General features: G+C 59.5%; 226 protein-coding genes, 3 tRNA genes and 3 pseudogenes (2 of these 232 running past the window's edge). 93 read left to right on the plus strand and 139 right to left on the minus strand.

Annotated features, from left to right (window positions below):
• The 4 genes from FRT59_RS15360 to hutC form a co-directional block, all read right to left on the minus strand.
• Positions 1-317, minus strand: the start of a protein-coding gene (locus FRT59_RS15360; RefSeq protein ID WP_153871596.1) for a purine-cytosine permease family protein. The gene continues 1,129 nt to the left of window position 1, outside the view; the window shows 317 of its 1,446 coding nt (coding positions 1-317); its start codon is at positions 315-317; the stop codon falls past the left edge of the window.
• Between the two features lie 50 nt (positions 318-367).
• On the minus strand, positions 368-2,053 hold the full coding sequence (gene hutU / locus FRT59_RS15365; protein WP_325168059.1) for a urocanate hydratase: 1,686 nt from the start codon (positions 2,051-2,053) through the stop codon (positions 368-370).
• Positions 2,054-2,454: 401 nt separating this feature from the next.
• Entirely contained in the window at positions 2,455-3,015 is a 561-nt protein-coding gene (locus FRT59_RS15370) for a HutD/Ves family protein (protein ID WP_153871598.1), read from the minus strand.
• Positions 3,012-3,722, minus strand: a complete 711-nt coding sequence (hutC, locus tag FRT59_RS15375) for a histidine utilization transcriptional repressor HutC (protein WP_233094216.1) — start codon at positions 3,720-3,722, stop codon at positions 3,012-3,014. The genes FRT59_RS15370 and hutC overlap by 4 nt, the downstream gene beginning before the upstream one ends.
• A gap of 147 nt (positions 3,723-3,869) precedes the next feature.
• Here hutC and FRT59_RS15380 point away from each other — a divergent pair, with 147 nt between their 5' ends.
• On the plus strand, positions 3,870-5,234 hold the full coding sequence (locus FRT59_RS15380) for a formimidoylglutamate deiminase (protein ID WP_153871599.1): 1,365 nt from the start codon (positions 3,870-3,872) through the stop codon (positions 5,232-5,234).
• Between the two features lie 112 nt (positions 5,235-5,346).
• Here the strand turns inward: FRT59_RS15380 and FRT59_RS15385 are convergent, their stop codons facing one another.
• The 4 genes from FRT59_RS15385 to FRT59_RS15400 form a co-directional block, all read right to left on the minus strand.
• A complete protein-coding gene (locus FRT59_RS15385; protein ID WP_034117302.1) occupies positions 5,347-5,916 on the minus strand; it encodes a lipocalin family protein in 570 nt (189 codons plus the stop codon).
• A 30-nt stretch (positions 5,917-5,946) separates the two neighbouring features.
• Positions 5,947-6,201: a lipoprotein gene (locus FRT59_RS15390; protein ID WP_033897714.1), complete on the minus strand. Its 255-nt coding sequence runs from the start codon at positions 6,199-6,201 to the stop codon at positions 5,947-5,949.
• 174 nt (positions 6,202-6,375) lie between these two features.
• The gene (locus FRT59_RS15395) at positions 6,376-7,386 is read right to left on the minus strand and encodes a class 1 fructose-bisphosphatase (protein ID WP_034117301.1); all 1,011 of its coding nucleotides are present in this window, start codon (positions 7,384-7,386) and stop codon (positions 6,376-6,378) included.
• Between the two features lie 164 nt (positions 7,387-7,550).
• On the minus strand, positions 7,551-10,001 hold the full coding sequence (locus tag FRT59_RS15400) for a glycogen/starch/alpha-glucan phosphorylase (protein WP_034117300.1): 2,451 nt from the start codon (positions 9,999-10,001) through the stop codon (positions 7,551-7,553).
• A gap of 237 nt (positions 10,002-10,238) precedes the next feature.
• Here FRT59_RS15400 and FRT59_RS15405 point away from each other — a divergent pair, with 237 nt between their 5' ends.
• A complete protein-coding gene (locus tag FRT59_RS15405) occupies positions 10,239-10,673 on the plus strand; it encodes a YkgJ family cysteine cluster protein (RefSeq protein WP_003187815.1) in 435 nt (144 codons plus the stop codon).
• Positions 10,674-10,864: 191 nt separating this feature from the next.
• Here FRT59_RS15405 and typA read toward each other — a convergent pair whose 3' ends face one another.
• On the minus strand, positions 10,865-12,685 hold the full coding sequence (gene typA / locus FRT59_RS15410) for a translational GTPase TypA (RefSeq protein WP_034117299.1): 1,821 nt from the start codon (positions 12,683-12,685) through the stop codon (positions 10,865-10,867).
• Positions 12,686-12,824: 139 nt separating this feature from the next.
• Positions 12,825-14,279 (minus strand): tRNA uracil 4-sulfurtransferase ThiI, encoded by a 1,455-nt coding sequence (gene thiI / locus FRT59_RS15415; protein WP_034117298.1) that lies wholly within the window; start codon positions 14,277-14,279, stop codon positions 12,825-12,827.
• Positions 14,280-14,611: 332 nt separating this feature from the next.
• Between thiI and glnA the strand changes: the two genes are divergently transcribed.
• The 4 genes from glnA to ntrC all read left to right on the plus strand — a co-directional run bounded on the left by glnA (position 14,612) and on the right by ntrC (position 19,574).
• On the plus strand, positions 14,612-16,018 hold the full coding sequence (gene glnA, locus FRT59_RS15420; protein WP_065885748.1) for a glutamate--ammonia ligase: 1,407 nt from the start codon (positions 14,612-14,614) through the stop codon (positions 16,016-16,018).
• 114 nt (positions 16,019-16,132) lie between these two features.
• Positions 16,133-16,669: a chorismate mutase gene (locus FRT59_RS15425; RefSeq protein ID WP_153871600.1), complete on the plus strand. Its 537-nt coding sequence runs from the start codon at positions 16,133-16,135 to the stop codon at positions 16,667-16,669.
• Between the two features lie 386 nt (positions 16,670-17,055).
• Positions 17,056-18,141: a nitrogen regulation protein NR(II) gene (glnL, locus tag FRT59_RS15430; protein ID WP_034117295.1), complete on the plus strand. Its 1,086-nt coding sequence runs from the start codon at positions 17,056-17,058 to the stop codon at positions 18,139-18,141.
• A complete protein-coding gene (gene ntrC, locus FRT59_RS15435; protein WP_153838660.1) occupies positions 18,138-19,574 on the plus strand; it encodes a nitrogen regulation protein NR(I) in 1,437 nt (478 codons plus the stop codon). Before glnL ends, ntrC begins: the two co-directional genes overlap by 4 nt.
• A gap of 449 nt (positions 19,575-20,023) precedes the next feature.
• On the opposite strand, the gene FRT59_RS15440 is transcribed toward ntrC, so the two are convergent.
• Positions 20,024-20,464, minus strand: coding sequence for a hypothetical protein (locus FRT59_RS15440; protein ID WP_034117293.1), 441 nt, complete (start codon positions 20,462-20,464; stop codon positions 20,024-20,026).
• Here FRT59_RS15440 and FRT59_RS15445 point away from each other — a divergent pair.
• On the plus strand, positions 20,463-20,918 hold the full coding sequence (locus tag FRT59_RS15445) for a tRNA (cytidine(34)-2'-O)-methyltransferase (RefSeq protein ID WP_153838658.1): 456 nt from the start codon (positions 20,463-20,465) through the stop codon (positions 20,916-20,918). The genes FRT59_RS15440 and FRT59_RS15445 overlap by 2 nt on opposite strands.
• 119 nt (positions 20,919-21,037) lie before the next feature.
• On the opposite strand, the gene secB is transcribed toward FRT59_RS15445, so the two are convergent.
• From secB to FRT59_RS15460, 3 genes are read right to left on the minus strand one after another with little or no spacing between them, the layout of a single operon-like run.
• Positions 21,038-21,517, minus strand: coding sequence for a protein-export chaperone SecB (gene secB / locus FRT59_RS15450; RefSeq protein ID WP_034117291.1), 480 nt, complete (start codon positions 21,515-21,517; stop codon positions 21,038-21,040).
• 42 nt (positions 21,518-21,559) lie between these two features.
• Positions 21,560-21,814 (minus strand): glutaredoxin 3, encoded by a 255-nt coding sequence (grxC, locus tag FRT59_RS15455; RefSeq protein ID WP_034117290.1) that lies wholly within the window; start codon positions 21,812-21,814, stop codon positions 21,560-21,562.
• Position 21,815: 1 nt separating this feature from the next.
• Positions 21,816-22,229, minus strand: a complete 414-nt coding sequence (locus FRT59_RS15460; RefSeq protein WP_034117289.1) for a rhodanese-like domain-containing protein — start codon at positions 22,227-22,229, stop codon at positions 21,816-21,818.
• 151 nt (positions 22,230-22,380) lie between these two features.
• Between FRT59_RS15460 and gpmI the strand changes: the two genes are divergently transcribed.
• The 4 genes from gpmI to FRT59_RS15480 all read left to right on the plus strand — a co-directional run bounded on the left by gpmI (position 22,381) and on the right by FRT59_RS15480 (position 27,462).
• Positions 22,381-23,907 (plus strand): 2,3-bisphosphoglycerate-independent phosphoglycerate mutase, encoded by a 1,527-nt coding sequence (gene gpmI / locus FRT59_RS15465; RefSeq protein ID WP_034117288.1) that lies wholly within the window; start codon positions 22,381-22,383, stop codon positions 23,905-23,907.
• A gap of 136 nt (positions 23,908-24,043) precedes the next feature.
• Entirely contained in the window at positions 24,044-25,339 is a 1,296-nt protein-coding gene (locus FRT59_RS15470; RefSeq protein WP_034117287.1) for a murein hydrolase activator EnvC family protein, read from the plus strand.
• Between the two features lie 30 nt (positions 25,340-25,369).
• On the plus strand, positions 25,370-26,686 hold the full coding sequence (locus FRT59_RS15475; RefSeq protein ID WP_153838656.1) for a S41 family peptidase: 1,317 nt from the start codon (positions 25,370-25,372) through the stop codon (positions 26,684-26,686).
• Positions 26,687-26,688: 2 nt separating this feature from the next.
• Positions 26,689-27,462: a divergent polysaccharide deacetylase family protein gene (locus tag FRT59_RS15480; RefSeq protein ID WP_153871601.1), complete on the plus strand. Its 774-nt coding sequence runs from the start codon at positions 26,689-26,691 to the stop codon at positions 27,460-27,462.
• Positions 27,463-27,499: 37 nt separating this feature from the next.
• Here FRT59_RS15480 and FRT59_RS15485 read toward each other — a convergent pair whose 3' ends face one another.
• From FRT59_RS15485 to FRT59_RS15515, 7 genes are all read right to left on the minus strand, one after another.
• Positions 27,500-28,255 carry a substrate-binding periplasmic protein gene (locus FRT59_RS15485; protein WP_153871602.1) on the minus strand — a complete coding sequence of 252 codons (756 nt, stop codon included), beginning with the start codon at positions 28,253-28,255 and terminating at the stop codon, positions 27,500-27,502.
• Positions 28,256-28,321: 66 nt separating this feature from the next.
• Positions 28,322-29,092 (minus strand): imidazole glycerol phosphate synthase subunit HisF, encoded by a 771-nt coding sequence (gene hisF / locus FRT59_RS15490; protein ID WP_034117283.1) that lies wholly within the window; start codon positions 29,090-29,092, stop codon positions 28,322-28,324.
• A 9-nt stretch (positions 29,093-29,101) separates the two neighbouring features.
• Positions 29,102-29,839 carry a 1-(5-phosphoribosyl)-5-[(5-phosphoribosylamino)methylideneamino]imidazole-4-carboxamide isomerase gene (hisA, locus tag FRT59_RS15495; RefSeq protein ID WP_003187784.1) on the minus strand — a complete coding sequence of 246 codons (738 nt, stop codon included), beginning with the start codon at positions 29,837-29,839 and terminating at the stop codon, positions 29,102-29,104.
• Positions 29,840-29,878: 39 nt separating this feature from the next.
• Entirely contained in the window at positions 29,879-30,136 is a 258-nt protein-coding gene (locus FRT59_RS15500) for a DUF2164 domain-containing protein (protein ID WP_005783916.1), read from the minus strand.
• Positions 30,137-30,775 (minus strand): imidazole glycerol phosphate synthase subunit HisH, encoded by a 639-nt coding sequence (gene hisH, locus FRT59_RS15505; RefSeq protein WP_034117282.1) that lies wholly within the window; start codon positions 30,773-30,775, stop codon positions 30,137-30,139. It lies immediately after the preceding gene.
• Positions 30,775-31,371 (minus strand): imidazoleglycerol-phosphate dehydratase HisB, encoded by a 597-nt coding sequence (gene hisB, locus FRT59_RS15510; RefSeq protein WP_043047299.1) that lies wholly within the window; start codon positions 31,369-31,371, stop codon positions 30,775-30,777. Before hisB ends, hisH begins: the two co-directional genes overlap by 1 nt.
• A gap of 257 nt (positions 31,372-31,628) precedes the next feature.
• The gene (locus tag FRT59_RS15515) at positions 31,629-33,287 is read right to left on the minus strand and encodes an OFA family MFS transporter (RefSeq protein WP_153871603.1); all 1,659 of its coding nucleotides are present in this window, start codon (positions 33,285-33,287) and stop codon (positions 31,629-31,631) included.
• 324 nt (positions 33,288-33,611) lie between these two features.
• Here FRT59_RS15515 and FRT59_RS15520 point away from each other — a divergent pair, with 324 nt between their 5' ends.
• The 5 genes from FRT59_RS15520 (at position 33,612) to FRT59_RS15540 (ending at position 38,186) form a co-directional block, all read left to right on the plus strand.
• Complete coding sequence (locus FRT59_RS15520) at positions 33,612-35,828, plus strand: AsmA family protein (RefSeq protein ID WP_153871604.1); 2,217 nt, start codon at positions 33,612-33,614, stop codon at positions 35,826-35,828.
• The gene (gene mutY / locus FRT59_RS15525) at positions 35,825-36,892 is read left to right on the plus strand and encodes an A/G-specific adenine glycosylase (protein ID WP_034117279.1); all 1,068 of its coding nucleotides are present in this window, start codon (positions 35,825-35,827) and stop codon (positions 36,890-36,892) included. Before FRT59_RS15520 ends, mutY begins: the two co-directional genes overlap by 4 nt.
• Positions 36,889-37,161: an oxidative damage protection protein gene (locus FRT59_RS15530; RefSeq protein WP_153871605.1), complete on the plus strand. Its 273-nt coding sequence runs from the start codon at positions 36,889-36,891 to the stop codon at positions 37,159-37,161. The genes mutY and FRT59_RS15530 overlap by 4 nt, the downstream gene beginning before the upstream one ends.
• Before the next feature lie 103 nt (positions 37,162-37,264).
• Positions 37,265-37,340, plus strand: a tRNA-Phe gene (locus FRT59_RS15535).
• A 174-nt stretch (positions 37,341-37,514) separates the two neighbouring features.
• Complete coding sequence (locus FRT59_RS15540; RefSeq protein ID WP_034117277.1) at positions 37,515-38,186, plus strand: hypothetical protein; 672 nt, start codon at positions 37,515-37,517, stop codon at positions 38,184-38,186.
• Between the two features lie 36 nt (positions 38,187-38,222).
• Here FRT59_RS15540 and FRT59_RS15545 read toward each other — a convergent pair whose 3' ends face one another.
• Both FRT59_RS15545 and FRT59_RS15550 read right to left on the minus strand, forming a co-directional pair.
• Complete coding sequence (locus FRT59_RS15545) at positions 38,223-39,830, minus strand: ArnT family glycosyltransferase (protein ID WP_153871606.1); 1,608 nt, start codon at positions 39,828-39,830, stop codon at positions 38,223-38,225.
• Positions 39,831-39,917: 87 nt separating this feature from the next.
• Positions 39,918-40,883, minus strand: coding sequence for a bile acid:sodium symporter (locus tag FRT59_RS15550; protein ID WP_153871607.1), 966 nt, complete (start codon positions 40,881-40,883; stop codon positions 39,918-39,920).
• A gap of 173 nt (positions 40,884-41,056) precedes the next feature.
• Between FRT59_RS15550 and FRT59_RS15555 the strand changes: the two genes are divergently transcribed.
• Complete coding sequence (locus FRT59_RS15555) at positions 41,057-41,965, plus strand: alpha/beta hydrolase family protein (protein WP_153871608.1); 909 nt, start codon at positions 41,057-41,059, stop codon at positions 41,963-41,965.
• A gap of 72 nt (positions 41,966-42,037) precedes the next feature.
• A complete protein-coding gene (locus FRT59_RS15560; protein ID WP_034117275.1) occupies positions 42,038-42,451 on the plus strand; it encodes a hypothetical protein in 414 nt (137 codons plus the stop codon).
• 134 nt (positions 42,452-42,585) lie between these two features.
• Here FRT59_RS15560 and gabP read toward each other — a convergent pair whose 3' ends face one another.
• Entirely contained in the window at positions 42,586-43,977 is a 1,392-nt protein-coding gene (gene gabP / locus FRT59_RS15565) for a GABA permease (RefSeq protein WP_153871609.1), read from the minus strand.
• 555 nt (positions 43,978-44,532) lie between these two features.
• Between gabP and FRT59_RS15570 the strand changes: the two genes are divergently transcribed.
• The 5 genes from FRT59_RS15570 (at position 44,533) to FRT59_RS15590 (ending at position 48,738) form a co-directional block, all read left to right on the plus strand.
• A complete protein-coding gene (locus FRT59_RS15570; protein WP_010213906.1) occupies positions 44,533-45,306 on the plus strand; it encodes an ABC transporter ATP-binding protein in 774 nt (257 codons plus the stop codon).
• 13 nt (positions 45,307-45,319) lie between these two features.
• On the plus strand, positions 45,320-46,072 hold the full coding sequence (locus FRT59_RS15575; RefSeq protein WP_034117273.1) for an ABC transporter substrate-binding protein: 753 nt from the start codon (positions 45,320-45,322) through the stop codon (positions 46,070-46,072).
• A gap of 74 nt (positions 46,073-46,146) precedes the next feature.
• On the plus strand, positions 46,147-46,842 hold the full coding sequence (locus tag FRT59_RS15580) for an ABC transporter permease (protein ID WP_034117272.1): 696 nt from the start codon (positions 46,147-46,149) through the stop codon (positions 46,840-46,842).
• A 38-nt stretch (positions 46,843-46,880) separates the two neighbouring features.
• Positions 46,881-47,570 carry an ABC transporter permease gene (locus FRT59_RS15585; RefSeq protein WP_034117903.1) on the plus strand — a complete coding sequence of 230 codons (690 nt, stop codon included), beginning with the start codon at positions 46,881-46,883 and terminating at the stop codon, positions 47,568-47,570.
• Positions 47,551-48,738: a methyltransferase gene (locus FRT59_RS15590; protein WP_153871610.1), complete on the plus strand. Its 1,188-nt coding sequence runs from the start codon at positions 47,551-47,553 to the stop codon at positions 48,736-48,738. Before FRT59_RS15585 ends, FRT59_RS15590 begins: the two co-directional genes overlap by 20 nt.
• Positions 48,739-48,979: 241 nt before the next feature.
• Here FRT59_RS15590 and FRT59_RS27380 read toward each other — a convergent pair whose 3' ends face one another.
• Positions 48,980-49,105, minus strand: a complete 126-nt coding sequence (locus FRT59_RS27380) for a hypothetical protein (RefSeq protein WP_267911017.1) — start codon at positions 49,103-49,105, stop codon at positions 48,980-48,982.
• A gap of 87 nt (positions 49,106-49,192) precedes the next feature.
• Between FRT59_RS27380 and FRT59_RS15595 the strand changes: the two genes are divergently transcribed.
• A tRNA-Thr gene (locus FRT59_RS15595) sits at positions 49,193-49,268 on the plus strand.
• A 539-nt stretch (positions 49,269-49,807) separates the two neighbouring features.
• Here the strand turns inward: FRT59_RS15595 and FRT59_RS15600 are convergent.
• From FRT59_RS15600 to FRT59_RS15815, 43 genes and pseudogenes are all read right to left on the minus strand, one after another.
• Positions 49,808-50,335, minus strand: coding sequence for a lysis system i-spanin subunit Rz (locus tag FRT59_RS15600; RefSeq protein ID WP_153871611.1), 528 nt, complete (start codon positions 50,333-50,335; stop codon positions 49,808-49,810).
• Positions 50,335-50,760, minus strand: a complete 426-nt coding sequence (locus FRT59_RS15605) for a cell wall hydrolase (protein ID WP_038449286.1) — start codon at positions 50,758-50,760, stop codon at positions 50,335-50,337. Before FRT59_RS15605 ends, FRT59_RS15600 begins: the two co-directional genes overlap by 1 nt.
• Positions 50,761-50,817: 57 nt before the next feature.
• Positions 50,818-51,072, minus strand: a complete 255-nt coding sequence (locus FRT59_RS15610; protein ID WP_019816795.1) for a hypothetical protein — start codon at positions 51,070-51,072, stop codon at positions 50,818-50,820.
• The gene (locus FRT59_RS15615; protein ID WP_014717932.1) at positions 51,069-51,359 is read right to left on the minus strand and encodes a hypothetical protein; all 291 of its coding nucleotides are present in this window, start codon (positions 51,357-51,359) and stop codon (positions 51,069-51,071) included. Before FRT59_RS15615 ends, FRT59_RS15610 begins: the two co-directional genes overlap by 4 nt.
• On the minus strand, positions 51,356-52,054 hold the full coding sequence (locus FRT59_RS15620) for a hypothetical protein (protein WP_172832664.1): 699 nt from the start codon (positions 52,052-52,054) through the stop codon (positions 51,356-51,358). The genes FRT59_RS15615 and FRT59_RS15620 overlap by 4 nt, the downstream gene beginning before the upstream one ends.
• 154 nt (positions 52,055-52,208) lie before the next feature.
• The gene (locus tag FRT59_RS15625; protein ID WP_233100669.1) at positions 52,209-53,111 is read right to left on the minus strand and encodes a hypothetical protein; all 903 of its coding nucleotides are present in this window, start codon (positions 53,109-53,111) and stop codon (positions 52,209-52,211) included.
• Positions 53,111-53,359 (minus strand): hypothetical protein, encoded by a 249-nt coding sequence (locus tag FRT59_RS15630; protein WP_236712917.1) that lies wholly within the window; start codon positions 53,357-53,359, stop codon positions 53,111-53,113. Before FRT59_RS15630 ends, FRT59_RS15625 begins: the two co-directional genes overlap by 1 nt.
• Positions 53,360-53,417: 58 nt before the next feature.
• The gene (locus FRT59_RS15635; protein ID WP_153871613.1) at positions 53,418-57,461 is read right to left on the minus strand and encodes a TipJ family phage tail tip protein; all 4,044 of its coding nucleotides are present in this window, start codon (positions 57,459-57,461) and stop codon (positions 53,418-53,420) included.
• 9 nt (positions 57,462-57,470) lie between these two features.
• The gene (locus tag FRT59_RS15640) at positions 57,471-58,067 is read right to left on the minus strand and encodes a tail assembly protein (protein WP_233100670.1); all 597 of its coding nucleotides are present in this window, start codon (positions 58,065-58,067) and stop codon (positions 57,471-57,473) included.
• A complete protein-coding gene (locus FRT59_RS15645) occupies positions 58,067-58,819 on the minus strand; it encodes a C40 family peptidase (protein WP_153871614.1) in 753 nt (250 codons plus the stop codon). The genes FRT59_RS15640 and FRT59_RS15645 overlap by 1 nt, the downstream gene beginning before the upstream one ends.
• Before the next feature lie 5 nt (positions 58,820-58,824).
• Positions 58,825-59,511, minus strand: a complete 687-nt coding sequence (locus tag FRT59_RS15650; protein WP_153871615.1) for a phage minor tail protein L — start codon at positions 59,509-59,511, stop codon at positions 58,825-58,827.
• A complete protein-coding gene (locus FRT59_RS15655; RefSeq protein WP_153871616.1) occupies positions 59,508-59,846 on the minus strand; it encodes a phage tail protein in 339 nt (112 codons plus the stop codon). Before FRT59_RS15655 ends, FRT59_RS15650 begins: the two co-directional genes overlap by 4 nt.
• The gene (locus FRT59_RS15660; protein ID WP_167524280.1) at positions 59,846-62,995 is read right to left on the minus strand and encodes a tape measure protein; all 3,150 of its coding nucleotides are present in this window, start codon (positions 62,993-62,995) and stop codon (positions 59,846-59,848) included. Before FRT59_RS15660 ends, FRT59_RS15655 begins: the two co-directional genes overlap by 1 nt.
• A 265-nt stretch (positions 62,996-63,260) precedes the next feature.
• A complete protein-coding gene (locus FRT59_RS15665) occupies positions 63,261-63,617 on the minus strand; it encodes a hypothetical protein (protein WP_078467603.1) in 357 nt (118 codons plus the stop codon).
• A gap of 67 nt (positions 63,618-63,684) precedes the next feature.
• The gene (locus tag FRT59_RS15670; RefSeq protein WP_153871618.1) at positions 63,685-63,987 is read right to left on the minus strand and encodes a phage tail assembly protein T; all 303 of its coding nucleotides are present in this window, start codon (positions 63,985-63,987) and stop codon (positions 63,685-63,687) included.
• 23 nt (positions 63,988-64,010) lie between these two features.
• On the minus strand, positions 64,011-64,484 hold the full coding sequence (locus tag FRT59_RS15675) for a phage tail assembly chaperone (protein WP_153871619.1): 474 nt from the start codon (positions 64,482-64,484) through the stop codon (positions 64,011-64,013).
• Positions 64,484-64,951 carry a phage tail tube protein gene (locus tag FRT59_RS15680; protein ID WP_153871620.1) on the minus strand — a complete coding sequence of 156 codons (468 nt, stop codon included), beginning with the start codon at positions 64,949-64,951 and terminating at the stop codon, positions 64,484-64,486. The genes FRT59_RS15675 and FRT59_RS15680 overlap by 1 nt, the downstream gene beginning before the upstream one ends.
• Positions 64,952-64,959: 8 nt before the next feature.
• Positions 64,960-65,307: a tail completion protein gp17 gene (gene gp17 / locus FRT59_RS15685; RefSeq protein WP_153871621.1), complete on the minus strand. Its 348-nt coding sequence runs from the start codon at positions 65,305-65,307 to the stop codon at positions 64,960-64,962.
• A gap of 5 nt (positions 65,308-65,312) precedes the next feature.
• Complete coding sequence (locus FRT59_RS15690; protein WP_153871622.1) at positions 65,313-65,783, minus strand: HK97-gp10 family putative phage morphogenesis protein; 471 nt, start codon at positions 65,781-65,783, stop codon at positions 65,313-65,315.
• Entirely contained in the window at positions 65,780-66,100 is a 321-nt protein-coding gene (locus tag FRT59_RS15695; RefSeq protein WP_233100671.1) for a phage head closure protein, read from the minus strand. The genes FRT59_RS15690 and FRT59_RS15695 overlap by 4 nt, the downstream gene beginning before the upstream one ends.
• Complete coding sequence (locus FRT59_RS15700; RefSeq protein WP_054898073.1) at positions 66,100-66,399, minus strand: head-tail connector protein; 300 nt, start codon at positions 66,397-66,399, stop codon at positions 66,100-66,102. Before FRT59_RS15700 ends, FRT59_RS15695 begins: the two co-directional genes overlap by 1 nt.
• Entirely contained in the window at positions 66,400-66,591 is a 192-nt protein-coding gene (locus tag FRT59_RS15705) for a hypothetical protein (protein WP_005785356.1), read from the minus strand. It lies immediately after the preceding gene.
• 53 nt (positions 66,592-66,644) lie between these two features.
• Entirely contained in the window at positions 66,645-67,853 is a 1,209-nt protein-coding gene (locus FRT59_RS15710) for a phage major capsid protein (RefSeq protein WP_005785355.1), read from the minus strand.
• The gene (locus tag FRT59_RS15715) at positions 67,850-68,494 is read right to left on the minus strand and encodes an HK97 family phage prohead protease (protein WP_005785353.1); all 645 of its coding nucleotides are present in this window, start codon (positions 68,492-68,494) and stop codon (positions 67,850-67,852) included. Before FRT59_RS15715 ends, FRT59_RS15710 begins: the two co-directional genes overlap by 4 nt.
• A complete protein-coding gene (locus FRT59_RS15720) occupies positions 68,478-69,692 on the minus strand; it encodes a phage portal protein (protein WP_153871623.1) in 1,215 nt (404 codons plus the stop codon). Before FRT59_RS15720 ends, FRT59_RS15715 begins: the two co-directional genes overlap by 17 nt.
• Before the next feature lie 7 nt (positions 69,693-69,699).
• Positions 69,700-71,391 (minus strand): terminase large subunit, encoded by a 1,692-nt coding sequence (locus FRT59_RS15725; protein ID WP_153871624.1) that lies wholly within the window; start codon positions 71,389-71,391, stop codon positions 69,700-69,702.
• Between the two features lie 2 nt (positions 71,392-71,393).
• Positions 71,394-71,801 carry a hypothetical protein gene (locus FRT59_RS27085; protein ID WP_197678341.1) on the minus strand — a complete coding sequence of 136 codons (408 nt, stop codon included), beginning with the start codon at positions 71,799-71,801 and terminating at the stop codon, positions 71,394-71,396.
• Between the two features lie 153 nt (positions 71,802-71,954).
• Entirely contained in the window at positions 71,955-72,287 is a 333-nt protein-coding gene (locus tag FRT59_RS15735) for an HNH endonuclease (RefSeq protein ID WP_153871625.1), read from the minus strand.
• The gene (locus FRT59_RS27000) at positions 72,287-72,463 is read right to left on the minus strand and encodes a hypothetical protein (protein WP_167348436.1); all 177 of its coding nucleotides are present in this window, start codon (positions 72,461-72,463) and stop codon (positions 72,287-72,289) included. Before FRT59_RS27000 ends, FRT59_RS15735 begins: the two co-directional genes overlap by 1 nt.
• Positions 72,464-72,665: 202 nt before the next feature.
• Positions 72,666-73,052 (minus strand): hypothetical protein, encoded by a 387-nt coding sequence (locus tag FRT59_RS15745; RefSeq protein ID WP_153871626.1) that lies wholly within the window; start codon positions 73,050-73,052, stop codon positions 72,666-72,668.
• Positions 73,049-73,366 carry a phage holin, lambda family gene (locus tag FRT59_RS15750; protein ID WP_087945277.1) on the minus strand — a complete coding sequence of 106 codons (318 nt, stop codon included), beginning with the start codon at positions 73,364-73,366 and terminating at the stop codon, positions 73,049-73,051. The genes FRT59_RS15745 and FRT59_RS15750 overlap by 4 nt, the downstream gene beginning before the upstream one ends.
• 558 nt (positions 73,367-73,924) lie before the next feature.
• Entirely contained in the window at positions 73,925-74,308 is a 384-nt protein-coding gene (locus FRT59_RS15755) for an antiterminator Q family protein (RefSeq protein WP_153871627.1), read from the minus strand.
• Positions 74,305-74,589: a hypothetical protein gene (locus tag FRT59_RS15760; protein ID WP_153871628.1), complete on the minus strand. Its 285-nt coding sequence runs from the start codon at positions 74,587-74,589 to the stop codon at positions 74,305-74,307. The genes FRT59_RS15755 and FRT59_RS15760 overlap by 4 nt, the downstream gene beginning before the upstream one ends.
• A complete protein-coding gene (locus FRT59_RS15765; RefSeq protein ID WP_153871629.1) occupies positions 74,582-75,946 on the minus strand; it encodes a tyrosine-type recombinase/integrase in 1,365 nt (454 codons plus the stop codon). Before FRT59_RS15765 ends, FRT59_RS15760 begins: the two co-directional genes overlap by 8 nt.
• Positions 75,943-77,316: a replicative DNA helicase gene (locus FRT59_RS15770; protein ID WP_153871630.1), complete on the minus strand. Its 1,374-nt coding sequence runs from the start codon at positions 77,314-77,316 to the stop codon at positions 75,943-75,945. Before FRT59_RS15770 ends, FRT59_RS15765 begins: the two co-directional genes overlap by 4 nt.
• On the minus strand, positions 77,313-78,110 hold the full coding sequence (locus FRT59_RS15775; RefSeq protein WP_153871631.1) for an ATP-binding protein: 798 nt from the start codon (positions 78,108-78,110) through the stop codon (positions 77,313-77,315). The genes FRT59_RS15770 and FRT59_RS15775 overlap by 4 nt, the downstream gene beginning before the upstream one ends.
• Positions 78,094-78,807: a helix-turn-helix domain-containing protein gene (locus FRT59_RS15780; protein ID WP_153871632.1), complete on the minus strand. Its 714-nt coding sequence runs from the start codon at positions 78,805-78,807 to the stop codon at positions 78,094-78,096. The genes FRT59_RS15775 and FRT59_RS15780 overlap by 17 nt, the downstream gene beginning before the upstream one ends.
• The gene (locus FRT59_RS15785) at positions 78,804-79,040 is read right to left on the minus strand and encodes a hypothetical protein (RefSeq protein WP_153871633.1); all 237 of its coding nucleotides are present in this window, start codon (positions 79,038-79,040) and stop codon (positions 78,804-78,806) included. Before FRT59_RS15785 ends, FRT59_RS15780 begins: the two co-directional genes overlap by 4 nt.
• On the minus strand, positions 79,037-79,690 hold the full coding sequence (locus FRT59_RS15790; RefSeq protein ID WP_167524281.1) for a hypothetical protein: 654 nt from the start codon (positions 79,688-79,690) through the stop codon (positions 79,037-79,039). Before FRT59_RS15790 ends, FRT59_RS15785 begins: the two co-directional genes overlap by 4 nt.
• A pseudogene (locus tag FRT59_RS15795) lies at positions 79,687-80,451 on the minus strand (BRO-N domain-containing protein); the annotation flags it as partial. The gene FRT59_RS15790 and the pseudogene FRT59_RS15795, both read right to left, overlap by 4 nt.
• Before the next feature lie 286 nt (positions 80,452-80,737).
• Entirely contained in the window at positions 80,738-81,076 is a 339-nt protein-coding gene (locus FRT59_RS15805) for a hypothetical protein (protein ID WP_153871636.1), read from the minus strand.
• Positions 81,073-81,390, minus strand: coding sequence for a hypothetical protein (locus FRT59_RS15810; protein WP_153871637.1), 318 nt, complete (start codon positions 81,388-81,390; stop codon positions 81,073-81,075). The genes FRT59_RS15805 and FRT59_RS15810 overlap by 4 nt, the downstream gene beginning before the upstream one ends.
• A 143-nt stretch (positions 81,391-81,533) precedes the next feature.
• Entirely contained in the window at positions 81,534-81,830 is a 297-nt protein-coding gene (locus tag FRT59_RS15815) for a YdaS family helix-turn-helix protein (RefSeq protein WP_153871638.1), read from the minus strand.
• A gap of 53 nt (positions 81,831-81,883) precedes the next feature.
• Here FRT59_RS15815 and FRT59_RS15820 point away from each other — a divergent pair, with 53 nt between their 5' ends.
• From FRT59_RS15820 to FRT59_RS15890, 18 genes and pseudogenes are all read left to right on the plus strand, one after another.
• Positions 81,884-82,699, plus strand: a complete 816-nt coding sequence (locus FRT59_RS15820) for an XRE family transcriptional regulator (protein WP_425338806.1) — start codon at positions 81,884-81,886, stop codon at positions 82,697-82,699.
• 116 nt (positions 82,700-82,815) lie between these two features.
• The gene (locus FRT59_RS15825) at positions 82,816-83,136 is read left to right on the plus strand and encodes a helix-turn-helix domain-containing protein (RefSeq protein ID WP_153871640.1); all 321 of its coding nucleotides are present in this window, start codon (positions 82,816-82,818) and stop codon (positions 83,134-83,136) included.
• 65 nt (positions 83,137-83,201) lie between these two features.
• Positions 83,202-83,417, plus strand: coding sequence for a hypothetical protein (locus FRT59_RS15830; protein ID WP_153871641.1), 216 nt, complete (start codon positions 83,202-83,204; stop codon positions 83,415-83,417).
• Positions 83,418-83,419: 2 nt separating this feature from the next.
• On the plus strand, positions 83,420-83,854 hold the full coding sequence (locus FRT59_RS15835) for a tellurite resistance TerB family protein (RefSeq protein WP_153871642.1): 435 nt from the start codon (positions 83,420-83,422) through the stop codon (positions 83,852-83,854).
• A gap of 2 nt (positions 83,855-83,856) precedes the next feature.
• Positions 83,857-84,024 carry a hypothetical protein gene (locus FRT59_RS27005; protein ID WP_167524282.1) on the plus strand — a complete coding sequence of 56 codons (168 nt, stop codon included), beginning with the start codon at positions 83,857-83,859 and terminating at the stop codon, positions 84,022-84,024.
• 54 nt (positions 84,025-84,078) lie between these two features.
• Positions 84,079-84,684, plus strand: a complete 606-nt coding sequence (locus FRT59_RS15840; RefSeq protein WP_153871643.1) for an Lcl C-terminal domain-containing protein — start codon at positions 84,079-84,081, stop codon at positions 84,682-84,684.
• A 48-nt stretch (positions 84,685-84,732) separates the two neighbouring features.
• Positions 84,733-85,152, plus strand: coding sequence for an Arc family DNA-binding protein (locus tag FRT59_RS27385; RefSeq protein WP_280818807.1), 420 nt, complete (start codon positions 84,733-84,735; stop codon positions 85,150-85,152).
• Positions 85,149-85,889 carry a hypothetical protein gene (locus FRT59_RS15850; protein ID WP_153871644.1) on the plus strand — a complete coding sequence of 247 codons (741 nt, stop codon included), beginning with the start codon at positions 85,149-85,151 and terminating at the stop codon, positions 85,887-85,889. Before FRT59_RS27385 ends, FRT59_RS15850 begins: the two co-directional genes overlap by 4 nt.
• A complete protein-coding gene (locus tag FRT59_RS15855; RefSeq protein ID WP_153871645.1) occupies positions 85,886-86,167 on the plus strand; it encodes a hypothetical protein in 282 nt (93 codons plus the stop codon). The genes FRT59_RS15850 and FRT59_RS15855 overlap by 4 nt, the downstream gene beginning before the upstream one ends.
• Complete coding sequence (locus FRT59_RS27010; protein ID WP_167524283.1) at positions 86,164-86,331, plus strand: hypothetical protein; 168 nt, start codon at positions 86,164-86,166, stop codon at positions 86,329-86,331. The genes FRT59_RS15855 and FRT59_RS27010 overlap by 4 nt, the downstream gene beginning before the upstream one ends.
• On the plus strand, positions 86,324-86,968 hold the full coding sequence (locus FRT59_RS15860; protein ID WP_153871646.1) for a hypothetical protein: 645 nt from the start codon (positions 86,324-86,326) through the stop codon (positions 86,966-86,968). The genes FRT59_RS27010 and FRT59_RS15860 overlap by 8 nt, the downstream gene beginning before the upstream one ends.
• Positions 86,965-87,171 (plus strand): DUF4224 domain-containing protein, encoded by a 207-nt coding sequence (locus FRT59_RS27270; RefSeq protein ID WP_025858917.1) that lies wholly within the window; start codon positions 86,965-86,967, stop codon positions 87,169-87,171. Before FRT59_RS15860 ends, FRT59_RS27270 begins: the two co-directional genes overlap by 4 nt.
• Positions 87,168-88,316: a site-specific integrase gene (locus FRT59_RS15865; RefSeq protein ID WP_153871647.1), complete on the plus strand. Its 1,149-nt coding sequence runs from the start codon at positions 87,168-87,170 to the stop codon at positions 88,314-88,316. Before FRT59_RS27270 ends, FRT59_RS15865 begins: the two co-directional genes overlap by 4 nt.
• A gap of 154 nt (positions 88,317-88,470) precedes the next feature.
• A complete protein-coding gene (locus FRT59_RS15870; RefSeq protein ID WP_153871648.1) occupies positions 88,471-89,232 on the plus strand; it encodes a hypothetical protein in 762 nt (253 codons plus the stop codon).
• A 448-nt stretch (positions 89,233-89,680) separates the two neighbouring features.
• A pseudogene (locus tag FRT59_RS15875) lies at positions 89,681-89,824 on the plus strand (DUF3077 domain-containing protein); the annotation flags it as partial.
• 206 nt (positions 89,825-90,030) lie between these two features.
• On the plus strand, positions 90,031-91,374 hold the full coding sequence (locus tag FRT59_RS15880) for a CHASE2 domain-containing protein (RefSeq protein ID WP_153871649.1): 1,344 nt from the start codon (positions 90,031-90,033) through the stop codon (positions 91,372-91,374).
• Between the two features lie 37 nt (positions 91,375-91,411).
• On the plus strand, positions 91,412-91,777 hold the full coding sequence (locus FRT59_RS15885; RefSeq protein WP_034117263.1) for a hypothetical protein: 366 nt from the start codon (positions 91,412-91,414) through the stop codon (positions 91,775-91,777).
• Positions 91,778-91,790: 13 nt separating this feature from the next.
• Positions 91,791-93,368 (plus strand): M48 family metallopeptidase, encoded by a 1,578-nt coding sequence (locus FRT59_RS15890; protein ID WP_198809702.1) that lies wholly within the window; start codon positions 91,791-91,793, stop codon positions 93,366-93,368.
• An 85-nt stretch (positions 93,369-93,453) separates the two neighbouring features.
• Here FRT59_RS15890 and FRT59_RS15895 read toward each other — a convergent pair whose 3' ends face one another.
• A complete protein-coding gene (locus tag FRT59_RS15895; RefSeq protein ID WP_153871650.1) occupies positions 93,454-94,740 on the minus strand; it encodes an OprD family porin in 1,287 nt (428 codons plus the stop codon).
• Between the two features lie 406 nt (positions 94,741-95,146).
• Here FRT59_RS15895 and FRT59_RS15900 point away from each other — a divergent pair, with 406 nt between their 5' ends.
• Positions 95,147-97,222, plus strand: a complete 2,076-nt coding sequence (locus tag FRT59_RS15900) for a TonB-dependent receptor (RefSeq protein WP_153871651.1) — start codon at positions 95,147-95,149, stop codon at positions 97,220-97,222.
• Between the two features lie 127 nt (positions 97,223-97,349).
• On the opposite strand, the gene FRT59_RS15905 is transcribed toward FRT59_RS15900, so the two are convergent.
• Positions 97,350-97,565, minus strand: a complete 216-nt coding sequence (locus tag FRT59_RS15905; protein WP_034117259.1) for a hypothetical protein — start codon at positions 97,563-97,565, stop codon at positions 97,350-97,352.
• A 234-nt stretch (positions 97,566-97,799) separates the two neighbouring features.
• Complete coding sequence (gene aguA, locus FRT59_RS15910) at positions 97,800-98,906, minus strand: agmatine deiminase (RefSeq protein WP_034117258.1); 1,107 nt, start codon at positions 98,904-98,906, stop codon at positions 97,800-97,802.
• Positions 98,907-99,394: 488 nt separating this feature from the next.
• Here aguA and rfbB point away from each other — a divergent pair, with 488 nt between their 5' ends.
• From rfbB to FRT59_RS15945, 7 genes are read left to right on the plus strand one after another with little or no spacing between them, the layout of a single operon-like run.
• Positions 99,395-100,477, plus strand: coding sequence for a dTDP-glucose 4,6-dehydratase (gene rfbB, locus FRT59_RS15915; RefSeq protein ID WP_034117257.1), 1,083 nt, complete (start codon positions 99,395-99,397; stop codon positions 100,475-100,477).
• The gene (gene rfbA / locus FRT59_RS15920) at positions 100,474-101,349 is read left to right on the plus strand and encodes a glucose-1-phosphate thymidylyltransferase RfbA (protein ID WP_034117256.1); all 876 of its coding nucleotides are present in this window, start codon (positions 100,474-100,476) and stop codon (positions 101,347-101,349) included. Before rfbB ends, rfbA begins: the two co-directional genes overlap by 4 nt.
• The gene (gene rfbC, locus FRT59_RS15925) at positions 101,346-101,891 is read left to right on the plus strand and encodes a dTDP-4-dehydrorhamnose 3,5-epimerase (RefSeq protein WP_034117255.1); all 546 of its coding nucleotides are present in this window, start codon (positions 101,346-101,348) and stop codon (positions 101,889-101,891) included. The genes rfbA and rfbC overlap by 4 nt, the downstream gene beginning before the upstream one ends.
• The gene (gene rfbD, locus FRT59_RS15930) at positions 101,888-102,769 is read left to right on the plus strand and encodes a dTDP-4-dehydrorhamnose reductase (RefSeq protein WP_198809703.1); all 882 of its coding nucleotides are present in this window, start codon (positions 101,888-101,890) and stop codon (positions 102,767-102,769) included. The genes rfbC and rfbD overlap by 4 nt, the downstream gene beginning before the upstream one ends.
• Positions 102,770-102,803: 34 nt before the next feature.
• Positions 102,804-104,612, plus strand: coding sequence for a sensor histidine kinase (locus FRT59_RS15935; protein ID WP_034117253.1), 1,809 nt, complete (start codon positions 102,804-102,806; stop codon positions 104,610-104,612).
• Positions 104,609-105,994 (plus strand): sigma-54-dependent transcriptional regulator, encoded by a 1,386-nt coding sequence (locus FRT59_RS15940; RefSeq protein ID WP_034117252.1) that lies wholly within the window; start codon positions 104,609-104,611, stop codon positions 105,992-105,994. Before FRT59_RS15935 ends, FRT59_RS15940 begins: the two co-directional genes overlap by 4 nt.
• 26 nt (positions 105,995-106,020) lie before the next feature.
• Positions 106,021-106,476 carry a thioesterase domain-containing protein gene (locus FRT59_RS15945; protein ID WP_034117251.1) on the plus strand — a complete coding sequence of 152 codons (456 nt, stop codon included), beginning with the start codon at positions 106,021-106,023 and terminating at the stop codon, positions 106,474-106,476.
• Positions 106,477-106,542: 66 nt separating this feature from the next.
• Here FRT59_RS15945 and cysQ read toward each other — a convergent pair whose 3' ends face one another.
• Both cysQ and nudE read right to left on the minus strand, forming a co-directional pair.
• Complete coding sequence (cysQ, locus tag FRT59_RS15950; RefSeq protein WP_034117250.1) at positions 106,543-107,379, minus strand: 3'(2'),5'-bisphosphate nucleotidase CysQ; 837 nt, start codon at positions 107,377-107,379, stop codon at positions 106,543-106,545.
• Positions 107,376-107,942: an ADP compounds hydrolase NudE gene (gene nudE, locus FRT59_RS15955; RefSeq protein WP_034117249.1), complete on the minus strand. Its 567-nt coding sequence runs from the start codon at positions 107,940-107,942 to the stop codon at positions 107,376-107,378. Before nudE ends, cysQ begins: the two co-directional genes overlap by 4 nt.
• Before the next feature lie 87 nt (positions 107,943-108,029).
• On the opposite strand from nudE, the gene yrfG reads away from it, so the two are divergent.
• A complete protein-coding gene (gene yrfG / locus FRT59_RS15960) occupies positions 108,030-108,692 on the plus strand; it encodes a GMP/IMP nucleotidase (protein ID WP_034117248.1) in 663 nt (220 codons plus the stop codon).
• A gap of 51 nt (positions 108,693-108,743) precedes the next feature.
• Here yrfG and lysM read toward each other — a convergent pair whose 3' ends face one another.
• Entirely contained in the window at positions 108,744-109,184 is a 441-nt protein-coding gene (gene lysM / locus FRT59_RS15965) for a peptidoglycan-binding protein LysM (protein ID WP_034117247.1), read from the minus strand.
• Between the two features lie 244 nt (positions 109,185-109,428).
• Between lysM and fdhD the strand changes: the two genes are divergently transcribed.
• The 3 genes from fdhD (at position 109,429) to FRT59_RS15980 (ending at position 113,302) form a co-directional block, all read left to right on the plus strand.
• The gene (gene fdhD, locus FRT59_RS15970) at positions 109,429-110,268 is read left to right on the plus strand and encodes a formate dehydrogenase accessory sulfurtransferase FdhD (RefSeq protein ID WP_034117246.1); all 840 of its coding nucleotides are present in this window, start codon (positions 109,429-109,431) and stop codon (positions 110,266-110,268) included.
• Positions 110,265-112,613, plus strand: a complete 2,349-nt coding sequence (locus FRT59_RS15975) for an FdhF/YdeP family oxidoreductase (protein ID WP_153871652.1) — start codon at positions 110,265-110,267, stop codon at positions 112,611-112,613. The genes fdhD and FRT59_RS15975 overlap by 4 nt, the downstream gene beginning before the upstream one ends.
• 206 nt (positions 112,614-112,819) lie before the next feature.
• Positions 112,820-113,302 carry a glycine zipper domain-containing protein gene (locus FRT59_RS15980; RefSeq protein WP_034117244.1) on the plus strand — a complete coding sequence of 161 codons (483 nt, stop codon included), beginning with the start codon at positions 112,820-112,822 and terminating at the stop codon, positions 113,300-113,302.
• Positions 113,303-113,366: 64 nt separating this feature from the next.
• Here FRT59_RS15980 and FRT59_RS15985 read toward each other — a convergent pair whose 3' ends face one another.
• The 3 genes from FRT59_RS15985 to FRT59_RS15995 all read right to left on the minus strand — a co-directional run bounded on the left by FRT59_RS15985 (position 113,367) and on the right by FRT59_RS15995 (position 117,150).
• A complete protein-coding gene (locus tag FRT59_RS15985) occupies positions 113,367-113,798 on the minus strand; it encodes an acyl-CoA thioesterase (protein WP_153871653.1) in 432 nt (143 codons plus the stop codon).
• Positions 113,799-113,810: 12 nt separating this feature from the next.
• Entirely contained in the window at positions 113,811-115,748 is a 1,938-nt protein-coding gene (locus FRT59_RS15990) for a RecQ family ATP-dependent DNA helicase (protein WP_153871654.1), read from the minus strand.
• 226 nt (positions 115,749-115,974) lie between these two features.
• A complete protein-coding gene (locus tag FRT59_RS15995) occupies positions 115,975-117,150 on the minus strand; it encodes a tetratricopeptide repeat protein (protein WP_153871655.1) in 1,176 nt (391 codons plus the stop codon).
• A gap of 456 nt (positions 117,151-117,606) precedes the next feature.
• Here FRT59_RS15995 and FRT59_RS16000 point away from each other — a divergent pair, with 456 nt between their 5' ends.
• Positions 117,607-117,978, plus strand: coding sequence for a DUF1493 family protein (locus FRT59_RS16000; RefSeq protein WP_153871656.1), 372 nt, complete (start codon positions 117,607-117,609; stop codon positions 117,976-117,978).
• 74 nt (positions 117,979-118,052) lie between these two features.
• Complete coding sequence (locus FRT59_RS16005) at positions 118,053-118,916, plus strand: EamA family transporter (protein WP_233094210.1); 864 nt, start codon at positions 118,053-118,055, stop codon at positions 118,914-118,916.
• Between the two features lie 57 nt (positions 118,917-118,973).
• Here FRT59_RS16005 and FRT59_RS16010 read toward each other — a convergent pair whose 3' ends face one another.
• Together FRT59_RS16010 and hslO are read right to left on the minus strand one after the other, a co-directional pair.
• Positions 118,974-120,515 carry a phosphoenolpyruvate carboxykinase gene (locus FRT59_RS16010; protein WP_034117239.1) on the minus strand — a complete coding sequence of 514 codons (1,542 nt, stop codon included), beginning with the start codon at positions 120,513-120,515 and terminating at the stop codon, positions 118,974-118,976.
• 179 nt (positions 120,516-120,694) lie between these two features.
• Positions 120,695-121,597, minus strand: coding sequence for an Hsp33 family molecular chaperone HslO (gene hslO, locus FRT59_RS16015; RefSeq protein ID WP_153871657.1), 903 nt, complete (start codon positions 121,595-121,597; stop codon positions 120,695-120,697).
• A gap of 125 nt (positions 121,598-121,722) precedes the next feature.
• On the opposite strand from hslO, the gene FRT59_RS16020 reads away from it, so the two are divergent.
• Positions 121,723-122,526, plus strand: coding sequence for a phosphatase PAP2 family protein (locus tag FRT59_RS16020; RefSeq protein ID WP_034117237.1), 804 nt, complete (start codon positions 121,723-121,725; stop codon positions 122,524-122,526).
• A gap of 75 nt (positions 122,527-122,601) precedes the next feature.
• Here FRT59_RS16020 and FRT59_RS16025 read toward each other — a convergent pair whose 3' ends face one another.
• Complete coding sequence (locus FRT59_RS16025) at positions 122,602-123,009, minus strand: RNA-binding S4 domain-containing protein (RefSeq protein WP_162524886.1); 408 nt, start codon at positions 123,007-123,009, stop codon at positions 122,602-122,604.
• Between the two features lie 116 nt (positions 123,010-123,125).
• Between FRT59_RS16025 and rimA the strand changes: the two genes are divergently transcribed.
• Genes rimA through rimK form a run of 3 tightly spaced genes read left to right on the plus strand, consistent with a single transcriptional unit; the run spans position 123,126 to position 125,303 of the window.
• On the plus strand, positions 123,126-123,905 hold the full coding sequence (gene rimA / locus FRT59_RS16030) for a S6 modification regulatory phosphodiesterase RimA (RefSeq protein WP_162524885.1): 780 nt from the start codon (positions 123,126-123,128) through the stop codon (positions 123,903-123,905).
• A 13-nt stretch (positions 123,906-123,918) separates the two neighbouring features.
• Positions 123,919-124,401 (plus strand): retropepsin-like aspartic endopeptidase RimB, encoded by a 483-nt coding sequence (gene rimB / locus FRT59_RS16035; protein WP_153871658.1) that lies wholly within the window; start codon positions 123,919-123,921, stop codon positions 124,399-124,401.
• Positions 124,398-125,303 (plus strand): 30S ribosomal protein S6--L-glutamate ligase, encoded by a 906-nt coding sequence (gene rimK / locus FRT59_RS16040; RefSeq protein WP_034117233.1) that lies wholly within the window; start codon positions 124,398-124,400, stop codon positions 125,301-125,303. The genes rimB and rimK overlap by 4 nt, the downstream gene beginning before the upstream one ends.
• A gap of 96 nt (positions 125,304-125,399) precedes the next feature.
• On the opposite strand, the gene FRT59_RS16045 is transcribed toward rimK, so the two are convergent.
• Positions 125,400-126,713: an ATP-binding protein gene (locus FRT59_RS16045; RefSeq protein ID WP_034117232.1), complete on the minus strand. Its 1,314-nt coding sequence runs from the start codon at positions 126,711-126,713 to the stop codon at positions 125,400-125,402.
• Positions 126,714-126,829: 116 nt separating this feature from the next.
• Complete coding sequence (ompR, locus tag FRT59_RS16050) at positions 126,830-127,570, minus strand: osmolarity response regulator transcription factor OmpR (protein WP_034117231.1); 741 nt, start codon at positions 127,568-127,570, stop codon at positions 126,830-126,832.
• Positions 127,571-127,926: 356 nt separating this feature from the next.
• On the opposite strand from ompR, the gene FRT59_RS16055 reads away from it, so the two are divergent.
• From FRT59_RS16055 to tauD, 7 genes are all read left to right on the plus strand, one after another.
• Positions 127,927-130,251 carry a Tex family protein gene (locus FRT59_RS16055; RefSeq protein WP_153871659.1) on the plus strand — a complete coding sequence of 775 codons (2,325 nt, stop codon included), beginning with the start codon at positions 127,927-127,929 and terminating at the stop codon, positions 130,249-130,251.
• On the plus strand, positions 130,251-130,634 hold the full coding sequence (locus tag FRT59_RS16060) for a PaaI family thioesterase (protein ID WP_052224518.1): 384 nt from the start codon (positions 130,251-130,253) through the stop codon (positions 130,632-130,634). Before FRT59_RS16055 ends, FRT59_RS16060 begins: the two co-directional genes overlap by 1 nt.
• 214 nt (positions 130,635-130,848) lie before the next feature.
• The gene (gene gshA, locus FRT59_RS16065) at positions 130,849-132,432 is read left to right on the plus strand and encodes a glutamate--cysteine ligase (protein ID WP_034117229.1); all 1,584 of its coding nucleotides are present in this window, start codon (positions 130,849-130,851) and stop codon (positions 132,430-132,432) included.
• A gap of 251 nt (positions 132,433-132,683) precedes the next feature.
• The gene (gene tauA, locus FRT59_RS16070; protein WP_153838611.1) at positions 132,684-133,661 is read left to right on the plus strand and encodes a taurine ABC transporter substrate-binding protein; all 978 of its coding nucleotides are present in this window, start codon (positions 132,684-132,686) and stop codon (positions 133,659-133,661) included.
• A 16-nt stretch (positions 133,662-133,677) separates the two neighbouring features.
• Positions 133,678-134,457 carry a taurine ABC transporter ATP-binding subunit gene (tauB, locus tag FRT59_RS16075; RefSeq protein ID WP_153871660.1) on the plus strand — a complete coding sequence of 260 codons (780 nt, stop codon included), beginning with the start codon at positions 133,678-133,680 and terminating at the stop codon, positions 134,455-134,457.
• The gene (gene tauC / locus FRT59_RS16080) at positions 134,454-135,290 is read left to right on the plus strand and encodes a taurine ABC transporter permease TauC (protein ID WP_153871661.1); all 837 of its coding nucleotides are present in this window, start codon (positions 134,454-134,456) and stop codon (positions 135,288-135,290) included. Before tauB ends, tauC begins: the two co-directional genes overlap by 4 nt.
• A 3-nt stretch (positions 135,291-135,293) precedes the next feature.
• Positions 135,294-136,142 (plus strand): taurine dioxygenase, encoded by an 849-nt coding sequence (gene tauD, locus FRT59_RS16085; RefSeq protein WP_153871662.1) that lies wholly within the window; start codon positions 135,294-135,296, stop codon positions 136,140-136,142.
• A 129-nt stretch (positions 136,143-136,271) separates the two neighbouring features.
• Here the strand turns inward: tauD and mgrA are convergent, their stop codons facing one another.
• The 3 genes from mgrA to epsC form a co-directional block, all read right to left on the minus strand.
• Entirely contained in the window at positions 136,272-137,309 is a 1,038-nt protein-coding gene (gene mgrA, locus FRT59_RS16090) for an L-glyceraldehyde 3-phosphate reductase (protein ID WP_153838608.1), read from the minus strand.
• 140 nt (positions 137,310-137,449) lie between these two features.
• On the minus strand, positions 137,450-139,411 hold the full coding sequence (gene betT, locus FRT59_RS16095) for a choline transporter BetT (RefSeq protein WP_167524287.1): 1,962 nt from the start codon (positions 139,409-139,411) through the stop codon (positions 137,450-137,452).
• Between the two features lie 421 nt (positions 139,412-139,832).
• Positions 139,833-140,759: a serine O-acetyltransferase EpsC gene (gene epsC, locus FRT59_RS16100; RefSeq protein WP_034117222.1), complete on the minus strand. Its 927-nt coding sequence runs from the start codon at positions 140,757-140,759 to the stop codon at positions 139,833-139,835.
• Between the two features lie 166 nt (positions 140,760-140,925).
• Between epsC and FRT59_RS16105 the strand changes: the two genes are divergently transcribed.
• From FRT59_RS16105 to FRT59_RS16155, 11 genes are all read left to right on the plus strand, one after another.
• Positions 140,926-141,921, plus strand: a complete 996-nt coding sequence (locus FRT59_RS16105; RefSeq protein WP_153871664.1) for a D-cysteine desulfhydrase — start codon at positions 140,926-140,928, stop codon at positions 141,919-141,921.
• Between the two features lie 204 nt (positions 141,922-142,125).
• On the plus strand, positions 142,126-142,920 hold the full coding sequence (gene tcyJ / locus FRT59_RS16110) for a cystine ABC transporter substrate-binding protein (protein ID WP_153871665.1): 795 nt from the start codon (positions 142,126-142,128) through the stop codon (positions 142,918-142,920).
• The gene (tcyL, locus tag FRT59_RS16115) at positions 142,920-143,585 is read left to right on the plus strand and encodes a cystine ABC transporter permease (RefSeq protein WP_003187646.1); all 666 of its coding nucleotides are present in this window, start codon (positions 142,920-142,922) and stop codon (positions 143,583-143,585) included. Before tcyJ ends, tcyL begins: the two co-directional genes overlap by 1 nt.
• A gap of 3 nt (positions 143,586-143,588) precedes the next feature.
• A complete protein-coding gene (gene tcyN / locus FRT59_RS16120; protein WP_034117219.1) occupies positions 143,589-144,335 on the plus strand; it encodes an L-cystine ABC transporter ATP-binding protein TcyN in 747 nt (248 codons plus the stop codon).
• Between the two features lie 373 nt (positions 144,336-144,708).
• Complete coding sequence (locus FRT59_RS16125) at positions 144,709-145,506, plus strand: hypothetical protein (protein ID WP_153871666.1); 798 nt, start codon at positions 144,709-144,711, stop codon at positions 145,504-145,506.
• Between the two features lie 187 nt (positions 145,507-145,693).
• Complete coding sequence (locus FRT59_RS16130; protein WP_153871667.1) at positions 145,694-146,935, plus strand: SfnB family sulfur acquisition oxidoreductase; 1,242 nt, start codon at positions 145,694-145,696, stop codon at positions 146,933-146,935.
• Positions 146,936-146,975: 40 nt separating this feature from the next.
• Positions 146,976-148,169, plus strand: a complete 1,194-nt coding sequence (locus FRT59_RS16135; protein ID WP_153838602.1) for an SfnB family sulfur acquisition oxidoreductase — start codon at positions 146,976-146,978, stop codon at positions 148,167-148,169.
• Positions 148,169-149,530: an LLM class flavin-dependent oxidoreductase gene (locus FRT59_RS16140; protein WP_153871668.1), complete on the plus strand. Its 1,362-nt coding sequence runs from the start codon at positions 148,169-148,171 to the stop codon at positions 149,528-149,530. Before FRT59_RS16135 ends, FRT59_RS16140 begins: the two co-directional genes overlap by 1 nt.
• Positions 149,531-149,573: 43 nt before the next feature.
• Complete coding sequence (locus FRT59_RS16145) at positions 149,574-150,389, plus strand: MetQ/NlpA family ABC transporter substrate-binding protein (protein WP_153871669.1); 816 nt, start codon at positions 149,574-149,576, stop codon at positions 150,387-150,389.
• Positions 150,386-151,501, plus strand: a complete 1,116-nt coding sequence (locus FRT59_RS16150) for a methionine ABC transporter ATP-binding protein (RefSeq protein ID WP_153871670.1) — start codon at positions 150,386-150,388, stop codon at positions 151,499-151,501. Before FRT59_RS16145 ends, FRT59_RS16150 begins: the two co-directional genes overlap by 4 nt.
• The gene (locus FRT59_RS16155; RefSeq protein WP_153871671.1) at positions 151,491-152,135 is read left to right on the plus strand and encodes a methionine ABC transporter permease; all 645 of its coding nucleotides are present in this window, start codon (positions 151,491-151,493) and stop codon (positions 152,133-152,135) included. Before FRT59_RS16150 ends, FRT59_RS16155 begins: the two co-directional genes overlap by 11 nt.
• A gap of 2 nt (positions 152,136-152,137) precedes the next feature.
• Here FRT59_RS16155 and FRT59_RS16160 read toward each other — a convergent pair whose 3' ends face one another.
• On the minus strand, positions 152,138-153,241 hold the full coding sequence (locus tag FRT59_RS16160) for a hypothetical protein (protein ID WP_034117211.1): 1,104 nt from the start codon (positions 153,239-153,241) through the stop codon (positions 152,138-152,140).
• 184 nt (positions 153,242-153,425) lie between these two features.
• On the opposite strand from FRT59_RS16160, the gene FRT59_RS16165 reads away from it, so the two are divergent.
• A complete protein-coding gene (locus tag FRT59_RS16165) occupies positions 153,426-154,052 on the plus strand; it encodes a class I SAM-dependent methyltransferase (protein WP_034117210.1) in 627 nt (208 codons plus the stop codon).
• Positions 154,053-154,157: 105 nt separating this feature from the next.
• Here the strand turns inward: FRT59_RS16165 and FRT59_RS16170 are convergent, their stop codons facing one another.
• The 4 genes from FRT59_RS16170 to FRT59_RS16185 form a co-directional block, all read right to left on the minus strand.
• A complete protein-coding gene (locus FRT59_RS16170; protein WP_034117209.1) occupies positions 154,158-156,353 on the minus strand; it encodes a glycoside hydrolase in 2,196 nt (731 codons plus the stop codon).
• Positions 156,354-156,474: 121 nt separating this feature from the next.
• Entirely contained in the window at positions 156,475-159,522 is a 3,048-nt protein-coding gene (locus tag FRT59_RS16175; RefSeq protein WP_034117208.1) for an efflux RND transporter permease subunit, read from the minus strand.
• Positions 159,519-160,589: an efflux RND transporter periplasmic adaptor subunit gene (locus tag FRT59_RS16180; RefSeq protein ID WP_153871672.1), complete on the minus strand. Its 1,071-nt coding sequence runs from the start codon at positions 160,587-160,589 to the stop codon at positions 159,519-159,521. The genes FRT59_RS16175 and FRT59_RS16180 overlap by 4 nt, the downstream gene beginning before the upstream one ends.
• Positions 160,586-161,668 (minus strand): efflux RND transporter periplasmic adaptor subunit, encoded by a 1,083-nt coding sequence (locus tag FRT59_RS16185; RefSeq protein WP_153871673.1) that lies wholly within the window; start codon positions 161,666-161,668, stop codon positions 160,586-160,588. The genes FRT59_RS16180 and FRT59_RS16185 overlap by 4 nt, the downstream gene beginning before the upstream one ends.
• A gap of 120 nt (positions 161,669-161,788) precedes the next feature.
• Between FRT59_RS16185 and FRT59_RS16190 the strand changes: the two genes are divergently transcribed.
• The gene (locus tag FRT59_RS16190; RefSeq protein WP_034117204.1) at positions 161,789-162,949 is read left to right on the plus strand and encodes an AAA family ATPase; all 1,161 of its coding nucleotides are present in this window, start codon (positions 161,789-161,791) and stop codon (positions 162,947-162,949) included.
• A 134-nt stretch (positions 162,950-163,083) separates the two neighbouring features.
• On the opposite strand, the gene FRT59_RS16195 is transcribed toward FRT59_RS16190, so the two are convergent.
• The 11 genes from FRT59_RS16195 to FRT59_RS16245 all read right to left on the minus strand — a co-directional run bounded on the left by FRT59_RS16195 (position 163,084) and on the right by FRT59_RS16245 (position 172,270).
• Positions 163,084-163,938: a transporter substrate-binding domain-containing protein gene (locus FRT59_RS16195; RefSeq protein WP_034117203.1), complete on the minus strand. Its 855-nt coding sequence runs from the start codon at positions 163,936-163,938 to the stop codon at positions 163,084-163,086.
• Positions 163,935-164,711 (minus strand): amino acid ABC transporter ATP-binding protein, encoded by a 777-nt coding sequence (locus FRT59_RS16200; protein ID WP_034117202.1) that lies wholly within the window; start codon positions 164,709-164,711, stop codon positions 163,935-163,937. The genes FRT59_RS16195 and FRT59_RS16200 overlap by 4 nt, the downstream gene beginning before the upstream one ends.
• Positions 164,708-165,367: an amino acid ABC transporter permease gene (locus FRT59_RS16205; RefSeq protein WP_034117201.1), complete on the minus strand. Its 660-nt coding sequence runs from the start codon at positions 165,365-165,367 to the stop codon at positions 164,708-164,710. The genes FRT59_RS16200 and FRT59_RS16205 overlap by 4 nt, the downstream gene beginning before the upstream one ends.
• The gene (locus FRT59_RS16210) at positions 165,348-166,013 is read right to left on the minus strand and encodes an amino acid ABC transporter permease (protein WP_153871674.1); all 666 of its coding nucleotides are present in this window, start codon (positions 166,011-166,013) and stop codon (positions 165,348-165,350) included. Before FRT59_RS16210 ends, FRT59_RS16205 begins: the two co-directional genes overlap by 20 nt.
• 509 nt (positions 166,014-166,522) lie before the next feature.
• Positions 166,523-167,305 carry a MetQ/NlpA family ABC transporter substrate-binding protein gene (locus FRT59_RS16215; RefSeq protein ID WP_034117199.1) on the minus strand — a complete coding sequence of 261 codons (783 nt, stop codon included), beginning with the start codon at positions 167,303-167,305 and terminating at the stop codon, positions 166,523-166,525.
• Positions 167,306-167,430: 125 nt separating this feature from the next.
• Complete coding sequence (locus FRT59_RS16220; RefSeq protein ID WP_034117198.1) at positions 167,431-168,354, minus strand: sigma 54-interacting transcriptional regulator; 924 nt, start codon at positions 168,352-168,354, stop codon at positions 167,431-167,433.
• Positions 168,355-168,403: 49 nt separating this feature from the next.
• Positions 168,404-168,985 carry an alpha/beta hydrolase gene (locus FRT59_RS16225; protein ID WP_153838589.1) on the minus strand — a complete coding sequence of 194 codons (582 nt, stop codon included), beginning with the start codon at positions 168,983-168,985 and terminating at the stop codon, positions 168,404-168,406.
• Between the two features lie 238 nt (positions 168,986-169,223).
• A complete protein-coding gene (locus tag FRT59_RS16230; protein WP_005783751.1) occupies positions 169,224-169,625 on the minus strand; it encodes an ExbD/TolR family protein in 402 nt (133 codons plus the stop codon).
• Between the two features lies 1 nt (position 169,626).
• Positions 169,627-170,349, minus strand: a complete 723-nt coding sequence (locus FRT59_RS16235) for a MotA/TolQ/ExbB proton channel family protein (RefSeq protein ID WP_198809710.1) — start codon at positions 170,347-170,349, stop codon at positions 169,627-169,629.
• A 25-nt stretch (positions 170,350-170,374) separates the two neighbouring features.
• Positions 170,375-171,184, minus strand: a complete 810-nt coding sequence (locus FRT59_RS16240; RefSeq protein ID WP_153871676.1) for an energy transducer TonB — start codon at positions 171,182-171,184, stop codon at positions 170,375-170,377.
• A 234-nt stretch (positions 171,185-171,418) separates the two neighbouring features.
• Complete coding sequence (locus FRT59_RS16245) at positions 171,419-172,270, minus strand: LysR family transcriptional regulator (protein WP_080752926.1); 852 nt, start codon at positions 172,268-172,270, stop codon at positions 171,419-171,421.
• Between the two features lie 109 nt (positions 172,271-172,379).
• Between FRT59_RS16245 and FRT59_RS16250 the strand changes: the two genes are divergently transcribed.
• A complete protein-coding gene (locus tag FRT59_RS16250; protein ID WP_153871677.1) occupies positions 172,380-173,579 on the plus strand; it encodes a CynX/NimT family MFS transporter in 1,200 nt (399 codons plus the stop codon).
• On the opposite strand, the gene FRT59_RS16255 is transcribed toward FRT59_RS16250, so the two are convergent.
• Positions 173,550-175,865: a TonB-dependent receptor gene (locus FRT59_RS16255; protein WP_034117191.1), complete on the minus strand. Its 2,316-nt coding sequence runs from the start codon at positions 175,863-175,865 to the stop codon at positions 173,550-173,552. The two genes, FRT59_RS16250 and FRT59_RS16255, sit on opposite strands and share 30 nt — an antisense overlap.
• 155 nt (positions 175,866-176,020) lie before the next feature.
• Here FRT59_RS16255 and FRT59_RS16260 point away from each other — a divergent pair, with 155 nt between their 5' ends.
• Both FRT59_RS16260 and FRT59_RS16265 read left to right on the plus strand, forming a co-directional pair.
• Positions 176,021-176,965: a LysR family transcriptional regulator gene (locus tag FRT59_RS16260; protein WP_034117190.1), complete on the plus strand. Its 945-nt coding sequence runs from the start codon at positions 176,021-176,023 to the stop codon at positions 176,963-176,965.
• Between the two features lie 191 nt (positions 176,966-177,156).
• Positions 177,157-178,764 carry an alkaline phosphatase family protein gene (locus FRT59_RS16265; RefSeq protein ID WP_034117189.1) on the plus strand — a complete coding sequence of 536 codons (1,608 nt, stop codon included), beginning with the start codon at positions 177,157-177,159 and terminating at the stop codon, positions 178,762-178,764.
• A gap of 125 nt (positions 178,765-178,889) precedes the next feature.
• On the opposite strand, the gene FRT59_RS16270 is transcribed toward FRT59_RS16265, so the two are convergent.
• The gene (locus FRT59_RS16270; RefSeq protein ID WP_153871678.1) at positions 178,890-179,795 is read right to left on the minus strand and encodes a TauD/TfdA dioxygenase family protein; all 906 of its coding nucleotides are present in this window, start codon (positions 179,793-179,795) and stop codon (positions 178,890-178,892) included.
• A 182-nt stretch (positions 179,796-179,977) separates the two neighbouring features.
• Between FRT59_RS16270 and FRT59_RS16275 the strand changes: the two genes are divergently transcribed.
• Positions 179,978-180,898 carry a LysR family transcriptional regulator gene (locus FRT59_RS16275; protein WP_153838585.1) on the plus strand — a complete coding sequence of 307 codons (921 nt, stop codon included), beginning with the start codon at positions 179,978-179,980 and terminating at the stop codon, positions 180,896-180,898.
• 94 nt (positions 180,899-180,992) lie between these two features.
• Here the strand turns inward: FRT59_RS16275 and FRT59_RS16280 are convergent, their stop codons facing one another.
• Positions 180,993-181,994 (minus strand): ABC transporter substrate-binding protein, encoded by a 1,002-nt coding sequence (locus FRT59_RS16280; RefSeq protein ID WP_153838584.1) that lies wholly within the window; start codon positions 181,992-181,994, stop codon positions 180,993-180,995.
• A gap of 288 nt (positions 181,995-182,282) precedes the next feature.
• Here FRT59_RS16280 and FRT59_RS16285 point away from each other — a divergent pair, with 288 nt between their 5' ends.
• On the plus strand, positions 182,283-183,881 hold the full coding sequence (locus tag FRT59_RS16285; RefSeq protein ID WP_153871679.1) for an ABC transporter permease: 1,599 nt from the start codon (positions 182,283-182,285) through the stop codon (positions 183,879-183,881).
• Positions 183,878-184,693: an ABC transporter ATP-binding protein gene (locus tag FRT59_RS16290; RefSeq protein ID WP_034117184.1), complete on the plus strand. Its 816-nt coding sequence runs from the start codon at positions 183,878-183,880 to the stop codon at positions 184,691-184,693. The genes FRT59_RS16285 and FRT59_RS16290 overlap by 4 nt, the downstream gene beginning before the upstream one ends.
• On the opposite strand, the gene FRT59_RS16295 is transcribed toward FRT59_RS16290, so the two are convergent.
• Positions 184,680-185,750: a fatty acid desaturase gene (locus FRT59_RS16295; RefSeq protein WP_153871743.1), complete on the minus strand. Its 1,071-nt coding sequence runs from the start codon at positions 185,748-185,750 to the stop codon at positions 184,680-184,682. The two genes, FRT59_RS16290 and FRT59_RS16295, sit on opposite strands and share 14 nt — an antisense overlap.
• A 101-nt stretch (positions 185,751-185,851) precedes the next feature.
• Between FRT59_RS16295 and FRT59_RS16300 the strand changes: the two genes are divergently transcribed.
• Positions 185,852-186,856 (plus strand): AraC family transcriptional regulator, encoded by a 1,005-nt coding sequence (locus tag FRT59_RS16300; RefSeq protein WP_153871680.1) that lies wholly within the window; start codon positions 185,852-185,854, stop codon positions 186,854-186,856.
• A gap of 134 nt (positions 186,857-186,990) precedes the next feature.
• On the opposite strand, the gene FRT59_RS16305 is transcribed toward FRT59_RS16300, so the two are convergent.
• Complete coding sequence (locus FRT59_RS16305) at positions 186,991-187,356, minus strand: response regulator (RefSeq protein ID WP_153838581.1); 366 nt, start codon at positions 187,354-187,356, stop codon at positions 186,991-186,993.
• Between the two features lie 147 nt (positions 187,357-187,503).
• Between FRT59_RS16305 and FRT59_RS16310 the strand changes: the two genes are divergently transcribed.
• Complete coding sequence (locus FRT59_RS16310; RefSeq protein WP_153871681.1) at positions 187,504-188,031, plus strand: Mpo1 family 2-hydroxy fatty acid dioxygenase; 528 nt, start codon at positions 187,504-187,506, stop codon at positions 188,029-188,031.
• Positions 188,032-188,138: 107 nt separating this feature from the next.
• On the opposite strand, the gene FRT59_RS16315 is transcribed toward FRT59_RS16310, so the two are convergent.
• The 7 genes and pseudogenes from FRT59_RS16315 to dibA all read right to left on the minus strand — a co-directional run bounded on the left by FRT59_RS16315 (position 188,139) and on the right by dibA (position 194,442).
• On the minus strand, positions 188,139-189,119 hold the full coding sequence (locus tag FRT59_RS16315) for a sulfate/molybdate ABC transporter ATP-binding protein (protein ID WP_153838579.1): 981 nt from the start codon (positions 189,117-189,119) through the stop codon (positions 188,139-188,141).
• A gap of 3 nt (positions 189,120-189,122) precedes the next feature.
• Positions 189,123-189,995 (minus strand): sulfate ABC transporter permease subunit CysW, encoded by an 873-nt coding sequence (gene cysW / locus FRT59_RS16320; RefSeq protein ID WP_153838578.1) that lies wholly within the window; start codon positions 189,993-189,995, stop codon positions 189,123-189,125.
• A gap of 13 nt (positions 189,996-190,008) precedes the next feature.
• Positions 190,009-190,827, minus strand: coding sequence for a sulfate ABC transporter permease subunit CysT (gene cysT, locus FRT59_RS16325; protein WP_034117177.1), 819 nt, complete (start codon positions 190,825-190,827; stop codon positions 190,009-190,011).
• 15 nt (positions 190,828-190,842) lie between these two features.
• Positions 190,843-190,944, minus strand: a pseudogene (locus FRT59_RS27275) (outer membrane lipoprotein carrier protein LolA); the annotation flags it as partial.
• A gap of 24 nt (positions 190,945-190,968) precedes the next feature.
• Positions 190,969-191,979 (minus strand): sulfate ABC transporter substrate-binding protein, encoded by a 1,011-nt coding sequence (locus FRT59_RS16330; protein WP_034117176.1) that lies wholly within the window; start codon positions 191,977-191,979, stop codon positions 190,969-190,971.
• A gap of 65 nt (positions 191,980-192,044) precedes the next feature.
• On the minus strand, positions 192,045-192,227 hold the full coding sequence (gene oscA, locus FRT59_RS16335; RefSeq protein ID WP_003170956.1) for a sulfur starvation response protein OscA: 183 nt from the start codon (positions 192,225-192,227) through the stop codon (positions 192,045-192,047).
• Between the two features lie 301 nt (positions 192,228-192,528).
• Positions 192,529-194,442, minus strand: coding sequence for a phosphodiesterase DibA (gene dibA, locus FRT59_RS16340; protein ID WP_153871682.1), 1,914 nt, complete (start codon positions 194,440-194,442; stop codon positions 192,529-192,531).
• 166 nt (positions 194,443-194,608) lie between these two features.
• On the opposite strand from dibA, the gene desA reads away from it, so the two are divergent.
• Positions 194,609-195,793, plus strand: a complete 1,185-nt coding sequence (desA, locus tag FRT59_RS16345) for a delta-9 fatty acid desaturase DesA (protein WP_034117174.1) — start codon at positions 194,609-194,611, stop codon at positions 195,791-195,793.
• 188 nt (positions 195,794-195,981) lie between these two features.
• Positions 195,982-196,983: a GGDEF domain-containing protein gene (locus FRT59_RS16350; RefSeq protein ID WP_153871683.1), complete on the plus strand. Its 1,002-nt coding sequence runs from the start codon at positions 195,982-195,984 to the stop codon at positions 196,981-196,983.
• Positions 196,984-197,102: 119 nt separating this feature from the next.
• On the opposite strand, the gene FRT59_RS16355 is transcribed toward FRT59_RS16350, so the two are convergent.
• From FRT59_RS16355 to FRT59_RS16405, 11 genes are all read right to left on the minus strand, one after another.
• Complete coding sequence (locus FRT59_RS16355) at positions 197,103-198,311, minus strand: HDOD domain-containing protein (protein ID WP_034116794.1); 1,209 nt, start codon at positions 198,309-198,311, stop codon at positions 197,103-197,105.
• A 132-nt stretch (positions 198,312-198,443) separates the two neighbouring features.
• The gene (gene gabT / locus FRT59_RS16360; protein ID WP_153871684.1) at positions 198,444-199,721 is read right to left on the minus strand and encodes a 4-aminobutyrate--2-oxoglutarate transaminase; all 1,278 of its coding nucleotides are present in this window, start codon (positions 199,719-199,721) and stop codon (positions 198,444-198,446) included.
• A 180-nt stretch (positions 199,722-199,901) separates the two neighbouring features.
• Complete coding sequence (gabD, locus tag FRT59_RS16365; protein WP_153838574.1) at positions 199,902-201,344, minus strand: NADP-dependent succinate-semialdehyde dehydrogenase; 1,443 nt, start codon at positions 201,342-201,344, stop codon at positions 199,902-199,904.
• A 295-nt stretch (positions 201,345-201,639) separates the two neighbouring features.
• Positions 201,640-201,954: a RebB family R body protein gene (locus tag FRT59_RS16370; RefSeq protein ID WP_003187551.1), complete on the minus strand. Its 315-nt coding sequence runs from the start codon at positions 201,952-201,954 to the stop codon at positions 201,640-201,642.
• Positions 201,955-202,004: 50 nt separating this feature from the next.
• Entirely contained in the window at positions 202,005-202,319 is a 315-nt protein-coding gene (locus tag FRT59_RS16375) for a RebB family R body protein (protein WP_005783676.1), read from the minus strand.
• A gap of 82 nt (positions 202,320-202,401) precedes the next feature.
• A complete protein-coding gene (locus tag FRT59_RS16380) occupies positions 202,402-202,725 on the minus strand; it encodes a hypothetical protein (protein ID WP_153871685.1) in 324 nt (107 codons plus the stop codon).
• Positions 202,726-202,765: 40 nt separating this feature from the next.
• Positions 202,766-203,392: a hypothetical protein gene (locus FRT59_RS16385; protein ID WP_153871686.1), complete on the minus strand. Its 627-nt coding sequence runs from the start codon at positions 203,390-203,392 to the stop codon at positions 202,766-202,768.
• 82 nt (positions 203,393-203,474) lie between these two features.
• Positions 203,475-204,047: a hypothetical protein gene (locus tag FRT59_RS16390; RefSeq protein WP_153871687.1), complete on the minus strand. Its 573-nt coding sequence runs from the start codon at positions 204,045-204,047 to the stop codon at positions 203,475-203,477.
• Positions 204,048-204,065: 18 nt separating this feature from the next.
• Positions 204,066-204,293 (minus strand): RebB family R body protein, encoded by a 228-nt coding sequence (locus FRT59_RS16395; protein WP_003187543.1) that lies wholly within the window; start codon positions 204,291-204,293, stop codon positions 204,066-204,068.
• Positions 204,294-204,396: 103 nt separating this feature from the next.
• Positions 204,397-204,939 (minus strand): RNA polymerase sigma factor, encoded by a 543-nt coding sequence (locus FRT59_RS16400; RefSeq protein WP_052224514.1) that lies wholly within the window; start codon positions 204,937-204,939, stop codon positions 204,397-204,399.
• A gap of 87 nt (positions 204,940-205,026) precedes the next feature.
• Positions 205,027-205,743 carry a Crp/Fnr family transcriptional regulator gene (locus FRT59_RS16405; RefSeq protein WP_153871688.1) on the minus strand — a complete coding sequence of 239 codons (717 nt, stop codon included), beginning with the start codon at positions 205,741-205,743 and terminating at the stop codon, positions 205,027-205,029.
• A 196-nt stretch (positions 205,744-205,939) separates the two neighbouring features.
• Between FRT59_RS16405 and FRT59_RS16410 the strand changes: the two genes are divergently transcribed.
• Positions 205,940-206,016 (plus strand) — tRNA-Arg (locus FRT59_RS16410).
• Positions 206,017-206,489: 473 nt separating this feature from the next.
• Here the strand turns inward: FRT59_RS16410 and FRT59_RS16415 are convergent.
• The 5 genes from FRT59_RS16415 to FRT59_RS16435 all read right to left on the minus strand — a co-directional run bounded on the left by FRT59_RS16415 (position 206,490) and on the right by FRT59_RS16435 (position 213,405).
• Complete coding sequence (locus FRT59_RS16415) at positions 206,490-207,518, minus strand: reverse transcriptase family protein (RefSeq protein WP_153871689.1); 1,029 nt, start codon at positions 207,516-207,518, stop codon at positions 206,490-206,492.
• 276 nt (positions 207,519-207,794) lie between these two features.
• On the minus strand, positions 207,795-208,136 hold the full coding sequence (locus FRT59_RS16420; protein WP_153871690.1) for a hypothetical protein: 342 nt from the start codon (positions 208,134-208,136) through the stop codon (positions 207,795-207,797).
• Entirely contained in the window at positions 208,133-208,978 is an 846-nt protein-coding gene (locus FRT59_RS16425) for a phosphoribosyltransferase-like protein (RefSeq protein ID WP_153871691.1), read from the minus strand. Before FRT59_RS16425 ends, FRT59_RS16420 begins: the two co-directional genes overlap by 4 nt.
• Before the next feature lie 837 nt (positions 208,979-209,815).
• Positions 209,816-211,546 carry a chemotaxis protein gene (locus tag FRT59_RS16430; RefSeq protein ID WP_153871692.1) on the minus strand — a complete coding sequence of 577 codons (1,731 nt, stop codon included), beginning with the start codon at positions 211,544-211,546 and terminating at the stop codon, positions 209,816-209,818.
• A complete protein-coding gene (locus FRT59_RS16435; protein WP_153871693.1) occupies positions 211,543-213,405 on the minus strand; it encodes a hypothetical protein in 1,863 nt (620 codons plus the stop codon). Before FRT59_RS16435 ends, FRT59_RS16430 begins: the two co-directional genes overlap by 4 nt.
• Positions 213,406-214,367: 962 nt before the next feature.
• Between FRT59_RS16435 and FRT59_RS16440 the strand changes: the two genes are divergently transcribed.
• Positions 214,368-215,201, plus strand: a complete 834-nt coding sequence (locus FRT59_RS16440; RefSeq protein WP_153871694.1) for an HNH endonuclease — start codon at positions 214,368-214,370, stop codon at positions 215,199-215,201.
• Positions 215,202-215,491: 290 nt separating this feature from the next.
• On the opposite strand, the gene FRT59_RS16445 is transcribed toward FRT59_RS16440, so the two are convergent.
• The 10 genes from FRT59_RS16445 to FRT59_RS16490 form a co-directional block, all read right to left on the minus strand.
• Entirely contained in the window at positions 215,492-216,544 is a 1,053-nt protein-coding gene (locus FRT59_RS16445) for an alpha/beta hydrolase family protein (RefSeq protein ID WP_153871695.1), read from the minus strand.
• Positions 216,545-216,549: 5 nt separating this feature from the next.
• Positions 216,550-216,765, minus strand: coding sequence for a hypothetical protein (locus FRT59_RS16450; protein ID WP_153871696.1), 216 nt, complete (start codon positions 216,763-216,765; stop codon positions 216,550-216,552).
• 61 nt (positions 216,766-216,826) lie between these two features.
• The gene (locus tag FRT59_RS16455) at positions 216,827-217,117 is read right to left on the minus strand and encodes a hypothetical protein (protein WP_153838565.1); all 291 of its coding nucleotides are present in this window, start codon (positions 217,115-217,117) and stop codon (positions 216,827-216,829) included.
• A 9-nt stretch (positions 217,118-217,126) separates the two neighbouring features.
• Complete coding sequence (locus FRT59_RS16460) at positions 217,127-217,750, minus strand: LysE family translocator (RefSeq protein WP_153871697.1); 624 nt, start codon at positions 217,748-217,750, stop codon at positions 217,127-217,129.
• A gap of 52 nt (positions 217,751-217,802) precedes the next feature.
• The gene (locus FRT59_RS16465) at positions 217,803-219,107 is read right to left on the minus strand and encodes a SidA/IucD/PvdA family monooxygenase (protein ID WP_153871698.1); all 1,305 of its coding nucleotides are present in this window, start codon (positions 219,105-219,107) and stop codon (positions 217,803-217,805) included.
• Positions 219,108-219,117: 10 nt separating this feature from the next.
• On the minus strand, positions 219,118-219,585 hold the full coding sequence (locus FRT59_RS16470; protein ID WP_153871699.1) for a GNAT family N-acetyltransferase: 468 nt from the start codon (positions 219,583-219,585) through the stop codon (positions 219,118-219,120).
• Entirely contained in the window at positions 219,582-220,835 is a 1,254-nt protein-coding gene (gene ectB, locus FRT59_RS16475; RefSeq protein ID WP_034116815.1) for a diaminobutyrate--2-oxoglutarate transaminase, read from the minus strand. The genes FRT59_RS16470 and ectB overlap by 4 nt, the downstream gene beginning before the upstream one ends.
• Before the next feature lie 339 nt (positions 220,836-221,174).
• Complete coding sequence (locus tag FRT59_RS16480) at positions 221,175-221,729, minus strand: hypothetical protein (RefSeq protein ID WP_153871700.1); 555 nt, start codon at positions 221,727-221,729, stop codon at positions 221,175-221,177.
• Entirely contained in the window at positions 221,726-222,298 is a 573-nt protein-coding gene (locus tag FRT59_RS16485) for an RNA polymerase sigma factor (RefSeq protein WP_153871701.1), read from the minus strand. The genes FRT59_RS16480 and FRT59_RS16485 overlap by 4 nt, the downstream gene beginning before the upstream one ends.
• Before the next feature lie 92 nt (positions 222,299-222,390).
• Positions 222,391-224,019: a vWA domain-containing protein gene (locus FRT59_RS16490; RefSeq protein ID WP_153871702.1), complete on the minus strand. Its 1,629-nt coding sequence runs from the start codon at positions 224,017-224,019 to the stop codon at positions 222,391-222,393.
• 221 nt (positions 224,020-224,240) lie between these two features.
• On the opposite strand from FRT59_RS16490, the gene FRT59_RS16495 reads away from it, so the two are divergent.
• On the plus strand, positions 224,241-225,652 hold the 5' portion of the coding sequence (locus FRT59_RS16495; RefSeq protein ID WP_153871703.1) for a M10 family metallopeptidase C-terminal domain-containing protein. It continues 802 nt past the right edge of the window; 1,412 of the gene's 2,214 nt are visible here — the first part of the coding sequence; it begins with the start codon at positions 224,241-224,243; the stop codon falls past the right edge of the window.

Here is a 225,652-nt window from a genome sequence, read left to right on the forward strand (position 1 = left end):
ATCGGGATGGCCGCGCCATACACACCGAATTGAACCCGGCTGGAAATCATCTGCGGCAGGCCAAGCTTGGGGCCTTGCGCCGCATGCAGCGCCATGACCCCGCCGCCGATCAGTTGACCGACCAGCAGACCGATCAACGACCAGAACACATCACCGCCCAGCACCACGGCCAGGGCCCCGGTGACAATCGCGGTGATTTGCAGGTTGGCGCCCATCCACAGGGTGAACTGGCTAAATAGACGACCATGTCTTTCCGCTTCCGGGATGTAGTCGATCGAACGCCTTTCGATCAACGCAGTGGTGTCATGTGCAGCCATGGTGTTCAACCTCTGATGGATTGTCTTAGGTACGCCCCCTCCCACATGGGTTACTTGATCATCGGAAGGTTGAGGCCCTGCTCCTTGGCGCAATCGATGGCGATCTGGTAACCCGCGTCGGCATGACGCATCACCCCGGTCGCCGGGTCGTTATGCAGCACGCGGGCAATGCGCTCAGCCGCTTCGTCGGTGCCGTCGCAGACGATCACCATGCCGGAGTGTTGGGAGAAGCCCATGCCCACGCCGCCACCGTGGTGCAGCGAAACCCAGGTCGCGCCGCTGGCGGTGTTGAGCAAGGCGTTAAGCAGCGGCCAGTCGGACACGGCGTCGGAACCGTCCTGCATGGCTTCGGTTTCGCGGTTCGGGCTGGCGACCGATCCGGAGTCCAGGTGGTCACGGCCGATCACGACCGGCGCGGACAACTCGCCGCTGCGCACCATTTCGTTGAAGGCCAGGCCGAGCTTGGCGCGCTGGCCCAGGCCAACCCAGCAGATACGTGCCGGCAGGCCCTGGAAGCTGATGCGCTCGCGGGCCATGTCCAGCCAGTTGTGCAGGTGGGCGTCGTCCGGGATCAGCTCTTTGACTTTGGCGTCGGTCTTGTAGATGTCCTGCGGGTCGCCGGACAGCGCCGCCCAACGGAACGGGCCGATGCCTCGGCAGAACAGCGGGCGGATGTAGGCCGGTACGAAGCCCGGGAAGTCGAAGGCGTTTCCCACGCCTTCTTCCTGGGCCATCTGGCGGATGTTGTTGCCGTAGTCGAAGGTCGGGATGCCTTGTTTCTGGAATTCCAGCATGGCTTTGACGTGCACGGCCATCGACTGTTTGGCGGCCTTGATCACGGCGGCGGGCTCGGTCTTGGCGCGGGCGCGGTATTCGTCCCAGGTCCAGCCGGCTGGCAGGTAGCCGTTGAGTGGGTCGTGGGCGCTGGTCTGGTCGGTGACCATGTCCGGGCGTACGCCACGCTTGACCAGTTCCGGCAGGATTTCTGCTGCGTTACCCAGCAGGGCGATGGAGATAGCCTTGCCTTCCTTGGTGTACTTGGCGATGCGCGCCAACGCGTCGTCGAGGTCGGTGGCTTGCTCGTCGACATAGCGGCTGTTCAGGCGGAAATCGATGCTGACCTGCTGGCATTCGATGTTCAGCGAGCAGGCGCCAGCCAGGGTTGCCGCCAGCGGCTGGGCGCCGCCCATGCCGCCGAGGCCGGCAGTGAGCACCCAGCGGCCGGTCAGGTCGCTGTTGTAATGCTGGCGACCGGCTTCGACGAAAGTTTCATAGGTGCCCTGGACAATGCCCTGGCTGCCGATGTAGATCCAGCTGCCGGCGGTCATCTGGCCGTACATGGCCAGGCCCTTGGCATCCAGTTCGTTGAAATGCTCCCAACTGGCCCAGTGCGGTACCAGGTTGGAGTTGGCGATCAGTACGCGTGGGGCGTTGCTGTGGGTCTTGAACACGCCGACCGGTTTGCCCGATTGCACCAGCAGGGTTTCGTCGTCGTTCAGGTGAGTGAGGCTTTCGACGATCTGGTCGTAGCACTCCCAGTTGCGCGCCGCACGGCCAATACCGCCGTACACCACCAGTTCTTTCGGGTTCTCGGCCACTTGCGGGTCGAGGTTGTTCATCAGCATGCGCAACGGCGCTTCAGTCAGCCAGCTTTTGGCAGTCAGCGTGTTACCGCGGGCGGCGCGGATTTCGACGTCACGGTATTTTGTAGGCCTGGCTTTCGAAAAATCGGTCACTGCTGGACTCCTCGGCATGATGCGCGAACATGGATGGTGCGAAGGAGAGTCTTACGCACACATCTTTACTTGTATGTACAAGCATATGCAATCGAGCGGCCAACTTTATGCGCAGGCGGTTTGGATTTTTTTGCGAAGTACGTGCGAGCCTTTGAAATCAAGGCCTCAGGGCTAGATGAAATTTCTTAAGGAGACGTTTTGCGGCGAGGAGGATTTGTCACGGCAGCGAAACTTTGCGTCACGCTGGGGCATTCGGTAACAAATTGGTGCGCGGGTTGGAAACAGATCTATGGGTCATACAAAAACAACTGTGGGAGGGGGCTTGCTCCCGATAGCGGTGTATCAGTTACCTATAAATGACTGACCCACTGCTATCGGGAGCAAGCCCCCTCCCACATTTTTTAATCGCGTGCGGTCAGTTCGATAATGCAGCAACGACCAGTGACCGAGATATCCAGCAAGCCAGTGTTACCGTCCACTTGCAGGCAATCGTGATGGCCGAGTTTTTCGCCCAGCACCTTCACTTCATCCGCCACGCTGAACGCCAACACCGTCTGCGCCGTGCTGAAAAAACGTTGCACACCATCAATCCACTGCAGACGCGCCTGGTAACGCTCAGGCGAATAAATCAGGTTGAAATCGCGGATCGGCCCCGTGATCAAACGGCATGACACCTGGCTTTCGCCCTGGAACGCGAACGGCTGCAGCGGTAACAAGCCGCGCTGCTCCTCACCATCCACGGTCAATACCATGCCCGCGCCCTTGATTACCGTGATCACGCGCTGGTAGCCAGCGAAGGTGGAAAAACCACCCGACTCAGCGATATCGGCGATCGACAGGCGCCAGCCAAAACCATCCAGGCCAGCGCCCGCGTCACGGGCAATTTCTTCGGTACTGCCGCCGCCGTTTTTCCACGGCATGCGCACGTAGTCGGTGGCGCGCCGCACGATCACTTTACTCATTTACTGAAACGTCCTTCGAGGCTGTGACGGGAACCGGGGTGGATCAACCGCGCGGCGGTCACCGGCTGGCGACCCGACCAGGTGCGGCGGCGGATCAACAGGCATGGCTCGCCCGGCTCGATTTGCAAAAGCTTGCACTCGGCGGCGTCGGCAAGGATGGCTTCAACCACATGTTCGCCCTCAGTCAGCGGCGCGACCTGGTTCAAATAGGCATAAGGGGTTTGCTGGGTGAAATCCTGCTGCAGGTATTCGGGCGCAACCAGGGCGTTGACGAAACGGTCTTCGATTTGCACGGGAATGTCGTTTTCGTAATGCACGATCAACGAATGGAACACCCGCCCGCCTTCGCGCATTTCCAAGGCGACGGCACGCTCGGAACCGGCGGCCTCTTCGCCCAGGGTAATGACCTGGCAAGTATGCCGATGCCCGCGGGAGGCAATCTCATCGGCAATGTTGTGTACTTCAAACAGCGCTGACTGGCTCTTGGGCTCCGCCACGAAGGTGCCGACGCCCTGCATGCGCACCAGCAACCCTTCGGCGGTGAGCTCACGCAGGGCGCGATTGATGGTCATGCGGCTGAAACCCAACTGGCTGACCAGTTCGCTTTCCGACGGCACGCGGTAATGCGGCGGCCAGTTGCCGTTGAGGATCTGCTGGCTGATCATTTGTTTGACGCGGGCATACAAGGGCGCCGGACTTTCGTCCATGTGGGCAGCCAGCGAAGACTTGGCGGGCGGAGTCGGCACAGGGAATCCTTGCAAGGAGAAAAGATGCATAGATTGCCGGAGTTTACCGAGCAGGCAAACGTCTGTATATGTATATACAAATAAACACACGACCGGGGTGCCTTGATCATGTCCGCTTTCTTTGCCGAACGCGCGCTGCTGCCTAATGGATGGGCCAACGATGTACGTCTTGAAGTCAGCGCCGATGGCCTGCTGACCCACGTTGAGCCCAATGCCAGTGCAGACGGCGCCGAACGACTGAGAGGCCCGGTATTGGCGGGCATGCCGAACCTGCACTCCCATGCGTTCCAGCGCGCCATGGCGGGCCTGGCCGAAGTGGCCGGCAACCCCAATGACAGTTTCTGGACCTGGCGCGATTTGATGTACCGCATGGTTGGCAAGATCAGCCCCGACCAATTGCAGGTCATCGCCCGCCAGCTGTATATCGAAATGCTCAAGGCCGGCTACACCTCGGTGGCCGAATTTCATTACGTGCACCACGATGTCAGCGGCCAGCCCTATGCCGACCGTACGGAGCTGTCGCGCCAGATCAGCCTGGCGGCCGCCAGCAGCGGGATCGGCCTGACATTGGTGCCGGTGCTGTATACCCACTCCGGGTTTGGTGGCCAGGCGCCGAATGAAGGGCAACGACGCTTTATCAACAGCACCGAGAATTACCTCGACCTGCAAGCCCGCTTGCAACCAATCCTGGCGGCACAACCTGCGCAGCAACTGGGCCTGTGCTTCCACTCACTGCGCGCCGTCACACCCCAGCAAATCCAGGACGTTCTGGCGGCCAGTGACAAGAATTGCCCGGTGCATATCCACATCGCTGAACAGCAGAAAGAAGTCGACGACTGTCTGGCCTGGAGCGGTAAACGCCCGCTGCAATGGCTGTATGACAATGTCGAGGTGGATGAGCGCTGGTGCCTGGTGCACGCCACCCATGCCGACCCTGATGAAGTGACACGCATGGCCAAAAGCCGCGCGATTGCCGGCTTGTGCCTGACCACCGAGGCCAACCTGGGCGATGGGATTTTCCCGGCGGTGGATTTCCTCGCCCAGGGTGGGCGCCTGGGTATCGGTTCCGACAGCCATGTGTCATTGAGCGTGGTAGAGGAATTACGTTGGTTGGAATACGGCCAGCGCCTGCGCGACCAACGGCGTAATCGCCTGTATCGCAGTGATCAGCCGATGGTTGGCCGCACGCTGTTCGATGCCGCGCTGGACGGTGGCGCCCAAGCGCTGGGCCAACCAATTGGTCGCTTGGAAGCAGGTAAGCGCGCGGACTGGATTGTGCTCGACGGTAATGACCCGTACCTGGCGACCACCCATGAGGATGGGATTCTCAATCGCTGGCTGTTCGCCGGTGGTGATCGACAGGTGCGCGATGTGCTGGTCAACGGCAAGTGGGTGGTGCGCGATGGGCGACACGCCGGTGAAGAGGAAAGCAGCCGGGCATTCACCCAAGTCCTGAGGGATTTGTTGAGCTGACAGGCAACATATAACCAATGTGGGAGGGGGCTTGCTCCCGATTGCAGTGTGTCAGCCAGTACATCTGATACTGACACACCGCTATCGGGAGCAAGCCCCCTCCCACATTTAATTACTGCGAAGTCTTCGCCATCTGCTTGTCCGACGTACGCCAGATCAACCGCGTGGTGTCATACCCCTGCTGCCGCGCCCTGCTGAGCAGGTCTTCACGGGTATCGGCACTCACCGTCGGCGTGCGCGACAAGATCCACATATAGCGGCGGCTCGGGCTGCCGACGATGGCAGTCTTGTAGTCATCGCTCACATACAGCACCCAGTAATCGCCCTTGGCGACGCCCGGCAGCAGTGACGTAAACCAGTTATTGAATTCCACCCACAGCTTGTCGGTCTTGCCGGGCACTTGCGGCGTGGCCGTGCCTTTAGCCTCTTGCCACTTCCATTCAGGTGTCAGGCAGCGATTGAACACCGACATATCACCATCCGGCAGCAAGGTATAACGGGCTTCGGATTGCGCACAGTTGCGCTGGAAGTACATCGGCAATCGGGCCAACTCATACCAGGTGCCCTGGTAACGCTTGAGGTTGACGTTGCTGGCAGTCTTGGGTTGCAGATCATCGCCAGAATGGCTGGCGCAGCCCGCCAAAAACAGGCTGGCGCAAAGGAACAAAACAAAACGCATCATTCTTCTTCTCCCGCAGGCTCGCGCCCCGGTTTACTTCAGGCCTTGCCCGGAAAACATCAGAACTTTGTCACCGGCGTACTGCACGCTGATAAAGCTGTTTTTATCGCCCCACGTGCAGCTGGACATACCCAGCGCACCGGAACAATCGGTCGGCTTACCCAGCAACGACTCCACCTCGGCCTTGGCCATGCCAGCCGACAGTTTCTGGTAGTTTTCTTGATTGACCTTGCTGCAAGCGGCTAACAGCACACAAAAAGCCAGCAGGGCGAGACGGCGTAAAGACATGGAAAAGCTCCTGGAGAGACAAAGCAGCTGGGGTATCTGCCAGAAGCTTAGAAGGGAAAAGAGGTGTCTGGTTCCCGACGAGCGAAAACAAAAAAGCCCCGAAAACGCTGAAACGTTTCGGGGCTTCTTGTCATTCAAAACATCACGTCATGAATGCTCTCTCACCACAGGGGCTTACTTCTTGTGGTAACCGGTCACACGCTCAACTTCTTCCTTCGAACCCAGGAACACCGCCACGCGCTGGTGCAGGCCTTCTGGCTGGATATCGAGGATGCGCTGGTGGCCGTCGGTGGACGCACCGCCCGCCTGCTCGACCAGGAACGACATCGGGTTGGCTTCGTACATCAGGCGCAGCTTGCCCGGCTTGGACGGCTCGCGGCTGTCACGTGGGTACATGAACAGACCACCACGGGTCAGGATACGGTGTACGTCGGCAACCATCGCAGCGACCCAGCGCATGTTGAAGTTCTTCTTCAACGGGCCTTCTTCGCCTTCCATCAGTTCGTTGACGTAACGTTTCACCGGCTCTTCCCAGTGACGCTGGTTGGACATGTTGATCGCGAATTCCTGGGTAGAAGCAGGAATCGAAATATCTTCGTGCGTCAGCACAAAACTGCCCATTTCGCGGTCCAGGGTGAAGCCCTTGACGCCGTCGCCCAGGGTCAGCACCAGCATGGTCTGTGGGCCGTAGATCGCGTAGCCGGCCGCAACCTGCTCAGTGCCTGGCTGCAGGAAAGCCTTTTCGTTCAAGGCTTCGTTCTGGCTCAGGTATTCGCTCGGGCAGCGCAGTACCGAAAAGATGGTGCCGACCGGTGCGTTGATGTCGATGTTGGACGAACCGTCCAGTGGGTCGAATACCAGCAGGTACGCGCCTTTCGGGTATTTGCCCGGGATCTGGTAGGCATTGTCCATTTCTTCGGACGCCATGCCGGCCAGGTGACCGCCCCATTCGTTGGCTTCAAGCAGGATTTCGTTGGAGATTACGTCGAGCTTCTTCTGCACTTCGCCTTGGACGTTTTCAGTGCCCATGCTGCCCAACACGCCACCCAGGGCGCCTTTGGACACGGCGTGGCTGATTTCCTTGCAAGCACGCGCCACCACTTCGATAAGGAAGCGCAGATCAGCAGGCGTGTTGTTGCTGCGGGTCTGCTCGATCAAATAGCGACTCAGGGTAACGCGGGACATGGAAGGCTCCGGAGAATGGGGGGGCTAAAAACCCGCGCAGTTTAACGCGAGTCGGGGCGTATTTCCTCTAATCAGAGGATTTAACTCCAATAGAGTTCACGACTTGCCGGCACGCTCGGCGTCGTGGGAGCGAGCCTGCTCCCACATTTTTGCATCAGCGGTGTTTAGTCGAGGGCTTTCCAGATCTCGGTGGCGTATTCGCGGATGGTCCGGTCCGAACTGAACCAGCCCATGCGCGCAGTATTGAGCACCGCCGAACGCCACCACTCCTTGGAATCGTGCCAATGCGCCTCGACCCGTGCCTGGGCGTCCCAGTAGGAATCAAAGTCGGCGCACACCAGGAAGCGATCGTAATCGATCAGCCCATCGATCAGGCCCACGTAACGCCCCGGATCATCCGGCGAGAACACCCCGCCGCGAATCGCTTGCAGCACATCGTTCAAGCGATGCGACGCGGCGATGTCCGGCCCGGCGTTGAATTCGCCGGCATGCTTGCGCGCTTCCACCTGCTGGGCACTGAGGCCGAAGATAAACATGTGCTCGGCGCCCACACGCTCGTGCATCTCCACGTTAGCGCCGTCCATGGTGCCGATGGTCAGCGCGCCGTTGAGCCCGAACTTCATGTTGCTGGTACCCGACGCTTCGAAGCCGGCGGTGGAAATCTGTTCCGACAAATCCGCCGCTGGAATGATGCTCTCCGCCAGGCTGACGTTGTAGTTGGGCAGGAACACCACTTTGAGCAAGCCGCGTACGGTCGGGTCATTGTTGACGGTGCGGGCGATGTCGTTGGTCAGCTTGATGATCAGCTTGGCCTGGTGATAACTGGCCGCGGCCTTGCCGGCGAATATCTTCACCCGTGGCACCCAGTCGGTTTCGGGTTCGGCACGGATCGCCTGGTACAGCGCCACGGTGTGCAGCAGGTTGAGCAGTTGGCGTTTGTATTCGTGGATGCGCTTGACCTGCACATCGAACATCGCCGCCGGGTTGACCGCGATGCCCAGGCGCTCATGAATGATCTCGGCCAATGCACGCTTACTGTGCAGGCGCTGTTCAGCGAAGGCTTTACGGAAGGCCGGTTTCTCGGCAAACGGTTCCAGCTCGATCAGACGCTGCTCGGGCTGGTCGAGAATCTCCGCGCCCAAGGCTTCCACCAGCATCTCGGTCAACTTGGGGTTGGCCTGGTACAACCAGCGGCGAAAGGTGATGCCGTTGGTTTTGTTGTTGATGCGCTCGGGATAGAGCTTGTGCAATTCGGAGAACACCGTGCTGCGCATCAGCTGGGTGTGCAAACCCGATACGCCGTTGACGCTATGGGAGCCGAGGAATGCCAGGTTGCCCATGCGCACGCGGCGGCCGTTGTCTTCTTCGATCAGTGATACGGCGCGCAGTACGTCAAAATCGTGGATGCCCTTGGCGCGTAGCGAGTCGATGTGTTGGGCGTTGATCAGGTAGATGATCTGCATGTGCCGGGGCAGCATGCGTTCCATCAGGCCGACCGGCCAGGTCTCCAGCGCCTCGGGCAGCAAGGTGTGGTTGGTGTACGAGAGGGTTTCGACCGTGACGTCCCACGCGGCTTCCCACGGAATGTCATGCAGGTCCACCAGTTGGCGCATCAACTCGGCCACGGCGATGGACGGGTGGGTGTCGTTGAGCTGAATGGCGGCGTGTTCGCCCAGGCTCAGCACCGAACCGTGCATGTTCTTATGGCGGCGCAGCAAATCCTGCAGCGAAGCGGAGACGAAGAAATATTCCTGGCGCAGGCGCAGTTCCTGTCCCGCTTCGGTGCTGTCGGCCGGGTACAGCACTCGGGAGATGCTTTCGGCGCGGGCCACTTCGGCGACGGCACCCAGGTGGTCACCGGCGTTGAAACGCTCCAGGTGCAAGTCTTCCACGGCCCGTGCACGCCACAGGCGCAGGGTGTTGACGCTGGCGCCGCGCCAGCCGACTACCGGTGTGTCATAGGCGACTGCGCGTACGGTTTCGCTGGGCGACCACACCTGGATCATCTTGCCGGAGGCGTCCGCCAGGGTTTCGACGCTGCCGCCAAAGCCAATCGGGTAAATCACTTCAGCGCGTTCGAATTCCCACGGGTTACCGAAATCCAGCCAGCGTTCGGTCTGCTCCTGCTGCCAGCCGTCGACGATGGCCTGGCGGAACAAGCCGTGTTCATAGCGGATACCATAGCCGTGGCCGGCAATGCCCAGGGTCGACATGCTTTCCATGAAGCACGCTGCCAAGCGGCCAAGGCCACCGTTGCCGAGCGCCGCATCAGGCTCCAGCAGGCGGATGCGTTCCAGGTCGACACCCAGTTCAGACAAGGCTTCGCGCGCGATTTCCAGCACGCCGAGATTGCTCAGGCTGTCGTAGAGCAAGCGGCCGATGAGAAATTCCAGCGAGAGGTAATAAACGCGCTTCTGGCCTTTGCGATAAATACGCCGCGTATGGTCCATCCAGTGATCGACCATCTGGTCGCGAGCGGCCAGGGCAATGGCTTCGAACCAGTCGTGGTCGAAGGCGTGATCCGGGTCCTTGCCCACCGCGTAGGTAAGTTTGGTCAAGACAGCATCGCGGAATGCGGCTACCTCTGCTTCTCGTGCAAGCGGTTCCTGAGACATCGGTGCGACCTCGGGCGAGATTGAAGGAGTTGCTAGAGCCTAGTCGGTCTGACAGACGGTGGACGTGCTGGTTCGGCAGTTTTTCAACTCATTCACCATTGGCTGAATTTGATGCAGGGGTCGTGCCCGATCAGGCGTCATCGAAACCTTTGAGCTGAAACCTGCAAAATATTGTTCAAAAAACCACCAATCCCGGTATGATCCCGCGCCCGGATACAGCCCCACCTTGGAACCTTGATGAAGCCTCAACTGATCGCCGCCGCGGAACTCGACCGTCTAGAGACCTGGCAGAAATATTCCGCCCACATGTGCGGCGGCTGTGTGTCCAGCTGCTGCACCCTACCGGTTGAGGTGAAGATCAAGGACCTGATCCGCATTGGTATCGTCGATGAGTTCGAGCGTGGCGACCCACCGAAGAACATCGCCAAGCGCTTGCAGAAGGAAGGCATCGTCGAGCGCTACAACAACAAATCCGAGATTTTTACCCTGCAGCGCATGAGCAACAACGACTGCCTGTACCTGGATCGTAAGACGCGCTTCTGCACTATTTATGACAAGCGTCCGGATACTTGCCGCAATCATCCGAAAATCGGGCCGCGACCGGGCTATTGTGCGTATAAGCCCAAGGAAGTGGTGCGCGAAACCAACTTCAAGACCCTGGATAAGTTCTGATCCGGGTTTTGTGGGGCTTTCAAGGGCCTCATCGGGAGCAAGCCCCCTCCCACCTTTGAATGTATTCACAGATCAAAGGTGGGAGGGGGCTTGCTCCCGATGAGGCCGGTACAGCCACCACAAAACCTGCAGACATAAAAAACGCCCCCGGCCTTTCGACCGGGGGCGTTTTTCATTCAGCCTGAGTTAACTCAGTTCTTGGCTTTCTTGGCAGCGCGGGTACGCTCGCCTTCGTCCAGGATCTTCTTACGCAGGCGGATCGACTTAGGCGTGACTTCGCACAGCTCGTCGTCCTGGATGAATTCCAGGGCCTGTTCCAGGGTGAAGCGAACAGGTGGGACCAGAGCGATGGTTTCGTCTTTGCCCGAAGCACGCATGTTGTCGAGCTTCTTGCCTTTGGTTGGGTTGACGCCCATGTCGTTGTCACGGCTATTCAGACCAACGATCTGGCCGTTGTAGATCTCTTGACCGTGTTCAACGAACAGCTTGCCACGCGCCTGGAGGGTTTCCAGGGAGTAGGTCAGCGCCTTGCCGGTTTCTACCGATACCAGAACACCGTTCTGACGGCCGGACATGTCGCCGGACTTCATGGTGTCGTAGCGATCGAAGATCGAGGTCAGGATGCCAGCACCGTTGGTCAGGGTCAGGAACTGGTTACGGAAACCGATCAGACCACGAGCAGGGATGTTGTATTCCAGACGTACACGGCCTTTGCCATCCGGCACCATGTTGGTCAGGTCGCCCTTACGCAGGCCCATCTCTTCCATGACCTTGCCCTGGGATTCTTCAGGGGTGTCGATGGTGACGTTTTCGAACGGTTCCTGCTTCACGCCGTCAACCTGACGGATGATCACTTCCGGACGACCAACACCCATTTCGAAGCCTTCGCGACGCATGGTTTCGATCAGTACCGAGAGGTGCAGCTCACCACGGCCGGAGACCTTGAACTTGTCAGCCGAATCGCCTTCTTCAACGCGCAGAGCAACGTTGTACAGCAGCTCCTTGTCCAGACGCTCCTTGATGTTACGGGAGGTCACGAACTTGCCTTCTTTACCGCAGAACGGCGAGTCGTTTACCTGGAAGGTCATGGAAACGGTTGGCTCGTCAACGGTCAGGGGCTTCATCGCCTCGACAGTGTCCGGCTGGCACAGGGTGTCGGAGATGAACAGCGAGTCCATACCGCTCACGCACACGATGTCGCCTGCGAAAGCTTCTTCAACGTCGATACGGTGCAGACCGTGGTGACCCATCAGCTTCAGGATACGACCGTTACGCTTCTTGCCGTCGGCACCGATAGCCACAACCGGGGTGTTCGGCTTGACGCTACCACGAGCGATACGGCCAACGCCGATAACACCCAGGAAGCTGTTGTAGTCCAGTGCCGAGATTTGCATCTGGAACGGGCCGTCACGGTCAACCTTCGGCGGCGGAACGTGGTCAACGATCGCCTGGTACAGCGGGGTCATGTCTTCCGCCATTGCGGTGTGTTCCAGACCGGCAATACCGTTCAGGGCCGAAGCGTAGATGACTTGGAAGTCCAGCTGTTCTTCGGTGGCACCCAGGTTGTCGAACAGGTCGAAGATCTGGTCCAGAACCCAGTCCGGACGCGCGCCTGGACGGTCAACCTTGTTGATGCACACGATCGGACGCAGGCCGGCTTCGAAAGCCTTCTTGGTCACGAAACGGGTTTGCGGCATAGGGCCGTCTTGAGCGTCAACCAGCAGCAGAACGGAGTCAACCATCGACATTACGCGTTCTACTTCGCCGCCGAAGTCGGCGTGGCCCGGGGTATCCACGATGTTGATGTGGTAGCCGTTCCAGTTGATAGCGGTGTTTTTTGCCAGGATGGTAATACCGCGCTCTTTTTCCTGGTCGTTGGAGTCCATCACGCGCTCGTCGTTGAGCTCGTTGCGCTCCAGGGTGCCGGATTGACGCAGGAGTTTGTCTACCAGGGTGGTTTTACCATGGTCAACGTGAGCAATGATGGCGATGTTACGTAGATTTTCGATCACTTGTGTATCTCGATCAGAGGATTCGGTGTGCTGACAGGTCGTGGCAGCGATTAACAGTAGAGTCAGGCCTTGCCGTTACAGCTTGACGGCAGAGTCGGGGGGCCGGTGACGCAGGCCACAGGCAAACAGCCCCGGGCTCTTAGCTCGGTCGATAAACGCGCACATTGGCATGCCCCTCACTGAGCAAATGGTGGGCATGCAGGCGACTCATCACGCCTTTGTCGCAATACAGCAGGTACTGACGGCTGTTATCCAGTTCCTTGAAACGCGCGTTCAATGCATAGAACGGCAGCGTTTGCACGTCGATGCCAGCGATTTCCAGCGGCTCATCTTCAGCAGCATCCGGGTGACGGATGTCGACAACGATCTGGCCGGCCAGGGCTTCGCTGACTTCTTCGATTTTCACGTCTTGGCCCAATTCGTCGATTACGCGATCGATCGGGACCATTTTGGCGTTCTCGAGCGCACGCTCCAGAATCGCCATGTCGAACTGTTGTTCTTCGTACTCCACGCGGTTGCGCTTGGCGTGGGTCTTGGGGTTCACCGAAATGACCCCGCAATATTCAGGCATGTGCTTGGCAAAGTCCGCCGTGCCGATTTCTTCGGCCAGGTCGATGATGTCCTGCTTGTGGCTGGCGATCAGCGGGCGCAGCACCAGCTTCTCGGTCACGCAGTCGATCAGCGACAGGTTCGGCAGCGTCTGGCTGGACACCTGGGAAATCGCTTCACCGGTCACCAGCGCGTCAATCTGCAACTGATCGGCGATTCGGGACGCAGCGCGCAACATCATACGCTTCAATACGACGCCCATATGACCGTTATCGACTTTGCCGAGAATTTCTCCCAGCACTTCCTCGAACGGCACGCTTACAAATAGCACGCGCTGGGAGCTGCCGTACTTCTTCCAGATGTAATGCGCGACTTCCATCACGCCCAATTCGTGTGCACGCCCGCCCAGGTTGAAGAAGCAGAAGTGGCTCATCAGGCCGCGGCGCATGATCTGGTAGGCCGCCACCGTGGAATCGAAACCGCCGGACATCAATACCAGGGTCTGTTCCAGGGCGCCCAATGGGTAGCCGCCGATGCTGTTGTGCTGGCTGTGGATCACAAACAACCGTTGGTCGCGAATTTCCATGCGCACTTCAATTTGCGGCGCCTTGAGGGAAATTCCAGCGGCGCCGCACTCGCGACGCAGCTTGCTGCCGACGTATTTTTCGACGTCCATGGAGCTGAACGAATGCTTGCCGGCACGCTTGCAGCGCACCGAAAAAATCTTGCCTTCCAGCGAGCTGCCGTAGTGCTGCTTGCACTTCTCGGTGATGTCGTCGAAGTCGCCCAGCGGGTACTCATCCACCTGCAGGAAATGGGCGATGCCTGGCATGCAACTCAGGCGCTCGGTCATGTCTTTCAAGGCTTTGGCGTCGGTAATGCGGGTTTCCAGCTCGAGATTGTCCCACACGCCGTTCACCACCACAGCCGGGTCCAGGTCACGGAGCACGGCACGGATGTTCTTGGCCAATTGACGGATGAAACGCGTCCGTACCGGTCGGCTTTTGATGGTGATCTCGGGGAAGACTTTAACGATTAATTTCATGGAAACAGCGCGCGCCGGGCCTGCTGAAAAAGGGGGGCGCGGATTATAGCGGAAATCGCTCAAGGTTTAACCAGTTAATATGCATCGCACCCGCAACGCACCAAAACGGGTCATTTACACAAATAAACGCTACATTGCAGTGCGCTATTTATACCGTTTCAACGAATTGCACCGTTATAGGGGCCATTTTGAGGCAAAACGGCCATGTTGGCGCACTGGCATGCAATTTGCTCTCTTGTGAGGCAGGTTGCCATGGCGGAGTATCCGCGCCGGCATCACCCACATTCTAAGGGCTACTCCACTACCCAGCCCGAAGCCACCCGGAGGACACCATGTCGAAGTCGGTTCAACTCATCAAAGATCATGACGTTAAATGGATTGATCTGCGCTTCACGGACACAAAAGGCACTCAGCACCACGTGACCATGCCGGCTCGCGACGCGCTGGATGATGCTTTCTTCGAAGAAGGCAAAATGTTCGACGGCTCCTCCATCGCTGGCTGGAAAGGCATCGAAGCCTCCGACATGATCCTGATGCCGGACGACAGCACTGCCGTGCTCGACCCGTTCACCGAAGACCCAACCCTGATCATCGTCTGCGACGTGATCGAGCCTTCGACCATGCAAGGCTACGACCGCGACCCACGTGCGATCGCCAAGCGTGCCGAGGAATACCTGAAGTCCACCGGTATCGGTGACACCGTATTCGTAGGCCCGGAGCCAGAATTCTTCATCTTTGATTCGGTCAAGTTCAAGTCCGACATCTCCGGCTCCATGTTCAAGATCTTCTCCGAACAGGGTTCCTGGATGTCCGACCAGGACATCGAAGGCGGCAACAAAGGCCACCGCCCAGGTGTCAAGGGTGGCTACTTCCCAGTTCCGCCGTTCGACCACGACCACGAAATCCGTACCTCCATGTGCAACGCCATGGAAGAGATGGGCCTGGTCATCGAAGTTCACCACCACGAAGTGGCCACTGCCGGCCAGAACGAAATCGGTGTGAAGTTCAACACCCTGGTAGCCAAGGCTGACGAAGTACAAACCCTGAAGTACTGCGTACACAACGTGGCTGATGCCTACGGCCGTACCGCTACCTTCATGCCTAAGCCGCTGTATGGCGATAACGGTTCGGGTATGCACGTTCACCTGTCCATCGCCAAAGAAGGCAAGAACACCTTCGCTGGCGAAGGTTATGCCGGCCTGTCCGACACTGCCCTGTACTTCATCGGCGGTATCATCAAGCACGGTAAGGCCCTGAACGGCTTCACCAACCCGTCGACCAACTCCTACAAGCGTCTGGTGCCAGGTTTCGAAGCACCGGTAATGCTGGCCTACTCGGCTCGCAACCGTTCCGCCTCGATCCGTATTCCTTACGTGTCCAGCCCTCGCGCTCGCCGTATCGAAGCCCGCTTCCCGGATCCAGCGGCCAACCCGTACCTGGCCTTCGCTGCCCTGGTCATGGCTGGCCTGGACGGTATCCAGAACAAGATCCACCCAGGCGATGCCGCCGACAAAAACTTGTACGACCTGCCGCCTGAAGAGGCCAAAGAGATCCCACAAGTGTGCGGCAGCCTGAAAGAGGCCCTGGAAGAACTGGACAAGGGCCGTGCGTTCCTGACCAAAGGCGGCGTATTCAGCGACGACTTCATCGATGCCTACATCGAGCTGAAAAGCGAAGAAGAAATCAAGGTGCGCACCTTCGTACACCCACTGGAATACGAGCTGTACTACAGCTGCTGATCCGGTAGCGCTACTTAACGTGGCGTGACGAAAAAGACCTCCCCCGGGAGGTCTTTTTTTTGCCTGGGGATTACGCTACCTCACATCAGCAAGCCCCCCACGAGGAGATCACCATTGAAACGTCGACTTGCGTTCGCCCTGCTGTTCGTCAGCGCCGGTGCTTGCGCCGCCCCACCAGCCCTTGAGCCACTGCTCAACAGCATTGCCGAACGCCTGACCATTGCCGACCAGGTGGCCTTGAGCAAATGGGACAGCAAAAAGCCCGTAGAAGATAAGAAACGCGAGCAAGAAGTGCTCGCCAGCGTCATCGCCCAGGCGCCGGAGTACAAGCTGGAGCCTGCCGCCGCCGAGCAGTTTTTCTCAGCGCAGATCGAGGCGAACAAACTGGTGCAATACACCCACTTGTCCGACTGGCAGTTCCAGGGCAAGGCACCTGACGAGTCGCGCCCGGACCTGATCAAGCAGATTCGCCCGCAACTGGATCAACTGCAAAAACGCCTGCTTGAACAATTGGCCGATTTCACCCCGCAGCGCAGCGACCCGCAGTGCCCGCAGTGGCTGGCCGCCGCCATCCATGAGCCGCTCAATGACTCCACCCGCCAACTCGCCATGATCCGCGCCACAGCCGAGCTGTGTATCTACAAAGGCTAGACCTGAAAATCCGATTTAAATGTGGGAGGGGGCTTGCTCCCGATAGAGGTGGTTCAGTTGATGAATATGCTGACTGACACCCTGCTATCGGGAGCAAGCCCCCCTCCCACATTTGGACTGTATGCATTCAGGGCCATCTCTGGCAGCCTCCTGAGCAACCTTCACAAAACCGCACTATATTGGTGCGATAGGTTGCACCCTCCCCGCAGGCACAGCCCATTTTGGTTCGAATCTTCCCGATGAAGCCGGCAGAACGCCACAGTTTCGCGCCTCAACCCCCCATTTCATGGGTTGAACGCTTCTTTTCGGAGCTTTGGTTTGGTTTTTGCATTTTCCTTGTATCAGCGTGTGCCTCAAGCCCGCGCCTTGCTCCAAAAGAGGTCCCGATGACCATCAGCGATGCACTGCACCGTTTGTTACTCGACAACCTGACCACCGCGACCATCCTGCTTAATGCCGACTTGCGCCTTGAGTACATGAACCCGGCGGCGGAGATGCTCCTGGCCATCAGCGGCCAGCGCAGCCATGGGCAGTTCATCAGCGAGTTGTTCACCGAGTCGGCCGAAGCCTTGAGCTCATTGCGCCAGGCAGTGGAGCAAGCACACCCGTTCACCAAGCGCGAGGCGATGCTGACCGCCCTCACCGGCCAGACCCTGACGGTCGACTACGCCGTGACCCCAATCCTGAGCAACGGCGCCACCCTGCTGTTGCTCGAAGTGCATCCGCGTGACCGCTTGCTGCGCATCACCAAGGAAGAAGCGCAACTGTCCAAGCAAGAGACCAGCAAGATGCTGGTGCGTGGCCTGGCCCATGAGATCAAGAACCCGCTGGGTGGAATTCGCGGCGCCGCGCAGTTGCTGGCCCGCGAGTTGCCGGAGGAGCATCTCAAGGACTACACCAACGTCATCATCGAAGAGGCCGACCGCTTGCGTAACCTGGTGGACCGTATGCTCGGCTCCAACAAGCTGCCGTCCCTGGCGATGACTAACGTGCACGAAGTGCTCGAGCGCGTGTGCCAGTTGGTCGAGGCCGAAAGCCAAGGCTGCATCACCCTGGTACGTGACTACGACCCAAGCATTCCCGACGTATTGATCGACCGCGAGCAGATGATCCAGGCGGTGCTCAATATCGTGCGCAACGCCATGCAGGCCATCAGCAGCCAGAACGAGCTGCGCCTGGGCCGCATCAGCCTGCGTACCCGCGCCCTGCGCCAGTTCACCATCGGCCATGTGCGCCATCGCCTGGTGACCAAGGTCGAGATCATCGACAACGGCCCGGGCATTCCGGCGGAACTACAGGAAACCATCTTCTTTCCCATGGTCAGCGGCCGCCCGGACGGTACCGGGCTGGGCCTGGCCATTACCCAGAACATCATCAGCCAGCACCAGGGCTTGATCGAATGTGAAAGCCATCCTGGCCACACCACCTTCTCGATCTTTCTGCCTCTGGAACAAGGAGCCCCATCGACATGAGCCGTAGTGAAACTGTGTGGATCGTCGATGACGACCGTTCTATCCGCTGGGTCTTGGAGAAAGCCTTGCAACAGGAAGGCATGACCACTCAAAGCTTCGACAGCGCCGACGGCGTGATGAGCCGCCTGGCGCGCCAGCAGCCCGACGTGATCATCTCCGACATCCGCATGCCCGGCGCCAGTGGCCTGGACTTGCTTGCACGCATCCGCGAGCAGCACCCGCGCTTGCCGGTGATCATCATGACCGCGCACTCGGACCTGGACAGCGCTGTCGCGTCCTACCAGGGTGGCGCTTTTGAATACCTGCCCAAGCCGTTCGACGTGGACGAAGCCGTGGCGCTGGTCAAGCGTGCCAACCAGCATGCCCAGGAACAGCAAAACCAGGAAGCCCCGCCTGCCCTGACCCGCACCCCGGAAATCATCGGTGAAGCGCCGGCGATGCAGGAAGTGTTCCGCGCCATCGGGCGCTTGAGCCACTCCAACATCACCGTGCTGATCAACGGCGAATCGGGCACCGGCAAAGAGCTGGTGGCTCATGCACTGCACCGCCACAGCCCTCGGGCGGCCTCGCCGTTCATCGCGCTGAACATGGCGGCGATTCCGAAGGACTTGATGGAGTCCGAGCTGTTCGGCCACGAGAAAGGCGCGTTTACCGGCGCCGCCAACCTGCGGCGCGGGCGTTTTGAACAGGCGGACGGCGGCACACTGTTCCTCGATGAAATCGGCGATATGCCGGCCGATACCCAAACCCGCTTGCTGCGGGTGCTGGCGGACGGTGAGTTTTATCGCGTTGGCGGGCACACGCCGGTCAAAGTCGATGTGCGCATCATCGCGGCGACGCACCAGAACCTCGAAACCCTGGTGCACGCGGGCAAATTCCGTGAGGACTTGTTCCATCGCCTTAACGTGATCCGCATTCATATCCCGCGCATGTCGGACCGTCGCGAAGACATTCCGACTCTCGCCCGCCACTTCCTCAGCCGCGCAGCCCTGGAGCTGGCCGTAGAGCCGAAACTGCTGAAAAGCGAGACCGAGGAATACCTGAAGAACCTGCCATGGCCCGGCAACGTGCGTCAGTTGGAGAACACTTGCCGCTGGATCACCGTGATGGCGTCCGGGCGCGAAGTGCATATCAGCGACCTGCCGCCGGAGCTGCTGAGCCTGCCGCAAGACTCGGCACCGGTGACCAACTGGGAACAGGCCCTGCGCCAATGGGCCGACCAGGCCCTGGCACGCGGCCAGTCCAACCTGCTGGACAGCGCCGTGCCGACGTTCGAGCGGATCATGATCGAGACCGCCTTGAAGCACACCGCCGGCCGCCGCCGCGATGCCGCGGTGTTGCTGGGTTGGGGGCGCAATACCCTGACGCGCAAGATCAAGGAGTTGGGGATGAAGGTGGATGGCGGGGATGATGAAGAGGGTGATGAGGGCTGATCACACATCCCTGATCCACTGAACATCTAATGTGGGAGGGGGCTTGCTCCCGATGGCGGTGTATCAGTTACAGATGTTATGACTGACCCACTGCTATCGGGAGCAAGCCCCCTCCCACATTTGGATCTCTACAAGGCTCCAGGATTGTGCACCGCTTCGATGCACCATGAACCGGCATCGGGCAAGCCTTTCAACGCTGAAACAACCGAACAGCTCAGAAAACCTTGCACACCGAAAACACCAAAGCCCCGTAACCCGGGGCTTTGCGCTTTCTGAAAAAATTATTTGGCACAACTCGACGACTCTGGCACGCGCCCTGCAATAACCCTGGTACTACCCAGTTTCGGGGACCTTGGTACAGGCAGGCCGAGAATCCCCTCTTTTATACGAAGCCCCTGGGCTTCACGCTTTTGGGAGCCCTGGTACAGGCAGGCCGGGAACTCCCTCTTTTATTGCTCTTGGAGATGGACCTCCAGCCGCCAGCGGCCCTCGACCTTTTCCCCGCCCCACTCGCCGCGCAACGGCCGCGCAGCCACCAGGTTCAGCAGCAAGCCCCCATCGGTTTTTCGTACCCGCCAGTTCACATCCTTGTCATTGACCTTGAGCTGCCCACTCGCCGGCTTGCCCAACGCGTCGAACAACAGCGCCACGGTGCCGTCGATATGCTCGCCGTGCAGCTTGGGCTCGCTGTTGAACCACACCACCACACCGTCGACCGCAGGCATTACCTCCAGCAGTTCGACCGGGTCCGGGGTGGTCAGGCGACCAATCATCAAGCCGACCATCAAGCCGACAATCGCCAACGAACCCAAAACCCTCGGCAATAGCTTCGGCCTGGGATCCTCTTCGAGGGTAGAATGCAGCGCATCTTTGCCTTCGGAGCCGTGCATGTTTCACGTCATCCTTTTTCAACCAGAAATTCCGCCGAATACCGGCAACGTTATCAGGCTGTGCGCCAACAGTGGCTGCCACCTGCATTTGATCGAGCCATTGGGGTTCGACATGGACGACAAGCGCCTGCGCCGCGCCGGGCTGGACTACCACGAGTACGCCACCCTCAAGCGCCACTCAGACCTCGCAAGCTGCCTGGAAAGCCTGGGGCACCCACGCTTGTTTGCGTTCACCACCAAGGGCTCGCGGCCGTTTCATGATGCCAGCTTTGCCGAAGGCGATGCCTTCCTGTTCGGCCCGGAAAGCCGTGGCCTGCCGGCCGAAGTACTCGATGCGCTCCCGGAAGGCCATCGCCTGCGCCTGCCGATGCGCGAGGGTTGTCGCAGCCTGAACCTGTCGAACACCGTAGCCGTTGCCGTCTATGAAGGCTGGCGCCAACTCGGCTTCAAGTAACACGCAAAACAAATGTGGGAGGGGGTTTGCTCCCGATGGCGGAGTGTCAGTCAACACTTATGTGACTGGTCCACCGCTATCGGGGGCAAGCCCCCTCCCACATTTTTTATTGCGTCGACTTATTGAACCGTCGGTGCGCCTTCCTGTTGCATGCGCTGCAGCTCTTGAGCGTACAGGGCATCGAAGTTCACCGGTGCCAGCATCAGCGCCGGGAACGAGCCACGGGTGACCAGGCTGTCCAGGGTCTCACGGGCATACGGGAACAGGATGTTCGGGCAGAACGCGCCCAGGGTGTGGCTCATGGACGCTTCGTCCAGGCCCTGGATCAGGAAGATGCCGGCCTGTTGCACTTCTGCGATGAAGGCCACTTCGTCGCCATTCTTGACGGTGACCGACAGGGTCAGCACGACTTCGTGGAAGTCACCTTCCAGGGCTTTTTGACGGGTGTTCAGGTCCAGCGCAACGCTTGGGGTCCACTCCTGGCGGAAGATAGCCGGGCTTTTCGGCGCTTCGAACGACAGGTCACGCACGTAGATGCGCTGCAGCGAGAATTGTGGGCCTTGGTCTTGAGCTGCTTCGGTGTTCTGTTGGTCAGTCATCGCAGATCCTTCTTTATCTTGGGGTCTTTAAGGGTTTAGGAGTCAGACGAGCAGCAGCGCGTCGAGTTTACCGGCGCGCTCAAGGGCGAACAGGTCATCGCAACCACCGATGTGCTTGGCGCCGATCCAGATCTGCGGGACCGACGTGCGGCCAGCCTTCTTGGCCATTTCGGCGCGCACCTGGGGCTTGCCATCGACCTTGATTTCTTCGAAGGCCACCTTCTTGCTCTGGAGCAACTGCTTGGCTCGGATGCAAAAAGGGCAATAATCGCTGGAGTAAACGACAACCTGGCTCATATCACTTCACCAGCGGCAGGTTATCGCCACGCCAGCTGCTGATACCACCCGACAGCTTGGCGGCGGTGAAGCCGGTCTTTAGCATCTCGCGGGCGTGGGTACCGGAGTGCTGGCCTTGGGCGTCGACCAGGATGATGGTCTTGGCCTTGTATTTTTCCAGCTCGGCCAAGCGCGCGATCAGCTTGTCCTGGGGAATGTTCAGGGCGCCAACGATATGGCCGGCGGCATAATCCTTGACCGGGCGAATATCGACGACAACGGCCTCATCCTTGTTGACCAGCGCGGTCAGCTCCGACGTGCTCAGGCTGCGACCACCGCGGCTCAGTTCATGAGCGATCAGCAGCGCCAGCAGGATGACGAAGGCACCCACAAGCAGGTAGTGGGCAGTGGCAAATGCAATCAGGTGATCAACCATCAAGGAGGTTCCAGGGCGTTAAAATGGCGGTAAGTATACACAGCCGCCAGGGGGGGCCAACCCCCGTAAAGCGGTGACGTGGTTGGAACTTCGCTTTAAACTGCCACTCCCTTTTCAATTGTCTTCCTTTATTACCGCCGCGAGAGGATCTATGACTACTACGCCTAAACCTTTGGTCCTGATAATTCTCGATGGCTTCGGACACAGTGAAAGCCACCACGACAACGCCGTGTACTCGGCCAACAAGCCAGTGCTGGACCGCCTGGCCGCCACCGTTCCCAACGGTTTGATCTCCGGTTCAGGCATGGACGTGGGCCTGCCGGACGGCCAGATGGGCAACTCGGAAGTCGGCCACATGAACCTCGGCGCCGGACGAGTGGTATACCAAGACTTCACACGCGTGACCAAATCGATCCGCGACGGCGAGTTCTTCGAGAACCCGACTATTTGCGCGGCGGTGGATAAAGCAGTCGCGGCCGGCAAAGCCGTGCACTTCATGGGCCTGCTGTCGGACGGTGGCGTACACAGCCATCAGGACCACCTGGTGGCCATGGCCGAACTGGCCTTCAAGCGCGGCGCCGACAAGATCTACCTGCATGCCTTCCTCGACGGCCGTGATACCCCGCCGAAAAGCGCGCAATCGTCCATCGAACTGCTCGACACCACTTTCGCCGCCCTCGGCAAAGGCCGCATCGCCAGCCTGGTAGGCCGCTACTTCGCCATGGACCGCGACAACCGTTGGGACCGCGTGTCCCAGGCCTACAACCTGATCGTCGACGGCCAGGCCGAATTCAATGCCGCCACCGCCCAGGAAGGCCTGGAAGCAGCCTACGCCCGTGGCGAAAGCGATGAGTTCGTCAAGGCCACCACCATCGGCGAGCCGGTCAAGGTCGAAGACGGCGACGCCGTGGTGTTCATGAACTTCCGTGCCGACCGTGCCCGCGAGCTGAGCCACGTGTTCGTCGATGACGGTTTCAAAGACTTCGAACGCGCGCGCCAGCCGAAAGTCGAGTTCGTCATGCTCACCCAATACGCCGCCAACATCCCGGCCCCGTCGGCGTTCGCCCCGGGCAGCCTGGAAAACGTGCTGGGCGACTACCTGGCGAAAAACGGCAAGACCCAGCTGCGCATCGCTGAGACCGAGAAATACGCCCACGTGACCTTCTTCTTCTCCGGTGGCCGCGAAGAACCGTTCCCGGGCGAAGAACGCATCCTGATCCCGTCGCCAAAAGTCGCGACCTACGACCTGCAACCGGAAATGAGCGCACCCGAAGTCACCGACAAAATCGTCGACGCCATTGAGCACCAGCGTTATGACGTGATCGTGGTCAACTACGCCAACGGTGACATGGTCGGCCACAGTGGCAACCTGGAAGCAGCCGTTAAAGCCGTGGAATGCCTGGACCTGTGCGTCGGCCGTATCGTCGACGCCCTGGAAAAAGTCGGCGGCGAAGCGCTGATCACGGCCGACCACGGTAACTGCGAGCAAATGTCCGACGAATCCACCGGCCAGGCGCATACCGCCCACACTACCGAGCCAGTGCCGTTCATCTACGTTGGCAAACGCGATCTGAAAGTGCGTGACGGCGGCGTGTTGGCCGATGTCGCGCCGACCATGTTGATGCTGATGGGGTTGGAGAAGCCGGCGGAGATGACTGGCACTTCGATATTGGTTTAAGCACTAAACACCCGATTAAATTGCCATAAACGGCTTTTTATGACGAACGCCTCAAAGCAGTTGGCCTTGAGGCGTTTTTTTTGCGGCGCTTGGCGGGCATACTAGGCCGTCCCTTTCCCTGGTGTCGCCCGCCTCTATGCTTCGCGCCTTGATTACCCTCGCTCTTGTCTGCCTGCTCCAACCGGCTGTTGCCGATGAGCGCGCACAAACCCAACAACAGTTGGACGCTACGCGTCAGGACATTACCGAGCTGAAAAAGCTGCTCGGCAAGCTCCAGGAAGAAAAATCCGGGGTGCAGAAAGACCTGCGCGGCACCGAAACCGAAATGGGCAAGCTCGAGAAGCAGGTCCAGGAGCTGCAAAAAGAACTAAAGAAGAGCGAGTCGGAACTGGAGCGACTCGACGCTGAGAAAAAAAAACTCCAGAGCGCACGCGTTGAACAGCAACGCCTGATCGCGATCCAGGCCCGTGCCGCGTACCAGAGCGGCCGCCAGGAATACCTCAAGCTGCTGCTCAACCAGCAGAACCCGGAAAAATTCGCCCGTACCCTCACCTATTACGACTACCTGAGCCAGGCGCGCCTGGCGCAACTGAAGGGTTTCAACGAAACCCTGCGCCAATTGGCCAATGTCGAACAGGAAATTGCCGACCAGCAATCACAGCTGCTCGATCAGAAAAGCGCCCTGGATACCCAGCGCGATCAGTTGGACAAGGTACGCAAGGAACGCCAGCAAGCCCTGGCCAAGCTCAACAGTGATGTAAAGGCCCGCGACGCCAAGCTCCAGGCCCGCGAGCAGGACCAGGCCGACCTGGCCAAAGTGCTCAAGACCATCGAAGAAACCCTGGCCCGCCAGGCACGCGAGGCCGAAGAAGCGCGGCAAAAAGCGCTGATCGCCCAGCAGGAAGCGGAAAAAAAGCGCCAGCGTGAGGCCGAACTGGCTGCCACCAGTGACGCGCCAGCACCACGTAAACCGGCGCGCACAGCCCCTGGCCCGCTGGTTTCCAGCAGCGGCGAGTCGTTCGGCGGCCCTTTTGCATCAGCCCGGGGCAAACTTCCATGGCCTGTTGATGGTCGACTACTGGCACGCTTCGGCGAAACCCGTGGCGATGACACCCGCGCCAAGTGGGATGGGGTGATGATCAGCGCCTCTGCCGGCAGCCAGGTCCATGCTGTCCACGGTGGGCGCGTGGTGTTTGCCGATTGGCTGCGCGGCGCTGGTTTGCTGGTGATTCTTGACCACGGCAATGGCTATTTGAGCCTTTACGGCCACAATCAGACATTACTCAAGTCGGCAGGTGATGTTGTAAAAGCCGGTGAATCCATCTCCACTGTCGGTAACAGTGGCGGCCAGGACACCCCGGCGCTGTACTTCGCTATTCGTCAGCAGGGCCGCCCGAGCGACCCTGCACAATGGTGCAGATCCCAAGGATAGGGTCGCATCTACATTAGGAGTTCGTTCGACATGCTGCATTTGTCCCGCCTCACTTCGCTGGCCCTGACGATCGCCCTGGTGATCGGCGCGCCTCTGGCTTTTGCCGACCAGGCCGCTGCGGCTGCACCCGCCGCCATGGCCGCGACCACCAAGGCGCCGTTGCCGCTGGACGAGCTGCGCACCTTCGCCGAGGTCATGGACCGCATCAAGGCAGCGTATGTCGAACCCGTAGACGACAAGACCCTGCTGGAAAATGCCATCAAGGGCATGCTCAGCAACCTCGACCCGCATTCCGCCTACCTGGGCCCGGAAGATTTCGCCGAGTTGCAGGAAAGCACCAGCGGCGAGTTCGGTGGCCTGGGCATCGAAGTGGGCTCCGAGGACGGCCAGATCAAAGTGGTCTCGCCCATCGACGACACCCCAGCGTCCAAGGCCGGCATCCAGGCTGGCGACCTGATCGTGAAGATCAACGGCCAGCCGACCCGCGGCCAGACCATGACCGAAGCCGTCGACAAGATGCGTGGCAAACTCGGCCAGAAGATCACCCTGACCCTGGTACGCGACGGCGGCAACCCGTTTGACGTGACCCTGGCCCGCGCCACCATCACGGTCAAGAGCGTGAAGAGCCAGTTGCTGGAGTCAGGCTACGGCTACATCCGCATCACTCAGTTCCAGGTCAAGACCGGCGACGAAGTGGCCAAGGCCCTGGCCAAGCTGCGCAAAGACAACGGCAAGAAACTCAACGGCATCGTGCTCGACTTGCGCAACAACCCCGGCGGCGTGTTGCAATCGGCAGTCGAAGTGGTCGACCACTTCGTCACCAAGGGCCTGATCGTCTACACCAAGGGCCGTATCGCCAACTCCGAGCTGCGTTTCTCGGCCACCGGCAACGACCTGAGCGAGAACGTGCCGCTGGCCGTGTTGATCAACGGCGGCAGCGCCTCGGCTTCGGAAATCGTCGCCGGTGCCCTGCAGGACCTCAAGCGCGGCGTGCTGATGGGCACCACCAGCTTCGGCAAAGGCTCGGTACAAACGGTATTGCCGTTGAACAACGAGCGTGCGCTGAAGATCACCACGGCGCTGTACTACACGCCGAACGGCCGCTCGATCCAGGCCCAGGGCATTGTGCCGGACATCGAGGTACGCCGCGCCAAGATCACCAATGAGATTGACGGCGAGTACTACAAAGAGGCCGACCTGCAAGGCCACCTGGGCAATGGCAACGGCGGCGCCGACCAGCCAACCGGCAGCGGCGCCAAGGCCAAGCCGATGCCGCAGGACGATGACTACCAACTGGCCCAGGCGCTGAGCCTGCTTAAAGGCCTGAGCATCACCCGCAGCCGTTGATCATGCGATTTGCCCTGATCATCGCTATGTTGTGCAGCCTGGCAGGCGTCGCCCACGCGGCGCCTGCCAGCGAGCCACATAAAGCCTACCTGACCCTCATCATCGACGACCTGGGGCAAAACCTGCCGCGGGATCGTCGCGTGCTGGCCCTACCTGGGCCGGTGACTACGGCTATCATGCCCGACACGCCCCACGCCGCCGAATTTGCCCGCGAGGCCCACAAGGCGGGCAAGATTGTGATCCTGCACATGCCCATGGACCCGGCCACCGGTCCGTTTGCCTGGCACCCGGGCCTGCCTGTGGAAGAACTCGGCAAGCGCCTGGACGCCGCGTTCCAGGCTGTGCCCTATACCGCCGGCATCAACAACCACATGGGCAGCCGCATGACGGCGCAGCCAGAGGCGATGGCGTGGTTGATGGCCGAGCTACAACGGCGCCACAAGTTCTTTGTGGACAGCCGTACCAGCGCGCAAACCGTCGCTGCCGCCCAGGCGCAGAAGATCGGCCTGGCCCATGTATCGCGGGATGTGTTCCTTGATGACGAACGCACCGAGGCGGCGATTACCACCCAACTGCAAACCGCAATCAAGCTGGCGCATAAACAAGGGTCGGCAGTGATGATCGGGCATCCTTACCCACAGACCCTAGCGGTGCTGGAGCGCGAGCTGCCCAAGCTCAAGGCCCAGGGCGTCGACTGGATCGATATCAAACTGATGATCAGCGTGCGCAGCAATCAGGCCATGGCCGGGCACGGCAAGAACGGTATTTACCGCTAGATCAAGATGGCGCAGCTCCCACAGTGGTGCTTGCCAGTTAGAGGTAACGCGCCATGATCTCGTCGACGACGCCGTCTTTGCGCAGCTGGTCCAGCGCAACCTGCAGCTTGGCCACCAGTTCGTCCGGCACATCCTTGTTCAACGCAAGGTAAAGCTGCGCGCTGTTGAACCGCAACACGGTCTTGAGCCCTGTCACACCGACCTGACGCGCCAGGTAACGCCCAGCCGGGTCGCCGGTGGCCCACAGGTCGATCTGGCCGTCCATGAGCTTTTGCGCATTGTCTTGATCACGCAACACGACAATAGGGTTGAGCCCCTGCTTATCAAGCGTTTCGGCGATGGCATCCCCCTTGTAGGCGCCGATCTTGTAGGCGCGGGCGTGCTCAAGGTCGCTGAGTTGGATCTTGCTGTCAGCTTTAGCCAGCAGCACCCAGTCGTCTGGGCCGATGGGGCCGACCCATTTGAACAAGGCTTCACGGTCTGGCAGCCGTGCCATGACAAATACACCGTAGCCCGGCTTTTCCAGGGTGAGTTTGTAGATTCGCTCCCAAGGGAAACGCAGGGTGAGATTGTAGGAAATGCCAGCACGCTTGAAGGTTTCGCGCACGATGTCCACGGCAATGCCTTCGATGTTCTCGTCCTTGGCGAAGTTCTTGCCGTTTTTCGCCATGTTGTAGGGCGGGAAGTTTTCCGTCAGCAACACCAGAGAGGCGTCAGACGGTTCTTCGGCTTGGACCGTACCGGCCATGAGCATGGAGGTACTGGCGAGGGCGAGCAGCAGGTGCTTGAACATGAAGGCTACCGGAATCCATGGCAAGCGCAGAGAGTGCCGCGAGCCTGCCATGGTGTCCAGCAGCGTTTAGCGAACGACGATACCGCGTGCTGCCATGTAGGCCTTGGCCTCGGGCACAGTGTATTCGCCAAAGTGGAAAATACTCGCCGCCAGCACCGCACTGGCGTGGCCTTCGAGCACGCCGTCGGCCAGGTGCTGCAGGTTGCCAACACCACCGGAGGCGATCACCGGAATGCCAAGGGCATCGCTGATAGCGCGGGTTACGCCCAGGTCGAAGCCGTTTTTCATGCCGTCCTGGTCCATGCTGGTCAGCAGGATTTCACCGGCGCCCAGGGCCTCCATCTTCATCGCCCACTCCACCGCGTCCAGGCCGGTTGGCTTGCGACCGCCGTGGGTGAAGATCTCCCAGCGCGGGGTTTCGCCCGGGCCGGAGACTTTCTTGGCATCGATGGCGACCACGATGCATTGTGAACCAAAGTGCTGCGCGGCTTCGCCGACAAACTCTGGGTTGAACACGGCTGCAGTGTTGATCGAGACCTTGTCTGCACCGGCGTTGAGCAGGTTGCGGATGTCTTGCACGGTGCGCACGCCGCCGCCGACGGTCAGCGGGATGAACACCTGGCTGGCCATGCGCTCCACGGTATGCAGCGTGGTGTCGCGGCCGTCGACGCTGGCGGTAATGTCGAGAAAGGTGATCTCGTCGGCACCTTGCTCATCGTAGCGACGGGCGATTTCCACCGGGTCGCCGGCATCTCGGATGTTCTCGAACTTGACGCCCTTGACCACGCGACCGTTGTCGACGTCCAGGCAAGGGATGATGCGTTTGGCCAGCGCCATGGTCAGTCCTCAGCCGTTGTAGGCATCGCAGTAAGCCTGGGCTTCGGCAACGTCCAGAGTGCCTTCATAGATCGCACGGCCGGTGATGGCGCCGATGATCCCGGGCGCCTTGGCGTCCAGCAGCGACTTGATGTCGCCCAGGTTGTGGATACCGCCGGAAGCAATCACCGGAATCTTGGTGGCGGCCGCCAGCGCAGCAGTAAACGGCACGTTGCAGCCCTGCATCATGCCGTCTTTGGCAATGTCGGTATAAACGATGGCGGACACGCCGTCGGCTTCGAACTGCTTGGCCAGGTCGATGACTTGCACGGTGCTGATTTCAGCCCAGCCGTCGGTGGCGACGAAACCGTCTTTAGCGTCCAGACCCACGATCACTTTGCCCGGAAACGCCCGGCAGGCTTCGGCAACGAAGGCGGGGTCTTTCACGGCCTTGGTGCCGATGATCACGTAGCTCACGCCGGCCTTGACGTAATGCTCGATGGTTTCCAGGGAGCGGATACCGCCGCCGATCTGGATCGGCAGGTTCGGGTAGCGCTTGGCGATCGCGGTCACCACCTCGCCATTGACCGGCTGGCCTTCGAAGGCACCGTTCAAGTCCACCAGATGCAGACGACGGCAGCCCCCTTCCACCCATTTGGCGGCCATGCTCACCGGGTCATCGGAGAACACGGTGGAGTCTTCCATACGGCCTTGGCGCAGACGTACGCAGGCGCCGTCCTTGAGATCGATAGCGGGGATAATCAGCATCTGGCAAACCTTATTCGAAATTCAGCAATGCTTGGGAAATCAGGGTTTCTCAAGCGACCACAAGTCGCTTTCGATGCTTTCGAACCTTTCTTTAAGGAGCGTCTGCGTGTCGAAAATCGCCCTGTTGTAATAGTGCGGCGCCACTTCGGTGGTGAACAACTCAAGAATCTCGGCGACCTCGAACGAGCCCAGCTTGAGCTCGAAGCGGTCCTCCATGAAACGCTTGATCTTGTCGGTGGCCTCACGCTCCTGCTCGGGCGTGAGGTTCAAGATCGGCGGCTTCGGTTTCTTGGCCATTTACCAGCGACCATCCCACGCGGCGAAGTTTTGCAGCAATTGCAGGCCATGGGTATGGCTCTTCTCCGGGTGGAATTGCACGGCAAAACGCGAACCTTCGGCCAGCGCTGCGGCGAAGTCGACGCCATAGTGCCCGCCACCCACCACCTGGCGCGGGTTACCGGCGGCGATGTAGTAGCTGTGCACGAAGTAGAAACGCGCCATGTCCGGGATTTCGTGCCACAGCGGGTGGTCGACGGTGCGGCGCACTTCGTTCCAGCCCATGTGCGGGACTTTCAAATGTTCGCCGTCTTCATGCAGGTCCTTGCCGAAGAACTTCACCTGGCCTGGAAACAGGCCGATGCAGTCGACACCCTCGTTCTCTTCGCTGCTGTCGAGCAAGGCTTGCATGCCCACGCAGATACCCAGAAACGGGCGGTCCTGGCTGACCTCGCGCACCAGGCTGTCAAAGCCCAGGCGGCGGATCTCGGCCATGCAATCACGAATCGCGCCAACACCCGGGAATACCACGCGGTCAGCTTCACGAATCACATTGGCATCGCTGGTGATCAGCACCTTGCCGGCGCCTACGTGCTCGAGGGCCTTGGCCACCGAGTGCAGGTTACCCATGCCGTAATCGATAACGGCGACCGTCTGCATTACAAAACGCCCTTGGTCGAAGGCATTTGCCCGCCCATGCGCTCATCGACCTCCACGGCCATGCGCAATGCGCGGCCGAAAGCCTTGAACACGGTTTCGATCTGGTGGTGGGTGTTGGTGCCGCGCAGGTTGTCGATGTGCAGGCTGACGAGCGCGTGGTTGACGAAGCCCTGGAAGAATTCCTGGAACAGGTCGACGTCAAAGCCGCGGCCCACGTTGGCACGGGTGTAGGGCACGTGCATCTGCAGGCCTGGGCGGCCGGAGAAGTCGATGACCACTCGCGACAGCGCTTCGTCCAGCGGCACATAGGCATGGCCGTAGCGACGGATGCCTTTTTTGTCGCCGACGGCCTTGGCAAAGGCCTGGCCGAGGGTGATGCCCACGTCTTCCACCATGTGGTGGTCGTCGATGTGCAGGTCGCCTTTGCCGACGATATCCAGGTCGATCAGCCCATGACGGGCGATCTGGTCCAGCATGTGCTCAAGAAAAGGGACACCGATATCAAATCGGGCCTTTCCGGTGCCATCCAGGTTGATCGAGGCTTTGATCTGGGTTTCCAGAGTGTCGCGCTCGACAGACGCCTTACGTTCGGCCATCACCAGCTCCGCAAAATCATTGGGCGAAAAAGGCAGCCATTATAGGGGCGCGGGCGCCAAACAGAAACATCGAAGGGGATAAGACTGATGGGGTGTCGGGGATAGACATGTGCATACAAGTACGGACCCACTTATGAAAACTCTGCACATCCAATGTGGGAGGGGGCTTGCTCCCGATGGCGGTAGCTCAGTCGCATGGTGGCTGACTGACCTAACGCTATCGGGAGCAAGCCCCCTCCCACAAGGGTTTTGCAGTGTTAGTGGAACAGTACCGCGGTCTTCTGCAGGGTCACCCACACACCCCACGCCAACGGAATACCCACCACCAACCAGGCGGCTATCGCCAACGGCTTGCTGCCGGCGGACGCTTTCCACTCCAGCACGGTGGTCGCATCAGCGCCTTTGTCATGCCCCAGCGCCTGCTCGGCGGCCAGTTCAGCGTCGGTCATGAAGTACTTGTCGGCCACCGGGCGTACCAGCATGTTGCAGATAAAGCCCAGCACCAGCAGACCCGCGAGGATATACAAGGTGATGTCATAGGCCGCAGCGCGTTCAACGCCGATGCTCAACTGGTATTCACGCAGGTAGTTCACCAGTACCGGGCCCAATACGCCCGCCGCTGCCCAGGCCGTCAACAGGCGACCGTGGATAGCACCGACCATCTGGGTACCGAACAGGTCAGCCAGGTAAGCCGGAACGGTCGCAAAACCACCGCCGTACATCGACAGGATGATGCAGAACGCGGCCACGAACAGCGCTACGTTACCCAGGTGTCCGAGGTTCGGGATCAGCGCGTACAGGGCAAAGCCCAGGGCGAAGAACACGAAGTAGGTGTTTTTACGCCCCAGGTAATCGGAGAACGACGCCCAGAAGAACCGGCCACCGATGTTGAACAGACTCAACAGCCCGGTAAAGCCAGCGGCGATGGCCGCAATGGAGGCAAGCTGACCTGCATCCAGTTGGCCAAATGGCACATCAACCCCCAGCAGCTTGCCGCCGAACACTTCCTGCAACAGTGGCGACGCCATGCCGAGGATGCCGATACCGGCCGATACGTTCAGGCACAACACCAGCCATACCAGGCGGAATTGCGGGGTTTTCCACGCGACGTTCACATGTACATGACGGTGAGTGATCATCGCATTGCTGGCTTTTTTCGCCGGCGCGGTCCAGCCCTCAGGCTTCCAGCCAGTTGGCGGAACGCGGTACAGCAGTGCACCACCAATCATGAACACGAAGTAAATCGCCGCCATGACCACGAAGCTCTGCCATACGCCCACGCTGGTCGGCGAAGAGAAGTGGCCCATCAGCGCTGCGGCCAGGGGTGCACCCACCATCGCGCCGCCGCCAAAGCCCATGATCGCCATGCCGGTCGCCATGCCGCGCTTGTCCGGGAACCACTTGATCAAGGTCGATACGGGCGAGATATAGCCCAGGCCCAGGCCGATACCACCAATGACCCCGGAGCCGATCCACATCAGCCAGATCTGGTGGGTATAAATGCCCAACGCCGAGATCAGCAGGCCACCACACCAGCACAGCGCCGAGACGACACCGGCCTTGCGTGGCCCGGCATGTTCCAGCCAGCCGCCCCAGATCGCTGCCGAGCAGCCCAGGAAGATGAAAAACAGGGTGTAGATCCAGCCCAGCATGGAAATGGGCCAGTCGCATTGGGACGAGAAGACTTGGGCGATGAAGCCCATGTCCGGCGCGCAGGCGACCGGTGTGGTGATACCCAGCGCTTTGGACAATGGCAGCCAGAATACGGAGAAGCCGTAGGCCATGCCGATACACAGGTGGATGGCCAGGGCGGCCGGTGGAACCAGCCAGCGGTTGAACCCCGGCTTGGCGATGATGCGTTCCTTGGACAGGAACGCAGGCTGTGCGGCGGCGCCGGCCACAGTGCTAGTGCTCATTGGTGTTTCCCCCAGTTATTAGTATGCATCCGTCAGGCGCTCTCTCCCTCGGCCTTGCACGCAAAGCGTGGCCGTTTTGTTGAGTAAAGCTCCATTTAGGCGCGACGTTAAGTCGCAGAAGGCGGACGAACGTGCAGAGATTAGCACCAGTGGATGACAGAAAAATCAAACTGCCACTACCTTTTTTGGATTCTCTGATTTTTCTGACGTCAAAATCCTATTTAAGCGCCCCTGGATACAATGTAACGATCCGTGAACTGACGCAGGCCGTCGGGCGTTATACTCTGCGGCTAAATTTTGAAATCGACATACAAGGACTCGCCCATGAAAGCGTTCGGCAAAATCCTGGGTCTGGTACTTCTCGGGCTGTTGCTGATCATTGTGGCGCTCGGCTTTGCCCTGACCCACCTCTTCGATCCCAACGACTACAAAGAAGAAATTCGCCAGATAGCCCGCGACAAGGCCCACATCGAGCTGACGCTCAATGGCGATATCGGCTGGAGCCTGTTCCCCTGGCTGGGCCTGGAATTGCACGAGGCCAGCGTCGCGACCTTGACCGCACCGACTCAACCTTTCGCCGATTTGCAGATGCTCGGCCTGTCGGTGCGTGTGCTGCCGCTGCTGCGCCGCGAAGTGCAGATGAGCGATGTGCGTGTCGAAGGCCTGAACCTGCGCCTGAACCGCGACAAACAAGGCCACGGCAACTGGGAAGACATCGGCAAGAACCTACCCGATGCGACTGCCGAGGCACCCGCACCCGCGCCAGTGGAGCCGGTGGCTGAAACCAAGCCGGAAAAGCCACCGCAGCCGATCCGCCTGGACATCGACAGCCTGACCATCAACAACGCCCGCGTCGAATACAGCGACGAACAGACCGGCAAGCAATTCAGCGCCGAAAGCATCCAGCTGAGTGCCGGTGCCATCCACGAAGGTGCCAGCATTCCGCTGAAACTCACCGCGTTCCTGGGCAGCAACCAGCCGCTGATGCGCGTAAAGACCGAGCTGAACGGTAACTTGCGCATTCAGCGCGCCCTCAAGCGCTACCAGTTCGAAGACATGCGCTGGAGCGGCGAAGCCACCGGCGAGCCGTTGCAAGGCAAGACCCTGAGTTTCTCCACCCAGGGCCAGTTGCTGGTGGACCTGGCGGCCAACGTCGCCGAATGGACCAACCTGAAACTCTCGGCCAACCAGCTGCGCGCCTTGGGCGAACTGAAGGTCAACGACCTGGACAAGACCCCGCAACTCAACGGCGCGCTGTCCATCGCCCAGTTTGACCTGGCCAAGTTTCTCGACAGCGTCGGCCACCCACTGCCGGCCATGGCCCCGGGCAGCCTGAGCAAGGTCGAACTGGTGAGCCGTCTCACGGGCACGCCCACCAGCGTCGCTCTCGAAGACTTGAACCTGAAACTCGACGAAAGCACCTTCACCGGCCGTATTGCGGTGGATGATTTAGCCAAGCAGTCCCTGCGCGTACAGCTCAAAGGCGATACCTTCAACGCCGACAACTACCTGCCGGCCAAATCCGAAGCCGCCAAAGGCGCAACCGCTGCACGCCAGGCCGAAGTGCAAAGCAGCGAAGCCGGCGCCATGGCGGCCGGGGGCAGCACGCCATTGCCGGACGCACCGACCAAAGCCGCTTGGAGCACCGACAAGTTGCTGCCGCTGACCCGTCTGCGCAGCCTGGATGTCAACGCCGACCTGACCTTCGGCCAACTGACTCTGAGCAAGTTGCCGATTCAGAACGCGGCACTGAAAGCCTCGGGCATCGACGGCCAGCTCAAGCTCGACACCCTGAGCGGCGGCCTCTACAACGGCACCTTCCAGGCCAACGGCACGCTCGATGTGCGCCAGGACCTCCCGTTGCTGGCGCTGCAAACCCACATCAAGCAAGTACCGGTCGAACGGATCCTGCAGGCCCAGGGGAAAAACCCGCCGGTGAAAGGCCAGGTCACTCTGGACAGCAACCTCACCGGCCGGGGTAACAGCCAGAAAGCGCTGATCGACAGCCTTAACGGCACCGCAAGCTTCGTGATCAATAACGGCGTGTTGCTCAACGCCAACATCGAGCAACAGGTCTGCACCGGTATCGCCCTGCTCAACCGCAAGACCCTGAGCAATACGCCACCGGGCAAGGACACGCCATTCCAGGAACTGCGCGGCAACCTGACCTTCCGTAACGGCGTGGCCAGCAACCCCGACCTGAAAGTGCGTATCCCAGGGCTGACGGTCAATGGCAATGGGGATCTCGACTTGCGCGTGTTGGGTATGGACTACCGTCTCGGCATCATCGTCGAAGGCGACAAACGCGACGTACCGGACCCGGCCTGCCAGGTCGGTACCAACTTCCAGGGCATTGAAGTGCCGCTGCGCTGCCGTGGCCCGCTGGAGCTGGGTGCCAAGGCCTGCCGCCTGGACAAGGACGGCCTTGGTCAGGTCGCCCTCAAGGCTGCCGGCAATCGCCTTAACGAGAAGCTGGAAGAGAAGCTCGATAAGGTCAACCCAAAGCTCAAGGACGCATTGAAAGGCCTGTTCAACCGATGAGAGACGAGCAGTTTTCAACGGCGGTACTCGACTGGTACGACCGTCACGGCCGCCATGACCTGCCCTGGCAACAGGGCATCACGCCTTACCGGGTGTGGGTTTCAGAGATCATGCTGCAACAGACCCAGGTCAGCACGGTGCTCAATTACTTCGACCGGTTCATGGCGTCCCTGCCGACGGTCGAAGCCCTGGCCGCCGCGCCGGAAGACGAAGTACTGCACCTGTGGACCGGCCTGGGCTACTACACCCGCGCGCGCAACCTGCAAAAGACCGCCAAGATCGTAGTGGCCGAATACGGCGGTGAGTTTCCTCGCGACGTCGAAAAGCTCACCGAGCTGCCTGGCATCGGCCTGTCCACCGCTGGCGCGATTGCCAGCCTGAGCATGGGCCTGCGTGCGCCGATCCTCGACGGCAACGTCAAACGCGTACTGGCGCGCTTTACCGCGCAAGAGGGCTACCCAGGCGAACCCAAGGTGGCCAGGCAGCTGTGGGCCACGGCAGAACGCTTCACCCCCCAGACCCGCGTCAACGCCTACACCCAGGCAATGATGGACATGGGCGCCACCCTTTGCACCCGCAGCAAACCCAGTTGCCTGCTGTGCCCGCTGGAAAAAGGCTGCGAAGCCCACATGCTTGGCCTGGAGACGCGCTACCCGATCCCCAAGCCGCGCAAGACCATTCCCCAGAAGCGTACGCTGATGCCAATGCTGGCCAACGCCGAAGGCGCAATCCTCCTTTACCGTCGCCCTTCTACGGGCTTGTGGGGCGGCTTGTGGAGCTTGCCGGAGCTGGACGACCTGGAAGACCTCGAGCACCTGGCCAACCAGCACGCGCTGGCGCTGGGCAAGCATCAGGAACTACCTGGGCTGGTCCACACCTTCAGCCACTTCCAACTGGCCATCGAACCCTGGCTGGTCCAGGTCGAGGAATCCGCCCATCACGTGGCCGAGGCCGACTGGCTCTGGTATAACCTCGCCACCCCGCCGCGCCTGGGCCTTGCTGCCCCGGTGAAAAAACTGCTGAAGCGCGCGGCCGACGTATTGAACGCAGGAGTTTCGTCATGACCCGCACCATCATCTGCCGCAAGTACCACGAAGAATTGCCTGCCTTGGAGCGCGCACCGTTCCCGGGCGCCAAGGGCCAGGACATTTTCGAACACGTTTCCGCCAAAGCCTGGGCAGACTGGCAAAAACACCAGACCCTGCTGATCAACGAAAAACGCCTGAACATGATGAACGCCGATGACCGTAAATATCTGCAAGGCGAAATGGACAAGTTCTTTTCTGGCGAGGATTACGCCAAGGCCGACGGCTACGTGCCGCCTGCTCAATAATTGATCAAAAACCGGGGTTGGCACGTAAGCGACGGTAATAATTAAATATTTTTTGAAAACTTGCTTGACGACCCCCTGAAAAACCCGTTTAATGCGCCCCGTTGCCCAGATAGCTCAGTCGGTAGAGCAGGGGATTGAAAATCCCCGTGTCGGCGGTTCGATTCCGTCTCTGGGCACCACTAATACCGAAAAACCCCAAGCGAAGATGATTCCTTGGGGTTTTTTATTGCCTGCGATTTAATGGCGACCGGAGCACTACCGGTCACAATGTCGCAGCAGGACGATTGAGGGTTGTTTTTCACTGGGCTCAATCGTTCAGCCTTTACCAAATTCTCAGTTGTAAGGTTTTTTCCATGACCCGCCTCTTGCTCTGCACGCTATTACTGCTGACCTCACTGCTCAGTGGATGCGCCACGCAAATGGACGTAGCAATCAACGCAACGCCTGATCCCGACTACCACTTTGACCGCCAGGCAACAGTGCTGGTGACAGCCACCGGTGGCAGCGACGAAAACGCGCTGAATGCCCGCTACTACCTGCGCGACATGGTCAGCGCCATGAAGGACCAGGGTTTTCGCAATGTCTTTACCGACACCACCCTGCCCAAGAACCATGCGCCGATCAAAATGACCATCAGCCTTGATATCGGCAGCAAACAGGTGACCTATCGCTACACCGCCACCGAATACGGACAAGTGGCAACCAGCACCACCACACAGTGCAAGAAGAACAAGAAAAAAACCGACCAACTGACCTGCACCAGCACCCCAAACACCAGCTATGGCCCGGTAGGCACCTCGGAGCGAACCGGCTACACCACCCTCACCACCTTTACCGCCACGGCTCGGGACGAAGTGAGCCGGCGCGCGGTGTACCTGCTGCGGGCGTCGTCCTATAACGAAGATTGCCAAGCCGCCAAAGTCGAAGCCTTCCTGGTGCAGCAGGGCCTGCAGAACCTGAACTTCCAGGACCGGGTGCAGCGCAACTACACCGTTACAATGCCTGAGGGTTACCGCTGCAAGTAATCAGCAGCTGGACAGGCCCTCCGTACGAGGGCCGCTTCACCTGAGCAAAAACACCATCAGCGGATTGTCATTCAACCGGCCCTCAAAGCTCGGGCTCAGTTGCTCCACCGGCGACCCTTTCAACAGCGCAGTCTCCTTACGCGACACAATCACCCAGGATGGCCGAGGCAGCACTCTCAGCTTCTCAAGCTCATGACGCCCGACAAACAGCGGCAGCTCGTCGTGATCCAGGTTCATCATGTAACGCACCGCCCAGGTGTCCCGAGCCAGGTCGACAAACACCAGCGGCCCCGGCTGCGATTCACGCAACGCCTCCACCTGGCTGACAAACCGCCGGGTGTCGAATTGCAGGTCCTTGGCCGGCTCTATCACCGTCACCAGCAACAGCCACTGCGCCGCCAGTGCAATCACACTGAGCCACACCAACCGCAACGCTCGGCGCCAGGCGATCAACGCCGCCACCTGCAGCACCACTAGCACGCCGATCATCAGCGGCAAAGAAATGTCCGGCCAGTAGCCCTGCTTTTGCCAGGCGTGCCGACACACAAACAACACGACCACGCACAACGCCGGTAGCGCTGCGACAAGCCCTTCGTAACCACGGCGCACGCCCACCAGCCAGCCTTGCGCCTGAAGCAGCCCATAAGCCGCGACAGCCGCAAACATCGGCACCATCGGCAAGATGTAATAAGCGCGCTTGAAATGCGGCACCGACAAGCCGAGCAGAATCATCAAGCCACAGGCCCCGAGGCGCACCAGCAGTTGCAGTTGCTCATTGGCCCAGCGCTCAGGCCAGCGATGGCGCAGCGCAACCAGAGTGGCCAACGCCAGCGGCACCACCGGGAAATAGCGGTACAAACTCAGCTGGAAATAAAAGTAGAACGGCTCGCCAGACTCATCCAGGCGCCCGCCGACTTGCATCTTGAACACCTCATCGGCAAAGGCATCGCCGCCGCTGAATCGCGCGAGCTTCATCAACAGCCACCAACACGCCGCGAGCAGGACCAGGCCGATAAAGCCGTGGATCAACACCTGCCGGACCCGCTCGTCCGGCCTGCCCAGCGCCCAGTACACACACACCACCCCGCAGACCTCAATCAACCCCAGCGGCCCACGAATCGCAAAGGCCAGGACGAACAACGGGAACACTGCCCATAGCCTCAGTCGCGACCCCAGGCGCTCTCCACTGTGCAGCAGATAGAAGCTGGCGACGCACAGCAGCGCGACCATCTGGTCCAGGCAGACCGAACGCGACTTTTCGAGCAGCTGGGCAGTGAGCAGCGTCAGCAGCACCGTCAGCAACGCCCATGGGCGACTCAATGGCACCAGCAGGCGGTACATCAGCGCAATCACACCGGCCGACGCGAGTGCGGTGGGCAGCACATTGGCCAGATGGTTCGGCGCATCGAACAAGCGGGCGAATACAAAACTGAAGAAGGTCGCCGTGCCAGGGTAATCCGCGTACGGCTGGCCGTAGGTGGTGGGGAAAAGACTCGCGCCATGGCGACACATTTCCTGCAGGAACAGCGCCCAACGCCCGTCAAATCCCTGGGGCTGCTGATCCCAGATTCCCAACGTGAACAGCAATAGAGCGATCAGAAAAACGCCCAGTGACTCCAAGCGAAAACGGTTGCGATGATCCATCAAGTGACCTGTCAGGTGGGAAGCGCTGGCGTATGGTGCCGAACACATCCCTGAATAGCGCCTGAACAAACCTGAACATTCACGCTTTTAACGACTTGCGGGCCACACCACCGCCGGGATCAGGCGAACGTAGACCAACTCGGCCACCAATTCGACCAGGGTTTGCAGGATCACCGCCGTGGCGGCCAACCCACGCACATCCTCCGGCAAAGCCAGCGCCAACGGCAATACCACCAGCGAGTTGCGCGTAGAGGCGCTGAACGTGACCGCCCGCGCCGTCGAAGCCGGCAGCACGAACAGCCGCGCAGCCAAAATCCCCATCAACGGCGCCAGCACCACAAAAGCCACGTAGATCGGAATGACCGGCAACAGCAGGCTGATATCCCGCACCACCGAGGTGATTTGCGCAGCGATCACCACAAACAGCACCAGCGCCATCGCTGGCACCGGTAACCAGCCCCAGGCGCCGCACCAACGGCTGATGGCGCTTGAATGCCGCGAAAGAGAGGTGGTCAACACCGCCAGGATCATCGGCACCACAATCAACCACACGAACGCCTCGACAAACGCCCCCGCAGCTACCACCACCGCAGATTGCGCCCCCAGCATGAACCCCAGGTACACCGGCAACAGCACCAGTTGCAGCAACAACAGCAGCGGAGTTGCCGCCAACATCGAGCGCGAATCGCCCTTGCCGATGTGGGTAAACACCACCACGTAGTCGATACAGGGCGTCAGTAATACCAACAGCGCGCCAACCAGCAACGCCGGGCGCTCTACCAAGCCACGGGTCAGCGCCCACACCAGCAAGGGCACCAGGATGAAGTTGGCCAACAGCAAGGCCGCCATGAAACGCTTGTTACCCAGGCCCTGGCGCAGGTCGAGAAAGGGGATTTGCAGGAGCATCGCGTACATCAGCACGGCGATGGCGGGGGTGACCAGAAGATTGAGACCGTGGGCGGATAAGGGAGCGAGCACGCCGAACGTGACAGCCAGGAAGACCGCAACGAAGTAGATAGGGATCTGATTGTGCTCAAGGGTGTCGCGGGTCATGGTCAGGCTCTGGCGGATCAATAGACTGCCAGCCTAAGCACCCGTGCAGGTAAGGTCGAGCATTGCAGTCATTGCTGTGCACCACGTCGCGCTAAATTTGTTAATTTCGGTTTCTATAAAAGCGTGCGGCCCCAGCCACCCACACCTAAAAAGCGCAAGGATTGAGGCGACCGATGAACCTGCCCACTCGACCTGCCCCAGAAGCGTTCCGCGAGACCGCCAGCGACGATTACCTCCTCGGTGGCTTCACCTGGCGCCATATCCGAACTGACCCCACTCGCCCGGTCGTCATCATCAACGCCGCCACCTCCGTACGTTGCCGCCACTATTCCCGCTTCGCCGACTACCTGTTCGCACATGGCTTCGATGTCATCACCTACGACTACCGCGGCATCGGCGAATCCCGCAGCGGTTCGTTACGCGGCTTCAAGGCCTCCTGGTCGGATTGGGGCGCCCTGGATTTCGAGGCGATATTGCAACGGGCGCAACGCGAGTTTCCGGGGCAGCCGATTGACGTGGTCGGCCACAGCTTTGGTGGTTGCGCAGCAGGGCTGGCAGCGTCTGGCGCGGCGATTCGGCGAATCGTCACGGTAGGTGCACAGTTCGCCTACTGGCGTGATTACGCGGCGAGCCTGCGCTGGCGGATGTTCGGCAAATGGCATGTGGTGATGCCGTTGGTCACTACGGTATGCGGATATTTCCCCGGCAAGCGCCTGGGCTGGCTGGAGGATACGCCGGCCGGCGTGGTGCGGGACTGGGGCACGCCGACACCCAGGTACGAGACTCGCCCCAGCGGGCTTACGTTGGGCGAGCTGCCATTCTCCCGAGTAAAGGCGCAGATACTCGCCATCAGCATTACCGACGATCCGTTTGGCACAGTGGCGGCCATTGAGCGGTTGCTGGAGTATTTCGAAAGCAGCGAGCGTACCCACCTGAGAATCGCCCCCGAAGATATTGCTGAGGAAACAGTCGGGCATTTCGCATTTTTCCGCAGCGAATATCAAGATCGGCTGTGGCCGATTGCACTGGCGTGGCTGCAACACGCCGAGCTGAAGCAAGGCACACCCGGCCGGCGCATCTAGAATCCCTTGGGATTTGCCACAACCTGCGCTTCAATACGTCACCCAGATCCAGAACCCAAGGACGTTGAGCCCATGGCCTCGCCGAACAAGCAGCAAAAACGTGCCCACCGCGCAAAGGCCAAGGCCAAGCAGAATCGTACCCAGCGCGCCGTCGCGACCAAGCCGGACGCTTTTGCCGGTGATGACAGCCGCATCGACCTTGAGTCGGTGGATTTGACCGAGCTGTTCGTCGAGATGCGCACCGCGGGCGAGATCAGCCAGCAGGCGTTGTGTGCCGTATTCCTCGCACACCCGCTGCTGGCGCTGGTGCTGGAGCAGGAAGGCGAAGAGGAAGCGACTGACTTTATCCTGGCGGCGCTGATTGAATACCGGCAGTGGGCCACCGACAGCGATGACGAGGCCGCTGCGTTGGCGTGGATCGAGTCGCCGCAATTCCAGGCCGATTACGTAGCAGCGTCCCAGGCGCTGACAAATTCAGCAGACTGACACATAACAAAATGTGGGAGGGGGCTTGCTCCCGATTGCGGTGTATCAGTACCCGATGTACTGACTGACACACAGCTATCGGGAGCAAGCCCCCTCCCACATTTGGATTGCGGCGTATCAAACACCGCATTTCATCAGCTCAGCGCCGCTGCGCCCACTCGTTGGGCCTTGCGACGGCTCGCCACACACAACCCCGCCACTACCACCAGCAAGCTCAAGATCCCTGTCGCGATGATCTCGACCCGATGCGCTTCCTGGAACAGCATGATGGTCAACGTACCGACGATAAACACCATCACCGCGTACGTCAGGCCAGGGAACAGCCACATCTTGAAGACGATCTTCTCGCCCGCCGCCGTACGCTTCTGGCGCATGCGCAGTTGTGACACGGCAATTACCAGGTACACCAGCAAGGCGATGGCGCCGGAGCTGGCCAGCAGGAACTCGAACACAGCCGCCGGGGCCACATAGTTGGCGAATACCGCCAGGAATGCAGCACCCGTAGAGAGCAACACCGCCCAATGAGGCGTGCCGCTCTTGTTGGTACGCTTGGCGACAGCGGGCGCGTCACCGCGACGACCGAGGGAGAACAGCATGCGCGACGCGGTGTACAGCGCCGAGTTGAGGCAGCTGGTCACGGCAACCAGCACCACCAGGTCGACAATCAGCTTGGCGTTCGGGATGCCCATGCGTTCCAGCACGGTCTGGTAGGAACCTACGGCGGCCAGGGTCGGATCGTTCCAAGGTACCAGCGACACTACGATGAAGATCGACAGCAGATAGAACAAACCAATCCGCCAGATCACCGAGTTGGTGGCCTTGGTGATTTGCTGGCCGGGGTTCTTCGATTCCGCCGCGGCGATGGTGACGATCTCGGTGCCCATGAAGGAGAACATGGTGGTCAGGATCGCCGCCAATACCGCGCCCATGCCGTTCGGCATGAAGCCTTGGGTGTCGAACAGGTGCGAAACACCGCTGACCTGACTGTTGGGCAAGAAGCCGAAAATCGCCGCCAGGCCGAGGATCACGAAGCCCACGATTGCCACGACTTTGATCAGCGCGAACCAGAACTCGAACTCACCGTAGTTCTTGACGCTGAACAAGTTAGTCACAGTCAGCAGCAGCGTAATGATCAGGGTAAAGGCCCAGATCGCCACATCAGGGAACCAGGCATGCAGGATGGTCGCTGCAGCGTTGGCTTCCAACGGAATCACCAGCACCCAGAACCACCAGTACAACCAACCGATGGTGAAACCGGCCCAGTGGCCGATTGCCCGGTCGGCATACGTAGAGAACGAACCCGTGTCCGGTGACGCAACGGCCATCTCGGCCAGCATCCGCATCACCAAGACCACCAGCGTACCGGCGGCCGCGTAGGCCAACAGCACAGCCGGGCCGGCAGCGGCAATTGCGTGGCTGGAGCCGACAAACAGACCGGCACCGATAACGCCGGCAATCGACAGCATGGTGACGTGACGCGGTTTGAGCCCCTGTTCGAGGTCATTGGAGCTTTGCGTACTACTCATTGACACACCTTTGCGAGGAATTGCGAAAACGCTCCGCCCGGCCTGCAACCTTTCTCGTGAAAAGAAACCAACAGGGCGTTCTTTATTTTTTACGCAAGATTTGCGCCAAAATATTACAGAGCCACAATTGACGCGGGCTTTCGGACAATTCAACGGTCATCGCAAGTCTTTGAGAACAATGGCATTCCGCTATAGCGTTACCGGGCGACCCACATCCAACACCGATCACCGCACCAAAAACACACACAAAAAGTACGTGACGCCCCGTAAAAGGGCTGATGAGGACCGTTTACCCGGTTAACCCTTCCAACACCCGGCCAAAGCTGGCACCATCGCGCCCTTTTTTACGCGAAGCCTGTGGATTACTCGGGTTCAAACGTCTGTAGGTTGTTGATGGCGCGACACGCTGCTGCGCCGATGCGACACACTGCCGCAGACCACCGCTTAACCGTCCGCAGCGCTGTTGGCTGTCATCCAAACGCTATGCTAGCTTGGCGCCTCGCCAGGAAGGCGGCCCAACAGCGAAGAACGCAACGAACACAATGAGGACCGCACATGGCCGAGGCCACGCCCGCGCTTGAAATCCGCAACTTGCATAAACGCTATGGTGAGCTGGAGGTACTCAAAGGTATCTCGCTGACCGCTCGCGACGGCGACGTGATCTCGATCCTGGGTTCCTCCGGTTCCGGCAAGTCCACCTTCCTGCGTTGTATCAACCTGCTGGAGAACCCGCATCAGGGCCAGATCCTGGTGGCCGGCGAAGAACTCAAGCTCAAGGCCGCGAAAAACGGCGAGCTGATGGCCGCCGACGGCAAGCAGATCAACCGCCTGCGCAGCGAAATCGGTTTTGTGTTTCAAAACTTTAACCTGTGGCCGCACATGAGCATCCTCGACAACATCATCGAGGCCCCTCGCCGCGTGCTCGGCCAAAGCAAGGCCGAGGCGATAGAAGTAGCCGAGGCCCTGCTGGCCAAGGTCGGTATCGCCGACAAGCGCCACGCCTACCCTGCTCAACTCTCCGGCGGCCAACAACAGCGGGCCGCGATTGCGCGCACCCTGGCGATGCAGCCCAAGGTCATCCTGTTCGACGAACCCACGTCGGCCCTTGACCCGGAAATGGTTCAGGAAGTACTTAATGTGATCCGTGCCCTGGCCGAAGAAGGCCGCACCATGCTGCTGGTCACCCACGAAATGGGCTTCGCCCGTCAGGTGTCCAGCGAAGTGGTGTTCTTGCACCAGGGCCTGGTCGAAGAACAAGGATCGCCACAGCAGGTGTTTGAAAACCCGCTTTCGGCGCGCTGCAAACAATTCATGTCCAGCAACCGCTAACGGAGCAACATGCATGCAGAACTATAAAAAATTCCTTCTGGCCGCGGCCGTCTCGATGGCATTCAGCGCCACGGCCATGGCAGAAACCCTGAAAATGGGGATCGAAGCGGCCTACCCGCCGTTCAACAATAAAGACGCCAGCGGCAACGTTGTCGGCTTCGACAAAGACATCGGCGATGCCCTGTGCGCCAAGATGAAAGTCGAGAAGTGCGAAGTGTATGTGTCCGACTGGGACGGCATCATTCCGGCCCTGAACGCCAAGAAGTTCGACTTCCTGGTCTCCTCGCTGTCGATCACCGATGAGCGCAAGCAGGCCGTCGACTTCACCGACCCGTACTACTCCAACAAGCTGCAATTCATCGCGCCGAAAGCCACAGCGGACTTCAAGACCGACGCCACTTACCTGAAAGGCAAGGTGATCGGTGCACAGCGTGCAACGCTGGCCGGCACCTACCTGGAAGACAAGCTGCCGGACACTGAAGCCAAGCTCTATGACACCCAGGAAAACGCCTATCTCGACCTGACCTCGGGTCGCCTGGACGGCATCCTCGCCGACAAGTACGTGCAATACGAGTGGCTCAAGAGCAAAGACGGCTCGGCCTATGAGTTCAAAGGCGACCCAGTAGTAGAAAGCGACAAGATCGGTATCGCCGTACGCAAGGGCGACCCACTGCGCGAGCGCCTGAACAAAGCCCTGGCAGAGATCAAGGCAGACGGCACCTACAAAAAAATCAACGACAAGTACTTCCCGTTCAGCATCGAATGACCTGAACGGCCTGCCCGGCGCGCTCCCTGGCGCGCGTCGGCTTTCAGCAATGCCTGCCGCGATATGAAAACACCATGAATTTCGATCTCTACGGATTCGGCCCGGCGCTCGCCGCTGGCGCGCTGATGACCGTCAAGCTGGCGCTCACGGCCCTGTGCCTGGGGCTGGTGCTCGGCCTTGCCGGCGCCTTGGCCAAGACTTCACCGTACAAGCCACTGCAATGGCTGGGCGGTGCTTATTCGACCCTCGTTCGCGGCATTCCCGAGCTGTTGTGGGTGCTGCTGATTTACTTCGGCACGGTCAACCTGATGCGTGCCCTCGGGGAGTTTTTTGGCAACCCCGACCTTTCCCTGAGTGCCTTTGCCGCCGGGGTCATCGCCCTGGGCCTGTGCTTTGGTGCCTATGCCACGGAAGTGTTCCGTGGCGCGATCCTCGCCATCCCCAAAGGCCACCGCGAAGCTGGTGTGGCGCTGGGCTTGTCGAAGTTTCGAATTTTCACACGGCTGATCATGCCGCAGATGTGGCGCATCGCCCTGCCCGGCCTGGGCAACCTGTTCATGATCCTGATGAAAGACACCGCGCTGGTGTCGGTGATCGGCCTTGAAGAAATCATGCGCCACGCGCAGATCGGCGTGACCGTCACCAAGCAACCGTTCACCTTCTTCATGGTCGCGGCATTCATGTACCTGGGCCTGACCGTACTGGCCATGACCGGCATGCACTTCCTGGAAAAACGCGCCGCCCGCGGCTTTGCAAGGAGTACCCAATGAGCGGCGACTACAGCTGGCTATCACACTTCGACCTCGGCCTGAACTGGGCCGTGATCATCAAGTGGCTGCCGAAGTTGGCCCAAGGCGCAACCCTGACCCTGGAGCTGGTGGCAATCGCCGTAATCGCTGGCCTGCTGCTGGCGATCCCACTCGGCATCGCGCGTTCTTCGCGCCGCTGGTACGTGAGCGCACTGCCCTATTGCTACATTTTCTTCTTCCGTGGCACGCCGTTGCTCGTGCAGTTGTTCCTGGTCTATTACGGCCTGGCACAGTTCGATGCCGTACGTGAAAGCTTCATGTGGCCGTACCTGCGCGACCCATTCTGGTGTGCCACCGCTACCATGACCCTGCACACCGCGGCCTATATCGCCGAGATCCTGCGCGGTGCAATCCAGGCCATCCCACCAGGTGAAATCGAAGCGGCGCGAGCCCTGGGCATGTCCAAGCCCAAGACCCTGTTCTACATTATCCTGCCACGCGCCTCGCGCATCGGCTTGCCGGCCTACAGCAACGAAGTGATCCTGATGCTCAAGGCCAGCGCCCTGGCCAGTACCGTGACCCTGCTGGAGCTGACCGGCATGGCGCGGACCATCATTGCCCGCACCTACCTGCCGGTGGAGATTTTCTTTGCGGCCGGGCTGTTCTACCTGCTGATGGCCTACGTATTGGTACGCGGCTTCAAACTGCTGGAAAAATGGTTGCGCGTCGATGCGTGCCAGGGACGCTGAGGCACGCTTCAAGGCGCTGGATGAGTTCCTGATCGAGCATCAAGGGCTGTGGCGACCACGGCCCTTTACCCAACTGCAGTTGCCCTGGGAAACCGAGCATCCCGAGTTATCCCAATGGCTACGCCAGCGCTCGCTGGCCGAGGCCGAAGCCAGTCACAGCCAACCCCACGAGCTGCCTGCACCCGCACCTTTTCCACAGTTGGCCGCTCAAGCGCTGCGCCTCAGTGCTGTGGACAAGTTACCCACCCACACCCTTGAAGCTGCTCGCCACCGCCTGAATGTCGACGTGCCCGGGCGCAAGTGGCAACAGATCGAAGCATTCGGCGCTGCGCTGAATTTTGCCCAAACGCCTGTCCATTGGCTGGACTGGTGCGCCGGCAAAGGCCATCTCGGCCGTCGCCTGCTGCAACCCGGCCAACAGTTGACCTGCCTGGAACACGACCCAGCCCTGATCGCGTCCGGCCAGGCCCTGAGTGACCACCATGGCCTGGTCGCCAACCATCGCCTGCAAGACGTGATGACGGATATGGCGATCAACCCCGAACACACACCCGTCGCCCTGCATGCCTGCGGCGACCTGCATGTGCGCCTACTGCAATTGGCCAGCGCTGCCGGCTGCAAACAGCTGGCGCTGGCGCCCTGCTGCTACAACCGCATCAGCGCCGACCGCTATCAGGCATTGTCGGCTGCCGGGCGCGCGTCCCTGCTGCAACTGTCGATTGATGATCTGGGGCTACCCCTGAGCGAAACCGTCACCGCCGGCAACCGCGTACGCCAGCAACGGGACACCTCCATGGCCCGGCGCCTGGGCTTTGACCGATTGCAGCGGCAACTACGTGGCTGCGACGAATACCTGCCGACGCCATCCCTACCCGCCGGTTGGCTGGATAAACCCTACGCCGACTATTGCCGGGAGCTGGCGAGCCTCAAGGGTTTATCCACAGGTGAACACGATTGGGCAGCGCTGGAAGCCCACGGCTGGCGTCGCCTGGCCGAAGTGCGAAACCTGGAATTAGTGCGGGGCCTGTTTCGACGCCCACTGGAAATGTGGCTGGTGCTGGACCGAGCACTCTTTCTGACGGAACAGGGCTACAACGTTGAGATAGGCAGCTTCTGTGAATCAACGCTGACACCACGCAATTTGATGGTGCTGGCCGCGCGCGATTAGGGGGCAAAATTTCCTACACGCGTCCTGTGGATAAGTCTGTTGATGAATTCGTTACAGAGCCCTTAGTTATCGGCACTCCAGGCCAAAAGCAAGCCTGGTCATTTTTTGTTCACAAAATAAAACGCACGCAAAACAGGCAGTTGCGACGTGTTGAGAACGGCCGCACAAAATGGCTGTTTGGTGACAGCTCCAACCAACCGATTGTGCATAAGCATCTGGCGTTAAGCATCTAAAGCGCACTTTATGCGATCTTTTTAGGCGCCTTCAGCAACAGGCAGACCGCGTCGATACCGTCACTGGCCAGCCGCATTCTCACGTTATCCAGCCCGATTGCAGAGCGCCATCGATGCAGCAAAAAAGCGGCCATCGAAAAAAAACCTTACCTTCTGCAAAAATAGTCAGAATTCAGGGGTTTACAGAACCTTTCCAATCGCTATAATCGTCGCCCTAACACGCCGGTATAGCTCAGTTGGTAGAGCAACTGACTTGTAATCAGTAGGTCCCGGGTTCGACTCCTGGTGCCGGCACCATTTAAAACAAGGGCTTGCAGCGATGCAGGCCTTTTGTTTTTCTGCCAAACGTACAAATAGACGTACATTGTTTTACACGGCACCTGAGTTATCCACAGAATCGGCCGGTGCCGTTTATCTGAAACGCTCCCCCCCCATCGGCGCCCTGCTGACCGAACACAATCTCCTATAGTCGTAATGAAATATTCGAAGACCGCTGGTAATCTTCCGGCCACGTTCGTCAACCATTAAGGGATGGAGGCGAAAATAGAAGCCCTGAAGCCACGAACTTCGGGGCTTTGCTTTTCCAGCAGGCCATCAGCGTAATTGGTTTTCATAAAAACATTTGGTACCGTCCGCTCACGCTCACTGGCATTGAGGGATGGTGGTGGGAATAGAGGTCCTGGAGGTATGGCGAATTCAGGGCCTCGTCACTCTATTATTGAGTAGATGACGATCGACACAGCGAAAACCCAGACTGACGTCAGCAGAACTGCCATCCATATTTGGTAATGATCCATTGCCACATCCTTGCACCTGACCCGTCGTGTGAGATCAGCTTAGCGTAAGACCTCCCTGACGTACGCCTGGCAGGCACGCAGCGCGATCAATCCTTGGTCGCCGACATCGGTGATGGCGATAATTCGTTGAGCATGCGCTGGGTCAAGTTGGGCTCGACGGGCTGCATGAACCACGCCGACGGCGCCGGTGGTGGTAGGCACGTTGCAGCTACTGGCTGGATCCTCGGCAAGGAGGACTGACAGCCGGACATCAGCAGTAGCAAGCTGGTCACGCAGGCGAGCCTGGTTGCGTTGGACATCGAATAATTCCTTGGTGTGGTGTTGGTCCTGGATCGCGAGCTGTTGCTCGGTGGCCAGGCGCTTATCCTGTTCGGCCGCCTGCTGACGCCAGGCCTCGCCAGTGATTGCATCCAGTTCCGTCTGGTGGCGGGCGCCCTGCTCCGCAATACGCTCAGCCAGCTTCTTGCCCAGACGCCAGTCCTGAACCTGCCATGCCCCGCCAAAGCCGATGCCCAGCGCCAGCAGGATTGCCAGCCCCAGGCCGATCAGCTTCTGCATCGGCGTCATCACGGCACATCCTTGAAGAAGACATGGTGACCAAGGCGCAGCGTCTGCGTGGCCTTCGCCGCCCAGGCCGGGGCCTTGGGCATCGTGGTTGCGTAGTAGTGCGTGGCGCCGCCGGTTGGATCCGGCACCACGCCCGCCATCACCTGGTCAGCTGCACGCTGCGCCTGGGCGAACTGAGCTGCAGGAATCGGCTTGGCGCCACTCAGGTACGCGTGGTTCGGGTCGTTCTGGTTCCAGCAGCTGAACTGCCAGGGTTTCAGGCAAACGCCGGCGTAACCCTCCCCCCACCAGGACTTGGCCTTTCCATCGAATACGCGGTTGCGGATGGTCCAGGCCACGGCGATCTGTCCGGCCAGTCCTTCGCCGCGAGCTTCCCCCCACAGCGTGCGCGCCAGGATGTCCCGGTCTTTCTCGGTTGCATTCATGCTTTTCTCCAGGCAATAAAAAACCCGCTCAAGGCGGGTAGCGGTGTACTGGTGGCTTTAGGCGTCTAAAGCGGAAGCGCTCACCGGTAAAGGGAAACGCGCCTTGATCGCGGCCACTGAGGCAAGCCACGCGGTGTAGTCAGGCTCCAGACCACGGCTCAAGGCGTCGTAGTCGGCCTCCAGTCTGAGCGGGTCGGACTCGGACAGGTAAGCAGCGCGACGCGATGACAGAACGGACTCAAGGGCGGCACGCTCTTCATCTGCATGACGTTGCTCGGCGGTAACCATCTTGCTGAAATCGATATTGCTCATTGGGGAAGACTCACATTGCCGTCTGGCGGGTTGACGATATCGGCGGGGTAATTCGCTGCGGGTGAGGCGTCATCGCCGCACGGCAACAGCAGGGTCAGCGTCAACTCACCGTCGATACGCGTGATGTCACCCACAACAAAATCACAGTCCACAGCTGAACTCGGTAGCACTGCACCTTCAGGCACTCCGCGGAAGTCGAAGCGCTCACCATTGATAGTCAGCACATCGCTGCGCTTGGAAACGATCAGTTCGTCATCTCGCCGCTGTGGCGACAATTTAATAATCATGATTTCCATCTCCCGATAGCGCTAAATCGAAACTCATAGGAATAGGCAGTGTTATTGCCCAAAGCGGTGAAGCTTGGGAACGACGCAGACGCCGAGACCCCCGTGTTGATGAATGACCCCGACAGTCCATAGAACTGTTTTGATGCGTAAATCTGCGCACCCTGCCCTGCGGTGTAGAACACCAGCGCAGTCGAGACCAGCGGGGAGCCTACGAAGGCATGAGCCGGGGTGATAGAAGGACTGATCGATGCGCCAGGCGCGATGGTGGCTGTTACCAAAATCGTGTTAGTGCAGATCAAGGTGCCATCAGCGAATTTGGTGTAACTGCCATTCGCGTTGGTTCCCGACTCCAGGATCGCGCCGCTGGCGACGACGCCAACAACATCAGCCAATGCACCGGTTTTCAACTGCAGCGCAGCCCGAGCCCCCACAATTGTCGAGGCACCGGTACCGCCGTTGGCGACTGGCGCAATAGCGGCGCTCGACAGAGGGCCAAGCCCTGCCAGGGTGGAGCCCCATTGTTGAACCATCAGGTTCACTGCATCAGCCAGCGCCTTGGGATAGCCGTTGACCGGTACAACACCGTACGCAGCGCCGGTCGCTGTCGCCCCTCGATAGGCTGGCGAGATCGAAATGGCCGTTTCACTCGACGGGTTGATCACCTGATAAATCCCATTATCAGGGCCGGCAAACATGTCCCCAGAACGAGCATTAGAAAACTTTGTCCCTGTCCCAGTTACGACAGTGCTCCCGTTAGTAACTGCGACTGTTCCTTCCGTGTACCAAGAAGCCATAAGTCTCTCCAGGCAAAAAAATACCCGCACTCGGCGGGCTCGTTAAGCTGATTGTTTAATTAAACGGAAATGGCAGGCTTGCCGTTTCGATGACCAAAGCAGTGGGCAGCCGATCCGTCGGCACTTGCGAAAAGCTTGGTGGCATTGGAGTACCCGTCACAACAACTGGGTAATCTTCGGGGGTCCCTCCTGCCGGCCCGAACATAAACTGAATACCACCAACAGTCCCGCCACATCCTTCGCTTCCACCGTAACGGTATGTATTCTTCGTCTCATTGACACCATAAAGCCAGATTTGACAGCCTCGGCTCCAGGGCAGATAGGCTGCATACTCGACGCCGGCCTTTATGTTTATCGTAACCTTGGCGGTGAATATATTTGACTGGTAACTGGGTGGCGTCTGGCGTTGCTCTACAGTTAGAACAGCATTTGCGTAGGGTCTGCTTCCTGACGGTATTGGGTATAGCGTTTCTTGAGTTCCAGTAGGCGCGGGGGCTTGGATGGCAGCAACCACATTCAATGCCAATTGCAGAGAATTAAATGTCATTGAGCCATCGGCTTGCCGTGTTTTTAGATATGGTGATCCAGCGAGTGCATCTTTCATTAAATCAAAACAATAGAACTTAGTGCTTATGCTTGCATTGGTGTAGAGAAATGTCATCGAGTCGCCAGAGATCTTTGTTCCCTGCAAACAACCGCTCCCAGTGAGAAATACAATTGGAGAGGTAGCCCCGACGACAGTAAACCCATAAATCACGTCGGACAAAGCCACATTAGGGCTGACACCCGACCCTGTCCAATTACCGCCCCAATTAGGATCAACGTTGCCACCTTTGAAATTCCGCCGCCACCATGTCTCGATGACGCGAAGGTTTCCGCTTTTCACTAATCCATATGTTATTTTTCCTGTATCAAATAAAAGGCTGCCATCCTGTTTTTTAACTACGAGATTAGCCATTAATAATAACCGTAGTAAATAATGCAATTGGCGGAAAAATTACCCCAGCCATTGGTGTTATAGCGGTAGACCCAAGAAAGAACACCGTTGGCGATAACCGCTGCAGGGAGCTTTCCTTTTTCCAATTGCAGATCCTGAAGTGGGACAACGACTGAAAACTGAGTCTTACCTGCTGGTGGCGGTGGGATAGGTATTGAACCGTTTGCAGAGTTGGTGACCACTGACCCCTGGGTCTGGCTAATGTTCATGGTCATATCGACCTTAACCAGACCCGTTTCGCGATCCCTTATCACTAGTCCAACCATGCTATAGCCTCATGTCGATACCGACGACGCCGTTCGAGTAGGTCATTTTCAAGCCATCAGCATTGAGCAGCATCGAGTTCCCGGCGCTATTGGCACCTCGGAAAGCAAAAGTACCAGCGCGCATATCGAGCTCTATCAGCGGCAGTCCATTTGCATCCACTTTCTCTGAACGCAGTGTCATTCCAAGAATAATTTCTTGGATAAACGCCTTGCTAATGATTGCTGTATTGAAGACCACCTGATTATTTTCGATCACGAACATCGGGATTACTTCTCCGTTAATCTCGTTCACAACGGCAAACCGCTGGGCGAAAATCAAGAACTCCGATTGTCCACCATCTGAGCCAAAAGCAAGCCCCGTAGTAACCCTCCTTCCATCAACTATGGTTTGAGCTTTAATGGTGGTTTGTGCTGATACCTTGCCATCGAGCCCTACGACTACTTGGCTTACCTGCTGAACCGAGGCGTTTGTCTGTCCAAGGCTGGCTTGGACGGTATCAGTCCGCTTCGCCTGCACATCTATCGCGGTGGCTCTAACCTTTTCCTCCTGCTGGATAAGCCCTTTCGCGTCATCAACCCCAGCCTGCAGGGTCGTCAACCGCTCAGCAGTTGCCAGTTCGCGAGATGCTTCAACGCGCATTTGTTGGGCGATACTTGCGGTGGACTCATACGCCTTCAACGCCCCAGCCAGCTCGCCAGCACCGTCATCACCACGCACAGAAGCTCGCAGCGATTCGTTACTGGACGCCTGAGCCGTGACCCGCCCATCCAAGTTGGTGACCTTGGTATCGAGCCCAGTGATTGCCTCGGCCTGGCCTGCAATCGCACTGCCCTGCCCTGCAATCGTCTTGCCCTGCTCGTCAACGAGGCCTGAAACTGCCGTGAGCCCGCTCTTGAGCTGTGTGACCTGGGTTGCTGCTGTCTCCCGATTGGAGGCGACAACCTGCTCAAGAGTCGTCAGCCCTGACTTGTTGTCTCCCACCTGAGCCCCGAGCGTGATCAACTGCTGAGCCATTGCATCACTTTCAGTTGCGCGGGTTTTACGCTCAACAGCCAAGTCTGCTGTGGACGTCCACGCCTTCAAGGCTCCGGCCAGGTCTCCGCTGCCGTCATCACCACGAGCCGCCGAGCGCAGCGCTTCTACCGATGTGGCGGTCGCCAACACCTTGCCGTCTATTTCCTCGATCTTGGTTTCGATGATCTGGACCTGGGATGCCAGCGCGTTCGCTGTTTCCAGGATGGTGCCGATATCGGTCCAATAGTCTGCGTCGGGCGGCGCCTCCCCCACGGGCACCGGGCCTTTTGCTTGGTATAGGCGTTGGTCAAGCCGGACGATGTCGCCCTTAAGATATGGTTTTGCAGGGTCGTAGGCGAGCGCATCACTTACCTGCTTGATCAGATCCTCCAGCTCTTGCTTGGCTTCCTCGAGGCGTTCATTTACTGAGCCAGGCCCATCGCCTGTAATCAGCTCGATCTCTTCGCGCAGGCTTTGGTACAAGGCGCCCTTGCCGATCTTGTCCGCAAAATACTTCTCGTACTCCGCTTGATCCGAACTGGCCTGGCCATTAACCGCGCCAGGCACTGGAAAGAACGGGCCGACATTGCCAGTGCGGTCCACCAAACGCGCCCAGAAGAACAGACTCGCCCCAGCCAACAGACTGTGCATCTCATGCGATGCTTGTGGATAGCTGAGGTCGCTGAGCTTGGTGGCAGTCTCCAGAACGGGAGACTGGCTGTACCAAAGCTCTGTGCGCTGCGTGTCCTCAGCACCTGGTGGGAAACCCCATTGAATACCGATGCCATAGATCAGGCTGGTGGTGGTCAGGAACGACACCGCCGGCGGCAAGCCGGTCTTGCCGGTCAGTACTACCTCAGGGCTAGTACCCCAGATAGAGGCCACGTCCATGGCGTTGACCGAACTGACACGCGCAACGTAGCGGCCGCTGTAAATGCCCTCAACGTCCGCGCCGAGATTCCCAGTGCGCGGCAAGCGGATCCAGTTACCGCTGTCCTTGCGCCACTCCACGTTGTACGCAATAGCCCCCGGCACCGAATCCCACGTAATACGCATACTGGTGACGGCAATGCCCTGCGACACGACGCTGCGCGCCTCGATGCCGATGTTCTCCGGCGGAGACATTACCCCGGGCGGGATGATGCTCGTTGGCTGCGGGTCAATCCGTGCACCCGTGTCGATCGCATGGTACTTCAGGGGTTCATGCTGAGTGGCAGCTATTTTGAACTGGTGCAGTCCTTGCGGCTCGATGGTCTGCACACGAAAGCGCATCACGGCCAGGTCAGCGCTCTCCACGGACCAACTGCATTCAGCCTCTGGGAGCTCCGAATAGTCGGCCATGACGGTGACCAAGCGGCCAGAGACGGACTTCACGATGCGCCCTTCGGTCTTGCCGCTGGGTAGGTTGAGGATTAGCCGATCCTCTTCGTGCACCTCGGCATCGATATCGAGCGTGATCACACGCCTGGTCGCGGCGCTGATACGCCCACCATTTGCGCGCCCCGAGAACAACTCATCAGCCACGCAGATAATCTGGCCGGGCTCGACGTTGCGGCCCTCCATGCCGGTGGTGAAGCTTACCGACCACTCCTCATACTGCTCAGACTTGAGCGCCCAGATACCGTGGCGGATTGCTTCTCCCTCCACGGTACAGCCGAAACGCGAGATATCCAGCATCCGGTGGCCGAGCTCGCCGATCAGCTCTTCGTTGGTAACGGGGGCCGGCTGTGTCTTGAACTCGTTTTCAGGATTGTCCCAAGCCACCTTCGCCCGTGTATGGCGATCAGGAAGCGCTGCGGAGACGTACTCAAATTCACCGATGATGTTCGAGCGCGTGAAGACGTAGCCGTCCTCATTACCCGGAATGTCCGCCACCATGGTGACCTGAGAACCATTCCAGCAACTGCTGCCACGGAACACGCTGGCCAGGTCAGAAAGGAGTGCATAGCCCTCAACCGAATCCTGAATGTAGACGTTGGTGGTCATGCGCGGCTGCATGCCGCCCTTTCCGTCTGGAACCATCACATCGCAATAGCGGCCGATCTCGTACAGCGTCCAATGGTCCACCATGTCGGCGGTGATGCGACGGCCCAGGCCGTAGCGACGATGCAACAACAGGTCGCGCCATACCCAGACAGGATTGTTGGTGTAGGCAAGCTTAAAAGTGCCGTTCCAGTCACCTGTATAGGTTCGAGTCTCCGGGTTGTAGTTGGTCGGCACCTGCACAATGCGGCCGCGCATCAGGAAGCTGGCCTTCGGCGTGTCTTGGAACTGCTTTGCATCGAACTGCAGGCCGCCCAGCGCCAGGTTCGGATAGCGCAGCTTCTTGTCGATTACCTCCGTCAGCCCCTTGATGCGCATCAGGTCTGCAAAGTTGGAGTCATTGCGGTTAGGGGTGAGCCGGCGCACGCGAACCAGTGCGCTCGTGAAACCTTCGGGTAGGTCGATTCGATGGGTGCGCTCGTATTCGGTTGTCCCCTTGTCATCCAGGGTCGCCGACAAAACCGTTTGATAGCTTCCACCATCTACAGAAAGATCAATGGCGTAGTCGATGCGGTAGCCGATCTGGTCACCGTTCGTCTTGACCTGCCAAATTTGCGGCCAGGACAACCGGATGCGCACAGCCGACAACTGCTGATCAGTGATCGCGCGCGTCCAGGCGTTATCCGATTTCAGCTCAACCGGCAGTCCCTGGGACGCCTCGTTCTCAATGGCCGGAAAGCCTGGAATGTGCTCTTGATCCACAGTGCCCGGACGGAAATCCCAAACGGTACCGGGAAAGTTCTCGCTACCATCAGGCGAGACCAGCGGCGTACCGTTGAGTTTTACCGACCGTCTGTCATCCACCAAGCCAACAATTGGCCCCTCACTCAAGGCATAAAGCAGTTTTACGGTCGCGACCGAAAGCGCGGTGTCGGGTGCTTTGTAGGGCGTGTATGGCTTCTGCTCGCCGCCCTTGGCGCCCAAAACGCGGGCAGCAGCAGGCCGGCGCCTATGCTTTGCAGCAGGCGCTGTTGCGATTTTGGACATGGGTTTTCCTTACTGCTGATCTTCCGAAAAGACGCCAGCCGAGATGAGAGCGCCGCCGATATCGCGTTCGCCATACAGAAGTGGTTTGCAGCGGCCCTGGGCCGTGGTGGTGACCGCGCCGCCGAACGCATAGGAAGGCCTGTTGCCGTCGCCCTCCTTGTCCAACACGCCAACCGGTGACGGAGACATGCTCATGGCGATGCCGCCGATCATCAGGCCAGCACCAGCCGCCACCAGGTAGTATTGCTGGGTGATCGCGCCAATCACCACCAGGGCAAGGCCGGCAATGGTGGCGAACAGACCGCCTCCCTTACTGCCGATCACAATTGGAGCGATGCGGATCGGCTCAACGGTGTCCTGGCGCATCTCAATCTCGGTATCGCTCAGGTTCTTCTTCCCGCGGAACACTGCGTAGGTCAGGCCGCGCTCTTCCGAAAAGCGCAAGAACCGTCTGAAGCCGGGGATCTTCACGCACAACGCATGAATCGCCTCAGCGCATGACGTCACGGCCAGGTGGTGTACCCGGCCAAATCGTGCGCCCAGCACACCATAAAGCATCACCAGCACCACTAGGGGTTGCGGGTTAACCGTTGTTTTCATTGCCATCAGTCAACCTCCGGCATTCGTTGGTGCCGAAGAATCAGCACGGTGTAATCAGCCCACATGCCGCCGTACACGTCTCGGGTGGATTTCTTGTTGTAGCGGTGATGCAGAAAGGTGCCCGGGGCCGGGTGTAGTTCCGGGGCGCTGGTCAGCAAACCGTCACCCAGATAGATTCCTGCGTGGTTCGGTGCAGCGGCGTTGATCTGCATGACGATCATGTCGCCCTTGCGCGGCATCGAAACCGGATAGAAACCGGCCTCCTCGTAGTACTTCTCGTAGAGGCTCTCACCATCGTTCCACCAGCCGTCCCGGCGTGGATAGTTCGGTAATTCAATCCCATGCTCGCGCTCGTAGTAATCGCGGCACAGGGCATAGCAGTCCAGCAGACCATGGCCGAACTCGCGGCCAACCAGCGGGGCCTGGTAACCATCAGGCTTGAACTCGAAGTACTCGCCAGACGGCCAGCTCACAATCCCCCAGGGTTTTTCGTGCAATTCGCAGCTGACGCGATCGGTCATGCTCGGCATGGGCGGAACGTCGGGATGAGAGTGAATGATCATCGTCACCTCGCCACGGTCCTCCGCGTCACACTTATCCTCGGGGTTGATGATGAAGTGCTCGCTCGGCGTCTTGGCATCATTGCGGCATGGAACGTACTTCAGCCGCCCGCCCTCACGGATCACCACTCCGCAACTTTCCTTGGGGAACTCAGCCTCAGCGTGGGCCTGAATTTGTTTCAGCATCGTCTTGTTCATGGGGTCTATCCAATAAGCGCAGCGCCAGGGGCGCCGCCGAACGACAATGGGTTGCCCTTGCCAAAGCGGATTTCGCAGTCACTTGGCCGGCCACCACATCGATCCAGTGCCGGGTCGTCGACTGGGTTGCCGTCGAGGTCGAACATCTTGATCCCGGTGTAGTTGCAGTCAGGCCCGCGGTATTCTCCCCACAGGCACCACTCGCACCGGTTCATGATTAGGCCGCCTGGAAGCCTCTGACCTTTAACGGCCGTCGGCGGCGCCAGCGAGAACACCACCTCCTCACGCAACAAGCTGGTGACCTGGTTGATATAGGAGATGTCGAGCCTCTCCATGGTGCTGGCCGTAGGGTTGCCCTCTGAAAAGTTCGCTGCATCCAGGTATTTCGCGTACGTCTGTCGAACCGTCAGCTTTACCCCACTCATCCCCTGGAAGCGCCGGCACAGCGCTGTGATCGTTCCGTCGATGTTGCTGATCTTCAGCATGGGCGTGGAGTTGTTGCCCTCAACGCTGCGCCCAAAGCCGCCCGTTTCGTAAGGCCTGGGCAGATATGTCTCACCCTTCCAGATGATCGGCGTGGACTGCTGGTGCGCGTGGTACCGCAAGATGCCCATGCCCCTCGCCTCACCGTCCAGCTCGATCAACTGGATGATCGCGCCGGGTTCTAGCTTCTGGTCGTCCAACGTAATCATGGGTTGAATACCTGCTCGAAAGTGGTGCTAAGGGTGTATTTCTTGTTGCCGTGGGTTTGCAGTTGCCAGCCACCGGTAGTGATGTAAGCGCCCTGTGTTTCAAGCGGCGGTGTCCAAAGGAAGTGATTTGCGCCCTTGTGCCGCTTGAAGAACTTTTTGATCTCTGCGATGTAGGCTTCATTGCCCGTGAACGACACGACATAGGCGCCAGACACGTTGTTGATGCCGACCGACAGTCGCTGGCTGTAGCCATTGCCAAACTTGGACTCAAGCGTGTCTGTCTGTTCGTCGCCAGACGAGCCTACCCGTGGAGACCAGTTGAATACCTCTGCCATCAGCTGTTTCTCCGATTGTTTGGATCAAGCAGGCCGTTCTGGCCTTTTTCCTGCTGTATCACCTGCCGGGCGATCTTTGGCATTTCGGAACGAGCGGTGGCCAGCAGCGCCAGGCCCATTTGCTCGTAGCCTTCCGGAGCGTTGACCGCCCCGCCCGATCCGTCGCCATTGATGTGCAAGTGGATCTCCGGCGCAGATCCTGAGCCGGCGGCGGCTGCAACAGATGGAGCGGTGAAGGCCGGCGACATGCCTGGGCTTCCGACAAATCCGCCGGTTGCATAGCCCGGCTTACCGCTACGGTTCAGGCCGATGAGGTAATCCTTCATCCCAGGCTGATCGACCACTTCCTTGCGGATGACGACCTCGCCGCCGTGAACCACACCCTTCGGCTCAAACTTGCCACCGGGGCCGGTATAGCCACCCTCAGAGAAGCCGGCCAGCGCCATGCCGGCGACCATGCCCGCATTGGCGTAACCCGCAGCCAGCAGCGCCGCGCCCACCGGGATACCGCCCAGAATGGTCAGTTCCGCCGGAGCCTTCGCTGCAGCGATCTGGGCGTTCATGATGATCGACGCCACCGCAAACGCCTTTTGCGCTACAAACAATGCCTTGTATGCGCCTGACTGCTCTCCAGCGATCTTGCCAACCATGTCGGCGGCCTGGCCCGACAGTTCGCTGAAGGTGCCGATCACAGCTACTTTGTAGGCACCCTGAATGTCAGAAAGCCGCGCCTGGTTCGTCTGATTGATCTCGACGACTCGGTCCAGGTACTGCTGCTCGGCGGCGAGCTTCTGCTCGTTGGTGCTTTGCTGGTCGGCCAGGATCTGATCGCGCAGATCTGCCTGCATGGACAGCTGCTTGTCGTGCCACTTTTTGAGCGCTGCTTCAGCCTCGGCGATCTTTACAAGCTCCCCGGAGGGTCCACCTACCGAGGAGTCGATGCCGCCGAACTCCGGCGCCTCGGTAACCGTGGCTTTCGAGATGGCATCAGCGCCAGCGCGATAGTCGTCCGACGATAGCTTGCCGGCACGGTTGGCCGTTTCAAGCACCTGCATCCGCTCTTTCGTCGTTGCGAGCAGGGCTTGCTCTTTGGTTTGAAGGCTAGACATCAGGCCGTCATAGGCCTTTCTGGCATTTAGCGCATCAAGCTCAATCGCCTTGCCCTGAAGCATGACCTTGTTTTTCTCCGACAGCTTCGACAGCTCGCCCGTGGAGAGCTCGTAGCGGAGACGCCCTATCTCGGTTGTCTCACCGTAAAGCGCGACCTGCTGGGTAAGGTTGTCCAGGGTTTGCTTGTATGCATTGTTGAGCTGCTCAGCTTGCCGCTGGATATCCTCCGAGGCTTTCTTGGCTTTTTGTTGGGCCTCCTCAGAAGCCTTGGCCGCCGTTTCAGAACCCTTGATCGCGCCGGCTAGGATGCGCCAGCCCTCGGCAGTACCGGGGTCAACGCCCTCCCGTTCAATCCTCCGGTTCACCTCGCCAACCAGGTCGCCCCCATCCCTGACGGAGTTCAAGCGCTCAACGAGGGTTTTTGTGTAGGTGTTCCAGCCCTCAATAGTCTTCTTGTCGGGCCCCGCAATCTTTTTCAGCCCGGCGCCAGCTTGGCCGGCAGCGGTGGCCACATCGTTCAGGCGGGCGGTGAGCATATTGGCGACGTCGCCGTAATCGCCAGAGGCTTTGATCGCTTCGCCGTACGCTGATGCAGAAGCATTGATAGCCTTGGTCATCTCCTCGTTTGGGCCGATTGCCGCGACCAACTGCTGGCTAGCCGAGTCGATATCCAGGCCGCCGGCAATGCGGCGATTGAAGTCCGTCACCGCCCTGTCGCGCTGGAATGGGTTGGCCGAGTAGGTATCGCCCCACTTGTCATTGCCTTGGGCAGCGGCGCGAATCTCGCGCAACGCCTTCTGTGCCGCCACTTGCGCATCGGCCTGCTGCTGGATAACGCCGCCGAGCTTGTATCGAGCCTGCTCTCTACCGAGTGCCGCAAACTCTTTGCGCAACTCCTCTACGGGCCGTTTGAGATCGACGGTAGCCTGGCGGGCTTTATCGCTGTTATCACTGAACAGAAGGTAGCTGGCAGCCACGGCACCGACGGTCAGTGCAAGTCCGGCAGGCCCACCCATAACGCCAAGAAGAGCCGCCCCAGCACGCCCAGCCAGCGACGTCGCTGCTGATTGGGCGGACTGAGCTGCAGTTTGTGCAGCGGCGGCCTGCGCATCTGCAAGCCTGGCGATCCGCAAGCGGCTGAGAGCGGCTGCATGCCCATCAGTAAACCTTGTCGCCGCAACCTGCGCATTTGCAGCCACCGTCTCGGCTGCTGCCCGTCTGACCGCCATATTGGCGGCATCAAGCTGAGCCCTAGAGCGCCCTATTTCAGCTGAGTTTGCTTCCCGAATAGCAGTAACCTGGGCCCACAGACTCTTAATCAAATCCCCCGCTTTCAGGCTGCCATACGCAGCACCAACAGTAAGCGCCGACGCCGCAAGTACGTCCATGTTTTCGGCAACAAAGGTAACGGCACGGGCAAGAATTTTGGTACTTCCGGTCGCGCCGTCCATCCCGCCCACCCAAGCCTGGAATGAGTTGCTGACGGTTGTAGTGGCTCGACTAACCGAGCCAGGTAGATCCTTGAATTCCCCCTGAAGGGTACCAAGCTGGCTAATCAGTGCCGGCACCACTTTGTCAATGGTAAGTAGGCCTTGGTCTGCCATTGCCTTGAGGTCTTTACGGGCAACGCCCATGCCGGTGGCAAGCGCCCGGATTACGCGATCACCGTTTTCGTTAACTGAGTTGAACTCCTCGCCGCGCAATACACCCTGACCCAAAGCTTGGGAGAACTGCGTGATAACAGAGGAGGCTTCTGCTGCGCCAGCGCCGGAAAGCTGAAGCCCAAGGGCCAACGCTTCGGTGACACCCAAAGCCTCGCTCGATGAGTAGCCAAACTCGCGCATCGATGCGGACGAACGACTGAATAGACCCGCGTTGTCGGCAAAGGCAGTACCGGTGCGCTGACTGATCTCAAATAGCGCCTTTTGGTTTACGGAAAAATCCTCAGTGCTCGTGGAGGCCTGCTTCAGTCGAGCATTTACCTGATTCCAGCTGTCAGCCTGGTGAATGACATTCCCCACAGCAAGAGCGCCGGCCATGGCCTTTGCGTATCCTCCCACTGAGGATGTAAGCGCCTGCATCGCAGAGCCCTGGGCTCGAACTGCTGCCTCCTGGGATCTCCACGAACTAGTCGCATCACGGTTCCCAGAAGTGATGGTTCGCAGATAGCTCTGCCCCATGCGGCCAGCCCTTGCCATCTCACGCTGATATGCGCTCGTTTCGGCTGAGACGCTGACGATCAGGGAGCGAAGGGTTTGCCCTGCCATGCTTTTCTCCAGACATTAAAAAACCCGCCTTGGCGGGTTATTTGGTTCTCTCACTACTGAGAATTTCAGAATTCTGATCGATGTAGAAACGCCATCGATTCAGGCAGTCGGCAAAAACAACTATTTTATTAGGCGGGCTACTCATCTGCTCAGAGAGCCCCACGTATTCAACTTTGTCGCATTTCATCTGTTTGGCTGACTTTATCAGCGCCGCTCGCTCAGCGACTTTTATTCGCTCAACGCCATCATCGCCCCACTGCTGATAAGTCTTCGGGTAATGCTCTTTGGAGTAAACTGAAAGAGCGGACTCATCGATCACAACTTCTGAGTCCGGCCTTTCCGAATTTCCACAGCCTGCGATAACGACAGCAACTAAAACCGCGCACTTCCTCATGACCATCTTCCTTGCAAAAGAGAGAATCTAGCATGAGGATGGGGCCTCGGACGGCGGGCAACCTACGTCACTCGGATGACTTGACCATCAAGAACGCCTTGAAGAGCTGTTCTCCCTCCTCAGCCTCCGCCGCCTTATCAACCACCGCAGCCGCCTCATCCTTCCACTTAGGCATCAGATCCACAGCAGAAACTTTCGCACCCTGGGCCTGGAACACCGAAGCGGCAATGATCGAGGCCTGAATATCGCCGCGGGTATCGCTCAGCGGAGACTCCTGGTTATAGGCCATCCAGAGGAACAGCTCCTCCGCGCTCATCCGTGAGCGCAGGTCCTGGAGCGTCATGCCAAGCCGGAGGGCAAGAGTCAGCATAAACGCCAACTCCGGCTCCTCCGTCAGTCGTTTCCCGCGGCATCCACCGGGTCTTGCGCGCCAGCGCCGGCCGCTACGCCACTCAGTTCGAAAACCTTGCCGACGAGCCGGTCATGCACTGGGCTGAAGGCATCAGCTACGGAAGGCACGTCCTCGTCCTGGAACACTCGAGCATTGTTCTCATCGAGCAACGCCCGCACCAGGACGAATGCATAGAGCGGCGAGGAATGAATCTCCACCCGCGGCTCAAGCGGCGCCTCATCGACACCCTCAGTTGATGGAGACTGAGCCGGAAGCCCAGCATCCTGACGCGCCTCAGCAACCGCCAAAGCGGCGCGGCGGCGATACTCAACCCAGTCACCAGCGCTCAACGCCCTGACCACCACCTGGGCGCCCTCCCACTCGTCGATGGTGAGGCGCTCATGCTTGAAGTTGCGCATCGGGTCCAGTGCCATGGAGCGCAGATCAGCCACGGCGCCGTTTTTTGCCAGGGCCATTACGGCACCACCGGCAGGTCGAAGGAAACAGCGCCAGTGATACGCACGTTGAACGTGCCGTTGACGGTGCCGTTTGGCGCGGCGTCCCAGGTGAACTGGGTCACTAGACCGAGGAAGCTCGAAGACGAGCCGTCCTTGAACAGCGACTTGAAGGCGCGCGGCTCACCATCATCACGAGCAGTACGCAGCACGGTCTGGGCTTCGTCGTCGGCCTTCCAGTTGCCGGACATGCTGAAGGTGCCGTTGTCGGCCAGGCCTACGGTGAACTCTTTCGCCTCACTGGCAAGCACCGTTACTTCGATCTCATCCGACTGCCCACCCTGGAACTGCGGTTGTTTGATCGTTACGGACAGATCGGACCATTCAATGCCGACCGCCTTGGGGTCGAGCGTGGTGGCTTTGGAAACGCTGAGAGCCATGCCCTGCGTCTTGACGAACTTCGCTTTCGTTGGAGTTTGAACGGCCATGTGGCCTCCTATGGTTGCAGGGTGTATTCCCAGCTCACGCTGAAAAGTTTGGTGTCATTCTCGAATACATCCGCCAGGCGGTCTGCGCTGCCAGTTGTGAAGTCGGCGCCATCCGTGGTCATCGCGGTAAAGGCCAGGCCAGCAAGCGTGAGCGCCTCGAGGAAGCTCTCCCCCCAGGCGTCGAGCTGAACAGTGAGGTCGCTGGAGCCATCCCAGCCGGCGAGCGTGAAACCGGTGGTGGTGCCTACCGTTTGAATCACCAGGCGTGGCTGGGCGGCGTCCACCGGCGCAACGCCGAAGTACACTCGCCCGTCGACCAGAGGCGAAAGCCTGTCGATGAGTGATTTCTCGATCATTGGGTTTACCGGGTGATGGCGTTGTCGATGCCTTCGGCCAGCTTGTCGGCAACAGCCTTTTCGATCTGAGGCAGGCTGCCGTCCCAAGATGGTCGAATGAATGGATGGGCCTGCATCTTCGATGTGCCCAGCTCCAGGAACTTCCAATAGAACGGTGATTCGTAATCCGTTTTCGAGGTGCGCCCTTTTTTGCCGGGACGCTTGAGCGCCTTGGATTTTTTGCCCGTTGGATTTTTTACGCGAATACCGGCAGTAGCGCCGCCAGGCGTGTCAGCCTGTTTCACGCTGACCGCAATAATGTTTTTCTTCAGTTTGCCCGTGCGAACTGGTGCAGTGCTTCGGGCCTTGTCCCTGGCCACCCTGGCACCAGCCATAACTGCATCCCTGGCAATCTTGTTGCCCACGGACTTGGCCAGGCGCTCGAAATCGGCCTGCAGCTCACCAAGCCCCAAAACTGTCAGCGATCCGTTGCTCATTTTGGCTTCACCGTTTTGCACATGAGTTTCAGCATGTCGCGCTGGTTGGTGGCCAGCGGCGCGATGATTTCGTAGGTCGTGCCGTCGTGCACCAGGTGCTGGCCCGCCACCACGTCCTTGCGGTAGCGGATGTTGATCTCGGCGGTGACCGTGACCTGCATCTGTGACGCAGCCTCGTACATGCGACCGGAGGGAATGTTGATCTCCGCCCATAGCTTGCCCAGGTCACCCCAAACCTTCGAGGGCTGGCCGAGGGCATCCTTGCCGTCGATGTTGCCACGGCGCATGCAGCGGTGACGCATTGGGCCGGCTCTCATCAGTAACGCTTCCTGTACATGAGCAACCGCTCAACAGCCAGCGGTACGGTGGTTGATATGGTGCCCATCGCCACGCCTTCGCGGTTTGCGAACCAATGGCCAACCAGCAACAGGATGGCCTGCTCAACGTCTGGGGTAATTCCCATCTGATCAGGTTCTACCGGCGCCGCCTCGACCAGTTCCCTGTCGCAGTGCATCGCTACGTGGGACTTGGCCGCCTCAAAGTAGCCGGCGATCAGAGCATCCTCTTCATCGTCATCGACCTTGAGGTGACTCTTCACTCGCGCCAGGTCGATCATTTACTTGGTCTCGTTGGGCTTGGCCGACTTATTCGCCGCCGGTTTCGCCTTTTCTGCGAGGCCTTTACCAATCAGCGCGTGCGCCAACTCTTCGTCCTCAACGTCGAGGGTGGTGCCGGCCGATACTCGGCCATTTGGAACCTTAAGCTTTTCGGGATCGCCCTCGAAGCCCCACAGAACTTTAATTTCCATGATATTCACCTGAGTTTTGTTCGGGGCCGTTAGGCCCCTGATGCTGGGTTGAGTTAGGCGACGTGCTTGAAGCGGCCTTTGACGAAGGCGTACTTCTTACGCACGGCCAGGCCGAGACGCTCTTCCACCAGGATGGCGCGCTGGTTCTTGATGAAGTCGTCATTGATCATGCCGACCTTGATGGTGAAGCCCATGCGATCGTAGATCCGCGCGCCTTGTTGGAACGAGCCAGTCAGGAACTCGCCGCCGGTCGTTTCGCCGTCACCCTCGTCCATGCTGTCCGAGGCAACGATTGGGCGGCCCCACAGGACCGGGGTAACAAGGCCTTGCAGGTTGGCGAACAGGTAGCGGTTCTCGCCGTCTTTCTGCAGCTCGATGTTCATCCAGTCCAGATCGGACATGACCACGGCATCGGCCGGCAGCTTAGACTGCTTGCGCGCCTGGTAGATCGCACGGCGCACGGTGTCGATGGCCGTGTCAGTGGCCTTGCTCAGCGCTGGGTCGAAAACGGTCGCCTGGGTCATGATGCCGTTCAGGTTATTACCGGTGCCATCCCCCTTCAGCAACTGACCTTCGCGCTTCAGCTCCAGGTCGAAGCGCAGCAATTCCTGAATGTAGCTGTAGAGCTGCGGAACATCGTCGAGCGCTTCGTCGGTCACCGGCATCCATACAGCAATCTTCTTGATGGTGTCGGTGACCTGCTCGAAGGTCACGTTGCTGGTTGGCTTGGCGCCACCTTCTGGCACCATGCCCGCGCCCAGGGTGTGCAGCAGTTCACGGTAGTAGGTAAACGCCTGGCCGGTTACCGGCGTGGTCGGGATCAAGTCGCGAATCAGCAGGTTCTGGCGCGGAGCGCCCTGGATGACAGGATCGTACTGAGGGGCAACCAGGCCGGCGCTGGTGACCTTAACTTCGGCCATGCTGGCCATATCGGACTTGGTGATCTCAATTTCGGCCGAGCTCTGAGTCTTTTTGGTCAGGGCTTGGTAGTTATCGTTACCCTTAACAAAGTCGATGAAGCTTTTCTTTTCCGGGTTCTGGTTGCGCAGCTTGATGCCCTTTTCTTCGAGCTTCTGCACCTGCTCGATGACACGCTCGATCTCACCTTTTTGGTTTTCGATCTGAGACTTCATCTCGGCGGTGACGGTGTTGCCCTTCTGCAGCTCATCGGCAACAGCGTCGTACTTCTTCTGCAAGCCGCCGAAACCTTCTTTCAGCTGGTTTTCGAGCGAGCTTTTTACTTCTTGGATTGGATCGGTCATGGCGACACCTTAAAAAATTGGTCAAATGTGTGTGAGAGTTTTTTCAGCTCTTCCACGGTCGCCGTGGCCTCAGTCTCACCATCGCGGTGAACTGCGGAGTAGCCGAGCGAGGCGACCGCTGCCGCCTCCTTTTGGGAGAGCCCCATGCGGTCGCGCAGGGCCTTCTCAAAAATTCTGATATCCGACTTCACGTCGGTTACTTGTGCAGCCGGGTTCATTCCGAACGGCACCAGGGATGCCTCCCAGAGCTCCGCCTGTTTGATGATTCGCACGCTTCGACCTTCGCGTTCTTCGTAGGCCGCCAAGATCGTGTTAAAGCCAATAGACATGCTGTCGAGCGTGCCTTCCTTCATCAGCTCATAGGCGTCACGGGCGTAACTCACCGCTAAGTTGACCTTGCCCTTGATGTAGAGGCCGTGGTCGTCCTGGGTGAATTCGGCAGAGCCAACAAGCCGCGTCAAGTCATGGAACAGGGCCAGCTTCAAACGGCCCGCTCGCGTGGTCTTCACTTTGGTGAATGCACCGGGAAGGATCACGTCATCGCCCAGGTCGATGTTGTTGAACACCGCGGCGTAGCCCTCGAAGTTGCCGAGCTCATCGCTGGCCTTTACCTCAAAGGGAACCTCAATCTTGCTTAGCATTGGTCTGCATCTCCCACCGGGTGACCCGGTCGTACTCTTCGCCAGCCAGGCGGGGCTCGTTTTCTTTCTCGCGGACGGCGTTGATACTTAACCAGCCAGAGCCACCAGAACCGCCAAGCGCAGCCTTGTAATAGGCCGCCCGGCCCGCGCTATCCGCACGCAGCAACCCCTCCACAATGAACTCCACAAACTGGGGCTTATCGCGGAAGAGCTTGTCGTTGATTTCATCCTCGATCGCGTCGAGGTAGGGCTTGAGCCCGAATGTCACGTAACCGCTGGTTTGCTGCTCCAGGTTCGAACCCATGATTGAGGTCTTGCCTGCGCGGTTGGCCAGGTACAGTGGTACGCCGTAGCAACCGGCAATGGCCTCTTCCTGGAACTGCTGTGACTCAATGAACTGGCTGTCCTTCTGGCTCAGGCCGGCGGGTACGATCTTAGGCCCTCCCTGCAAAATCCCCATCGACCCGATGTCATTGACGTCGCCCTTCCGGACGTCGGGGAACTTCGCCATGATTTGTTCCTGCTGAACCTTTGTCAGGAACTGGTCATAGATGACATAGCCACCAGTAAAGCCGCCCTTGCGCATGAACATCGCCGACCAGTTCTGCGCGGTCTTGGCGAGGCCCATAGACTCAGCCTGGTACTCAACCGGTGACAGTCCGTTGATGCCGTCCATGCTGAACAGCTTGAAGTGCAGCATGTTTTCCGGGGATACCGGGAATCGCTTACCTCCAATTGTGACCCAGTAGATCAAGTCATCAGAGGTGTCGACTTCGACGTTGTCAGCGCTAACAGGGATGAAACCGATCCAATCACCGTTATCAGCACGCTCAATGATGCTGTACGCATTCCCTCGTAGCGCCATGTTCACCACGGCACACTTAAGGAAGTTGAGTTTGGTCATGTAAGGGTTGGGCTTTCTCAAAACCCTGGCCTGACGTGACTTGGTATCGGCCAACACCCTGCCAGACGGCGTGTCTTCAAATATCTTCAGCGGCAGGCCGGCGGCGGACTCGCTCAGGATCTTCACGCAAGCCCACACAATAGGAATCGTGATCGCCGCCTTCGCAGTGATCTTCACGCCAGACTTCGTCCGCTTCCCGCCGGCGACCATGTCGACCTCAACATAGTCGCCAGTCGCCGGATCGGTGTAGCCGAACATGCGCCATGACAGCGGGTTGTACCAACGAGATGCCATATTCAGCCTATGAGTTCGAGCCGATAAGTCCGAAGAACCCATCAGCCAGGTAATTGTCGAGGCCGCTCTGGGCCTGGGGGTTGAGCGAGAGCAGCGAGATAGCGTTAAAGGCCGCCATCAAGGGGTCGATCTTCGCCAGGCCCGACGCCTGCTTGGTGATCAAAATTGCGTTACCGGCTGGTACCACCCGCGCATTGCCACAGCACCAGGCCATCATTGGTTGGCCGCCATGGACCAGGCCGCCCTCGGCGAGCTTTCGCTCAGTGGTCTTGATTGCGCCGTTCAACTTCCAGCCTTGGCTAATGCCGATAATTTTGTCTTCCGGAATCCCGGCCTCGGCGAGCGCGTCGAGAATGGCGCCGATGCCTGACGGGTCGACCCCGACCTTGTCGAGTAAGCCGGCAGCTTCGACCCGAGCGACCAACTCAGCGACCTCCTGCACGTCCTCGCCGATTGTCTCAACCAGAGTCAAATCACCTTCTACGGAGAAGTCGCGAAAGCGCGGAGCTTCGCTCTTGCGCCGTTCCAGCACGGATGGGTGAGCCCAGGCGTGCGTCCAGAGCAGCCACTGACGGGTGAGTTTGTCGCGGCCAGCAACAGCAAAACCAAGCAAGTCATCGAGGCCGCCTCCGTCAATCCCAACGTCGACGACCTCAGACCGGTCAATCAACTGCTCGAACGTCAGCCCCTCCGGAGCGGCCTGAACCTCCCAGAACTCTGCGCCAGCCCAACGATCCGAGCGCAGGTTCAGCCCTATCTCGATGTTGAGATGCTTAGCCAGAAACTGTTGAAGGGTGCCATCGGAGGCGCCCTGTTTCTTTTTGAGCTGGTCACCCAACCACTCAGCGCTAACCGAGCGGCCTATGTTGGGGTTGGTGATGTAGAAGTTTTCTGACCTGAGGTACGCCTTGTCCTCAATCATCTGCAAGGGGAATTCGTACAAGATGCCCAGTGTTTTGCGATCGAGGATTTTGCCGTCCCGCACATTCCGCCAGTAGCTCAGCTTCTCCTTGAACACGCCGGCGGGAGGGTCATCGCTCTGGGTTGTCAGAAAGATGACCCACCCCTCTTCGCGAGAGATCTGACCACCGAGCGCTTCCATAAACATGGATTCAGCATTGGAGCGCTTGCCGAAGACCCAAAGCTCATCGACCAAAACTTTGCCCGACTTCTTGCCTGACACGGTATCGGTATCAGCGGCAACGACCTTCAACGAGTTCCGCGTGGTGCGGTCCGTGATGGTCCTGATGTGATCCTGGATATGGAACATTGCTGACAGCTCTGCGTCAGCCCTGACCATGGCCGCCGCCGGCTTGAATGCGTTGTCAGCGACCTCGCGGGTTGGAGCCAGGATCAGATGCTCTTCTTCCTCTCGCCAGCACAGGATCAGTGCGGTGAGCATGATGCCGGCTGCGATGGTGCTCTTCGTGTTTTTCTTGCTGATCAGTAGGCCGAACTCTCGGATCAGCTGCTTGCCAGTCTCAGCATCGTAGGCCCCGAAGATACAGCGAACGAAATTGAACACCCACTCATCACAGCAATCCGCCATCCGTGGCTTACCTGGCAGATCAGGGACGCGTAGTTCCTTGAAGATCTGCAGGGCGCGCTCGGCCTCCTCCACGAAGATCGGCGGCGGGATAATCGATTCGCGGGCGACCAACCGCCGCTCCCAGTCGGGGCACGCTGTCGACCACTCCATAGCTAAACCTGCTTACCGTTCGTTGCTACTAATTTGGGTGGTGCCTGCCGGGAGAATTTCCCAGCGGCCTGCTCGGCTGCCTTCTGCTGCTCGTCCTTCTTACCGCCATCTGCCTTTTTGACATGGGTGTATTGAACGGCGGCAATAGCTGCCCGAACCTGTATTGGGCTGGCATCCAGCTGGCCAAGTGCAATCTTGGTCAGTAGGGACAGCATGTCCATCTCAGGAGCCGGAACTGGAACCGCCTTCTCGCGCTTCAGCGCACCGCCGTGTGGCTGCGGCTCGAACTCCACGGACACCGCCGAGGAGTTTGCTGATTCAGGATCAACCTTCTTTTTCCGGCCAGCACCCGGCCGAGCGCCGCCAGAGTTGGGGCGAGCGCCCCCGCTCTTGCCTTTGACGCCTGCCATTTGCTGAATTCCTTTTTCAAAAGGGGGAGAAAATCTGCGCGTGAGAGGGGGAGTGGTCTGGAGAAAACTCGATCCCCATATTTTGACCACCCCCTGGTCTCGTCGCGGGGAGTTGGCGTGCCTCAAGGTGCGAGTGACGTGCTACAGATCGACTCAGGCGCCCTGCGCTTCCTCGCGCTGCTTCTTCGAGGAGTGGCAGGTGCCGCACAGGCTCATCCAGTTGGTACGGTCCCAGAACAGCGTCATGTCGCCTCGATGAGGGGTGACGTGGTCAACCGTGTTGGCCGCTGTCACCCTTGCCTCGCGATCGCAGTACACACAGAGCGGGTTGTCATTGAGGTGGACCAGCCGAGCCTTCTGCCACTCGTAGTTGTAGCCACGCTGACTGGACGTGGTCTTTCCGGTACGCCATGAGCCTGGGGCAGCAGTTGCCAACCTGTTGCCTTGAGTGCTGACCCTATTGCCCAAGGTCTTGATTCGAGCCATCACCCTTCCAGTGATAACTTGATCGAAGCCAGTATCACGCCAAGCGCGGCCGGCTTCGATGACATGGCCAGTTCAACAACCAACGCCTCTACGCGTGCAACCTCGGCACGCTCATCGGCCGGCATATCGCTGACCAACCCTTTGATCTGGTAGTACTCGGCGCTTACTGTGCTCATGGTGTGGTCCTTTATGCGCGCCACGTTTTGGCACATTCGAATTCGTGGCGCGGATTACTTGCTCTGACTGCGGACGATCTGGGCGTCCACCTGGTCAGCGCACGTATCCAGCAACTTGATGGCCTTGTCCTTCAGCTCCCACACATCGCCATTGACGCGAAGGTCTGCTTCATCCTGGTCTACCCGCTCGCACGGGATCAGCTCAGGGGCTTCGATCCTTACGGCCTGGGTCTTTGTTACTACCGCCGGCTTTGCCGCGCAGGCCGTCAGGAAGAGGCTGAGCAGCCCAGTCACGAACAGGCTTGCTGTTGCGCTTGAGTTCTTCAAAGTCTTTCCTCGCCTTCTCGGCTTTCTTCTCGCTGGCCTTGATGCGCTTGGCCAGGTCCGCGGTGTATGCGGCGTTGCGCAACGCTTCGGCGCGCAGCGTGGTGATAGTGGCCTGACTCTCGTTGTTGGCCTTGACCGCCTCATCCTTGGCCTGGGATTCAATGCGCTTCTCTGCACGCAGATCCTCGACACGCATTTGCTGGATGCCGACGAGCAACAGGCCAACCAGGGCGACGATGATTGCCACTGCTATCGACTTCATGCTGAATCCGCCTTTCTGCCCAGGAACCTGATGATCAGGTCACGGATAGCTGTCACACCAATGAAGCCGATGGCGCCGCCGGCGGCGACTGACAAGCTCGGCGGCCACTCCATCCACTCGATGATGCTGCTGGCTGACAGGCTCAGGGCCCCACACAGCAGAGCCTCAAACAAGGTGCGCCAGTAGTTCGGCTCTTTGGCGTCGTACAGCACGCGCAACAGCGTGATCGTGAAGGCCATGATTGCGCCCTGCCACAGTGGGTTCGAGAGGACCAGCCAGACCTGGGCCCAGAAGTCGGGAGTTTTCTCAGGCATGTTCATGGACATCCGGCAGTCCTCCCTTTCGGGGAGTAAATAGATTCAGCCCCAGCAGCACTCCCAGCTCGAAGCGATGGGCGTGGAGGAGCCGAAAACGAAAAACGCCCGCCGATATGGCGAGCCTTGAATAGGTGCAGGTGGCTGGTGCAACTCTCCAGCTCTGGTGGGGCAGATCGCCGGGTCACGTACCCTGCCCTCTCATCGCGTAGCCGCCCATTGTCCGCACGGGATTAGACGACGCCTCTACCGACTTAGCCCAGCTGCCTGGGCGATAACCTGCATAACGTGCGTGTCTTCCCACGCTGCCCGCTTGAGCCGGCCCCAATAGCACACAGGTTTGGGCTGCTCATGCTGCCGGTGTTCTTTCGTAACGCGTGACGACCGGCGATACCGCGTCCAGGCCCTGCCCGAAGGCCCACCCTAGCTATGGCTCACGCAACAAATTCCGGGCATAAAAAAACCCAGCGGCTAGGGCTGGGTTTTCTCTGTGGTGTCGCGCTTGAAAAGCTGAACACGGTGCCATGAAAACAGGGCTATTCCGCGAGTGCAAGTTTTTTACGCGGCTTCGATGAATTTCTCCAACGAGCAGTCAATCCAGCCGACGCCAGTCTTGATGATCTCCCTCGCTTTGGCCTCACTCATATCGTACTTGTTGCCGATCCGCTTGGCTGGCCACTTGGCCGCGTAGTACAGCCAAACGAAGTCACCCATCTCCGGGGCCCGCTTGCACAGCCTGGCGACCGCACCATCAACGACGCTGGCCAGTTCGTCCGTGATGACGTAGGACTTGCTCGTCGACGGGATCATGTCCCGCATGATCGCCCAGGACGGCGAAACATAGCTCGGGACGCCCATGCCATCCATGCGCCAGAAGCCCCATTGCTCAAGCATGTACTCGGTATCGCCCAACGGCAGACGCGAAGGTTTTCTTGTATTCATGCCGCTTTCCTCGGTGTCGGTTCGTTCAGGCCAAACAGCTCACGGAGCATCTTGTCGGCGATTTTGTTCTTGGCGTGCCCTTCGGTGATCCACCGGCGGGCGTAGTCGAGGAATCCAAGGCTGCCACGGTGATTTCCCCAGTCGGCAACCAGATCCATCAGCGCGGCGGCGGCGATCCGCCCATTGGGCTTGTCAAGGAGCAGCCGATTACCCTGCTTGAGGAAATCTCGCTCGTCAGAAGTCAGAACTTTGCGCGGCAATGCCGCCGTTACGTTACTCATTGCCGTCTCCTGGCTGATTGTTTGGCGTGGCCTGGGTGTCGCTTTGTACTGAAAACCTCCTCCTCGGAAGTGGATACCGATTTACGCTGGAAGCCTCGTTATTCATGGTTTCTACGGGTAGCGCCTCCCCTTCGTGTCTCGCTAATGTCCCACCGTGCAAAGCCTCAAAACCTCGTTGATCGAGGTATGCGTGCCAGGTCTCCAGAGCCTGCCGCTTGAGCTGCTCGGCGGACGTGTGGATATAGGCCTGGTCGAGATCCTTCATGGCGTGGTTCAGCAGCAGCTCGCCGACCATGTAGTCAACGCCCAGATCAGTCCATGCGGTACGGGCCACCTTGCGCAGGTCGTGGCTCGACCATTCGCCGTGGGACAGGTGCGTGAACAGGGTGCTGGCCTTCGTCGCGCTGAGGGCTTGACCGGATGCTCCTGGGAACAGGAACTTTCCGGTGTAACCCTTCTCCCGCTGCACAAGCCGGTAGCGCTCGATCAGCGCCTTGGCCTGGGCGGTCAGTGGCAGGGTGTGCGCTGCTTTGGTTTTGGTGTCCGCCGCCGGGATGAACCACTTACCCGTGTCGGTGTTAATGTTCTTCCAGCGGGCCAGGCGGGTCTCACCCAAGCGCGTGCCGTGACAGAGCATCAGCCCAGCCAACACACATGCCGCCGGCGAATCGTCGAACTGCTCGACCAGCAGGTCCAGCAGGCCAGGCACGTCATCGGAGTGAAGCCGCGCCGCCTTCGCCTTGATCTTGGTCCGCACGAAGTCGGTGAACTCCAGGCCAGCCAGGGGATTAACGGCCAACAGGTCCAGGCGATAGGCCTGCCGCACAGCTACACCCAGGACGCCCCAGACCGAGCGCACGAACGACAGCGCGTAACGCTCCTGCATCGGCATCAGCAGCAGCCGGTCAATGGCCGGTCTGTTCAACCCATTCAGCGGCAGTTGACCGAGACGTGGCTGCAGGTGCCGCTTCAAGGCCGACTTGGCGCTGGCCTTGCGCTTCTCGGACAGAGCCCGGTCGCGCGTCATGCGTTCCAGATACCAGGACAGTAGCTCGCCCACCGTTGACCAGTTTGTGGCCGTGGACTTCGCCAAAGGATCGGCGGCCCGACGTACCAGGATGGCCGGCAACGTCGCCAGCATCGCCTTGGCATTGATGTCCGGATAATTACCTGCCTTCCCCCAGGCCTTGCCCACCACGACGTGCCACGAACCTTTGGCGCGATCTACCGTGGAATAACGGAAATGCAGCGACGGGTGCCGAGCGTCACGAAGCGCACGAACATGTGGCCGTTCAGCCTGCCGCCTGATCTCGGAATCAGTCATGACGACGGTAAGAGTTTTCACCAGGTCGTTCATCCTTTCTTCCTCCCCTTGTACTGCTCGGAGAAGGGTCGGCCGATCTCCACTTCTTCCTGGGTGGGCTCACGGCCCGCAAAGTCGACGAACCGGGCGAATCTGCCCTGCTGTTGAACTACGCATGAACCGACGGGCGCGTGCCTGCACTTGGGCATGATCAGTTCGGTAGCGCCGTTCTGGCCCTGCTCGTCGTCCATATCGCGGTGAACCAGAATGATGCAGTGGGCGTCAGCCTCGATCTGTCCGGAGTCTCGCAGATCGGAGGCGATCGGCTTCTTGCCGGGCCGTTTTGTTGAGTCGCGGTTGAGTTGGGCCAGCAGAATCACCGGAACGTCCAACTCTTTCGCGATGTTCACAATGCCGGTCGATATCTTCCCGAGTTCGGACGTGCGGTTGAACGCCTTGCCGTCGGAGCCAATCAGACCGATGTAATCAATGACTACCACGTCGAGGCAGTGCTTTCGCTGAACCTGTCGGCAGATGCTTCGGATGCGCGCCACGGTGAGCCCAGACTTATCACTGACATACAGCGGCTTGCCGTTGATCTTGCTGACGGCAGAGGTCAGGCGCGGCCAGTCGTCGTCCTCAAGCTTCCCACTGTCCAGCACCCGAAGGTCGACGGCCCCCAGTGACGCCAAAGCCCTGTTGGCCAGTTCTTCCTCGGGCATTTCCAGCGAGAACACCATCCCGACGCCAAGCCCCCCACATGCGATGTGCTGGGCAATTTGCAAACCGAGCGTGGTTTTACCGCTGCCTGGAAGACCCGCGACGATAGTTACCGTCTTCTTGCGCAGGCCTCGGATCATCTCGTCCAGCTTTGTCAGTCCAGTGGACAGTCCGGTCGCGAGGTTTCCGTTGTATTTCGAGTCGATGATGTCGATATTTCTGGCTACCACCTCATCCATGCGCTTGTATTCCGGCTCGCCGGTGTCGAGGTCGCGCAGGTCGGCCATGGCTTGCTGGGCACTGGCAATGATCTCCGCCACCGGCCTGTTCTCGTTGGCGGAGTCGCGCACAGCATCAGCGGCGTCAACCAGCCGCCGAAGTACCGCCCGCTCGGTCACTGTCCGGGCATATGCCTTCCAGTTGGCGGTGCTGGGCGTGTTCTTCGCCAGTTCCGCAGCGTAGGCGATAGTTGTGCCGCCACTCGGCAGTACCGGTTTGAAGTTGTGGAGGGTGACGGGGTCTACCGGCTCGCCGGTAGCGTGCAGCTCGGTCATCACCTGGAACAGTGCCGCGTTTTCCGGATCGTGGAAGTCCGCCGTGGTAACGCTGGCAGTGATCGAGTCGAACAGTTCGCCATCCAGCATCAGCGCGCCGAGCAGTGCGTGTTCGGCTTCGTCGCTATACAACTCGCGATAGTCGTTCATGCGCGCCCCCTTGCCGATCCCCACGTGAAACCGACCAGCAGCGCTTTGTTCTCGCGCAGACGGTCAAGGGCTCGCTCGCCAATGTACTGGCTCAGCCCTTGGGCGTTGAGGTTGGACACCACCACCGTCGGGCGAACCAGGTTGTAACGGCGATCCAGCACCTCATGCAGAACCGACAGTTCGTAGTGAGTGCCGGCCTGGGCGCCAATCTCGTCGATCACCAACAAGTCGAAACTCGCCAACTCATTGATCACGTCGCCCTCGGTGTATCCGGCGGCGCGATCCATCGAGCGCTTGAACACGCGGATGATCTCGGCGGCGGTGGTGATCACTGCCACAGCCCGGTGCTGACGAATGACGTGCTGGACGATGCCGCTGGCCAGGTGCGTCTTGCCGTTACCGACGTTCCCGCACAAAAGCAGGTTGCGGCCCGCCTGGAAGTGCTCACCGAAGTTGTCGGCGTAGCCCTGGCAAGTTTCCAGCGCCAGGGTCATGGCTGGGGTGGTGGCGCGGTAGGTGGCGAGAGTGCTATCGGCAAACCGCGGCGTGATGCCGGAGCCTACAAGCGCGCTGTTGACGCTTTCGGCTTGCAGATTGGCCAGCGCCTGCGAATGTTCGGCGCTTCCCCGTAACGCTACGCGCAGGCCGTGGAACTGGCATTGTTTGCATGGTCGGACAGCCATAGAGCCGTCGAACTGCTCAGCCTCGGAGCGATCGACCGCGCCGTGGACCGGGCACTCGCCGGCGAAGGTGCGCTGCTCAGGCTGGCGGCGGAAATTAGAACGCTGGGCCATCTTCGCCTCCTTGGTACATATCAGGGGTGTGGGTGGGCAGGTTGTTGAAAGCGTTCGCCTTTGCAGCCGATGCCGGTACCAGCTCATCAGTCCAGCGCTCCCCGTTCAGCCAGGTAGACGCCATCGGCACGTATTGCCCGTCGTCCTTAGCCCAGTCGCGGGAAATGCGGTGATTGCCAAGAGCGGTCATCAGGGTCATGCGAAGCTCCGCGCCTGGCTTGAGCTTTTCCCAAGCCTTTCGAGCGTCTTTCTTCGATTTCTTATTGGGGTACAGCTTCCAGAAAACTTCGAAGGCTTCGGTCAATTCAGCTTCCGATGCACACAGGGTTTTAGGTTCCTTGACTGGTTCAGAATGGTGACTGGTTCTGGGGGCGGCTGACGCCCCACCCCCTGGGGCAGCTGACGCCCCAGGTAGGGCAGCTGACGCCCCACTACCAAGTTCAAGGTGGAAAAGGTTCGACTGGTTCAATTCACCCTTTCGACGGTACTCGCGGCGAAGGAAACCTGCTTTCTCAAGCTCTCGAACGTGAACCTTCACCGTGGTGCGGCTGATCTCGCACTGGTCGGCGATATGCTGATACGACGGCCAGCACTCGCCCTGATCGCTGGCGTTGTCGGCCAGCTTGACCAGAACCAGCTTGCGCAGCGGGTTTCCGACCTTGGTTTTCATGGCCTTAACCATCAGATCCATACTCATATGTCCAGCTCCCTGGTAATCCGGGCAATGAACGCGTCATAGGTCTCGGTCATGACGACTCCACGGTCCTCCAAGGCGCCGCGGGCTGCCTTCGCCATGGCATAGACCTCCCAGCGGTCACGCTCGGGCAGATGGCGGCAGTTGGAATAGCAGGGCCAGGGGCCGGCGACCACTTCGGCGGTGGTGGGGGTAACTACCGGAATCCCGGTAGTTGATTCCATAGGGGTGGTCATTGGGGTTTCCCTCCTCTGACAACCGCCAGCGACGGTGGCAGCTTCGGCCCGAACGGCGCCCCAGGCGCAAACGGGTCAGGCAATAGATCGCGCGGGCACTCCTTGAGGAAGTCCGAAAAAGCTAGGTGACAAGCATTGAACAGTGGTGCGTCGTTCCACTCTTGCCTCCGACGGGCGGCGCTCTCCTCGACTGCATGGGCAAACACCAGATCCGAGACCGAGGTGTCCCCCCCCTTCCTTGCCTTCTCGCGGTCGACGATGTTGACCTCCAGCAGGTCGCACAGACGGTCAAACCCCAAAGCGGCCGTGAGCCCCTCGGTATCCAGCATCAACGAGCGACCAAAGCCAGAAAGCACTTTGCGCAAATCGTCAAACTGCTCCTTGCGATGATTACTTGATTGCTCCTGAAGCTCATAGATCTTGTTTGCCGTGAAGGGAAGGTGATGGCGCAACTTGCCCGCTTCGCGGCGAAAAGCCCGCCTCTCAGACCTGATAGCGTCGAAACGCTCACCGAATACCCGACAGATGCGGCGCGTAGTTATAAGACTGGTGCTCATGCTCGCCCCCGGCTTTTGCGCTATACGGACGAGTTCGCGCACCAGATTGAAGCCGGCAGGTAACTGCACGGTGTTGCTGTGTCGTTTGTTCATGCGGAAGCCCTCTGGCGCAGCTTGAAGCGGCCTTGCTGAATGTCGGGATGGGTGGCGCGCTCGGCGGTGACGAAGGTGCACTCGGCGGCGAAACGGTCGAAGCGTCGGGTGATATCGGCGGTAGGCCAGATCGGGTATGGCTGCGCACCGTCGTCAGCGTGCTTGCTGCGCACCATGGCGAACGGCAACGGCGCGCCAGGGATATCGCGCATCACGGCGTTGATCACCCAAGGAGGCATCCCGTGGCGCAGGCTGATGCGCTCGCGAATGGTTGTCATCGACTCGAAGCCAGCGGGCCTTTTGTCGAGGTATCGAACCTGCTCGACGCTGGCCACCCGGGTTTCAATGCCGGCGACAGCCTGATCGATGCGATCCTGGCGGCGCTCCATGTCGACCATGACCTGAGCGTTCGCCAGCAGCTGCTCGGCGGGCGACAGAGGGCGCTGGTAGCTGCCGGTCTTTCGAATGCTCGGCAGCACCTGGCCCACCACCCATTCCTCAAATGCCTCAGCAGCTGGCATCTTCGAGCGCATGATCAGTCGGTAAACGTCTCGCTCGGGAATCACTTTCACGTTGCGTACCTGCCCCGTCATTTCTACGGGCCAGGTCTTGTCAGCCTTGCAGTGAGATCTCACGGCTTGGTCTGTATCGACATACTCGAGCAACTCGGCAATGTCCTTGGCGATGAACCACGGATCTCCCTGCTCGTCGGTAATGACGCGGATCGCGGTGCCTCGAAAATCGAAGGGGGTCAAGTTCATTGATCACCCCCACTTTCCCGCGCCACGCTTTCGGATTGCGAGTTTTGTGGTGCGGATTCGCCAAGCACCTTGAATTGGTCGATAGCGCTATAAACTCCGCCAAAACCGGTGTCGTTGAAATATTTCGCCACCTCAAACAAGGCGCCAATCCCTTTTCCGCTGTCGTGCAGGTGATCCAGGTGCATGGCCTTGATAAGTGCGTGCTGCCATTCGAGAACATCCTTTGCTGCGCACAACTGAAACTCCGCCTCTTGCGAAGCCTCTTGCATGGTTGGCACTGGCTCGTTCATTTGGCGGCTCCCTGGTGCGGGATGTTTTGCAGCTTGTAAGCCGCCGCCGCGCCGGCCTCGGCCATTGTCATCGACAAATAAGCTAACGAATTGATAAGCCAGCCGGCACTCATGGCGAGTTCATCAGAGAGTTCGCCGTGATTTGCTGCATGCGCGATGAGCTCACCGATAGCGGCAACTCCGCTCAGTGTGCTGATCTGGAATTCGTCGTTGGTGTTCTCTACGCACTGAAGCTGTTCGACCTGGGCAGGCGTGAGCTTTGCCCCCTTCGCGAAGCTAGATGGAAACTCGCGTTCAACGTTGACCAGCAGCTGGTTCCACATTGGAGGCTTCATTGTGCGTCCTCCGCTTCGTATGCTGCCTTGAGCCCGCGCTCAGCTGAGCGGGTGAGCGCAGATACAACATCACCTATGAAGCCCAGGGTGCGAACCTCAGATAGGTACGCGAGCTCACCTTCGTTGATTGCATAGGCGAGTCGGCCACATAGCTGGCTGATGCCATCGGCCCGATCCGAAGCCACGGACAAAGCCTCGATAAGGTTGGCATCCGCTTTAACGCTAAAAAGGTCGGTGTATTCCACGCCAAACTCACAGGGTTTAAGTTTCGGCAGTTGCACTGTTTGTTGGGTGGTGCTATTTTTCGTTTGCATGTTTTGTCCCTTCGAAAGACAAAGTGGTGCCAAAGCCACCTGGTGGAACAGGTAGCGACTAAGAAGCTCAGCTCAGGCTGGGCTTTTTTGTGGGCGACCGAAAAGTCAGCCGCTCAGCAAAAAATGGGATGGGTTGCAGGGGCTCATAGGTGGGCCTGCTGAGTACTGGATGGATTCACAGCACCATCAGCGGTCTGACCTGGCGGTGAGGTCTGGCGTACATTTGCGTCCAAGGTCGGCGAGGCATCTGGGTACAGATCGGGCCTAAGCTGATGACGGGAAATGCCTGTGACAGCTTCGATTTTTAGGACGTGTTTAGCTGGGACGCTTCCGGTTGAGCACATCCATTGGACGTTCTGCGGCGTACAGCCGAGGGCCTTCGCAAGAGCCGTCTGGCTTCCGGCAGCTTTTGCCGCTGAAGTCATTGCATCAATACTCATTGGTTGTCCCTGCGGGCTTATGACATTGCTGCAAAGGCTACAACTGCAATTTCATTTTTACAAACGTTATTTGCAGTGAACGCTACAACGTCAACTTGTATCCTGAGCACATGAGCATATCTATGACCGCGTCGATCATTACCGAGGCCCGCGAAAAGCAAGGCCTTAATCAGTCCGAGCTGGCCAGAAGACTTGGGGTTACGCCTCAGGCTGTTCAGGCATGGGAGTCGGGGAGATCGCTTCCACGCCCGAAAAAGCTTGTGGAAATAGCAAGGGTCCTCCAGATCCCATCCCATCAACTTCTGACAGCAAGCGGCCTACTCAGCGGCCCTTTTCCTGAAGTATTGAGAAGGCTTGGGCTAGAACCAGGCGCTGGCGAAGCCGTCATGCAGGGGGATATTTCAGTCTGGGATGATGAAACCCCACTCGAACCGGATGAGGTCTTCGTCCCTTTGCTGCGTGAGGTGGAGCTTTCGGCCGGCTCTGGAAGGTTCGCCATTGAAGAGAGCAGCGCCTCCAACCTGCGTTTTTTTAAGAAAGACCTTCGACAGAACAACGTTCAGTTCAACAATGCAAAGTGCGTGATGGTGAGCGGAAACTCAATGTTTCCGGTGCTTAGAGACGGCGCAACCGTTGGAGTTAACGTTGGTAAAACCTCAATCAGCGACATAGTGGATGGCGAGATGTACGCGCTCAACCATAACGGCCAGCTCCGCATTAAGCAGGTATACAGGCTGCCTAACGGCATTCGATTGAGGAGCTTCAATCGTGAGGACCATCCTGACGAAGACTATTCATTCCAAGACGTGCAGGACGAACAAATCAGCATAATCGGGCACGTTTTCTGGTGGGGTATGTTCTCTCGCTGATCGCTGTCAGCCGCTCAAGGGCGGCTTTATTTTGCCATCAATTACAAATTACATTTGCAATTACAAATAACTGATTGTAGATTTCACTCCATCGCAACCCGCATGGAGCTACAAGAATGACCGCCACAACCATCAACTTCGCAGGCTTCACCGGCTTCTTGGGCCGTGGGGCAGCTCCGCGCGAGCTGCAGTGCTTGATGGCGGTGGCGTCTGGTCAGACCTCAAAAGAAGCAGCGCGAGAGCTTGGCGTATCGCCAGACACTGTGGACAAGCGCCTCTTGTCACTGACCACGAAACTTGGCGTCACTCGCCGTGCAGCGCTCGTAGCTAAAGCGTTCTCGCTTGGCCTGATCAAGGTGGCGGGTGTAATAGCTCCTAATCCTGAGCCACAACATCAAGAAGACGGCGACCAGCTCGAAGGCGTCTTTATCGCCTAACCCAAAACTGATTTTTGCGAAAGCCAACAACGCGGCCGGGATTTGTTCGGCCAGGAGAAAGTGAAATGAAGCTCTTCAAGCTCTTGCTTTTGTTCTTGCTCTACCTGTTCGCAACGCTGATCTGGTTCTCCGAGGCCGTGCCGGTGATTTTCGATAACCCCAGCGACTTCGAGTTGATCGGCGGCGTGTTCGGCATCTGCGTCTGGATGATCGTCACCGCCTCTCTCGTGATTTACGTAATTCAAACCCCGCGCAAAAGCGCACCCACTGAAAGGAAGTAATCATGCTCGGTAAATTGTTCGGTAAGAAATCTGGTCAGGCCCGCGCTGCGGTAGCCAAGCTGGCCAACCGTGACCTGATGGAGGCCGTGGTCTACGGCTCCATTTATGTCGCCGCGGCTGATGGTGAGCTGGAAGAAAGCGAGCTCTCCAAGATCGAGACCATCCTCAGCAACAACCCGGCGCTGCAAGGATTCGGCGCGGAGCTCTCCAACACCATCGACCGCGCCAAGACCGACTTCAAGTCTGGTGCCCGCATTCTTCGCCAGAACGCAGAGAAAGAGCTTGGTGACCTAGCGCACTCGCCAGCCGAAGCGCTGACCGTGCTCAACGTGATGCTGACCGTTGCCGAAGCGGATGGCGAGATCGAGCCGGCCGAACTGACCGCCCTGGAGCGTAGCGCCAAGCTGCTGGGCCTCAACCTGAAAGACCACCTGTAACCATGCTGGCCAGGTTCGGTGCCAGGGCACGTTCGCTGGCGGCCTACGGGCTCGCCGGTGGCGTTGTCTTCGTCGACTCGGCTAGTCGCATCTTCTCAATGGTGGGCGACCTGGTTCTGGTTGTCCTGCTGTTGGTGGTGCTGATGACCGGTAAGTCAAAGCCCAACTGAGCCCATCCACAGCCGCCGCTGGCGCACATCTGCGCCATCGGCCAGGAGATCATCATGAAAGCACCACTGATCAATATTCGAAACCTGCACATCAGCCTCGGCACTTTTCTGCCAGAGCAGCTAGCGCCCGGCGTCAGCTTCCTGGAACCAGGTACCGCTGTGCCTGCCGCGACTGCGACACCTGCCGGTGACGTGCTCGTCCCACCAGCCATCGGCGAATACTGGGTTGGCCAAGGCGGGATCTATGCCGGCATCCAGCAGGATGAGGATGGTCAGCTGTATCACAAGATATTTGCCGCAGAGGATGTGGGCCGCTTCGCCTGGGGCGAACATGGCACTGAGACCACCGTCACCAGCAAGTCCAATGGAGTGCTGAACACCTGCATCCTGCGCGATACCGACGGATCGTTTCCGGCTGCTGAGGCTGCTGGCAACTACACCGCCGACGGGCATCACGACTTCGTGCTTCCGAGCATTGCCGAGTTGAACCATGCGTGGACGTTCATCCCGGACAGCTTCGCCAAAGAGGCGTACTGGAGCAGCACGCAGCGCTCCGCCGACGGCGCCTACAGCATGGCCTTTGGAGCTGGCTGGCTCGGCAGCAGCGGCAAGGGCATCGAGCGGCTCACGCGCCCTGTCCGCAGCCTTCCTATCCAGTAATTCATTCCTTCAATTGCTTCTGCGGCTTCGGCCGCACTGGAGATCCGCATGTGCGCCACAAATTACGACTCCCGCACCGCCGACAAGTTTGTGGTGCGCTTGCCCGACGGCCTGCGCGCCGATATTGAAGCAGCAGCGAACGCCGGCGACCGCAGCATGAACAGTGTTTTCATCCAAGCCGTGCGCCAGTACCTGGATGGTCAGAACCGCCAGCAAATCCTGCTCGACGCGCTGGCCAACACCGTCACCACTCCCATGTCAGTCAACCCGATGCACATTGACGATCGCGTGAGGATGGCCGCTGATGCGCGGCGCTACGTATGGCTTCGCGATACGGCATACAACACGCCGCGCCAGGATCTGGTGCCTCGCGATAAACAAGGAACCATGCTGGTTGGTGACGATCTCGACGCTGATATTGAGCGGGCTATGACAGCATACCCAGGCTGGGCGGAGGTTGAGCAATGAAGCGACGCCAAATATCCCCCGCCGCCCTTCCCGCCATCGGCCAACCTTTCGCCGGCGGCTTCTACGCTGGCCGGATCTATTTCGACGGTGCCGAGTACGCGCTGATCGATGCTGGCCGCGACTTCGAAACCTCCGCCCACTGGTGGGACCACGACGGCCCGCGCCCACGCATCCGAGGTGCAACGCATCGCTTTGATGGCATGGCCAACACCCTAGCCATGAGCGCGGAAGGCTGCACCATCGCTACCAAAGTACTTGGGATGAACATCCGTGGCACCTGGGGCTGGCACATCCCGAGCATCGAGGAATTGAACGTGATGCGCGGCAACCTGCTTCAGCTCGAGGGTTGGGACTACCGAAACCGTACAGGCAGCAACGCAGCGCCTCAGGCCTTCGTCGGCGCGGTGGACTACTGGTCTAGCACGCAAAAAGAGAACGCTGCCACGGCCTGGTGCCTGCACATGCTTCCTTGGTGCGTGCCCGATAGCAATTGGGTCAGTGCCTGCAAGGGCATCCGTCCGGTGAAGGTACTGCAGATCAGGGCTGATGCTTTCGTGCATGAGCCTGTCAGCGATTCGCCGGTTACTGCGCAGGTCGACCTGCAAGGCCTGACCGCCAGCCCGGCCGTGGCCGAGGTGCTGGGCCAGTTCATCAACGAGGACACCGGCCGCTTCTATGGCCGCACCGACGACCTGCTGGCCCAGCTGGCGATCATCGCTGGGGAGGCTCGACCATGAAAACCATCATCACCATGATCCTGCTGCTGATCGCTGGCCAGGCCTCGGCCGGTGAACAGGTGATCGACGTGCAGCACGACAGCGTGCGCGGCGTCACCTGCTGGATATTGAACAACACCGGTATCAGCTGCCTGCCGGACAGTTCGCTCCTACAGACGCCCACCAGCAGCACCACCGACGAAAGCCAAGCGGCGCGGGCTTCTCTGGCAACTTCCATGTGCCAAAACGAGCAATTGAGCACCGGCCTGCTCCCACATGAAAAGGGGTTCCAGCTATGAGTCGCATCAACGGCACCAAGGGACAGCGCCTGATCGAACTGTTCAACGCCCTGCAGCGCCGGGAAACCACGTTCGGGCAGATCTACGCCATGTCGGCATCGTGCGGCATCGACGCTCGCCGGGTGCTGGCTGACCACTTTCAGCGAGGTGCGAACCATGGGTAAGCAGTTTGAAACGGAGCGAGACCGTGCTGAGTATTGGAAACAGCGTGCCAAAAGTGCCGAAGGTCATCTGTTCGCCAGCGACTTCAAGGCGGCAGTAATGGCACTGCACGCGTGTACGAACTTCGAATCGACGCCATGGGATGAATTGTCTGGGTGCCAGCTGGGCAAGCTTTATCGGGCGACGGGCTCAGTCATTCGCGTGGTTAATGCCCGGCGTTGCACGCGCGCCCCGAACGATACAGATTCCGAAGAGGTGATACGCGCGCTGAACGCCGAGCTAGATAAGGCCGGCGAGGACTACGACAAGGCCTGGCGTCACGATTTGAACGACAAGAACAACTATCAAGTGTTGGTTGCGGAAGTCGCTCGGCTGCGTGCCAATGCAGGCCGATACCAGTTCATCGCTGACAACGCTTGTGACGTGAGCTTCTACGTGGCCAACACAGATAGTGGTGACGGCGATACAGCGCCTGGCCCGCGCGTCGAACTAACCCGGGATCAATACCCGCTGGAAATGTTTGGCACCGGCAAGGCGAAGCTGGATTTCGCGGTAGACGCATTGATGGCGACAAAAGATGTCGCGACACAATCCACGGACACCGAAAACGTGTCGCGACACGAAGGCGGGCAGACATGAGCGCAGCTAGAGTCATAGAGTTTGAGGAGTTGCAGCGGATCACCGGCTATACGCGGCGTGCTGACGTGGAGAAAGCGTTGCGTGGGGAAGGAATACGAATATTCCTAGGCAGGAAGGGGCCTTGGACTACCGTCGACCTGGTAAACCAGGCGGGCGGGCTCAAGCCAATTGATCAAGAAAAGTATGACGCGGACATAGTATGAAGCGAGGAAGGAAGCGCCAGCACAACCCGAACATCCCTGGGCATATTGACCAGGCGGCCCTGCCACGCTCGGTGTATTTCGACCACCGGGGGGCGGGGTGCTGGTACATCCTGTATTTCAATGAGGCAGGCCGGCGCCAGCGGCAGAACCTGTGTGCGGGCAATGTGACGCTTTCGGAGCTTCACCGACTGATCGAGGAACGCAACGGCGTAGACCGCGACAGCCTGCAGTACCTCTGTGACGAATTCCACAAGAGCGACCAATACAAAACCCTCAGCCCGAAAACCCACGACGACTACGTCTACTCCCGCGATGTGCTGCTGGCGTTCCCGACAAAGCTCGGCAAGCCGCTGGGCGAGCTGGCGGTGCTCAAGTTCACGCCGGCGCTGATTCAGCGGATCATCGACAAGATCGCCCAGGAGGGCAAGCCATCGAAGGCCGCTCACGCTCTGCGCTACCTGCGCCGTGTGATGCAGTGGGGCCGCAACCGTGGGTTCGTGAAGGACAACCCGGCAAAGGGCATCGAGTCTCCCAAAGAGCGCAAGCAGCGCCGACTGCCAGACGACACGGTCATGGTTAACCTGATCAGGTTCGCGAAGCAGCAGGGCCAGCTCAAGAGCGGCCAGCCTGGGGCCTGCTCGCCTTACCTTTGGTATGTGATGGAAATCGGCTACCTCTGCCGCCTACGCGGTATCGAGACGATCACACTCACCGACGAGAACGAACTCGCCGAAGGCGTGCTGACCAACCGCCGAAAAGGAAGTCGGGACAATATCGTACGCTGGACGCTTCGGCTGCGCGCTGCCTGGGATGCGGCCAAGGCCGTCAGGTCGGAGACGTGGGAAAGAAAGCGTGTACCGGTACCAATCCGTGCAGACCAGCGCTTTCTGATCATCGCCGCCACCGGCAGACATTTGTCGAAGTCAGGGCTCGACACAGCCTTTCAGCGGCTGATCGTCCAGGCGATCGACAAAGGAATCCTCACCGAGGAGCAGCGCTTCGGAATGCATGACTTCAAGCGCAAGGGCATCACCGATACCGTGGGCACCCGGGCGGACAAGCAACAGGCGTCTGGGCACAAAGACGAATCCATGATGGACGTGTACGACCTCAGCGTTCCAACCGTGAACCCTTCGGCTGAATGAGCTTAGGAGCGTGCATGTGACTTTATGAGCGATCCATTCGTCGGAAGCTTGCTTGAATTCTTTGTTTGTACTATTACTTCGATGATAGCTAATTGACGTTATAGTAGTTATGTTGATAATTGCGCGACTTTGAATTCTCCATGGCAGGGCAAGGATGACCACAAACGTTATTTGTCGGACCAAAAAGCTACTGACCAGCGATTCGCGGTGGTCCTGCAGTATCGTGGGCTACCCTGATCACATAGCTTTTGTTGACAATACAGGCTTCGACAAGCTCGCAGTGCGTCAGGCACATGCCCTGGTTTTCGCAGGTGACGGCGAGCTGATCGCGGCGTGGAAGGCATGGTTCACTGCCAAAAGTTTGGATTTTGGCAAAATGCCAGGTTTCCACAGGCTGATACCAGGCACGAATATTTTGGAATCAATCGTAATCAGCCTGGTCAAAAAACCATCATGTGATGTCATGTTCAGTTCTGGTAACTTCATGGCTCATGGTGAGGAAGCGCGCTTTTCTGGAAGCGGTGCCCAGTTTGCAAAGGATTGTTACGCTCGTAATCTGTGTGGACGTACCGCGATTACGACTGCCGGCCAGAGCGATCCAGCTACCGGCGGCGAGACGAAATTCGTGGAACTTGAGACAGGGTCAACAAATCTGACCGTGCTGCAGGCCACGTTAAATGAACTGAAAAATGCGCTCAATGTGCGAGGGTTCGTAATGGATACGACTACTAAGACTGTGACCCCGATCAATGCATGGCAACCAGGCTCTGCTGACGCCAAGCGCGCCATCGTCAGCAGCGTGGCGTCCATCTCCGCCCCGACGGGATTGCCGACTAGATGCTGGTCTGACCAAGAGCAAAATGAATTCGTTAAGGCTCTGCGCGAAGTTGAGCGTGAAGAGGCAGCGATGCAGTAATGTGTCGAGTACAAAAAAACCCGCATTAGCGGGTTTTTTTGTGTCCATAGATAACCAATCTCTTCCTGAGCAACTGATTAAACCGAAAGCTGCTCACAGCTTTATCCACAGTCAAGCGGTAGAGAATGCTGTACAGAACCCCAGTCTTTTTCGCGTACAAAAACTACGTCCTTACCTGCAAAATAAGGTCGAAACGCATATAGCTAGCGTACAAAAGAATCGCTGCAAGCTAGACCGATACTGACTAAGGGGCCTGACTTGTAATCAGTAGGTCCCGGGTTCGACTCCTGGTGCCGGCACCATACAAAACGAAGCCCCCACAGAAATGTGGGGGCTTTGTTGTTTCCGCACGTCCTCTTTTTGTCCACACACCGCAATCCGGGAGCCTCGCGGGGCCGTCCAACCCACCGACGATCTGCGTGGCCAAGACAACGGATGCTGTCTCTCAGCCCAGTTGCTCACAGAAGACGCAGCAATGACGAAGGACACGGACCGTTATGCCTGGGCCTCGCATTATTTGCAGGAGATGAGCAAGGCGGTGATTGATGATGCGGTGAAGGTGTTGGAGTCGCCAGGGAATGTTGAGCACTAAAGAAGTCGTGTGGTGCGCGGGCTGACGTCATCGCGGGCAAGCCCGGCTCCCACAGAGGAAAGCCCTGGCCTGAATAGGTCGGGGCTTTTTTGCGAAAGGCTAACCACGCGCCAAGAGCCATATGGCACTTAGCCACTTTTCCAATTGACACCCCCTCCCCACTCCGTTAAAACCCCCGCCTTGCTTGCGCTTTTATCGAGACATGGATGTTGTCCAACCCTCCGCTGTTCAAATACCGCCGCTATTGGCTGGCGGTCATCATCGTGTTGCTGGCGATTCTTGATCCTTTCGGCCTGGCCAGTTCCAGCGACAAGGCGTCGGCGCAGTGGCTCAATCGCATGTTCGCCAGCCATTACCCGAGCGTCGCGCAGCAGCGCGTGGCGGTGGTGTTGATCGATGATGCCTACCTGATGCGCAACGACACCTCTTGGCCAATGCCCTACGGCGAGCAGAGCAAGTTGTTCAAGCGTTTGCTGGCGTACAAGCCGCGGGCTGTGTTTGTGGATTTGCTGTACAGCCATGACCACTCGTTGGGGGACCCAGCGCGGGGCAGTCAGTTGCTGGCGAATGTGTTTGAGCGTTATCAGCGCCAGGGCATCCCGCTGTGGTTGGCCAATACCGGGTTGACGCGTGCGCAGGCGGGCCAGGCCAATACGCTGGCGCCTTTTATGCAGGTCAGCCGCCCAGCCCTGGTGGTGTGGGAAGGGGTGGACGACAAGTACCCACTGGCCAAGCAAACACAGGCCGGGCTGATGGAAACCCCCGCCTTGGCGCTATACCGGGTGTTTTGTGCCACGCAAGACTGCCAGCCGCCGCCGGTGGATGCGCAAACCGCTGCGCAGCGCCAGCCCATAGCGGTGCAATGGGGGCTGAAGCTTGCAGCGGAACAGGCGCGTATTGCCGATATTCGCCACTGCGCAGCGCCGCGGCATTTTTTGCTGGACGGGGTGGCGCAGTTGTTTCAGGCGGTGTTCTGGAAGCTCGACGACTCGGCCCAGGCGCGATGCCCTTATACGCTGACGTTGTCGGCCAGTGACCTGGAGGTCAGCGACCCCAACGACCAAGCCTTGATCGCCGAGTTACTCCACGACCGCCTGGTGCTGGTGGGCGCCAATATCGCGTCCACGGGAGACCTGGTGGAGTCGCCAGTACACGGCCAGCTCCCCGGCGTTTACCTGCACGCCATGGCCCTGGATAACCTGATTAATACAGGTATGGACTACGACCATGAACCGGCCAACTTTCCGCACCTGCCGTTCAACTGGCTGGACCTGCTGGAGCTCGCGCTGCTGGCGTTGATCGCCGTGCTCAAGGCTTTGCACGCACGACGCCTGGCGGGCCATCGCACCTGGAGCCGCTGGCGGCGCCAGGAAATCTGGTTTTTTACCTCGCCGTGCCCGTCGTGGCTGTTGGTGATGTCGATGTTGGCGGCGGTCAGTGTACTGCTGAGCCTCAATGACATCACCCCGGTCAACGTGCTGGGCATTGTATTGCTGTCGTTGGTGTTGTTCAGCGAGCGGATCGAAGCCTTCTTCGACCGCGATCGCTGAGTGTGCCGTCTTGTCATTTGACTCAAGGAACCCAAGGATGAACAGAAGCCTTATCGTCTTGCTCGCCGCCCTCTTCACCCAGGGCGCCTGGGCGCAAACCCACAATATCCAGGCGTTTCTCGCCGACCCGGTGACGGTGCTCGACGAGCAGGGCAAGCAACAGCGTGAGTTGGCGAAAAAGGATGCGCCCACCCAGCCCGTGCCGGTGTTGCAGTACAACCAGGCACTGGACTTGGTGCAGGTAGAGCTGGCAGGCCAGAAGGTCTGGCTGGACACCATGGACTTGCGCATCGAACCGCCGCTGAACGTCGTCGACCTGCCCTGCCAGGGCCTGACCAAAAGCCAGGCCAAGGACAGCCGCAACAATTCCACCATTGGTTTTGGTGCCGGTTGCAATCAATAAAAGGAGCGTTACGGTGAAGGGATATCTAGTGGCAGCCAGCTTATTGGCCAGTTCGGTGCTCAGTGGTTGCGCCACCTTGAAGGGTGCGGACCAGGCATTCCTGAACCTGGTGGGACCCTCGACCCAATCCCGGGTCCAGGGCCACTACGTGGACAACACCGACGTGCGCCAGTACTACAAGCTCGACCCACAGCGCCAGAGCCAGCAGCGCCTGAGCTATGACGGGCGAGCGGTGCCGGCTGCCGAGGCGCGCCAGCAGAACCTGGTGGATATCCCGATGCTGCAAGGCTACTTGCAAGGCATTGTCACGCGCTTGTCCAAGGGCTGGCCGGGGGAGTTGCCGCCGCTGCAGGTGAAGATCACCGACAGTTATGGCTTCGGACCTTCGGCGGACCCTTACGGCAACCTGTTCGTGCCGCTGGGCATGCTGGATAACGTTGCCAGCGAAGACGAAATCGCCGCGATGCTTGGCCACGAAATGAGCCATGTGCTGCTGCATCACCATGACCGCATGGCCGCCTTCCAGCAGCAGAAAGACATGTTTACCACTGTCGCCTCCACGGTCGCCTTGGCCACCATGGCTGCCGATACTGGTGTCGACCGCAGTTCCGGGACGATGAAGCTGTTCAGCAAAGACCCGGCCGGTACCCAAAAGACCATCGGTAACACGGTGCTGTACACCGCGCTGGCCAATACATTTTCCGACCAGGTGTGGAGCACCGCCTGGGGCCGCAGCCAGGAAGACCAGGCCGACCTGCTCGGCACCGACTTGATGATCCGCGCCGGCTACGCCCCGCGCGCTGCTACCCACAGCCTGGAGCGCCTCAACGACTTCCAGGGCAAGCAGAAACCGTTGCTCACGGGGTTCCTCACGGCGCGCAAGAATGCCATGCAGGATTCTCTGCAGCAGTTCAATCTCAACCAGTTCACCAAAGAGCTGGACGTGCTGGTCAAGGACGGTCTGACCACCGGCCTCACCGCGACCACGCAGTACTTCAACCGCTCGCATATGTCGGCCATGGACCGCGATACCGAGCTGCGCCAGTACTTGCAACGCGAATATCGCCAGGAGCGCCGCGCCCGGGTCAACCCGCAAAGCTGGTCGAAAATGAAGAACACGCCCCAAGTGGCGAAGGCCTTGCAGGGCTACAAAGACGCATACTTCGCAATCGATGCCTTGGAGAAAAACAAAGTGCCGGACGCCGAAAGGTTTATCCGCAAGGCCCTGGCGTCGCCGGTCAAGGACCAGCCGAGCATTCGACGCACGGCCTATACCGTGCGCCTGGCCCAGGGCAAAAACAGCGAAGCGCTGAAAGAGTTGCAGGCGATCAAGGACTGGTCCCTGGCCGGCCCTTCCACCTATGACTTGATGATCAGCTACCACCTCAAGCGGGGTGACGGGCAATCGGCACTGGCGATGATCGACAAGGCCGAACGCAACCTGGGCTCGGAAGAACTGTTCATCACCGAAAAGCTGTTGGCCAACCAGCAACTGCAGAATGCACAGCAGGTACAAGCCGTGCTACGCAAGTGCGAGCAATACCCGACACGCAAGGAAAACTGCAAGAAGCTCGCGCCGGTCAAGGCCTGACATTCAGTCTCGCCGCCAGGCATAAAAAAACCCCGAACCAGTCGGGGTTTTTTATTGCCTGGGATCAGGCGCGACGCTCGATCAATTAGAAAACGTTGATCGGGTAGTCGGCGAACAGACGGATTTCGTTACCGCCTACGTTGTAGTTGCTGGCGTTGTTGGAAACGCGCAACCACGAAGCGCGAGCACGCAGGCTCAGGTCTTTGGCTGGGCCGCTCTGTACCACGTACTTGAACTGGTTCCAGATTTCACGCTCGGTGCCATCGCCACGGCCGCTGCCGTCGTCGATGTTGGTACCACGCACGTAGGCGATGTTGTAGGTCAGGCCCGGTACGCCGAAGGTGGCGAAGTCGATGCCGTAACCTGCTTGCCAGGAGCGCTCGTCCTTGCCGTTGAAGTCAGACCAGTAGGAGTTGGCCAGCAAGATGGTATTGCCGCCGTCGCCGATGCCGCCAGCGTTGCGGTAGCCGCCGTACAGGTAGCCGGTGTCACCGGTGCTGCGCTGGTGAGCGATGGTGAAGCTGTGCGGGCCAACAGCCCACGTGGCGCCCAGGCTCCAGATCTTGTTGTCGCGCGCATCCGCATCACCTTGGTTTTCCAGGGCGAAGCTGCGGTCGAGCTTGGTTTTGTAGCCGTTGAAGTCAAATGTCAGCGACTGTTGTTCTGGCAGGGCCAGCACGTAGTTGACGTTGACGTATTGCTTCTTCAGCACGTCCTGCATGTCGGAGGCGTACAGGGCAGCCGACAGGCTTTCGGTGAATTTGTAGCTACCACCGATGTAGTTGATGCTCTTCAAGCGGCCGCTGTCGCTGCCCTCGGCGCTCTTGCGAGCTTCCTTGGTGAAGTGACCGGCGTCCAGTTGCAGGCCGGCGATCTCTTTGGAAACGATCGAGGTACCCTCGTAGGTTTCCGACAGCAGGCGCGAGTTGTCGTATTGCAGGACCGGCACGGCTGGCATCTGCTGACCGTATTTGATCACGGTGTTGGAGATACGCGCCTTGACGGCTGCGCCGCCTTTGGCCAGGTCGTTGGCGGCTTCGCCACTGTCACCCTGCTTGAAGAAATCGATACCGCCAGCGCCGCTGCGACCTTTACCGCCGTCAAGGCGGATAGCGTATTGCCCGATCACATCCACACCCACACCCACGGTGCCTTGGGTGAAGCCGGACTCGAACTTGCCGATGAAGCCTTGGCCCCATTCGGCTTTGTCCTGCTTGCCGTTTTTGTAGTCACGGCTGATGTAGGCGTTACGTGCCGCGATGTTCAGGTGGCTGTCTTCAACGAAACCCTTGGATTGTTCCTGGTCGTTTGCCATTGCTGTCGATGCGCTCAAAATCCCCAGAGCGATCAGACTCATCCGTTGCTTCAACATTTTCTTATATTCCTTATTACTGGTTGAGTACGCGCTGTGACACCAGGCTCCGTGTTGCTTTTCTGGTGTCGACTTTTCCAGCTAAAAGAAGGCCCGCGGACGACTGAACTGCCGCGGGCCTTTTTTTATTGGATGAGTCATGGCGGTGAGCCACAGGCGTTGGGCGCAATCCTATGCGTGCATTGAACTAAGTGTCAATTTCGTGAATCGTCTGTATTTAGGCGATATTCGTCTAAGCAGCGCTCTAAAGCGCTGCGATGAGAAGCCTTTAATCTCCCCTCGCACCCTTGAAAACACATTAAGTAACAAATCTAACAAGCGACATCTTAGGGAATAGATAACACGCGCAAATGCAAAGCATTACCATTCGCGAAATTTCCTGCCAAACCAGTTGGATACACTCCCCATGCTTGCCCCTCGCCTGACGCCCATCTCTCTTGGGTTCTCTGTTTTGCTGTCTACCAGTTTTGCCTGCGCGGTGACGGTGTTGCCCGAAACCTCGATCCGCGCCGAAGCTGACGAAGACGACCCACGGGTCAGGGAGACCGATACCGCTACGCGCACCGCGACCTCCGTACGCTATGTGCCCCAGGCGATCGATTCGGTGAAAACCGAAAGCCTGCGCTCCTACGGCACCAACGACCTGGGCCAGGCGTTGAGCGGCATCCCCAACGTCAGCAGCGGCGCCGACACGCGTTTCGACAGCCTGCGTATACGTGGTTTCGATGCGAGCAATGACTTCTACCTGGATGGCATTCGCGACGACAGCCAGTACGTGCGCGACCTGCATAACATCGAACGCATCGAAGTGCTCAAGGGGCCGGCTGCGGTGCTCTATGGGCGAGGCGGCCAAGGCGGGATCGTCAACCGCGTGAGCAAATTGCCCACGCCGGGCCAGAAGTCGAGCATCGAAGCCCAAGGCGGCAGCAATGATCTGCGCAGCCTGTATGCCGACCTGAGCACCGACCCGACCGACACCATCAGCCTGCGTCTGAACATGGGCAACCAGGACAACAAAAGCTTCCGCGACGGCGTGAGTGGCAACCGCCAGTTGTTTGCACCTTCGATGAGCTGGCAGCTCACCCCTGAGCTGAACTGGCTGGTGCAATACGAATACAGCCGCTACAACCGCACGCCGGACCGTGGCATCCCTGGAGTTAACGGGCGCCCGGCTGATGTGAGTCGCAGCACGACCTATTTTGATAGCGGCGATTACATCGACGATAAATCCCAGTCCCTGCGCTCCAAACTCGCCTACGAGCTCAATGCCAACTGGCAACTGCGCCACACTCTCGGCGTGTTCAAGCTCGACAGCGATTTCGACAATACCTACCAGACCGGCTACGACCCGAAAACCAACACCGTCAGCCGCCAACACTGGCAACAGGACCTGACCACCCGCAATGTGTTCAACAACCTTGAACTGGAAGGTGGTTTTGATACGTTCGGCCTGGAGCACCGCCTGCTCACCGGTATTGAACTGGGTAGCCAGCGCCGCGATCCGAAGCTGTACTCGGCTCGGGATGGCAAGACTGTGCCGAGCCTGGACCTCAACCAACCCAATCGCCGCCTGAGCCATACCGGGAGCATGCGACTGTCGAGCAACAACCACACCGAAGTCGAAAGTCGCGCCCTGTACGTGCAGGATCAACTGCGCCTGAATGACCAGTGGCAACTCCTCGGCGGGCTGCGTTACGACCGCTTCGAGGTGGACACCACCAGCAAGCTGCTCAACACCCAACAGGACGTGAAGAGCCACAGCACCAGCCCGCGGGTGGGCCTGGTGTGGACGCCCCTGGAGCACCATTCGTTCTATGCCTCATGGAGCAAAACCTTCACACCAGCAGGCGGTGGCCTGATTGGCATCACGCCGAATGCGGCCGGCAGCGTCAACGACCTGAGCCCAGAGCTGACCAAGCAAAAGGAAATCGGCGTGAAGAGCGACTGGCTCGACGACCGCCTGAGCACCACCCTGGCCATCTACGAGTTGGAACTCTACAACCGCCGTACCAGCGACCCGCTGGACCGCACCATTACCCTGCTCACCGGCGAGCAACGGTCACGCGGTGTGGAGCTGACCGTCACGGGCAAGATCGTCGACAACTGGTACGTACGTGGCGGCGTAGGCGTGCAGGACGCCAAGGTCGAGAAGGACAACAATGGCTTTGAAGGCAAACGGATCAGCGATGTGGCCAAGCGCAATGCCAGCCTGTTCATCACCTGGAAGCCTGAGATGGGTTGGTATGCGGAAACCGGTTTGACTCTGGTCGGCGATCGTTACGCCGACAACCTCAACACCGTGGTGCTTGCGGGCTATGGCCGCTGGGACGCACTGGCCGGGTTCCGTCAGAAGGAATGGGACGTCAGGGCGGCGCTGAACAACATCGCCGACAAAAACTACTATGCCTCGGCGACCAGCGCGGCGCAGATCCAGCCGGGAGAGCCGCGTAGCGTGGTCGTCACAGGTACTTACAGTTTCTAATATTCAGCACAGCTCAAATGTGGGGGCGGGCTGCTCGCGAATACGGTCTATCAGTTGCACATTGGCTAACTGACCCACCGTATTCGCGAGCAAGCCCGCTCCCACATTTTTTAGATCTGCATAATTTCTAGTTTCTCATTAGTTCACACAGTGCGCGCACCTCATCCTCCGTGAACAACCCCACCGGGTAGCGTTCACTCATCACGCTGCGCCAGTCAGGCGTTTGCCTGATCTGTCGTGAGCCGTTCACCTTCAACCAGCGCGCCAGCGCATGGAGCGCGTCACCGTTGACCCGCACAGGGTGGAACGTGCGCGTGTTCATCAGGTTGATATCGGCATTCATTTCAGCGCTATCTCCTGCTGCATGAGCGGCTAACTTACTCAAGGTTTGTGACAGAACTGCGCAGTCATCTCCTTGAGCCACTGTTACGACAGCGATACAAGAGCTATGCCAATTCTTACTGTTCATTGGCATTCAGGTATAAAAAAGCCCGCGACCTGGTTGGGCCGCGGGCTTGCCGGGAACACTGCAATCGCACAGTGGTCGCTCGCCATCAAGGCGCTGTTACAACAGCACTCAATTTCTGTACGGGGCTGGCTGCTGTTGGGTCAGGCAATGGATATTGCCACCACCCAGTAACAGTTCGCGGCCCGGCACCATCACCACTTCGTGCTGCGGGAACAGGCTCTGCAGGATTTGCTTGGCCTGGTTGTCCAGCGGGTCGTCGAAACTCGGCGCGATGATGCCGCCATTGACGATCAGGAAGTTGACGTAGGAACCGGCCAACCGCACGCTCGGATTACGTTCCTGGCTACCGTCCACCGGGTCGACACCGGCGCACTCTTCCTCAGTGGCATACAGCGGCCCCGGGATCGGCATTTTATGCACGATGAAAGAGCGACCCTTGGCGTCGGTGCTGCGTTGCAGCACGTCCATGGCAGCCTGGCAGCGTGCGTAGTTCGGGTCTTGCGGGTCATCGGTCCAGGCCAGCAACACTTCACCCGGGCGTACGTAGCAGCAGAAGTTATCCACATGGCCGTCGGTTTCGTCATTGAACAGGCCATCCGGCAACCAGATGATCTTATCCACCGCCAAGCAGTCACTGAGCACTGCCTCGATGGCTGAACGATCAAGATGCGGGTTGCGATTGCGGTTCAACAGGCATTCTTCGGTGGTGATCAAGGTCCCTTCGCCATCGACATGAATCGAACCGCCTTCGAGCACGAAGCCTTTGGTGCGGTAACGCGGCGCGCGCTCGATCTCCAGGATCTTGCCGCCCACCTGGGAATCACGGTTCCACGGCGAATACAGACCGCCGTCAAAACCACCCCAGGCATTGAAATCCCAATTCACACCGCGCACTTCGCCACTGCCGTTGATCAGGAAAGTCGGGCCGGTATCGCGGACCCAGGCATCGTCGCTGGACATTTCCACCAGGCGGATATTGGGCACATCGAGGCGGGCACGGGCGTTCTCGTACTGGCCGGCGGAAACCGCAACGGTCACCGGCTCAAAGCGTGCGATGGCCTTGGCCACGGCCACATGGGCTGCCTGCGCCGGCTTACCGCCCAGGCGCCAGTTGTCCGGGCGCTCGGGCCAGATCATCCAGGCTTGGGTCTGGGGCGCCCATTCGGCAGGCATATGAAAGCCATCGGCGCGAGGTGTGCTGTGCAAAGTGGTCATGGCGATCAAGACTCCGAACGGGGTGAAGGGCGACTTTATAACGGATAAAAATCGACTTTAAAAGCATCTATGCAGGCCTGTAGCTAAAAACACCGCAAAATAGCCGATAACAATCGATAACTTGCCGAGGTTCAACCAGCAGCTTTGCGTGTTCCAACTATTAAGGGCAGCATGCGAGCCCTAGAGCCGAACCACAGCCCGGTCATCGCGGCAGATTTTCAGAACAAACCGGCCACAGGCGCTGTCCACAGTGCCGCTCGAGCAGGTATACCGCCTGATCGGGGCTCACTCGTGGGCCAGGTAAACTGGCACGGTGGGTCAACGTGGCTAACGACATTGTGACGATCTTTGTTTTTTCAGGCGTCTACATCGGCATTGTTAAGGGGCGTTAATCATCCCCTTCTGCTCGCGGTGCTTGCGCCGGCCCGATTCACAACTCAAGCTATGCTTCTTTCGCTTAATGTCCGTCTAAGGAAAAGGCCCTCGACATGCGCATTCTCATCACCGGCGGTGCCGGATTTATTGGCTCCGCCCTGATCCGCCACCTGATTCAACACACTGAGCACGAAGTGCTCAACCTGGACAAGCTGACTTACGCCGGCAACCTTGAGTCGCTGACCAGCATCGCGTCCAACAGCCGCTATGAGTTCGTCCAGGCCGATATCATCGACCAGGCCGCCGTCAGCGCCTTGCTCGCACGCTTCAAGCCCGATGCGATCATGCACTTGGCGGCTGAGTCCCATGTCGACCGTTCCATTGACGGTCCGTCGGATTTTATCCAGACCAACATTGTCGGCACCTATAGCCTGCTGGAAGCCACGCGAGCCTATTGGCAGAAGCTGGCCGAACCGGCGAAAAGCGCATTCCGTTTCCACCACATCTCCACTGACGAGGTGTATGGCGACCTGCACGGCGTGGACGACCTCTTCACTGAAACCACGCCTTACGCCCCCAGCTCGCCGTATTCCGCGAGCAAAGCGGCATCCGACCATCTGGTCCGCGCCTGGCAGCGCACCTATGGCTTGCCGGTGCTGCTGACCAACTGCTCGAACAACTACGGGCCGTTCCACTTCCCCGAAAAGTTGATCCCACTGGTTATTCTCAACGCCCTCGCGGGCAAGCCACTGCCGGTGTATGGCGATGGTTTGCAGGTACGCGACTGGCTGTTCGTCGAAGATCACGCTCGTGCGCTGCTCAAAGTAGTGACCACTGGGGTTGTAGGCGAGACCTACAACATCGGCGGCCACAACGAACAGAAGAACATCGACGTGGTGCGGAGCATCTGCGGCCTGTTGGAAGAGCTGGCACCGCAACGCCCAGCCGGCGTGGAAAAATTCGCTGACCTGATCACCTTCGTCAAGGATCGTCCAGGCCACGACCAACGCTACGCCATCGACGCCAGCAAAATCGAACGCGAACTGGGTTGGGTCCCGGAAGAAACCTTTGAGACCGGCCTGCGTAAAACCGTGCAGTGGTACCTCGACAACCTGGAATGGTGCCGCAGGGTCCAAGACGGCAGTTATCAAGGTGAGCGACTGGGCAATACTGACGCGAAGGATCTGATCGCATGATGAAGGGCATTGTATTGGCCGGCGGTTCCGGCACCCGTTTGCACCCTATTACCCTGGGCGTGTCCAAACAGCTGTTGCCGGTGTATGACAAACCGATGATCTACTACCCGATCTCGGTGCTGATGCTGGCGGGGATCAAGGACATCCTGGTGATCTCCACTCCCGCTGACTTGCCGCAATACCGCAACCTGTTGGGCGATGGTAGCCAGTTCGGCGTGCGCTTCAGCTATGCGGAGCAGCCTTCGCCGGATGGCCTTGCCCAGGCGTTCATCATTGGTGAAGAGTTCATCGGCGATGACCCTGTATGCCTGATCCTGGGAGACAACATCTTCCATGGCCAGCATTTCGGCGAACAACTGCGCAACGCAGCTCACCGTCCGTCGGGCGCCACGGTGTTCGGTTACTGGGTCAAAGACCCGGAGCGTTTCGGCGTGATCGATTTCGACAATGAAGGCCGCGCCCTGTCGATCGAAGAAAAGCCGGCAAAGCCTAAATCCAGCTATGCCGTGACCGGTTTGTATTTCTACGACAACGACGTGATCAAGATTGCCAAGGCGGTCAAGCCATCGCCACGCGGCGAGTTGGAAATCACCGACGTCAACAATGCCTACCTCCAGCGCGGCGACCTGCACGTGGAGCGGTTCGGCCGTGGTTTCGCCTGGCTCGACACGGGCACCCATGACAGCCTCTTGGAAGCCTCGACTTACGTACAGACCATCGAGCATCGCCAAGGCCTGAAAGTAGCTTGCCTGGAAGAGATCGCCTACGAGAACGGCTGGATCACTCGTGACTATTTGCTCGAGCGGGCCAAATACTTCGGCAAAACCGGCTATGGTCAGTATTTGTACACTCTTGCTGGGAACCGTAAATGAATGTGAGCGCTACTGAGCTGCCCGGCGTATTGGTCATCGAGCCGAAGGTATTTGGCGATGAACGCGGTTTTTTCTACGAGAGCTTTAACGCACGGGATTTTGCCCAGGCCAGCGGCCTGCAACTGCAGTTCGTGCAGGACAACCATTCACGCTCGCAAAAAGGCGTGCTGCGAGGCCTGCACTACCAGGTAGAACACGCTCAGGGGAAACTGGTGCGCGTAACTGCCGGCGAAGTATTGGACGTGGCGGTGGATATCCGCCGCAGTTCGCCTCAGTTCGGCAAATGGGCGAGCGTGCGCCTGTCTGCCGAAAATAACCGCCAACTGTGGATTCCACCGGGCTTTGCCCACGGTTTTCTGGTGCTCAGCGACTACGCTGAGTTCCTCTACAAGACCACGGATTACTACACACCCTCTGCGGAACGTTGCATTCGTTGGGACGACCCTGATCTGAATATAGATTGGCAACTCAAGGGTCCACCGACCTTGTCCGCCAAGGATCAAAACGGCAAAAGTCTGAAAGACGCGGACCTGTTCCCGTGACAGCGCCCCTGAAAATTCTCATTACCGGCCAACACGGCCAAGTTTCCCAAGAGCTGCAGCAGCGGCTCCAAGGCCTGGGCGAACTCATCGTCCTGGGCCGCGACCAGCTTGATCTGGCCGATGCTGAACTCATCCGCAAGCAGGTGCGCGCCCATCGCCCCGGTTTGATCATCAATGCGGCAGCCCACACCGCCGTCGATCTGGCCGAGAGCGAACCAGATGCAGCTTTCGCCATCAACGCCATCGCCCCCGGCATCCTCGCCGAGGAAGCCAAGGCGTTGAGCATCCCGCTGATTCACTACTCGACCGACTATGTGTTCGATGGCACTAAACCCGCCCCGTACACCGAAAACGACACGCCAAACCCCTTGGGTGTCTACGGCCAGAGCAAGCTGGCGGGTGAGCAGGCGATTGCAGCTGTAGGCGGCGAGCACCTGATTTTGCGCACCAGCTGGGTGTATTCGAGCCATGGCAAGAATTTCCTGCTGACCATGCAACGCCTGCTGCAGGAAAAACCGCAGATGCGTATCGTCGCCGACCAGATCGGTGCGCCGACCTGGGCCGGGACCATCGCCACCAGCACCCGTGTGCTGATCGAGCAATGGCAAGCCGGCAAGGCCGGGGCTTGGGGTGTCTACCACCTCACCGCCCAGGGTGAAACCTCATGGTTCGGCTTTGCCGAGGCCATTGGCGCGCAGCTGCGGGCCGAGGGAAAAGCCTGCGCCGAACTGGAGCCGATCCCTTCCACTGCTTACCCAACTCCCGCCAGGCGCCCGCTGAACTCGCGCCTGGATTGCACTCGCCTGCAACAGCAATGGCACGTCAGCCAGCCGCAGTGGCAAGACGCATTGCACGAGTGTCTTGCGCAACAGCACTAGGCATAATGCGCCTGTACCCACAGGCGCGATCCCCATGACTCCACCCCTTCCGCGAAGACCCCGCTGGCGCAGCCTTGCCCTGCTGGCATTGTGCCTGGCGCCGCTGCTGTGGCCGCTGGAGCACTTGGCCGAGCGCTACTACCGCAGCGAGTTGGCCGGGCAAAATCGCCAGACCCTCGACCTGTACGTCGCCAACCTGCTGGGCACCCTGCACCGCTACGAAGTGCTGCCGCAGATCCTCGGTGATCTGCCGGCCCTGCGCACTGCGCTGGATGCGCCCCACGTCAGCACCAACCTGGCCAACGCCAACCTGTTGCTCAAGGATGTCGCCACCCAGGCCGGGGTGGAAGTCATGTACCTGATGGACACCACCGGCAAGACCCTCGCCGCGTCCAACTGGGACAAACAAGACAGCTTTGTCGGGCGCAACTTTTCTTTCCGCCCCTATTTCAGCGAAGCCATGGCCGGGCGCCTGGGCCGGTTTTTCGGTTTAGGCACCACCTCGGCCAAGCGCGGTTACTTCTTCGCTGCCGCCGTGCGTGATGGCGACACCATCATCGGCGTGCTGGTGGTGAAGGTCGACCTCGACCACACCGAAAGCCTGTGGGGCAACACCCCGGAACAACTGCTGGTCACTGATCACAACGGCGTGGTAATCCTCACCTCGCGCCCGCAATGGCGATTCCGCGCGACCCGGCCTCTGACCGCCGAAGAACGCCAGGCCATCATTGCCATCCAGCCCTATCCAACCCGCGACCCGCAGCCGCTGAGCCTGAGCAGCACCGCCTGGCTGCGCCAATCCACAGCCATCGCCGAAACCGGCTGGAACGTGGAAATCCTCGCACCACGCTCGCTGATCAACCGTCCGGTACGCACGGTGGTGGCCGTCGGTGGTGCGGCGCTGTTAGTGCTGATGCTGTTGCTGGGATTGATGATGCAGCGCCGCCGACATTACCTGGAACGCATCGCCTTCGAAGCCAAGGCCCGTCGCGAGTTGGAAATGCGCGTGGTGGAGCGTACCAGTGATCTGGAGGGCCTTAACCGGCGCCTGAAACAGGAAGTGCTCGAGCGCGAGCACGCCCAGCAGGAGTTGGTGCGCGCCCAGGACGACCTGGTGCAGGCGGGCAAACTCTCGGCGCTGGGCACCATGTCGGCGAGTATCAGCCATGAACTCAATCAGCCGCTGGCAGCAATTCGCAGCTATGCGGAGAACGCCGAAATCCTGCTCGACCATGAGCGCACGACTGATGCGCGTGGCAACCTCAAGCTGATCAGCGAATTGACCGGGCGCATGGCCTCGATCATTGCACACCTGCGCGCCTTCGCCCGCCGCGACCGCCACGCGCCAGAGAGTGTGGCCCTGCAACCGGCGCTGGACGACGCCCTGGCGTTGCTGGCCAAACGGCGGCGCTCGATGGAAGTGGAGTTGATCCGCGACCTGCCCGAGGCCACCCTGTGGGTGCAAGCAGGTGAAACCCGCCTGCGCCAAGTGCTGGGAAACCTGCTGGCCAACGCCCTCGACGCCCTCACCGAAAAAGGCCCGCCGCGCAAACTCTGGCTGAGTGCCGAAACCACTGCGCAGGGCGTCAACCTGTACATTCGCGACAACGGCCCGGGCTTTTGCCTGGAAGCCCTGGGCCGCGCCAGCGAGCCGTTCTATACCACCAAGACGCGCACCCAGGGCCTGGGCTTGGGCCTGGCGATCTGCGACACCCTGATGCGTGCCTTTGGCGGCGAACTGCTGTTCGCCAACCACAAGGAAGGCGGCGCGCTGTTAACCTTGAAATTGCGTGCCGGTTTGCCGGGCGTGAGTCTGCAACCGTCCGAGGACCGCAGTGTATGAGTATCGAGAACCAGATTCAGGTGGTGTTGATCGACGATGATCCACACTTGCGTCAGGCCCTGTGCCAGACCCTGGACCTGGCCGGGCTGAAAGTCCTGCCCCTGGGCGAAGCCACCGGCCTCACCGCACGCCTGTCCCGCGACTGGCCGGGGGTGGTGGTCAGCGATATCCGCATGCCCGGCATGGACGGCCTGGAACTGCTGGCCGAACTGCACGGCCAGGACCCAGACCTGCCAGTGTTGCTGATCACCGGTCATGGCGATGTACCGCTGGCGGTGCAGGCCATGCGTGCCGGCGCCTATGACTTCCTCGAAAAGCCCTTCGCCAGCGACGCACTGCTCGACAGCGTACGCCGCGCCCTGGCCCTGCGCCGCCTGGTGCTGGACAACCGCAGCCTGCGCCTGGCGCTCAGTGATCGCCAGCAACTGAGCACGCGCCTGGTGGGCCACTCACCCCAGATGTTGCGACTGCGCGAGCAAATTGGCGCATTGGCCGCGACCAAAGCCGATGTGCTTATCCTGGGCGAAACAGGTGCTGGCAAGGAGGTTGTCGCCCGTGCGCTGCATGACCTCTCGAGCCGACGCAGTGGGCCATTTGTAGCGATCAATGCCGGGGCGCTCGCCGAGTCAGTGGTGGAAAGCGAGCTGTTCGGCCATGAGCCCGGCGCGTTTACCGGCGCGCAGAAACGCCGCATCGGCAAGTTCGAGTTCGCCAATGGCGGCACACTGTTCCTCGATGAAATCGAAAGCATGAGCCTGGATGTACAGGTTAAGTTGCTGCGGCTGTTGCAGGAACGTGTGGTGGAGCGCTTGGGTGGCAATCAACTGATCCCGTTGGATATCCGCATTATCGCCGCCACCAAGGAAGACCTGCGCCAGGCCGCCGACCAGGGCCGTTTCCGTGCTGACTTGTATTACCGCCTCAATGTCGCGCCCTTGCGCATTCCGCCCCTGCGCGAACGTGGCGAAGATGCGTTGATGCTGTTCCAGCACTTCGCCGACGAGGCCAGCAGCCGCCACGGCCTGCCCCTGCACGAACTGCAACCGGGCCAACGCGCGCTGTTGCTGCGCCACAGCTGGCCGGGCAATGTGCGAGAGCTGCAAAACGCTGCGGAGCGTTTCGCCCTGGGCCTGGAGCTGGCGCTGGATAATACGCAAGACAGTCCCGTTGCCAGCGTGTTGACCTCCACGCCCGGCGGCCTGAGCGAGCAAGTCGAACAGTTCGAAAAAAGCCTGATCGCCGCCGAGCTGACCCGCCCACACAGCTCCATGCGCAGCCTCGCCGAAGCCCTGGGCATGCCGCGCAAAACCTTGCATGACAAGTTGCGCAAACACGGCCTGAATTTCGCCGACAGCGCCAGCCACAGCGCCGACGACGAATGAACCCGCTCACCTGCCAAGAGACCGCCATGAGCCGCGATAGCCGTTACCTGGAATCCATCCTTCACCATGACATCCCCCTGACCCGGGAAATGGGCCTCAAGGTGCTCGACTGGCAACAGGGCCAACTGCATCTGCACCTGCCCTTGCAAGCCAATATCAACCACAAGAGCACCATGTTCGGCGGCAGCCTCTACTGCGGCGCGGTGCTGGCGGGCTGGGGCTGGCTGCACCTGAAACTGCGTGAAGCAGGCATTGAAGACGGGCACATCGTGATTCAGGAAGGGCAGATCAGTTATCCGCTGCCGGTGACGCAGGATGCGACGGCCATTTGCGCAGCGCCGGAGGAGAAGGTGTGGAAACGCTTTGTGGCGACCTACAAGCGCTATGGGCGGGCGCGGTTGACGCTGCAGGCGTGGATTGTGAATGAGGGCAGTGAAGAGCGCGCAGTAGCCTTCACCGGCCAGTACGTCCTGCACCGCTAGCTGCCGTGACACAAAACAAATGTGGGAGCGGGCTTGCTCGCTCCCACACTTTGATCTGCTGTGGTCTCAAGTCCTGGCCAGGGTCAACAGGCGTTCGCGCCACGCCGCCTTGGCCGGCAATGCCAAAAAGAACGGGTTCAACAACGATGCCCGCGCCGGGTAGCTGAACGGTTGGCCATTCAACTCCAACACTGCGCCTCCCGCCCCCTCCAACACGCCCTGGGCCGCCGCGGTATCCCACTGCGACGTCGGCGCCAGGCGCGGATAGCAATCGGCACTGCCTTCGGCCAGCAGGCAAAACTTCAACGAGCTGCCTATATTCGCCAGTTTCAGCTCCCCCAACCCTTCGCTCAGACCAGCCAGCAGGCGCTCCTGCTCAGGGCTGGTATGGCGACGGCTGGCCACCACGGTGAAAGCTTCGCCCGCGGCCGGCTTCTGGCGCACTTGAATCTGTTTGGGCGCGGCATTGACATCCGAACGCCAAGCCCCCAGGCCCGCGCCACCGAAGTAGCATCGGCCAGTGGTAGGCATCGATACCACGCCGAACACCACACGGCCCTGTTCGATCAAGGCAATATTGACGGTGAACTCTTCGCTGCCGGAAATGAACTCCTTGGTGCCATCCAGAGGGTCCACCAGCCACCAACGCTGCCAGCCGGCTCGCACGCTCTGATCAATATCCGCATCCTCTTCGGACAGCACCGGAATGCTTGGGTCCAGTGCGGTAAGGCCGGCGAGAATCAGATGGTGCGCGGCCAGATCAGCAGCAGTCACCGGCGAATCATCCGCCTTGGAGGTCACAGCTACATCGGCGCGCCAGTACGGCAGGATCGCTTCACCGGCCTGGCGAGCCAGTTCAATGACAGGGGCGATAAACGGGTGGCCTAAAAACAGTTCGCTCATGCGTTGAACGCTCCACGCTGGGTCAACAGGTCTCTTACCAAGTACAGCGCAGCCAAGGCGCGGCCTTCGCTGAATTGCTCGTTTTGTGCAAGCATCGACAGCTCACGCAGGTTGACCCGGTCCACGCGCATCGGTTCAGGCTCATCGCCTTCCAGGCGTTCTTCATACAGGTCGGTGGCCAGCACCACCTGGATCTTCTGGCTCATATAACCGGGCGACAACGACAGTTCGGTGATGTGCTCCAACTGCCGTGCACCATAACCGGCCTCCTCCTTGAGCTCGCGGTCCGCCGCTGCCAATACGTCCTCGCCTGGCTCGATCAACCCTTTGGGCAGCGACAACTCATACTCGTCGGTGCCACCGCAGTACTCTTCCACCAGCAATGCATGATCCTCGTCTATCATCGCCACGATCATCACCGCGCCGTAGCCGGCACCGCGCCCCACAAGACGTTCGTAGGTCCGTTCAACGCCATTGGAAAAGCGCAATTGCACTTCCTCCACGCGGAACAAACGGCTACTGGCGACTATTTCGCGGGCGAGGACGGTGGGTTTCTGGCGCATAAACGGCTCCTTGGCGTGATCGGGTTACTATACCGTGGCTTTCCCGATTGTCTGTGTCGGATATCTTTACTTACGTGAGAACGCACCATGCCCTCTTTGCCCTGGCACGCTATCGACACCGTCCTGCTGGACATGGACGGCACCTTGCTCGACCTGCATTACGACAATCATTTCTGGATGGAGCACCTGCCCCACCGCTACGCCGAACTTCACGGCGTGAGTCGGGCCATGGCCGAGTTGGAGTTGCAACCGCTGTTCGAGCGTAACGCCGGACAGTTGCAATGGTATTGCCTGGATTTCTGGAGCACTGAACTTGCGATCCCGGTGCGTGAGCTCAAGCTGGAAACCGCCCACCTGATCGCCCTGCGGCCGGACGCCGATACTTTCCTGGCGGCGATCAAACAGGCCGGCAAGCGTGTGATCCTGATCACCAATGCTCATCGTGATTCGCTGTCATTGAAGCTGGAACGCATTGAACTGGCGCCGTATTTCGAGCGATTGATCAGCTCTCATGACTATGGTTTCCCCAAGGAAAGCCCACAGTTCTGGGAAGCCTTGCAAGCCGACATCCACTTCGACCCGGCCCGTAGTCTGTTCATCGATGACACCTTGCCAATCCTGCGAAGTGCCCGGGATTTTGGCGTGGGGCATTTGTTGGCGGTGAAAGAGCCTGATAGCAAAAAGGGGCCAAAGGACACTGCAGAGTTTTCAGCAGTAGGGGATTATCGAGAACTCATTGCGGGGCTTTAAACGCATGTGGGAGGGGGTTTATTGCCCCCTCCCACATTTTTGTCCCGCGTATTACTCAGGGATACGCAGTGTCTGGCCTGGGTAGATCTTGTCAGGGTGCGACAACAGCGGCTTGTTGGCCTCGAAAATCTTGTTGTACTGGTTGGCGTTACCGTACACTGCCAGGGAAATCGCGCTGAGGGTGTCGCCCTTTTTCACCACGACGAAGCGAGCAGCGGTAACCGCAGGGCCGGATACAGTGATCTGGTCATCCACGCTTGCTACACCGGCAATGTTGCCCAACGCCAGAAGGATCTTCTCTTTCTCTTCCTGCGTAGCCACTTCACCGGTCACAGTGACCTTGTCGCCATCCACCGTGGTCTGCACGTTTGGATTGCCCAGGCCCACCTTGCTCACATGCTCCTTCAACTGCTCACTGGCGTTCGCATTACCCGGCGTCAACAGGTCGACAATCTTTTCGCCAGCTTCTTTGATAAAGCTAAAAATACTCATGGTGCGCTCTCCTTGGGATTTAATTTCCAGATGCCCAAGACTAGACCAGTCCTACAGACTTGGGTTCCAGACTGACTAAAGACCCAAAAGTATCGAAATTACTCGCCCTTGGAATAAGCCCTCAGTGCAGCGGCGGATCAGCCTTGATCGACGCCATCTATCAATAGATCAATACTGGCAATTAGACGCGACCCTTTGTCGCGCCTAGTCTGAACACTGATCAATCCGCCGGTGGTACTGCCCCATGAACGCCAAGCGCCCTACCTGCGCGGCGCCCGCCCTCGAAACGACCGCGCCCGCCGCCAGCCAGAGCTATCAATATTGCAATCTTGAGCACACTGAAGTCGCCAGCACCGCGCTGGCCGAAGAAGTGGCGCTGGCGATTGCCTATAACGATATCAGCCAGGCAGTGATGCTGGTGACACCGACGGATCTGGAAGACTTCATTGTCGGCTTCAGCCTCGGCAGCGGCATTATTGCCGACGTTAGCGACATTTATGACCTGAAAATCAGCGGTTCCGGTTCAGCGCAATACGCTCAGGTGCAGATTTCCAGCCGTGCGTTCTGGAACCTCAAGCAGCAGCGTCGGCAATTGGCGGGCACCAGCGGTTGCGGCCTGTGCGGTGTAGAAGCAGTTGAACAGGCACTACCCGACCTGCAAGTGCTGCCCGGCGCGCCCTTGCCGCCCGCGCAATGGCTCGATGGCCTGCGCCAGCGCATCAGTGCGTTCCAACCCCTGGGCCAGTACAGCGGCGCAGTGCATGCGGCGGTATTTATGAACCACCAGGGCGAATTGCTGCTGGGGCGCGAGGACATCGGCCGGCATAACGCCCTGGATAAATTGATCGGCGCGTTGATCCGCGAAAAGATTCCGACCGACGGTGGCCTGGCCATTGTCACCAGCCGCTGCAGCCTCGAATTGATCCAGAAAGTCCTGCGCGCGGGCATCCAGACCCTGGTGAGCCTGTCGTCGCCCACCGGCCTGGCCTTGCAATGGGCGCGTCGGCACAACCTCAATCTCATCCACTTGCCGCAGAAAAGCGCGCCACGGGTCTACAGCCCAGCGATGGAGCACCAGCCATGAGCCTTCACCACCAAGCCGACCAGACCCCAACCCCGCGCTACAAGCCCTATAAAGGCCCAGCTGGCGGCTGGGGCGCACTGATCAGCGTGGCACACGCCTGGCTGACCAGCGACAACGCGCTGAAGAACCTGCGCATGATGCTCAAGACCAATCAGAACGGCGGTTTCGACTGCCCAGGCTGCGCCTGGGGCGACTCGCCGGAAAGCGGCATGGTCAAGTTCTGCGAAAACGGCGCAAAGGCGGTCAACTGGGAAGCCACCAAGCGCCGCGTCGATGCCGCATTCTTCGCCAAGCACAGTGTCACGGCCTTGCTGGAGCAAAGCGACTATTGGCTGGAATACCAGGGCCGCCTGACCGAGCCGATGCGCTATGACGCCGAAACCGACCGCTACACGCCCATCAGCTGGGACGCGGCGTTCGATCTGGTCGGCAAACACCTCAACGCATTGCCCAGCCCCGACATGGCCGAGTTCTACACCTCAGGCCGCGCCAGCAACGAAGCCGCCTACCTGTACCAACTGTTTGTGCGCGCCTATGGCACCAACAATTTTCCCGACTGCTCGAACATGTGCCACGAAGCCAGCGGCGTAGCCCTGGCGCAGAGTGTGGGCGTGGGCAAAGGCACCGTGACCTTTGATGACTTCGAACATGCCGACGCTATTTTCGTCTGGGGCCAGAACCCCGGCACCAACCACCCGCGCATGCTTGAACCGCTGCGCGAAGCGGTAAAACGCGGCGCCCAGGTGGTGTGTATCAATCCGTTGAAAGAGCGTGGCCTGGAACGCTTCCAGCACCCACAACACCCGCTGGAAATGCTCACCAACGGCGACAAACCGACCAATACCGCGTACCTGCGCCCGGCGTTGGGCGGTGACATGGCCATTCTGCGCGGTATGGCCAAGTTCCTGCTGCTGTGGGAGCGCCAAGCCCTGGCCGAAGGCAAGGAAGCGGTGTTCGATCACGTCTTCCTGAATGAACACACCACCAACGTCCTGGAATACCTGGGCCAGATCGACGACACCTCGTGGGAGGAAATCGTCGAGCAGTCCGGCCTGACGTTGGTTGAGATCGAGCAAGCGGCGCGCATGTACGCCAAAGGCAAGAACGTGATCATGTGCTGGGCAATGGGGATTACCCAGCACCGCCACTCGGTACCGACCATCCAGGAAATCGCCAACCTGATGCTGCTGCGCGGCAATATCGGCCGCCCCGGCGCAGGGCTGTGCCCGGTGCGTGGCCATAGCAACGTGCAGGGTGACCGCACCATGGGTATCAACGAACGCCCACCGGTGGCGTTCCTCGACTCCCTGGAGCGTCGATTCCAGTTCCAGGTGCCACGCGAAAACGGCCACAACGTGGTGGAAGCGATTCACGCCATGCTCGAAGGCCGCTCCAAAGTGTTTATCGGTTTGGGCGGCAACTTCGCCCAAGCCACGCCAGACAGCCCGCGCACCTTCGAAGCGCTGCGCAATTGCGACCTGACCGTGCAGATCAGCACCAAGCTCAACCGCAGCCACCTGATGCACGGTAAAGACGCGCTGATCCTGCCATGCCTGGGCCGTACCGATATCGACATCCAGGCCGACGGCCCGCAGGCGGTGACGGTGGAAGACTCGTTCAGCATGGTCCACGGCTCCAACGGCCAGCTGCAACCGCTGTCGACACTGATGAAATCCGAGCCTGCGATCCTGGCCGGGATCGCCGCCGCCACCCTGGGCAGCAAACCGGTAGATTGGAAATGGCTGGTGGCCGACTACGGACGCATCCGCGACCTGATCGCCGACACCATCCCAGGCTTCAAGGATTTCAACGAGCGCATCAAGCACCCAGGTGGTTTCTATCTTGGCAACTCAGCCGGCGCGCGCCGCTGGAACACGCCGTCGGGACGCGCCAACTTCCGCCCGAACATCCTGCCCAAAGACCTGATCCACGAACGCACCCACGCCACGGGCCGAGTGCCGGACCTGATCATGCAGTCGATGCGCTCCCACGATCAGTACAACACCACCATCTATGGCCTGGACGACCGTTATCGCGGGGTCAAGGGCCAGCGTGATGTGCTGTTCGTCAACGAAGCCGACATCATCCGCCTGGGCTTCAAGCCGGGGCAGAAGGCTGACATCGTGTCGTTGTGGGAAGACGGCCGTGAGCGCCGCGTGAAGGGCTTTACCTTGCTGGCGTTTGACATTCCCGCAGGGCAGGCCGCGGCTTACTACCCGGAAGTGAACCCACTGGTGCCCTTGGAAAGCACTGGGGAGGGTAGCCATACACCAACGTCGAAGTTCGTCGCGATTCGTTTGGAAGCGGCCAGTGACAACGGGCTGATCATGGCGCGTTCGGCCTGACTCGATCCGCAGGCACAAAAAAGGCCGCTTTTGCATGAAAGCGGCCATCCTCAAGTAGCAAGAGACCCGGAAAAACGACTTAAGTTCCCTATGTAAAACAGTAACTTAGCAAATTGTATACAACTTATGCCACCGGTCGGATTTCGATTGTCAGCCGCCCGCTACAACCTCAGGATCGCGCCGTCATCCCCTTGAGGTTTCCCTGAATGAAGTTCTCCTCGATTCTCTTGTTGTCCCTTGGCCTGGTCAGTGGCGCAGCCATGGCCGGTGGCACCACCGAAGCCGGTGTAGGCGGCGCATTGGGCGGGGTTCTAGGTTCCGTTGTCGGCCAGCAGTTGGGCGGTAACACCGGCTCGACCATCGGCGCAGCCTTGGGCGGCGCGGGCGGTAGCGCAGTCGGCGCCGACAAGCGCAGCCGTGGCGAAGCAGCCATTGGCGGCGCACTGGGCGCAGCTGGCGGCAACGTAGTAGGCCGCAGTGTTGGCGGCAGCACCGGCGCACTGGTCGGGTCTGCGGCCGGCGGTGGCGCAGGTGGCGCACTGGGCAACTACATGGGTAACAAGAGCGATGACGACGACCGTCGTGACCGTGGCCGGGATAACCGTCGCTATGACCGTGACGATCATCGCGGCCGTGGCCATGCCTATGGGCATCGCAAGAACAAGCATCACTACCGCAACCATCGGTAAAGTCTGAAGAACACCACAGAGTCAGATGTGGGAGTACGCCCCTCCCACATTTGGTGCCGCCAAGTCAGGCCACCAGACGCTGCAATGCCTCGCGCAACATCCCCGGAATCGGCACTGGCTGGTTCGACGCCCGATCCACAAACACATGCACAAAGCGCCCCGCCGCACAGGCTTCTTCTTCGCCTGCCTTGAACACCGCCACCTCATACTGCACCGAGCTGTTACCCAGCTTGCCCACCCGCAGGCCGATTTCAATGCGCTCGGGAAAGGAAATCGACGCGAAGTAATCACACGCCGAACTCACCACAAACCCCACCACCTCACCATCATGAATATCCAGCCCACCCTGTTCGATCAGGTAGGTATTCACCGCCGTGTCGAAGAAGCTGTAGTAGGTGACGTTGTTTACATGACCGTAGATATCGTTGTCGTGCCAGCGCGTGATGATCGGCTGGAAGTGACGGTAATCGGCGCGCAAAGGCGTTGAATCGGGCATCGGCAACTCTCGTTAAAGTAGGTCTAATTGAGCGTGGGTCCAGTCGCGTACCTCGGCGTAGGGGTAGTCCTCCAGCGCAGCAAACCCGGGAATACCCCGCGCCTTCAACTTGGTAAACAACGGCACGCTGATACCCCCGAGGAAGCGCGTCAGCCGCTCCGCATCCGGCAAGCAGCCGGTGTACTCATGATGCCTGTGGATAAAATCACCGCAGAGCCCCATGAAATTTTTACCCACAAGCGGCGGCAAGCTCGGCGGAGCCGGTAGATGAGCTATATGACCGTGGCACACCGAACAATGCCCGCAACGCTGGGGAGCGTTTTCATCACCAAAGTATTGAGCCAGGCGCTGTCCCAGGCAGTATTCGGTGGCGAACAGGTCGAGCATGGCGTGGATCCGCGCCACCTCCGTCACCTCGTGCTGCTTGAAGCCTGTGTATAACTCGGCGCTCAACACCTGTGGATCGAAATCGGTGTCGAGCAAACTGTACACCTCAGTCATCTGCTTGCTTTCCAGTTCGATCAGGCCCTGCTCCTGGAAGTAATCCAGCGCCTTCACCACCCGACTGCGCTCGGCATTGTGCTGTTGATAAAGCACGTCGAAATCCACCGTTGCCCAGGTTTTGGCACGTTTGCACACCTGGATGATCGCCGCGACAAACTGCTGCCGCTCACCGGAAAACCGTGCGAGCAAGGCGTCGGGTTCGATCAGGTACTTGAAACGGTACTCGGCATAGAACGCGTAGCGCGGCGCGATCACGCCCTTGAGTTCCAACTGCACCAACAGCGTCTTGAGCGGCAGCTCGCGGATATTGCTGTGGTCCGACAGCGACCGCAGCAGAAATTCCCACTGCCCTTCGCTGCGTGCAGCCAGCAGCTCCTCCAGGACACGGCAAATGCCCTCCTGCTCCGGCGTGTCGCCGTACACAAAATTTTCCAGCACGTTGAGGCTGTCGCGGTTGGCCAACACCAGACAATCCGATGGCTGGCCGTCACGCCCTGCACGGCCGATTTCCTGGCTGTAGTTCTCGATGGATTTGGGCAAGTCGAAGTGCACCACATTGCGGATGTCACTCTTGTCGATGCCCATGCCAAACGCGATGGTCGCGACAATGCAATTGGAGCGCCCACCCATAAAGCGTTGCTGGATGCCCTCGCGCTTATCGTGGGGCAAGCCCGCGTGATAGGCCTCGGCCTGAATGCCGTGACGGTTCAGATGCTCGGCAATCTGCTCGGCGGTTTTCTGCAAGGTGACGTAGACGATACTTGGCTGGTTGGCCCGCTCTTTCATCCACTCCACCAGCCTGCGACGCTTGTCCTGGCCGCTGACCGGCTCCACCAGCAGGTTGAGGTTGGGCCGGTAAAAGCCGGTGGTCACCACATCCCCGGCGGCAATCGCGAACTTGGCCTGCATGTCGGCGATCACCTTGGGCGTGGCCGTGGCCGTGAGCAGCAACGCCTGCGGGATATTGAACTGGCGCTGATAGTCGGGCAGCTTCAAATAGTCCGGGCGGAAGTTGTGGCCCCACTCGGAAATACAGTGCGCCTCATCCACCACCAGCAACGAGATCTGCACGCTGTGCAGGAAGTTACGGAAGCGCTCGTTCTTCAGGCGCTCCACGGAAATCATCAGGATTTTCAGCTCACCCGAACGCGCACGCGCCATTACATCATTGGCATCATCGCGGCTCTGGGCCGAATCGATACTGCCTGCCGAAATGCCGTGGCGTTGCAGGAAACCCAACTGGTCCTGCATCAACGCCAGCAAAGGCGAGACCACCAGCGTCAGGTGCGGCAGCAGCACCGCCGACAGTTGGTAACACAGGGACTTGCCCGACCCAGTGGGAAAAATAGCGGCGGCGGAACGCCCGGCCAGAATGGCGCTGACCGTCTCTTCCTGGCCCAAGCGAAACTGTGGATAACCGAAGACCTGTTGGAGGGTGTCGTGCATAAAAGCTGTCACTCCATTGACCGCTGAGTTGGCTCAAAAACATAGCCTGAGAATCTCAGCAAATCGAGAAAGGTCGCGAGGAAAAAAGAGACAGGATGATACACAGGCGGTGGGATGGCCTAGGGCCGAAGTGGGAATAATCCGAGCAAACAGCAGGAACGGCACAGATCCAAATGTGGGAGGGGCTTGCCCCCTCCCACATTTTCAGATCTGCGCCACCGCAGAATCAGCGATTCTGCACACGCTCAATCGCCGTGTCATACACCGGGTTGGCCTTCTGCTGCTTGGCCATCTGATAGTGACGCAATGCATCCGGGAACTGCCCAGCCGCTTCGTAGATCCGCGCAATGTTGTAGTAGGCACCGGCGCGTACCGTTGCGGCATTGGAACCCGTAGCCAGAGCAATAGCCTTGCGGTTGGCCCAGATCGATTCCGCGGTGTTACCCGCTTTCTGATACGCCAGACCAAGATTGCCGTAAGCCTTACCGAAGCTGTTATCCAGCTCAATGGCTTGGCGGAAGTAGTCGATAGCCTGGTCCAGGTTACCCGCCTGGTAGGCAGCTTCGCCTTGCAGGTTCAGCTTCTTCGCATCCGCCTGTACCGCCGAACTGACCGTGACTGCGGTGACGGCCACACTGTCATCCAGCAAAGGCTTGACCTCGTTAAGCACATCTTCAGCGCCGACTCTCACGCCAGTGAAGGTGTTGATGTCCTGGAAATCGCCACTGCCGGTCATGCGGAACACGGTCCACAGGTTACCGGTACGGTTCTGCGGCACATAGTAGGTGCGTACCAGGGATTGCCCCATGTACACAAACACCTTGGCCTCGCTGTTGGACAACTCGCTGGAGTTTGGATAGCCGCTGTTGGAGTAGTCATGCACGGCGTAGACGTAGCTTTCACCGTAATGCTTTTTCTGCAGGGTGATGGTTTCCGGGCCATAGCTGTCGGTGTCATCCACATCCAACTCGGCGTCGGTGCCCTTTTTGTTACGGAAGAAGATGTTATTGCCGGGGAAAATCATGTGGGAGTCGAGGTCGCGCGGCGCTTTGCCCCAGGTCAACACCACACGCAGGCCGTCGAGGTTTTCCATCACCGGGCTGATAGCGTAGGTCATGCCTTTGCACGGGCACTTCACCACCAGGTTGGAATAGCCGGGTTTCTTGATGATCAGCAGGTTGCTGGCATCGTCAGCTGCCTCGCTGGTCAGCGTCACCTGGCCTTGAGCGTTGGTACGGCCCACCACGTTCTGCGCGCCGTTGCGTTGCAGCAGCACCTCGGCGTCGGCGATTTTCTGGTCCTTGACCACCGCACTGAGCACCTCAATCGGCAACTGCTCGGCCTGGACAGAAAACGCCATCGCGCACACTGACATCGCCGAAGCGACACGAAGCAAACCCATGCTTAACTCCCTTTAAGTAGTGGGCGGAATCGCCCTACAAGATTTTGCGGTGAAACATACGCTGATTTCAGATTTTTGGCGGGATTTTTATACGGATTGTGACGTGGTTTTATCGAACACCGGGTAGCACGACGAGATCGGCCCGCAGCGCTCAAGGGGCTCAATGCATGTGTATTCAGATGAACCTTAGTCAGTAGCTTTACCTACATACAACACTGTTATTCGCTCCCCATCTGCTGCTGTATTACACAATTACTGACTGCACGTTAAGAAGGCGTTTCGCCGTTACCTTCATCGTAACGGGACTGGTTCTGTTGTTCTGGCTGCCCTACGTCGCCATCATCCTGAACATTCAACTCCTTCCCCTGGCACTGTTCTTGATAGGCTTGGCTCTCTTCATCCAACTACCGCCTGAAGCGCAACAGGCTCCCTCACCCACTCCTACGTGCTCCCACCATGAACCTGGCCCCCCAATTCCCCGAAGACTCTGTCATGCAGCAGCTCCTGCAATTGCTGCATGAAGAAATCGGTCTGCCACAACACAAGACCATTCGCCTGCAAACCTCGCTCAACTTCGACCTTGGTTGCGATGGCGCCGAGGCCAAGCAGTTCATGGACGCACTGGAACAGGATTTTGCGGTCGACCTGGGCGACTACGACGCTTATCGTTACTTCCAACCACCAGTGTTCGACGTGTTCTTGAAGCGTCGCGCCAAGGGCCGTGGCGACAAAGTCCCGCTGACCATTGACATGCTCTACCTGGCGGTCAAGACGCACCGTTGGGACACGCAAACGTTGGAAAACCTGAGCAGATCCCAAGAACGCTGAGATTCAAATGTGGGAGCAATCCCACATTCGATCTGCGCTAGCCTGGCGAGCGCTACCTAGAACAAGGACCTTACATGGACGTAACAATGGGCCTGCTGGCCGCCCTGCTCTGGGGTGGCACAGACTTTCTGGTGGGCCTCAATGCCCGCGCCGTTGGCGTTAAGCGCGCAGTGTATTTCGGCCAAGCCCTCGGCTTTTTGATCATGACCCTGCTGATGGTCATCTTCCCGGCCTTCCTCTTCAAATCCCTCGGTGCGCCGTTGAGCGTCTGGCTTCTGGGCATCGCAGCCGCCCTGCTGACCGTTTCCGGCGCACTCGCGCTATCCAAGGCTTTCGCCCTGGGCAAAGCTGCCATCGTCGCGCCGCTGGTAACGTCCTACGGTGTCGTGACCACCCTGCTGTCCTGGGCCAGCGGTGAGCAGATCAGCCTGGTCCAACTCGGCTGCATCGCGCTGTGCGTGATCGGCGTGGTCCTGTCCAGCATCCACAAGGACAACGGCACGCCCCACAACAATCCGCGCCTCTCCATCGCCTACGCCATGCTCGCCGCGTTGTTGTACGGCACCAGTTTCTGGCTACAAGGCCGCTACACATTACCGGCGCTGGGACCGATCACCATGTTGTGGCTGGGTTACCTGGTGGGCCTGTGCGTGCTGGTGGTGATGGTGCTGAAGATCAAGGACGGCCTGAAGATTCCACCGCTGAAGAACTGCGCGACGTTGACCGGTGCGAGTCTGATGAACCTCGGCGGGTTCTCGGCGTTTTCGTGGGGGGCGATGGCCGGCTCGGTTTCGGTCGTGACCGTGATCAGTACGCTGTCAGGCGGTATCGCGGCGATCCTGGGGTTTGTGTTTTTCAAGGAGCGATTGTCGGCGGTGCAGGTGCTCGGGGTAGTGCTCGTGCTGCTCGGTGCCGTGGTGCTGCACATCGCCGACTAACCCTGCGCGCACAAAAAAGCCGCCTGCAAGAGGCGGCTTTTTCACAACAGCTAAACCTTACAACTTAGGACCCGCAGCCTTGATTGCATCGCTCACTTCGAACTTCTTGAAGTTCTCGATGAACAGGCCAGCCAGCGCCTTCGCTGCTTCATCGTAAGCAGCCTTGTCAGCCCAGGTGTTACGTGGGTTCAACAGGCCGGTGTCAACGCCCGGTACGGCCAATGGCACGTCGAGGTTGATGGTGTCGAGGTGCTCGGTTTCAGCACCGATCAACGCGCCGCTCTGGATCGCTGCGATCACGCCGCGAGTGGTCGGGATGTTGAAGCGTTTGCCGACGCCGTAGCCGCCACCAGTCCAGCCGGTATTGACCAGGTAGACCTTGGAGCCGAAACCACGGATGCGCTTGATCAGCAGCTCTGCGTATTCGCCAGCCGGGCGTGGGAAGAACGGCGCGCCGAAGCAGGTAGAGAAGGTCGACTTGATGCCGCTGCCGGAACCCATTTCGGTCGAGCCCACCAGTGCGGTGTAGCCGGACAGGAAGTGGTAGGCCGCTTGTTCTTCGCTGAGGATCGACACGGGCGGCAGTACGCCGGTCAGGTCGCAGGTCAGGAAGATCACCGCGTTCGGCTCGCCACCCAGGTTCTTCTCGGAACGCTTGGCAACGTGCTCCAGCGGGTAGGCGGCACGGCTGTTCTGGGTCAGGCTGACGTCAGCGTAGTCGGCGTGCTTGGCGTCGTCGATCACCACGTTTTCCAGCACGGCGCCGTGCTTGATGGCTTTCCAGATCACCGGCTCGTTCTTCTCGGACAGGTCGATGCACTTGGCATAGCAACCGCCTTCGATGTTGAACACCACGCCTTCGCCCCAACCGTGTTCGTCGTCACCGATCAGGTAGCGGCTTTCGTCGGCGGACAGGGTGGTCTTGCCGGTGCCGGACAGGCCGAAGAACAGGGTCACGTCGCCCGCTTCGCCAATGTTGGCGGCGCAGTGCATCGGCAGTACGTCGGAAGCCGGCAGCAGGAAGTTCTGCACCGAGAACATGGCTTTTTTCATTTCACCGGCGTAACGCATGCCGGCGATCAGCACTTTTTTCTGGGCGAAGTTGAGGATCACGCAACCGTCGGAGTTGGTGCCGTCACGCTCTGGCACGCATTCGAAGTTGGCCACGTTGAGCACTTGCCACTCTTCACGCCCGGCCGGGTTGTATTGGGCCGGGTTGATGAACAGGCAACGACCGAACAGGTTCTGCCAGGCTGTCTGGGTGGTCATTTTCACGGCCAGGTAGTGGTCTTCTGCGGCCCCTACGTGAACATGGGAAACGAAATGCTCTTGCGCGTTGTTGAACGCCTCGACGCGAGCCCACAGGGCGTCGAACTTGTCGGCCGGGAACTTGCGGTTGATCGGCCCCCAGGCAATGGCGTCCTGGGTGGAAGGCTCTTCAACGATGAAACGGTCAACCGGCGAACGCCCGGTACGATGACCGGTTTCCACGACCAGCGCGCCAGTATCGGCAAGCACGCCTTCACCGCGCTGCAGGGCTTCTTTGACCAGATCGTCAACACTCAGATCGGTGTATACGGCGTTATTGGCTTGCGTCATGAGGTTCCCCGTCGGCCTATGGCCGAGTGCTCCAAACGTTTTGTAGTAGAAAGTTGCGCACTACTACCGCGAAAAAAGTGGGCCGGATTATGCCAGAAAAGCCCAAAAAGAGTAGGGCCCTCCCGTCAGAACAGCGCTATCTCGGCGTTTGTCAGGTGATTTACCTGTGCTTAAACGTTTTAGTGGCGGGTGTCGGAAGGGGTATCGATGCCTGCACCGGCGAACAATTGGGCTACATCCGCCGCATCGAACAGATAACGCTCATTGCAGAACTGGCAGTCGATCTCGATATGGCCGCCGTGTTCCACCACCAGGTTTTGCGCATCTTCCAGGCCGAGGCTGACCAACGCATTGCCCGAACGCTCGCGCGAGCAACTGCAATTGAAGCGCAGGCTCTGTGCATCGAACAGGCGCACGGCCTCTTCATGGTACAGGCGGTGCAGGATGGTTTCGTTGTTCAGGCCCAGTAGTTCTTCGGCCTTCAACGTGTCGGCCAAGGCGATGATATGGCGCCAGCTTTCAGCGCGATCATCGTCATCCTTGATGCGATCGGCTGGCAGTTGTTGCACCAGCAGGCCACGGGCCCGTTTGCCGCCTGCGATAAGCCAGAACTTGGTGCCCACTTGCTGGGACATCACGAAGTAGTTGGTGAAGCATTCGGACAGGGTTTCGCCATCGAGATCGACGATACCCTGGTAGCGCTGGCCCTCGGTCGGGTCGACGGTAAGCGCCAGCACGCCGTTGGGCATCAGGTCGGCCAGGGTCGCGTCCGCGGCAATCTGATCGGCTTCGTAACGGGCCAGGCCACGGATTTCGCGCTCACTGGAGCATTCGATCATCAGCATGGGAACCGGCCCTTCGGAGCGAGCCTGCAAGATCAGCAAACCGTCGAACTTCATGGTGCCAACCAGCAGCGCAGCGGCTGCCATCAGCTCGCCGAGCAGTTGCGCGACTGGCTCCGGATAGGGGTGCTTGGCAAGGACTTCGGCATAGCTGCGCTCCAACGAGACCATCTCGCCGCGGGCGTCGCTCTCATCGAAGATAAAGCGTTGGGTGAAGTCGGAATCCGGTAGATCAGTCATAGGTCTGGGTATCTGAAGTGATGACAAAATGATTACAAGGTTTATAAAATTGAACGCTTTAGCACCATCTTGGTGCGACTTTCTCCTGGAAATGGAGAGCTTAATAGAGCGAAGAGGGACAGTTTATGAACAATCCGGGTTTGTTCCAAGCCAAGTGGGACCTCCGGCGATGGGCTCTTTGCAATCTACTCGCTATCGGGCTGCTGTGTTTTTGGCTGTGGCCCACGGGCCAGATGCTCTGTGTGATTTTCGACGAGTGGCTGTTTCATCTGCTCAACGGCCCGCTGGCGACTAACTCGACTTGGTTGCATGTGTGGGCCGTGGCCAGCCTGCGGCCATTTGATGCAGTGGTCGGCGTGATTCTGCTGGCCTTGCTGATACGCGGCGACTGGGTATTCAAGGCCGTGCAGGTGCGCCAGGCGTTTTTTGGCTTCCTCTGCATTTTGCTGCTGTTGCTGTTTATCCGCATGTTGTTCTCCAAACTCGCCGCGCAGATGGGCTGGCAGCACAGTAGCCCGTCGATGGTGATCAGCGGCGCGATTCAAATGAGCGATTTTTTCCCAGGGCTGGAGAAAACCTGGGAGCTGAAGGACCGTTCCAGCCAGAGCTTCCCTGGCGATCACGCTTCGGTGCTGTTGATCTGGGCGATGTTCATGAGCGTGTTTGCCAAGCGCATCGGCCAGGTGCTGGTGATCTGGGGCCTGGCGCTGCTGTTCATGATGCCGCGACTGGTAGCGGGCGCGCACTGGGGCCAGGACGATTACATCGGTGGGGTGCTGCTGGCGCTGTTGGCGCTGGGGTGGGGGTATTACACGCCATTTGCGGCGAAGGTGTCGGGGTTCCTGTTGCGGGTAACCGCGCCGGTGTTCGGATTGCTGGGCAAACTGCCGGTGATCGGGCGACTGAGTGTCATGCGCACAACCGCTTAATACCGCGAGCTAAAGGTGGGAGGGGACTTACCCACTCCCACATTTTGATCTGCTGCCGACTGTAGATTTGTGCAGTCAATCGTCGTTGCCACTGCCACGGAACTTGAACAGATCGCGGCGCTGCTTCTTGCTCGGCTTGCCATCGGTGGTCATGCCGGTAGCGCCGGCTTTGCGCAGGGCCGCCGCGCTTTCACGTTTGGCAATACTCGCTTCGGTCTCGGCGTACAGCGCCTGCGCTTCGGGTGCTCCACGGCGCACGACAGAAAGCGCCTGAACCACGACGGTTTTTTCGTCAAAACCCACGCGGATCTGCAACTCATCTCCCACACGTGGCTCTTTGCCCGGCTTGCAGCGCTCGCCGCGATGGTGCACCTTGCCACTCTCGATGGCGGCCTTGGCCAGGGCGCGGGTTTTATAGAACCGCGCCGCCCACAACCACTTGTCCAGCCGGACCTTTTCTTCCTCTTCCTGCTTTTGAGCCACTTGAATTCCTCGCTCTGAAAAATGTCGCAACTTTACCGTTGAAACCCTTCGACGCATAAATCCCAAGGCTCACCTAAGATACGCCAGGTAGCACCCCGTTTTCGCGAGGATTCGCTGTGACCGACTTTCCCATTTCACTCACCTCGCCCGACCTGCGGTGCGTTGGCTGCCAGCAAAGCGAGCCCTTGGGCTTTGATTTCGCCTTCGCCTACCAGCCTATCGTAGACCTTCGGGATCACTCTGTTTTTGCCCACGAAGCCTTGGTGCGGGGCACCCACGGCGAGGGCGCGCTGTCGGTGCTGGCACAGGTCAATGAAAGCAACCGTTACCGCTTCGACCAGCGTTGCCGTACACAGGCGATTGCCGGGGCTGCCGCCTTGGGGATGCAAACCCGCCTATCCATTAACTTCATGCCCAATGCCGTGTATCGGCCTGAGCTGTGTATTCGCAGCACCTTGGAGGCGGCACGGGCGCATAACTTTCCCTTAGACCGGCTGATTTTCGAGACCCTCGAACACGAGCACGTAGATAACTATCGCCATTTGACGAATATTCTGCGTGAATACCGCGAATTCGGCTTCATGACCGCCATCGACGATTTCGGCGCGGGCTATTCGGGGCTGAACCTGCTGGCCGATTTCCAACCTGACTTGATCAAACTCGACATGGCGCTGATCCGCGATGTCGACCAGGACCGTGTCCGCCAGGTGATCGTCCAGGGGATTGTCACAATCTGTGAGCAGTTGGGGGTTACTGTCATCGCCGAAGGCATCGAAAGTGCCGGCGAGCGCGACTTCCTGTTCGACTGCGGAATATTTCTGATGCAGGGCTACTGGTTCGCCAGGCCCGCATTCAAAGCGTTGGCCGAGGTTTCTCCTCAGGCCTGGGCGAATTAACCGGTTACCCATATTGAAGACATTTGACCATTTGACCGTTGTGGGTCTGCGTGAGTGGGTGGCACTTCCCGACCTGGGAGTGGCGGGCCTGCGCGCGAAGATCGACACCGGTGCCAGCACCTCAAGCCTGCACGCCACCGATATCGAACCCTTTGAGCGTGACGGTGAAAAATGGGTGCGCTTTACCGCGCACCTGGGCAGCGTGGTGCAACTGCGTCACCGCCGCTGCGAAGCGCTCCTGGTGACCATGAAGACCATCAAGAGCTCCAACGGCCATGCGCAGGTGCGCTACGTGATAAGCACTACCCTGGCGTTGGGTGATCGGGTATGGCGGGTGGAATTCACCCTCGCCTGCCGCAAAGCCATGCGTTATCGCCTGTTGCTGGGCTCCAAGGCGCTGATTGACGGCCAATTGGTGGTCAGCCCCGGCGTCAAGTACGTTCAAGACAAGCCGGTGTTCCCGGTCTCCACTATTTCTGCCCCAGGTGCTGCATGAAGATTGCTGTGCTGTCGCGAAACCCGCGTCTGTATTCCACCCGCCGTCTGGTCGAGGCCGGCACCGAACGTGGCCACGAAATGGTGGTGATCGACACGTTGCGTGCCTACATGAACATTGCCAGCCACAAGCCGCAGATCCATTACCGGGGCAAACCCCTGGAAGGCTTTGACGCAGTGATCCCGCGTATCGGCGCCTCGGTGACGTTTTATGGCTGCGCAGTATTGCGCCAGTTTGAAATGATGGGGGTGTTCCCGCTGAATGAATCCGTGGCCATTGCACGCTCGCGGGACAAGCTGCGTTCGCTGCAGTTGCTGTCGCGCCGAGGTATCGGCCTGCCGGTCACCGGCTTTGCCCATTCCCCGGATGACATCCCCGACCTGATCGAGATGGTCAATGGCGCACCGCTGGTGATCAAGGTGCTGGAAGGCACCCAGGGCATCGGCGTGGTGATGTGTGAAACAGCAACGGCAGCGGAATCAGTCATCGAGGCGTTCATGGGCCTCAAGCAGAACATCATGGTGCAGGAATACATCAAGGAAGCTGGCGGTGCGGATATCCGCTGCTTCGTGGTGGGCGACAAGGTGATTGCGGCCATGAAGCGCCAGGCCAAGCCGGGAGAGTTCCGCTCCAACCTCCATCGTGGCGGCAGTGCCAGCTTGATCAAGATTACCCCGGAAGAACGCATGACCGCGTTGCGGGCTGCCAAGGTGATGGGGTTGAGCGTTGCAGGTGTCGATATCCTGCGCTCCAACCATGGGCCGCTGGTGATGGAGGTGAACTCCTCGCCGGGCCTTGAAGGGATCGAGACAACTACTGGCAAGGATGTGGCGGGGATCATCATTCAGCACTTGGAGAAGAATGGTGGGCCGAATATGACGAGGACCAAGGGCAAAGGCTAGAGGAGCAGTTGGTAGCATCAAGCTATAAGCTGCAAGAAGGAGCAAAAGCAGTTTGCTCTTCTCTTGCAGCTTGAAGCTTAAAGCTTGCCACTGCCTCTATACCGCATCTCTAGGCAGCATCAGACCAAGCGGCAGCCGCACCCGCGCTTCCAGCCCGCCTTCTTCCCGGTTGCGCAGTTCCACATTGCCGCCATGCATCGAGGCGATACGCCGTACGATCGCCAACCCCAACCCGGTACCCTTGCCACCACGGGCTCGGTCGCCGCGAGTGAAGGGGTTGAAGATGCCCTCCAGCTCAGCCGGGTCGATCCCCGCACCACGGTCCATCACGCTCAACACCACATAAGGTGCTGCACTGTCGCCGGAGACGTACGCCGCCACTTCCACATCGGAACCGGCATGGTGCAAGGCGTTGCCGATAAGATTGTTCAGCAGGCGCTTCATAGACACCCGACGCAGCGCGAACGGCTGGATCGGCTCCAGCCGCATGCGCACCTGATCACCGTTCTGGTTATAGGGCGCAACCACCTCACGCACGAGGTCTGTCAGGTCGACCTCCTCAACCACCTCATCACGGCCGTCGCGGATGAACGCCAGGAACTGGTCCAGGATTGCGTCCATGTCTTCGATGTCGCGAACCATGTCATCGGTGAGGTCGGAATGGTTACCCATCAGTTCCAAGGACAAGCGCAATCGAGTCAATGGCGTGCGCAAGTCATGGGACACCCCGGCCAGCATCAACTCGCGCTCGCGCCCGGCCTGTTCGACGTCTTCCGCCATCTGGTTGAACGCGCCGTAAACTTCGGTCATCTCACTGGGCGTATCGCTCACCGGCAGGCGCACACTGCGCCCCTGGCCCAATTGGCGAGCGGCAAAAACCAGGCGCTTGAGTGGTTGGTTGAGCTGACGGACGAAAATCCAGGCGGACGCCGTTGAAAGCAAGCCGATGGCCAGGAACCAGCCCAACACGTTCCAGATTTTCTGCCCGCGCAGCGGATGCGGATAAAGCGGAACCTTGATCCAGGCATCTCCCAGGCTTGGCGCCCGCACCCACAGCGCAGGTGAAACATGCATGCGCAGCCGCACCTCTGTGTCGTCGCCCAACTCGGCCTGCATCTGGCGCTGGTAGATCTCACTGTAAGGCCAATGCTGCTCGCCCTCAGGCACACCGGCCCCGTCAACCCGAATCAGCGTCGATGCCTTTGCCACCTTTTCACGGTTCTCGGGATCCACGGCCCAGTACGCACGTAATGTCAGGGCGACACCGTGGCTGTACTGTCGGTCCACCAGCACGTCTTCGTTCATCAACAGATAAACCAGCGTGAGGGCCTTGGAAAACAGAACGACGATCAGCACCAACCAGAGGGTGCGGGAGAAGAAACTTTGCGGGAACCACAGCGGGGTTTTCATAGATGAAAGCTGCACACCTTGCAGGAACGAGCGGTGCTCGCAGAATTGCAGACGCCGGGTATCCCGTCGACCCTTATGGAGTCAAACGCCAGGATACCCGCCCTGCAAATCATCGGTCACTTGGTTGCGGTGCCATCCGGCACAAACACATAACCCACACCCCACACCGTTTGGATATACCGCGGCTTGGATGGGTCCGGCTCAATCATTCGGCGCAATCGGGAGATCTGCACGTCGATAGAACGCTCCAGGGCATCCCATTCCCGACCACGAGCCAGGTTCATCAGCTTGTCACGGGTCAGCGGCTGGCGAGCGTTCATCACCAAAGCCTTGAGCACCGCGAATTCGCCGGTGGTGAGCATGTGCACTTCTTCACCACGCTTGAGTTCACGGGTGGCCAGCGACAGTTCGTAGTCGCCAAAGGTGACGCTTTCGTCTTCGCTGCCCGGTGCGCCCGGTACCGATGGGGCCTGGCGCCGTAATACGGCCTTGACCCGCGCCATCAGCTCATCAGGGTTGAACGGCTTGGCCAGGTAATCATCAGCGCCCAGTTCGAGGCCTTTGATGCGGCTCAGTTCATCGCCCTTGGCGGTGAGCATGATGATTGGAATCTGGTTGTTCGCACCGCGCAGGCGCTTGCAAGCGGTGAGGCCATCTTCGCCAGGCAACATCAGGTCGAGTACGACCAGGTTGAACACTTCACGCCCTAACAGGCGATCCATCTGCTCGGTGTTCGGCACCGCGCGGGCACGGTAGCCCTTGGAGTTGAAAAAACGCTCCAGCAGGCTGCTCAGCCCCGGATCGTCATCAACGATGAGAATTTTTTCGCCTTCAGCAGTTTGTGCGGTGCTGCTCATTGGATGCTCCTCTTATCTCGGCGCGCATTATGGCGTAGCTGCCGTTATACGCACCGTGTGCATTGTTAGCAGATTTTTCATCTACTGCCAGCGAACCCACGCCCTACAACCTCCGGCGCAGTACCCCCCAAGGGCAGAACGCTGGTTATAATGCGGCGCCTCCGTGCAGGGCAACGTCAGATCGTTACCGTTTGCTGCCGGGCTTTTTTTACCCGCTTGTCGTGAATTTTTCGATTTCGAGGGTCAATAGGCAGCCTCTTGACCCAGGCAGCGGCGCCAGTCGGGCCGCTCAACCAGCCTCACCGTGCCTTGTTTTACGGGCCGGCGAGCTGATTTTAAGAATTTCAGGTGGTTTTATGGACAGCATCAACAGCCGCATCGCCGAGGAACTCGGTGTACGCCCACAGCAGGTCGAAGCGGCCGTCGCTCTACTGGATGAAGGCTCTACGGTGCCTTTCATCGCCCGTTACCGAAAAGAAGTGACCGGCAGCCTCGACGACATCCAATTGCGGCACCTGGAAGAGCGCCTGCGCTACCTGCGAGAACTCGACGAACGGCGTATCAGCATCCTCGCCAGCATCGAGGAGCAGGGCAAGCTGACCCCGCAACTGGAACGCGATATCAAGCTCGCGGACACCAAGACCCGCCTCGAAGACCTTTACCTGCCGTACAAACAGAAACGTCGTACAAAGGGCCAGATCGCCCTGGAAGCCGGTCTGGGCGACTTGGCCGATGGTCTGTTCAACGACCCGTCGCTGACCCCGGAAACCGAAGCCGCCCGTTTTATCGACGCGGAAAAAGGCGTTGCCGACGTCAAGGCCGCCCTTGAAGGCGCCAAGTACATCCTGATGGAGCGCTTCGCCGAGAACGCCAGCCTGCTGGAAAAACTGCGTACCTACCTGAAGCAGGAAGCCATCCTCAGCGCCCGCGTCATCGCCGGCAAAGAGGAAGAAGGCGCCAAGTTCCGCGACTACTTCGAACACGACGAGCCGCTCAAAAGCATGCCCTCCCACCGTGCCCTGGCGATTTTCCGCGGCCGCAACGAAGGCATTCTCAGCTCCGCGCTGAAAGTCGGCGACGAGCTGCCGGGCACCATGCACCCGTGCGAAGGCATGATCGGTCAACAATTCGGCATCCAGAATCAGAATCGTCCTGCGGATAAGTGGCTCAGTGAAGTCGTGCGCTGGACCTGGAAGGTCAAGCTCTACACCCACCTGGAAACTGACCTGCTGGGTGAGCTGCGCGACGGCGCCGAAACCGAGGCGATCAACGTGTTCGCCCACAACCTGCACGACCTGCTGCTGGCCGCACCGGCCGGCCCGCGTGCCACCCTGGGCCTCGACCCGGGCCTGCGTACCGGCTGCAAGGTCGCGGTGGTCGACGCTACCGGCAAGCTGCTGGACCACGCCACCGTGTACCCACACGTACCCCACAACAAATGGGACCAGACCCTGGCGATCCTTGCCGCACTGTGCGCCAAGCACGCGGTGGACCTGATCGCCATCGGCAACGGCACCGCCAGTCGCGAAACCGACAAGCTGGCCGCCGAACTGATCAAAAAATACCCAGCCATGAAGATGACCAAGGTCATGGTTTCCGAGGCGGGCGCTTCGGTGTACTCGGCCTCGGAGCTGGCGTCCAAGGAGTTTCCGGACCTCGATGTGTCGATTCGTGGTGCTGTCTCTATCGCTCGTCGCCTGCAAGACCCGTTGGCGGAACTGGTGAAGATCGACCCTAAATCCATCGGCGTCGGCCAGTACCAGCACGACGTGTCGCAGCTGAAACTGGCACGCGGCCTGGATGCGGTGGTGGAGGACTGCGTAAACGCCGTGGGCGTGGATGTGAACACCGCCTCCGTGGCGCTGCTGGCGCGGATCTCGGGCCTCAACTCCACGCTGGCGCAGAACATCGTCACCCACCGTGACGAAAATGGCGCGTTCAAAACCCGCGCCGCGCTGAAAAAAGTCGCACGTTTGGGTGAAAAAACCTTTGAACAGGCTGCCGGCTTCCTACGCGTGATGAATGGCGATAACCCGCTGGACGCGTCTGCCGTTCACCCGGAAGCCTACCCGCTGGTGCAGCGCATTGCGGCCGAGACTGACCGCGACATCCGTTCGCTGATCGGCGACGCCGCGTTCCTCAAGCGCCTTGAACCAAAAAAGTACACCGACGAAACCTTCGGCGTGCCAACCATCACCGACATCCTGCAAGAGCTGGAAAAACCTGGCCGCGACCCGCGTCCCGAGTTCAAGACGGCCGAGTTCCAGGACGGCGTCGAGGACCTCAAGGACCTGCAACTGGGCATGATCCTCGAAGGCGTGGTGACCAACGTGACCAACTTCGGCGCATTCGTGGATATCGGTGTGCATCAGGATGGCTTGGTGCATATCTCCGCGCTGTCGGAGAAATTCATCAAGGACCCTCGCGAAGCGGTGAAAGCTGGTGACGTGGTCAAGGTCAAGGTCATGGAAGTCGACATTCCACGCAAACGCGTGGGCCTGTCGATGCGCATGAGCGATACCCCTGGCGAGAAAATCGACGGTGCCCGTGGCGCCCGCCCAGGTTCGGCACCGCGCCAATCGCAGAACAACGCGCCGCGCAAGGAAACCACCCCAGCCGCACCGAGCAACAATGCCATGGCATCGTTGTTTGCCAACGCCAAACAGTTGAAGAAACGCTGATGGAAATCCCGGCCGGCTTGACCCAGAGCGCGTTCAGCGAACTGATCGGCTGCCGCCTGCAACGCCTGGATGAGGGCGTTGCCGAGGTGGCCCTGACCCTGGAGCCGCACCTGCGCAACCGCGCGGGCAAGCTCCATGGTGGGGCGATTTTCAGCCTGGTGGACATAACGATGGGGCTGGCCTGTTCCAGCGCCCATGGTTTCGACCAGCAGAGCGCCACCATCGAGTGCAAGATCAACTATATCCGCGCCGTGGAAGACGGTGAGGTGCTGTGCACCAGCCGGGTGATTCATGCCGGTCGGCGTACGTTGGTGGTCGAAGCCGACGTGTACCAGGGCGAAAGACTTGTCGCAAAAGCGCAGGGCACGTTCGCTGTCCTATAGCTCCCCACCCTCGATTTGAGTTAATTTCGACGCTGCGGTAACAGCGTCGGAATTTTCTTGCTGCGCTATAGCCCAATTCATGGAGTGAAGTAGGCTTTTTCAAAGCGGGTCAAATCGACTCAAAACCAGGCGATAACGCCAGTTTTAACTTCACCCTTGTAGACCGTCCTGCCCACCCCCATATTGGGGCGACTGACGCGTGAAGGAATCCAACTTGAGCGAACTTCTCAACCGCCGCCTGGCCCTGCTCGGCAAGCGCGAACACCTCTCCCTGCTAGAGCAATGCTTGCACGGCATCGAGCGCGAATGCCTGCGCGTCACCAGCGAAGGTCGCCTGGCGCAAACGCCGCACCCCGAAGCCTTGGGCGCCGCGTTGACCAATGAACAGATCACCACCGACTACTCGGAATCGCTGCTGGAGTTCATCACCCCGGCCCTGCCCGACCCGGCCGATACCCTGAGCAGCCTCGACAAGATCCATCGCTTTGCCTACACCAAGCTGGGTAGCGAGTACCTCTGGAGCCCCTCGATGCCGTGCCCGTTGCCGGCCGAGGAAGATATTCCGATTGCCTACTACGGCACCTCCAATATCGGCCAGCTCAAGTACGTGTACCGCAAGGGCTTGGCCCTGCGGTACGGCAAGACCATGCAGTGCATCGCGGGTATCCACTACAACTTTTCCCTGCCGGAACAGTTGTGGCCGCTGCTCAAGGAAGCGGAAGGGTTTGTCGGCACCGACCGTGACTACCAGTCCACGGCCTACATCGCGCTGATCCGTAATTTCCGTCGCTACAGCTGGCTGCTGATGTACCTGTTCGGTGCCTCGCCGGCCCTGGACGCCGGTTTCCTGCGCGGGCGCTCACACCAGTTGGAAGTGCTCGACGCCGACACCCTGTACCTGCCCTACGCCACCAGCCTGCGCATGAGCGACCTGGGTTACCAGAGCAACGCCCAGGCCGGCCTGACGCCGTGCTACAACGACCTGGCCAGCTACACCGACAGCCTGCGCGAAGCGGTGGCCACACCCTATGCGCCATACGTCGAAGTCGGTACGCACAAGGATGGTGAGTGGGTGCAGCTCAACACCAACATCCTGCAGATCGAAAACGAGTACTACTCCAATATCCGTCCCAAGCGGGTGACCTACACCGGCGAGCGCCCGATCCAGGCACTGATGGCCCGTGGCATTCAGTACATCGAAGTGCGCTGCCTGGACATCAACCCGTTCCTGCCGATGGGTATTGACCTGCCGGAGTCGCGTTTCCTCGACGCGTTCCTGCTGTACTGCGCGCTGAACGACAGCCCACTGTTCGCCAACAACGAGTGCGGCAACGCCACCTCCAACTTCCTCAGCGTGGTCAAGGAAGGTCGCCGTCCGGGCCTGCAATTGCAGCGTGACGGCCAGGCGGTGGATATGAAGGAGTGGGCGGCCGAGCTGCTGGAGAAGATTGCACCACTGGCCGCCCTGCTCGATGAGAGCCATGGCATCACCGAACACAGTGAGGCGCTGGACGCTCAGTTGGCCAAGGTCAGGGACCCATCCCTGACGCCATCGGCCCAGGTGTTGGCGGCAATGGCTGAGCGCAAAGAGAGTTTTGCGCAGTTCTCCCTGCATCAGAGCGAGGTGCATGCCGCGCACTTCCGTAACGAGCCGTTGCCGGCAGACGAGCAGGCGCGCTTCGAAGAGCTGGCACGCAAGTCGCTGGCACAACAGGCGGAACTGGAGCAGAACGAAGTGGGCGATTTTGATGTGTTTGTCGGCTCGTACCAGGCCAGCATCCTCGCCATCAGCAACTAACCGGAGCTGTACTCAGTTCAAATGTGGGAGGGGGCTTGCTCCCGATAGCGGTGAAACAGTTGATACATATGCCAACTGACACCCTGCTATCGGGAGCAAGCCCCCTCCCACATTTGGTCATCACTGGTACAAAAATTTACTTCAACCCTTCTCCTCATAAGCTAATTCGAAAACGTTATTTATTTTCGGGTTCTTAGATCATTTAGTCTCCTCACACGCCGACCCTCGGCCGCCTGATTGAGGAGCTTCCCTTGAAATTGCTGACCCCTCTGCGCCTCTTGGCCGCGTTGTCCCTGGCCGGTGCCAGCCTGTTTGCCCAGGCGGCGGATGTGACCATTGCGTACCAGACCACCGTGGACCCGGCCAAAGTCGCCCAAGCCGACGGCGCCTATGAAAAAGCCACCCAGGCGAAGATCGACTGGCGCAAATTCGACAATGGCGCCGACATCATCGCCGCCATCGCCTCCGGCGACGTGCAGATCGGCTACCTCGGTTCCAGCCCGCTGACCGCCGCAGTCACCCGCAAAGTCCCAGTACAAACTTTTCTCGTCGCCACCCAGATCGGCGGCGCCGAAGCCCTGGTGGCGCGCAACGGTTCGGGGATCAACAGCCCCCAGGACCTGGTCGGCAAAAAGATCGCCGTGCCCTTCGTTTCCACCGGCCACTACAGCCTGCTGGCCGCGCTGAAACACTGGAACATCGACCCGGCCAAAGTCACCATCCTCAACCTCGCCCCACCCGCCATCATCGCCGCCTGGAAGCGCGGTGATATCGACGCCACCTACGTCTGGGACCCAGCCCTGGGCGTGGCCAAGGAAAACGGCAAGGTGCTGATCACCTCCGGCGAACTGGCCAAGTTTGGCGCGCCGACGTTTGATGCCTGGATCGTGCGTAAAGACTTCGCAGAGAAGCACCCGGAGATCGTCACCGCCTTCGCCAAGGTCACCCTGGATGCCTACGCCGCTTACCGCAAAGACCCACAAGCCTGGCTCGCCGACACAGGCAACGTCGACAAGCTGGTGAAACTCTCCGGCGCCAAGCCCAGCGACATCCCCTTGCTGCTGCAAGGCAACGTCTACCCGCTGGCCGCTGACCAGATAACCCTGCTGGGCGCACCGACCACCAAGGCGGTGACCGATACCGCGGTGTTCCTCAAGGAACAAGGCAAGGTCGACGCCGTGCTGCCGGACTACGCGCCTTACGTCAGCGCCAAGTTCATCACCCACTGATCAGGAGTTCATTGCGATGGCCTTGCTACAACTGGAGCGCATCAGCGCACAGTACCCAGGCGCCCCGGAACCGGTACTGTCCGACATTTCACTGGACCTTGGGCCGCAGCAACTGCTGGTCGCCCTCGGCCCGTCCGGCAGTGGCAAGACTTCGCTGTTGAACCTGATTGCCGGTTTCGTCGAACCTTCTGCCGGGCATATCACCCTCGACGGTGTGCCAGTCAAAGGCCCCAGCGCCGAGCGCGGGGTGGTGTTCCAGGACGACGCCCTGCTGCCCTGGCAGGACGTGCTGGCCAATGTGGCTTTCGGCCTCGAACTGGCCGGCGTGCCCAAGGCGCAGCGCGAAGTACGCGCCCGCGAAATGCTCGCGCTGGTAGACCTGGCCGGTTTCGACAGCCGCCGCATCTGGCAACTCTCCGGTGGCCAGAAACAACGCGTCGGCCTGGCGCGTGCCTTGGCGGCAGACCCACGGGTATTGCTGATGGACGAACCCTTTGGCGCCCTGGATGCCTTCACCCGCGAACAGATGCAGGAGCTTCTGCTGCAAGTCTGGCGGCGCACGGCCAAGCCGGTATTCCTGATTACCCATGACATTGAAGAAGCCGTGTTCCTCGCCACGGATTTGATCTTGCTGGCGCCCAACCCTGGCCAGATCGTCGAACGTCTACACCTGGATTTCGGCCAACGTTATGCCGCCGGTGAATCGGCGCGGGCGATCAAATCCGACCCGCGCTTTATCGAAACCCGCGAACACGTATTGGGCAAAGTGTTCTCCCAACGGCAGGTGTGCGCATGAGCAGCTACGAACTTCCCGCCACGGCCACCCAGCCAGTGGCGCATGCCGTTATCCCGGTCCGCCGCAGCCTGAGCACGCGCTGGATCAGCCTATTGACCCTGGTCGCCTTGCTCGCCCTCTGGTGGGCGGTGACCGCTACCGGCTTGATCGAACCCCTGTTCCTGCCGCCGCCATCCGCCGTGCTGCAAAAGGGTTGGCTGCTGGCGACCACCGGCTATATGGACTCCACGTTGTGGCAGCACCTGGGCGCGAGCCTCAGCCGTATCGGCCTGGGGCTGGGCTTTGCCGTGCTGACTGCCGTGCCGGTGGGGATTGCCATCGGTGCCAACCGTATCGCCCGTGGCATTCTCGATCCGCTGATCGAGTTCTACCGGCCGATCCCACCACTGGCCTACCTGCCGTTGATCGTGATCTGGTGCGGCATCGGTGAGCTGTCCAAAGTACTGCTGATCTACCTGGCAATCTTCGCCCCGATTGCCATCGCCACCGCAACCGGCGTGCGTACCGTCGACCCGGCCAAACTGCGTGCCGCGCAATCGTTGGGCGCCACCCGCACACAACTGATTCGCCATGTGATCCTGCCCAGCGCGCTGCCCGACATCCTCACCGGTGTGCGTATCGGCCTGGGCGTGGGCTGGTCGACCCTGGTCGCGGCCGAGCTGATCGCGGCCACCAGTGGCCTGGGCTTCATGGTGCAGTCGGCGGCGCAGTTTTTGGTCACCGATGTGGTGGTGCTGGGGATCCTGGTGATCGCCCTGATCGCCTTCGCCATGGAAATGGGCCTGCGCGCCCTGCAGCGTAAATTAGTGCCATGGCACGGCCAGGCACACTAAGAAATGAGAACTCAATTGAGCAGCCTGACCGTTACCCCATTAAGCACCGCCCTGGGCGCCCAGATCAGTGGCGTCGATATCACCCAACCGCTGAGCGTCGAACATCGCGATGCCATCGAGCAGGCGCTGCTTACCCACTCGGTGCTGTTCTTGCGCGGTCAAGCGATCACCCCGCAGCAACAGGCGCGGTTCGCGGCGCACTTCGGCGACCTGCACATCCACCCGATCTACCCCAATGTTCCGGAACAGCCTGAAGTGCTGATCCTCGACACCGCCGTCACTGACGTGCGCGACAACGCCGTGTGGCACACCGATGTAACCTTCCTGCCCACTCCGGCCCTCGGCGCGGTGCTCAGCGCCAAGCTGCTGCCGGCGTTTGGCGGCGATACGCTGTGGGCCAGCGGCATTGCGGCGTACGAGGCGTTATCCACGCCGATGAAGGTGCTGCTCACGGGGTTGACTGCAACCCACGACTTCACCAAATCCTTCCCGCTGGAGCGCTTCGGCAACAGCGCCGAAGACCTGGCGCGCTGGGAAGAAACCCGCAGGAAAAACCCGCCGCTGTCGCACCCGGTGGTGCGCACGCATCCGGTGAGTGGGCGCAAGTCGCTGTTTGTCAGTGACGGGTTCACCACCAGGATCAATGAGCTGGAGCCGGCGGAAAGCGAGGCGATTCTCAAGCTGCTGTTCGCCCACACCACCCGCCCGGAATTCACCATCCGTTGGCGCTGGCAGGAAAATGACGTGGCGTTCTGGGATAACCGCGTGACACAGCATTACGCGGTGGATGATTACTGGCCGCAGCGGCGGGTGATGCACCGGGCGACAATTCTGGGCGACGTACCGTTCTAGAGCCTGCCGAAGTTCAAATGTGGGAGGGGGCTTGCTCCCGATAGCAACCTGTCAGTCACCTCTGTGCTGACTGACTCACCGCTATCGGGAGCAAGCCCCCTCCCACACTTTTAACCCAGCAGTGCCAGGTTATTCAGCGGTGGATGGTTTTTCCCAAAGGTTGATCCCGCCTTCCTGCGCAAACCGATCAATCTCCGCCAGCTCCTCAGCACTGAAGCTCAAGTTCTTCAACGCCCCGACGTTCTCGATGATCTGCTCCGGCCGGCTCGCGCCGATCAGCGCACTGGTCACCCGTGGATCACGCAACGTCCACGCCAGGGCCAACTGAGCCAGGCTCTGGCCACGACGCTGGGCGATTTCATTCAGTGCGCGCACATGGGCGATGTTGGCCTCGGACAAGTGCTTGGCTTGCAGCGAGCCGCCACCCGGGCGATTGACCCGCGCATCGGCCGGTACGCCGTTGAGGTACTTGTCGGTGAGCAAGCCCTGGGCCAGCGGCGTGAAGGCGATAACTCCGGCACCGAGTTCTTCGGTGGTGTCCAGCAGGTCTTTTTCCACCCAGCGGTTGAGCAGGTTGTAGGCCGGTTGGTGGATCAGCAGCGGCACTTTCCACTCGTTGAGCAAGGCTGCGATTTCGCGGGTTTTCACCCCGGAATAGGACGAGATGCCGATGTACAACGCCTTGCCTTGTTGTACGGCGGTGGCGAGGGCGCTGGCGGTTTCTTCCAGAGGGGTATCGGGGTCAAAACGGTGGGAGTAGAAGATATCCACATAGTCGACACCCAGGCGTTGCAGACTCTGGTCCAGGCTCGCCAGGATGTATTTGCGCGAGCCACCGCCCTGGCCGTAAGGGCCGGGCCACATGTCCCAACCGGCCTTGCTGGAGATGATCAATTCGTCGCGATAGTGCTTGAAGTCTTCGCGCAGCAACCGGCCGAAGTTGATCTCGGCGCTGCCGTAGGGCGGGCCGTAGTTGTTGGCCAAGTCGAAGTGGTTGATACCCAGGTCGAACGCCGTGCGCAGCAGTGCGCGCTGGGTGTCGATCGGGGTGCTGTCGCCAAAGTTGTGCCACAGCCCCAGGGACAGTGCCGGCAGCACCAACCCACTGCGACCTACGCGGCGATAAGGAATAGATTCATAGCGGTTTTCGGCAGCAATGTACGTCATCGAATCCTCTCTTGATCTGGGCCAAATAAGGCCTGGGAATATGCATATTCCCAGGCCTTTTAAGCAGCTGAATCGCTTAAGTCTGCCTCTTCCTTTTACAGCAAAGGCCTACTTGAGAGGAACGGTTTACCGCATATTACTCAGCGCACCAGATGCAGGAACTGCAAGTGACGCTCGTACTGGTCGAGGATGTCGTTGATGATCTGCTCCTTGGTGTAGCCCACCAGGTCATAGTCCTGGCTGCCCTCGCTCAAGTGCACTTCCGCCCGGTAGTAGCGGCGATTGTTGAGCTGCTTGGAACCCATGCCGCCGCGTGCAAATGAAGGCGTGAAATAGCCGCGCATCTGCACCTGGTAAACGAACGGATGCTCTTCGCCGTGACCGATTTCCAGGCTGACGCTGTCGTTGGACGGGTCGGGCTGGGTGACGACGTTGAGGCCTTTTTCGACGAACACTGCCGTCACTTCTTCAATCGCCGGACGCACCGTGGTTTCAAGGAAGCGGTACACCTCGTCCCGCGACGGGAAATGCACGGCCTGGCTCAAACGCTGGCGCCAACCACCCGTGCCTTTGCGTGAGCCCGAAACCGGCGCCAGCGAATGCAACTGAGCAATCTGCTTTTGCGACTCAAGGTAAAAGGCCTTGTGCAGCCCCCACATCATCAGCAGCAGGATCAACGAGAACGGCAGCGAGGTCAGCACCACCGCTGATTTGAGCGAATCGATGCTACCGGCAAACAGCAACGCACTGGTGACCAGTGCCGTCATTGCGCCCCAGAACACTCGCAGCCACTTCGGCCCGTCTTCATCGGCGTTGCCGCCTTTGGACGACAGCGTGGACAGGACAACGGTGCCGGAGTCAGCCGAGGTCACAAAGAACACAAAGCTGATAAACACGGTGACCGCAATAACGGTCTTGCTCCATGGGTAGGTTTCCAGCAGCAGGTAGAGGCTCATCGACGGATCATCGATGGCCGACTGGCCCAGTGCGGCCATTCCATGGTTGAGCACCTGGTCGATGGCGCTGTTACCGAAGATCGACATCCACGCCAGGGTGAAGCCCAACGGGATCAGCAGCACGCCGAACACAAATTCGCGGATGGTCCGGCCACGGGAAATACGGGCGATGAACAAGCCCACGAACGGCGACCATGCAATCCACCAGGCCCAGTAGAACACTGTCCAGCCACCCAGCCAGTCGCTCGGCTTGTCGTAGGCGTATACATCGAAACTCTTGGTGGGCAATGCGCCCAGGTAGTCACCGATGTTCTGGATCAAGGTGTTGAGCAGGTGCTGGGTAGGCCCGGCAAACAACACAAACAGCAGCAGCGCACAGGCCAGCAGCATGTTGATGTCGGACATCACCCGCACACCCTTGTCGACACCGGCTACGGCAACGATGATCGCCGCGCCCATCATCAGGGTGATCAGGCCCACCTGAATCCACTGGGTATGGGCAACGCCAAACAGGTAGTCCAGGCCGGAGTTGAGGTGCAACACGCCAAAGCCCATGTCGGCGCCCAGGCCGAATACCGTGGCAATGATGCCGAAGCCATCCACCGCGTAACCGATAGGCCCGTTGATGCGCTTGCCGATCAGCGGGTACAGCGCTGAACGCAACGCCAGCGGCAGGTTATGCCGATAGGCGAAATACGCCAGGGCCATGCCGACAAAGGCGAACACGCCCCAGCCATGCAGGCCCCAGTGCAGGAACAATACCTGCATGGCCTGGCGCGCCGCATCGGCGTTCATTGCTTCGCCCTGGGGCGGTTGCACCAAGTGGGTCAACGGCTCCGAGACGCAGAAGAAGAACAGCGTGATGCTGATCCCGGCGGCGAACAGCATGCCGGCCCAGGACAGGTAACTGAATTCGGGCTCGTCGTGGTCGGCACCGAGTTTTATCTTGCCGTAGCCCGATAGCGCGGTGACCACCACGAAGACCAGATACAGGGTCATCGCCAGCATGTAGTACCAGCCGACCGTATTGGCCGCCCAGTTTTGCGCCGCCAGCAGCCAGGCACCAGCCTGTTGCGGGATAGCGATGACGGTGATGCCAAACAGCAGGATAAAAGTCGCGGCAAAGTAGAAAACGGGCGCATTCATGCGCACCATGCCGCTGGATGGGGTGGACGATGCACTCATGAACGATGCACCCCTGGGGTGTGGGATGTGGCTGTAAATAACGGACTCAGCAAAGGTAAGCCTCCTGTTGTGAGCGGGCAGCGAACCACCGGTTTAACTTGAACGAACATTCAAGTTAAACATGGAAAGGCGGTCTGGGACTAATCGCAGGGCTGAGCGGTAGATGATTCCTACACTAGCTCAAGGATTGGTATGACGGGTGTAGGAGACAAATCGTTCAGCGATTACTGACTGAAATACGGTTCAAATTTGGAATGCAGTCAAATGTGGGAGGGGGCTTGCCCCCGATGGCGGTGGTTCAGCCAATTCATTTTTGACTGACGCTCCGCTATCGGGAGCAAGCCCCCTCCCACAGGGTTTTGCGTGATTTCCAAGACCTGCGCTATTTTTGCGCCCCATCATCATGCTGCAGATTCGCCTGGGTAATATTCGCCCCCGCCGGCACGCTGCGGGTCAGCCACACATTCCCGCCAATGGTCGAACCCTGGCCGATGGTTATCCGCCCCAGGATCGTCGCCCCGGCATAAATCACCACATCATCCTCAACGATAGGGTGACGCGGGTGGCCTTTCTGCAACTGCCCGTCTTCATCCGCCGGGAAGCGCTTGGCGCCCAGTGTCACGGCCTGGTAGATGCGCACCCGCTCGCCGATGATCGCCGTCTCGCCAATCACCACGCCCGTGCCGTGGTCGATAAAGAAGCTCGGGCCGATCTGCGCGCCCGGGTGGATATCGATGCCGGTGGCCGAATGGGCGATCTCCGCACTGATCCGCGCCAACAGCGGCAAACCCGCACGGTACAGGTGGTGAGCAAGGCGATGATGGATCACCGCCAGGATGCCCGGGTAGCACAGCAGCACTTCATCCACACTGCGGGCGGCCGGATCGCCGTGATAGGCCGCCAGTACGTCGGTATCCAACAGGCTGCGCAGGGAGGGCAAGGCCAAGGCAAAATCCTGGATCAGGCGGATGGCGTGGGCATCCACCCCGCTGTCGTCCTCACCGCCCTGGCGTGCGGCGTAGCGCAACTCCAGGCGCGCTTGAGCGAGCAAGGCGTTGAGCGCCACGTCGAGGGTGTGCCCTACGTAGAAGTCTTCGCTTTCTTCGCGCAGGTCCACCGGGCCCAGGCGCATCGGGAACAATGCGCCGCACAAGGCTTCAAGGATCTGCGCCACCGCCTCGCGGGACGGCAACTCGCGACCACCATGCTCGCCACTCAAGCGACCGTTACGCGTTCGCCACTGGTCGCGGGCGCCGCGCAGCTGGCTGACGATGGTCTGCAATTGCCAATGACTGGAACGCTCACTCACGGTATTCACTCCTGACGAAATGGCCATCACTTTACGGTATGCAGCCTGGCAGCTCTTAAGAACCAATGGTATGAGCCTAAGAACTATCCGGTATAAGCGATTGACGGTTGCCCGATGAAAAGTGCCTGCCTATAGTCCCTCAATCACTTAGTCACCGTGCATAACCATGATCAAACAACAGCTCGACCGCTTTAACCGTCTGGAACTGCTGGGTGGCGCCACCGCCCTGGAAAAACTCGAGCGGCTGTCGGCCTGGCTGGGCAGGGACATCTACGTCAAACGCGATGACACCACGCCGCTGGCCATGGGTGGCAACAAGCTGCGCAAACTTGAATACCTGGCGGCTGACGCCATTGCCCAGGGCGCCGACACCCTGGTAACCGCTGGCGCATTACAGTCCAATCACGTACGCCAGACCGCCGCGCTCGCCGCCAAACTTGGCCTGGGCTGCGTCGCCCTGCTGGAAAACCCCACCGGTACCGAAGACCCCAACTACCTTGGCAACGGCAACCGCCTGCTGCTGGACCTGTTCGATGCCAAAGTCGAGCTGGTGGAGAACCTTGACAACGCCGATGACCAACTCAACGCCCTCGCCGACCGCTTGCGCAGCAATGGCAAGAAGCCGTACCTGGTGCCCATCGGCGGCTCCAATGCCCTCGGTGCGTTGGGCTACGTGCGTGCCGGGTTGGAGCTGGCCGGGCAGGTTGAAGACAGTGGCATTGAATTCGCCGCCGTGGTGCTCGCCTCCGGCAGCGCCGGTACCCACAGCGGCCTGGCGTTGGCCTTGAGCGAAGTGCTGCCGCAGTTGCCGGTGATCGGTATTACCGTGTCGCGCACCGAAGAAGCGCAGTTCCCCAAAGTGCAGGGCCTGGCCGAACGCACCGCCGAGTTGCTGGGTATGGAGATTCCCGACGCCTTCAAGGTGACCTTGTGGGACGAATATTTCGGCCCCCGTTATGGCGAGCCCAACGCCGGCACCCTCTCCGCGATCAAACTTTTGGCCAGCCAGGAAGGTCTGCTGCTGGACCCTGTCTATACGGGCAAGGCCATGGCCGGTTTGCTGGATGGCATCGGGCGCCAGCGATTTGCGGATGGGCCGATTATTTTCCTGCATACCGGTGGGGCGCCGGCGTTGTTTGCCTATGACTCGGCTTTCAACTGAATGTGTGGGAGCGGGATTGCTCGCTCCCACAATAAACCTGCGGCATATTCCTTAAATGAATATGAAATTAGATTTATATTATTTTCAAGTCTTAAAAACCGGCTTTATCATCGCGCCGCAGGCGAAGACGCGCACCGCGCTTTAAGGCAGGATACGACTACCGCGTCACCTGCTTCGCTCACCATAAAAACACAGGGGCTCTCCATGACTATTTCTGTATTACGTCGCACGCTGCTGGTTGGCACATTGGGCCTGGCGCTTGGCGCCAGCTGGCTGGGCCAGGCGGTTGCCGGCGAGCAGCTGGACAACATCAAGAAGGCCGGCGAGATCAAGATCGGCCTGGAAGGCACCTACCCACCGTTCAGCTTCGTCGATGAAAGCGGCAAGCTCAGCGGCTTCGAGGTGGAGTTGTCCGAAGCGCTGGCCAAGGAACTGGGCGTCAAGGTCAAGCTGCAAGCCACGCCATGGGACGGCATCCTCGCCGCCCTGGAATCCAAGCGCCTGGACGCCGTGGTCAATCAAGTGACCATCTCCGAAGAACGCAAGAAAAAGTACGACTTCTCCAAGCCTTACACCGTCTCCGGTATTCAGGCGTTGGTGCTGAAGAAGAACGTCGACACCATCAAGACCGCCGACGACCTGGCCGGCAAGAAAATCGGCGTGGGCCTGGGCACCAACTACGAACAATGGCTCAAGGACAACCAGCCTAAAGCCATCATCAAGACCTATAACGATGACCCGACCAAGTTCCAGGACCTGCGCATCGGCCGTATCGACGCGATCCTGATCGACCGCCTGGCCGCCCTGGAATACGCCAAGAAAGCACCCGACACCGCTGCTGCCGGTGACGCCTTCTCCCGCCAGGAAGCCGGTATCGCCCTGCGCAAAGGCGAGCCTGAACTGCTCGACGCGGTGAACAAGGCCCTCGACAAACTGCGCGCCGACGGCACCTTGAAGAAGCTGTCCGAGAAGTACTTCAACGCTGACGTCACTCAGTAATGGAAGCAGGTTTCCAACTCGCGCTGGACTCCGCGCCCTTTCTGCTCAAGGGCGCGTACTACACGGTGATTCTCAGCCTTGGCGGGATGTTTTTCGGCTTGCTGTTGGGCTTCGGCCTGGCGTTGATGCGTTTGTCGCGCTTCAAACTGCTGAGTTGGACTGCCCGGGTCTACGTGTCGTTCTTTCGCGGCACGCCCTTGCTGGTGCAGCTGTTCCTGATCTACTACGGCTTGCCGCAAGTGGGCATCGAGCTGGATCCGATTCCGGCGGCCATGATCGGCTTTTCGCTGAATATGGCCGCCTACGCCTGTGAGATCCTGCGGGCCGCCATCGCGTCCATCGAGCGTGGGCAGTGGGAAGCCGCCGCCAGCATCGGCATGACCCGCGCACAGACCCTGCGCCGGGCCATCCTGCCGCAGGCCATGCGCACGGCTTTGCCGCCCCTGGGCAACAGCTTTATCTCACTGGTCAAGGACACCGCGCTGGCCGCTACCATCCAGGTGCCGGAACTGTTCCGCCAGGCTCAACTGGTGTCGGCGCGTACCTTTGAGATTTTCACCATGTATCTGTCCGCAGCCCTGATCTACTGGATCCTGGCGAGCATCCTGGCGCATCTGCAAAATCGTCTGGAAGACCGGGTCAACCGGCATGACCTGGAGTCTTGAAGCATGATCGTGGTTGAAAAACTGACCAAACAATTCAACGGTCAGGTGGTGCTCAACGGCATCGACCTTGAGGTCAAGGAAGGCGAGGTCGTCGCCATCATCGGCCCCAGCGGTTCGGGCAAGACCACCTTCCTGCGCTGCCTGAATTTTCTCGAAGAACCTACCAGCGGCCGCATCAAGGTGGGTGACATCGAGATCGACAGCAGCAAGCCGCTCAACCAGCAACAGGGCCTGGTGCGGCGCCTGCGCCAGCACGTGGGCTTTGTGTTCCAGAACTTCAACCTGTTCCCCCACCGCACCGCGCTGGAAAACGTTATCGAAGGCCCGATCGTGGTCAAGAAGATGCCACGCGAGGCGGCGACCGAGTTGGGTCGCAAACTGCTGGCCAGGGTCGGCCTGGCGGGCAAGGAAGCGTCCTATCCGAGGCGGCTGTCTGGCGGCCAGCAACAGCGCGTGGCGATTGCCCGGGCGCTGGCCATGGAGCCGGAGGTGATTCTATTCGACGAACCCACCTCCGCCCTCGACCCAGAGCTGGTAGGCGAAGTGCTGTCGACCATCCGCAGCCTGGCCGAGGAAAACCGCACCATGGTCATCGTCACCCACGAGATGAGCTTCGCCCGGGATGTGGCCAACCGGGTGATCTTTTTCGACAAGGGCGTGATCGTCGAACAAGGCGAAGCCAAGGCGTTGTTCGCCAACCCCAAGGAAGAACGCACCCGGCAGTTCCTCAGCAAATTCCTCGCCCACTGACCCCCCACCCTCTGTAGGAGCGAGCTTGCTCGCGAAAAACGCCCAGGCGACACGGTAAATCTGATTCACCGCGTTATCGTTAACGTTCTTCGCGAGCAAGCTCGCTCCTACAAGAGGTTGCCGTTCCAGCGCGTAAAACACCCCGCCATAACCCCCTTAAAATCCCCCTCCCCGTCAGACCCGTCTGAATATCTTCAAACTCGCCATTTAGCCTTTTGCCTCCATTGACGCTCCTTGGCCAACCCTCTTATCTAGCGCCTTGAGGATTGGATCCCATCCCGGCTATTGACTGAATCGTGCCTTTCGAAACGCCTCGCGCCTGTGCGCCGAGGGTTCGGAACGATTGCTGCTGGCTGCATCAAGGAGAGTACCTATGACACACACACAACCCCCGGCCATGCTCACTGCCCCCAAATTGCCCCAGGCGATTGGAAACGGCATCAGCGCCCTGGCCTCCACACACTTGCAGGTCGATATTTCTCCCTACCCGGGCATGGAAGAAGGCGACCTGATCGAACTGTTCTGGAACAACTGCTTTGCCGCCTCGCGCAAGGTGACGGCTTGCAAGATCGGCACGTTCACCCACCTGTGCGTGCCAGAAAGCTTTGTGCAGGACGGTCCGGCGCGCGTCCATTACCAAGTCCTGCAAATCGGCCATGGCCCTATGCGCTCGGCTGTCACCTTGGTGCGGGTCAAGACCAACTACCCCGGCGGCCAACCCTCGCCTCGCCTCAACAATGACAGCAGCGATGAAAACCAGCATCTGGCCCCCGTCGACCTGCCCGAGACGATCCGCCGCTACGGCGTCAACAGCAGCCAGGTACGGCGCGGCATTCCGCTGACCATCGAGCCTTACCTGAACATGAGCTCAGGCGATGCCATCACCTTGCGCTGGGGCGATGTACGCCTGGACCTGCCGAAAATCCAAGCCAAAAGCGTCGGCATGGCGGTACAGGTGTGGGTGCCGCCCCACGTCATTATCGAAGCCGGCGACGACTGCCGGTTGGACGTCACGTACTGCATCCTTGATCGTGTCGGGAATAATTCACGCTGGGCGCCCTCCCGCACCTTGCGCATCGCCGCCTGCGCGTCAGCAGCACCCACCAGCCAGGCAACGCCTGCGACGGGCTATCAACCGCGTCGCTTCGGTTCACCCTGTGAGCCGGGGTGACAGCCCTTCTATGCATATTCCTAAAAGTTAGTTTATTTAAAAAATAAACACGCTTAGGGTATATGCACCGGACCACCGGACATTCCTGATTTTTCTGTTTTTATTTCATTGAATGCGAGGTCGGTATGGTCAGAATTACCCCGGTGCATAACGCCAGGGCATTGCGTGCAGCCAAGGAGCGGCGCTGATGTCTAACTTGGCTCTAACACCCCCCCAGAGTGATCTGGACATAGCTCCCCTGTTGTTGCCGGCCACGGTGCTGCGCGACGACGCCCAGGCGTTGAGCGCCGCCCATGAGCTGGCACAGGCGGCACGCTTGCAAGCCGCCAAGCGCGACCAGCAACGCAAACTGCCATGGGCACAGCTGGAGCAATTCACCCGAAGCGGCTTGGGCAGTATTTCCATCCCTCGCGAATACGGCGGCCCGCAAGTGTCGTTTGTGACCCTGGCCGAAGTCTTCGCGATCATCAGCGCAGCCGACCCGGCCCTCGGGCAGATCCCACAGAACCATTTCGGCATCCTGCACCTGTTGCAGGGCACCGCTACCGAGCGCCAGAAAAAGCAGCTGTTCCAGAGCGTGCTCGACGGCTGGCGCATCGGCAACGGCGGCCCGGAACGCGGCACCAAAAATACCCTGGAGCTCAAGGCGCGCCTCACGGCCGAAGGCGATGGGTTCGTGGTCAGCGGCCAGAAGTTCTACTCCACAGGCGCACTGTTTGCCCACTGGGTAGCGGTGAAGGCGCTGAACGATGACGGCAAGCAAGTCATGGCCTTTGTGCGGCGTGGCAGCGAAGGGCTGCGCATCGTGGACGACTGGTCGGGCTTTGGCCAACGCACCACCGCCAGCGGCACCGTATTGCTGGACCGGGTGCCGGTGGACCCGGAGTTGGTCATCGACAACTGGCGCCTGGGCGAAAGCCCGAATATCCAGGGTGCTGTGTCGCAACTGATCCAGGCGGCCATTGACGCCGGCATCGCCCGTGGCGCCCTTGACGACACTATCGCCTTCGTACGCGAACGCTCACGCCCCTGGATCGACGCCAAGGTCGAGCGGGCCAGCGACGACCTGTATGTGATCGCCGATATCGGCAAGCTGAAGATCGAACTGCACGCCGCCGAAGCACTGCTGCGCAAGGCCGGCCAGGTGCTCGACCAGGTCAGCGCCGCACCGATCACCGCACAGTCCGCCGCACGCGCTTCGATTGCCGTGGCCGAGGCCAAGGTGCTGACCACCGAAGTGTCGTTGCAGGTCACTGAGAAGCTCTTCGAGCTGGCCGGCAGCCGCGCCACCCTGGCCGAATTCAACCTCGACCGGCACTGGCGCAACGCCCGGGTACACACCCTGCACGACCCGGTGCGCTGGAAGTATCACGCTATCGGTGCCTATCGACTGAACGGCACTTTACCTGCTCGTCACTCCTGGATTTAACCGGCCAGAACACTTATTCCACGAGCTTCTGGAGAAACTCATGACCCTTTCTCACCACGTCGCGGTTATCACCAGCGATGAACAAGCCCTCATTGTCGCCAGCGACCTGGCCGACGACTTGCGCCGCGACAGCGCCCAGCGCGACCGTGAACGCCGCCTGCCGTTGCCCGAGCTGGACGTGTTTTCCCGCTCCGGCCTGTGGGGCATCAGCGTGCCCAAGGCTTACGGTGGCGCGGGTGTGTCCAACGTCACCCTGGCTAAAGTCATCGCCCTGATCGCCGAGGCCGATGGCTCTTTGGGCCAGATCCCGCAAAACCATTTCTACGCCCTCGAAGTGCTGCGCGTAAACGGCAGCCCCGAACAGCAGCAACGCCTGTATGCCGAGGTGCTGGCCGGCCAGCGCTTTGGCAATGCCTTGGCGGAACTGGGCACCAAGACCGCCCATGACCGCGTGACCAGCCTCACCCGCGATGGCGATGGTTTTCGCATCAACGGGCGCAAGTTCTACGCCACGGGCGCGCTCTATGCCCAACGCATCCCCACCTCGGTGGTGGATGAAAATGGCATCCAGCAGCTGGCCTTCGTGCCCCACGACAGCACGGGCCTGACGGTGATTGACGACTGGAGCGGCTTCGGTCAGCGCACCACTGGCAGCGGCTCGGTGGTGTTCGACAACGTGTGGGTTGCAGCGCAGGACGTGATCCCGTTCCAGAGCGCCTTCGAACGCCCGACCACCGTTGGCCCGCTGGCGCAGATCCTTCATGCCGCCATCGACACCGGCATCGCCCGCGCCGCCTTCGAAGATGCATTGCATTTTGTGCGCACCAAGACCCGCCCGTGGATCGATTCGGGCAACGACAACGCCACCGAAGACCCGCTGACCCTCAAGAGCTTCGGCCACCTGAGCATTCGCCTGCACGCCGCCGAGGCGTTGCTGGAGCGCTCAGGCGAATTCCTCGACCGTGCCCAGGCCGACAGCAATGCACAGACCGTCGCCGCTGCGTCCATTGCCGTGGCCGAAGTGCGCGCCTTGAGCACCGAGATTTCCCTGGCAGCCGGCAGCACCTTGTTCGAGCTCGCGGGCAGCCAGGCGACCCTGGCCGAACATGGCCTGGACCGCCACTGGCGCAACGCCCGGGTGCACACGTTGCACGACCCGGTACGCTGGAAGTATCACGCGGTAGGCAACTACTACCTCAACGATGAAAACCCGCCGCTGCGGGGGACCATCTGATGAGCAAAAAGAAGATCCTGCTCAATGCCTTCAACATGAACTGCATCGGGCATATCAACCACGGCTTGTGGACGCACCCACGGGATAACTCGACCCAGTACAAGACCCTCGAATACTGGACCGAGCTGGCGCAAATTCTCGAGCGCGGGCTGTTCGATGGTTTGTTTATCGCCGACATCGTCGGTGTCTACGACGTGTACCAGAATTCCATTGATGTGCCGCTCAAGGAGTCGATCCAGCTGCCGGTCAACGACCCGTTGCTGCTGGTCTCGGCCATGGCCGCCGTCACCCGGAACCTGGGCTTCGGCCTCACCGCCAACCTGACCTACGAGCCGCCCTATCTGTTCGCCCGACGCATGTCCACGCTGGACCACCTGAGCCGTGGCCGGGTCGGCTGGAACATCGTCACCGGCTACCTCGACAGCGCCGCCAAGGCCATGGGGCTCACCGAACAGGTCGAGCATGACCGACGCTACGACCAGGCCGATGAATACCTGGAGGTGCTGTACAAGCTCTGGGAAGGCAGTTGGGAAGACGATGCGGTGCTCAACGACCCCGAGGCGCGGGTGTACGCGCAACCGGGCAAGGTGCACAAGGTCGAGCATCACGGCGAGTTCTATCAGGTGGAGGGCTATCACCTCTGCGAGCCGTCACCGCAACGTACGCCGGTGCTGTTCCAGGCCGGCAGTTCCGAGCGTGGCCTGCTGTTCGCCGGGCGGCATGCCGAGTGCGTGTTTATCAGCGGGCAGAACAAGGCCGCGACCAAGCGCCAGGTGGACAAGGTGCGTGCCAGCGCAGTGGAAGCCGGGCGCAACCCGCAGGACATCAAGGTATTCATGGGCCTCAACGTCATCGTTGGCGCCACCGAAGAGTTGGCCTGGCGCAAGCACGCCGAGTACCTCAGCTACGCCAGCGCGGAAGCCGGTGTGGCGCATTTTTCGGCCTCGACGGCAATTGATTTTGCCCAGTACGCCTTGGATGAGCCGATCCAGTACGTGAAGAGCAACGCGATCCAGTCGGCCACCAAGAACCTGCAAAACAACGACTGGACCCGGCGCAAATTGCTCGAGCAGCACGCCCTTGGCGGTCGCTATATCACCTTGGTCGGCTCACCCGAACACGTCGCCGATGAGCTGGAATCCTGGATCAGCGAAACCGGGTTGGATGGCTTCAACCTGACGCGCATTGTGACGCCGGAGAGCTATGTGGATTTCATCGACCTGGTGATACCGGAGTTGCAGAAGCGTGGGTCCTACAAGACCGCCTATGAGACCGGCACCTTGCGCGAAAAAGTCTTCCAAGGCACCGCCCGCCTGCCCGAACAACACACCGGCTCCACCTACCGCCCCCTCCCACATTGAATCTTCTTTGTTTGTACCAACACCTTATGACTGGAAATTGATTATGAAAAAGACACTGCTCACCCACCCAGTCAAAGCACTGGCCCTGGCCTTCGGGTTGTTCAGCTCGGTAGTATTCGGCGCCGATGCACCGCTGAAAATCGGCACCACCGCCGCCTTCGCCATCCCCCTGGAAACCGCTGTCGCCGAAGCCGGAAAACAGGGCCTGAAAGTCGAGCTGGTGGAATTCACCGACTGGATCGCCCCCAACGTCAGCCTGGCCGCCGGCGATATCGACGTGAATTATTTCCAGCACATTCCCTTCCTGGAAAACGCCAAGGCCGCCGCCGGTTTTGACCTTGTGCCCTACGCGCCGGGCATCATCAATAACATCGGGCTGTACTCGAAAAAGTACAAAGCCATCAACGATCTGCCCGAGGGCGCCAGCGTGGCGATTGCCAACGACCCGATCAACAGCGGCCGTGGCCTGCAACTGTTGGCCAAGGCGGGGCTGATCACCCTCAAGCCGGGCGTAGGCTACAAGGCCACCGAAGAAGACATCATCGCCAACCCGAAAAAGATCAAGATCCTGCAAGTAGAAGCCGTGCAACTGGTCCGCGCCTATGACGACGCCGACCTGGTGCAGGGCTACCCGGCGTATATCCGCCTGTCCAAGACCTTCGATGCAGAGTCGGCGCTGCTGTTCGACGGCCTCGACCACCCGGAATACGTGATTCAGTTCGTGATCCAGCCCAAGAGCAAAACCGACCCTCGGGTGATCAAGTTCGTCGATATCTACCAGCACTCGCCGGTAGTGCGCGCCGCTTTGGATAAATCCCTTGGCAAGCTCTACCAAGTGGGCTGGGACGACAAAAAATGACCGCCGCCAATGCCCAACTGCGCGACCTGGGTAATACGCTCAGGGACGCCGAGCAGACTGAACTGCACCCGGATCTCAACCGCGCCCATGTGCGTTTCATCAACCTGGGCAAGACCTACGACGGCACAGTGCACGCCCTGCAAGGCATCGACCTGGCGATCCAGCGCGGCGAGGTGTTCGGCATCATCGGCCGCAGCGGCGCCGGCAAGTCGTCGCTGATTCGCACCATCAACCGCCTCGAGCAACCCAGCAGTGGGCGGGTGCTGATCGATCAAGTGGACATCGGCAGCTTCGATGAAGACCACCTGGTGGCGCTGCGACGTCGCATTGGCATGATCTTCCAGCACTTCAACCTGATGTCGGCCAAGACCGTGTGGCAGAACGTCGAGTTGCCGCTCAAGGTTGCCGGCGTACCCAAGCCCCAGCGCGAGCAAAAGGTGCGTGAGCTGCTGGAACTGGTGGGTTTGCAGGACAAGCACGCGGCGTATCCGGCGCAGCTCTCCGGCGGGCAGAAACAGCGTGTCGGCATCGCCCGTTCACTGGTTCACGACCCCGAGATTCTGCTGTGCGACGAGGCCACCTCGGCCCTCGACCCGGAAACCACCCAGTCGATTCTCGCCCTGCTGCGCGAGATCAACCAACGCCTGGGCCTCACCATCGTGTTGATCACCCATGAGATGGCAGTGATCCGCGAAATCTGCGACCGCGTGGTGGTGCTGGAACACGGGCAAATCGTCGAGCAAGGCCCGGTGTGGCAAGTGTTCGGCAACCCCCGGCATGAGGTCAGCAAGACCCTGCTCGCACCACTGCAACACGGCTTGCCGCCCGAGCTGCAAAATCGTCTGCAACCCGCCCAAACCTCGGCCGACGCGGCATTGGTGCTGCGCTTGCAGTTCACCGGCAGCGATACCGACGAGCCGGACCTCGCCGCGCTGTTCAGCGCCCTCGGCGGGCGCGTGCGCTTGCTGCAAGGCGGTGTGGAACGCATCCAGGGGCATGCCCTGGGGCAATTGCTGCTGGCGGTGAATGACTCGCCGCACAACGCCGAAGAGTTGCGCAATCGCGCCGGGCGTTGGGCGCAACAGGTGGAGGTGCTCGGTTATGTGGTTTGATCGTTTAGTGCAGGGCGCCATCGACACCTTGTTGATGGTCGGCGTGTCGTCGCTGATCGCATTGCTGGTGGGGATTCCGCTGGCGGTGTTCCTGGTCACCAGCGACAAGGGCGGCATCTATCAGGCGCCGGTCCTTAACCGCGCGCTGGGGGCGTTCGTGAATTTGTTTCGCTCCATTCCATTCCTGATCCTGATGGTGGCGCTGATCCCGTTTACCCGGCTGATCGTCGGCACCACCTATGGCGTGTGGGCAGCCGTGGTGCCGCTGACCATCGCCGCCACGCCGTTCTTTGCACGCATCGCCGAAGTCAGCCTGCGCGAGGTCGACCACGGCCTGATCGAAGCCGCGCAAGCCATGGGCTGCCGACGCTGGCACATCATCTGGCATGTGCTGTTGCCGGAAGCGCTGCCGGGGATCGTCGGCGGCTTCACCATCACCCTGGTGACCATGATCAACTCATCGGCCATGGCCGGGGCAATTGGTGCCGGTGGGCTGGGCGATATTGCCTACCGCTATGGCTACCAGCGTTTTGACACGCAGATCATGCTCACGGTGATTGTGCTGTTGGTGGTCTTGGTCGCCGTGATTCAGCTCGGTGGGGACCGGTTGGCGCGGATGTTGAACAAGCGCTGAGCTCACGGGCACTCATCCAACTGGGCGACGCTGGCGTGTGGCACGAAGGTGATAGTTTTTTCCTTGGCCTGCCAGGGTCGCACGATATAGCTGCCGTCTGAGTCGGCCATTACCCGCAGCTTGACGCTGCGCTGCGGGTTATCGGCGTCCACCAGCACGCGGGGAACCTTGGCCTCACCGGTCCAGGTCATCAGCGTACAAACGCGCCCTCCCGAAGCGGAGCCTTGCAGCGGCAACCCACCCAATTTCGACCCGCTCGAGGGGATCAGCCCCAGGAAAACTATAAGCGCAAAGGCCGCCAGTGACGCGAACGCAACCGGGTTCTTGTGATCCCGCATGCACACCACCAGACAGGCGCCACACCCCTGGACAAGGAACAGCACGACCAGTTCGGCAAACATGAACGGTGCAAAGAGCACTGCACTGTCGGAATACTCGCGGAAGGCGCGGGAGACCGGCACCGTCACCATCAGGATCACCAGCATCTGAACGACGCCGGCACCGACACTGGCCAGCCAGAATTCGCCGGACAGGTCACGCAGTGCAACCTGGGCGGGACGGGCACGAATGATGATGCCGACATAGGCCAGTACCGCCACCACGATCGCCACGATCCAGCTGATGGTCAGCAAGGGTCCACTTTCGGCGTTCACCGACAGGTACACGGCGGACATCCAGAAGATACCCATGACGACCAGGCTGGCAGCCCAGTGCAGCAATAACCGTCGGTGTTGGGCCGTCACTTGCGGCGACAGCGGGCTTAGATTGAGTTGATCACTGAGGCGCACGCCTGTGCTGTTCAAGCGCTTGAACAAGATGAACGTGGGGATCAGGATCGACGCGCCCATCATGCCGATCACGAACACCAACATGGCGAACATGGCCGGCAATGCGGTGAACGCAGCCGCCGACAAGATACTCAGGGGTACTTTTTCCACCTGGATGTACTGGTACAAATACAAACCCGCCACTGACAGAATCCCCACCGTCAGCGGCCAGGCACGCTCATTGAGCCACAGCAGCCCGTTGCTCAATTTCGTGGCGTATTGGTCCACCTTGTTCGCAGTGACTTTCTTACCTGCGAGTGGACGATTTTCCTCTTCCATGGATTTACAGCCCTCTTTAATTAATTAAGGGCCGAATGTTACCCAGAGTCTGGCAACGCGGTATGTCAGATATCCACGGGACAAACACCATGAAAGACCCTACACCGATTACACGTCTTTCAACGGCATGAGATGCGCCCTGAGGTATAGTCCGACGACCTCAACCGCAGCGGTGCGCCACGCCATGAAACTCGCCCCCGACGACCTCGACCAAATCACCGCCACCACCCTCGGCCATTACAACAAAGTGGCCGAAGACTTCCGTGACGGCACCCGCGATCACGATGTGAGCCAGAACATCGACGCGCTGCTGCGGCATATCCAGAGCTCGGCGCCCTTTACCGTGCTGGATTTCGGTTGCGGGCCGGGCCGGGATTTGCAGACCTTCACGCGCATGGGGCATATCGCCGTGGGGCTCGATGGCTCTGAGCGTTTCGCGCAAATGGCGCGGGAGGACAGCGGCTGTGAGGTGTTGCAGCAGGATTTTCTCAAGCTGGACCTGCCCGCCGAGCGCTTCGATGGGGTGTTTGCCAATGCGGTGCTGTTTCATATTCCCAAGCAGGAACTGCCGCGCATTCTCAAACAACTGCATGGCACGTTGAAGCCCGGGGGCGTGCTGTTCAGCTCCAACCCTCGGGGCGAAAACCAGGAAGGCTGGAATGGGCCACGGTATGGGGCCTATCACGACCTGCAGGCGTGGCGGGCGCTGCTGACTGAAGCGGGGTTTGAAGAGCTGGAGCATTACTACCGGCCTGCTGGGTTGCCGCGGGAGCAGCAGCCTTGGTTGGCGAGTGTGTGGCGCAAACTATAGATCTGCGTTGTTTGGTCTGACGTCTTCGCGAGCCAGCCCGCTCCCACAGGGGAACGCATTCCAAATGTGGGAGCGGGCTTGCTCGCGAAGGCCTCACTGGCACGACTAATCCATCTGATACACCACCGGTTTTTCACCCGCCACCAACGCCGTCACGCTGTGCCCGGCATACCCGTGTTTTTCCCCAGCCGAAAAATTCGCCACCAACCGTGTCCCGTCGGCAAAGGTGGTTTCCTGCACCTGTTTGTCCGCTGTCAGCCAGCGAAAATCAGTCATTGCCTGGGTCGCCAAGCGCTGATGCAGCGGCCGGAAAAACCGGTCCTGGCGTTGAATCACCGGCAAACGCTGCTTGAGTGTCGCAGCGCTGAGGTGATACAGCGGCGGCACGTTATAGAGCAGTTGGGTCAACTCATTCTCAACCTGCACATTGCTCAACTTCAGGCTATCGAACAGCCAATGGTGGGTGGTGATGACCGAACCGTGGAACACCGCCTGGTACAACGGCAGGCGCATGCTCGGTTCGAAATACACCGTGCGAAACGGCTCTTTCAATGGCACGGGTTTGAAAAACACCGCCGGTTGCTCCGGCGGGTACCAGTTGCCGACGTAATAGGGCGACTGTTTGTCCTTGGTCATCTGACGGTCGCCCCAGCCAATCACTGGGGTCTGCATACCGTGGGCGAACAGGATGCCTTGAGCGGTGATCGCGTTGCCGTCTTCGGAACCCGCCGGCAGCTTGAGTACGCTGTTGAGCCAGCGGGAAGCGTCGATATTGCCTTCGGCGTTTTGCGCCTGGGTCATTGCGGCGCCGTCACGGTAGCTGTCGAAGACCATGCTGGTGGCGTAGGCATCGAGGAACCACGCATTGAACCCAGCCCTGGCTTGCACTGCCTTGGTTCGCGCCTCCAGCAGTGGCCGTACGCAGCGTGGGTCGGTGTAGTGGCCCGATTGCTGGAAACCCGTCTTGAGCGTGCCGTTTTTCAACACGATGGCGCAGTCACGATAGGCTTTGGCGCCAAGGTGAGCAGTGGTCCAGTCCGGGTTTTCAGTGGTGGATAACGCGGTTTCATAGGAATCGTACGGCGCCATCAGGTAGCCGGCGTTGACGCCCGCCTGAACCGCTTCGGGGTGCCAGAGGCCACCTTCCCACCCTTCGCCCAGGGTCAGTAGCAGGCGCTGGAGCCCAGCGTCTTGCAGCGACTTGAGGGTCTTGGCCGACAGGGTACTGCCCCAGGTTTCGGGGTTGTCACGCAAGGCGCCGGCAAACGCTGTGGCCAGTTTATGACGCAATGCGCCATAACCCTCGGCAAGTTTGAGCATGTCCGGCTCGTCAGTGGCCTGCCAGGTTTGCCGGGCTTTTTTGTTGATCGCCGAGTTGACGCCGCGCAACAGCACGGTCTTTTGATAGCGGTCCAACGTGCCAGTTTGAGCCAGCACCTGCGCTGCCTCTTTGTCCAGCAAACCCATGAGTTCATGGCCGCGCAGCAACTTCAACAGCAGCGGCCAGTCGCGCACATCATCCAGCCCCAACAGGTCATTGCCCCACAGGTAGACATGGCTGGCACCCAGCAGTTTTTCAGCCTCTGGTGTTTGGCGCAGCTTATCCAGCAATGGCTCATAGCGCCCTTGCTCCACCAACCATTGACGATAACGTTTAGCCCCGGCCAATGGGTCGGCAGCGCCCAAGTGCAGACGCAAGGTCATCGGCGCCGAAGGCTCGAGGCGGGTGAATTCATGGGCCAAGGAAAGCGCCAGCCCTTCACCGTCGGCCGACCACTCCAAGCGGTTGTTGTAAGGGTTTGTCAGCAGCCAGTTCAAGGTAAAGCTGCCGTGATCCACACCCCATAACGGCAGGCTGAGGTCCTGCGTGGTGTTGACCTCGCCTTGCTCCAGCAAAAAGGTCTTCCATACGCCGTTGCCGGCGGGCACGTAATGCCCTTCGGCCAAGGGCCAGATCAAGCCTTGGCCCATGGCCGCGGCGGGCTGGCGCAGCAAGGGCAACTCACCCGGATCGCGTGCGTTGATGGTCAAGGAAAGGTCGCGCTGCTCAAGCCGCGCGGTCAAGCGATAGGCGCCGTTGTCCCATTGCCAAGAGGCCTGCTCAGCATCGGCCTGCATATCGGCGACGGCGTGTGCGGCCACACCGCTGGAGGCCTGCACCGAGGCCTCGCCCGCGGGCGTAACGCGCAGCGCCAACGTGGCGGGGTCGAGTTCGACGCGCCACCGCGCATTTTCCAGCACGGTGCCGGCGAAGAGTTGGGGAGACAGCAACAGGCAAAAAACCAGCACTAAACGGCGCATGACGTGGGCCTTCCAAACAAGATCAGGCCCGGAGGGTAAAACACTTAACACCGGTCGACTGTAGGGAAAGTGTTTCCAGGAACCTTCTTACATCCTTGCAAGAAGGCACCGATGGTCAGGTCTATTGTTTTTCCGGCTCACGAATCTTGTACCAGGCCACGTACAGGGCCGGCAAAAACAGCAGCGTCAGCAACGTCGCAATGATAATCCCGCCAATCATCGCGTAGGCCATCGGCCCCCAGAACACTTCGCGGGCAATGGGGATCATGCCCAGGCTCGCTGCGGCAGCCGTGAGCAGGATCGGCCGGCGGCGGTGCTCGGTGGCTTCCACCACCGCATCCCACGGCGTGTAGCCAGCCACTTCATACTCGTGGATCTGCGTCACCAGAATCACCGAGTTGCGGATGATGATGCCGATGAGCGCCAAGATACCCAGGATCGCGACAAAGCCCATGGGCGTGCCCGTGGGAATCAACGCCAGCACCACGCCGATCAGGCCCAGCGGCGCGACGCTCGCCACCAGGAACATCTTCTGCACGCTGTGCAACTGGATCATCAGAAAGGTCGCCATCAGGAACAGCATCAACGGCACCACCTTGGCGATAGGCCCCTGGGCCTTGCCGCTTTCTTCCACAGTGCCGCCAGTGGCGACTTTGTAGCCCACTGGCAAGTCAGCGCCGAACTTCTCGATGGTCGGTGCCAGTTGCTTGACCAAGTCCGTCGGCTGCATCTCATCGCGCACCGCCGCCTTGACGGTGATAGTCGGTTTGCGGTCGCGGCGCCACACCAGCGGCTGCTCCAGTTCGTAACGCACGGTGGCGAACGCCAGCAGCGGAATCGAAGTGCCGTTGGGCGTGACGATCTGCAGGTTCTGCAAGGTCTCCGGAGTGCCGCGTTCGGCATCTTCGGCGCGGCCGACCACGTTGATCAGGTAGATATCATCGTGCACCTGGGTCACCGAGGCGCCGCTGACCACGCTGTTCATTAACTGCGCCACATCTTCCGACGACAGCCCCAGTTGCCGCGCCTTGTCCTGGGCGATATCCACGCGCAGCACTTTGCCCGGTTCGTTCCAGTCGTAGATGATCTCGCCCAAGTGGGTGTTCTGGTCGAGCAAGGTGGCCAGTTCGATGGCGTGCTTGCGTACCTGATCAATGTCTTTGCCCGACACACGGTACTGAATCGGCCGCCCCACTGGCGGGCCCATTTCCAGCGGCTGCACGTAGCTGCCGATGCCGACAAAATCATCGCGCAGGCGCTGTTGCAGACGGGCGATCAAGGCACCGCGCTCTTCCAGGCCCTTACTCACAATGACGAGCTGCGCGTAGTACGGGTTTTCCAACTGCTGGTCCAGCGGCAGGTAGAAACGGATCGCGCCCTGGCCGATATAGGTGCTCCAGCGAGCAATGTCCGGATCGTCCTTGATGATCGCTTCCAGGCGATCGACAGCCTTGCGCGTCTCGTTGATCGAGGCGTTTTGCGGCAGGTTGAGGTCGACGAGGATTTCCGGGCGATCCGACGACGGGAAGAACTGGTTCTGCACAAATTGCATGGAAAACACCGACGCCACGAACAGGCCCACGGTGATACCGATGGCCCACCAGCGGTTGCGCATCGCCCACAGCATGCCGCCGTTGAAGGCACGACCAATGCGCCCCGGCTCGGCATTGTGGGGTTTCACATTGGCGCTGAGGATATGCACACCGATCACCGGCGCAAACAGCACCGCCACCACCCACGACACCAGCATCGCCACGGCGATCACCGCGAACAGCGTAAAGGTGTACTCACCCGCCGAACTGGCGTTGAGGCCAATGGGTACGAAGCCGGCCACAGTCACCAGGGTGCCGGTGAGCATCGGGAACGCCGTGGAGGTGTAGGCGTAGGTCGCCGCCTGTTCCTTGGTTTCGCCTTTTTCCAGGCGCGTGATCATCATCTCTACGGTGATCATCGCGTCATCCACCAGCAAGCCGAGGGCGATGATCAACGCGCCAAGTGACACACGCTGCATGGTGATGCCGCTGTACTCCATGAACACGAACACCAGCGCCAGCACCAGCGGAATCGAGCACGCCACCACCAATCCCGCGCGCATACCCAGGCTGATAAAACTCACCACCAGCACGATGATCACCGCCTCGAACAGCGCACTGGTAAAGCCGCCGACGGCCTCTTCCACCACTTCGGCCTGGTCGGAAACCTTGTGCACGCCGACGCCCACCGGCAGGTCGGCGGTCAGTTCGTCCATGCGTTGGTGCAGGGCCTTGCCGAACGACTGGATATTGCCGCCCTTCTGCATGGCGATGGCCAAGCCAATGGCGGGTTTGCCGTTGAAACGGAACATCGGCCGCGCCGGATCGACGTAACCACGGCTGATATCAGCAATGTCCGCCAACCGGTAGAAACGGTCATTGAGGCGCAGGTTGACGTTGGCCAGGTCTTTCTCCGAGGCGAACTGCCCGGAGGTGCGCACGGAGATGCGCTCCGGCCCGGCCTCGATCACCCCGGCGGGGGTCACGGCGTTTTGCGATTGCAGGCTTTGCACCACTTGGCGCTGATCAATGCCCAAGGCCGCGAGCTTGCGCGTGGAGAAATTCAGGTAGATCACTTCGTCCTGCTGGCCGATCATCTCGACCTTGCCCAGCCCTGGCACCGCACGAATCTCGGCGCGCACCTGCTCCACATAGTCACGCAATTGGCGCATCGACAAGCCGTCGCCGGTAAAGGCGTACACCGAGCCGAACACATCACCGAACTCATCGTTGAACGACGGCCCCTGCAAGCCCTGGGGGAAGGTGCCGCGAATGTCGTCGATCTTCTTGCGTACCTGGTACCAGATGTCCGGGATGGCCTTGGCGCTGGTAGTGTCCTTGAGGAACACGAATACCGTGGACTCGCCCGGCCGGGTGTAGCTTTTCACGTAGTCGAGGGAGTCCAGCTCTTCGAGTTTTTTCTCGATGCGGTCAGTCACCTGCTTGAGGGTTTCTTCCTGGGTCGCACCCGGCCAGCGAGTCTGGATGACCATGGTCTTGATGGTGAACGAGGGGTCTTCCTCGCGGCCCAGGTTCATGTACGAGAACACGCCCATCAGCAGCGCGACGAACATCAGGTACCAGACGAAGGACTGATGCTTGAGGGCCCAGTCGGATAAGTTGAAGCTCCCTTTCATTGCGGGCTGCCCTCGTCGATTTTGACTTTCTGCCCGGGTTTCAGGCTGTTCACGCCGGCGGTGACAATACGCTCGCCGGGTTTGACGCCGCCATTGAGCAAGACACTGTTGGCGCTACGGCTCAGCACCGTGACCTCGCGTGGCTGTACAGTCTGGGTATGTGTGTCGAGCAACCAGATGCGGGTCTTGCCGTCGCCTTCCTGCAACGCGCTCAGGGGCAGCTCGATGCGTGGGGCGATGGCGGTGCTCAACGTTACGCTGATCGCCGTGCCCAGGCGGAACGCGGGCGGTGTTTCGGCCAGGCTCAGGCGTGCGCGGCGGGTGCGCGTGGCGCTTTGGGCCTGGGGTTCGATCTCGCGCACGACAGCGGTGGTATGCACGCTGGGGTCAAGTTGCCCGGCGACCAGAAACACCACATCCGCAGGCAGGCGCTCGGCCAGGCCGGCGGGCAGGTCGATCACCGCTTCCTTGATGTCCGGGCGGGCCAGGGTCACCACTTGCTGGCCGGCGCTGACCACCTGGCCGGCCTCGGCATTCCAGGCGGTGACGATGCCGGCGTGATCGGTGCGCAGTTCGGCGTAGTTGAGTTGATCCTTGGCTTGGTTGACCGAAGCACGAGCCTGGTCGAGGGTCGCCTGTGTGGTTTTCAGGTCGGTCTGGGCCACATCCAGTTGGGCCTGGGCGCCAACACCGCGGTTGAACAGCTCCTGTTGCCGGCGCGCATTGGCCTGAGCGTTGATGAACTGCGCCTGCACGCGAGCCAGGTCGCCCTGGGCGGCGCGCAACTGGTTCTGCTGGTCGGTGGGGTCGAGTACGGCAAGCAACGCGCCCTTCTCCACTTCGGCACCCACGTCCACGGCGCGGCGGGCGATGCGACCGGACACACGGAACCCCAGGTTGCTTTCATAGCGGGCCTGGATGGTGCCAGCGAAGCGGCCGAGGTTTTCCTGGTCTTCAGCCTTCACTTCCATGGACAGCACCGGGCGTACCGGTTCTGGCGGCGTTTCTTCCTTGGAGCAGGCCATCAGCAGCAGGCTGGCAGCGAGTACAACCGTCAGGTGCTTCATGGGTGGGCTCCTGGCTGGGCGATTTCGACCTGCATGCCCGGGTGCAGCAATTGCCCACCGGCCACCACGACCTTTTCACCGCCCTTGAGGCCGTCGCCAATAATCACTTTGCCAGTGAGGTAACGCGCCACGCTGACCTTATGCAGTTGCGCCTTGCCGTCGGCATCCACCAGCCACACGGCGGGTTCGCTGAGGTCTTTGGTCAACGCCGACCAAGGCAGTTCGATGCTGGCCTTGGCCGGACCATTGGCAGTGGCGCTCACTACCGACCCCAGCTCCATGCCTTTGGGCAGGCTTTGCAGGGCGATCTTCACTTGGAGGGTGCCGGTATTGGCGGCCACGGCAGGGGTCACTTCACGGACTTTGCCCACCGCCTTGATGCTCGGGTTATCCAGCAGGCTGACGGTGATCGGCGCATCCGGCGGCGGCTCCACCAGCAGGGATTCATAGACGTTGAACACTGCGTCGCGCTCACCATCCCGGGCCAGGCTGAAGATCGGCACGGTGGCTTGTACCACCTGGCCGACTTCGGCCTGGCGCGCGGTGATAATCCCTGGGGCATCGGCGACCAACGCGGTGTAGCCCAACTGTTCGCGGGCATTGGCCAACTGCGCCTGAGCGGCGGCCAAGGCACTTTGGCTGCTGCGCAACGCGGCCTGGGCGGCGTCGTATTCGCTACGGCTGGTGTAGCCTTTGGGCAGGAGTTTTTCCTGGCGCACAAAGGCCGCAGCGGTCTGCTTGACCCGTGCCTGCTCGGCCACGACCTGGGCCTGGGCGGAATCGACGTTGGTCTGCAAATCCTTGGGGTCGAGCCTGGCCAGCACTTGCTTGGCGCTCACGCGGTCGCCCACGTCCACCATGCGCTGGATGATCTTGCCGCCCACGCGAAACGACAGGTCGGTCTGCACCCGTGCCTGGATATCCCCGGTCAGCGTTACCGCCGCGGCAAAATCCGCTGACTGCACGGTTTGCACAAACACCCGGGAATGCTGCTTGGGTTCGGCTTTGTCTTGGCCACAGCCACTGAGCAGCGCCAGGAGGCCAAGGCTGAAAATGGATATCGAAATGCGACCGCCCATGCCGGCTCCTTTTGCGGGACACGATGTGCAAGTGTGTATGCGACTGTGAGCTTAGATCAGGGTTCCTTATCTGCATGGAGGATCCCATACTCCAATGGTTCCCACGCTGGCTAAAAGCACATGTTGAAAACCCTCGCGGTGGCCAATTACCGCTCGATCAATAAATTGGTGGTGCCCCTGGACCGGTTGAATCTGGTGACCGGGCCCAATGGCAGCGGCAAGTCCAACCTGTATCGCGCCCTGCGCCTGCTGGCGGAAACCGCCCAGGGTGGGGTGATCAATGCCCTGGCCCGTGAAGGCGGGCTGGATTCGACCTTCTGGGCCGGGCCGGAAACCATCAGCCGGCGCATGCGTGACGGCGATGTGCCGATTCAGGCGACTGCGCGCCACAGCGTCAAACGCCTGCGGCTGGGTTTTGCCGGGGAAGATTTCAGCTACGCCATCTCCATGGGGCTGCCTTCGCCAGGCATCAGTTATTTCTCGCTGGACCCAGAGGTGAAAAAGGAATGCATCTGGGCGGGCCCTCTCTATCGCCCCGCCAGCCTGCTCGTGCAGCGCTCCGGCCCAATGGTGCGGGCCCGTGACGGTCGTGGCTGGGATGTCCTGGCCCAGCACACGCCCGCCTATCACAGCCTGTTCGACCAGGTGGGCAGCCTGCGAGGCTCGCCGGAGGTGTTGATGCTGCGGGAGAACATTCGCGGCTGGCGCTTTTATGACCACTTTCGCAGTGACGTAGACGCGCCTGCACGCCAACCGCAATTGGGCACGCGCACGCCAGTGCTGCACCACGACGGCCGCGACCTCGCCGCGGCCTTGCAGACCATCCGCGAAATCGGCGACCCCGAGGCGTTGCAGCGCGCCGTGGGCGATGCGTTCCCCGGCGCACGGTTGAACATCGAGCCCCTACAGGGCGGACGCTTTGCAATCGAGTTTTACCAGGAAGGTCTGCTACGCCCCTTGTCGGCAGCGGAGTTGTCGGACGGCACCTTGCGCTATCTGCTGCTCATCGCCGCGCTGCTGACGCCACGGCCACCGACCATGATGGTGTTGAACGAGCCCGAGACCAGCCTGCATCCGGACCTGTTGCCAGCGTTGGCGCGCTTGATTATCCAGGCGTCGGATAACTGCCAGGTGTGGGTGGTGTCCCATGCCAGTCGCTTGATTGCGGCGTTGCAGCAGGATGAAGGGTGTAATTCGATTGTGTTGGAGAAAGTGTTGGGGGAGACCCAGATAGTTGGGCAAGGGATTCTGGATGCACCCGCCTGGCATTGGCCGGAGTAGGCGGTGACAGTGCCGGCCTCTTCGCGAGCAAGCCCGCTCCCACATTAGCCTGCATTCCAAAGAGGGAACTCGGTCAAATGTGGGAGCGGGCTTGCTCGCGAAAGCGGTAGTTCAGTCACTACACGAACCAGGAATCAGCCCTGCCACTTCCCGCCTTCAACAATCACACTCTCAGGCTTGGTGTCATCGCTCAGCTCTTTACGCACATATTGGTCATAGAGCTTGAGCAAGAACTTCTCCTCACCCAGCTTCGCCAACTCGGCATTCACCCAGTCGCGCAGTTCGATATTGCCTTTCTTCACCGCCGGGGCAATGGGTGCTTCATCACCAAGTTTCTCTTCCAGCACGCGGTAGCCCGGGTTCTGCTTGGCCCAGCTGAACAGCACCAGGTTGTCCTGGGCATAGGCGTCACCACGACCCGCCGACAACGCTTGCAGCGACTCGGAGTTTTTCTCGAACTTGAGCAGCTTCCAGTCCGGGTGGTTCTTGGTCAGCCAGATGTCGGCGGTGGTGCCAGTGGTGACGATGGTGGTGCGGGTCGCCAGGTCATCCAGGCTTTTTACCGCGCTTTCGTTCGGCACCAGGGCCTGTACCGCGACTTTCAGGTTGGGGTTGGTGAAGTCCACCGCTTCCTTGCGCTCAGGCGTCACGGTCATGTTGGCGAGGATCAAATCGACCTTGTCGCTTTGCAGGAATGGGATGCGGCTGGCCGGCTCCACGGCAACGAATTCAACCTTGTTTTCGTCGCCCAGCAGGTCCTTGGCAAATTGTCGGCCGATGTCGGTATCGAAGCCGACGTAGCGACCGGCTTCGTTCACAAAGCCGAACGGTGGTTTGTCGGTGAAGACACCCACGATCAGCTTGTCCCGCGCCTTGATCTTATCAATGGAACTTACGGCGGCAGCCGCCGGTTTGGTGGGCTCTTCGGCCTTTTTATCGCAGCCGGCCAGTAGGGCGACGGCAAACAGTGGCAGCAGTAACTTTTTCATATCAGCTCCAGTTCCTTGGTTTTCTTGGGCAGTGTTGAAACAAAGGAGAACTTCTCCAGGAACTGCTGCGCGCGTGCGGTCTGCGGGTTCGTAAAGAATGCCTCGGGGGTGTTGTGTTCGAGGATGCGGCCGGCCTCCATGAATACCACGCGGTCGGCGACGGCGCGGGCGAAGGCCATTTCGTGGGTCACAATCAAAAGGGTCATGCCATCGCGGGCCAGGCCCTGGATCACCTCCAGTACCTCCTTGACCATCTCCGGGTCGAGTGCGGCGGTGACTTCGTCAAACAGCATCACCTGGGGGTTCATGCACAACGAGCGGACGATGGCAATGCGTTGCTGCTGGCCGCCGGAGAGCTGGCGTGGGAAGGCATCGCGCTTGTCGGCCAGGCCCACGCGCTCGAGGAGTTTTTCTGCCTGCTCACGGGCCTCACGGGGGTCGCGCTTTTGCACCTTCAGCGGGCCGAGCAGGATGTTGTCGAGCACACTCATGTGCGGGAACAGGTGGTAGCTCTGGAACACCATGCCGATGTCCTGGCGTACCTGGCGCCAGTCGGTGCTTTTGTCCAAAAGCTCGTTACCGGCGAAACGCAGGCTGCCGCTGTGCGCGACTTCCAGCCCGTTGAGGCAACGCAGCAAGGTGCTTTTGCCACAGCCACTGGGGCCGAGGATCACCACTACTTCGCCGCTTTGCACACTCAGGTCGATGCCCTTGAGCACCTGCTGTTCGCCGAAGAATTTGTTGAAACCCTGGAACTCGATCAATGCGCTCATGCTTGGGCCCAGCGCCGTTCCAGCACCTTGGAGGCGGCCGACAACGGGTAGCAGATAAAGAAGAAAAACAGGAACAGCGCGCCGTAGATCAATACCGATTCGTAGGTGCGCTCGATGATTTGCTGACCGACCTTGATCACATCCACCACGCCGATCAGCACCGCCAGGGAGCTGGTCTTGATGATGCGCGTGTAGACGTTGATGGTCGGCGGGGTCATGCGCTTGAGGGCCTGTGGCAGCAGCACATAGCCGTACAACTGTGGGTCGGACAGGCCAATCGACAAGCCCGCTTCGCGCTGGCCACGGGGCAGCGAATGCAGTGCGCCGCGCACCACTTCGCCGACCTCGCTGGCGCCCCACAACGACAGCACCAGCACCGCACACCAGAAGCTCGGAATACTCAAGCCGAAGAAAATCGGCAAGCCGAAAAACAGCAGGTACAACCACACCAGTACCGGAATCGCGCGAAACAGCTCCAGGTAAACCCGCAGCACCGCGTTGATCAGCCGCTTATTCAAGGTACGTAGCACGCCGTACAACACACCGCCCACGGTGCTGAACGCAATACTCAAGAAAGAAATCGACAGGGTTTGCGCAGCGCCCTTGCCCAGTTGCGGCAACGACACCCACAACAACTCAAGACCCGAACTGGCCATGCTGGAGCCTCCTTTCCAAGCGGCTGAGCAACAGCGACAACGGCAGGAACAGCAGCACGCAAATCAACGTCAACACGGCGAGCATTTCGTAGGTCTTGTAGTAGAGAGCGATGTAGCTCTTGGTGGTGTAGAGAATCTCCGGCACCGCCACGGCGGAGACCACCGTGGTTTCCTTGAGCAGGAAGATAAAGTTGGCGAACAGCGCCGGCAGGCTGAGGATGCCGGCCTGGGGCAGGATCACATGGCGCAGCAGTTGCCAGTCGGACAGGCCGATGGACTTGCCCGACTCGATCTGCGCCAGTGGCACCGCTTCCACCCCGGCGCGCAGCACTTCGGTGAGGTAAGCGCCGCCAAGGAAGGTCATGGTGATAATCGCGGCCCAGAACCCGGAGATATTCAAACCCAGGGCCGGCAGCGCGAAGTAGACGAAAAACAGTTGGATCAACAGCGGCGTATTACGCGCCAGCTCCACGTACAGCGCCACCAGGCGCGACAGGTACGGCGTGCGAAACACCAGCAGCGCGGCATTGATCAGCGCCACCAGCAAGGAGGTGGTAATGGCGATCAGGCCCACTTGCAACGTCACGCCCACGGCCTTGAGAAAGGCCGGCAGGGTGCTGAGGATAAATGCGAAATCGAAGGTCATCTTGAGTCCATGACGCCGCGGGGTAAGGCGGCGAGCGCAATCCGTTCCGGCGTGGGTAACGCCGGGTAGCGCGAACTTTAAAGGTATAAAAAGTAAAATTTAAATACCTAAATAGCATATTGATATCACCCAAAAAGATAACCGCCGAATTCGCGGGGTGGGCAGGTGCAGGCTATGGTTGAAGGGTCTGTGTTTCGAGGGAATGAACGATGAACGAAGCGAAACCGATTGATCCGCAGGAGTTGGTGAAATGGTTGGTGGCGTTGCGCAGGGCGATCAACAGCCGCGCGCTCTGAAACACTGAGAATCAAATGTGAGATGAAGATCAACTGTGGGAGGGGGCTTGCTCCCGATAGCGGTCTGTCAGTCGCAGATGCGCTGGCTGAACCACTGCTATCGGGAGCAAGCCCCCTCCCACAGTTGACCGCATTCCAAGGTTCAGGCGTAAAAAAACGCCGACGCTTTAATAGCCGTCGGCGTTCAAACCTTGAAGGGGGTTTTGAGTTACATCAGAACGCCGGCACTACCGCACCGTTGTACTTCTTCTCGATGAAGGCTTTGACTTCCGGGCTGGTCAGCGCCTTGGACAGTTTCTGGATCGCGTCGCTGTCCTTGTTGTCCGGGCGAGCCACCAGGAAGTTCACGTAAGGCGACTTGGCGTCTTCGATGATCAACGCGTCCTTGGCCGGGTTCAGACCTGCTTCCAGGGCGTAGTTGGTGTTGATCAGGTCGAGGTCAACCTGGTCCAGCACCCGTGGCAGCAGGGCCGATTCCAGCTCTTTGAATTTCAGGTTTTTCGGGTTGCTGGCGATGTCTTTCGGCGTAGCCAAGGCGTTGGTCGGGTCTTTCAGAGTGATCACACCGGCCTTTTGCAGCAACAACAGGGCGCGGCCGCTGTTGGAGCCCTCGTTCGGAATAGCCACGGTGGCGCCATCCTTGAGCTCGGAAATATTCTTGATCTTTTTCGAGTAGCCACCGAAAGGTTCAACGTGCACACCGACCACGGTAACCAGGTTGGTGCCCTTGCCCTTGTTGAAGTTTTCCAGGTACGGCAGGGTCTGGAAGTAGTTGGCGTCGAGGCGTTTTTCAGCCACTTGCACGTTAGGCTGCACGTAGTCGGTGAAGACCTTGATTTCCAGGTCCACGCCTTCTTTGGCCAGGGTCGGCTTGATCAGCTCGAGGATCTCGGCGTGCGGGATCGGGGTGGCGGCTACCACCAGTTTCTCGTTGGCCTGGGCGAAGCCGGCAGTCAGGGCAGCCGCCAGTGCGGTAAACAACAGAACCTTTTTCATGCAGTGTCCTTATCGAAATTCCGGGGCGTCTCTGACGACCGTTTTTTGTGGTGTGCCAGCGAAGTGCTATCGCGGCGTGGAAGGGACAATACCTAGATTTTTTATTCCCGAACAATATCTTTTATTCACGTTGATATTCCATTTTGTTCGTGTAGGAATTTGCGCAGCGATTCCTGCTCGGCTGGGCTGGCACTGGCATAGATCCGTCGCACCTGCTCCAGCGGTGAGCCCGCCACCGGCAGGTTCAAATGCTCGGGCAAAATCTCATCGCCGCTGCTCACCAGCAAGGCGAAGTGAATGACGTTTTCCAGTTCACGGGTATTGCCCGGCCACGTGTGGTGTTCCAGCACATGCTGGGCGGCGTCGCTGATCAGCGGCACGGGCAAGTCAAGGCGCTGGCTGTAGATACCGAGAAAATACTCAGACAGCGACAAAATATCCCCGACCCGCTCGCGCAGCGCCGGCAGCTCCAACTGCCCTTCACTCAAGTAATGAAACAGACGCTCATGAAACTTGCCGACGGCCACAGCCTGGGCCAGGTCGATGCTGGTGGCGGCCACCAGGCGTACATCCACCGGGCTTGGCTGATGAGCTCCGACGCGGGTGACTTCGTGGTTTTCCAAGGCCGCGAGCAACTTCACTTGGATCGGCAGCGGCAAATCGCCGATCTCGTCCAGGTACAAGGTGCCGCCATTGGCCGAGCCGAACCAACCAGCCCGGCTGCTCGCTGCGCCGCTGTGGCTGCCGGCGGCGTAGCCGAACAACTCGGCATCGGCGTAAGTAGGGCTGATCGCGCCGCAATTGACCGATACGAACAAGCCCGTGCGATCACTGCCCCGGTGGATGTGTCGCGCCAGCAGCTCTTTACCGCTACCGGTCTCGCCACGAATCAATACGGGCAAGGCACGCGGAGCGAGGCTTTCCAGCTCTTCACGCAGTTGCCGTGAGCGCGGGTCGACAAACACCAGCGCCTTGGCGCGGATGCTCAACGGGCTTTTTTCGGCGTCGGGAAAGGTCAGCAATGGCTGGCCGAAGGTTTCATGACTCATGGCAGGCTCCCGCCCCCAATCCACTCAGGGACGGGGCGTTGAAAAAATATTAGGCGCTGCGCCGAGCATGGTGCTCGAGGCGATTTTGCAGGCGATAGAGGTAGGCGAAACCCTGCTCCCAGCGGCGGTGGCCAGACTTCACATTGATATGCCCTGCGCCCGACAAGATGCCGGCTTCGGCGCCCCACTGACGCGCCAACTCCAGGGCCCGGGGGGCACTGACGGCGCTGTCATTGTCGGAGCTGACCACCTGGCTGGGGAACGGCAGCAGGTCGGTGGGAATCGGCGCGAAGTTACGCAGGGCGGGCGCACAGGCTGGGCGCTCGACATCCGCCGGGGCCACCAGCAAGGCACCGCGTACCTGACGCAAGAAATGCACGGGTGCGGTAGCGGCCCAGTGGGCCACGGTGATGCAACCCAGGCTATGGGCGATCAGGATCACCGGTGTGCTGTCGGCAGCAATGGCTTCGGCCAGTGCGGCCACCCAATCCTCGCGACGCGGCGTCAGCCAGTCGGCCTGTTCCACCCGTGCGCTGTTGGGCAGGCTGTGCTGCCAATGGGTTTGCCAATGATCTTCTGGCGATCCTTGCCAGCCCGGCACGATCAGATAACGAATCGACTCGCTGTGCATGGGTGTGCCCTCCTGCAGCGTTTAACGTTGCTGACCAGTATAGGGACGGGGGTTATATTCGTTAAGGAATAAGAAGCTATTTATTAATAACCAAAAAAACAAACCTGCACGAGGTACACATGTGGGAGGGCTTTCCCTCTTTTCACATTGAGCACAGCGGTGCAGCCAGAATCGCAGGCAAAAAAAAGGCCGCACCCTGCCAAGGAAACGGCCAAAAACTTGTCGAGGCTTGTTGAAACTAACGTGCGGTGATCACCGACAACTTGGTAATCCCTGCGCGCTCGATCGACGCCATGGCTCGCGCCACTTCGCCGTAGTTCACTCCATCGTCAGCCTGCAGTTGCACCCGCACATCGGGGTCCTTGGCCTTGGCCGACTGCAGGTTGAATTCCAGCAGGTCCGGCTGGATTTCGTCCTTGTTGATAAACAACTTGCCGGCGCCGTCGATGCTTACCACCAGCGGGTCTTTCTGCTCCACCGGCGCCACGGCCTGGGTCTTGGGCAGGTTGATCGGGATCGAGTTGGTCAACAGCGGTGCCGTGACGATAAACACCACCAGCAGCACCAGCATCACGTCCACCAGCGGCGTGACGTTGATCTCGCTCAGCACCTCATCACTGTCTTGCGTGGAGAAGGCCATCTCAGGACGCCTCCTTGACTTTTTGCGGCTGGCCGGCGCTGGCTTTGGTCAGTGCCGGGTGCAGCAACACGCGGAACGCGTTCTTTTGCGCCAGGCTGTAGAAGTCGTGGGCAAAGTCATCCAGGTCTGCCGCCGTCAGCTTCAGGCGGCGCAGGAAATAGTTGTAGACCAGCACTGCGGGCACCGCGACGGCGATCCCCACACCGGTCGCCACCAGCGCCGCGCCAATCGGCCCCGCCACGGTTTCCAGGCTGGCAGAGCCGGCCGCGCTGATCCCCTTCAGCGCTTCCATGATCCCCCACACGGTGCCGAACAGGCCGATAAACGGCGAGGTGCTGCCGATACTGGCGACCACCGCCAGGCCGGTTTCCAGGGAGCGACGCTCACGTACGATCTGCTGGCGCAGGGCACGTTCGAGGCGGTCCTGGTGATTGATCGCCTGGCTCAAGTCGGCAGCGTGAGTGGCGTCGCCCACCTGGATCGCGGCATAACCGGCCTGGGCCACACGAGCGGCGGCACCCGGTTGGGTCTCAGCCAATTCAGCCGCCGAATCGAGACTCGACGCCGCCCAGAACTGTTTGTGGAACTTGCGATCCTGGGCCTTCAGGCGACCGAACTGCACACCCTTCAATAAAGCCAGGCCCCAGGTAGCGACCGAAAAGACCACCAGCAGCCAGATCACCGCGCTTTCGATGGATTCAAGTGGAGATGCTAATGCCATGATGTTTTCCCTCTGTGCAGCCGAATAATTAATGAATCTTGAAATCGATCGGTACGCTGACCCAGCCATCCTGGGCCACATCGCCCTGCTTGGCCGGCACGAAACTCCAGCGCTTCACGGCCGCCAATGCGGCGTCATCCAGTTGCTGGCGACCACTGCTTTTCTGCACCTGGATCTCACCCGGCTTGCCGCTGGCCAGTACCTGCACGCGCAACAACACCGTACCTTCCCACCCGCGACGCTGAGCCAGTGACGGGTACTCCGGCGCCGGGTTCTTCAGGTACGCGGCGTTGGCCGAAGCAGGTGTCACCGGAGCTGGTGCCGCGGGTACGGGCGCAGCCGGTGGCGCTGGCGTAGGCGGTGCAGGCGGCTGTTCGACGGCCTTGGGCGCCGGCTTGGGCTCAGGTTTTGGCACGGGTTTGGGCTTGGGTTTTGCAACCGGTTTAGGCGGCGCAGGCTTGGCCGCCAGTTCATCCACGACCGCAGGCGGCTCGACCACGGGCGGCGGCGGTGGCGGCGGTACAGGCGGCGGCGGTTCAACCACCGGTGGCGCCGGCTGGGAAAATTCGATGGTCATCGGCGGAATTTCCGGCGGCACAATCGGCAGCACCGGGGTGGGCTTCTGGCTCACCCAATAGATCACCGCCCCGTGCAGGGCCACCACCAGCAGACCGAGCAAAATCCCTTCGCGACGGCTGGAGAAACGCTTTGGCGTTTTCTGCGTTCGCAATTGCCCCAACGGCGCGCGGTGCGGCCGGCCAAGGTCGACCAACTCACCACCCGGTGCCTGGCGCCATTGCGCCTCGTGTGCACTGGCGGCGGTCTGGACATTGCCCATTGATTCACTCCCTACGGTTTTGAAAAACCGACGGGCCTGCATGTAAGGCCGTCGTGGGCTGAATCATCGGGGCCAGACACTTATTTCTTAAAGTAATCTTTGAAGTTATAAATAGATCAAAATTGAATAACAAAACTGCCCGTCAGCGCCAAACCCACGTGCGCCGTGGCCTGGCGCCAAGCTGTTGTTTTTCAATGCCTTAAAGGCATACAAAATATTCCGCAAAGGTATGAGTCAGTGCGGGTTTCCACCGCATAACGCCAGCAATTCACCCAACAATGTCTGCCCCGCAGCGCCCAAGCCACTGCGGCCATACAGCGCCAGCCGCACCCCATGGACGGCGGGCAAGCCACTCTCGGCGCCCAGTATGCGATGGCCCGGTTGCAGCACCCGCTCCGGCAGCAGGCTGATGCCTAACCCTGCCGCCACCGCTGAACACACGCTGGCCAAACTGGCGCTGGAGTAGCCGATACGCCAACGCCAGCCGCACCGTTCAAGATGGTGGAGCATGTCATTGCGGTACAGGCCGCCCACCGGGAACGCCACTAACGGCAGCGGGTCACGGCCCAGCGCCGGGGTGCTCAGGCTGTCGACCCAATACAACGGCTCTGGCCATGACGCTACACAGTCGTCGCTGTCGCCCATCTGTTTGACCAGCAACACATCGAACTCACCGCTTCGGTACTGGCGCTGCAATTCGGGGCCGAGGCCGCTGGTGACTTCCAGCCGTACCCGTGGATAGGCCACGACAAACGCCGAGAGCAACGGCATCAGGCGCTCGGCGGCGAAATCCTCCGGCACACCGAGGCGCAGCACACCGTCGCTTTGCTGGTTGATCAACACGTCAGCGGCTTCTTCGTGCAGCGCCAGGATGCGGCGCGCATACGCGAGCAAACGCTCGCCCTCGGCGGTGGCCACCACGTGGCGCTGGTCGCGATCCAGTAACTGGCAGGCCACCGCGTCTTCCAGGCGGCGGATCTGCTGGCTGACGGTGGACTGGGTCAAATGCAGGCGCTCGGCGGCGCGGGTGAAATTGCCGCAATCCACCACGGCGACAAAGCTGCGCAACAACACAGGATCGAACAAAGGCATCACCATTGCGTTTGCCACTGATTGGCATGGTTATATTTAATTTCAGCATACCCCGTGTCCTCTCCATACTTCATACCTCTTTCGCGCACCCGACAGGTCCTGCATGACGCTTAACCATTCATTCATGGGCAAACTTGCCGGCTGGGGCCTGCTGGTGGTGCTTGGCCTGAACCTGCGCCCCATCCTCAGCTCCATCAGCCCCTTGCTCGGCGAGATTCGCCAGGCCACCGGCCTCAGCTTCCAGAGCAGCGCCTTGCTCACCAGCCTGCCGGTGGTGTGCATGGGGCTGGTGGCGTTGGTGGGCGTACGCGTGGAAGCCCGCTTGGGCGAACGTCGCGGTATCGCCCTGGGCTTGTTGATGATTCTACTGGCGTGCCTGGCGCGCTGGCTGATGGGCCAGGCGTCGGCGCTGCTGGTCACCGCCTTGCTCGGCGGTGCGGGAGTGGCGCTGATCCAGGCGTTGGTGCCGGCCATGATCAAGCGCCAATTCCATCACCGCGTGCCGGTGGCGATGGGTGTGTATTCGGCCTCGCTGATGGCCGGCGGTGGGCTGGCGGCGCTGCTCAGCCCGGTGGTGGCCACGCATTTCCAGCAATGGCAGGCGGGCCTGGGCGTGTGGTTATTGCCGGCGCTGGGGGCGTTGCTGTTGTGGGCCTGGCTGCCGCTGGGCGCCGCACGCAATCTTCAGCAGGCGCCTGCGTTCGAGGGCTTGCGCAATCGCCGCGCCTGGCTGCTGGCGCTGTATTTCGGCTTGGTGAATTGCGGCTATATGAGCATGGTGGCGTGGCTGCCCGCTTACTATCAGCAACTGGGCTGGGGCGTGTTGCCCAGCGGTTCATTACTGGCGTTCATGACCATTTTCCAGGTGATCGCTGCACTGTTGATGCCGGTGCTGGCGCAACGCGGCATTGACCGTCGCCCACTGCTCAGCATCAGCCTGCTGGCGCAAACCATCGGCTACCTCGGCCTGCTGATGGCCCCACAGCAGTTCCCGCACCTGTGGGTAGCGCTGATAGGCTTCGGCCTGGGCGCATGTTTTGCCCTGAGCCTGCTGCTGACCCTGGACCACCATCGCGACCCTCGCGTAGCCGGGCAACTGGCGGCGTTCGTGCAAGGCGTAGGCTTTTTGATCAATGCGATTTCGCCGTGGCTGACCGGTTGGCTGCGCGAACTCACCGGCAGTTTTGTCAGCGCCTGGGTGGTGCTGGCCGTGACCGTGGTGGCGATGCTGCTGGTGACACGGGTGTTCAGCCCGGCCACCTATCGCACCGACCTAGAAGTCGTAGCGCCCAGTCACGCCTAAGGTGCGCGGCGTGCCCAGCAGGCCCTCGTACCCGCCGTTACCGCCGGTCCACAGGGTGGTGTAGTAGGTTTTGTCGAAGGCGTTTTTCAGCCACAGCGACACATCCCACTGCCCCTGCTCATAGTTGCCGCGCAGGCCGGTGGACAGGTTGACCACCGCATAGGCTGGGATCTGCCCGTAGTCGGAATCTTCCACCGTGCCCACCGCCTTGGAACGGAACGCATAGCTGGCGGTGACGTAAGGTTCGAAGCCGTTAGCCAGGTTCCACTTGTACTCGCCGTTGGCATTGGCGATCCACTTTGACGCACCCACCACCTGATGGCCGCTCAAGTCGCAGGAGGCCGGTGCACCCGGGCGCAGGCTGACCTCCGGCGGGCACGGCGCATCTTTGTAAGACAGGTAACTCACGTCATTGAAGGAGCCATTGATATTCAGGGTCAGGCCCTTGATCGGCACCAGAGTGCTTTCCACTTCCACGCCCCGCGAGCGCACGGAACCGGCGTTGGTCAGGTATTGCACGCGGTTGTCCTGATCGTAGGCGTTAGTCTGGTAGCCGTTGACCTGGGTCCAGAACAGGTTGGCATTGAGCTGCAGGCGGCGGTCCCACAAGGTGCTCTTGAACCCCAGTTCGGCGTTGTTGGCGCGCTCGGTGCCGATCAGCAGCGAGTCGGCCCCGGCCGTCGGCGCAGACCCCACTGCCAGGTTGACCCCACCGGACTTCTCGCCATGGGATAGCGTTGCGTAGCCCAGCAGGTTTTCATTGAAGTGATAACTGAGGTTGAGCAGCCCCGACGGCGTGGCGCTGTACTGATTGAGGTCGCCCGAGTCATACGCCCCGGTACGCCCGCGCCGTGCCGTAGCAGCGCCGCCGGTGACAGCAGCGCCGCCCAGCGGAGCATTGCGCGTGACCCAGGCGCTTTTTTCTTCGTAGGTGCCACGCAGGCCGGCGGTGAAGTCCAGGCGCTCGGTCAGGTGCCAGGTGCCTTGGGCAAACAGCGCAAAACTGTCGGTGCGGATATGCCCGTTGCCGACGCTGCTCACATTGCTCAACGCACCGGCCGGCGTGCCGTTCCAGATATCGGCCTTGGGCCCGTAATAGGCGAAGGATTTGTTATCCAGGTCGGAGCCGAAGTAGTAGGCCCCGAGCACGTAATCGAAGAAACCACCGGTGGGCGATGCCAGGCGAAATTCCTGAGACCACTGCTTGTCTTCCACCGACACCCCGGCGTTGTACGACGCCGGTACGTTGAGGCCGTCATCGTTGCGCGGGGTGAAATTCCACCAGCGGTAGGCACTCACCGAGGTCAGGGTAAAGTCACTGGGCAGCGTCCAGTTGGCCTCCAGCGAGGTACCGCCCTGGAACACGGTGACGTGCTGGTCGTTGTCCAGGTTGACCTTGCGATGGGTGCCATCCACCAGGGTCGCCCCCGCCGCGTTGGCCCGAGCTTGATACAGGTTGGTGCCATTGATGGTCGGCCCGGTGCTGTACAGCACGCGGGTGCCGGCGCTGGAATCCTCTTCGTTGTAGTCACCGATCCAGCGCAGGTTGAACGCCTCGCTGGGCTTGTACAGCAGTTGCCCGCGAAAGCCCTGGCGTGAGCCGCCGTTAAGGTCATGGCCGTCGTGTTCGTTCTTGATATCGCCGTCGCTGCGTGTGCGATAAGCCGAGAAACGCCCGGCCAGGTCATCGGTGAGCGGGCCGGAAATCGTGCCCTTGGTCTGGAAGTAACCGTCCTCGCCCAGGGAGGTCTCGATGCTGCGCTCCGGGGTAAAGCTCGGCGCGCGCGTGCTGATATTGATCACCCCGGCGGTGGTGTTCTTGCCGAACAGCGTGCCCTGCGGGCCGCGCAATACCTCAAGCTGCTCGATGTCCATCAGGTCGAATACCGCCATGCCCGGGCGCCCGAGATAGACGTTGTCGATGTACAGCCCCACGCTGCCTTCCAGGCCGTCGCTGGCCGGGTTGTTGCCCAGGCCGCGGATCGACACGCTGGACTGGCGCGCATGCATATAGGCGACGTTGACGCTGGGCACCAGCTGCTGCAAATCCTGGATGCGGTACACCCGCTGGGTTTCCAGCGCTTGGCCGCCGACCACGCTCATGGGCGTCGGCACGGCCTGGGCACTTTCGGTACGCCGCCTGGCGGTGACGGTGACGGTTTCAAGCTGGCCACTGGCGCTTTCGCCCTTGCTGGCAGATGCGGGTGTTTCTGCGGCCTGGGCCGGCGACCAACTGGTGCTACCGGCCACCAACACGGCCAGGGGCAAGGACTTGAACAGACTCATAAGCGGCTCCAGAACCCGGAGATATCCGTCAACAGATATTCCAAAAGGTTATTTATTTATGTTTTTACGAACATTTACTGCATAAGAGATAGCCTTTATAAGGAGTCGACCTAATGCATAGCCAATGCATTTCCCGGATATTTCTGATGTGAAAAATGCATATCGACCTGCGCCAGCTTCGCCACTTCATCGCCCTCGCCGAACAACGCAGTTTTGTCGCGGCGGCCGTGGCCGTGAACCTGTCGCAGTCGGCGTTCAGTCGCAGCATCCAGGCCCTGGAACACAGTGCCGGCTGCCAACTGGTGGACCGTGGCCGCAAGGACTTGGCGCCCACCAAGCAGGGCCAGGTATTGCTCGAACATGCGCGGCGGCTGGTGAGCGGGGCCCAACAATTGGCCAACGAAATCAGCCAGTTCAATGGCCTGGAAGCCGGTGAACTGCGCTTCGGTTGCGGCCCGGCGCCGGCAGGTGGATTGATCCCCCGCGCCATCGGCAGTTTTATCGGGCGCTACCCCAAGGCCCGTGTGCAGTTTCAGGTGGATGACTGGCAAAGCCTGGACAAACGCCTGCTCAGCGAAGAGTTCGAATTCTTCGTCGCCGACACCCGCCACTTCGAAGCCAACCCCGACTACCACACCCACCGCCTGCGCCCGCGCCGCTGGCATTTCTGCTGCCGCGCCGGCCACCCCTTGGCCGGGCGCGACAGTGTCAGCGCTGCCGAGCTGATGAGTTACCCGCTGGCGGTGACTATCCGCCCGCCGAACCTGCGCAAAGTCATCGTCGACCTCAGCGGCCGGCCCGATTACCAACCCAATGTGGAGTGTGAAAACGGCTATAGCCTGATGGGCGTGGTGTTGCGTTCAGACGCCATCGGCATCGTCAGCGCCAACAGCGATGTGCTGCACATGGCTCGGGGTGAACTCGTGTGCCTGAAGATTGAGGGCCTGGATGAAAACCTGGAGGAGCGTTATACCCGCTACGGGATTGTCAGCCGTGCGGGGTATCGGTTGTCGCCGTTGGCGCAGGCGATGATTGAGCAGATCAAGCAGATTGATGAGGTGGATGAAGACGTTTGCACGCTGGAGAATATCGCCGTCTGAACCGGCGCTTTCGCGAGCAAGCCCGCTCCCACATTTGGAACGCATTTCAAGTGTGGGAGCGGGCTTGCTCGCGAAAGCGCCGGTAGCAACACCCATGCACTCACTGCATAGAACCCAGTCCCCAAATGCACTTGCCAGCGCACCCCTCGAACGGCGAAAAAACCTACCTGTCCTCCGTTCGGAAAATCCCCATGTCTAGACCCCAACCCGTGCGCAACGTGCTCTACATCATGTGCGACCAACTGCGCCGCGATTACCTGTCTTGCTACGGCCATGCCCATTTGCACACGCCGAATATCGACCGCCTGGCCGCCGCCGGTGTGCGTTTCAGCCGCGCTTATACCCAGGGCACCATCTGCGGACCGTCGCGGATGTCGGCGTATACCGGGCGCTATGTCAGTAGCCATCAAGTGGCATGGAACGCGGTGCCGCTGCCGCTGGAAGAGCTGACGATCGGCGACTACCTGCGCCCCCACGGCATCCGCACCGCACTGGTGGGCAAGACCCACGCCACGCCCAATCTGGACGCCTTGCAGCGCTTGCATATCGACCCTGACGGCGCCCAGGCCGAGCCGTTGAACGAAGTCGGTTTCGATGCCTTTTTCCGTCACGACGGCATCTACCCCGACAGCCCTTTGTTTGACGATAAACGCGAGTCCGCGCCCTACACCCATTACCTGCGCGAGCAGGGCTACAGCGGCCATAACCCGTGGCATGAATGGGCCAACGCCGCCCAAGGCGAAGACGGTGAAGTGCTCAGCGGCTGGCACATGCGCAACGCCGGCAAGCCTGCACGCGTGGCCGAAGAGCATTCGGAAACCGTCTACACCACCGACCGCGCCATCGACTTTATTCGCGAGCAAGCAGAGCAACCGTGGTGCCTGCACCTGTCGTACATCAAGCCGCACTGGCCCTACATCGCACCGGCGCCGTATCACGCGCTATACGGCGCCGAGCATATCCAGGCGCCCATTCAGCCTGGGCAAACCAGCGATCACCCGGTGTACCAGGCGTTCCGCCAACACCAGGAGAGCCTGAATTTTTCCCGTGATGAAGTGCGCCTCACGGTGATCCCCACCTACATGGGCCTAATCAAACAGATCGACGATCAACTCGGGCGGCTGTTTGATTTTATGCAAAGCACTGGCCGTTGGGACGACACGCTGATCGTGTTTACCAGCGACCATGGCGACTTCCTCGGCGATCATTACCTCGGTGAAAAAGAATTTTTGCTCGAGCCTGCGGTGGGTGTGCCGTTGATCGTGCGCGACCCGCGCGCCAGTGCCGATGTCAGCCGTGGCACAGTGGATGAACGCCTGGTGGAAACCATCGATGCCCTGCCAACATTCCTCGACGCACTGGGCCTGCCCGCAGCCGACCATCGCCTCGAAGGCCGCTCGCTGATCCCGCTGTTGCAGGGCAACCCCACCACCTGGCGCCACTACGCCATTGCCGAATACGACTACGCGTTCCAGGCCCCGGCGCGAGAACGGCTGGAGCAGCCCATCGACCGTTGCCGCATGACCATGGTGCGCAGTGAGCGTTGGAAGTACCTGGCCTATGACGGCTTTCGCCCGCAACTGTTCGACCTGGAAAACGACCCGCAGGAAATCCACGACCTGGGCAGCGACCCCGCCTATGCGCAGGTGCGCGAGACGCACTTGGGTTATCTGTTCGAATGGCTGCGCGGGTTGAAGCGGCGGACCACCATCAGCAATGCAGAAGTCGATCTGCGTGGTCAAAGGTTTCGTTATGGTGAACCGGAGGCAGAGAAAGTGGTGCAGATCGGGGTCTGGTAGAACGACACAGGTTTAAATGTGGGAGGGGGCTTGCTCCCGATAGCGGAGTGTCAGTCACAGCATCTTTGACTGACCCACTGCCATCGGGAGCAAGCCCCCTCCCACATTTTGATCTCCAACCTGGCTCAGAGACCTTTGGTGGTCTGACTGCGCTGCCCTTGCACACCCACCGGCACATCGCCCTTGAGCGTGACCCGGCGCACGATGCGCTCCTGGGTGCCGTAGTCGTCCACCGCGTAATGCTGGGTGGCGCGGTTGTCCCAGATCGCCACGTCACCGGTATTCCAGCGCCAGCGTACGGTGTTTTCCAGGCGCGTGACGTGGCCTTGCAACAGGTTGAAGAGCTGCGCCGATTCCGCCTGGGAGTAGCCTTTCAGGCGCTTGACGAAGTGCCCCAGCAACAAGGTTTTCTCGCCGCTGACCGGGTGCACACGCACCACCGGATGCTCGGTTTCATACACCGTAGAGGTGAAGACCTTGCGGTACTCCTCCAGCTTCTCCACCGATACATCCGGCTTGCGCCCGGCGTAGTCGTACTCGTTGCTGTGCACGGCCCACAGCTGGTCGGCCAGTGCGCGCAGTTCGACGCTGAGGTCGTTGTAAGCAGCGGCGGTGTTGGCCCAGACGGTGTCGCCGCCGGACGTGGGCGCCAATACCGAACGCAGGATCGAAGCTTTCGGGTAGGCATCGACGAAGGTCACATCGGTGTGCCAGGAGTTGGCGCGCTGGCCACGGGCGCCGTCCAGTTCCAACAGGAACCGCGTGCCGTCGCGCACCGGCACCGTCGGGTGCGCAATCGGCTCCCCGAGCAGGTGAGCGAAGGCTTCCTGGCTCTGGTCATCGAGGTGGGTTTGCTCGCGGAAGAAGATCACCTTGTACTGCACCAGCGCCTGTTGGATGGCCTCGACGGTGGCGGCATCCAGGTTACCGGAGAGTTTGATGCCACGGATCTCGGCGCCAATACGGCCGGCCACCGGGTGGATCTCGAGTGCGTGGGCGATGGGTTGAACGGCTAATGCGGCATTGCTCATTGTGATGACCCTCATGTGCCTGCTGATGGTGGGGACGCTTTCCTGCAACGCTCTATTCATATGCTTTTTAGGTCTAGCAGATGAACAAATGCTTCGTTGACGGAATAAGAGCTTGCATTTAAAACCTCAGCTTGCTCGGTCGCAAATGCCTTCGACCTATTTTTAGAATGCCGGGAAAGCATATGGATCTTCGCCAACTGCGCTACTTCATCGCCCTCAACGAACACCGCAGTTTCGTGCGTGCAGCGGACGCCATGGGCATCACCCAACCGGCGTTCAGCCGCAGCATCCAGGGGCTCGAACAGGAGTTCGGTTGCGTACTGGTGGACCGTGGCCACAAGGATCTGCGCCCCACGCCGGAAGGCCAGGTGGTGCTGCAACACGCCTTGAGCCTGGTGCATGGCGCGGCGCTGCTGAGCAGTGAGGTGACGCGCATGACCAAGCTCGACGCCGGCGACCTGCGCTTCGGCTGCGGCCCCGCGCCGGCAGCGAAACTGGTGCCGGATGCGGTGGCGCGGTTTATCAACGCCCACCCGAAAATCCGCACGAGTTTCCAGGTGGATAACTGGGAAACCCTCAGCCGCAGCCTGAGCCGTGAAGAGATTGAATTCTTCATCGCCGACATCCGTCAGTTCGAGGCCGACCCGAACTTCCAGACCCGCGCACTGACGCCCAAGCGCGGCGTATTTTTCTGCCGCCCCGGGCACCCGTTGCTGGCCAAGGACAGCCTGTCGACCAACGACATGTTCGACTACCCGCTGGCCTCGCCCTTGATCTCCCAGGGCATTCGCAAGTTGCTGGCGAACCTGAGTGGGCGCATGGACTTTTCACCTAGCATCCAGACCGAGCACTTTCCCGCATTGGTGAAGATCGTGCTGCAATCCAATGCCATCGGCGTCGGCACCGAGGAAGCCTTTGCCGAGGACGTCGCCAACGGTTCACTGGTGCTGCTGCACTGGCGCAACCTGCCGCAGAACCTGGAGACCATGAGTGCGCGGTGCGGGATTGTGAGCCGTACCGGGTCGCGGTTATCGCCAGCGGCGAAGGCGATGATTGAGACCTTGGTGGAGGTGGATAGGCAGGAGGTGAGTGTGGCGGTTTGAAGGGCCTTTTCGCGAGCAAGCCCACAGGTTGGAACGCATTCCAAATGTGGGAGCGGGCTTGCTCGCGAAGACGGCAGCCCAGACACCACCTCTCTCAGAGCCCCGCCGCCGCCAGATTCGGCGCCACCCAATCACTCACCTGAAACGACTTGCGAATCAACTTCTCCTTCGACGCCAAATCCACTGCATCCTGCAATTTGCCCAGGAACACCGGGTCCAGGGTCGAGGGGAAAACTTCGCTGAGTTTCTGGTCCTTCAGGTCATTGGTCAGGATCACCGGTGGATAACTGGCCAGCCCCGACACCAGCGCGATATAGGCCTGCTTGTTGTTGTCATCGGTCAACCACTGCACCGCTTGCTGCTGGGCCTTGAGCAACTTGGCCACGGCGTCTGGGTGTTCGTCGACAAACTTGGCGCTGCCCACCAGCACGGACTGGATGCTGCCGGCGCCGCCAAGGTCCTTGGTATTCAGCGGTATTTCTGCCAGACCTTTGGCTTGCAGCGCCGTCAGGGTCGAACCACCCCAGGTGGCATCAATCTGCTTGGCAGCCAAGGCGGCACCGGCGGCATTGAAGTCCAGGTTGATGACCTTCAGGTCCTTTTCACTCAAGCCCTGGCTGGCCAATGCGCTGTCGAACGACAACTGGCTGGCCGTGCCACGGAACACCGCGACGCGCTTGCCCTTGAGGTCTTGCAGGGTCTTGATGCCTGAGCCCGGCACTACGCCGAGGTAGTGCTTCACCCCACGCGCGGAGGCGCTGAGCAACCGCGTATCCAGGCCATTGGATCGGCCGATGATCGCCGCTAGGTCGCCCAGGTAGGCGAGGTCCACCTGGCCGTTGGCGAAGGCCTCATTGATCACCGGGCCGGCGCCCTTGAAGTAATTCCACTGGATCTTGATGCCCTGGTCGGCAAAGGCTTTTTCAAAGATCTGCTGTTCACGCAACACGTCGGTGATACCGCCGCCGCTGTGCTGGCTGCCGGCACTCAGGTCGGGCACGGCGATGCGGATTTCCTTGAGGTCGGCGGCCTGCACCAGCCCGGCCAGGGCGGTGCCGGCCAACAGACTGATGAGGTGTTTGAAGGGCAGTTTCATAAGCACAGCTCCTGGTGGGCGACGGTCGCCTGGGGAGCAGAAAGTAGGCACAGGCCGTACAAAACTTTAAATACTATAAATTCACAATTTAATAGCTTTTAGGTCTATGCAGGCTAACACGCAGGCTCCAGAGGGTTATGCATAAACAGCATCGAAAATATTCTTCGAATGCATTGGATGCGTGGAGGGCTGAGGCTTTAAATGATTTTTCTTATCTCGCAATCATCTTGATTACGTTTTTATAAGATCGAAATCACATAACGCATTCGGCGACAACGGAGGTCTTTCATGGCCCGGATTTCACTTTTGAGCCTACCTCTGGCGGCCCCCTCCAAAGGCGCCGCGCCACGCTGGCCGCAACTGAGCGAGCGCTTGTCGCCTTGGCTGCTACCGCTCGGTCTGTTCCTGCTGTGGTGGCTGGCCAGCCGCAACCACTGGATGAGCGAGCAGATTCTGCCGCCGCCTTCGCTGGTGTGGAGCAGCGCGGTGGAACTGGCCGGCGGCGAGTTATGGGGCCACTTGGCGATCAGCTTGCAACGCTTGTTCTGGGGCCTGCTGGCCGGTATCGGCGCTGGCGCGATACTGGGTGCCATCCTGGGGTTCAGCGCCCGCGCCGAGCGCTTGGTATTCCCTACGTTCAGCGCATTGTCGCAAGTGCCGACCCTGGCCTGGATCCCGCTGTTCATGGTGTTTTTCGGCATTGGCGAAACCCTGAAGCTGGTGGTGCTGGTCAAGGCCATCGTCGTGCCCGTGACTCTGCATACCTTAGTGGGCGTGCGCGATGCCCAGCCCAACCTGCGAGAAGCCGCCCGTGTGATGCGCCTGCCCACCCACTTGCTGATCCGTCGCCTGATCCTGCCCGCCGCATTGCCGGCATTCATGGCCGGGGTACGCCTGGCCCTGGCGGCAGGCTGGACGTCGCTGTTGGCCGTGGAGTTGCTGGCCTCCAGCGAAGGCATCGGCTACCTGATGGTATGGGCGCGCCAGTTGTTCATGCTCGATATCGTCTTCGTGTGCATCGTGGTCATCGGCGTGCTGGGCGTGGTGATGGATCGCGGCATCGGCTGGCTGGATTGCAAGTGGGTGCACTGGCCCCACCCGGCCACCGCACAGATTCGACGCGGGCCGCGCTATGAAGGCTGGCAACGCCTGCAACCCTGGCTGTTGCCGCTGTTGCTGCTGGCGCTGTGGCAAGTGGCGACTCAACAGGGCTGGGTAGACCCGAACATTCTTGTGAGCCCCTGGGCCGTGCTGCACACCACCGTAGCGGGCGTGCTGGATGGCAGCCTGACCACGGCCCTGGGCAAAAGCCTCGGCCGGGCCGTGGGTGGCTTGCTGCTCGGCGGTAGCCTCGGCTTTGCCCTGGGCCTGTGGTTAGGCTTGTCGCGACGCAGTGAACGGCTACTCGGCCCGACGTTGGCCGCGCTACGCCAGATCGCGATTTTCGCCTGGGTGCCGCTGCTCACCGCCTGGTTCGGCCTGGGCGAATTGGCCAAGTGGGTATTCATCGCCCTTGCCGCCTTCTTCCCGTTATTTATCGCCACCCAACGCACCGTGCTCAACCTGTCGCCGCAGCTGCGCGAAGCCGCGCAAGTGCTGCGCCTGAGCCTGTGGCAACGCCTGCGTCGCCTAGTGCTGCCGGGCGCGGCGGCAGGGATTTTCGCCGGCCTGCGCCTGAGCCTGATCTACGCCTGGATGGGCACCATCGGCGCCGAATACTTCATGCCGTCCAATGGCGGCATCGGCAGCCTGATGATCGGCGCCCAACAGTTGCTACGCATGGATCTGATCATGGGCGGCATGCTCCTGGTCGGCTTCACCGGCGGCGCTCTCAACCTGATCGGCCAACGCATCGAAACCCGCGCCACCCGCTGGAGACACGCATGAACGCACCAATTGTCAGCTTCAACCATGTGGGCAAGAGCTTCGACGTCGACGGCTTCGAACTGGAAGCCATCCGCGAATTCAACCTGGAGGTGGCTGAAGGGGAGTTCGTCGCGATTGTCGGCGCCAGCGGCTGCGGCAAGTCCACCCTGCTGCGCTTGCTGGTAGGGCTAGATACCCAGTTTCGCGGCGAGATCCAAGTCGATGGCCGCGCCGTCAGCGGTATCGGCAGCGAACGCGGCATCGTATTCCAGGAGCATCGCCTGTTTCCCTGGCTGACCGTGGCGCAAAACATCGGCCTGGGCCTGGTCAACGAGGCGCTTACTGAGGCCGAGCGCAACCGACGCGTCAGCGACTTTATCGAGCTGGTGGGCCTGACCGACTTCACCCGCGCCTACCCCCACCAACTCTCTGGCGGCATGGCGCAACGGGTGGCGATTGCCCGCGGCCTGGTCGCCAGCCCGCGTATCCTGTTGCTGGACGAACCCTTCGGCGCCCTCGACGCGCTGACTCGCCAGCAGATGCAGGACGAACTCCTGGCGATTCGCGCCCGCGCCAGGATCACCACGGTGCTGGTCACCCATGATGTGGAAGAGGCGATTTTCCTCGCCGACCGCGTGGTGGTAATGGAGCCCCGGCCCGGGCGCATCAAGCAAGTGGTGGACATCGCCCTGCCCCATCCGCGCCAGCGCAGCAGCTTCGAGTTCCATCAACTGCGCGAGGAATTGCTGCATGAACTGATCAGCGATGACCACTACCAGCCGCCCGTGCGCGAACAGATTCGCGACCTGCCCCTGGCTTTTATTGCTTGCTGAAAGAGAGCTTTGCGTCCGGGTACTCCTGACGCTCAAACCGATTGGCCCGGGCGAAGGTGCCGAAATCATTGAAGCGCACGCCCATCTCGGCCATCACCTTATGCGCCACCTTGGCGGTCATCTGGCGAATGTAGAACGGCTCCTTCACCACAAAATGATGAATGCCATGGGTGCTGCCGAAGTTGAAGCAGAACGCCTGTAACGGCCACAGCCACCAGGGGTTCAACACTTGGGTTTGCTGGATCACGTTGCCCAGCTCCACATCGCCGTAGTAGTGCATGTTGGAGCTGACAAAGTGCAGGCAAAAGGTGCGCAGCACGTTAGGGCCGATGATCACCACCGCGGCAATGTCGATCACCTGCATCATCTGCAAGGTGCCGGCTGACCATTCAATCGGCGCGCCCATCAGGCTAGCGATGCCATTGGCGGCATGAAAGCCCAGGAACACATACCACGCGCCCCAGTGCAGCAGCGCCAGCGGCGCATACACCAGCAGCGAGCGCTTGAGGATGCTGAATTTGTGCTTCCAGGTCTTGGCCCGCAGCAGGCGGATGAACGCCGACATGATGTTGTCCCCCACCATCAGCAACCGCGCAAACCCCCAGGGTTCGCCATTGGTGATGGCGCGCTCTTCCATATCGGCCTCGGTACCGGAGACCTTGTGGTGGTTGAGGTGCAAATGCCGGCGTATCCACGGGTTGATCGTACTTGGCCGCGCCAGCCATACCAGGCCCATCATCAGGTTGTGGGGCAGGCGCTGCTTGCGAAAGTACATGCTGTGGATCAGGTCGTGTTCCAGCTCATGGGTCAGCGAGGCGAAGAACGCATTGAGCAACAGGCACGCCCACCAGGCCAGGTGACCGCTGATATAGAGCGCCGCCGAGCCGAGCATGCCGAGCAAGGCAAAGGCCAGGATGCCCGCGCCCAGCGCGTCCTGATGCAGCAGCCAGGGGTGGCGTTGGCGCAATCGCACGCCTTCGGCCAGCACCACCTCACGGATATGCGCTGAACGCTGCTGTGCGTTCATCTGCTGGGGGCTTGCAGAAGTACCGTCCATGCTTCCATTCTCTTGTTGAGTGATGCGTACATCCTGCACCAGGCTGTGGCGCAGCACGCTAGCCCCGGACGCCAACCTGTTGACCACAAGCGCCAATCGCCATGACCGAACCCACTTCCCTCGCCAGTTGGACCCGCGCCCTGCGCAAGCAGCTCGACGCCCTGGGCCTCGACAGCGCCGCGCTGTGCGCCGAGGCGGGGCTCGAGCCGCAGCAGATGGACGACCCCAACGCGCGCTATCCGTTGTCGGCCACCACGCGTTTATGGGAACTGGCGGTGCAGGCCAGCGGCGATCCGGCGATTGGCTTGCGGGTGTCGCGGTTCGTCAGCCCTACCACCTTTCATGCACTCGGTTATGCCCTGGTGGCCAGCGGCAGCTTGCGCGAGGTGTTCGAGCGCATCGTGCGCTATCACCAGGTGGTCAGTGATGCCCTGAACCTGGAGCTGAGCTGTCATGGCGACATCTACCACTTTCGCCTGCTCCAACCCCAAGACAGCCCCCCACCGGCGCTGGAAGCCATCGATGCCTTCGCGGCGATCTATGTGCGCACCTGCCGCAACCGCTTAGGGCGGGACTATGCGCCGTTGGCCGTTTACTTACGGCGCCCGGAACCCGCCGACCCCAAGCCGTGGCATACGGTATTTCGCGCGCCGGTATTTTTTGCCGCCGAGGAAGATCGCCTGGAATTTGCCGCCCGCGACTTCGACAGTCATCTGGACGATGCCAACCCGGAGCTGGCCGAACACAACGAAACCGTGCTCAAGCGTACCCTCGCCCAACTGCAACCACTGACTTGGGAACGCAAGGTACGCGCGGCCATAGAGGCGCAATTGCCAGACGGCGAGCCGAGCGCCGAACGTATCGCCCACACCTTGCACCTGAGTTTGCGCAGCTTGCAGCGACACCTGGCGGATGAGGGCTGTCGGTTCGATGCGTTGCTCAACGAGTGCCGGGAGAATCTGGCATTGCTGCACTTGCGAGACCCGCAAAGCTCATTGGCCGAGATCAGCCATTTGCTGGGGTTTGCCGATACCAGCAGTTTCAACCGGGCGTTCAAGCGCTGGACGGGGATGACGCCGGGGCAGTTTCGGGATGGGTTGCGGTAGGTAGATGTGGGGTGAGTTTGAGGGCCTCTTCGGGAGCAAGCCCCCTCCCACATTTGACGGTGTTCACACATCAGAATGTGGGAGCGGGGCTGCTCGCGAAAGCGGTGGTTCAGCCCATGCACATCCTGGATCAATCAGCGGCCACGGTCCCGGCGCAATAACTTCCTTGCCCGCGCCACCAAACCCTTGGCATCAAACGGCTTGAGCAAATAATCATCCTCATGCAACTCCAACCCGCGCAACCGATCTTCAATCCCGCCCGGCGTGGTCAAGAACAACACCGGCGTCTCACCCTTCAGCCGAATCGCCTGCTGCAACTTCCAGGCGTTCAACCCGGGCAGCATCACATCCAGAATCACCAGCTCGTATTCAGTGCTTTCAACCAAGCGCAACGCCGCCATGCCATTGGCCGCGACTTCGACGGTGTAACCGGCCTCGTTCAAGCCCTTGGCCATCCGCTGTGCCTCTTCGGCTTCATGTTCCACTAACAACACGCGCATAACACACCTCGATTATTGATCGGTACAGGCTAAGCGCGTTGGCGCCGCTTGCCCACAAATAACCGGTATTTGGCATAAACGGCGCTCGGTCGTGTCGCCTGGTGCGAGCTATTCTGAAACTTCGTCCAGCCTACAGGAGGAATAACAATGAAAAGCCTCGTCGATCACCTCAGCCAATACGCGGCCTACCACCGCGACCCGCGCAATATCATCAGCCACTTCATTGGTATCCCGCTAATCGTCGTCGCCGTCGCGGTGCTGCTGTCCCGCCCCGAATGGGCGGTGGGCGGGTTCTGGCTGTCACCGGCTGTGTTTGTCGCGTTATTTTCCGCATGGTTTTACCTGCGCCTGGAATTGGCCCTGGGCGTGCTGATGACAGTGCTGATGGGCTTATCCGTGTGGGCCGGGCATGTGTTGGCGGGGCAGAGCACGATGGTGTGGCTGAGCAGCGGTATCGGCATGTTTGTGGTGGGTTGGGTGATCCAGTTTGTCGGGCATTACTACGAAGGCAGGAAGCCGGCGTTTGTGGATGATGTGTCGGGGTTGATCGTGGGGCCGTTGTTTGTGGTGGCGGAGTTGGCGTTCTTGCTGGGGTTTCGGCAGGGGCTCAAGCGGCAGATCGAGGAACGGTCGGGGCCGGTAGCACGCCGCGATCTCAAGCCAAGTAATGTCTAAATGTGGGAGGGGGCTTGCTCCCGATAGCGGTGGTTCAGTATCTGATGTATTCACTGACACACTGCAATCGGGAGCAAGCCCCCTCCCACATTTGAATTGCGGTGAGGTCAGGCTTTTTGCCAGACCTTGGGTTTGAAGAACAGCGTCTCGCCACGCGCCAGACCGGTGAGGCTGTCATGGTCTTTCACCACTTCTGCCTCGATCAGTTCGCTTTGGCCTTCAACCTTCAGGGTCACCCGAGTCGTCGCGCCGAGCGGGCGGATATCGCGCACTTGCGCGGCATGGTGATCCTCCAGTTCATGCCGCGACAGCGACACTTCATGGGGACGGAACAGCACGTGCTTGTCCTCGCCCAGGTGCAGGCGGTTCGAATCACCCAGGAAGTGGTAAACGAAATCGCTGGCCGGGTTTTCGTAGACGTCTCCCGGTGAGCCGATCTGCTCGATCACGCCCTTGTTCATCACCACGATACGGTCGGCGACTTCCATCGCCTCTTCCTGGTCGTGGGTCACGAATACCGAGGTCAGGTTGATGTCTTCGTGCAGGCGCGCCAGCCAGCGGCGCAGTTCTTTACGCACCTTGGCGTCAAGGGCGCCGAAGGGTTCGTCCAGCAACAGCACTTTGGGCTCCACCGCCAGGGCGCGGGCCAGGGCGATACGTTGGCGCTGGCCACCGGAGAGTTGTTCCGGGTAGCGGTCGGACAACCAATCGAGCTGCACCATGTTCAGCAATTCGTGAACCTTGGCTGCAATCTGGGTTTCATTCGGACGCTGGCTTTTGGGCTTCATGCGCAGGCCGAAAGCCACGTTGTCGAACACGGTCATATGGCGGAACAGCGCGTAGTGCTGGAACACAAAGCCGACATTGCGATCACGCACATCGTGACCGGAGACGTCTTCGCCGTGGAACACGATGCTGCCGGCATCCGGGGTTTCGAGGCCGGCGATGATGCGCAACAAGGTGGTTTTGCCGCAGCCGGACGGGCCCAGCAACGCCACCAGCTCGCCACTCTGGATATCCAGGTTGATGCTGTCCAGGGCCTTGAAGGCGTTGAAGTTCTTGCTGACATTACGGACTTCGATCGACATGACTTATTCCTCACCGGCGCTTTTGCGCAGGCGGTTGATTCGGTTCTCGCTCCACTGCTTGAGCAGCAGGATGAAGAGCGCCAGGATCAGCAACAGGCTGGCTACCGCGAACGCGGCAACGTGGTTGTATTCGTTGTAGAGGATCTCGACGTGCAGCGGCAGGGTGTTGGTAACGCCGCGAATGTGGCCGGACACCACCGACACCGCACCGAACTCACCCATGGCCCGCGCCGTACACAGCACCACGCCGTAGATCAGGCCCCATTTGATATTCGGCACGGTGACATACCAGAACATCTGCCAGCCATTGGCGCCCAGCAGCCGCGCAGCCTCCTCTTCCTGGGTGCCCTGCTCCTGCATCAGCGGGATCAGCTCACGGGCCACGAACGGCACGGTGACGAAGATGGTGGCCAGCACGATACCCGGCAAGGCGAACACGATCTGGATGTCGTGCGCCTGCAACCATGGGCCGAAGAAGCCCTGAGCGCCGAACATCAGCACGTAGACCAGGCCCGCGATCACCGGCGAGACCGAGAACGGCAGGTCGATCAGCGTCACCAGAATGCTTTTGCCACGGAACGAGTACTTGCTCACACACCAGGCCGCGCTGACACCAAACACCACGTTGAGCGGCACCGAAATCGCCACGGCGATCACCGTGAGTTTCAGCGCCGACAGCGCGTCGGGTTCCAGAATCGCGGTGAAGAACGCACCCAGGCCGTTCTTCAAGCCCTGGGACACCACGATAAACAGCGGCAACAGCAAGAACAGCGCAAACACCAGCCAGCCGAGGCCGATCAGGATGCGCCGCGACACCGCACTGCCACGTCGGGCTGCATTGGCCGAAGACGCGGCGGAAATAGACGATTGGGACATGTTCCGCGCCTCCTTAAGGGTGTTCGATGCGCCGCTGCAGCAAGTTGATCAGCAGCAGCAGGACAAAGGAAACCACCAGCATCAACACGCCGATGGAGGTGGCGCCGTGGTAGTCGTATTGGTCGAGCTTGACCATGATCAGCAGCGGCAAAATTTCGGTCTTCATCGGCATGTTGCCGGCGATGAAGATCACCGAACCGTACTCACCCACGCCACGGGCAAACGCCAGGGCGAAGCCGGTCAGCCAGGCGGGCAGCAACGCCGGTACGAGGATGTAGCGGAACACTTGCAGCGGCTTGGCGCCAAGGCAGGCGGCGGCTTCTTCGATTTCCCGGGGGATATCGGCCAGTACCGGCTGCACCGTGCGCACCACGAACGGCAAGGTGACGAAGGTCAGCGCCAGGGTGATACCCAGGGGGGTGTAGGCGATCTTGAAACCCAGGTCAGCGGCGAACTGACCGACCAGGCCATTGGGCGTGTACAGCGCGGTCAGCGCGATACCGGCTACGGCAGTAGGCAAGGCGAACGGCAGGTCGATCATCGCATCGATGATCTTGCGGCCGGGGAAGGTATAGCGCACCAGCACCCAGGCCAGCAGTGTGCCGATCACGCCGTTGATCAACGCGGCGTACAACGCGGTGCTGAAGCTAAGCTTCAACGCCGCCAGCACGCGAGGTGCGGAAATGATGTTCCAGAACTGATCCCAGGTGAGTTGAGCGGCGTGTACAAACATCGCCGCCAGCGGGATGAGTACGATCAGGCTGAGGTACACCACGGTGTAGCCCAGCGTCAGCCCGAAGCCGGGTATGACGGGGGAGATACGACGCGACATAAGAGTCCTTGGTTAAAGGGTAAACACCACTGTAGGAGCGAGCTTGCTCGCGAAGAACTCAAGGGCACCGCGCTCATTCAGCATGTACGCGTTATCGTTGACTATCTTCGCGAGCAAGCTCGCTCCTACAGGTACTTTGGCTTACTGCGCCGTGTAGATCTGGTCGAACACGCCACCGTCATTGAAGAATTTCGGTTGGGCAGTTTTCCAGCCGCCGAAGTCTTTGTCGATCGTCACCAGGTCCAGTTTCGGGAACTGCTGGGCATATTTGGCGGCGACTTTCTCATCCCGTGGACGGTAGAAGTTCTTCGCCGCGATCTCCTGGCCCGCCGGGCTGTACAGGTGGTTGAGGTACGCGGTGGCGATCTCGGTGTTGCCCTTTTTCTCGGCGTTCTTGTCAACCACGGCCACCGGCGGCTCCGCGAGGATCGACAGCGAAGGCACGACGATGTCGAACTTGTCGGCGCCGCCGTCTTCTTTCAAGGCCAGGAACGCCTCGTTTTCCCAGGCCAGCAATACGTCACCCTGACCGTTGTTGACGAAGGTAATGGTAGAACCGCGGGCGCCGGTGTCCAGTACCGGGACGTGTTTGAACAGCTCTTTCACATATTCCTGGGCCTTGGCTTCGCTGCCACCGGTCTTGAGGCCGTAGGCCCAGGCGGCGAGGAAGTTCCAGCGTGCACCGCCAGAAGTTTTCGGGTTCGGTGTGATGACCGACACGTCTTTCTTGATCAGGTCGCCCCAGTCCTTGATGCCCTTGGGGTTGCCCTTGCGCACCAGGAACACGATGGTCGAGGTGTAGGGGGTGCTGGCGTCCGGCAGGCGGGTTTGCCAGTTTTCCGGCAGGGTCTTGCCCAGCTTGGCGATTTCGTCGATGTCACCGGCCAGGGCCAGCGTCACCACGTCGGCGCGCAGGCCGTCGATCACCGCCCGGCCTTGCTTGCCCGAGCCACCGTGGGACTGCTGGATCTTGACGTTGTCACCGGGGTGGGACTGTTTCCAGAAGCTGGTGAATTCAGCGTTGTAGTCCTGGTACAGCTCACGGGTCGGGTCGTACGAGACGTTGAGCAACTCGTAGTCCTTGGCAACGGCGGAACCGGCAAACACGGCACTGGCCAGCGCGGCCAGGGCATAACGGCGAATCGACGACATAGAAGCTCCTGAAAATTCTTGAGTGTTGGCTTTTCTTATAGTTGCGGGTCTATCGCCGTTCTTGCTCAGCTCGGTTTGTTACCCGGGTTCTGCAGACGGAATTTTTCTTTGCGCTCGATCTGTACCACTTGAGCGTTGTGCACGGTGATTTCCACTGCGCCAAACCGCAGATCGCGCAGGGCGCTCTGGATCTCACGCAAAATGGCTGCTTCGTCCTGGCCGTCGACGCTACGTAGAGATGCGCTCATGGTCTCGCTCCTGAAATGAATAGTGCCTGGCAGTGGCGGCACTGCTTGCGGCGTGAGGGCGATAGTAGATAAGCGCGGATATTCTTAAAAATACTATTTAAGAATGTTTATATAACCAGAAAGAATTTTCTGACAGGGCGTGGGGTTGCGCGTGGGTTTTCTGCTCAGTTGCTGAAATTAAGGCCTGATGGGAATCAAATGTGGGAGGGGGCTTGCTCCCGATGGCGGTGTATCAGGTTAGAAATTCTTGGCTGACCCACTGCTATCGGGGGCAAGCCCCCTCCCACATTTGAATGCATTTTCAAGTTCGAATAGCGGGCGCCCGTGACCAATCAATCTCCTGCGCCGGCATCGGCCGCCCAAACCAGTACCCCTGGCCCATATCGCATTCCTGGTCCAGCAGAAAGCGCGCTTGCTCCACCTGCTCGATCCCCTCGGCATGCACCTGCATGCCCATGCTTTTCGCCAGGGCGATCACCACGCGCACGATGGCGGCGTCGTCTTCATCCCAAGGCAGACCGGCGACAAAACCCTGGTCGATCTTGAGCTTCTGTACCGGCAGGCGTTTGAGCCGCAGTAACGAGGAGTAACCGGTGCCAAAGTCGTCGATAGCCAAGCGCAAGCCCAGTTCGCGCAGACGGTGCAGTTGCTCCAGGGCGACTTCCGGGTCGTCCATCACCGCGCTTTCGGTGACTTCCAGCTCAAGGAATGCCGGATCCAGGCCGGTCGCGTGCAGCACTTGGGCGACCTGCTCGTACAGTTCGCGCCGGGCAAACAGGCGGCTGGAGACATTGACCGCAATAAAGCTCAGCGGCGCCCCCTCGGCCAGCCACTGGCACATCTGCCGGCAAGCCTGGTCCATCACCCACGCATCAATGTCGGCAATCAGCCCGGTGCGTTCGGCAATGGGGATGAATTCACCCGGTGGCACCAGGCCGCGCTCCGGGTGCTGCCAGCGCACCAATGCTTCAACCCCCACCAATCGGCTGTCGAGCAGGTCGTGTACTGGTTGGTAATAAACGCGTAGCTCCTGCTGGTCGAGGGCGCGGCGCAGTTCGCTGGCGATTTCCACGCGATTTTGCGCGTGGGCGGTCAGCTCTTCGGTGTACAGGGCGTAGCCTTCGCGACCGGCGTTCTTGGCCTTGAACAACGCGGAGTCGGCGTTGCGCAGCAATTGCTCGGCACTCAAGGCGTCACTGGGGAACAGGCTGATGCCGATGCTGGCGCTGATAAACAGCTGGTTGCCATCAAAAATGAACGGATCCTTCATGGCGTTGAGCATGCGCTGCGCCAAGGCGGCAGCCTGCAACACCTGTGGGCAACTTTCCGCCAGCACGGCGAACTCGTCGCCGCCCAGGCGCGCCAGGGTCACCCCCGGCCCAAACAAGCCGCGCAGGCGTTCGGCGACCAGTTTGAGCAGTTGATCACCGACGTTATGGCCCAGGCTGTCGTTGATGATCTTGAAGTGGTCCAGATCCATCAACAGCAAGGCGCAGCCACGCTTGTGCACTTGCGCCGAGGCCAGGGCCTGCTCGGCGCGGTCGGTGAACAGCAGGCGGTTGGGCAGGTCGGTGAGCGGGTCGTGATGGGCCAGGTGCGCCAGTTCGTGCTCGGAGTCCTTGATGGCGCTGATATCCGAGAACACCGCGACGTAGTGGCTGACCTTGCCCTGGTCATCATGGATCACGCGGATGGTTTGCCACTGTGGATAAATTTCGCCGCTTTTGCGTCGGTTCCAGATTTCACCGCTCCATTCGCCTGTGTGTTCCAAGGCCTGGAACATTTGCTGATAGAACGTCGATGAATGGCGCCCGGACTTGAACAGGCTTGGACGATGGCCCATGACGTCTTCGCGGCGGTAGCCAGTGATCTCCATGAATGCCCGGTTGACGTGCACGATCAGCCCCTGGGTATCGGTAACCAGTACCCCTTCGCGGGTGCAATCGAATACCGCAGCGGCCTGGCGCAGGCGCTCGCGGTTTTCCTTCAGGGGTTGCTGCAACTGGTGGGCCCGGGCAAAACGCCGGCCGATCCAGTAGATGACCGCCGCGCTGAGGCTGACCCACACATAACCGCGCACCTGCATCCAGCGCCCCAGTTCCCAGGGCTCATCGATAAAGTTGATCAATAGGTAGTTGCTGAGCTGGAGCCAAACGATGGAAACGAGCAGGTATACCAACCCCGCACGTAGGGCACCTCGGTATGAAAACAGCATATTGTTAGTAATCCTTACTAGATAACCAGAATCGCCCTACAAAGGATCAGGATTATAGATGAGGAAACACCTTGTAAGTCTTATCTGAAACGGTGACTGGTTTTATCCGAAAAGGGAGTGATAATGCGGATGCTATTTTTTTCTTTATCTGAGGGCCATACAGCCTATGTGGTACAACGGTTTTCTTGATCTGTCCGCCTGGCAACTGGTGGCAGTCACTCTGTTGATGACCCACGTGACCATCATTGCGGTCACCGTCTATCTGCACCGTTATTCAGCCCACCGCTCCCTGGAGCTCAATGCTGGCCTGAAACACTTCTTCCGCTTCTGGCTGTGGCTGACCACGGCGCAGAACACTCGCGAGTGGACCGCCATCCACCGCAAGCACCACGCCAAATGTGAAACCGTCGATGACCCGCACAGCCCGGTGATCAAGGGCCTGTCCACTGTCTTGCGCAAAGGTGCCGAGCTGTACCGTGCCGAGGCGGAAAACCCCGAGACGTTGCGCATCTACGGCAAGAACTGCCCGGACGACTGGATCGAACGCAAGCTTTACACGCCCTACCCGCTGTTGGGCGTGGCAATCATGGGCGTGATCGACGTGCTGCTGTTCGGCACCATCGGTATCACCATCTGGGCGATCCAGATGATGTGGATCCCGTTCTGGGCCGCCGGCGTGATCAACGGCCTGGGCCATGCCGTGGGCTATCGCAACTTCGAATGCCGTGACGCCGCCACCAACCTGGTGCCGTGGGGCATCATCGTCGGCGGCGAAGAGCTGCATAACAACCACCACACCTACCCCAACTCGGCCAAGCTGTCGGTGAAGAAGTGGGAGTTCGACCTGGGTTGGGCCTGGATCAAGGTGTTCAGCTTCCTGCGCCTGGCCAAGGTGCAGCGCGTGGCGCCCATCGCCCACCGCGTCGAAGGCAAGGGCAACCTGGACATGGACACCGCCATGGCGATCCTCAACAACCGCTTCCAGATCATGGCCCAGTACCGCAAGTTGGTGATTGGCCCGTTGGTCAAGCAGGAGCTGGAAAAGGTCGATCATTCGGTACGCCACCAGTTCCACCGCGCCAAGCGCCTGTTGTCACGGGAAACCAGCTTGCTGGATGACCGCCACCACCTGCGCATCCAGAGCATGCTTGAGCACAGCCATGCGTTGAAGGTGATCTACGAAAAGCGCCTGGCGCTCCAGCAGATCTGGGTCAAGACCAGCTCCAATGGCCACGATATGCTGGCTGCAATCAAGGAATGGGTGCATGAGGCCGAGGCCAGCGGTATCCAATCCCTGCGCGATTTTGCCCACCAACTGAAGACGTATTCGCTGCGCCCTGCGGCGGTGTGACGGTAGTGTGGGAGGGCTCGCCCTCCCACGCACTGGGTTTTTGGCGCCATTTTCCGGGCACCGTCAATCCGTCACGATCACGGAACTTCACCGTAATTCCCCTCTCTCAAAGAACACTTCGCCATCATGGTGACCCCTTGTAGTGTCCGCTGTTCCATCCTGCGGCGCGCCCAGAGAGAGTTGTACCGATGGTTCACGAAAAGCCCTGCCTGCCCGATATGCCTACTGCCGAGCCACCGCGCCCGGCCGCGGCGGCGACCCTGTTGGCGCTGATGCATGCCCAGGGCGAAGTCGAGCGGCTGAGTGAGCGTGAGCAATTGCTCAGTTCGCTGTTGGTCAGCGTCAATGCGGTGCTGTGGGCTATCGATTGGGAAACACGCCGCGTGCTGTACGTGAGCCCGGCCTACGAACGCATATTTGGCCGCTCAGCCGGTTTGCTGCTGGCCGACCATCGGGAATGGCGTAACAGCGTCCACCCGGAAGACCTCGACTACGCCGAGCACAGCTTGGCCCGCGTGCTGGAACAAGGCGCCGTGGAAGACCGCGAGTACCGCATCATCACCGCCGACGGGCAAATCCGCTGGCTGAGTGACAAGTGCTACATCAACCAGCAGGTGGTGCCCGGTGAACCGCTGATCGTGGTCGGCATGGCCGAAGACATCACCGAAAAGAAGCTGCTCGAGCTGGAGCTGCACCGCCTCGCCACCACCGACGTGTTGACCCAAAGCAGCAACCGCCGGCACTTCTTCGAGTGCGCCAACCAGGCGTTCGACAACGCCTGCGTCCAGGGCACAGCGTTGGCGTTCCTGTTGCTGGACATCGATGACTTCAAGGACGTCAACGACACCTACGGGCACCTGGAGGGCGATCAGGTGCTGCGGCGCATCGCCGAGAGCGGTCGCGGGGTATTGCGCCGTGGCGACCTGTTCGGGCGCATTGGCGGCGAAGAGTTCGCCGCCGTGCTGCCCGGTTGTGCACCGGAGATGGCCCTGCAGGTGGCTGAACGGCTGGGCAAGGAGATCCAGGCGTTGCTGTTCAGCTATGAAGGCCGCGAGTTCAATGTGACCGTCAGCCAGGGCCTGGCCAGCCTGCGCGAGGATGATTCCACCCTCGACAGCCTGTTCGCCCGGGCGGATGCGGCGATGTATGAGGCCAAGCGCCTGGGTAAGAATCGCGTTATCGCGGGTTAGACTCGGTCAAAATGTAGGAGCGGGCTTGCTCGCGAATGCGGTGGGTCAGTCAAGCATCTCTAACCTGATACACCGCTATCGGGAGCAAGCCCCCTCCCACATTTGGATCTCATTGCCTGTTAGGTTTTGCGTACTCGCAGCAATTCCGATAACCCTACCTTGAGCAACCGCGCCGTCTTGCTGCCGGCCAATGCTTCCAGCCCTTCATGCTCGGTCAACCGCGCCATCTGCGTCGCCAGGTTCACCACCAGCGCCTCCCGCGAATACACACCGCCTTCCAGTGAGTAGGTGGCCGCGATCAATTGGCGCAACTCCAACGGCAAGCGCCAGCGGGTGCGCAACGCCGAGCCGTAGGCGGCGCCAAACGCGTCGAGGGATTCGCCGATCGCTTCGTCATCCAGGGCGCCGCCACCCTGGCGCCAGTCTTCCAGGCAACGCAACAAGGCCAAATCACCCAGGCGATGCAGGATACAGGCGCTGTAGCAGCGCTCGTGATCCAGTTCCAACATGCGCGCCAGGCGTCGGGCGTAGTCGGCGCTGTCCTGGGACAACTGCCAGTGCCGCTCGGCGTAGGCCACCAGCCCGGGGTCACCCAGCACCACGTTGTGCTTGAGCGCAAGGCCCAGGATGAAGTTCATGCTCTGCCCGGGGACCAGCTTGTTCAGGGCCGCGTGCAGCGTCTGCACCGGCGTGCCGTGATAGCCGGCGCTGTTGGCGGCGGCGATCAGCACGGCGGTGATTTGCGGGTCCATGCGCACCTGGTCTTCCAGCTGCTTGAGGTCCAGGCCCTCGGGCCCCAGGCTGCGTTGCACCGCGGCCTTCACATCGACGCGCAAGGGCGCACCATCAGAAGCTTCGCGGCGCCGCTCGAGGAATGCCGGCAACGTCATCCCCGGCGCCAGCGGGGGAATCTCGCAGTACACACTTTCGCCTTCGTTAAGCAGCAGGTCTTGCAGGCGCTGGGTCAGGCTCTCCATGTTCAGTGGGCGGGTCAAATAGGCAGTGGGCGCCAGGGGCAGGGCTTCACGCACACTGGCGCTGTCATTGCGACTGCTCAGCAGGATGAACGGTAACGCGGGGGAACGGCGCTGCTGACGCACACTGCGCAGCAGGCTCAGGCCATCGACACCCGACAGCTCCCAATCCGCCAGGACCAGGTCATAGGTTTTTTCGCGCAACAGTGTGGCGGCCTGCTGCCCATCGGCGCACACGTCCAGCCGTGCGTCACAGCGCACATTCAACAAAACTTGCTTGAGCAGGTCCCGCGACCAAGGGTCCGCTTCGGCAATCAAAACTCGGGGTACAGCGGGTAAATCAACAGCAGTCATCCAGCACGCTCCATCGGCAATCCTTGCACCTTAGACAATGGAGCCGCCTGCGTACAATGAACAGCGCCTGAATGTGCGGCAGTGGCCATAAAAAAACCCGCCGAAGCGGGTTTTTTGTGGAGCAGCGAAGTATCAGAGTTCGGAGAAGCACTCTTCAATGATCGACAAGCCCTTGTCCAACAGCTCGTCCGGCGAGGTCAGCGGCACGAGCACGCGCAACACGTTGCCGTAGGTACCGCAGGACAGCAGGATCAGGCCCTTGTCACGCGCCTTGGCTACCACGGAGGCAACGGCCGCCGCGTTGGGCTTGTGGCTGTCGCCATCTTCAAACAGCTCGACCGCGATCATCGCGCCCAGGGCACGCACTTCACCGATCACCGGGTATTTGGCCTGGATGGCCTTGAGGCCGGTTACCAGGCGCTCGCCGACGGCTTTGCAGCGGTCCAGCAGGTGCTCTTCTTCAAACACTTCCATCACGGCCAGGGCCGCGGCGCAGGCAATCGGGCTGCCGGCGTAGGTGCCGCCCAAACCGCCTGGGGCGATGGCGTCCATGTATTCGGCCTTGCCGCACACACCGGCCAGCGGGAAGCCGCCAGCGATGGATTTGGCGAAGGTGGTCAGGTCGGCGGCAACGCCCATCTGTTCCATGGCGAAGAAAGTACCGGTACGGCCGGCACCGGTTTGCACTTCGTCGGCGATCAGCAGGATGCCGTGCTTGTCGCACAGTTCGCGCAGGCGCTTCATGAAGGCTTTCGGCGCGACGTAGAAACCGCCTTCGCCCTGCACCGGCTCGATGATGATGGCGGCGATATCACGCGGCTCGGCATCGTTCTTGAAGATGCGCTCGATGCTGGCGATGGAGTCGTCAACGCTCACACCGTGCAGCTCGTTCGGGTACAGCGCACGGAACACACCGCCAGGCATCAGGCCCATGCCGGCCGAGTAAGGCACGACTTTACCGGTCAGGCCCAGGGTCATCATGGTACGGCCGTGGTAAGCACCGGTGAAGGCGATCACGCCGGCACGGCCAGTGGCGGCGCGGGCGATCTTGACGGCGTTCTCGACAGCCTCGGAACCGGTGGTGACCAGCAGGGTTTTCTTGGCGAAATCACCTGGCACCTTGGCGGCGACTTTTTCACACACTTCTACATACGGCTCGTAGGCCAGAACCTGGAAGCAGGTGTGGGTCAGCTTGTTGAGCTGCTCGGTCACGGCCGCGATGATTTTCGGGTGCACGTGGCCGGTGTTCAGCACGGCGATACCGCCAGCGAAGTCGATGAACTCGCGACCTTCAACGTCGGTCACGGTAGCGTTCTTCGCGGATTCAGCGAAGATCGGGTGAATCTGGCCAACACCGCGTGGTACGGCGGCTTCGCGGCGTTTCATCAGGGAAGCGTTGGTCTTGCTCATAAAGTCCTCATTCGCCACTCATCGGGTGGCGTGGTCCAAGGCATACGTGGCGGGGAGGCAACTACGGCAGCATGCGATGATCGACTGCCACAGCTTTCCCGGCCACTACGAATAACGATGTAAAACACGCAAAGGGACAGCGCTCTCGTGCCCTCTGCGTTTGCTGCAATCTCTTACCGGTCAGATGCCCAGGCAGAGGTATTTGATTTCCAGGTAATCCTCGATCCCGTACTTGGAACCTTCACGGCCCAGGCCCGAAGCCTTGATGCCGCCGAACGGCGCCACTTCGTTGGAGATCAACCCGGTGTTGACGCCGACCATACCGTATTCCAGGGCTTCAGCCACACGGAACACACGGCCCAGGTCACGCGCATAGAAGTACGACGCCAGGCCGAACTCGGTGTCGTTGGCCATGGCGATCACGTCGGCTTCGTCTTTGAAGCGGAACAGCGGCGCCAGCGGGCCGAAGGTTTCTTCCTTGGCGACGGCGGCGTCCTTCGGCACATCGACCAGGATGGTCGGCTCGAAGAAGTTGCCTTCCATCGCCTTGCCACCGGCCAACAGCTTCGCGCCTTTGCTCAGGGCATCGGCGATGTGTTCCTGGACCTTGGCCACGGCTTTCTCGTCGATCAGCGGGCCAGTGGTGGTGCCTTCTTCCAGACCGTTGCCGATCTTCAATTTAGTCACGGCTACCTTGAGCTTTTCAGCGAACGCGTCGTACACCGAATCCTGGATGTACAGGCGGTTGGCGCAGACGCAGGTCTGGCCGTTGTTGCGGTACTTGGAGATGATCGCGCCTTCGACGGCCTTATCCAGGTCAGCGTCGTCGAACACGATGAACGGTGCGTTACCGCCCAGCTCCAAGGAAACTTTCTTGATGTCCTTGGCGCATTCGGCCATCAACTGGCGGCCGATTTCGGTCGAACCGGTGAAGGACAATTTACGCACGATCGGGTTGCTGGTCAGCTCGCCGCCGATGTCGCCAGCGCTGCCGGTGACCACGCTGAGCACGCCTTTGGGGATACCGGCGCGGTGCGCCAGCTCAACCAGGGCCAGGGCCGAGAACGGCGTTTGCGAGGCGGGCTTGATCACCATGGTGCAACCGGCAGCCAGGGCCGGGCCGGCTTTGCGGGTGATCATGGCGGCCGGGAAGTTCCACGGGGTGATGGCTGCGGTCACGCCGATAGGCTGCTTGATCACGATCAGGCGCTTGTCGGGCTGGTGGCCGGGGATCACGTCGCCATAGATGCGCTTGGCTTCTTCGGCGAACCACTCGATGAAGGAGGCAGCGTAGACGATTTCGCCCTTGGCTTCGGCCAGCGGCTTGCCTTGTTCGAGGGTCATCAGGCGGCCGAGGTCGTCCTGGTTTTCGATCAGCAGTTCGAACCAACGGCGCAGTTTGTTGGCGCGCTCCTTGGCGGTGAGTGCACGCCAAGCTGGCAGGGCCTTGTCGGCCGCTTCGATGGCGCGGCGGGTTTCCGCGGCGCCCATCTTCGGCACGCTGCCGAGAATTTCACCCGTGGCCGGGTTGTTGACCTTGATGGTTTGACCATTATCTGCATCGACCCAAGCGCCATCGATAAAGGCTTGCTGGCGGAACAACTGGGTATCTTTGAGCTGCATGTCGGCTTTCCTTAACAGCACCGCGCGCACGCGGAGCGAATTAGAGTTGTTGAAAGGCGCCTTGTGGGCTGCCGTCAGGGAAATCAGCCCCAGCGCGCGGGAGAAATGAACGGGCGCACGGGAGACAGAGCGTTTGAAATCTCAAACGAATCCTAGGATCAATGGGGGTACAGGGCAATAGGATGTTCGAAAAAAAGAACGAATATGGCGCATCGAGTGCATCTTTCAGATCAAGCGCACAAACGACAACAGCCCCGGTGCCTTGTGGGCGCCGGGGCTGTTGGGGCTTTGCAGCTTACGGTTGGAACGACTTGAGCACGGCCAACAGGCTGGTCAAGTTGTCGGCCACGCCGCCTTGGGCGACTTTTTCGGTGGCCGCGGCGCCAGCGGTGGTATCGACGCTGTAGATCTGCATCACGCCTTGGTTGGTGGCGGCTTGGGCCAGGGTGTTTTGTTGCTGTTGGGCCGAGACCGAGTTCTGGAACAGGATCGCCGTGGCCTGGCCCATGGATTGGTAGATCGTGCTCATGGCCATCGCGGGCGATTCGGCAACGACCTTGACGTTGGTCTGGGTGACGGCATCGGTGATTTGCGGGCTGACTGTGCTCATGGTTGAAACTCCTGGTGTGAGAAAGAACAACATCCGTTATGGCTTGGTGCTTAAGGCTGGAAAGACTTGAGCACGGTCAACAGGCTGGTGAGGTTATCCGACACGCCGCCTTGGGCGACTTTTTCGGTGGCTGCCGCACCGGCGGTGGTATCGACGCTGTAGATCTGCATCACGCCCTGGTTGGTGGCCGCCTGGGCCAGGGTGTTTTGCTGCTGCTGGGCCGACACAGCGTTCTGGAACAGAATCGCCGTGGCCTGCGCCATGGATTGATAGATAGTGCTCATCGCCATCGCTGGCGATTCGGCCACCACTTTGACGTTGGTCTGGGTGACCGCGTCGGTGATTTGCTCGTTAACAAATGCCATGATCAATTTCCTTATTTAGTACACGGTGCATTCCGTGTTCATGAATGAACGTTGCCAAACAAGCGCTGTGAAACCTGGAGGTTCAAGGTTTCGCAGCCGGGCCCAACGCCGCCTCAATCTGCGTGATCAAGCCTTGGATCAGCGCCTGCACTTCCTTGCGTTGCGCGTCCTTGTCCGGGGCCGCGCCGTCCAACACTTGGCGTAGCGCCGCCTCACGCTGCTCGGCGGCCGCCTTGAGCGCTTGCTCATTGGCCTTGGACTGCTGAAGCACCTGGGTGGCGCGCTTGAGGGTTTCGTCGACGATGGCCTGGGGCGTTCCAGCAAAGACCTGCGGGTTGCGCAGCATCGCTTCGAGCCGTTGGCGATCATCGCTGGAGAGCACTGAGGGTGTGGATGGGTGAGCCATGGCGGCCTCCTTGGGTACTACGTTGCCGGCTGAAGGGCCGCTAAAGCCGCACCTCGACGTTGTCTTGCCAGAAGCCCGAGAAGTAGAAGTACGCCGAGGCATCACAAAATGTCGCCAACTCCGCAGGGGTAATGGCACTGGGTTGATTGCCGAAAATCGCCGGCGGTGGCGGCAGCAAGTTGGCCGAGTTATAGAGGTTGCCCACTTCATAGCAGTTGGCCGCGAACTGGGAACAGAACGAGCCGCTGCCAATCGCCACCGACTCGTTGATGCGCTCGACCAGACTGGTGTTGGACGTCCAGCGCCGGAACGCAGAAATCATCGCGTTCCACACGCTGTAACGGCCACGGATATCGCCGCTGATTTTGTCGAAATAGAACTGCTTGGCCGCCAGGGCTGCCGCTTCGCCCAACTCACTGCTCACGCAGGAGAAGACCATCGCAGAGCGTGGCGGCTTTTCAATGCTGAGGTCGGTCAGCGACAGCCCCTCACCCACGCTTTCAATCACCAGGGTGTCGCTCACTGCAATCGCCGGATGAACCACATTCAAGTACGTCGTGTCTTGGGAAAACACCTTGGCCTTGACCAACTGGCCCGCACGGATGAACGCGCGCGTGGCGCTGTCGTCTTCTTGCTTCACCGAAAAAATAATATCTCCAGGCTGCATGATGTCGCTCCTCACTCAAGAAAAGTTGCTTTCAAGTTGCTGTTGCACCGTTCCAGCAGAACGCTGGAACGCTGTGCTCGGTTCAGGCCGCTGGCGCGGCCCGGTTGGCCAAGGTGTCGGCGTACTTGGCGATGCTCTGGTCGATCTTGTCGATGGCCACGCTGGCGGCCTCGGCTTCCATGGCACCGGCGGCGGCGGCCACGGCGGCAGCGGCGCCCACCAGCAAGTCGGTGGCCAACGCGCCCAAGGCGTCTTCGGCAGCGGCCGGCAAGTTGTCCTTGACGATGTTCTCGGTCATTTGCTGGAGCAGCACGGCCTGGGCCGCCAGGGCGATCTTGCTGACCCCGTCGAAATACCCCGCCGCCGCCTGCGCCACCAGGCCGGCCGCCTGGCTGATCATCATGTCGGCCGGCACCGCGATCTGCGCCGGCGCATAGGCAAAGTTCTGCGAATTAGTGAACTGCACCGCCTGCACGATCTGGCTGTTGAGCGCCGCCGTACTGTCGGATGACGGCGCACTCACCTGGTTGAGCAGGTGCTCGTTCATGCGCGCCATGATCGAACGCGAGGCCGATGCGGCGGGCGCCGGCGCCGGTGCGTCGGTGGCGGGTGTTTCGGGCGGAGCGGCGGGTTTCTTGCGGCTGAACCACGACATAATCGATCTCCCGAGGGCTCAGCCCTTCTCGCCAATCTGCATGATCAGCGCCACGGCCTTGGAGATCACCGCGTTGGAAATCTGGTTCATCGCCTGCTGGCTGTTGACCGCGTTCTGCAACGACAGGCCCGCCGCGCTGCTGGCCACTTGGTACAGCGACGCGATGGCCTGGGCCGGCGCCTCTGCCACCACCTTGACGTTGGTTTGGGTGACCGCGTCGGTGATCTGGCTGTTGACCTCTGTCATACATCTCTCCTTGATGGCATTCACCCAGGATTGGGCGTGGATAGTGGCGCCAGGACGCGCTCATACAACTAGAACGCCCCGCGCCGGCGTGTGTGAATCCGATTCAGCGCAAGGCACTGCGCAGCAGTTGCACACGCTTGCGCACCAGCGGCAGCTTGACCTGCAGCTCGGCGGCAATTTGCGGATACGGCAGGTCATCGACAAAGCGCATCTCAAACAAGCGCTGCTGCACCGCCGGCAACCGCGCCACCAGCGCCTCGACCTGCTCCAGGCGCTCGTAACACTCCACCCGCTCCAGCACCGAAGCGCACGGCGCGGCGAGTGCAGCCAGGTGATCGTGTTCAAGATCCACCGAATCATCGAACAGCCGCCCCTCGCGCTTGCTACGCCGCAAGCTGTCGAGAAACACATGGTCGAGCACCAGAAACAAAAAACCCTGAGGGTCACGAATACGCTCCGGCGAACGCCGAAAGAACAGCAGGGCCTTGATCGCCGTGGCCGACAACCATTCCTGGCCCTGATCCAGATTGCCCTTGGCGCGCCGCAACGCACGCCGCTTGAGCTCGCCCTGCACGGCACGCCAACTCGCTTCGAACAAACGGTCATCGGCGGCCCATTGATCCTTGAACTGAACAGTCATCCCCATCGCCAGCACTCCTGTGCATCCTTGATGAAGGGCCAGTCTGCGAGGGCGGAACAGGGGCGCGCTGTTACCTGGGGAACAGGGCCACGACTAATTCAAGGCAAACGCCTTGCGCCGTAAATGCTCGAGATCGTTGATCACCATGCGCTCCAGGTTGCCGCTGATCAGCCCACTGCGGCGCCACAATTGCAGCTGCACATTGAGCTTGGGGCGACTGGTGTTAAGCATCGACGCCAACACCCCCTGACTGGCAGGCAACGACACGCTGGGCATGGCCAGCGCCAGGTCGATCTCGCCCAGATTGGCCAACAGAAACCGCGCCAGGCGCGACTCCAGCCGATGCAGGCACACCAACTCCAACAACTCGATGGCATGCAGCAAACGCAGCATCATCAGCATCAACAAACGCCGCAGAAACACCGGCTCCTCAAACAGCACACCAAAATGCCGACTACCCAGCTGCAACAGCCGCGTGGGGCCACTGGCAAAGGTGGAAGACTCGCGCCCATGATCCTTGATCAACGCCGTCTCCCCCACCACCTGCCCGGCCCCGGTACTGCCGATGATCTGCTCCCGGCCATCGGGCCCATGCACCATCGAATAAATCCGGCCTTCGACTACCAATGCAATGAATTCGAGGCTGTCGTCCTTGAAATACAGCAGCTCACGATCATCCAGCGTGCGCTCCACCATATGGGTGGCAACGTAGCGCAAGAGGTGCTCCGGCATACCTCGAAACAAATCGGAGCGAGCCAGCAGGGTTTGTCTCAACGGGAGATCGAGCATCACGGTTCCTTTGGAATGCATGCGTTCACCTGGGGAATTGCGGCGTGGAAGCGGTTTAAAGCCACAAGAGCAAAGCAAACAAAGGGACGCGCGGCGCGGGGAGTTGTGAATGAGGGTGGCGACTGGCCATTTTTTACGCGGAAACGCCCGACAGTTAATGGCTAAAACGCTGGAATGGACGCATCAGGTCGACATGGGTATGATGGCGCCCGCACAAGCATCCGTAGCTCAGCTGGATAGAGTACTGCCCTCCGAAGGCAGGGGTCGTGGGTTCGAATCCCGCCGGGTGCACCAGATATGAATGAAAAAGCCCCAGGTCGAGAGATCTGGGGCTTTTTTGGTTTTTGGGGGTGGGGGGCACGGTGTTGAGTTGTGTCGGGATTGTAAGGGGGCGGTATTGGAGGGAGTTGAGCGGGTTTTCGGTTTCGGCTGTTCGGGATTTCCGTCCCTTTTTTCGATGTGAAAATAAATCTGTCCCCTTTTTCCCTGACACCAAAGTTGAGACGCTCACGATTGATGCAATCAAAGCAGAGCTTGATTTCATTGACCTCCAACTCAAAAGAAAGAACGGATAATGAAGAAGCGGAAGCCTAAGCAGCCTCCGCTTCGCTAGATCTTATCCTGACAAAACAAAGATTCAGACCTTATCGGCCTCTCATTTGTGACGGCCTTGAGCTTATGACCGCGTTCGGCCCATAGCAGTCGTTGGCACTTTGTAAGTGCTAGTGGAATGTAAAAGGCGAACTATAGAAACGCCTATTAAGTAACTATGCCTGATAATTTTTACCGAAATAGGGCAGTAATACGTCGCGACAATTCTTGGCATCAGAACTATGAGGCTCCGCTTGCAACCAAAAATTGACCTTCCCTAAAATAGAATCCAGGTAAAACGGATCTTTGATTTTTTCTTGTGATACATGAGAGAGAAAGCCATATCGTTCGATATAATGTACCGCCTGCTTTATGGAGCGCCGGAGCTCTCTAGTAATTCTGAGCGCATCGGCAGCGACTGATAGCCCCGTGACAATTTTCTTGTTTTTATTTATCATTAATTTAGTTTTGGTAGCATTCACTACAAGCCCGTAATCATTCACAATAGATTCTATAAGTGCGGGCATCTTGTTCGAAATGTAGCCACCTGAAAAGGTCATATCATCAGCGTAACGGGTATATTTCAAGTTACTCTTGGATGCTAATTTGGTAAGTCGTTCGTCCAACCCATGCAGCAGAACATTCGTAAGGTAGGGGCTTGTAGACGCGCCCTGGACCAAGCAGCCATTGTTGCAACATAAAGACGCCAATGCGTATGACACGCCGTGCGAATAGCCAAGCCCTGAGAAAAGATTTACTACCCAACCAATTCCTATTGATGGAAAAAAGTCCTTTAGATCCATCTTCAGCAAAACTTTGCAGTTAAGATGAGGGCTTGCGTTAGTGAAAATTGATCGTTTAGGAATGTAGCCGTGAGCGTTATTATGAACGGCGCAGTTGAGAAGAATATTTTGATAAATCCAATCTTGGCAATGAAGAAGACTGGGATAGGGGGCATGTATGGTACGATTACCACCTGCTCTTTTCTTAATAATGAACTCCCTATAAAATTTAGGAGTTCCGTTTATCATTGCCTGGATAGTTAAATACTCTATCCCAAGCAAAAGGGACAAGTGCTCAACTTCAAAAATGATTGGAGAGTTAGATACTGTAAGTAACTTTATCTGATCAAGGTATTGATCTATTGTCTTTTGAGGGATTCCGCGACTTAAAAAAAAGCGCTTCCATTCATTTATTTTTTTCATAAAAAGCCCACAGATGGCTACCTTCTAGACTTGCGCTCTAAACCGCGAGGCGTACGGAAGTGGGCGAAGCCCGCTTTTGTGCGCCTTGCGGTTTGCGGAAACGCGAAGCGTTGTAGCATTGCAGCCACTGGTATGCTTCACCGCCAGTGGTTGCAATATCGGTTATCGGACACCTTAACCTAGGGAGCGACTGCACTCCAACGTACTAGCCTCTGTGGGCAAAGGTGAGAATACAGAAATACGAACAAAAAAACAAATTCGATTTGCCCTAGGCCATTAATCTAGTAGATAGATGTTAGGCACATAGAAGTCGCCAAGTAGAATTTTGCGACCTTTCATATCACTCGGAACCTGTCGCCAGCTTTTTCGGCCTGATAACACCCTTCCCGAACCGGCTAAAAAAACTGCTCTTCCTTCCGGACTTAAGTGAATAAGAGAGTCGCGCTCAATTATCAATTTCTTTGCAGCTAGAGCGCTGAACACCTTGAAAAATATTTCACCAGAGAGCTTGCTGCGCTTTAATATCGTATATGGCTGCAACCCGGATAATGACTCATGCAACACTTTCATTATCACAAAATCCGCACGAAGCATACTGGGCGTAGTGTACTTAATCATGCATCCCTCATAGCTCTATGAAGCATGGTTTTTCGTTTTTTATTGTCAATATAAAATGGCCACCAAAAAATAGGAAATACGCTATTAGGAGTGTTCGCGGCTTCTCGACAATAAGCGGCCTGAGCGCCGTTGTAACCAAGCTTTGGTAGCTCTATGCCTTCATAATCTTGGGACAAACCTGATTCTAAATCTTCCATTAAGGATCGGTACTGAGCTGCAATCTCCTCCGGAAAAAATTCATCAATGGCTTTTTTAATTGTGAGTTGAGCAGAGATTTCGATCCCAGCGGCTCTAACTGCCTCAAAACCGTGAAGAGTTGAAACTAATACTTTGAATGCAATTGAAAAATCGGTCACACCTGCATTAGTGAAAACACTTGTGAGTGCTTTATGGCGCCCTATAACTGTCTTACCTGAACCAACAAAATCATCAATAACGTAGATTGTTTTGCGCCCTGTGCGGTTGAAAATTTTTAGAGCTGCGCCAAAAGTATTAACCCCGCAAAAGCTGTGCCACCCCCTTTTTGTAAAGATATACTTTAAATTGTATAAAAGCTCTTGCGAGCTGTCTGGGCCAGAGTCAGCTGCCATTGCTACTATTTGGGCGTTATCCTCGTAACCTGCTTCGGACATAACCTCCTCAGCTAATAAGTTTAATTTCTCGCTATACTCTTGGGCTGATAGGTAGGAGAAGTTATCAAGGATTTTTATTAGCATCTCGCGGGAATTGGCGCATTTGCACTCCTCATATAGCACATGGCTCAGCTCGGAGGTTTTTTCTCCAATCCAAGGCTGGCGAGCAATGAGGTTTAATATTGTATTGAAGTTTTCTTTTGTATCCATGGGGTCGTGCCTGTTGAGCTTCAAGCCTATAGGCCGAAATTTTGCACGTTTCCATGCAGGCTGATGGAATATAGACGGGTGGCAGCGTGCTATCAAGGCCAATGAGTTCAAAGTCTATTTCGCTACGATATCCGAGCTCAGCACGAGCGCGTACCGTGTAGCCGCTCTAAGTCGTCGGAGCCATTCGCGAACGGTAGCGTCTGGACGATTCCAACCAGTCACCAACGCCAGCAGCTAGCCATAAAGCAGACGTTCCGCTCGGGCCTGTTTTTCCTATGGGCGAGAAATGTGCGACGGTCTCATGGCCAGAAACCTCGCAATGCCAAATGTAACAATTGAAATGACAGCGACTAATGCATGAGTCGGCGACGCGAGCCAATAGGTAGCCGCACCATTGCTTCGCCATCCGGATAGTGGAAGCTCCGCGATCACGGACCGCCCCTGACATGCTGTTAAAGTTTTGTTGAACGCCTCCGCGCCAAGCTCTCTGAGCCTCTCCCTGAGGTTTCCCTCAGGACACGCTGTGAGCGAAGGAACTGTGTAGCTGTGTTGCGTAACATAGCCATCGAATGGAAAATGCAGCAATAAAATCAGCATGGATAACACGAGTGTTGTAAGCAGGGCTATACGTTGATTTGAGCTGACATTTACAGCCATGAAATTTCCTTTTCTTTTAGCTCGCTAGTGGAACGTCGTAAGCACTTTAAGTGGCCAAGATGGATTGGCCCTAATATCTTAGACTCATCTGAGGTTTGCTTTTGGCCGTTTGCTGCATATCTGAAGGAAGCAAACGAGCCATAACGGTCGTTCGCGGTAGACGGCAAGTAGCCTAAGAGTCTAAGGAGAGAGGAGCGGCACCCACAGGTGAGGCGGCAGTGGTAACCGATAGTGCCTACACGCCATAACCAGGATTGGCCAGTGCCCGTGTTTCACAGCTGACAACGTCATTAGATGACAATCTCTCGAAACCTCGGCGTTTAGCATTTTGATCGCTGCAGCGCCGTCCGCGGTCACGGGAATATTCGTGAGTGCTAGACCATGCCCAGGTACACCTCTATACAACATCTCCTCACTGTTACCGCCTGGCACCCAGGCCTGCATGGTGCAATGCTTGAGAGATTCCTTGGCGAAAGCTGCAAACTCTCTGGTTCTCTCTGTTTCGCCTCGCGATGCCGCCCAAATCATCAAGAGCGGGATCAAAGTGCTGCCTTTGGTTTGACCTTCACGATAGATCTCGGTGGATTCTCTGGGGTGACTGATCAGGTTTCGATAGCTTGCATCGATTGTTGGGTAACGACTATGTCCCCAATAGGTAAACCAGTAGTTCTCGAGTAGGTGACCACAGTAATTGACTGCAAACGGCCGCCATTCTTCCATCATGGAGAGGAAAGTCAGGGCGACACCTATGTCGATCGACTGCTCATCTGCGATTGGGCTGAGTAAGCTCGGGTTGTTATTGATTAGCTGCGTAATCTGGGAGGCAAGCTTGAAGGCCTCGTCGAACTTGGATATGTCGCCTGCCTCGGTTTTCGGGCATCGTTGAGGAACTGCATCATCCATACTCACCTGCCAAAGTAACCAGAGACCACGCTGGGCAATCCGCCCTAGTGTCTCGAACAGTTTGAGATTGATGTCTACCGATGTCGAGGTGTTCACCGACGCAGAGATACCATGCCGCACTTGGACGTAGGGCAATACCTTTTTGCCTAAAAATTCGTCCCAGATTTGGAAGTGGAGGTCCAAAAGCTCTGCGAAAGTGCTACCCATCTCCCCCGCAATTTTCTTCTGTTGCTTTGCGTCAATGTGCTCTTTGATGTGTTCCCATGCTAACAGGATGGCGCGCTCGCTGGCCCGATAGGGTGCTTCCAGATTACCTGCGGCACGCGCCCAGACGAACAGCACCCACAAGCAAATGTAGACCTGCCTCAGGCTGGTCAGCCGAGATTGCGGCTTCAGGTCTTCGCCGCCCAACAATCCCTTCGCTAGGTTGCTAAAATGCTTATACGCAATATCCGGCTCGTCGATCATAGCGACCGACTTCTGGAAGCTACTACGTAAGCGCTCGTCGACCAATTGCTGCTGTAACACACCTTCCGTCAGCTTTCCGGCCAGGAAATCCCCGTTCCAGATCTGAAAGGAAACGCGTTCATCCGTCTTGAGCTTGATGTACTGCGTGACTATATCCTGAATAGCCTCATGAATTTCGCCCCCGAAACATAGGCAAATAACCACTTTCATGTGCTTATATTGTTCGGAAATCCGGACGGGGATGTAGAAGTCCGTGATCTCGTTGATCGACCCTCTCAGCGCCTGCGTCGTGCCGTCCCAATCGTTGCGAGTGAGATCCCCCTGCTTGATTGAGAACAAAAATAACTTTTCCTCAGAACCACCTGTTTGCGAGTCCGAGTCACTTCCAACAGCAGCAACATCCACGCCGTACTGCCGCGTCCCAACGGAAGGGCGCGAAATCACATTAAAGCCTAACTCGCTGAGCAAGTCAGGCAGCACCACATCGAGCTCGCGTCGTTCTCGAAGGGAGGCAAGGTACTCTCTGAATACGAGCTTCATTCTCGTCCACCTACAGTTTGAAGACTCATCAATTTCAACTGCAAACTGACGGGTTCAAGTATCTCTTCGCGCGGCCATTCAACACTGTGGCTGATGCTTGCGAGCGGTTGTTCCAACCGCCTAGGTCGGTTTTCACCCTGATCACAGCTATCGTTTGAACTCAGGCTGTCCTCGACCCACGTCACCACCCCACTTCCATAAAGCAGAATGCTTTCGGCAAAAATACCAGCGAAGGGTGAGGCTTTCCGACTTGCCCGCATCGCATCGTTCATGACGTCAGAGCGTCGCTGCCCCTCTAGCTGTCTTTCACGCTCCGAGGGCAGGAGTTCTACGATAAACCCAACCTTCTCAATTCCATCGCAGTACTGCTTAAGGCTGTTGAGCGCGCGCTTTACCATCGGAGCAGCTTTGTCATTGCTATCGTCGGCGATGGGCTGAAGATGTTTTTGGGCACTGGTGTAGTTGATGAGCAGCGGATCAAACAACAGATCACTCAGTACGGTATCCCAATCTTCAGGCTCCCTCGTCTGACTTGGCGTCACATTAGGTTGTTCAGGCGGCGCAGAAGATGACGGATCAATGTGTTCGAGAGCATGCTCGTCGCTTGCACGCGGAGGGCATCGCGCTAAATTCACCAGGAAGCTAGCGGCAATTGCAGGATTCATGAAGAAGACTGCAGCCGCCCTGCGAGCGATGACAGCGTATTCGCTTATAGTAAAATTGAACTGGGTGAAGTCCAGTTGGAACGTGTACTCCTCCTGGCTACGGAAGAAGCTTTCATTCAGTGCTCTGCATAGCGAATTAGGTGCTGTCCGCAGCCAGCTGACGATCCAAGTCTCGAAGTCATGGACAGGCCCGTCAGTGAGACTCCTAATTGTTGAGTCGAAATGATCAAAACAAAGATTTGAGTCCGGCTGCAGGAGCAGGTTAGTGATAAAAGAGCGAGCTTGATCCGCTCCACCCGCTTTCACTAGGTTGGCCAAGCCCAGGTCGATAAGCTTTTGAGTTTGGACTTCCGGCTGGATGACTCCGAGCAGTCTCAACAGTGATGATCTTAACGATGGAGTAATGTCTTTGAAGCTGAAGGCAAGTGCATAGGCAAGATGGTGAGCGACCTTTGGTGTAGTCGGAACAGAAACCTGGCAGATCAGCTCATCAAGCGCTGCCGCGAAATGATGAGGAATCGACTCTGTAAAGCTCAACAGCGTTCTTGCCAGTGCACTACGAAGCCCATCGTCAGACTCCGTTACTACTGATTCCTTAAGCACATCCAATACTCGGCGCCATTGAGCGTCATCGTTAAATGGCGGGGAGGATAAAGCCTGGATAACCTGAGCCTTCTCAACAGGCGTACCAGTCTCAATCAACGCATAAGCCCGTTCAGAGAAGTAGGGATAATCCGCTTTCAGCCCGCTGCGAATGGCAATGTGCAGACTGATAAAATCGCAGACATCGAGCTCTCCAGAGTCGACCAAATCAAGTAGCTCCCTCGGTCTATTCGGCGAAGCACAACACCACGCACGAAAACTCTCGGTGACTTCGTGAATTTCGCCGTCTGCTTGGGCTGCGAGAATCCTTAGTGCTGGCAGTAAAGCCGTTACAGAGGTGTTCAAGCGTTCAATAGCTAAGCCGTATATCCTTCGGCCTTGATAACCCTGATAGCCACTAAAGACGGAAAGGCCACTGGCAGAGAGTGTGTCCAGTAGATCGAAATGACCCTCGTTGTGGGCGTCGGCAAATAGTTGAGCAATCGAATCGAAGTGCTCGTATCGACATTGCCATCGATCACTGAAAACGGCCTCTAACAGCGTTCCATTTTTAGCAAGCTCGACGACATCGGCGAGGGTGGGAAGGATCATCCGTGACTCCTCAATGGGACGCAATTTGGTGGCGATATCAGGATAGCTAGGGTAGCGGGGAATGGCATTTGAGTCGCCTGAGGTAAAGCATCTGCGCCTCGACCACTCCATGTATACCAGCGCTGTGAAGTGAGAACTTTAAAATGGAGTCTACGTTTTTACACAGCCATAGTGATAGCTACCGGTGGTGGATGATCGCTATCGGCCTGTAGCGGCCCTTCTAAGCGAAGGGCCCAGGTGCAACGGCAGTCGACTTAATCATCATGAGCCGCTCCTCGCAGAGCTGTTATTGATGTAACACCCATTTGCCATGTAACACGTCTATCGGCAAAAGAAACACGGTCGTTTAACGCCACATAAACTGTTTAGAATCATATAGTTAAAAGAATTCGCAACACGCGTAACACCCGTAACACGGTTTTATTGAGGTACCCCCCGAGCCCCATTAATATCGCTACTTCAGCGAAGGGAGGTCGATCATGCTCTTGGCTTTGGTAAGATCGCGAGTGGCCCTTCGCATGTTGGTTTGGCACGGCTTGGAGTGTGCGATGCCCCGCCGAATGGCGGCGGACAGGTCTGAAATCGCCGGGGACCCTGGGGTTATGCGGTGGGTACGGGGTCGGAAACCCGCCGGATCGTGTTAGCGGAAGGGCACCCGGCTTAGTGAACAGGTGAGCCAGGTGAACTCTAGTTCACCTGTGCATTTGCCCTACCATTTCAGCCATCTGCGAGCACCGTTACCAATACGGTAAAGATGCCCTTTTCTCTTCACGATCCTTTCAATTTCAACATTGAAATTTCAGTAAGCTGGTGTGCTTGCCGCTACCACGATCCCGCGGGTTTCATGCCCCGTGTTCGCAGGGTATCCTCAGGGTCCCCAGCACATTTATCTACCCGTTTCAGTCGCCGCTATCATTTATGCGGGCAGCATCCGCCCATACTCGTTGACGAGGAGCGAAAACTTGAGCCCGCTTAAAATTAAAGTTTACGAGGATGGAGACACGACCATATGGATCCCCGTCAGCAGCCGATCCCCTGAGAAGGAAGCGAGAGCACTCCTTCCGTTTGCAGGTTTGAAAGGCTTCTACAAGCACGGGTTTAAAGCTGCGCCTGAATCATCCTCGTATTTCAAGGCGCTCGCGTCGATACAGAGCGCGTACCTTCTCAGGGAGAAAAAGACCTTCAGAGTAAAGATAGGTATAGAGGCTCAGCGACGGGACGCTTGGCGCCACGGTCAATCAAGCTCTCCCCTGCTTAGCCCTACGCTTGGCTGGGTAGAAATTCCCGTCAATAAACTGATGGATATATCCCAGGAGGAATTGGCATTTGAACTCGAGAGCACAGGAGAGTGGTTAGTCTCTTCTAAACGTATCCAGAAAGATCCTGAGGGTCCGATGTTCCGTCAGACGTTTCGAGAGGACCGCACATTTCAACTCGAATTTAGGGCACGGGCCTTAGACTTGTGGGACGCCAAGTGCGCTCTGTCGGGGGCAACATGCGCCCTGGAGGCAGCTCACATAAAAGGGGTTGCCGCATGTAAATCAGATCTCATTTCCGAAGCGTTAGACCCATTCAACAGCATAATATTGAACGTAGCGCTGCACGCCTTGCTTGACTCAGGCCTAATCTCATTCACTGATGAAGGGACTCTGTTGGTGTCAGATAATGTCAATGCACATGATCGAGCGGTTTACGGTTTAGAAACATCCCGGAAGGTTCATTTCCATCTTAAAGCCTTTACCTACCTTGAATATCATCGAAACCATGTCTTTATGAACACCCTTAAGCCTGGCTAGCGAAATAGCCTTTTACCGCACGAAGGCGGTGGCTAGTAGGAGGCGCTGTGTATGCCCACGTGTATGCCTAACCGAACCACCACCAAGCAGACCCAATAAATACGGGCATTTTACTATTCAGTTCAAACGACGCCGGGGCACCCGATACGAATGAAAAAGCCCCAGATCTCTCGACCTGGGGCTTTTTTGTTTCCGCTGTCCCAATAAAATCTGGCACCCAGGCCTGGCCCCCTCCGAGGATCACCCAAAGGGCCGCTGAAACCCCACGTTCATTCTCGCCGCAGCCGATTTCAGTAACTATCCATTCGAACACCGGCAGCCCGCGAATGAATCCAGTCGCTCATCGTTTCAAGAGCGCCTGGCGAGTAGGCATGACGACCTTCCATTAGAAATCTCATCGTGGTGAACCAAGACCATTCGCCGGTGAGTTGGGTGTTGTAAGACGCCGCCCTCAGGAGCCCATGGGTTGCATTCGGGATGACTTCAATCCGGTTGGCGGGATGGTTGCCCTCAACAGCCTTCCGGTAGAGGGTTGCGTTGTCTTCCGGGTTTACATTCAGATCGTCCGCGCCCCACAACGCTAGCAATGGAATATCGAGTTTTTCCAAAGCGCTGGTTGCATCTTCATGAAGGTTTCGCCGTACGAAAGCCCACCGTTCCGGGCTCATATCACCCAGAAGGGCAATCGGCGGTACTTGTGGAGAGGCAAACAAACGGTCATCGACGGCGGCTATTTCTGCCATCGTTGTTGCGATGTCAGGCGCAGACATCCCTGTGCGTTGCAACCGCGTCCTGGTGTAGTAGTCACCTTGTCGTTGCCAGGATACGGCGCCTCCAACGAGCACCAGAAAGTCGGCTTCACCCGACGCCAGGCGAGGCAGTACCCAGCCGGCTTGTGAAAATCCAAGCGCACCGACAGGGATTCCCTGCAGCGTAGTGCGAAGGGTGGATAGCGCGCTGCGCACGTCCCCATAGCGGTCCGTCATCGACTGATTGAGCCAATTTCCCTGGGAGCCCCCAATGCCTGGTTTATCCCACGAAACCACAGCGATGCCTGAATCGAGAAGCGCGTTGATGAGTGGGTCGTAACCTTGTTGCGAGGTGCGATCTTGCGGGCCATCCCCATGCACCAGAACGACCGCCGCTGTTGCCGGGTGATCAGGAAACCAGAGCGTACCCGCCAGGTGCAGTCCATTTGCTTCGAACGCAAAGGGTTCGCTTGCCCTGCGGTCCAGCCCATAAGCATCAAACCGCACGAGAACCAAAAAAACGGTAGTCAGGATGAGACCAGCGGCGCAAATCAACCACACGCTGTAACGCTTCATCCAGCTCACGTCATGCATAGCCACTATCCTTTTCCTTTCATAAGCACCGTCTGCTCACCGGCCAAAATCGTCGGTGCAGCCAAATGCCCATCATCCCCCCTCAGCGCCTCGCGCAACACCTGCTCCCACACAAAAACACACTGGATATGCGCCTGTTGATACGAGAAGAACACCGTACCTGCTTCGACCACCGCAAAAGTGAAAAGGAGCTGGGCCTGAGCTTTCGCTCGCTGGTACATGGTCCACGGCGGATTATAAAAAACCCCAGGTCGAAAGACCTGGAGCTTTTGGTGTGAGCCTTCAGCAGGCCCATTTGAAATCTTGAAAAGCTACCCCTGCCGGCACGGAGTAAACCCTGCGTCGAGCAGCCTGCAATGACGCCGCATAATTGATACCCGGCCCAAACCCATCAATCACCCGAAAAACCCCCTCAAGATGACAATCCAGAATCAACGTCACCCCCAGATAATCCCTCACCAATTCCCCCGACAAATCGCTCAGCACCAACGCCTCCGGCGCCAGGTCAATCAACAACCAACTACGATGCTTGAAGCGCCCTCCCACATCCTTGAGCAACGCGTTCCATTCCATGGCAAAGCCTCATCGACTGGCTATCAGCACAGGAATGGCGTTGTTCAGTGAAAACGCCACGAGGAATACGGCCAGCCCTACGTCGATCTGCCGGGTGTATTTGAGGAACAACGCCTTGATCGGGCCCTGGCCGAATAGCAGTGCCACCACGGAGTACCAGATGACTTCGAGCGTCGAGCACAGCAGCACCACCAGGACTTTTTCGATGTCCGTGCGCGGCGATGAAAGAAAGCCGGCGTAGATACTGATCATGAAGGCGATGGTTTTCATGTTGCTGATGTTGGTGATGACGCCCACACGGTAAGCCTTGGCGAAGCTGGTCGCGCCCGGGGCGGTGGTGTCGGCGGTGCCGGTGTTTTTTGCCAGTACGCTTTTGATGATGCTGTAGGCGATGTACAGCAGGTAGGCCGAGCCGCATAGCGTGGCGACTTTGGAAAACGCCGGGTATTGATGCAGCAACGCCGCCAGACCCAGCAATGAGATAGTCGAGAAAAACACGCCGACCGTGCAGATGCCCAGGGTCGCACCGATACCGGTCGAGACCGACCCCAGCGAAGCAAAACGGCTGACAATGATGAAGTTGGGGCCCGGGCTTATCACCGCCAGGATGTAGATCAATGCTGCTGTAAACATGGGAACTCCTTGTAGGAGGCAGCAGCCGGCGCAGGCTGCTGCCGAGGACGGGTCAGGCCAATGCGTGCAGCGGGGCTTCGGCCTGTGCGAGTTTTTCCTCCAGGGACGCCAGAATGTGTTCGACCCGCAGCGAAATCAGGCTGAATGAGCCGGCGTCCCCCAGGCCGTGGGAGCTTTCGCATAAGCCGTTGAGAAACACCGCGGGCAAGTCCTCCAGCGCCGTCAGGCTGTAATCGCGGTTGACCACCAGCGCGCCGTGGGCGTCCGCTCGAAAGCGTGCGTGATAAGGCGCCAGCAGTGGCGGATAGAGCTCGCCGTTTTCTTTGGCGGCAATGTCCTTGAAGCCGGTGGCGAGCACCAGTGCGTCCAGCGCCAGGGTGGAGTGGGTCAGTTGATTGACCTCCTTGAGCCCCAGCTCCACCTGCCCCGATGCACCGATCTGCGCCTGTTCAATGGCGATGTTGTTGAGAATGTGGATGCGCTGCTTGCCCTGCAGCTTTTCCTCATGAATGCGTACGTAGAGGGCGTTGATCACATCTTCATCGGCCGAGCTGTAATTGGTGCCGCGCAGTTGCTTGTCCACCCGCGCCTTGGCCTCGGGCGGGAGGTTGAAGTAGTAGTCGATAAATTCCGGGAAATACACCTTGTCGCTGAATGGGCTGGTGTCCTTGAGCCGGAAGCTGAAGCTGCGGTGCAGCGAATAGATTTCTTTGTCGGGGAACCTCGCGGTCAGGTCGAGCACGATCTCCACGGCGCTCTGGCTGGAGCCCACCACACCGATGCGCTGCACGCTGGAAGGTAGCTTGTTGAGGCGCTCCAGGTAGTGGTTGAGGTGGAACACCTGGGGGCCAGTCAGGCCCTCGAACACCGCCGGGATGTTCGCCGTGCGCCCGGTGCCGAGCACCAGGCTGCGGCCGTAAATGACGCGCTGATCGTTATAGGTGACCTTCCACACCTGCTCGCCTTTGAATAGCAACGGCTCGACCCGTTGCGCGAACGCAGAGGATTCGACACTGCCCAGAAAATGCCCGGCGACCCATTTGATGTACTCGGCATATTCGCGCCGCAGCGGGTACGTCAGCGGCAGGTTGAGGTAGTCGAACAGCCGACCGGTTTCTTTCAGGTAATTGACGAACCCATAGTGGCTGCGCGGGTTTCGCGGGGTGACCAGGTCGCGCAAGGGGTTGTTCTGGATATCCGAACCGCTGAGCAACATTTCATCCTGCCAGTCCGGCGTTTGCTTGGCGTCCAGGAAGCGATAGGTCAGCGCAGAAGCGGACTCTTCAAGGCCAATAGCCAACGCCAGGTTGGAGGGGCCAAAACCAATACCCACGATATCGAAAACAGTGTCTGACATGGAAAAGCTCCTATCCCTGGATTGGCTTCAATGGAAGATGGTAATAGTGATATGCCGTGTTTTCGATAAACCCGAAGCGCGTGTATAAGTTTCGTGCCTTCGGGTTGTCGTCTGCGCCCTCGATGAATAACTGCTTGGCGCCGGTTGTTTGTGCAAATGCCTTGGCGGCATTCAATAACGCCAGGCCAACTCCCGCCCTTCGCTTTGAAGCTTCAACATATAAGTCATTGAGTATCCACAGGCGCTCTAGTGTGACGCTTGAAAAGCTCGGGAAGAGTTGCGTAAACCCAATAACTTCATTGTTTACTTGCGCGACGATAATAATCGACTCGCCTAAAAAGAAGCGTTGCTGAATAAATGCCAGGGAGCGGGCCAGGTCGGAAGTTTCACCATAGAACTCGCGGTATTTATCCAGCAGGGGGGCAATGGCAGCGGCGTCATCGAGGGACGCGTGCCGGGTAACGATGGCATCGCTCATGGTGTGATCACCTCGGCAAACGCTTGCTCGAGAATCTGCACGCCTTGGTTGATCTGCGCCGCAGTGATGGTCAGGGCCGGAAGAAATTTCAGCACCTGGTTATCGATGCCGGAGGTTTCAATGATCAGTCCATGTGCATAGGCGCGCGCAGCGACTTTTTGCGCGAGGCTCGCGTCCTCGAACTCGATACCCTTGAAGAACCCGCGCCCTTTCAGGCGGTTGGGCGCCTTGGCGGCGAAACCTGCGGACAACCTCTGCAGCGCATCATGCAGTACGCCCGCCTTGGCCTTGAGCGCCTGCGTGAAACCCGCGTCGCTCCAATAGTGGTCTATCACCGCCTTGCCGGTGACGAACGCCAGGTTGTTGCCGCGAAACGTGCCGTTGTGCTCCCCCGGCTCCCACACATCCAGATGGGGCGCCAGCAACACCAGCGACATGGGCAAGCCGTAGCCGCTGATCGACTTGGACAACGTCACGATGTCTGGGGTAACGCCCAGGGCTTCGAAACTGAAGAAGTCACCCGTGCGCCCGCAGCCGGCCTGGATATCATCGATGATCAGCAGGATGTCATGGGCCTGGGCGATGCGCTGCACGGCGTGTACCCAGGCAGCCGAGGCACTGTTCACACCGCCCTCGCCCTGCACGGTTTCCAGCACGATGGCCGCCGGCTTGTCGATGCCACTGCCGCTGCGCAACATCCTGTCCAGGTACAGCGAAGTGTCCACGCTGTCGCCGAAGTAGCCGTCATAGGGCATGAACGTGACATTGCTCAGGGTCACGCCGGCGCCGGCTCGCTTACGCGGGTTGCTGGTCAGGGCCAGGCTGCCCAGGGACATGCCATGGAAGGCATTGGTAAACGCTACGATGTTCTGGCGCCCGGTGTACTTGCGCGCCAGCTTGATCGCCGCCTCTACCGCATTGGTGCCGGTGGGGCCGGGGAACTGCACTTTGTAACGCAGGTTGCGTGGGGCCAGCACCTGTTCTTCGAATGCGGTGAGGAAGGCTTTCTTGGCAGTTGTCTTGAAATCCAGGCCGTGGGTGATGCCGTTTTGCGCAATGTAGTCGAGCAGCGCGGCCTTTAATACCGGGTTGTTATGCCCGTAGTTCAAGGCACCGGCACCGCTGAAAAAGTCGATGAACAGCTGACCTTGCTCACTGGTCAGCGTCGAACCCTCAGCGGTATGGAACGTGTCGGTAAAGTCCCGGCAATAAGAGCGTACGTTGGACTCTTTAAGCTCGAATATATCCAGGGGTTGTTGCAGCTCAGGCACTGCCTGCGCCAATGAGTAATTCAGCGTAGCCGTCATATCAGGTACCGTTTATCAATCCAATTGAATGGACTTCCAACAGGTAGAGCTATTTCCCAGTGGCCATGTAGCGAATGCTGAGAAGACTTTAATCCTTGAAGTCCGCATGCAACTTTTCATCCAATGAAACATGACCCGCTCTGTTGGCCAGCAGGAACAATGACGTCTTTCGCCTATTAAACTAGCAGCAATTACTCCCTGAGCAACTGAATATAAATTCATATGCTTATGACGCATTTCAACCGGTCGGCGATGGTATCGATGGATACCATCGCCATGGGGTCAGTGAGGCTGCAATGCCTTGAGCCGCTCCTCGAGGTTCTGTGCAGGAAAGCGTTTTTGCAACTCGGCGAGTTTTGCCGTCGCTGCCGCGTCATCGCCTGCCTTGCGCAGACGCAACACCTCCTGCAAACCCTGCTCGAGCGGTTGCGGCACAGCGCGCTTGGCCATGTTGGCTTGGGGCAAGGCATCGCTGCTCATTTCGGCACTGAACGATTCGACGCGTGGCGGCGCGCTCATAGGTGCAGGTGCAGGCGCAGAAAACGTAGCCGGGGCAGCCAGGCGCGTGTTCGGCGCGTGCTCAAGCTCGCTGGTGCGCGTGACCACACCCACCAGCAACGCCACACCGGCAACGCTGGCGAAAGCCATTTGCCAACGCGGTTGCTGGCACGCGCGCAGCCAGCGTTGCCACAGGTTGGGCGAAGGTTTTGGTGCCTCGCGGTGGGCGGTGGCCAAAATGAACGCGTCCAGTGACGCCGGTGGCTCGCCGCTGCTGTGTTGACGAAAGTGCTGGATCAGCTCGTCGTCGGTGTCCGGAGCATGTTTGGAGTCGTTCATGCGGGTATCTCCTCGGCCAGCAGGCGGCGCAGTTTCTGCTGGGCGTAGCGCAGGCGGCTTTTTACGGTTTCCAGCGGGGTGCCGGTGAGGGCGGCGATTTGCGGTACTTCGAGCTCGCCGTGCAGGCGCAGCAGGAAGACTTCGCGCTGGTCTTCGGGCAGGTCTTGCAGGGCGGCGTCGAGGCGCGCCTGGTCGCGGCTCAGGCTCAGTTGCTGCTCGGGGCCGGCGCTGCTGTCGGGTTGGGCGTGCAGCTGTTCATCGTAGCTGTCGTGCAAGGGGTTGTGGATGCCGTGCTTGCGCCAGTGGTCGATGAGGCGGTTGCGGGCGATCTGGAACAGCCACGTACGAAAACTCGCCCGGCCCTGTGGCTGGGTGTTGCTGCGGATCAGGCTGAGCCAGGTGTCCTGGTAGATTTCTTCGGCCAGCTCTGCCTTGTTGCTCAGGGACATGAGGAAGCGGTACAGGCCTTGGCGGTGACGCGTGTACAGGGCTTCAAATGCGCCAGCTTCACCGGTTCGGTAGCGGGCCAGTAGCGATTCGTCGCTGGGTGAGTCGTCTGGAACGGCCATGTAGGTGGCGAACTCCTTTTGTCAGCCGAAGCAGGATCAAGTGTGGGAGGGGGCTTGCTCCCTCCCACATTTGAACATTGTTGTGGGCGAGATCAGTGTTTGAGGCTCTGGGCCAACTCCACCAGTTGCACGAATTCATTGCGCAGGCCGAACGGATCATCGCCGCGGGCCGAGCGGGCGAGTGTGGCGGTGTCCTGCAAACTCATGCTGCCAGTGTAGCGGCCATCGCCCTTGAGCTGTTGGGCGAAGGCAGCCACGGCGGCCGAGAAGCGCAGGTCGTCGCTGGCCGGGGTGGACTGGTTGGCGATAGGACGTTCGATCAATTGGCTGTTGCCGCCCGCTGCGGGCTTGTAGCGCACCCGTAGCATCGCCAGCTCGACGGATTTGCCGTCGGCCGTCGGCGCATTGGCATAGCGCAACGGCTCCAACCAACCCTTCTCGCCCTTGGGCACGATTTCGTACAGCGCGGTCACCGTATGCCCGGCGCCGATTTCGCCGGCATCGACCTTGTCGTTGTTGAAATCCTCACGCTTCAATGCGCGGTTTTCATAGCCCAGCAGGCGGTATTCGCTGACTTGGGCGGGGTTGAATTCCACCTGCAATTTCACATCCCGGGCGACCACGGCCAGGGTCGAGCTGAGTTGCTCCACCAGCACCTTGCGCGCTTCACGCAGGTTGTCGATGTAGGCGTAGTTACCGTCGCCTGCGTCGGCCAGTTGCTCCATCAGGTGTTCGTTGTAGTTATCCACACCAAAGCCGAGGGTGGTCAGGGACACGCCGCTTTTGCGCTGCTCGACCGCCATTTGCTTGAGGCTGTCGAAGTCGCTGATGCCCACGTTGAAGTCGCCGTCGGTGGCCAGCAGGATGCGGTTGATACCCTTGTCGATAAAGCCTTCGCGGGCCATCTGGTAGGCCATTTCGATGCCGGAGGCGCCTGCGGTGGAGCCGCCGGCAGTGAGTTGGTCGATGGCGTTGCGGATCTTGCTTTTGTCACGCCCGGAGGTGGGCTTGAGCACCACGCGGGATTCACCGGCATACACCACCAATGACACACGGTCCTGATCGCGCAGTTGATCCACCAGCAATTTCAGCGTGCTTTTCACCAGCGGCAAGCCCTCGCGGCGGTCCATGGAGCCGGACACGTCCACCAGGAACACCAGGTTCGCGGGGGCAAGATCCGCCACGGCGCGGTCGGAGGCCTTGATGCCGATGCGCAACAGCTTCGTGCGTGGGTTCCACGGCGTGGCGGCGAGCTCGGTGGTCACGCCAAAGGGTGAACCGTCGGTGGGCAATGCGTAGTGGTAGGGAAAGTAGTTGAGCATTTCCTCCAAGCGCACAGCACCTTCGGGCGGCAGACTGCCTTGGTTGAGGAAGCGTCTTACGTTGGCGTAGCTGCCGGTATCGACATCGACGCTGAAGGTGGACACCGGCATTTCAGCGACGCGATGCACCGGGTTATCCGGCAGGTTGGCGTATTGCTCGCGGGGTTCGCTGCGCAGATCCAGGGTCGCCCTCTCCTGCATTTGCATCGGTGCCGGCATGGCCATGCGCTTGGCGAAAGTGGCCGGTACCGGCGCGCTTTGCAGTTCAGCGACGGGCGGCGGTTCAACAGGCTTGGCGACATCAGGGGAAGACGACAGCCCACACCCGGCCAGCGCTACCAGCAGGGTAACGGCAAAGCCTTGGGCAGCAGGACGCAGCAAGAGCAGAGGGCGGGACATGGGCTGAACCTCGTGAATGAATGATCCGTTCAACAGATCAGACGTAATGCAGCCCTGGTACGGGTTAAACACGGGCGTTTCTTTCGATCACCGCGTCACACCTCGAGATATAACCCGTTGAACCTGATATGACGCCAAACCACTGAGTGAAGGTCCGCCTCCATGTCAGAACAGTCTATTTTTTTCTGTCTTCGGGAGGCTTTTCAATCAGGGAAACCGCGATGACCTCCGTAAACAACAACCTCACACACCGCTATGACCCGCCCTCATTCGCCCAACGGCCCAGCTATGCCGAGGCCTTTTCAGACAAGCCCTCCTACACCACCGAGAAAGCGGCAGAGCAAATCACCCGAACGGGCTACCGTTGGAAAGAGCGTAACCAAGACGGCACCACCCCTATCTCCTATCGCTTTTTCAAACCCTCGCAAGCCACCTACAACACACCCGCCGGCGCTAACGAGTTCTCCCCATCTCAAAAAGAGCAGGCCAGGCGCACCATGCAGGCTTGGGCAGATGTTGCCAATATCGCCTTCACTGAAAATGCACCCCATGCCAAAGGGCAACTTTTACTGGGCAACGACCCGCACACCGGCCTGGCGGGATATGCGTCTTATCCAGGCATCTACAGCGACGGCACACAAGCCTGGCTCGCGTCAGATGGTACGAATCGCCCCTTCACTCACGGTAGTCTCGGCCGGTATGTGCTGGCCCATGAGATCGGCCACACCCTTGGGCTTATGCATCCTGGCAAATACAACAATGGCGGCAGTTACGCTGATAACGCCAGCTACGCCGAGGACAATCGTGCCTACAGCCTGATGAGTTACTGGTGGGCAGGCCATCTCGGTCATGATCACAACAAGAACGGCCAAACCCACTATGCCAGCGCGCCGCTGATGGACGACATCACCGCCATCCAAAAGCTCTACGGTGCCAATTTCAAAACCCGCGACACCGACACGGTCTACGGCTTCAACTCCACTGCCGGGCGTGACTTCCTCAGCCTTAACTCACCCGACGACGCGCCGGTGTTCAGCGTGTGGGATGGAGGCGGCAACGACACCCTGGATTTTTCGGGGTTTTATCAGGACCAGACCATCAACCTGAAGGCTGAACATTTCTCCGATGTCGGCGGCATGAAAGGCAACGTCTCCATTGCCAAAGGCGTGACGCTGGAAAATGCCATCGGCGGCACGGGCGCTGATCGACTTATCGGCAACCACGCCGATAATCGCCTGACCGGTGGCCTGGGCCGGGACATGCTTACCGGTGGGCTCGGCAAGGATACGTTCGTCTATAACAACGCCAGCGAGTCCACCGAACAACGCCCGGACCTGATTACCGATTTCACCAGCGGGCAGGACAAGATCGATGTGTCCGCCGCGCTGCAGGCCGCCGGTATCAAGGACCCGCACTTTGTCCGCCGTTTCAGCGGCCGGCCGGGCGAGGCGTTGCTCGGCTATGACCCGCGCACACGCCAACACAGCCTGGCCATTGACCTGAACGGTTCCGGCCAAGCCGACCTGTATGTCGTAAGCCAAGGGCTAATCAAGCCTGGAGACGTGATCAGCCAAGCCTCCCTACCCGACAGTGCACCAACCCCGCCCATTCAGCTCACGCCTCAACCGCTAGG

This window comes from Pseudomonas haemolytica (assembly GCF_009659625.1).
Lineage (GTDB): Bacteria > Pseudomonadota > Gammaproteobacteria > Pseudomonadales > Pseudomonadaceae > Aquipseudomonas > Aquipseudomonas haemolytica.

Coding starts and splice junctions, on each gene's coding strand:
- FRT59_RS16145 (WP_153871669.1), top strand. CDS start 149,574: ATGAAAAAGACACTGCTCACCCACCCAGTCAAAGCACTGGCCCTGGCC.
- FRT59_RS15695 (WP_233100671.1), bottom strand. CDS start 66,100: ATGAGAGCCGGCCCAATGCGTCACCGCTGCATGCGCCGTGGCAACATC.
- FRT59_RS16435 (WP_153871693.1), bottom strand. CDS start 213,405: ATGATCCTTCCCACCCTCGCCGATGTCGTCGAGCTTGCTAAAAATGGA.
- FRT59_RS15860 (WP_153871646.1), top strand. CDS start 86,324: ATGGGTAAGCAGTTTGAAACGGAGCGAGACCGTGCTGAGTATTGGAAA.
- FRT59_RS15940 (WP_034117252.1), top strand. CDS start 104,609: ATGAGTATCGAGAACCAGATTCAGGTGGTGTTGATCGACGATGATCCA.
- FRT59_RS16315 (WP_153838579.1), bottom strand. CDS start 189,119: ATGTCGATCGAAGTCCGTAATGTCAGCAAGAACTTCAACGCCTTCAAG.
- FRT59_RS15745 (WP_153871626.1), bottom strand. CDS start 73,052: ATGAAGTCGATAGCAGTGGCAATCATCGTCGCCCTGGTTGGCCTGTTG.
- thiI (WP_034117298.1), bottom strand. CDS start 14,279: ATGAAATTAATCGTTAAAGTCTTCCCCGAGATCACCATCAAAAGCCGA.
- FRT59_RS16455 (WP_153838565.1), bottom strand. CDS start 217,117: ATGGAATGGAACGCGTTGCTCAAGGATGTGGGAGGGCGCTTCAAGCAT.
- FRT59_RS27005 (WP_167524282.1), top strand. CDS start 83,857: ATGCTGGCCAGGTTCGGTGCCAGGGCACGTTCGCTGGCGGCCTACGGG.
- FRT59_RS16150 (WP_153871670.1), top strand. CDS start 150,386: ATGACCGCCGCCAATGCCCAACTGCGCGACCTGGGTAATACGCTCAGG.
- FRT59_RS15665 (WP_078467603.1), bottom strand. CDS start 63,617: ATGAGGAAGTGCGCGGTTTTAGTTGCTGTCGTTATCGCAGGCTGTGGA.
- FRT59_RS15880 (WP_153871649.1), top strand. CDS start 90,031: ATGTTGTCCAACCCTCCGCTGTTCAAATACCGCCGCTATTGGCTGGCG.
- FRT59_RS15785 (WP_153871633.1), bottom strand. CDS start 79,040: ATGACCACCCCTATGGAATCAACTACCGGGATTCCGGTAGTTACCCCC.
- FRT59_RS16250 (WP_153871677.1), top strand. CDS start 172,380: ATGACGCTTAACCATTCATTCATGGGCAAACTTGCCGGCTGGGGCCTG.
- aguA (WP_034117258.1), bottom strand. CDS start 98,906: ATGACCACTTTGCACAGCACACCTCGCGCCGATGGCTTTCATATGCCT.
- FRT59_RS16400 (WP_052224514.1), bottom strand. CDS start 204,939: ATGGGGATGACTGTTCAGTTCAAGGATCAATGGGCCGCCGATGACCGT.
- FRT59_RS15605 (WP_038449286.1), bottom strand. CDS start 50,760: ATGAATGCAACCGAGAAAGACCGGGACATCCTGGCGCGCACGCTGTGG.
- FRT59_RS15705 (WP_005785356.1), bottom strand. CDS start 66,591: ATGGAAATTAAAGTTCTGTGGGGCTTCGAGGGCGATCCCGAAAAGCTT.
- tauD (WP_153871662.1), top strand. CDS start 135,294: ATGAGAACTCAATTGAGCAGCCTGACCGTTACCCCATTAAGCACCGCC.
- FRT59_RS16230 (WP_005783751.1), bottom strand. CDS start 169,625: ATGGCCTTCTCCACGCAAGACAGTGATGAGGTGCTGAGCGAGATCAAC.
- FRT59_RS16405 (WP_153871688.1), bottom strand. CDS start 205,743: ATGCATTCCAAAGGAACCGTGATGCTCGATCTCCCGTTGAGACAAACC.
- FRT59_RS16060 (WP_052224518.1), top strand. CDS start 130,251: ATGGAAATCCCGGCCGGCTTGACCCAGAGCGCGTTCAGCGAACTGATC.
- FRT59_RS15530 (WP_153871605.1), top strand. CDS start 36,889: ATGACCCGCACCATCATCTGCCGCAAGTACCACGAAGAATTGCCTGCC.
- FRT59_RS15395 (WP_034117301.1), bottom strand. CDS start 7,386: ATGTCCCGCGTTACCCTGAGTCGCTATTTGATCGAGCAGACCCGCAGC.
- FRT59_RS15590 (WP_153871610.1), top strand. CDS start 47,551: ATGCGTGCCAGGGACGCTGAGGCACGCTTCAAGGCGCTGGATGAGTTC.
- betT (WP_167524287.1), bottom strand. CDS start 139,411: ATGAATGCGCCCGTTTTCTACTTTGCCGCGACTTTTATCCTGCTGTTT.
- FRT59_RS15620 (WP_172832664.1), bottom strand. CDS start 52,054: ATGTTTGCCGGCCCTGATAATGGGATTTATCAGGTGATCAACCCGTCG.
- FRT59_RS16190 (WP_034117204.1), top strand. CDS start 161,789: ATGTTGAAAACCCTCGCGGTGGCCAATTACCGCTCGATCAATAAATTG.
- dibA (WP_153871682.1), bottom strand. CDS start 194,442: ATGCTGTTTTCATACCGAGGTGCCCTACGTGCGGGGTTGGTATACCTG.
- FRT59_RS15460 (WP_034117289.1), bottom strand. CDS start 22,229: ATGGTTGATCACCTGATTGCATTTGCCACTGCCCACTACCTGCTTGTG.
- FRT59_RS15755 (WP_153871627.1), bottom strand. CDS start 74,308: ATGAATACAAGAAAACCTTCGCGTCTGCCGTTGGGCGATACCGAGTAC.
- FRT59_RS16225 (WP_153838589.1), bottom strand. CDS start 168,985: ATGCACAGCGAGTCGATTCGTTATCTGATCGTGCCGGGCTGGCAAGGA.
- FRT59_RS15540 (WP_034117277.1), top strand. CDS start 37,515: ATGACCCGCCTCTTGCTCTGCACGCTATTACTGCTGACCTCACTGCTC.
- FRT59_RS15600 (WP_153871611.1), bottom strand. CDS start 50,335: ATGACGCCGATGCAGAAGCTGATCGGCCTGGGGCTGGCAATCCTGCTG.
- FRT59_RS16200 (WP_034117202.1), bottom strand. CDS start 164,711: ATGAGCGCATTGATCGAGTTCCAGGGTTTCAACAAATTCTTCGGCGAA.
- FRT59_RS15790 (WP_167524281.1), bottom strand. CDS start 79,690: ATGAACAAACGACACAGCAACACCGTGCAGTTACCTGCCGGCTTCAAT.
- FRT59_RS15650 (WP_153871615.1), bottom strand. CDS start 59,511: ATGATTACGTTGGACGACCAGAAGCTAGAACCCGGCGCGATCATCCAG.
- rfbB (WP_034117257.1), top strand. CDS start 99,395: ATGCGCATTCTCATCACCGGCGGTGCCGGATTTATTGGCTCCGCCCTG.
- FRT59_RS15750 (WP_087945277.1), bottom strand. CDS start 73,366: ATGCCTGAGAAAACTCCCGACTTCTGGGCCCAGGTCTGGCTGGTCCTC.
- FRT59_RS16295 (WP_153871743.1), bottom strand. CDS start 185,750: ATGGACGGTACTTCTGCAAGCCCCCAGCAGATGAACGCACAGCAGCGT.
- FRT59_RS15390 (WP_033897714.1), bottom strand. CDS start 6,201: ATGTCTTTACGCCGTCTCGCCCTGCTGGCTTTTTGTGTGCTGTTAGCC.
- FRT59_RS16355 (WP_034116794.1), bottom strand. CDS start 198,311: ATGACTGCTGTTGATTTACCCGCTGTACCCCGAGTTTTGATTGCCGAA.
- FRT59_RS15865 (WP_153871647.1), top strand. CDS start 87,168: ATGAAGCGAGGAAGGAAGCGCCAGCACAACCCGAACATCCCTGGGCAT.
- FRT59_RS16170 (WP_034117209.1), bottom strand. CDS start 156,353: ATGCGCCGTTTAGTGCTGGTTTTTTGCCTGTTGCTGTCTCCCCAACTC.
- tauB (WP_153871660.1), top strand. CDS start 133,678: ATGGCCTTGCTACAACTGGAGCGCATCAGCGCACAGTACCCAGGCGCC.
- FRT59_RS16160 (WP_034117211.1), bottom strand. CDS start 153,241: ATGGAAGAGGAAAATCGTCCACTCGCAGGTAAGAAAGTCACTGCGAAC.
- FRT59_RS16285 (WP_153871679.1), top strand. CDS start 182,283: ATGGCCCGGATTTCACTTTTGAGCCTACCTCTGGCGGCCCCCTCCAAA.
- cysW (WP_153838578.1), bottom strand. CDS start 189,995: ATGTCCCAATCGTCTATTTCCGCCGCGTCTTCGGCCAATGCAGCCCGA.
- FRT59_RS16385 (WP_153871686.1), bottom strand. CDS start 203,392: ATGCAGCCTGGAGATATTATTTTTTCGGTGAAGCAAGAAGACGACAGC.
- FRT59_RS16055 (WP_153871659.1), top strand. CDS start 127,927: ATGGACAGCATCAACAGCCGCATCGCCGAGGAACTCGGTGTACGCCCA.
- FRT59_RS15935 (WP_034117253.1), top strand. CDS start 102,804: ATGACTCCACCCCTTCCGCGAAGACCCCGCTGGCGCAGCCTTGCCCTG.
- FRT59_RS15815 (WP_153871638.1), bottom strand. CDS start 81,830: ATGAGTATTGATGCAATGACTTCAGCGGCAAAAGCTGCCGGAAGCCAG.
- FRT59_RS16165 (WP_034117210.1), top strand. CDS start 153,426: ATGAAACTCGCCCCCGACGACCTCGACCAAATCACCGCCACCACCCTC.
- FRT59_RS15560 (WP_034117275.1), top strand. CDS start 42,038: ATGGCCTCGCCGAACAAGCAGCAAAAACGTGCCCACCGCGCAAAGGCC.
- FRT59_RS15905 (WP_034117259.1), bottom strand. CDS start 97,565: ATGAATGCCGATATCAACCTGATGAACACGCGCACGTTCCACCCTGTG.
- FRT59_RS16330 (WP_034117176.1), bottom strand. CDS start 191,979: ATGTCGTCGATTCGCCGTTATGCCCTGGCCGCGCTGGCCAGTGCCGTG.
- FRT59_RS15380 (WP_153871599.1), top strand. CDS start 3,870: ATGTCCGCTTTCTTTGCCGAACGCGCGCTGCTGCCTAATGGATGGGCC.
- FRT59_RS15675 (WP_153871619.1), bottom strand. CDS start 64,484: ATGGCCCTGGCAAAAAACGGCGCCGTGGCTGATCTGCGCTCCATGGCA.
- FRT59_RS16255 (WP_034117191.1), bottom strand. CDS start 175,865: ATGAGTCTGTTCAAGTCCTTGCCCCTGGCCGTGTTGGTGGCCGGTAGC.
- FRT59_RS15975 (WP_153871652.1), top strand. CDS start 110,265: ATGAGCCTTCACCACCAAGCCGACCAGACCCCAACCCCGCGCTACAAG.
- FRT59_RS16395 (WP_003187543.1), bottom strand. CDS start 204,293: ATGACAGAGGTCAACAGCCAGATCACCGACGCGGTCACCCAAACCAAC.
- FRT59_RS15725 (WP_153871624.1), bottom strand. CDS start 71,391: ATGGAGTGGTCGACAGCGTGCCCCGACTGGGAGCGGCGGTTGGTCGCC.
- glnL (WP_034117295.1), top strand. CDS start 17,056: ATGACCATCAGCGATGCACTGCACCGTTTGTTACTCGACAACCTGACC.
- gabT (WP_153871684.1), bottom strand. CDS start 199,721: ATGAGCAAGACCAACGCTTCCCTGATGAAACGCCGCGAAGCCGCCGTA.
- hutC (WP_233094216.1), bottom strand. CDS start 3,722: ATGGACGAAAGTCCGGCGCCCTTGTATGCCCGCGTCAAACAAATGATC.
- FRT59_RS15550 (WP_153871607.1), bottom strand. CDS start 40,883: ATGACCCGCGACACCCTTGAGCACAATCAGATCCCTATCTACTTCGTT.
- FRT59_RS15780 (WP_153871632.1), bottom strand. CDS start 78,807: ATGAGTATGGATCTGATGGTTAAGGCCATGAAAACCAAGGTCGGAAAC.
- FRT59_RS16005 (WP_233094210.1), top strand. CDS start 118,053: ATGGACGTAACAATGGGCCTGCTGGCCGCCCTGCTCTGGGGTGGCACA.
- mutY (WP_034117279.1), top strand. CDS start 35,825: ATGAGAGACGAGCAGTTTTCAACGGCGGTACTCGACTGGTACGACCGT.
- grxC (WP_034117290.1), bottom strand. CDS start 21,814: ATGAGCCAGGTTGTCGTTTACTCCAGCGATTATTGCCCTTTTTGCATC.
- FRT59_RS15720 (WP_153871623.1), bottom strand. CDS start 69,692: ATGGCATCTCGTTGGTACAACCCGCTGTCATGGCGCATGTTCGGCTAC.
- mgrA (WP_153838608.1), bottom strand. CDS start 137,309: ATGACGTACATTGCTGCCGAAAACCGCTATGAATCTATTCCTTATCGC.
- cysQ (WP_034117250.1), bottom strand. CDS start 107,379: ATGAGCGAACTGTTTTTAGGCCACCCGTTTATCGCCCCTGTCATTGAA.
- FRT59_RS16280 (WP_153838584.1), bottom strand. CDS start 181,994: ATGAAACTGCCCTTCAAACACCTCATCAGTCTGTTGGCCGGCACCGCC.
- FRT59_RS15850 (WP_153871644.1), top strand. CDS start 85,149: ATGAAGCGACGCCAAATATCCCCCGCCGCCCTTCCCGCCATCGGCCAA.
- gabD (WP_153838574.1), bottom strand. CDS start 201,344: ATGCAGCTCAAAGATACCCAGTTGTTCCGCCAGCAAGCCTTTATCGAT.
- FRT59_RS15485 (WP_153871602.1), bottom strand. CDS start 28,255: ATGTTCAAGCACCTGCTGCTCGCCCTCGCCAGTACCTCCATGCTCATG.
- gpmI (WP_034117288.1), top strand. CDS start 22,381: ATGACTACTACGCCTAAACCTTTGGTCCTGATAATTCTCGATGGCTTC.
- FRT59_RS15735 (WP_153871625.1), bottom strand. CDS start 72,287: ATGGCTCGAATCAAGACCTTGGGCAATAGGGTCAGCACTCAAGGCAAC.
- FRT59_RS16175 (WP_034117208.1), bottom strand. CDS start 159,522: ATGAAAGGGAGCTTCAACTTATCCGACTGGGCCCTCAAGCATCAGTCC.
- rimK (WP_034117233.1), top strand. CDS start 124,398: ATGAAGATTGCTGTGCTGTCGCGAAACCCGCGTCTGTATTCCACCCGC.
- FRT59_RS15655 (WP_153871616.1), bottom strand. CDS start 59,846: ATGGCAGAGGTATTCAACTGGTCTCCACGGGTAGGCTCGTCTGGCGAC.
- FRT59_RS16300 (WP_153871680.1), top strand. CDS start 185,852: ATGACCGAACCCACTTCCCTCGCCAGTTGGACCCGCGCCCTGCGCAAG.
- FRT59_RS16305 (WP_153838581.1), bottom strand. CDS start 187,356: ATGCGCGTGTTGTTAGTGGAACATGAAGCCGAAGAGGCACAGCGGATG.
- FRT59_RS15570 (WP_010213906.1), top strand. CDS start 44,533: ATGGCCGAGGCCACGCCCGCGCTTGAAATCCGCAACTTGCATAAACGC.
- FRT59_RS15445 (WP_153838658.1), top strand. CDS start 20,463: ATGTTTCACGTCATCCTTTTTCAACCAGAAATTCCGCCGAATACCGGC.
- FRT59_RS15625 (WP_233100669.1), bottom strand. CDS start 53,111: ATGGCTAATCTCGTAGTTAAAAAACAGGATGGCAGCCTTTTATTTGAT.
- FRT59_RS15405 (WP_003187815.1), top strand. CDS start 10,239: ATGAAGCCTCAACTGATCGCCGCCGCGGAACTCGACCGTCTAGAGACC.
- FRT59_RS15945 (WP_034117251.1), top strand. CDS start 106,021: ATGAGCCGCGATAGCCGTTACCTGGAATCCATCCTTCACCATGACATC.
- FRT59_RS16185 (WP_153871673.1), bottom strand. CDS start 161,668: ATGGGCGGTCGCATTTCGATATCCATTTTCAGCCTTGGCCTCCTGGCG.
- FRT59_RS16240 (WP_153871676.1), bottom strand. CDS start 171,184: ATGGGCAATGTCCAGACCGCCGCCAGTGCACACGAGGCGCAATGGCGC.
- FRT59_RS15810 (WP_153871637.1), bottom strand. CDS start 81,390: ATGCAAACGAAAAATAGCACCACCCAACAAACAGTGCAACTGCCGAAA.
- hisH (WP_034117282.1), bottom strand. CDS start 30,775: ATGCAGACGGTCGCCGTTATCGATTACGGCATGGGTAACCTGCACTCG.
- FRT59_RS15840 (WP_153871643.1), top strand. CDS start 84,079: ATGAAAGCACCACTGATCAATATTCGAAACCTGCACATCAGCCTCGGC.
- FRT59_RS15640 (WP_233100670.1), bottom strand. CDS start 58,067: ATGGCAATGAAAACAACGGTTAACCCGCAACCCCTAGTGGTGCTGGTG.
- FRT59_RS27085 (WP_197678341.1), bottom strand. CDS start 71,801: ATGGCAGGCGTCAAAGGCAAGAGCGGGGGCGCTCGCCCCAACTCTGGC.
- FRT59_RS27380 (WP_267911017.1), bottom strand. CDS start 49,105: ATGGCCGCTTTTTTGCTGCATCGATGGCGCTCTGCAATCGGGCTGGAT.
- FRT59_RS16130 (WP_153871667.1), top strand. CDS start 145,694: ATGTCTAACTTGGCTCTAACACCCCCCCAGAGTGATCTGGACATAGCT.
- FRT59_RS15900 (WP_153871651.1), top strand. CDS start 95,147: ATGCTTGCCCCTCGCCTGACGCCCATCTCTCTTGGGTTCTCTGTTTTG.
- FRT59_RS27385 (WP_280818807.1), top strand. CDS start 84,733: ATGTGCGCCACAAATTACGACTCCCGCACCGCCGACAAGTTTGTGGTG.
- FRT59_RS16210 (WP_153871674.1), bottom strand. CDS start 166,013: ATGACCTTCGATTTCGCATTTATCCTCAGCACCCTGCCGGCCTTTCTC.
- tauC (WP_153871661.1), top strand. CDS start 134,454: ATGAGCAGCTACGAACTTCCCGCCACGGCCACCCAGCCAGTGGCGCAT.
- FRT59_RS15710 (WP_005785355.1), bottom strand. CDS start 67,853: ATGACCGATCCAATCCAAGAAGTAAAAAGCTCGCTCGAAAACCAGCTG.
- gp17 (WP_153871621.1), bottom strand. CDS start 65,307: ATGATCGAGAAATCACTCATCGACAGGCTTTCGCCTCTGGTCGACGGG.
- FRT59_RS15770 (WP_153871630.1), bottom strand. CDS start 77,316: ATGAACGACTATCGCGAGTTGTATAGCGACGAAGCCGAACACGCACTG.
- FRT59_RS16490 (WP_153871702.1), bottom strand. CDS start 224,019: ATGTCCCGCCCTCTGCTCTTGCTGCGTCCTGCTGCCCAAGGCTTTGCC.
- FRT59_RS15400 (WP_034117300.1), bottom strand. CDS start 10,001: ATGTCTCAGGAACCGCTTGCACGAGAAGCAGAGGTAGCCGCATTCCGC.
- FRT59_RS15885 (WP_034117263.1), top strand. CDS start 91,412: ATGAACAGAAGCCTTATCGTCTTGCTCGCCGCCCTCTTCACCCAGGGC.
- FRT59_RS15480 (WP_153871601.1), top strand. CDS start 26,689: ATGCGATTTGCCCTGATCATCGCTATGTTGTGCAGCCTGGCAGGCGTC.
- FRT59_RS15615 (WP_014717932.1), bottom strand. CDS start 51,359: ATGATTATTAAATTGTCGCCACAGCGGCGAGATGACGAACTGATCGTT.
- FRT59_RS16125 (WP_153871666.1), top strand. CDS start 144,709: ATGACACACACACAACCCCCGGCCATGCTCACTGCCCCCAAATTGCCC.
- FRT59_RS15825 (WP_153871640.1), top strand. CDS start 82,816: ATGACCGCCACAACCATCAACTTCGCAGGCTTCACCGGCTTCTTGGGC.
- glnA (WP_065885748.1), top strand. CDS start 14,612: ATGTCGAAGTCGGTTCAACTCATCAAAGATCATGACGTTAAATGGATT.
- FRT59_RS16270 (WP_153871678.1), bottom strand. CDS start 179,795: ATGAGCAATGCCGCATTAGCCGTTCAACCCATCGCCCACGCACTCGAG.
- FRT59_RS15980 (WP_034117244.1), top strand. CDS start 112,820: ATGAAGTTCTCCTCGATTCTCTTGTTGTCCCTTGGCCTGGTCAGTGGC.
- FRT59_RS16220 (WP_034117198.1), bottom strand. CDS start 168,354: ATGAGTCATGAAACCTTCGGCCAGCCATTGCTGACCTTTCCCGACGCC.
- rfbC (WP_034117255.1), top strand. CDS start 101,346: ATGAATGTGAGCGCTACTGAGCTGCCCGGCGTATTGGTCATCGAGCCG.
- FRT59_RS15835 (WP_153871642.1), top strand. CDS start 83,420: ATGCTCGGTAAATTGTTCGGTAAGAAATCTGGTCAGGCCCGCGCTGCG.
- FRT59_RS27270 (WP_025858917.1), top strand. CDS start 86,965: ATGAGCGCAGCTAGAGTCATAGAGTTTGAGGAGTTGCAGCGGATCACC.
- FRT59_RS15500 (WP_005783916.1), bottom strand. CDS start 30,136: ATGGCCAAGAAACCGAAGCCGCCGATCTTGAACCTCACGCCCGAGCAG.
- FRT59_RS16290 (WP_034117184.1), top strand. CDS start 183,878: ATGAACGCACCAATTGTCAGCTTCAACCATGTGGGCAAGAGCTTCGAC.
- tcyN (WP_034117219.1), top strand. CDS start 143,589: ATGATCGTGGTTGAAAAACTGACCAAACAATTCAACGGTCAGGTGGTG.
- FRT59_RS15440 (WP_034117293.1), bottom strand. CDS start 20,464: ATGCACGGCTCCGAAGGCAAAGATGCGCTGCATTCTACCCTCGAAGAG.
- FRT59_RS15580 (WP_034117272.1), top strand. CDS start 46,147: ATGAATTTCGATCTCTACGGATTCGGCCCGGCGCTCGCCGCTGGCGCG.
- FRT59_RS15895 (WP_153871650.1), bottom strand. CDS start 94,740: ATGTTGAAGCAACGGATGAGTCTGATCGCTCTGGGGATTTTGAGCGCA.
- FRT59_RS15520 (WP_153871604.1), top strand. CDS start 33,612: ATGAAAGCGTTCGGCAAAATCCTGGGTCTGGTACTTCTCGGGCTGTTG.
- FRT59_RS16445 (WP_153871695.1), bottom strand. CDS start 216,544: ATGCATGACGTGAGCTGGATGAAGCGTTACAGCGTGTGGTTGATTTGC.
- FRT59_RS15775 (WP_153871631.1), bottom strand. CDS start 78,110: ATGGCCCAGCGTTCTAATTTCCGCCGCCAGCCTGAGCAGCGCACCTTC.
- FRT59_RS16470 (WP_153871699.1), bottom strand. CDS start 219,585: ATGAGCGATGCCATCGTTACCCGGCACGCGTCCCTCGATGACGCCGCT.
- FRT59_RS16390 (WP_153871687.1), bottom strand. CDS start 204,047: ATGTCGTGGTTCAGCCGCAAGAAACCCGCCGCTCCGCCCGAAACACCC.
- FRT59_RS16425 (WP_153871691.1), bottom strand. CDS start 208,978: ATGGATACAAAAGAAAACTTCAATACAATATTAAACCTCATTGCTCGC.
- FRT59_RS16465 (WP_153871698.1), bottom strand. CDS start 219,107: ATGTCAGACACTGTTTTCGATATCGTGGGTATTGGTTTTGGCCCCTCC.
- FRT59_RS15475 (WP_153838656.1), top strand. CDS start 25,370: ATGCTGCATTTGTCCCGCCTCACTTCGCTGGCCCTGACGATCGCCCTG.
- hisF (WP_034117283.1), bottom strand. CDS start 29,092: ATGGCGCTGGCCAAACGCATCATCCCTTGCCTGGACGTCGACAACGGT.
- FRT59_RS16045 (WP_034117232.1), bottom strand. CDS start 126,713: ATGAAAACCCCGCTGTGGTTCCCGCAAAGTTTCTTCTCCCGCACCCTC.
- FRT59_RS15805 (WP_153871636.1), bottom strand. CDS start 81,076: ATGAAGCCTCCAATGTGGAACCAGCTGCTGGTCAACGTTGAACGCGAG.
- FRT59_RS16205 (WP_034117201.1), bottom strand. CDS start 165,367: ATGGCCAGTTCGGGTCTTGAGTTGTTGTGGGTGTCGTTGCCGCAACTG.
- FRT59_RS15670 (WP_153871618.1), bottom strand. CDS start 63,987: ATGCTGACTCTTGCCCTCCGGCTTGGCATGACGCTCCAGGACCTGCGC.
- FRT59_RS15515 (WP_153871603.1), bottom strand. CDS start 33,287: ATGAGCACTAGCACTGTGGCCGGCGCCGCCGCACAGCCTGCGTTCCTG.
- FRT59_RS15985 (WP_153871653.1), bottom strand. CDS start 113,798: ATGCCCGATTCAACGCCTTTGCGCGCCGATTACCGTCACTTCCAGCCG.
- hisA (WP_003187784.1), bottom strand. CDS start 29,839: ATGCTGATTATCCCCGCTATCGATCTCAAGGACGGCGCCTGCGTACGT.
- tcyJ (WP_153871665.1), top strand. CDS start 142,126: ATGACTATTTCTGTATTACGTCGCACGCTGCTGGTTGGCACATTGGGC.
- FRT59_RS15995 (WP_153871655.1), bottom strand. CDS start 117,150: ATGGGTTTGCTTCGTGTCGCTTCGGCGATGTCAGTGTGCGCGATGGCG.
- nudE (WP_034117249.1), bottom strand. CDS start 107,942: ATGCGCCAGAAACCCACCGTCCTCGCCCGCGAAATAGTCGCCAGTAGC.
- FRT59_RS15610 (WP_019816795.1), bottom strand. CDS start 51,072: ATGAGCAATATCGATTTCAGCAAGATGGTTACCGCCGAGCAACGTCAT.
- FRT59_RS16370 (WP_003187551.1), bottom strand. CDS start 201,954: ATGAGCACAGTCAGCCCGCAAATCACCGATGCCGTCACCCAGACCAAC.
- FRT59_RS16140 (WP_153871668.1), top strand. CDS start 148,169: ATGAGCAAAAAGAAGATCCTGCTCAATGCCTTCAACATGAACTGCATC.
- FRT59_RS16310 (WP_153871681.1), top strand. CDS start 187,504: ATGAAAAGCCTCGTCGATCACCTCAGCCAATACGCGGCCTACCACCGC.
- FRT59_RS16260 (WP_034117190.1), top strand. CDS start 176,021: ATGCATATCGACCTGCGCCAGCTTCGCCACTTCATCGCCCTCGCCGAA.
- gabP (WP_153871609.1), bottom strand. CDS start 43,977: ATGAGTAGTACGCAAAGCTCCAATGACCTCGAACAGGGGCTCAAACCG.
- FRT59_RS15555 (WP_153871608.1), top strand. CDS start 41,057: ATGAACCTGCCCACTCGACCTGCCCCAGAAGCGTTCCGCGAGACCGCC.
- yrfG (WP_034117248.1), top strand. CDS start 108,030: ATGCCCTCTTTGCCCTGGCACGCTATCGACACCGTCCTGCTGGACATG.
- FRT59_RS15870 (WP_153871648.1), top strand. CDS start 88,471: ATGACCACAAACGTTATTTGTCGGACCAAAAAGCTACTGACCAGCGAT.
- ntrC (WP_153838660.1), top strand. CDS start 18,138: ATGAGCCGTAGTGAAACTGTGTGGATCGTCGATGACGACCGTTCTATC.
- FRT59_RS16195 (WP_034117203.1), bottom strand. CDS start 163,938: ATGAAAAAGTTACTGCTGCCACTGTTTGCCGTCGCCCTACTGGCCGGC.
- FRT59_RS16450 (WP_153871696.1), bottom strand. CDS start 216,765: ATGTACCAGCGAGCGAAAGCTCAGGCCCAGCTCCTTTTCACTTTTGCG.
- lysM (WP_034117247.1), bottom strand. CDS start 109,184: ATGAGTATTTTTAGCTTTATCAAAGAAGCTGGCGAAAAGATTGTCGAC.
- FRT59_RS15575 (WP_034117273.1), top strand. CDS start 45,320: ATGCAGAACTATAAAAAATTCCTTCTGGCCGCGGCCGTCTCGATGGCA.
- FRT59_RS27010 (WP_167524283.1), top strand. CDS start 86,164: ATGAGTCGCATCAACGGCACCAAGGGACAGCGCCTGATCGAACTGTTC.
- FRT59_RS16105 (WP_153871664.1), top strand. CDS start 140,926: ATGATCAAACAACAGCTCGACCGCTTTAACCGTCTGGAACTGCTGGGT.
- FRT59_RS16380 (WP_153871685.1), bottom strand. CDS start 202,725: ATGGCTCACCCATCCACACCCTCAGTGCTCTCCAGCGATGATCGCCAA.
- FRT59_RS15715 (WP_005785353.1), bottom strand. CDS start 68,494: ATGCTAAGCAAGATTGAGGTTCCCTTTGAGGTAAAGGCCAGCGATGAG.
- FRT59_RS16480 (WP_153871700.1), bottom strand. CDS start 221,729: ATGAACGACTCCAAACATGCTCCGGACACCGACGACGAGCTGATCCAG.
- tcyL (WP_003187646.1), top strand. CDS start 142,920: ATGGAAGCAGGTTTCCAACTCGCGCTGGACTCCGCGCCCTTTCTGCTC.
- FRT59_RS16155 (WP_153871671.1), top strand. CDS start 151,491: ATGTGGTTTGATCGTTTAGTGCAGGGCGCCATCGACACCTTGTTGATG.
- FRT59_RS27000 (WP_167348436.1), bottom strand. CDS start 72,463: ATGAGCACAGTAAGCGCCGAGTACTACCAGATCAAAGGGTTGGTCAGC.
- FRT59_RS15660 (WP_167524280.1), bottom strand. CDS start 62,995: ATGGCCGGCGCTCTTGCTGTGGGGAATGTCATTCACCAGGCTGACAGC.
- secB (WP_034117291.1), bottom strand. CDS start 21,517: ATGACTGACCAACAGAACACCGAAGCAGCTCAAGACCAAGGCCCACAA.
- hslO (WP_153871657.1), bottom strand. CDS start 121,597: ATGACTGATCTACCGGATTCCGACTTCACCCAACGCTTTATCTTCGAT.
- FRT59_RS16460 (WP_153871697.1), bottom strand. CDS start 217,750: ATGTTTACAGCAGCATTGATCTACATCCTGGCGGTGATAAGCCCGGGC.
- FRT59_RS15645 (WP_153871614.1), bottom strand. CDS start 58,819: ATGAACAAGACGATGCTGAAACAAATTCAGGCCCACGCTGAGGCTGAG.
- FRT59_RS15370 (WP_153871598.1), bottom strand. CDS start 3,015: ATGAGTAAAGTGATCGTGCGGCGCGCCACCGACTACGTGCGCATGCCG.
- FRT59_RS15385 (WP_034117302.1), bottom strand. CDS start 5,916: ATGATGCGTTTTGTTTTGTTCCTTTGCGCCAGCCTGTTTTTGGCGGGC.
- FRT59_RS16180 (WP_153871672.1), bottom strand. CDS start 160,589: ATGAAGCACCTGACGGTTGTACTCGCTGCCAGCCTGCTGCTGATGGCC.
- desA (WP_034117174.1), top strand. CDS start 194,609: ATGTGGTACAACGGTTTTCTTGATCTGTCCGCCTGGCAACTGGTGGCA.
- FRT59_RS15630 (WP_236712917.1), bottom strand. CDS start 53,359: ATGAACATTAGCCAGACCCAGGGGTCAGTGGTCACCAACTCTGCAAAC.
- FRT59_RS16000 (WP_153871656.1), top strand. CDS start 117,607: ATGAACCTGGCCCCCCAATTCCCCGAAGACTCTGTCATGCAGCAGCTC.
- FRT59_RS15855 (WP_153871645.1), top strand. CDS start 85,886: ATGAAAACCATCATCACCATGATCCTGCTGCTGATCGCTGGCCAGGCC.
- FRT59_RS15765 (WP_153871629.1), bottom strand. CDS start 75,946: ATGAACGACCTGGTGAAAACTCTTACCGTCGTCATGACTGATTCCGAG.
- FRT59_RS15690 (WP_153871622.1), bottom strand. CDS start 65,783: ATGAGCAACGGATCGCTGACAGTTTTGGGGCTTGGTGAGCTGCAGGCC.
- FRT59_RS15545 (WP_153871606.1), bottom strand. CDS start 39,830: ATGGATCATCGCAACCGTTTTCGCTTGGAGTCACTGGGCGTTTTTCTG.
- FRT59_RS15760 (WP_153871628.1), bottom strand. CDS start 74,589: ATGAGTAACGTAACGGCGGCATTGCCGCGCAAAGTTCTGACTTCTGAC.
- FRT59_RS15830 (WP_153871641.1), top strand. CDS start 83,202: ATGAAGCTCTTCAAGCTCTTGCTTTTGTTCTTGCTCTACCTGTTCGCA.
- FRT59_RS15990 (WP_153871654.1), bottom strand. CDS start 115,748: ATGCACGACACCCTCCAACAGGTCTTCGGTTATCCACAGTTTCGCTTG.
- FRT59_RS16215 (WP_034117199.1), bottom strand. CDS start 167,305: ATGAAAAAGGTTCTGTTGTTTACCGCACTGGCGGCTGCCCTGACTGCC.
- cysT (WP_034117177.1), bottom strand. CDS start 190,827: ATGTCGCGTCGTATCTCCCCCGTCATACCCGGCTTCGGGCTGACGCTG.
- rfbA (WP_034117256.1), top strand. CDS start 100,474: ATGATGAAGGGCATTGTATTGGCCGGCGGTTCCGGCACCCGTTTGCAC.
- FRT59_RS16420 (WP_153871690.1), bottom strand. CDS start 208,136: ATGATTAAGTACACTACGCCCAGTATGCTTCGTGCGGATTTTGTGATA.
- FRT59_RS16375 (WP_005783676.1), bottom strand. CDS start 202,319: ATGGCATTTGTTAACGAGCAAATCACCGACGCGGTCACCCAGACCAAC.
- oscA (WP_003170956.1), bottom strand. CDS start 192,227: ATGAGCGCATCTCTACGTAGCGTCGACGGCCAGGACGAAGCAGCCATT.
- fdhD (WP_034117246.1), top strand. CDS start 109,429: ATGAACGCCAAGCGCCCTACCTGCGCGGCGCCCGCCCTCGAAACGACC.
- hisB (WP_043047299.1), bottom strand. CDS start 31,371: ATGGCCGAACGTAAGGCGTCTGTCGAGCGCGACACTCTGGAAACCCAG.
- FRT59_RS16275 (WP_153838585.1), top strand. CDS start 179,978: ATGGATCTTCGCCAACTGCGCTACTTCATCGCCCTCAACGAACACCGC.
- FRT59_RS16485 (WP_153871701.1), bottom strand. CDS start 222,298: ATGGCCGTTCCAGACGACTCACCCAGCGACGAATCGCTACTGGCCCGC.
- FRT59_RS16135 (WP_153838602.1), top strand. CDS start 146,976: ATGACCCTTTCTCACCACGTCGCGGTTATCACCAGCGATGAACAAGCC.
- FRT59_RS16415 (WP_153871689.1), bottom strand. CDS start 207,518: ATGAAAAAAATAAATGAATGGAAGCGCTTTTTTTTAAGTCGCGGAATC.
- FRT59_RS16010 (WP_034117239.1), bottom strand. CDS start 120,515: ATGACGCAAGCCAATAACGCCGTATACACCGATCTGAGTGTTGACGAT.
- FRT59_RS16430 (WP_153871692.1), bottom strand. CDS start 211,546: ATGAAGCTCGTATTCAGAGAGTACCTTGCCTCCCTTCGAGAACGACGC.
- FRT59_RS16350 (WP_153871683.1), top strand. CDS start 195,982: ATGGTTCACGAAAAGCCCTGCCTGCCCGATATGCCTACTGCCGAGCCA.
- FRT59_RS16265 (WP_034117189.1), top strand. CDS start 177,157: ATGTCTAGACCCCAACCCGTGCGCAACGTGCTCTACATCATGTGCGAC.
- ompR (WP_034117231.1), bottom strand. CDS start 127,570: ATGAGCAGCACCGCACAAACTGCTGAAGGCGAAAAAATTCTCATCGTT.
- FRT59_RS16020 (WP_034117237.1), top strand. CDS start 121,723: ATGAACAATCCGGGTTTGTTCCAAGCCAAGTGGGACCTCCGGCGATGG.
- FRT59_RS15680 (WP_153871620.1), bottom strand. CDS start 64,951: ATGGCCGTTCAAACTCCAACGAAAGCGAAGTTCGTCAAGACGCAGGGC.
- FRT59_RS15700 (WP_054898073.1), bottom strand. CDS start 66,399: ATGATCGACCTGGCGCGAGTGAAGAGTCACCTCAAGGTCGATGACGAT.
- FRT59_RS15470 (WP_034117287.1), top strand. CDS start 24,044: ATGCTTCGCGCCTTGATTACCCTCGCTCTTGTCTGCCTGCTCCAACCG.
- FRT59_RS15635 (WP_153871613.1), bottom strand. CDS start 57,461: ATGTCCAAAATCGCAACAGCGCCTGCTGCAAAGCATAGGCGCCGGCCT.